The sequence below is a fragment of the Pseudomonas sp. LBUM1676 genome, from assembly GCF_059695605.1.
Genome location: NZ_CP166777.1, coordinates 5,167,992 through 5,397,958, shown reverse-complemented (window position 1 = coordinate 5,397,958; position 229,967 = coordinate 5,167,992). Strand labels below are relative to the sequence as shown.

General features: G+C 56.5%; 209 protein-coding genes, 2 tRNA genes, 11 pseudogenes and 1 riboswitch (2 of these 223 cut by a window edge). Of the genes and pseudogenes, 120 read left to right on the top strand and 102 right to left on the bottom strand.

Annotation, left to right across the window (positions count from 1 at the left end; all coding sequences use genetic code 11):
• Positions 1–169, top strand: the 3' portion of a protein-coding gene (locus ACA041_RS24950; RefSeq protein WP_497438275.1) for an AI-2E family transporter. It extends 887 nt beyond the left edge of the window; 169 of the gene's 1,056 nt are visible here — the last part of the coding sequence; the start codon falls outside the window, past its left edge; it ends in the stop codon at positions 167–169.
• Between the two features lie 31 nt (positions 170–200).
• Here the strand turns inward: ACA041_RS24950 and ACA041_RS24945 are convergent, their stop codons facing one another.
• Positions 201–1,220, bottom strand: coding sequence for a DUF4917 family protein (locus ACA041_RS24945; RefSeq protein WP_497438274.1), 1,020 nt, complete (start codon positions 1,218–1,220; stop codon positions 201–203).
• Between the two features lie 155 nt (positions 1,221–1,375).
• Between ACA041_RS24945 and yiaY the strand changes: the two genes are divergently transcribed.
• A complete protein-coding gene (gene yiaY, locus ACA041_RS24940) occupies positions 1,376–2,524 on the top strand; it encodes an L-threonine dehydrogenase (RefSeq protein WP_497438273.1) in 1,149 nt (382 codons plus the stop codon).
• On the opposite strand, the gene ACA041_RS24935 is transcribed toward yiaY, so the two are convergent.
• Positions 2,521–3,687: an MFS transporter gene (locus ACA041_RS24935; RefSeq protein WP_497438272.1), complete on the bottom strand. Its 1,167-nt coding sequence runs from the start codon at positions 3,685–3,687 to the stop codon at positions 2,521–2,523. The genes yiaY and ACA041_RS24935 overlap by 4 nt on opposite strands.
• Before the next feature lie 229 nt (positions 3,688–3,916).
• On the opposite strand from ACA041_RS24935, the gene ACA041_RS24930 reads away from it, so the two are divergent.
• From ACA041_RS24930 to ACA041_RS24915, 4 genes are all read left to right on the top strand, one after another.
• The gene (locus tag ACA041_RS24930) at positions 3,917–4,825 is read left to right on the top strand and encodes a LysR family transcriptional regulator (protein WP_497438271.1); all 909 of its coding nucleotides are present in this window, start codon (positions 3,917–3,919) and stop codon (positions 4,823–4,825) included.
• A 238-nt stretch (positions 4,826–5,063) separates the two neighbouring features.
• Entirely contained in the window at positions 5,064–6,257 is a 1,194-nt protein-coding gene (locus tag ACA041_RS24925; protein ID WP_497438270.1) for a CaiB/BaiF CoA transferase family protein, read from the top strand.
• Positions 6,254–7,180, top strand: a complete 927-nt coding sequence (locus tag ACA041_RS24920; RefSeq protein WP_497438269.1) for a hydroxymethylglutaryl-CoA lyase — start codon at positions 6,254–6,256, stop codon at positions 7,178–7,180. The genes ACA041_RS24925 and ACA041_RS24920 overlap by 4 nt, the downstream gene beginning before the upstream one ends.
• A 189-nt stretch (positions 7,181–7,369) precedes the next feature.
• Complete coding sequence (locus ACA041_RS24915; protein WP_497438268.1) at positions 7,370–8,701, top strand: MFS transporter; 1,332 nt, start codon at positions 7,370–7,372, stop codon at positions 8,699–8,701.
• Between the two features lie 92 nt (positions 8,702–8,793).
• On the opposite strand, the gene ACA041_RS24910 is transcribed toward ACA041_RS24915, so the two are convergent.
• Positions 8,794–9,282, bottom strand: a complete 489-nt coding sequence (locus ACA041_RS24910; RefSeq protein ID WP_497438267.1) for a DMT family transporter — start codon at positions 9,280–9,282, stop codon at positions 8,794–8,796.
• Between the two features lie 78 nt (positions 9,283–9,360).
• Between ACA041_RS24910 and ACA041_RS24905 the strand changes: the two are divergent.
• The 5 genes and pseudogenes from ACA041_RS24905 (at position 9,361) to ACA041_RS24885 (ending at position 12,992) form a co-directional block, all read left to right on the top strand.
• Positions 9,361–9,967, top strand: a pseudogene (locus ACA041_RS24905) (LysR family transcriptional regulator).
• 98 nt (positions 9,968–10,065) lie between these two features.
• Complete coding sequence (locus ACA041_RS24900; protein ID WP_497438266.1) at positions 10,066–10,704, top strand: LysE family translocator; 639 nt, start codon at positions 10,066–10,068, stop codon at positions 10,702–10,704.
• 85 nt (positions 10,705–10,789) lie between these two features.
• Positions 10,790–12,139: a sensor domain-containing protein gene (locus tag ACA041_RS24895; RefSeq protein WP_497438265.1), complete on the top strand. Its 1,350-nt coding sequence runs from the start codon at positions 10,790–10,792 to the stop codon at positions 12,137–12,139.
• 115 nt (positions 12,140–12,254) lie between these two features.
• Positions 12,255–12,413 carry a KGG domain-containing protein gene (locus ACA041_RS24890; protein ID WP_010462447.1) on the top strand — a complete coding sequence of 53 codons (159 nt, stop codon included), beginning with the start codon at positions 12,255–12,257 and terminating at the stop codon, positions 12,411–12,413.
• Positions 12,414–12,488: 75 nt separating this feature from the next.
• Positions 12,489–12,992, top strand: a complete 504-nt coding sequence (locus ACA041_RS24885) for a DUF4142 domain-containing protein (RefSeq protein ID WP_497438264.1) — start codon at positions 12,489–12,491, stop codon at positions 12,990–12,992.
• A gap of 76 nt (positions 12,993–13,068) precedes the next feature.
• Here the strand turns inward: ACA041_RS24885 and ACA041_RS24880 are convergent, their stop codons facing one another.
• Positions 13,069–13,479, bottom strand: coding sequence for a low affinity iron permease family protein (locus tag ACA041_RS24880; protein WP_497438263.1), 411 nt, complete (start codon positions 13,477–13,479; stop codon positions 13,069–13,071).
• Positions 13,480–13,672: 193 nt separating this feature from the next.
• On the opposite strand from ACA041_RS24880, the gene ACA041_RS24875 reads away from it, so the two are divergent.
• Both ACA041_RS24875 and tam read left to right on the top strand, forming a co-directional pair.
• The gene (locus ACA041_RS24875; RefSeq protein WP_497438262.1) at positions 13,673–13,813 is read left to right on the top strand and encodes a hypothetical protein; all 141 of its coding nucleotides are present in this window, start codon (positions 13,673–13,675) and stop codon (positions 13,811–13,813) included.
• A gap of 80 nt (positions 13,814–13,893) precedes the next feature.
• Positions 13,894–14,664: a trans-aconitate 2-methyltransferase gene (tam, locus tag ACA041_RS24870; protein ID WP_497438261.1), complete on the top strand. Its 771-nt coding sequence runs from the start codon at positions 13,894–13,896 to the stop codon at positions 14,662–14,664.
• A gap of 142 nt (positions 14,665–14,806) precedes the next feature.
• Here tam and ACA041_RS24865 read toward each other — a convergent pair whose 3' ends face one another.
• The 14 genes from ACA041_RS24865 to ACA041_RS24800 form a co-directional block, all read right to left on the bottom strand.
• A complete protein-coding gene (locus tag ACA041_RS24865) occupies positions 14,807–15,484 on the bottom strand; it encodes a glycosyltransferase family 25 protein (protein WP_497438260.1) in 678 nt (225 codons plus the stop codon).
• Positions 15,485–15,771: 287 nt separating this feature from the next.
• Positions 15,772–16,032 (bottom strand): short-chain dehydrogenase, encoded by a 261-nt coding sequence (locus tag ACA041_RS24860; protein ID WP_497438259.1) that lies wholly within the window; start codon positions 16,030–16,032, stop codon positions 15,772–15,774.
• Positions 16,033–16,475: 443 nt separating this feature from the next.
• Positions 16,476–16,549, bottom strand: a tRNA-Gly gene (locus tag ACA041_RS24855).
• Between the two features lie 180 nt (positions 16,550–16,729).
• Positions 16,730–17,614, bottom strand: a complete 885-nt coding sequence (locus ACA041_RS24850) for an alpha/beta fold hydrolase (RefSeq protein WP_497438258.1) — start codon at positions 17,612–17,614, stop codon at positions 16,730–16,732.
• Positions 17,615–17,925: 311 nt separating this feature from the next.
• Complete coding sequence (locus tag ACA041_RS24845; protein ID WP_497438257.1) at positions 17,926–18,618, bottom strand: pseudouridine synthase; 693 nt, start codon at positions 18,616–18,618, stop codon at positions 17,926–17,928.
• A gap of 57 nt (positions 18,619–18,675) precedes the next feature.
• Positions 18,676–18,870 carry a cysteine-rich CWC family protein gene (locus tag ACA041_RS24840; protein ID WP_497438256.1) on the bottom strand — a complete coding sequence of 65 codons (195 nt, stop codon included), beginning with the start codon at positions 18,868–18,870 and terminating at the stop codon, positions 18,676–18,678.
• Positions 18,871–18,876: 6 nt separating this feature from the next.
• On the bottom strand, positions 18,877–20,364 hold the full coding sequence (locus tag ACA041_RS24835; RefSeq protein WP_497438255.1) for a sensor domain-containing diguanylate cyclase: 1,488 nt from the start codon (positions 20,362–20,364) through the stop codon (positions 18,877–18,879).
• A 219-nt stretch (positions 20,365–20,583) separates the two neighbouring features.
• The gene (atzF, locus tag ACA041_RS24830; RefSeq protein ID WP_497438254.1) at positions 20,584–22,362 is read right to left on the bottom strand and encodes an allophanate hydrolase; all 1,779 of its coding nucleotides are present in this window, start codon (positions 22,360–22,362) and stop codon (positions 20,584–20,586) included.
• A gap of 25 nt (positions 22,363–22,387) precedes the next feature.
• On the bottom strand, positions 22,388–26,032 hold the full coding sequence (gene uca / locus ACA041_RS24825) for an urea carboxylase (RefSeq protein WP_497438252.1): 3,645 nt from the start codon (positions 26,030–26,032) through the stop codon (positions 22,388–22,390).
• Positions 26,033–26,338: 306 nt separating this feature from the next.
• Positions 26,339–26,980: an urea amidolyase associated protein UAAP2 gene (locus ACA041_RS24820; protein WP_497438251.1), complete on the bottom strand. Its 642-nt coding sequence runs from the start codon at positions 26,978–26,980 to the stop codon at positions 26,339–26,341.
• Between the two features lie 11 nt (positions 26,981–26,991).
• Positions 26,992–27,717, bottom strand: coding sequence for an urea amidolyase associated protein UAAP1 (locus ACA041_RS24815; protein WP_497438250.1), 726 nt, complete (start codon positions 27,715–27,717; stop codon positions 26,992–26,994).
• Positions 27,718–27,729: 12 nt separating this feature from the next.
• On the bottom strand, positions 27,730–28,518 hold the full coding sequence (locus tag ACA041_RS24810; RefSeq protein WP_497438249.1) for an ABC transporter ATP-binding protein: 789 nt from the start codon (positions 28,516–28,518) through the stop codon (positions 27,730–27,732).
• A 19-nt stretch (positions 28,519–28,537) separates the two neighbouring features.
• Positions 28,538–29,353, bottom strand: a complete 816-nt coding sequence (locus tag ACA041_RS24805) for an ABC transporter permease (protein WP_497438248.1) — start codon at positions 29,351–29,353, stop codon at positions 28,538–28,540.
• A gap of 15 nt (positions 29,354–29,368) precedes the next feature.
• Complete coding sequence (locus ACA041_RS24800) at positions 29,369–30,436, bottom strand: putative urea ABC transporter substrate-binding protein (protein ID WP_497438247.1); 1,068 nt, start codon at positions 30,434–30,436, stop codon at positions 29,369–29,371.
• Positions 30,437–30,497: 61 nt separating this feature from the next.
• Positions 30,498–30,598, bottom strand: a riboswitch (guanidine-I (ykkC/yxkD leader).
• 434 nt (positions 30,599–31,032) lie between these two features.
• Here ACA041_RS24800 and ACA041_RS24795 point away from each other — a divergent pair.
• Positions 31,033–31,506: a hypothetical protein gene (locus tag ACA041_RS24795; protein WP_497438246.1), complete on the top strand. Its 474-nt coding sequence runs from the start codon at positions 31,033–31,035 to the stop codon at positions 31,504–31,506.
• Between the two features lie 125 nt (positions 31,507–31,631).
• Here ACA041_RS24795 and dspII read toward each other — a convergent pair whose 3' ends face one another.
• Complete coding sequence (dspII, locus tag ACA041_RS24790) at positions 31,632–32,735, bottom strand: enoyl-CoA hydratase/isomerase DspII (RefSeq protein ID WP_497438245.1); 1,104 nt, start codon at positions 32,733–32,735, stop codon at positions 31,632–31,634.
• A gap of 132 nt (positions 32,736–32,867) precedes the next feature.
• On the opposite strand from dspII, the gene ung reads away from it, so the two are divergent.
• Positions 32,868–33,560 (top strand): uracil-DNA glycosylase, encoded by a 693-nt coding sequence (ung, locus tag ACA041_RS24785; RefSeq protein ID WP_497438244.1) that lies wholly within the window; start codon positions 32,868–32,870, stop codon positions 33,558–33,560.
• Positions 33,561–33,653: 93 nt separating this feature from the next.
• On the opposite strand, the gene ACA041_RS24780 is transcribed toward ung, so the two are convergent.
• From ACA041_RS24780 to ACA041_RS24765, 4 genes are read right to left on the bottom strand one after another with little or no spacing between them, the layout of a single operon-like run.
• Positions 33,654–34,688 (bottom strand): AbrB family transcriptional regulator, encoded by a 1,035-nt coding sequence (locus ACA041_RS24780; protein ID WP_497438243.1) that lies wholly within the window; start codon positions 34,686–34,688, stop codon positions 33,654–33,656.
• Complete coding sequence (locus tag ACA041_RS24775) at positions 34,681–36,195, bottom strand: tripartite tricarboxylate transporter permease (RefSeq protein WP_497438242.1); 1,515 nt, start codon at positions 36,193–36,195, stop codon at positions 34,681–34,683. The genes ACA041_RS24780 and ACA041_RS24775 overlap by 8 nt, the downstream gene beginning before the upstream one ends.
• A 1-nt stretch (position 36,196) precedes the next feature.
• A complete protein-coding gene (locus tag ACA041_RS24770) occupies positions 36,197–36,655 on the bottom strand; it encodes a tripartite tricarboxylate transporter TctB family protein (RefSeq protein ID WP_497438241.1) in 459 nt (152 codons plus the stop codon).
• Positions 36,656–36,714: 59 nt separating this feature from the next.
• Positions 36,715–37,692 carry a Bug family tripartite tricarboxylate transporter substrate binding protein gene (locus ACA041_RS24765; RefSeq protein ID WP_497438240.1) on the bottom strand — a complete coding sequence of 326 codons (978 nt, stop codon included), beginning with the start codon at positions 37,690–37,692 and terminating at the stop codon, positions 36,715–36,717.
• Between the two features lie 381 nt (positions 37,693–38,073).
• Here ACA041_RS24765 and ACA041_RS24760 point away from each other — a divergent pair, with 381 nt between their 5' ends.
• Positions 38,074–38,745 (top strand): response regulator, encoded by a 672-nt coding sequence (locus ACA041_RS24760; RefSeq protein ID WP_497438239.1) that lies wholly within the window; start codon positions 38,074–38,076, stop codon positions 38,743–38,745.
• Entirely contained in the window at positions 38,738–40,129 is a 1,392-nt protein-coding gene (locus ACA041_RS24755; RefSeq protein WP_497438238.1) for a sensor histidine kinase, read from the top strand. Before ACA041_RS24760 ends, ACA041_RS24755 begins: the two co-directional genes overlap by 8 nt.
• A gap of 120 nt (positions 40,130–40,249) precedes the next feature.
• On the opposite strand, the gene ACA041_RS24750 is transcribed toward ACA041_RS24755, so the two are convergent.
• Both ACA041_RS24750 and ygfZ read right to left on the bottom strand, forming a co-directional pair.
• The gene (locus tag ACA041_RS24750; RefSeq protein WP_497438237.1) at positions 40,250–41,071 is read right to left on the bottom strand and encodes an HDOD domain-containing protein; all 822 of its coding nucleotides are present in this window, start codon (positions 41,069–41,071) and stop codon (positions 40,250–40,252) included.
• Positions 41,072–41,105: 34 nt separating this feature from the next.
• Positions 41,106–42,047: a CAF17-like 4Fe-4S cluster assembly/insertion protein YgfZ gene (gene ygfZ / locus ACA041_RS24745; RefSeq protein ID WP_497438236.1), complete on the bottom strand. Its 942-nt coding sequence runs from the start codon at positions 42,045–42,047 to the stop codon at positions 41,106–41,108.
• A gap of 149 nt (positions 42,048–42,196) precedes the next feature.
• Here ygfZ and ACA041_RS24740 point away from each other — a divergent pair, with 149 nt between their 5' ends.
• Both ACA041_RS24740 and ACA041_RS24735 read left to right on the top strand, forming a co-directional pair.
• Entirely contained in the window at positions 42,197–42,451 is a 255-nt protein-coding gene (locus tag ACA041_RS24740) for an FAD assembly factor SdhE (protein WP_007944081.1), read from the top strand.
• Complete coding sequence (locus ACA041_RS24735; protein WP_497438235.1) at positions 42,435–42,887, top strand: protein YgfX; 453 nt, start codon at positions 42,435–42,437, stop codon at positions 42,885–42,887. Before ACA041_RS24740 ends, ACA041_RS24735 begins: the two co-directional genes overlap by 17 nt.
• Here ACA041_RS24735 and nadB read toward each other — a convergent pair.
• Positions 42,856–44,472 (bottom strand): L-aspartate oxidase, encoded by a 1,617-nt coding sequence (gene nadB, locus ACA041_RS24730; RefSeq protein ID WP_497438234.1) that lies wholly within the window; start codon positions 44,470–44,472, stop codon positions 42,856–42,858. The two genes, ACA041_RS24735 and nadB, sit on opposite strands and share 32 nt — an antisense overlap.
• 559 nt (positions 44,473–45,031) lie before the next feature.
• Here nadB and rpoE point away from each other — a divergent pair.
• The 4 genes from rpoE to ACA041_RS24710 all read left to right on the top strand — a co-directional run bounded on the left by rpoE (position 45,032) and on the right by ACA041_RS24710 (position 48,839).
• Positions 45,032–45,613, top strand: a complete 582-nt coding sequence (gene rpoE / locus ACA041_RS24725) for an RNA polymerase sigma factor RpoE/AlgU (RefSeq protein WP_007944079.1) — start codon at positions 45,032–45,034, stop codon at positions 45,611–45,613.
• Between the two features lie 30 nt (positions 45,614–45,643).
• Positions 45,644–46,231, top strand: a complete 588-nt coding sequence (locus ACA041_RS24720; RefSeq protein WP_497438233.1) for a sigma-E factor negative regulatory protein — start codon at positions 45,644–45,646, stop codon at positions 46,229–46,231.
• Between the two features lie 8 nt (positions 46,232–46,239).
• A complete protein-coding gene (locus tag ACA041_RS24715) occupies positions 46,240–47,202 on the top strand; it encodes a MucB/RseB C-terminal domain-containing protein (protein ID WP_497438231.1) in 963 nt (320 codons plus the stop codon).
• A gap of 209 nt (positions 47,203–47,411) precedes the next feature.
• On the top strand, positions 47,412–48,839 hold the full coding sequence (locus ACA041_RS24710) for a DegQ family serine endoprotease (protein WP_497438230.1): 1,428 nt from the start codon (positions 47,412–47,414) through the stop codon (positions 48,837–48,839).
• Between the two features lie 91 nt (positions 48,840–48,930).
• On the opposite strand, the gene ACA041_RS24705 is transcribed toward ACA041_RS24710, so the two are convergent.
• Positions 48,931–50,364: a M48 family metalloprotease gene (locus tag ACA041_RS24705; RefSeq protein ID WP_497438229.1), complete on the bottom strand. Its 1,434-nt coding sequence runs from the start codon at positions 50,362–50,364 to the stop codon at positions 48,931–48,933.
• Positions 50,365–50,461: 97 nt separating this feature from the next.
• Between ACA041_RS24705 and ACA041_RS24700 the strand changes: the two genes are divergently transcribed.
• Together ACA041_RS24700 and ACA041_RS24695 are read left to right on the top strand one after the other, a co-directional pair.
• Complete coding sequence (locus ACA041_RS24700; RefSeq protein WP_028621876.1) at positions 50,462–50,701, top strand: sulfurtransferase TusA family protein; 240 nt, start codon at positions 50,462–50,464, stop codon at positions 50,699–50,701.
• Positions 50,702–50,732: 31 nt separating this feature from the next.
• Positions 50,733–51,803 carry an AI-2E family transporter gene (locus ACA041_RS24695; RefSeq protein WP_497438228.1) on the top strand — a complete coding sequence of 357 codons (1,071 nt, stop codon included), beginning with the start codon at positions 50,733–50,735 and terminating at the stop codon, positions 51,801–51,803.
• Positions 51,804–51,945: 142 nt separating this feature from the next.
• Here the strand turns inward: ACA041_RS24695 and ACA041_RS24690 are convergent, their stop codons facing one another.
• Positions 51,946–52,419 (bottom strand): peroxiredoxin, encoded by a 474-nt coding sequence (locus ACA041_RS24690; RefSeq protein WP_497438227.1) that lies wholly within the window; start codon positions 52,417–52,419, stop codon positions 51,946–51,948.
• 10 nt (positions 52,420–52,429) lie between these two features.
• Positions 52,430–52,990 (bottom strand): glycine cleavage system transcriptional repressor, encoded by a 561-nt coding sequence (locus ACA041_RS24685; protein WP_497438226.1) that lies wholly within the window; start codon positions 52,988–52,990, stop codon positions 52,430–52,432.
• 329 nt (positions 52,991–53,319) lie between these two features.
• Between ACA041_RS24685 and dapA the strand changes: the two genes are divergently transcribed.
• From dapA to ACA041_RS24650, 7 genes are all read left to right on the top strand, one after another.
• Positions 53,320–54,198 (top strand): 4-hydroxy-tetrahydrodipicolinate synthase, encoded by an 879-nt coding sequence (gene dapA, locus ACA041_RS24680; protein ID WP_150766692.1) that lies wholly within the window; start codon positions 53,320–53,322, stop codon positions 54,196–54,198.
• A 17-nt stretch (positions 54,199–54,215) separates the two neighbouring features.
• Positions 54,216–55,334, top strand: coding sequence for an NlpB/DapX family lipoprotein (gene bamC, locus ACA041_RS24675; RefSeq protein WP_497438225.1), 1,119 nt, complete (start codon positions 54,216–54,218; stop codon positions 55,332–55,334).
• Positions 55,335–55,338: 4 nt separating this feature from the next.
• On the top strand, positions 55,339–56,097 hold the full coding sequence (locus tag ACA041_RS24670) for an MBL fold metallo-hydrolase (RefSeq protein ID WP_497438224.1): 759 nt from the start codon (positions 55,339–55,341) through the stop codon (positions 56,095–56,097).
• A gap of 28 nt (positions 56,098–56,125) precedes the next feature.
• Complete coding sequence (gene purC, locus ACA041_RS24665) at positions 56,126–56,839, top strand: phosphoribosylaminoimidazolesuccinocarboxamide synthase (RefSeq protein WP_007898671.1); 714 nt, start codon at positions 56,126–56,128, stop codon at positions 56,837–56,839.
• A gap of 83 nt (positions 56,840–56,922) precedes the next feature.
• A tRNA-Ser gene (locus tag ACA041_RS24660) sits at positions 56,923–57,012 on the top strand.
• Between the two features lie 393 nt (positions 57,013–57,405).
• Positions 57,406–57,963: a chalcone isomerase family protein gene (locus ACA041_RS24655; RefSeq protein ID WP_497438223.1), complete on the top strand. Its 558-nt coding sequence runs from the start codon at positions 57,406–57,408 to the stop codon at positions 57,961–57,963.
• A gap of 10 nt (positions 57,964–57,973) precedes the next feature.
• A complete protein-coding gene (locus ACA041_RS24650) occupies positions 57,974–58,510 on the top strand; it encodes a DUF3833 domain-containing protein (RefSeq protein ID WP_448145321.1) in 537 nt (178 codons plus the stop codon).
• Positions 58,511–58,560: 50 nt separating this feature from the next.
• Here ACA041_RS24650 and ACA041_RS24645 read toward each other — a convergent pair whose 3' ends face one another.
• The 7 genes from ACA041_RS24645 to ACA041_RS24615 all read right to left on the bottom strand — a co-directional run bounded on the left by ACA041_RS24645 (position 58,561) and on the right by ACA041_RS24615 (position 64,090).
• Positions 58,561–59,052 carry a DUF2878 domain-containing protein gene (locus ACA041_RS24645; RefSeq protein WP_497438222.1) on the bottom strand — a complete coding sequence of 164 codons (492 nt, stop codon included), beginning with the start codon at positions 59,050–59,052 and terminating at the stop codon, positions 58,561–58,563.
• A 1-nt stretch (position 59,053) separates the two neighbouring features.
• Positions 59,054–60,313 carry a class I SAM-dependent methyltransferase gene (locus ACA041_RS24640; protein ID WP_497438221.1) on the bottom strand — a complete coding sequence of 420 codons (1,260 nt, stop codon included), beginning with the start codon at positions 60,311–60,313 and terminating at the stop codon, positions 59,054–59,056.
• Positions 60,288–61,100, bottom strand: coding sequence for a DUF1365 domain-containing protein (locus tag ACA041_RS24635; RefSeq protein WP_497438220.1), 813 nt, complete (start codon positions 61,098–61,100; stop codon positions 60,288–60,290). Before ACA041_RS24635 ends, ACA041_RS24640 begins: the two co-directional genes overlap by 26 nt.
• Positions 61,097–62,344, bottom strand: a complete 1,248-nt coding sequence (locus ACA041_RS24630; protein WP_497438219.1) for an NAD(P)/FAD-dependent oxidoreductase — start codon at positions 62,342–62,344, stop codon at positions 61,097–61,099. Before ACA041_RS24630 ends, ACA041_RS24635 begins: the two co-directional genes overlap by 4 nt.
• A gap of 6 nt (positions 62,345–62,350) precedes the next feature.
• A complete protein-coding gene (locus tag ACA041_RS24625) occupies positions 62,351–63,100 on the bottom strand; it encodes an SDR family NAD(P)-dependent oxidoreductase (protein ID WP_497438218.1) in 750 nt (249 codons plus the stop codon).
• Complete coding sequence (locus ACA041_RS24620; RefSeq protein WP_497438217.1) at positions 63,097–63,519, bottom strand: nuclear transport factor 2 family protein; 423 nt, start codon at positions 63,517–63,519, stop codon at positions 63,097–63,099. Before ACA041_RS24620 ends, ACA041_RS24625 begins: the two co-directional genes overlap by 4 nt.
• A 124-nt stretch (positions 63,520–63,643) precedes the next feature.
• Complete coding sequence (locus ACA041_RS24615) at positions 63,644–64,090, bottom strand: PAS domain-containing protein (protein ID WP_497438216.1); 447 nt, start codon at positions 64,088–64,090, stop codon at positions 63,644–63,646.
• A 176-nt stretch (positions 64,091–64,266) separates the two neighbouring features.
• On the opposite strand from ACA041_RS24615, the gene ACA041_RS24610 reads away from it, so the two are divergent.
• From ACA041_RS24610 to ACA041_RS24595, 4 genes are all read left to right on the top strand, one after another.
• The gene (locus ACA041_RS24610; protein ID WP_497442165.1) at positions 64,267–65,172 is read left to right on the top strand and encodes a MerR family transcriptional regulator; all 906 of its coding nucleotides are present in this window, start codon (positions 64,267–64,269) and stop codon (positions 65,170–65,172) included.
• 136 nt (positions 65,173–65,308) lie between these two features.
• A complete protein-coding gene (locus tag ACA041_RS24605) occupies positions 65,309–65,653 on the top strand; it encodes a hypothetical protein (protein WP_497438214.1) in 345 nt (114 codons plus the stop codon).
• A gap of 126 nt (positions 65,654–65,779) precedes the next feature.
• Positions 65,780–66,706: a LysR substrate-binding domain-containing protein gene (locus ACA041_RS24600; RefSeq protein WP_497438213.1), complete on the top strand. Its 927-nt coding sequence runs from the start codon at positions 65,780–65,782 to the stop codon at positions 66,704–66,706.
• Positions 66,707–66,757: 51 nt separating this feature from the next.
• Positions 66,758–67,123 carry a 5-carboxymethyl-2-hydroxymuconate Delta-isomerase gene (locus tag ACA041_RS24595; RefSeq protein WP_497438212.1) on the top strand — a complete coding sequence of 122 codons (366 nt, stop codon included), beginning with the start codon at positions 66,758–66,760 and terminating at the stop codon, positions 67,121–67,123.
• A 3-nt stretch (positions 67,124–67,126) separates the two neighbouring features.
• On the opposite strand, the gene ACA041_RS24590 is transcribed toward ACA041_RS24595, so the two are convergent.
• Both ACA041_RS24590 and ACA041_RS24585 read right to left on the bottom strand, forming a co-directional pair.
• A complete protein-coding gene (locus tag ACA041_RS24590) occupies positions 67,127–68,062 on the bottom strand; it encodes a LysR family transcriptional regulator (protein WP_497438211.1) in 936 nt (311 codons plus the stop codon).
• Between the two features lie 141 nt (positions 68,063–68,203).
• Positions 68,204–69,388 carry a cyanate transporter gene (locus ACA041_RS24585; protein WP_497438210.1) on the bottom strand — a complete coding sequence of 395 codons (1,185 nt, stop codon included), beginning with the start codon at positions 69,386–69,388 and terminating at the stop codon, positions 68,204–68,206.
• A gap of 507 nt (positions 69,389–69,895) precedes the next feature.
• Between ACA041_RS24585 and ACA041_RS24580 the strand changes: the two genes are divergently transcribed.
• The 6 genes from ACA041_RS24580 to ACA041_RS24555 all read left to right on the top strand — a co-directional run bounded on the left by ACA041_RS24580 (position 69,896) and on the right by ACA041_RS24555 (position 76,457).
• Positions 69,896–71,278, top strand: coding sequence for a glutamine synthetase family protein (locus ACA041_RS24580; RefSeq protein WP_497438209.1), 1,383 nt, complete (start codon positions 69,896–69,898; stop codon positions 71,276–71,278).
• 179 nt (positions 71,279–71,457) lie between these two features.
• The gene (locus ACA041_RS24575; protein ID WP_497438208.1) at positions 71,458–73,107 is read left to right on the top strand and encodes a phosphoethanolamine transferase; all 1,650 of its coding nucleotides are present in this window, start codon (positions 71,458–71,460) and stop codon (positions 73,105–73,107) included.
• A gap of 73 nt (positions 73,108–73,180) precedes the next feature.
• Positions 73,181–73,843, top strand: coding sequence for a class I SAM-dependent methyltransferase (locus ACA041_RS24570; RefSeq protein ID WP_497438207.1), 663 nt, complete (start codon positions 73,181–73,183; stop codon positions 73,841–73,843).
• 123 nt (positions 73,844–73,966) lie between these two features.
• Positions 73,967–75,100, top strand: coding sequence for a ribonuclease D (rnd, locus tag ACA041_RS24565; RefSeq protein ID WP_497438205.1), 1,134 nt, complete (start codon positions 73,967–73,969; stop codon positions 75,098–75,100).
• Complete coding sequence (locus ACA041_RS24560) at positions 75,097–75,390, top strand: YcgL domain-containing protein (RefSeq protein ID WP_462014007.1); 294 nt, start codon at positions 75,097–75,099, stop codon at positions 75,388–75,390. The genes rnd and ACA041_RS24560 overlap by 4 nt, the downstream gene beginning before the upstream one ends.
• A 134-nt stretch (positions 75,391–75,524) precedes the next feature.
• Positions 75,525–76,457: a D-2-hydroxyacid dehydrogenase gene (locus ACA041_RS24555; protein WP_497438203.1), complete on the top strand. Its 933-nt coding sequence runs from the start codon at positions 75,525–75,527 to the stop codon at positions 76,455–76,457.
• 125 nt (positions 76,458–76,582) lie between these two features.
• Here the strand turns inward: ACA041_RS24555 and ACA041_RS24550 are convergent, their stop codons facing one another.
• Positions 76,583–77,176: a nitroreductase family protein gene (locus ACA041_RS24550; protein ID WP_497438202.1), complete on the bottom strand. Its 594-nt coding sequence runs from the start codon at positions 77,174–77,176 to the stop codon at positions 76,583–76,585.
• A gap of 277 nt (positions 77,177–77,453) precedes the next feature.
• Here ACA041_RS24550 and ACA041_RS24545 point away from each other — a divergent pair, with 277 nt between their 5' ends.
• On the top strand, positions 77,454–77,903 hold the full coding sequence (locus tag ACA041_RS24545) for a YcgN family cysteine cluster protein (RefSeq protein WP_497438201.1): 450 nt from the start codon (positions 77,454–77,456) through the stop codon (positions 77,901–77,903).
• A gap of 123 nt (positions 77,904–78,026) precedes the next feature.
• Positions 78,027–79,256, top strand: a complete 1,230-nt coding sequence (locus ACA041_RS24540) for a hypothetical protein (RefSeq protein ID WP_497438200.1) — start codon at positions 78,027–78,029, stop codon at positions 79,254–79,256.
• Positions 79,257–79,455: 199 nt separating this feature from the next.
• Here ACA041_RS24540 and ACA041_RS24535 read toward each other — a convergent pair whose 3' ends face one another.
• The 4 genes from ACA041_RS24535 to ACA041_RS24520 all read right to left on the bottom strand — a co-directional run bounded on the left by ACA041_RS24535 (position 79,456) and on the right by ACA041_RS24520 (position 81,767).
• Positions 79,456–79,833 (bottom strand): YgaP family membrane protein, encoded by a 378-nt coding sequence (locus ACA041_RS24535; RefSeq protein WP_497438199.1) that lies wholly within the window; start codon positions 79,831–79,833, stop codon positions 79,456–79,458.
• A 92-nt stretch (positions 79,834–79,925) separates the two neighbouring features.
• Positions 79,926–80,396, bottom strand: coding sequence for an RNA methyltransferase (locus ACA041_RS24530; protein ID WP_497438198.1), 471 nt, complete (start codon positions 80,394–80,396; stop codon positions 79,926–79,928).
• 260 nt (positions 80,397–80,656) lie between these two features.
• Positions 80,657–81,031 (bottom strand): YajD family HNH nuclease, encoded by a 375-nt coding sequence (locus ACA041_RS24525; protein ID WP_497438197.1) that lies wholly within the window; start codon positions 81,029–81,031, stop codon positions 80,657–80,659.
• 49 nt (positions 81,032–81,080) lie between these two features.
• Positions 81,081–81,767, bottom strand: coding sequence for a spermidine synthase (locus tag ACA041_RS24520; RefSeq protein WP_497438196.1), 687 nt, complete (start codon positions 81,765–81,767; stop codon positions 81,081–81,083).
• A gap of 97 nt (positions 81,768–81,864) precedes the next feature.
• Here ACA041_RS24520 and ACA041_RS24515 point away from each other — a divergent pair, with 97 nt between their 5' ends.
• Positions 81,865–82,155: a hypothetical protein gene (locus ACA041_RS24515; protein WP_497438195.1), complete on the top strand. Its 291-nt coding sequence runs from the start codon at positions 81,865–81,867 to the stop codon at positions 82,153–82,155.
• Positions 82,156–82,211: 56 nt separating this feature from the next.
• Here the strand turns inward: ACA041_RS24515 and ACA041_RS24510 are convergent, their stop codons facing one another.
• Positions 82,212–84,266, bottom strand: a complete 2,055-nt coding sequence (locus ACA041_RS24510; protein WP_497438194.1) for a S9 family peptidase — start codon at positions 84,264–84,266, stop codon at positions 82,212–82,214.
• Positions 84,267–84,514: 248 nt separating this feature from the next.
• Between ACA041_RS24510 and ACA041_RS24505 the strand changes: the two genes are divergently transcribed.
• From ACA041_RS24505 to ACA041_RS24495, 3 genes are read left to right on the top strand one after another with little or no spacing between them, the layout of a single operon-like run.
• Positions 84,515–85,012: an MFS transporter gene (locus ACA041_RS24505; protein ID WP_497438192.1), complete on the top strand. Its 498-nt coding sequence runs from the start codon at positions 84,515–84,517 to the stop codon at positions 85,010–85,012.
• Between the two features lie 32 nt (positions 85,013–85,044).
• Positions 85,045–85,821: a class II glutamine amidotransferase gene (locus tag ACA041_RS24500; RefSeq protein ID WP_497438191.1), complete on the top strand. Its 777-nt coding sequence runs from the start codon at positions 85,045–85,047 to the stop codon at positions 85,819–85,821.
• A gap of 11 nt (positions 85,822–85,832) precedes the next feature.
• The gene (locus ACA041_RS24495; RefSeq protein ID WP_064679215.1) at positions 85,833–86,375 is read left to right on the top strand and encodes a DUF2937 family protein; all 543 of its coding nucleotides are present in this window, start codon (positions 85,833–85,835) and stop codon (positions 86,373–86,375) included.
• 40 nt (positions 86,376–86,415) lie between these two features.
• Here the strand turns inward: ACA041_RS24495 and ACA041_RS24490 are convergent, their stop codons facing one another.
• Complete coding sequence (locus ACA041_RS24490) at positions 86,416–87,342, bottom strand: LysR family transcriptional regulator (protein WP_497438190.1); 927 nt, start codon at positions 87,340–87,342, stop codon at positions 86,416–86,418.
• Between the two features lie 230 nt (positions 87,343–87,572).
• On the opposite strand from ACA041_RS24490, the gene ACA041_RS24485 reads away from it, so the two are divergent.
• From ACA041_RS24485 to ACA041_RS24475, 3 genes are read left to right on the top strand one after another with little or no spacing between them, the layout of a single operon-like run.
• Complete coding sequence (locus ACA041_RS24485) at positions 87,573–88,325, top strand: 5-oxoprolinase subunit PxpA (RefSeq protein WP_497438189.1); 753 nt, start codon at positions 87,573–87,575, stop codon at positions 88,323–88,325.
• The gene (locus ACA041_RS24480) at positions 88,322–89,026 is read left to right on the top strand and encodes a 5-oxoprolinase subunit B family protein (protein WP_497438188.1); all 705 of its coding nucleotides are present in this window, start codon (positions 88,322–88,324) and stop codon (positions 89,024–89,026) included. Before ACA041_RS24485 ends, ACA041_RS24480 begins: the two co-directional genes overlap by 4 nt.
• A complete protein-coding gene (locus tag ACA041_RS24475; RefSeq protein WP_497438187.1) occupies positions 89,023–89,949 on the top strand; it encodes a 5-oxoprolinase subunit C family protein in 927 nt (308 codons plus the stop codon). The genes ACA041_RS24480 and ACA041_RS24475 overlap by 4 nt, the downstream gene beginning before the upstream one ends.
• Positions 89,950–90,095: 146 nt before the next feature.
• Here ACA041_RS24475 and ACA041_RS24470 read toward each other — a convergent pair whose 3' ends face one another.
• Positions 90,096–91,274 (bottom strand): vWA domain-containing protein, encoded by a 1,179-nt coding sequence (locus ACA041_RS24470; protein ID WP_497438185.1) that lies wholly within the window; start codon positions 91,272–91,274, stop codon positions 90,096–90,098.
• Positions 91,275–91,295: 21 nt separating this feature from the next.
• Positions 91,296–92,141, bottom strand: coding sequence for an AAA family ATPase (locus tag ACA041_RS24465; RefSeq protein WP_064679211.1), 846 nt, complete (start codon positions 92,139–92,141; stop codon positions 91,296–91,298).
• A gap of 202 nt (positions 92,142–92,343) precedes the next feature.
• Between ACA041_RS24465 and ACA041_RS24460 the strand changes: the two genes are divergently transcribed.
• On the top strand, positions 92,344–92,574 hold the full coding sequence (locus tag ACA041_RS24460) for a DUF4160 domain-containing protein (RefSeq protein ID WP_497438184.1): 231 nt from the start codon (positions 92,344–92,346) through the stop codon (positions 92,572–92,574).
• The gene (locus ACA041_RS24455) at positions 92,562–93,065 is read left to right on the top strand and encodes a DUF2442 domain-containing protein (RefSeq protein ID WP_497438183.1); all 504 of its coding nucleotides are present in this window, start codon (positions 92,562–92,564) and stop codon (positions 93,063–93,065) included. The genes ACA041_RS24460 and ACA041_RS24455 overlap by 13 nt, the downstream gene beginning before the upstream one ends.
• Here the strand turns inward: ACA041_RS24455 and ACA041_RS24450 are convergent.
• Positions 93,062–94,168, bottom strand: a complete 1,107-nt coding sequence (locus ACA041_RS24450) for a DUF748 domain-containing protein (protein ID WP_497438180.1) — start codon at positions 94,166–94,168, stop codon at positions 93,062–93,064. The two genes, ACA041_RS24455 and ACA041_RS24450, sit on opposite strands and share 4 nt — an antisense overlap.
• 96 nt (positions 94,169–94,264) lie before the next feature.
• On the opposite strand from ACA041_RS24450, the gene cysK reads away from it, so the two are divergent.
• The 3 genes from cysK to ACA041_RS24435 all read left to right on the top strand — a co-directional run bounded on the left by cysK (position 94,265) and on the right by ACA041_RS24435 (position 97,788).
• A complete protein-coding gene (gene cysK, locus ACA041_RS24445) occupies positions 94,265–95,239 on the top strand; it encodes a cysteine synthase A (protein WP_497438176.1) in 975 nt (324 codons plus the stop codon).
• Between the two features lie 226 nt (positions 95,240–95,465).
• Entirely contained in the window at positions 95,466–96,404 is a 939-nt protein-coding gene (locus ACA041_RS24440; protein WP_497438171.1) for an aspartyl/asparaginyl beta-hydroxylase domain-containing protein, read from the top strand.
• A gap of 520 nt (positions 96,405–96,924) precedes the next feature.
• Positions 96,925–97,788 (top strand): DMT family transporter, encoded by an 864-nt coding sequence (locus ACA041_RS24435; protein WP_497438168.1) that lies wholly within the window; start codon positions 96,925–96,927, stop codon positions 97,786–97,788.
• A 38-nt stretch (positions 97,789–97,826) separates the two neighbouring features.
• Here ACA041_RS24435 and ACA041_RS24430 read toward each other — a convergent pair whose 3' ends face one another.
• From ACA041_RS24430 to ACA041_RS24415, 4 genes are all read right to left on the bottom strand, one after another.
• Entirely contained in the window at positions 97,827–98,768 is a 942-nt protein-coding gene (locus tag ACA041_RS24430; RefSeq protein WP_497438166.1) for a LysR family transcriptional regulator, read from the bottom strand.
• A 69-nt stretch (positions 98,769–98,837) separates the two neighbouring features.
• The gene (locus ACA041_RS24425; RefSeq protein ID WP_497438163.1) at positions 98,838–100,367 is read right to left on the bottom strand and encodes a tripartite tricarboxylate transporter permease; all 1,530 of its coding nucleotides are present in this window, start codon (positions 100,365–100,367) and stop codon (positions 98,838–98,840) included.
• Complete coding sequence (locus ACA041_RS24420) at positions 100,364–100,897, bottom strand: tripartite tricarboxylate transporter TctB family protein (protein WP_497438161.1); 534 nt, start codon at positions 100,895–100,897, stop codon at positions 100,364–100,366. The genes ACA041_RS24425 and ACA041_RS24420 overlap by 4 nt, the downstream gene beginning before the upstream one ends.
• Positions 100,898–100,949: 52 nt before the next feature.
• Positions 100,950–101,963, bottom strand: coding sequence for a Bug family tripartite tricarboxylate transporter substrate binding protein (locus ACA041_RS24415; protein ID WP_497438159.1), 1,014 nt, complete (start codon positions 101,961–101,963; stop codon positions 100,950–100,952).
• Positions 101,964–102,440: 477 nt separating this feature from the next.
• Between ACA041_RS24415 and ACA041_RS24410 the strand changes: the two genes are divergently transcribed.
• The 5 genes from ACA041_RS24410 (at position 102,441) to ACA041_RS24390 (ending at position 108,700) form a co-directional block, all read left to right on the top strand.
• Positions 102,441–103,397: an amidohydrolase family protein gene (locus tag ACA041_RS24410; RefSeq protein ID WP_497438157.1), complete on the top strand. Its 957-nt coding sequence runs from the start codon at positions 102,441–102,443 to the stop codon at positions 103,395–103,397.
• The gene (locus ACA041_RS24405) at positions 103,394–104,398 is read left to right on the top strand and encodes a 4-hydroxythreonine-4-phosphate dehydrogenase PdxA (RefSeq protein ID WP_497438155.1); all 1,005 of its coding nucleotides are present in this window, start codon (positions 103,394–103,396) and stop codon (positions 104,396–104,398) included. The genes ACA041_RS24410 and ACA041_RS24405 overlap by 4 nt, the downstream gene beginning before the upstream one ends.
• Positions 104,399–104,851: 453 nt before the next feature.
• Positions 104,852–106,027, top strand: coding sequence for an L-rhamnonate dehydratase (locus tag ACA041_RS24400; RefSeq protein WP_150745842.1), 1,176 nt, complete (start codon positions 104,852–104,854; stop codon positions 106,025–106,027).
• A 54-nt stretch (positions 106,028–106,081) separates the two neighbouring features.
• Positions 106,082–107,077 (top strand): AraD1 family protein, encoded by a 996-nt coding sequence (gene araD1 / locus ACA041_RS24395; RefSeq protein ID WP_497438153.1) that lies wholly within the window; start codon positions 106,082–106,084, stop codon positions 107,075–107,077.
• A 42-nt stretch (positions 107,078–107,119) separates the two neighbouring features.
• Positions 107,120–108,700, top strand: a complete 1,581-nt coding sequence (locus ACA041_RS24390; protein ID WP_497438151.1) for an aldehyde dehydrogenase (NADP(+)) — start codon at positions 107,120–107,122, stop codon at positions 108,698–108,700.
• 61 nt (positions 108,701–108,761) lie between these two features.
• Here ACA041_RS24390 and ACA041_RS24385 read toward each other — a convergent pair whose 3' ends face one another.
• Positions 108,762–109,670: a DMT family transporter gene (locus ACA041_RS24385; protein WP_497438149.1), complete on the bottom strand. Its 909-nt coding sequence runs from the start codon at positions 109,668–109,670 to the stop codon at positions 108,762–108,764.
• Between the two features lie 130 nt (positions 109,671–109,800).
• Between ACA041_RS24385 and aceK the strand changes: the two genes are divergently transcribed.
• The 4 genes and pseudogenes from aceK to ACA041_RS24365 all read left to right on the top strand — a co-directional run.
• Positions 109,801–111,519, top strand: coding sequence for a bifunctional isocitrate dehydrogenase kinase/phosphatase (aceK, locus tag ACA041_RS24380; RefSeq protein WP_497438146.1), 1,719 nt, complete (start codon positions 109,801–109,803; stop codon positions 111,517–111,519).
• A gap of 194 nt (positions 111,520–111,713) precedes the next feature.
• The gene (gene hrpA, locus ACA041_RS24375; protein ID WP_497438144.1) at positions 111,714–115,625 is read left to right on the top strand and encodes an ATP-dependent RNA helicase HrpA; all 3,912 of its coding nucleotides are present in this window, start codon (positions 111,714–111,716) and stop codon (positions 115,623–115,625) included.
• A gap of 279 nt (positions 115,626–115,904) precedes the next feature.
• Positions 115,905–117,026: a beta-ketoacyl-ACP synthase III gene (locus tag ACA041_RS24370; protein WP_497438141.1), complete on the top strand. Its 1,122-nt coding sequence runs from the start codon at positions 115,905–115,907 to the stop codon at positions 117,024–117,026.
• Positions 117,027–117,063: 37 nt separating this feature from the next.
• A pseudogene (locus tag ACA041_RS24365) lies at positions 117,064–117,141 on the top strand (outer membrane lipoprotein carrier protein LolA); the annotation flags it as partial.
• 128 nt (positions 117,142–117,269) lie between these two features.
• Here the strand turns inward: ACA041_RS24365 and ACA041_RS24360 are convergent.
• Entirely contained in the window at positions 117,270–118,562 is a 1,293-nt protein-coding gene (locus ACA041_RS24360; protein ID WP_497438137.1) for a putative porin, read from the bottom strand.
• 281 nt (positions 118,563–118,843) lie between these two features.
• On the opposite strand from ACA041_RS24360, the gene ACA041_RS24355 reads away from it, so the two are divergent.
• Positions 118,844–119,968 (top strand): GNAT family N-acetyltransferase, encoded by a 1,125-nt coding sequence (locus tag ACA041_RS24355; protein ID WP_497438134.1) that lies wholly within the window; start codon positions 118,844–118,846, stop codon positions 119,966–119,968.
• Here ACA041_RS24355 and ACA041_RS24350 read toward each other — a convergent pair whose 3' ends face one another.
• The 4 genes and pseudogenes from ACA041_RS24350 to ACA041_RS24335 form a co-directional block, all read right to left on the bottom strand.
• Positions 119,969–121,801 (bottom strand): ABC transporter ATP-binding protein, encoded by a 1,833-nt coding sequence (locus ACA041_RS24350; protein WP_497438131.1) that lies wholly within the window; start codon positions 121,799–121,801, stop codon positions 119,969–119,971.
• A 91-nt stretch (positions 121,802–121,892) separates the two neighbouring features.
• Positions 121,893–122,450, bottom strand: a complete 558-nt coding sequence (locus ACA041_RS24345) for a peptidylprolyl isomerase (protein ID WP_497438129.1) — start codon at positions 122,448–122,450, stop codon at positions 121,893–121,895.
• A gap of 3 nt (positions 122,451–122,453) precedes the next feature.
• Positions 122,454–123,259, bottom strand: a pseudogene (locus tag ACA041_RS24340) (alpha/beta fold hydrolase).
• Positions 123,260–123,273: 14 nt separating this feature from the next.
• Positions 123,274–124,197 (bottom strand): PA3225 family LysR-type transcriptional regulator, encoded by a 924-nt coding sequence (locus ACA041_RS24335; protein WP_064679189.1) that lies wholly within the window; start codon positions 124,195–124,197, stop codon positions 123,274–123,276.
• A gap of 48 nt (positions 124,198–124,245) precedes the next feature.
• Between ACA041_RS24335 and ACA041_RS24330 the strand changes: the two genes are divergently transcribed.
• The 3 genes from ACA041_RS24330 (at position 124,246) to ACA041_RS24320 (ending at position 126,521) form a co-directional block, all read left to right on the top strand.
• Positions 124,246–124,560: a 3-phosphoglycerate kinase gene (locus tag ACA041_RS24330; RefSeq protein ID WP_497438126.1), complete on the top strand. Its 315-nt coding sequence runs from the start codon at positions 124,246–124,248 to the stop codon at positions 124,558–124,560.
• Between the two features lie 151 nt (positions 124,561–124,711).
• Positions 124,712–125,311 carry an FMN-dependent NADH-azoreductase gene (locus ACA041_RS24325; RefSeq protein WP_497438122.1) on the top strand — a complete coding sequence of 200 codons (600 nt, stop codon included), beginning with the start codon at positions 124,712–124,714 and terminating at the stop codon, positions 125,309–125,311.
• A 343-nt stretch (positions 125,312–125,654) separates the two neighbouring features.
• Positions 125,655–126,521, top strand: a complete 867-nt coding sequence (locus tag ACA041_RS24320) for a carboxylate/amino acid/amine transporter (RefSeq protein ID WP_497438120.1) — start codon at positions 125,655–125,657, stop codon at positions 126,519–126,521.
• Positions 126,522–126,697: 176 nt separating this feature from the next.
• Here ACA041_RS24320 and ACA041_RS24315 read toward each other — a convergent pair whose 3' ends face one another.
• The 4 genes and pseudogenes from ACA041_RS24315 to ACA041_RS24300 all read right to left on the bottom strand — a co-directional run.
• A complete protein-coding gene (locus ACA041_RS24315) occupies positions 126,698–127,864 on the bottom strand; it encodes an alkaline phosphatase family protein (RefSeq protein ID WP_497438118.1) in 1,167 nt (388 codons plus the stop codon).
• A 2-nt stretch (positions 127,865–127,866) separates the two neighbouring features.
• Positions 127,867–129,315, bottom strand: a complete 1,449-nt coding sequence (locus ACA041_RS24310; RefSeq protein ID WP_497438116.1) for an FAD/NAD(P)-binding protein — start codon at positions 129,313–129,315, stop codon at positions 127,867–127,869.
• The gene (locus ACA041_RS24305) at positions 129,312–130,859 is read right to left on the bottom strand and encodes an AMP-binding protein (protein ID WP_497438113.1); all 1,548 of its coding nucleotides are present in this window, start codon (positions 130,857–130,859) and stop codon (positions 129,312–129,314) included. The genes ACA041_RS24310 and ACA041_RS24305 overlap by 4 nt, the downstream gene beginning before the upstream one ends.
• Positions 130,860–131,476: 617 nt before the next feature.
• Positions 131,477–132,013: pseudogene (locus tag ACA041_RS24300) on the bottom strand (mechanosensitive ion channel family protein); the annotation flags it as partial.
• Between the two features lie 151 nt (positions 132,014–132,164).
• Here ACA041_RS24300 and gmtY point away from each other — a divergent pair.
• The 3 genes from gmtY to gmtX all read left to right on the top strand — a co-directional run bounded on the left by gmtY (position 132,165) and on the right by gmtX (position 139,043).
• Positions 132,165–133,523, top strand: a complete 1,359-nt coding sequence (gmtY, locus tag ACA041_RS24295; RefSeq protein WP_497438110.1) for a gamma-mobile-trio recombinase GmtY — start codon at positions 132,165–132,167, stop codon at positions 133,521–133,523.
• A 568-nt stretch (positions 133,524–134,091) separates the two neighbouring features.
• A complete protein-coding gene (gene gmtZ, locus ACA041_RS24290) occupies positions 134,092–138,372 on the top strand; it encodes a gamma-mobile-trio integrase GmtZ (protein WP_497438108.1) in 4,281 nt (1,426 codons plus the stop codon).
• A 71-nt stretch (positions 138,373–138,443) separates the two neighbouring features.
• A complete protein-coding gene (gmtX, locus tag ACA041_RS24285; RefSeq protein WP_497438106.1) occupies positions 138,444–139,043 on the top strand; it encodes a gamma-mobile-trio protein GmtX in 600 nt (199 codons plus the stop codon).
• Positions 139,044–139,151: 108 nt separating this feature from the next.
• Here the strand turns inward: gmtX and ACA041_RS24280 are convergent, their stop codons facing one another.
• The gene (locus ACA041_RS24280; RefSeq protein WP_497438104.1) at positions 139,152–139,619 is read right to left on the bottom strand and encodes a helix-turn-helix domain-containing protein; all 468 of its coding nucleotides are present in this window, start codon (positions 139,617–139,619) and stop codon (positions 139,152–139,154) included.
• 317 nt (positions 139,620–139,936) lie between these two features.
• On the opposite strand from ACA041_RS24280, the gene ACA041_RS24275 reads away from it, so the two are divergent.
• The 4 genes from ACA041_RS24275 (at position 139,937) to ACA041_RS24260 (ending at position 142,049) form a co-directional block, all read left to right on the top strand.
• The gene (locus ACA041_RS24275; RefSeq protein WP_497438102.1) at positions 139,937–140,425 is read left to right on the top strand and encodes a hypothetical protein; all 489 of its coding nucleotides are present in this window, start codon (positions 139,937–139,939) and stop codon (positions 140,423–140,425) included.
• 17 nt (positions 140,426–140,442) lie between these two features.
• Positions 140,443–141,171 carry a metallophosphoesterase family protein gene (locus ACA041_RS24270; RefSeq protein ID WP_497438099.1) on the top strand — a complete coding sequence of 243 codons (729 nt, stop codon included), beginning with the start codon at positions 140,443–140,445 and terminating at the stop codon, positions 141,169–141,171.
• 67 nt (positions 141,172–141,238) lie between these two features.
• Positions 141,239–141,643 (top strand): DUF6957 family protein, encoded by a 405-nt coding sequence (locus ACA041_RS24265; RefSeq protein WP_497438094.1) that lies wholly within the window; start codon positions 141,239–141,241, stop codon positions 141,641–141,643.
• Between the two features lie 49 nt (positions 141,644–141,692).
• A complete protein-coding gene (locus ACA041_RS24260) occupies positions 141,693–142,049 on the top strand; it encodes a hypothetical protein (RefSeq protein WP_497438090.1) in 357 nt (118 codons plus the stop codon).
• 362 nt (positions 142,050–142,411) lie between these two features.
• On the opposite strand, the gene ACA041_RS24255 is transcribed toward ACA041_RS24260, so the two are convergent.
• A complete protein-coding gene (locus tag ACA041_RS24255; protein ID WP_497438087.1) occupies positions 142,412–142,813 on the bottom strand; it encodes a hypothetical protein in 402 nt (133 codons plus the stop codon).
• On the opposite strand from ACA041_RS24255, the gene ACA041_RS24250 reads away from it, so the two are divergent.
• The 5 genes from ACA041_RS24250 (at position 142,803) to ACA041_RS24230 (ending at position 146,913) form a co-directional block, all read left to right on the top strand.
• Positions 142,803–143,231 carry a LexA family protein gene (locus ACA041_RS24250; protein ID WP_497438085.1) on the top strand — a complete coding sequence of 143 codons (429 nt, stop codon included), beginning with the start codon at positions 142,803–142,805 and terminating at the stop codon, positions 143,229–143,231. The two genes, ACA041_RS24255 and ACA041_RS24250, sit on opposite strands and share 11 nt — an antisense overlap.
• Complete coding sequence (umuC, locus tag ACA041_RS24245) at positions 143,218–144,498, top strand: translesion error-prone DNA polymerase V subunit UmuC (RefSeq protein WP_497438081.1); 1,281 nt, start codon at positions 143,218–143,220, stop codon at positions 144,496–144,498. The genes ACA041_RS24250 and umuC overlap by 14 nt, the downstream gene beginning before the upstream one ends.
• 198 nt (positions 144,499–144,696) lie before the next feature.
• The gene (locus tag ACA041_RS24240; protein ID WP_497438076.1) at positions 144,697–144,930 is read left to right on the top strand and encodes a type II toxin-antitoxin system PrlF family antitoxin; all 234 of its coding nucleotides are present in this window, start codon (positions 144,697–144,699) and stop codon (positions 144,928–144,930) included.
• A 279-nt stretch (positions 144,931–145,209) separates the two neighbouring features.
• A complete protein-coding gene (locus ACA041_RS24235) occupies positions 145,210–145,500 on the top strand; it encodes a hypothetical protein (protein WP_497438070.1) in 291 nt (96 codons plus the stop codon).
• Between the two features lie 1,047 nt (positions 145,501–146,547).
• On the top strand, positions 146,548–146,913 hold the full coding sequence (locus ACA041_RS24230; protein WP_497438065.1) for a histone-like nucleoid-structuring protein, MvaT/MvaU family: 366 nt from the start codon (positions 146,548–146,550) through the stop codon (positions 146,911–146,913).
• Between the two features lie 329 nt (positions 146,914–147,242).
• Here ACA041_RS24230 and ACA041_RS24225 read toward each other — a convergent pair whose 3' ends face one another.
• Together ACA041_RS24225 and ACA041_RS24220 are read right to left on the bottom strand one after the other, a co-directional pair.
• Positions 147,243–148,019, bottom strand: coding sequence for a cyclase family protein (locus tag ACA041_RS24225; RefSeq protein WP_497438060.1), 777 nt, complete (start codon positions 148,017–148,019; stop codon positions 147,243–147,245).
• A 53-nt stretch (positions 148,020–148,072) separates the two neighbouring features.
• Entirely contained in the window at positions 148,073–149,062 is a 990-nt protein-coding gene (locus ACA041_RS24220) for a VOC family protein (RefSeq protein ID WP_497438056.1), read from the bottom strand.
• A gap of 199 nt (positions 149,063–149,261) precedes the next feature.
• On the opposite strand from ACA041_RS24220, the gene ACA041_RS24215 reads away from it, so the two are divergent.
• Entirely contained in the window at positions 149,262–150,182 is a 921-nt protein-coding gene (locus ACA041_RS24215; protein WP_497438055.1) for a LysR family transcriptional regulator, read from the top strand.
• A gap of 83 nt (positions 150,183–150,265) precedes the next feature.
• On the opposite strand, the gene ACA041_RS24210 is transcribed toward ACA041_RS24215, so the two are convergent.
• From ACA041_RS24210 to ACA041_RS24195, 4 genes are read right to left on the bottom strand one after another with little or no spacing between them, the layout of a single operon-like run.
• A complete protein-coding gene (locus tag ACA041_RS24210; protein WP_497438050.1) occupies positions 150,266–152,779 on the bottom strand; it encodes an efflux RND transporter permease subunit in 2,514 nt (837 codons plus the stop codon).
• Positions 152,766–153,863: a WD40/YVTN/BNR-like repeat-containing protein gene (locus ACA041_RS24205; RefSeq protein ID WP_497438048.1), complete on the bottom strand. Its 1,098-nt coding sequence runs from the start codon at positions 153,861–153,863 to the stop codon at positions 152,766–152,768. The genes ACA041_RS24210 and ACA041_RS24205 overlap by 14 nt, the downstream gene beginning before the upstream one ends.
• Before the next feature lie 48 nt (positions 153,864–153,911).
• Complete coding sequence (locus ACA041_RS24200) at positions 153,912–155,267, bottom strand: DUF1329 domain-containing protein (RefSeq protein ID WP_497438047.1); 1,356 nt, start codon at positions 155,265–155,267, stop codon at positions 153,912–153,914.
• Positions 155,268–155,293: 26 nt separating this feature from the next.
• Complete coding sequence (locus ACA041_RS24195) at positions 155,294–156,919, bottom strand: DUF1302 domain-containing protein (RefSeq protein ID WP_497438046.1); 1,626 nt, start codon at positions 156,917–156,919, stop codon at positions 155,294–155,296.
• A 593-nt stretch (positions 156,920–157,512) separates the two neighbouring features.
• On the opposite strand from ACA041_RS24195, the gene ACA041_RS24190 reads away from it, so the two are divergent.
• From ACA041_RS24190 to ACA041_RS24175, 4 genes are all read left to right on the top strand, one after another.
• Positions 157,513–158,646, top strand: a complete 1,134-nt coding sequence (locus ACA041_RS24190) for an FAD-dependent monooxygenase (RefSeq protein WP_497438045.1) — start codon at positions 157,513–157,515, stop codon at positions 158,644–158,646.
• 127 nt (positions 158,647–158,773) lie between these two features.
• The gene (locus ACA041_RS24185) at positions 158,774–159,931 is read left to right on the top strand and encodes an alpha/beta hydrolase family protein (protein WP_497438044.1); all 1,158 of its coding nucleotides are present in this window, start codon (positions 158,774–158,776) and stop codon (positions 159,929–159,931) included.
• 66 nt (positions 159,932–159,997) lie between these two features.
• Complete coding sequence (gene kce / locus ACA041_RS24180) at positions 159,998–160,933, top strand: 3,5-dioxohexanoate:acetyl-CoA acetone transferase (RefSeq protein ID WP_497438041.1); 936 nt, start codon at positions 159,998–160,000, stop codon at positions 160,931–160,933.
• Positions 160,934–161,172: 239 nt separating this feature from the next.
• Positions 161,173–161,376, top strand: coding sequence for a hypothetical protein (locus ACA041_RS24175; RefSeq protein WP_497438039.1), 204 nt, complete (start codon positions 161,173–161,175; stop codon positions 161,374–161,376).
• 52 nt (positions 161,377–161,428) lie between these two features.
• Here the strand turns inward: ACA041_RS24175 and ACA041_RS24170 are convergent, their stop codons facing one another.
• Positions 161,429–161,536 (bottom strand): hypothetical protein, encoded by a 108-nt coding sequence (locus ACA041_RS24170; protein WP_497438038.1) that lies wholly within the window; start codon positions 161,534–161,536, stop codon positions 161,429–161,431.
• On the opposite strand from ACA041_RS24170, the gene ACA041_RS24165 reads away from it, so the two are divergent.
• Both ACA041_RS24165 and hisN read left to right on the top strand, forming a co-directional pair.
• Positions 161,514–161,642, top strand: a complete 129-nt coding sequence (locus ACA041_RS24165; protein WP_497438037.1) for a hypothetical protein — start codon at positions 161,514–161,516, stop codon at positions 161,640–161,642. The two genes, ACA041_RS24170 and ACA041_RS24165, sit on opposite strands and share 23 nt — an antisense overlap.
• A 121-nt stretch (positions 161,643–161,763) precedes the next feature.
• Positions 161,764–162,555 (top strand): histidinol-phosphatase, encoded by a 792-nt coding sequence (hisN, locus tag ACA041_RS24160; RefSeq protein ID WP_497438036.1) that lies wholly within the window; start codon positions 161,764–161,766, stop codon positions 162,553–162,555.
• A gap of 193 nt (positions 162,556–162,748) precedes the next feature.
• Here the strand turns inward: hisN and ACA041_RS24155 are convergent, their stop codons facing one another.
• The gene (locus ACA041_RS24155; protein ID WP_497438035.1) at positions 162,749–164,206 is read right to left on the bottom strand and encodes an aspartate aminotransferase family protein; all 1,458 of its coding nucleotides are present in this window, start codon (positions 164,204–164,206) and stop codon (positions 162,749–162,751) included.
• A 644-nt stretch (positions 164,207–164,850) separates the two neighbouring features.
• On the opposite strand from ACA041_RS24155, the gene ACA041_RS24150 reads away from it, so the two are divergent.
• Positions 164,851–165,774, top strand: coding sequence for a LysR family transcriptional regulator (locus ACA041_RS24150; protein WP_154994440.1), 924 nt, complete (start codon positions 164,851–164,853; stop codon positions 165,772–165,774).
• A gap of 66 nt (positions 165,775–165,840) precedes the next feature.
• On the opposite strand, the gene ACA041_RS24145 is transcribed toward ACA041_RS24150, so the two are convergent.
• From ACA041_RS24145 to ACA041_RS24130, 4 genes are all read right to left on the bottom strand, one after another.
• Positions 165,841–167,313: an aldehyde dehydrogenase family protein gene (locus ACA041_RS24145; protein WP_497438034.1), complete on the bottom strand. Its 1,473-nt coding sequence runs from the start codon at positions 167,311–167,313 to the stop codon at positions 165,841–165,843.
• Positions 167,314–167,441: 128 nt separating this feature from the next.
• Positions 167,442–168,851 carry an APC family permease gene (locus ACA041_RS24140; RefSeq protein WP_497438033.1) on the bottom strand — a complete coding sequence of 470 codons (1,410 nt, stop codon included), beginning with the start codon at positions 168,849–168,851 and terminating at the stop codon, positions 167,442–167,444.
• Positions 168,852–169,400: 549 nt separating this feature from the next.
• Positions 169,401–169,943 (bottom strand): cysteine hydrolase family protein, encoded by a 543-nt coding sequence (locus ACA041_RS24135; RefSeq protein ID WP_497438032.1) that lies wholly within the window; start codon positions 169,941–169,943, stop codon positions 169,401–169,403.
• A gap of 91 nt (positions 169,944–170,034) precedes the next feature.
• Positions 170,035–170,925, bottom strand: a complete 891-nt coding sequence (locus ACA041_RS24130; RefSeq protein ID WP_497438031.1) for an MBL fold metallo-hydrolase — start codon at positions 170,923–170,925, stop codon at positions 170,035–170,037.
• 236 nt (positions 170,926–171,161) lie between these two features.
• On the opposite strand from ACA041_RS24130, the gene ACA041_RS24125 reads away from it, so the two are divergent.
• Positions 171,162–172,190 (top strand): GlxA family transcriptional regulator, encoded by a 1,029-nt coding sequence (locus tag ACA041_RS24125; RefSeq protein WP_497438030.1) that lies wholly within the window; start codon positions 171,162–171,164, stop codon positions 172,188–172,190.
• 14 nt (positions 172,191–172,204) lie between these two features.
• On the opposite strand, the gene ACA041_RS24120 is transcribed toward ACA041_RS24125, so the two are convergent.
• From ACA041_RS24120 to ACA041_RS24110, 3 genes are all read right to left on the bottom strand, one after another.
• Complete coding sequence (locus ACA041_RS24120) at positions 172,205–172,747, bottom strand: MFS transporter (RefSeq protein WP_497396786.1); 543 nt, start codon at positions 172,745–172,747, stop codon at positions 172,205–172,207.
• Positions 172,707–172,976, bottom strand: a complete 270-nt coding sequence (locus ACA041_RS24115; RefSeq protein WP_497438029.1) for a DUF4062 domain-containing protein — start codon at positions 172,974–172,976, stop codon at positions 172,707–172,709. The genes ACA041_RS24120 and ACA041_RS24115 overlap by 41 nt, the downstream gene beginning before the upstream one ends.
• Before the next feature lie 67 nt (positions 172,977–173,043).
• A complete protein-coding gene (locus ACA041_RS24110) occupies positions 173,044–173,736 on the bottom strand; it encodes a DUF421 domain-containing protein (RefSeq protein WP_497266493.1) in 693 nt (230 codons plus the stop codon).
• A gap of 511 nt (positions 173,737–174,247) precedes the next feature.
• Here ACA041_RS24110 and ACA041_RS24105 point away from each other — a divergent pair.
• Both ACA041_RS24105 and ACA041_RS24100 read left to right on the top strand, forming a co-directional pair.
• On the top strand, positions 174,248–175,417 hold the full coding sequence (locus ACA041_RS24105; protein WP_497438028.1) for a sensor histidine kinase: 1,170 nt from the start codon (positions 174,248–174,250) through the stop codon (positions 175,415–175,417).
• Positions 175,407–175,673, top strand: a pseudogene (locus ACA041_RS24100) (histone-like nucleoid-structuring protein, MvaT/MvaU family); the annotation flags it as partial. The gene ACA041_RS24105 and the pseudogene ACA041_RS24100, both read left to right, overlap by 11 nt.
• 111 nt (positions 175,674–175,784) lie before the next feature.
• Here ACA041_RS24100 and ACA041_RS24095 read toward each other — a convergent pair.
• Positions 175,785–177,641, bottom strand: a complete 1,857-nt coding sequence (locus tag ACA041_RS24095) for an FUSC family protein (protein WP_497438027.1) — start codon at positions 177,639–177,641, stop codon at positions 175,785–175,787.
• A gap of 145 nt (positions 177,642–177,786) precedes the next feature.
• Here ACA041_RS24095 and ACA041_RS24090 point away from each other — a divergent pair, with 145 nt between their 5' ends.
• A complete protein-coding gene (locus ACA041_RS24090; RefSeq protein WP_497438026.1) occupies positions 177,787–178,683 on the top strand; it encodes a LysR family transcriptional regulator in 897 nt (298 codons plus the stop codon).
• A gap of 266 nt (positions 178,684–178,949) precedes the next feature.
• Here the strand turns inward: ACA041_RS24090 and ACA041_RS24085 are convergent, their stop codons facing one another.
• Positions 178,950–179,618: a TetR/AcrR family transcriptional regulator gene (locus ACA041_RS24085; RefSeq protein WP_497438025.1), complete on the bottom strand. Its 669-nt coding sequence runs from the start codon at positions 179,616–179,618 to the stop codon at positions 178,950–178,952.
• Between the two features lie 170 nt (positions 179,619–179,788).
• Between ACA041_RS24085 and ACA041_RS24080 the strand changes: the two genes are divergently transcribed.
• The 6 genes from ACA041_RS24080 (at position 179,789) to ACA041_RS24055 (ending at position 187,911) form a co-directional block, all read left to right on the top strand.
• The gene (locus ACA041_RS24080) at positions 179,789–180,601 is read left to right on the top strand and encodes an enoyl-CoA hydratase (RefSeq protein WP_497438024.1); all 813 of its coding nucleotides are present in this window, start codon (positions 179,789–179,791) and stop codon (positions 180,599–180,601) included.
• 11 nt (positions 180,602–180,612) lie between these two features.
• Positions 180,613–182,214 (top strand): AMP-binding protein, encoded by a 1,602-nt coding sequence (locus ACA041_RS24075; RefSeq protein ID WP_497438023.1) that lies wholly within the window; start codon positions 180,613–180,615, stop codon positions 182,212–182,214.
• Positions 182,211–183,020, top strand: a complete 810-nt coding sequence (locus ACA041_RS24070; RefSeq protein WP_497438022.1) for a crotonase/enoyl-CoA hydratase family protein — start codon at positions 182,211–182,213, stop codon at positions 183,018–183,020. The genes ACA041_RS24075 and ACA041_RS24070 overlap by 4 nt, the downstream gene beginning before the upstream one ends.
• A gap of 229 nt (positions 183,021–183,249) precedes the next feature.
• A complete protein-coding gene (locus ACA041_RS24065) occupies positions 183,250–184,593 on the top strand; it encodes an MFS transporter (RefSeq protein ID WP_497438021.1) in 1,344 nt (447 codons plus the stop codon).
• A 90-nt stretch (positions 184,594–184,683) separates the two neighbouring features.
• Entirely contained in the window at positions 184,684–186,459 is a 1,776-nt protein-coding gene (locus tag ACA041_RS24060) for an acyl-CoA dehydrogenase family protein (protein WP_497438019.1), read from the top strand.
• Between the two features lie 195 nt (positions 186,460–186,654).
• Positions 186,655–187,911, top strand: a complete 1,257-nt coding sequence (locus ACA041_RS24055) for an OprD family porin (RefSeq protein WP_497438018.1) — start codon at positions 186,655–186,657, stop codon at positions 187,909–187,911.
• 153 nt (positions 187,912–188,064) lie between these two features.
• Here the strand turns inward: ACA041_RS24055 and ACA041_RS24050 are convergent, their stop codons facing one another.
• From ACA041_RS24050 to ACA041_RS24035, 4 genes are all read right to left on the bottom strand, one after another.
• Positions 188,065–188,655: a 2-hydroxychromene-2-carboxylate isomerase gene (locus ACA041_RS24050; RefSeq protein ID WP_497438017.1), complete on the bottom strand. Its 591-nt coding sequence runs from the start codon at positions 188,653–188,655 to the stop codon at positions 188,065–188,067.
• 26 nt (positions 188,656–188,681) lie between these two features.
• The gene (locus ACA041_RS24045; RefSeq protein ID WP_497438016.1) at positions 188,682–189,410 is read right to left on the bottom strand and encodes an SDR family oxidoreductase; all 729 of its coding nucleotides are present in this window, start codon (positions 189,408–189,410) and stop codon (positions 188,682–188,684) included.
• A gap of 50 nt (positions 189,411–189,460) precedes the next feature.
• Positions 189,461–191,146: an AMP-binding protein gene (locus ACA041_RS24040; RefSeq protein ID WP_497438015.1), complete on the bottom strand. Its 1,686-nt coding sequence runs from the start codon at positions 191,144–191,146 to the stop codon at positions 189,461–189,463.
• Between the two features lie 185 nt (positions 191,147–191,331).
• The gene (locus ACA041_RS24035) at positions 191,332–193,614 is read right to left on the bottom strand and encodes a molybdopterin-dependent oxidoreductase (protein WP_497438014.1); all 2,283 of its coding nucleotides are present in this window, start codon (positions 193,612–193,614) and stop codon (positions 191,332–191,334) included.
• A gap of 610 nt (positions 193,615–194,224) precedes the next feature.
• Between ACA041_RS24035 and fdxA the strand changes: the two genes are divergently transcribed.
• From fdxA to ACA041_RS24010, 5 genes and pseudogenes are all read left to right on the top strand, one after another.
• The gene (fdxA, locus tag ACA041_RS24030) at positions 194,225–194,563 is read left to right on the top strand and encodes a ferredoxin FdxA (RefSeq protein WP_497438013.1); all 339 of its coding nucleotides are present in this window, start codon (positions 194,225–194,227) and stop codon (positions 194,561–194,563) included.
• 1 nt (position 194,564) lies between these two features.
• Positions 194,565–195,563, top strand: coding sequence for a GTP 3',8-cyclase MoaA (moaA, locus tag ACA041_RS24025; RefSeq protein ID WP_497438012.1), 999 nt, complete (start codon positions 194,565–194,567; stop codon positions 195,561–195,563).
• Between the two features lie 17 nt (positions 195,564–195,580).
• Positions 195,581–195,808, top strand: a pseudogene (locus tag ACA041_RS24020) (FAD-binding oxidoreductase); the annotation flags it as partial.
• A gap of 68 nt (positions 195,809–195,876) precedes the next feature.
• Positions 195,877–197,096, top strand: a protein-coding gene (locus tag ACA041_RS24015) for an IS3 family transposase (RefSeq protein WP_497434342.1) whose coding sequence is annotated in 2 segments (ribosomal slippage) — positions 195,877–196,222 and positions 196,222–197,096 — 1,221 coding nt in all. Because the reading frame shifts where the segments join, the coding sequence is not laid out codon by codon here.
• A gap of 38 nt (positions 197,097–197,134) precedes the next feature.
• Positions 197,135–197,686: pseudogene (locus ACA041_RS24010) on the top strand (ferredoxin--NADP reductase); the annotation flags it as partial.
• An 87-nt stretch (positions 197,687–197,773) separates the two neighbouring features.
• On the opposite strand, the gene ACA041_RS24005 reads toward ACA041_RS24010, so the two are convergent.
• Complete coding sequence (locus ACA041_RS24005; protein ID WP_497438011.1) at positions 197,774–198,349, bottom strand: TetR/AcrR family transcriptional regulator; 576 nt, start codon at positions 198,347–198,349, stop codon at positions 197,774–197,776.
• Between the two features lie 50 nt (positions 198,350–198,399).
• On the opposite strand from ACA041_RS24005, the gene ACA041_RS24000 reads away from it, so the two are divergent.
• Positions 198,400–198,564 carry a hypothetical protein gene (locus tag ACA041_RS24000; RefSeq protein WP_497438010.1) on the top strand — a complete coding sequence of 55 codons (165 nt, stop codon included), beginning with the start codon at positions 198,400–198,402 and terminating at the stop codon, positions 198,562–198,564.
• A 38-nt stretch (positions 198,565–198,602) separates the two neighbouring features.
• On the opposite strand, the pseudogene ACA041_RS23995 reads toward ACA041_RS24000, so the two are convergent.
• A pseudogene (locus tag ACA041_RS23995) lies at positions 198,603–198,798 on the bottom strand (hypothetical protein).
• Between the two features lie 953 nt (positions 198,799–199,751).
• Between ACA041_RS23995 and ACA041_RS23990 the strand changes: the two are divergent.
• Positions 199,752–200,201: an Xre family toxin-antitoxin system antitoxin gene (locus ACA041_RS23990; RefSeq protein ID WP_497438009.1), complete on the top strand. Its 450-nt coding sequence runs from the start codon at positions 199,752–199,754 to the stop codon at positions 200,199–200,201.
• A gap of 146 nt (positions 200,202–200,347) precedes the next feature.
• On the opposite strand, the gene ACA041_RS23985 is transcribed toward ACA041_RS23990, so the two are convergent.
• The 4 genes and pseudogenes from ACA041_RS23985 to ACA041_RS23970 form a co-directional block, all read right to left on the bottom strand.
• A complete protein-coding gene (locus ACA041_RS23985; RefSeq protein WP_497438008.1) occupies positions 200,348–200,575 on the bottom strand; it encodes an AbrB/MazE/SpoVT family DNA-binding domain-containing protein in 228 nt (75 codons plus the stop codon).
• A gap of 139 nt (positions 200,576–200,714) precedes the next feature.
• Positions 200,715–200,936: a hypothetical protein gene (locus ACA041_RS23980; protein ID WP_497438007.1), complete on the bottom strand. Its 222-nt coding sequence runs from the start codon at positions 200,934–200,936 to the stop codon at positions 200,715–200,717.
• A 259-nt stretch (positions 200,937–201,195) separates the two neighbouring features.
• Positions 201,196–201,483, bottom strand: a pseudogene (locus tag ACA041_RS23975) (DUF7693 family protein); the annotation flags it as partial.
• Positions 201,484–201,635: 152 nt separating this feature from the next.
• Complete coding sequence (locus ACA041_RS23970; RefSeq protein ID WP_497438006.1) at positions 201,636–201,845, bottom strand: hypothetical protein; 210 nt, start codon at positions 201,843–201,845, stop codon at positions 201,636–201,638.
• Between the two features lie 176 nt (positions 201,846–202,021).
• On the opposite strand from ACA041_RS23970, the gene ACA041_RS23965 reads away from it, so the two are divergent.
• Entirely contained in the window at positions 202,022–202,348 is a 327-nt protein-coding gene (locus ACA041_RS23965; protein ID WP_497438005.1) for a DUF1652 domain-containing protein, read from the top strand.
• Here ACA041_RS23965 and ACA041_RS23960 read toward each other — a convergent pair.
• The 3 genes from ACA041_RS23960 to ACA041_RS23950 all read right to left on the bottom strand — a co-directional run bounded on the left by ACA041_RS23960 (position 202,313) and on the right by ACA041_RS23950 (position 204,982).
• Entirely contained in the window at positions 202,313–202,723 is a 411-nt protein-coding gene (locus ACA041_RS23960; RefSeq protein WP_497438004.1) for a response regulator, read from the bottom strand. The genes ACA041_RS23965 and ACA041_RS23960 overlap by 36 nt on opposite strands.
• Positions 202,724–203,050: 327 nt before the next feature.
• Positions 203,051–203,233: a DUF2934 domain-containing protein gene (locus ACA041_RS23955; RefSeq protein ID WP_497438003.1), complete on the bottom strand. Its 183-nt coding sequence runs from the start codon at positions 203,231–203,233 to the stop codon at positions 203,051–203,053.
• Between the two features lie 1,305 nt (positions 203,234–204,538).
• Positions 204,539–204,982 carry a 3'-5' exonuclease family protein gene (locus tag ACA041_RS23950; RefSeq protein WP_497438002.1) on the bottom strand — a complete coding sequence of 148 codons (444 nt, stop codon included), beginning with the start codon at positions 204,980–204,982 and terminating at the stop codon, positions 204,539–204,541.
• A 268-nt stretch (positions 204,983–205,250) separates the two neighbouring features.
• Between ACA041_RS23950 and ACA041_RS23945 the strand changes: the two genes are divergently transcribed.
• Both ACA041_RS23945 and ACA041_RS23940 read left to right on the top strand, forming a co-directional pair.
• Positions 205,251–206,060, top strand: coding sequence for a GIY-YIG nuclease family protein (locus ACA041_RS23945; RefSeq protein ID WP_497438001.1), 810 nt, complete (start codon positions 205,251–205,253; stop codon positions 206,058–206,060).
• A 181-nt stretch (positions 206,061–206,241) separates the two neighbouring features.
• Positions 206,242–206,652 carry a hypothetical protein gene (locus ACA041_RS23940; RefSeq protein WP_497438000.1) on the top strand — a complete coding sequence of 137 codons (411 nt, stop codon included), beginning with the start codon at positions 206,242–206,244 and terminating at the stop codon, positions 206,650–206,652.
• 120 nt (positions 206,653–206,772) lie between these two features.
• On the opposite strand, the gene ACA041_RS23935 is transcribed toward ACA041_RS23940, so the two are convergent.
• Positions 206,773–206,952, bottom strand: coding sequence for a hypothetical protein (locus ACA041_RS23935; RefSeq protein WP_497437999.1), 180 nt, complete (start codon positions 206,950–206,952; stop codon positions 206,773–206,775).
• Positions 206,953–207,105: 153 nt separating this feature from the next.
• On the opposite strand from ACA041_RS23935, the gene ACA041_RS23930 reads away from it, so the two are divergent.
• Positions 207,106–208,491 (top strand): hypothetical protein, encoded by a 1,386-nt coding sequence (locus ACA041_RS23930; protein WP_497437998.1) that lies wholly within the window; start codon positions 207,106–207,108, stop codon positions 208,489–208,491.
• A 103-nt stretch (positions 208,492–208,594) separates the two neighbouring features.
• Here the strand turns inward: ACA041_RS23930 and ACA041_RS23925 are convergent, their stop codons facing one another.
• Together ACA041_RS23925 and ACA041_RS23920 are read right to left on the bottom strand one after the other, a co-directional pair.
• On the bottom strand, positions 208,595–209,974 hold the full coding sequence (locus ACA041_RS23925; protein ID WP_497437997.1) for a DUF6035 family protein: 1,380 nt from the start codon (positions 209,972–209,974) through the stop codon (positions 208,595–208,597).
• Between the two features lie 129 nt (positions 209,975–210,103).
• Entirely contained in the window at positions 210,104–210,853 is a 750-nt protein-coding gene (locus tag ACA041_RS23920) for a hypothetical protein (protein WP_497437996.1), read from the bottom strand.
• 139 nt (positions 210,854–210,992) lie between these two features.
• On the opposite strand from ACA041_RS23920, the gene ACA041_RS23915 reads away from it, so the two are divergent.
• Together ACA041_RS23915 and ACA041_RS23910 are read left to right on the top strand one after the other, a co-directional pair.
• Positions 210,993–212,270, top strand: a complete 1,278-nt coding sequence (locus tag ACA041_RS23915; protein WP_497437995.1) for an RES family NAD+ phosphorylase — start codon at positions 210,993–210,995, stop codon at positions 212,268–212,270.
• Between the two features lie 225 nt (positions 212,271–212,495).
• Complete coding sequence (locus tag ACA041_RS23910; RefSeq protein ID WP_497437994.1) at positions 212,496–213,902, top strand: hypothetical protein; 1,407 nt, start codon at positions 212,496–212,498, stop codon at positions 213,900–213,902.
• A gap of 20 nt (positions 213,903–213,922) precedes the next feature.
• On the opposite strand, the pseudogene ACA041_RS23905 reads toward ACA041_RS23910, so the two are convergent.
• Positions 213,923–214,585 (bottom strand): annotated as a pseudogene (locus ACA041_RS23905) (alpha/beta hydrolase).
• A gap of 333 nt (positions 214,586–214,918) precedes the next feature.
• Between ACA041_RS23905 and ACA041_RS23900 the strand changes: the two are divergent.
• The 3 genes from ACA041_RS23900 to ACA041_RS23890 are packed head-to-tail and all read left to right on the top strand — an operon-like array spanning position 214,919 to position 218,537.
• Entirely contained in the window at positions 214,919–216,085 is a 1,167-nt protein-coding gene (locus tag ACA041_RS23900) for a hypothetical protein (RefSeq protein ID WP_497437993.1), read from the top strand.
• The gene (locus tag ACA041_RS23895) at positions 216,079–216,546 is read left to right on the top strand and encodes a three component ABC system middle component (RefSeq protein ID WP_497437992.1); all 468 of its coding nucleotides are present in this window, start codon (positions 216,079–216,081) and stop codon (positions 216,544–216,546) included. The genes ACA041_RS23900 and ACA041_RS23895 overlap by 7 nt, the downstream gene beginning before the upstream one ends.
• Complete coding sequence (locus tag ACA041_RS23890) at positions 216,543–218,537, top strand: DUF3732 domain-containing protein (protein ID WP_497437991.1); 1,995 nt, start codon at positions 216,543–216,545, stop codon at positions 218,535–218,537. Before ACA041_RS23895 ends, ACA041_RS23890 begins: the two co-directional genes overlap by 4 nt.
• Before the next feature lie 529 nt (positions 218,538–219,066).
• On the opposite strand, the gene ACA041_RS23885 is transcribed toward ACA041_RS23890, so the two are convergent.
• From ACA041_RS23885 to ACA041_RS23875, 3 genes and pseudogenes are all read right to left on the bottom strand, one after another.
• Positions 219,067–219,264: a 3'-5' exonuclease family protein gene (locus tag ACA041_RS23885; protein WP_497437990.1), complete on the bottom strand. Its 198-nt coding sequence runs from the start codon at positions 219,262–219,264 to the stop codon at positions 219,067–219,069.
• A 56-nt stretch (positions 219,265–219,320) separates the two neighbouring features.
• Positions 219,321–219,962, bottom strand: coding sequence for a hypothetical protein (locus tag ACA041_RS23880; protein ID WP_497437989.1), 642 nt, complete (start codon positions 219,960–219,962; stop codon positions 219,321–219,323).
• A 1,231-nt stretch (positions 219,963–221,193) separates the two neighbouring features.
• A pseudogene (locus tag ACA041_RS23875) lies at positions 221,194–221,955 on the bottom strand (mechanosensitive ion channel family protein); the annotation flags it as partial.
• 193 nt (positions 221,956–222,148) lie between these two features.
• Here ACA041_RS23875 and ACA041_RS23870 point away from each other — a divergent pair.
• Complete coding sequence (locus ACA041_RS23870) at positions 222,149–223,495, top strand: DEAD/DEAH box helicase (protein WP_497437988.1); 1,347 nt, start codon at positions 222,149–222,151, stop codon at positions 223,493–223,495.
• Positions 223,496–224,183: 688 nt separating this feature from the next.
• Here ACA041_RS23870 and ACA041_RS23865 read toward each other — a convergent pair.
• A complete protein-coding gene (locus ACA041_RS23865) occupies positions 224,184–224,798 on the bottom strand; it encodes a recombinase family protein (RefSeq protein WP_497437987.1) in 615 nt (204 codons plus the stop codon).
• A gap of 579 nt (positions 224,799–225,377) precedes the next feature.
• Here ACA041_RS23865 and ACA041_RS23860 point away from each other — a divergent pair.
• The 4 genes in view from ACA041_RS23860 to ACA041_RS23845 are tightly spaced (at most 32 nt apart) and all read left to right on the top strand, a layout consistent with a single transcriptional unit that may run on beyond the window.
• The gene (locus tag ACA041_RS23860; protein WP_497437986.1) at positions 225,378–225,854 is read left to right on the top strand and encodes a hypothetical protein; all 477 of its coding nucleotides are present in this window, start codon (positions 225,378–225,380) and stop codon (positions 225,852–225,854) included.
• On the top strand, positions 225,851–226,078 hold the full coding sequence (locus tag ACA041_RS23855; protein WP_497437985.1) for a hypothetical protein: 228 nt from the start codon (positions 225,851–225,853) through the stop codon (positions 226,076–226,078). The genes ACA041_RS23860 and ACA041_RS23855 overlap by 4 nt, the downstream gene beginning before the upstream one ends.
• Positions 226,079–226,110: 32 nt before the next feature.
• Positions 226,111–227,130, top strand: a complete 1,020-nt coding sequence (locus tag ACA041_RS23850; protein WP_497437984.1) for a hypothetical protein — start codon at positions 226,111–226,113, stop codon at positions 227,128–227,130.
• Positions 227,130–229,967 carry the 5' portion of a hypothetical protein gene (locus ACA041_RS23845; protein ID WP_497437983.1) on the top strand. It continues 903 nt past the right edge of the window, so the window shows 2,838 of its 3,741 coding nt (coding positions 1–2,838); its start codon is at positions 227,130–227,132; the stop codon falls past the right edge of the window. The genes ACA041_RS23850 and ACA041_RS23845 overlap by 1 nt, the downstream gene beginning before the upstream one ends.

Sequence of the window (229,967 nt, the reverse complement as noted above, 5' to 3'; positions counted from 1 at the left end):
TCGGGGCGGGAACTTGCCCCTGGTGATCGTGTTGCTTGGGGTGTTTGGCGGGCTGATCGCATTTGGGTTCATTGGTTTGTTTATCGGGCCGACCTTGTTGGCCGTGGCTTACAGCTTGCTGACTGACTGGAGCAAGAGCCAGGCTCGGGCCGAGGACCGCCGGCCTTGAGTGGATGTAACAGGCCGATGGTCCTCAGGCACTAGACTTCGATGGGCACCGATAACCTGGGGCTACCGAGCGCATGGGTCTTCGAATCAAAGAACCGCAACTCAACCCCCGTCCCGTCAAACACCTTGGCGTAATGCCGCTTCTGATGCTGGATGAACGCCTTGCTGCGCGGATATATCGAGATCGCCAGCACCTTCGGTTGCGCCTGGCGCAAGGCGTGTATGAGGTGGCTGTCCTGTTCCCCCAGGGCGTGACCAAAGATGCACAACCCGTCGCCATGCCCCAGTAACTGGTCATAGCAGAACGATAGGTAATCCGAACTTCGGATGGTTTTCAGCTTGTCCTGAGCCGGGCCTTCATTGACGAATAGCGGCACGTCATCAAGTGTCTTGATCGTGTTGTTGATGGCGAAACTGCCGAGCAACGTGCCCTCGGTCGACATCAGTTTGCGTGCCGTCCCGTCCTGGTTACGCACCAGGTGCAGGCCACCGTGCAGGTACAGCAGGCGGGTTTTATCGGTCGCCGTGGCGCTGAGGTCGAAGCGCGGTTCTGCCCCTTGGAACAAGTCGCTGATTGCATCCGGCTGGTGCTGGATCGCCCAGTAGTTGAGCAAATCGTAGTTGGTGGTGAACACCGTCCGGTAGCCGCCCAGTTCCTGATTGATGGTCGCCAGGGTCGACGCCTCGACCAACCGCCACGGGATGTGCACCGCGTGAACGGTGTTGATCAGTGCTTCCTTGATCGCGTAGTAGCGATTGCGCGGGGCGGCGGAGCTGACGGCGAGGGCCTTGTTGACCCGGCTGGTGGTTTTCAGCGCGCTGAGGACCTGTTCGAAGCTGCGCGTCTGCATGGCATCGAACACACTCAGCTCGGACTGGCTCAGAGGTTTTTCTTCGACGGTGCGGGCGTTTTCGAACAGCGAGTCATAGCCGAAGTCATCCCACACCGCGCGGCTGGCGCCGTTACCCAACAGCAGGCCACTGTACGAGGCGGTGGCGCGCAAGGCGTTCCAGTCTTCAAGTTGTGCATCGACATCCTGGAAATCGGTCATTGCGTTCGGCGTCTCAAAGCTAAAGGTCTGATGGGCGGCGACTTTATCACGACCGAGACTTGAGCCAGATCAAGATACTGCGTGAGCGATGGGTCGATCCTGTGGGTACCCGCTGGATCGGCCCTCCGATTCGGCCCCAGCCAGGAGATTCGCTCATGAGCAGCACGTTTTTCATCCCCGCCGTGAACATCATGGGCATCGACTGCCTCGACGAAGCCATGGCCGCCATCGGCAAGTACGGCTTTCGCAAGGCCTTGATCGTTACCGACACCGGGTTGGCCAAGGCCGGTGTGGCGAAGATGATTGCCGAGAAGCTGGCGATGCAGGACATCGACTCGGTGATCTTCGATGGCGCCAGGCCGAACCCGAACACCGCCAACGTCGCCAGTGGCCTGGGTCTGCTCAAGGAAAGCCGTTGTGATTTCGTGGTCTCCCTGGGTGGCGGTTCGCCCCATGACTGCGCCAAAGGCATCGCCTTGTGCGCCACCAACGGCGGGCAGATCGGTGATTATGAAGGCGTCGATCGATCGACCAAGCCGCAGCTGCCGCTGATCGCCATCAACACCACCGCCGGCACGGCCAGCGAAATGACCCGCTTCTGCATCATCACCGACGAATCCCGGCACGTGAAAATGGCCATCGTCGACCGTAACGTCACGCCGCTGCTGTCGGTGAACGATCCGGCGCTGATGGTCGGCATGCCCAAAAGCCTGACCGCGGCCACAGGCATGGATGCGTTGACCCATGCGATCGAAGCCTATGTCTCCACCGCCGCCAACCCGATCACCGATGCCTGCGCCCTCAAGGCCGTCACCTTGATCAGCAACAACCTGCGCCTGGCCGTACGCGACGGCAGTGACATGGCTGCACGGGAAAACATGGCCTATGCGCAGTTTCTCGCCGGCATGGCGTTCAATAACGCTTCGCTGGGCTATGTCCACGCCATGGCTCATCAGTTGGGCGGGTTCTACGACTTGCCCCATGGCGTATGCAACGCCGTGCTGCTGCCCCACGTCCAAAACTTCAACGCACAGGTGTGCGCCGATCGCCTGAGCGATGTTGCGGTCGCAATGGGCGCCGACATTCATGGATTCAGCCCGGAAAAGGGTGCCCAGGCCGCCATTGCAGCGATCCGCAGCCTGGCCAGGGATGTCGAAATACCCGCCGGTCTGCGTGAACTCGGTGCCAAGCTCAACGACATCCCGATGCTCGCCACCAATGCCTTGAAAGACGCCTGTGGCCTGACCAATCCACGGGTAGCGAATCAGCGGCAGATCGAGGAGATTTTCCGCAGCGCCTTCTAAATGGAGTTACGTCTGGGCGCGAGCATCACGCAGAGCATTGCGCCCAAGGCCAGCACCGTGCACAACAGCGATAACGGCCATGCTTGCTGGTTTGCGATCAGGCTGGCGATACCACTGATGGCAGCCGCCATCAGCTGGTGAATGAAACCGCTCAACGCCATTGCATAGGCACCGCCGACCGGCGAGCCGGCACTGGCGAGGGACAGGCTGATCGGGTAATTCAACGACTGGCCAAACACAGCAACGCAATATGGCAGCCAGAACAGCAAGGTCACCGAAGTGCCCGCAATACTCCCCAGTAACATCGATGCGCCGCCAGCCAGCACCAGCCCTACGCCAGCAGACATCAACCAACGTTGACCGGTACGAAGCACGAATCGATTGACCGCCAACGCCCCCAGGAAATACGCCACGCTGATGGGCCAGCCCAACAGTCCGTATTCCACGGCCGACCAGTTGAACGGTCCTTGCAGAATCAGGGGCGCGGCCGTATTGAATGCGATAATCACTCCGTATCCGAGACTGCCAGCGAGGGCCGGCAACAGAAAGGCTCGCTCACCCAGAATGCGCCAGTAGCTCGGCCACGCGGACAATCGAACATTATCCTCGAGCAGTACCGGGAACGTGACCCGCACTACAACCCCTGCCATCATCAGGCTGGCACCACCCAACAGGTAGAAGATTGCCGACCAGCCCAGCGCTACCTGGACGATTGATCCCAGGTATTGGCCGATCCCCAATGCCACCACGAAGGAAATCGAAAGCCAGGACAACCCTTTAGCCAGCAGGTCACCGCGGAAACCGTCGCGAATCAGCACCCGCGCCATCACCGAAATCCCGCTGGCGCCAATCCCCTGAACCAGTCGCAACACCAGGAACGACTCAAGCGACTGGCCGAGCGGCAGCGCCAGATTGCCAACGCCATAGATGCCAAGTGCGGCGAGCAGCACCGGTTTTCGGCCAATACGCTGGCCCAGGCTGCCCCAGAACAGCATCGGCAGCGCCATGCCAATCAGATACACCGCCAGTCCCCACGAAAGCTGCGAGGCGTCGGTGGAGAAATTTCGAGCCATCTCCGGCAGCGCCGGCAGGTAAATGCTCATGCCCAACTGTGCGAGGAAAACCGAGCAGCAGGTGACAAGGAGGAGGGTGCTGCTCTTCATGAAGTCTTCTCTTCTTTTCAGTGGCCGACACCTGCGCAGGGGAACCTGACGGCTGCACTGTTCGGCGTTTTTCCAGACTGTACGAAATGTGCGGCGGGCGTTGAATCAGCTGTTTCCGTCACGGCTGAGTGTTACGAGAGATTTATGTGTAGGACAACGGCTTGTGATGGCGTGGGCTAAAACCGGGCTATATTGCCGCCTCAGTCGAACCGAAGTCATCGAGCCCTCCATGCTGCAAAAAAGCCTGATCCGCCGCCTCGACCTGATCACTCTCCAGCTGTTTGTCGCCGTCCACGAAGAAGGCACGTTGACCCGTGCCGCGACGCGCGAGGCGATTGCGGTGTCGGCGGCCAGCAAGCGCTTGATGGAGCTGGAGGAGGCGCTGGGCATCAGCCTGTTCGTGCGCCAGGCCAAAGGCATGACCCTGACGCCGGCCGGCGAAACCCTGTTGCACCATGCGCGACAGATGCTGTTCAACGTCGAGAAAATGGGGCTTGAGCTGGGCGAACACAGCCACGGCATTCGCGGTTATGTGCGGATGCTCGCCAACCTGTCGGCGATCATCCAGTTTCTGCCGGAAGACCTGCGGGACTTTTCCGAACGCCATCCCCAGGTCAAGACCGACCTTGAGGAACGCCCCAGCGCCGGGGTGATCCAGGGAGTGCTCGATGGCGTGGCCGACCTCGGGATCTGCTCCAGTGACAGCGACGTCAAAGGCCTGCACAGCGTGCTGTATCGACAGGACAAGCTGGTGGTGCTGATGCTGCCGGACCATCCGTTGGCGAGCCGCTCTGCCTTGGCTTTTGCCGACACGCTGGACAGCGATTACGTCGGCCTGCACGCCGCCAGTTCGATCAACATGCGCACCCACGCCGCGGCGCGCAAGGCCGGCAAGGTGCTGCGGCTGCGGATTCATGTGCCGGGTTTTGACGCCATGTGCCGGATGGTCCAGGCCAACATGGGCATCGGTATTCTGCCGCAAAAGGCCTATGAACTGTTTGGCCGGGCGTTGGGTTTGCATGCGGTGCCGTTGACGGATGACTGGTCGGATCGGGCGTTGATCATCGTCGTCCGGGATGAAGCGGGATTGTCGCCGGTGAGTCGGATGTTGTTTGAGCATTTGCGCGGGCAGGCCTGATCATTCTCGATTGGATGGGCGGGCCTCTTCGCGAGCAGGCTCGCTCCCACAGTTGATGTTCGGTGTTCACAAATCCCTTGTGGGAGCGAGCCTGCTCGCGAAGGCGGACTTGAGGTCGCGATAATCTCCATGAGCATTCGCGTTTCGCGAACGCCCGTTGCCAATTGAGGGTTGGATTCATCGCCCCTGGGTCCTCTAGCCTTGGCTCATATCCAAGAACAACAAGAGGTACCCCGCGATGACTGCCCCCCTGAGTGCAATCAAGGTGATCGAGATCGGCACGCTGATTGCCGCACCGTTCGCCGCCCGCATGCTCGCCGAGTTCGGCGCCGAGGTGATCAAGATCGAAGCCATGGGCCAGGGCGATCCCCTGCGCAAATGGCGCAAGTTGCATGAAGGCACCTCGTTGTGGTGGTACCTGCAATCGCGCAACAAGAAGTCCTTGGCGCTGAATCTGAAATCCCCCGAAGGCATCGAACTGGTCAAGCAGCTGGCGACCAGCGCCGACGTGTTGATCGAAAACCTGCGGCCCGGCGCCCTGGAAAAACTCGGCCTGGGCTGGGATGTACTCCATGCCCTGAATCCCAACCTGACCCTGGTGCGGATTTCCGGTTATGGCCAGACTGGCCCATATCGCGATCGTCCGGGGTTTGGCGCCATCGGCGAAGCCATGGGCGGGATTCGCTACACCACCGGCACCCCCGGTTCGCCGCCGGCCCGGGTCGGTGTCAGCCTGGGTGATTCCCTGGCGTCGCTGCACGCGGTGATCGGTGCGTTGATGTCGTTGCTGCGAGTCAAGACTGGGCAGGGCGGCGGCCAGGTGGTCGATGTCTCCCTGGCCGAAAGCGTGTTCAACGTCATGGAAAGCCTGGTGCCGGAATACGACATGCTCGGCCACATTCGTGAGCGCAGTGGCGGCGCCTTGCCGGGCATCGCACCCTCCAACACTTACCTCACGGCCGATGGCGCCTACGTGGTGATCGCCGGCAACAGCGACCCGATTTACAAGCGCCTGATGCAAGTCGTCGGTCGCAATGACCTGGCCGAAGCGCCGGAGTTCGCCCATAACGACGGTCGTGCCGCCAAAAGCAACCTGCTCGACGCGGCCATCACCCACTGGACCAGCAGCTTGCCGATCGACGAAGTCCTGTCGGCGCTGGAAGCCGCTGAAGTTCCCGCCGGGCGCATCTACTCGGTGGCCGACATCGTCGCCGATCCGCATTACCAGGCACGGGACATGCTGCTCAGTGCGGAGCTGCCTGGCGGCACCCGCGTGAAGATGCCGGGGATCGTGCCGAAAATGTCCGAAACCCCCGGCGGTGTGAACTGGTCCGGACCGAGTCTGGGTCAGCACACCGACGGCATTCTCGCGGGACTCGGCCTGACGGCGTCGGATATTGAACGGCTGAAAACTGAAGGGGTGGTGCAATGATCACTGATTTTTCCCAGACCCTGATCGTTCAGGAAGTCTCCCCGCGTGACGGCCTGCAGATCGAGCCGACCTGGGTCGACACCGTCGACAAGATTGCGCTGATCAATCAGCTGTCTCTGGCCGGTTTCAGCCGCATCGAAGCGGGCTCGTTCGTCTCGCCCAAGGCGATTCCGGCGTTGCGCGACGGTGAGCTGGTGTTCAAGGGTATCGCCCGGCAACCAGGGGTGATCTACGTCGCGTTGATCCCCAACCTGAAAGGCGCGCAACGGGCGCTGGCGACCGGGGCCGACGAGCTGAACCTGGTGATGTCCGCCAGTCAGACCCACAACCTGGCCAACATGCGCATGTGTTGCGAAGCCTCACTTGCCGCGTTCGGCGAGATCGTGCAATTCGTGGGCGGCACGCAGGTGCGGCTCAATGGCAGTATCGCCACCACCTTTGGTTGCCCGTTTGAAGGCAAGATCGATGAGGACCGCGTCCTGCAGATCGTCGAGGCTTATCAGGAACTCGGCATCCAGGGCATTACCCTGGCCGACACCACCGGCATGGCCAATCCGCGGCAGGTCGATCGATTGGTGCGACGCGTATTGCAACGGGTTTCGCCAGCGGACCTGACCCTGCATTTCCACAACACCCGCGGCCTTGGTTTGTGCAACGTACTGTCTGCCTACGAGGCCGGTGCCCGACGCTTCGACGCCGCCCTCGGCGGGCTCGGCGGTTGCCCGTTTGCACCGGGGGCCTCGGGCAATATCTGCACCGAAGATCTGGTCAACCTGTGCGATGAAATCGGCATTCATACCGGCATTGATCTGCCGCTGTTGCTGAAGTTGTCTCGAGGATTGCCGGCACTGCTGGGCCACGAAGTGCCCGGTCAGCTGGCCAAGGCCGGACGCAATTGCGATTTGCACCCGACCCCGTCCTGACCCCTTCACGACCCCCCCCTGTAGGAGCGAGGCTTACCCGCGAAGGCGGCCTGCCATTCAACATCGCAAGCGCCTGACACACCGCTTCGCGGGCAAGCGTCGCTCCTACAAAAAAACGCCATTACGAACATTTCAACCAGACAACAAAAACAATCGGACACCCAAGGGAAGTCCGCCTGGAGACCCACCATGAGCCTTAATGTACTGGATGCGGGCGCGAGCCCGGCCGTTGACCATGACGAAGAAAAAGCCCTGGTCAGCAAGGTCGCCTGGCGCCTGATGCCACTGATCATGGTCTGCTACCTGTTCGCTTTTTTCGACCGCATCAACATCAGCTTCGCCAAGTTCCAGCTGCAGACCGACCTGAGCCTGAGCGATACCGCCTATGGCCTCGGTGCCGGATTATTCGTGGTCGGCTACGTGATCTTCGAAGTGCCGAGCAACATGATGCTGTACAAGGTCGGCGCCCGCCGCTGGATCGCCCGGATCATGATGTCCTGGGGCCTGGCCACCGCGGCCATGGTCTTCGTCAACGCCGAATGGCAGTTCTATGCGCTGCGCTTCGTGATCGGTGCGATGGAGGCCGGTTTCGCCCCAGGCGTGCTGTATTACCTGACGCTTTGGTTCCCGCAGCATTATCGCGGGCGGATCACTTCGATGCTGTTTCTGTCATCGGCGTTTGCCGGCCTGGTCGGCGCACCGTTCTCCGGGCTGGTGCTGCAACACCTCGACGGCTTCATGGACATGCGCGGCTGGCACTGGCTGTTTCTGCTCGGTGGCGTGCCTTGCATCGGCCTGGGTTTGTTGGTGCTGACGTTGCTCAAGGACCGCATCGAGGATGCACATTGGCTGACGCCGTCGGAGAAGACTTTGCTGGCCAGCCGCATCGCGCACCATGAACCACACAAGAGTGGCGGCTCATTGCTCGCCGCGCTGCGGATCCCGGGTTTCCTGACCCTGGGGCTGATCTACTTCCTGATTCAGATAGCGTCCTACGGCTTGAATTTCTGGGCGCCGCAACTGATCCGTAGCGCCGGCACCGAGAGCCCGGTAATGATCGGTTTGCTGACCGCCATCCCTTACATCTGCGGCGCCATCAGCATGGTGGTGATCGGGCGGTTGTCCGACTCTACGGGCGAGCGCCGTAAGTTTGTCGCCGGTCTGGTAGCGGTGGGCGCGGTAGGATTCTTCTGCGCCGGGATCTTCGCCAACCACACGACCTTCCTGATTGTCGCGCTGGGCTTGCTCGGTGCCGGGATCATCGCGTCCATCCCGAGCTTCTGGACCCTGCCGCCGAAACTGCTGGCCGGTGCCGGTGCCGGGGCTGCCGGCGGGATCGCGGTGATCAACACCCTCGGCCAGTTCGGTGGCATCGTCAGCCCGGTCATGGTCGGACGGATCAAGGATCTGACCGGCAGCACCACCCCGGCGTTGTACGTGATCGGCGTCTGCGCACTGATCGCTGTGGCGCTGCTGTTGTGGGGGTTGCCGCAGAAGCTGCGCACGCTCGACAAGTACTGACAACAAGAGCTTGAAAGATCGCAGGCTACGCCAACTTCTAAAGGGACCACGCATCCCTGCAGGAGCTGGCGCAGGCTGCGATCTTTTAACCTTCAAGAGGTCGCAATCACCGCCTTGGCCGGCGAAGTGCTGAACTGAATCAACGCCACCCCGGTTATCAACAACACAGCCCCAACCACCCGCGGCATGCTCATCTGCCGCTCCACCAACCCAAACCACCCGAAGTGATCCAGCGCCAGCGACGCCACCACTTGCCCCGCCAACGCCAAGGCTATAAACCCCGACGCCCCGAGCTTCGGCACCAGCATCAACGCCAGCGCAACAAAGCACACCCCAAACGCGCCACCCGTCCACATCCACAGCGGTGCCTGGCTGATGAACGCCAGCGACGGCAACGGCAAGCGCAACGCCAACATGATCGGCAACAACACCACGATACTCACCAGCAACGACGCCAGCGTCGCCCACAACGGATGACCCAGGCCGCGCGTGAGGTTAGCGTTGATCGCGCTCTGGAAGGGCACCACCGCCCCGGCAATAAACGCCAGCACAAACAGGCCGGCCCACTGCAACGTACTCATGATCATTTCTCCAACAGGTTTTGCTGGACTCTAGAGTATTCGTCGCGCAGATTTAAATTCCAAATTCTTATCAAGAACATGCATCAGATGAATGATCTTCGGCGCATCGACTTCAACTTGCTGGTGATCCTCGACGCCTTGCTCAGCGAGCAACACGTGACCCGCGCAGCCGAGCGCCTGCACTTGAGTCAGCCTGCGGTCAGTCATGCCCTGGCGCGGTTGCGCGATCTGCTTGGCGATCCGCTGCTGGTGCGGGCAGGCGCCAGCCTCGTCCCCACTCCGCGAGCCCTCGAATTGATGGCGCCCCTGGCCGAAGCCCTGGCCCAGGTGCACTTGCTGCTGGCGCCGAACACCTTCGATCCGGCCACCGCCAAGCGCACGCGGCAGCGGCACCCCGGAAATCGAACGGGCCCTGACAGCCCTGCGCGAACGCCGTCGCGTGGCGATCAGCCTGCCGCACTGGAGCGTCGCCCCGGAATTGATCAGCGGTACGGACTTGATCCTCACCGTCGCTTCCCGAGGTTTACGCGATATCGATGAGCAGTCGCTGATCGTCGTTGCCCCACCGTTTAACATTCCGTCGTTTACCTTTGTGCTGGTGTGGCACAAGCGTCGGGGAGGGGATCAGGCATTGAATTGGTTGAATGGGCAGATTGAGTGCTTGAGTGGAGTGGCTGCGGTGTGAGATCAACGAATGAAGTTCTTGGACAATCAGCCAGTCGCCCCCCGGGGGACCTGATATAGACTTGCGCCCATTCACCCGGTAGTACAAAAGGATTTCCAATGACCCCATCGCTGCTAATGGCCGTTCTCGCCTCGGGCTTTATTTATGGCATCACGCCGGGACCGGGGGTATTGGCGGTGTTCGGCATCGGTGCGGCGCATGGTCGGCGGGCGGGGGCGGGGTTTCTCTGCGGGCATTTGCTGGGGGACGTGGTCTGGTGCAGTACCGCGTTGATCGCGATTGTCGGTGCGCGGGAAATCGGCAGTACCGCGTTTGATGTGCTGGGCGTGCTCAGCGGGCTTTACCTGTTCTGGCTCGGTCTGCGCGCGGTTCGCGCTCGTCGCAGCAGTGTCGAAGCGCCTCAGGGCCCGGCGCGTCAGCCGTTCTGGCACGGTATTCTGTTTGGCCTGACCAATCCGAAGGCTTATCCGGTGGCGGTCGCGACGTTCACCGCGCTGCTCTCCAGCCGCGCCGAGCTGCTGCATTGGTCAATGTTGCCCTGGTTGATCGTCCTGAGCTTCGTCGGTGGCCTCATGGCCTACGCTATCCTCATTGGTATCGTTGGTGCACAGCAGGTGCGCAGCTTGTACCAGCGGCATGAGCTGGCAATCACCCGGTTGTGCGGGGTAATGTTCATCGGTTTTGCCATCAATGCCCTGGTGCATGCGTTGCCAGGGCTGCTGCCGAACAAGGCATGAGGCTGATTGCACGGAAGCGTCAGCGGTATTGATCGGTCAGGGATGGTTTTTTATTGCTGCATTGTCCGGAAACGCCCACCGCACCATGGCAACCAGAAATTCCGCGCCCCAGGCGAGCTACATCGATCTCTTGCTGGACGCCGTCTGTGCGGTCGATAAACAAGGTCGCTTCGTATTTGTCAGCGCTGCCTGCGAACGCATTTTCGGCTACACCCCCGACGAATTGATCGGCCAGCCGATGATCGATCTGGTGCATCCCGCCGATCGGCAGCGCACCCTTGATGCCGCTCGGGAAATCATGGGTGGCGAGCCCAAGCTCAATTTCGAGAATCGCTACCTGCGCAAGGATGGCCGGGTGGTGCACATCCTCTGGTCGGCCCGCTGGTCGGAGCTCGATCAATTGCGCATTGCGGTGGCCCGTGACATCACCGAGCGCAAGCAGGCCGAGTCCCGACAAGCGGCGCTGTACGCGATATCCGAAGCCGCCCACGCCGCGGAAGACCTGCTGGCACTGTTCCAACGCATCCATTTGATCATCGGCGAATGGCTGCCAGCACTGAATTTCTCCGTGGCGCTGTATGACGAACATTGCGGGCAACTGGATTTTCCTTATCACGTCGATGACCACGAGTTGCAACCCGAACAGCCCGGAACGATGACCGGCCGGCTATGCGCCGAGGTCATTCGCAGTGGCCAGCCGATCCTGCTGACCTCGGACCTGGATAATGTGCCGCAAGGGTTTGAGGAACTGATCGCCAAGCAGCATTCGCCCTGCTGGCTGGGCGTACCGTTGAGTTCACAAAACGGCACGATTGGTGCGCTGATCGTCAAAAGCGTGCCTGGCGGCGAGCGCTACACCGAGCAAGACAAGGAACTGCTGCAATATGTTTGCGCCCAAGTCGCGACGGCGATCGAGCGCAAGCAATTGCATGCCCGACTGGAGCGCATGGCCCGGTATGACCAACTGACCCAGTTGCCCAATCGCGAGTTGCTGCGTGAGCGACTCAAGGCTTCATTGACCGAGGCCCGAGCGGACGGCGGCCTGATGGCATTGCTGTACGTCGACCTCGACCGCTTCAAGGAGGTCAACGACACCCACGGCCATGCGGTGGGCGACATGCTGCTGCAGGCGGTTGCCAATCGGCTCACGCACTGCGTGCGCGAAACCGACACGGTGGCACGCATCGGCGGTGATGAGTTTGTGGTGTTGCTGCACAGCATCCACGCTTCGGATGATGCCGACAGCGTGGCGGAAAAAATCCGACAGGTCCTGTCCCAGCCTTTGCGCCTGGACGGCCACAGCGTGAACATCCAGCCTAGCATCGGCGTTGCGCACTACCCCGAACATGGCACCGAAGAAAGTCAGTTGTTCAGGCATGCCGATGAAGCGATGTACAGCGCCAAACGCCAGCAGCACTTGCTACCCGGTGCCTGAAAATCGCCACCGTTCGTCGCGGCGATCCCATGTTTTCTAAACCTTTGCGCTGTTCGAAATTCTGATTCTATGCGGGCTTGTGCTCGTCGCGATCATTACCAAGAGGTAGAGAATCATGCCTAACTCAAGAAACTCGAACTCGGGAAATTTCGCCAACGATCGAACGAAGGCGTCTGAAGCCGGTCGCAAAGGTGGGAAAACTACCACTACGACTGTCGATAAAGACCCTGCGAAACCCGATATGGGCCGCAAAGGCGGTCAGAAATCCAAATAGTTGGTGAGGTAGTTTTGATTGAGAGGCGGGGGCGAAAGCTCCCGCTTGAATTTTTTTCAGAAGGAGGGCGCGACCATGAGCCGGATGGCCACCCGATTACGCTATGCCAGTTTTGCCACGTTACTTGGCCTGTGTGCCAGCAGTGCCTTTGCCCAGTCCCCCGCCGAATTCATCAACGATGCCTCGGCCAAAGGCATGGCCGATATCGAAGCCAGTCGCCTGGCGCACCAGAAATCCGAGTCCAAAGAGGTCAAGGACTACACCATCGTCGTCATCAACGACCGTACGACGGCCAACCAGCACTTGGCGAAAATCGCCAAGCAACTGGATCTGCCAGTGGCCCCGCGCGAAGAGGTGGTCGACAAGGCCAAAGCCTTGATGCCGGAAGTCAAGGATGACGCGAGCTTCGACCAGGCCTACGCGGCCAGTCAGGTGAAAACCACCCAGGAAGCCATCGAGCAACTGCAGCAGGCGGCGCAGACGACCGACGTGCCGCAGATCAAGGCTTTTGCCGAAGAAACCCTGCCCAAACTGCAAAACCATCTGCAGATGGCCAGGGCGCTGCAAGCCAGTCGTTAGCGGTTAGCAGTGTTAAACCCGGCAGTGTTAAAAATAAGCGGCGCGCGACTCAGGTCGCGCGCCGTTTTTTTTGCCCTCAGCACTCGTTCCATTTCTGTTTGTGCTTGCCCTTGGAGACGAGGCCTTCGAGTTGGAACACTTCATTTTCGCCCATGGCCCGATAGTGTTTGCGCAAGGCTTCCAGTTGCTTGAGATCCAGCAATTCGAGCCCCAGCATCGCGTTCCGTGCGTCCTTGTTGACCCGCAGCAACTCATCGATCTTCAGGTGCAGGATGTCGGTATCGCGGTTTTGCGTGTTCTGGATCAGGAACACCATGAGGAAGGTGATGATGGTCGTCGAGGTGTTGATAATCAGTTGCCAGGTATCGTTGTAATCGAAAATCGGCCCACTCAGACCCCACAGACCAATCAGAACCAACGCGCTCATGAACGTCTTCGGGCTACCGGACCACAGAGCGAGTTTCTGCGAGATTTTTGCGAATTTCATTGCCGTGTTCCTTATAGGGATGCGCCTGAATTTGTGACAGCGCGGACACGCTGAAAATTCTGCTTACATTTTTCCGTTCGGCAAAATCGGCTGTTCCGAGTAGCAGCGCGTATTGCCTGCGATGCAATCCGGCGCAACCAACTCGCTAATGCGTAGGTCACTACCTGGAATGCCCCACACTCTGGAGAACACCATGAACCTCGTCCGTACGCTTTGCCTTTGCTGCAGCCTGCTCGCGTTGCAAGGCTGTTTCGACAATTCGGATAATGAAACCAAGGACAATACGGATGGCACCAAGTCATCGGTGCAGATGCAGGAGAAGGGGGATAAGTAGAGGTTGCGGGGTAGGGCAGAGCGGGTCGACCGAGGTATCGTAGCGGCTTGCCCATGACCATGCACCGACAGGAGAACGCAATGAGTTGGTCCGCCAGACAATACGTCGCTTTTGAAGATGAACGCACGCGCCCGGCTCGCGACCTGTTGGCGGCGATTCCCGGCACGGACGTGCGTTCGGCCATCGACATCGGTTGCGGCCCCGGCAACTCGACTGAGTTGCTGGTGCAACGCTTCGCCAGTGCCTCGGTACGGGGACTGGACAGTTCATCCGATATGATCGACGCCGCCCGCAAGCGTTTACCGCAGGTGCAATTCGATACGGCTGACATTGATACCTGGAACGATACCGGCCCTTTCGATGTGATCTTCGCCAACGCAGTGTTGCAGTGGCTGCCTGATCACGCGACCTTGTTGCCCGCACTGGCAAGCAAGCTGGCGTCTGGTGGCAGCCTGGCTATCCAGATGCCGGACAACCTCGACGAACCCTCGCATCGCTTGATGCGCGAGGTTGCCGCCAACGGCCCGTGGGCTGCAAAACTGGCGGGAGCTGCCGGGCAGCGAACCGAAATGGAAAGTGCCAGCGGCTATTACTCGATGCTGCGATCTCGCTGCTCACGAGTTGATGTGTGGCGTACCACTTACCATCACCCGCTGGCGGGCGGCGCTTCCGGCGTGGTCGAGTGGTTCAAGGGCAGCGGTTTGCGGCCGTTTCTCGATCCCCTGGATGAGACAGAGCGGGCGCAGTATCTCAAACAATACCAGGCCGCCATCGGGCAGGCTTATCCGGCATTGGAAGATGGCTCGGTACTGCTGCCGTTCCCGCGTCTATTCATCGTCGCAACCCGCTGACACCGCCCCCTGTAGGAGGGAGGCTTGCCCGCGAAGGACGTTAACGATAACGCGTTCCTTCTGAATGAACGCGTTGCCCTTGAGATCTTCGTCGGAACGCCGCCCGGAGCAAGCTCGCTCCTACAAAGGCCATCACGAACCCTCAGAAACTCAGCCTGAGCATCGTCCGCCAGAAGTTTTTAACAGGCGATGCCCGGTGCCTGTCCCAATTGCGCTGCCACCATTCATCCTCGTTTTTCACCTGGGTCTCGATGTCGCTCCCTGTCGTGGCCGCGCCATGCTGCCGGAACAGCATGGGGAACGCGCAATGCTGCTTGATGCGTTTCTTGAAAATCACATCAACGGGCGTGCCGCTGTAGGGCGTGTCCACCAGCAACTGGCAACCTTCACGCGAGAGGATGTAGGCGTGCAGTGCCACCACGCGTCCTCGGGCAATGAACGGGAACCAGGTCAGCCAGGTGCGGCCCATGCTGTAGCCCAGATGCAGGACCTGAAACCGGCGGGTCAGAATGAACCTGTTGATCCAGCGGATAGGCGCAACCTTCAACTCATACGGTGCTACGTCGTCTTCAAAGATCAAAACCCTGTCCAGTCCACGCTCCAGGGCAAGCCTTGCCAGCTCCTGATGCGACTCATAACAGCCGCGAACAGGGTCAGGATTCTTTTCCACGACGTGAAAAGTCACCGGGTTTTTGATCAGGCTTTGCACTGATTGCCGGAACAACTCCCTTCGATCCGAGCGATCCCTGAGGGATATGCAATAAACGTCATCCACCGCAAATTCAATTTTTTCGCTTACTGCCGTAGTCCTTTTTGACACCAACCAACTCCCAAAAAATGTGCCGAAAAGCCTTGGCTAGAGGGCTTTTCTATTTCTAAGAGTCAAATTATGTCAAAACTGATACACCCTCACCAAAGGAACTTGTTACCAGAGGCGACACGGCACAGCAGCCGGGTTTATCCAGTAGTGGACGATGGCTTGGTGCTGCTGCCGTTCCCGCGGTTGTTTACGGTCGCGATTCGCTCATGCAAAAAAGGACAGGTGACACTACAGGTCACCTGTTCTTTTTATTGGTGTGTTATCGCATTAATCGTTGCTTGATCTCGTCAAGACGGTTCCGCATCCATACGTCGCGCCACGACATCCAGAACATCGCAACCATCGCGCAAGGGTATGCAGCAAAGCAGGGCGAAATCACTGAGAATCACCGAATCAGTGGAGATGTCGCCGCGCATCGCGAGGTTTTCCAGGACCTGTGTCACCGCACCAATTCTGTAACGGGCGGTGCTGAGCAGTGAGTGCAGCGGTTGGGTAGTGTTCACATATAGCGAGGGAAGGTCGTCGGCGTTGCTGAATTTCCAGCTCATCGCCTTCAGGCGAATCGATGTCTACCCCCCACAATTGCAAACACAGGCGAGCGCCGCAAGCCCAGTCCGATGGCATCACGCCCCAGAATGCCGGCTTGCAGGGACTTACTGAGGCAAGAAAAACGCTAACAGAAGACCGATCTTATGCGAAAACGATAATTTTCGTAGCTGTGAAAATGTTAATGCTGGATAAAATTTGATACTAAATCCGCGATTTGCGAAAAAAACGTTACCAGGCTTCAGGGTAGGCGCCTACTTGCCGAAGCATTCACTCATCGGCCAGCGGAAAATGGACGAGGGGACGAACGAAATTAAGGGCGATTTATTCTTAAGAAATGAGCTCAATCCCACCAAATTCCAGACACAAAAAAACCGGCCATCAAGGCCGGTTTTTTCTTTACCTGCATCCCCCGTCAAAAAACGACGTGAGACTGAAATTCGATTGGAGCGGGTGAAGGGAATCGAACCCTCGTTATCAGCTTGGGAAGCTGGAGTAATGCCATTATACGACACCCGCTCAGAGCGGCTGACTTTGTACCAGATGTGCGCATGGATTTGAAGTTTTTCTTTGTACGTATTGCATTTAGCACTGGAAATCAAAACCAGGAACCGCGTAACGGTCGTTCGCGGGCAAGCCTCGCTCCTACAGGGATACGTTCAACGTTGTAGGGCGAAGCTCGCTCGCGATGACTCTGTTTCAGATAGCCAGTGCATGGTGGTCCTGGACGTAGTGGTAACGCGGTCGGCTTGCCTGTGGCGCCGGTTTCAGGAAGCCCAGCAGTGCGTTGCGGCTATCCCGGCAGGCAGCTTTGTGCTCCATGTCGAGAAAGTGGCCGGTGGCCTGCAGGGTGCTGAAGGTGGCGTCCTGCACATGGTCGGCGAACAACCGGGCGCCCTCGGCGGCGGTGTACTCGTCCCATTCGCCGTTCATGAACAGCACCGGCACGTTGATTTTCTGCGCAGCCTTGAAGAAGCACTGGCGATCGCTGTGCAGCAGGTCGCTGATGTGGAAGTGCATCTGCCCGTATTCATGATCGGCCAGGCTGCTGACGTGACGATAGTTGAAGCGCTTGAACAGGGTCGGCAGGTGTTTGCCGATGGTGCTGTTCACCAGGTTGCCGACGCGGTCGCCGTCCCGGCTGCCGAGGTAATCGACGCCGCGCTCGAGGTAGTCGAGCATGTGCGAGTTGATCTCCGGGGAGAACGAGCTGATCACGGCTTTTTCGATACGCCGTGGCTGCTGGGCCAGGGCCACCAGGGTTGCGGCGCCACCCCAGGAAAACGACAGCACGTGTTCGGCGGCGAAGTGGTCGATCAGCTCCAGCAGGATCTGCCCTTCGACTTCCTTGGTCAGCAATTTCTCATGCAGGTTGTGGGCTTTTGACTTGCCCGCGTAGGGCTGGTCGTAGCAGACCACATTGAATTGCGGGTGAAGGTTTTTCACGGTTTGTGCAAACGACGCAGTCGTGGCCATCGAGCCGTTGACCAGGATAATGGTCTTCTCTGCGGCGTCTGCGCGATAGAACTCCGTGTAAACCCGGTACTGACCCTGTATATCCAGCACAGCGATTTCTGGCCTCATGTCATAAGACTCCAAGCAAGCGGGTATGCGCGCAAATCAGATTGCACGAGCTTTGTGACAGGTAGGCATGCGCCTGGAATTTGGAGCCCATGTCGATCCAAAACAGTCCGGTCGACGGGTATTGTTATTGGCGGGCAGTCTGCCGGGGGACAGCGGAACCTGAGGGTTCTCGACCAGCAAAAAGTTTCTTAGAAGTATGTTGTGACTCGTCGGTCACATTTCGGCCGACGTCCTGATTCAAGCAGGGGTCACGTCCTCGCGCAAGTATCTTTCGTGAATTGTTCGACAACTTCTGCTGAGCGGTCGCCTGCTTAGATCATTTGGATCTCTTCGGTGCACAATGCGCGGTACTCGCCCGGTTTTAGCGCACTGTCGAGCAGCAGCGGCCCCATGCTTTCGCGGTGCAGGCGCAACACTTTGTTGTCGAAGTGGCCGAACATGCGCTTCACCTGGTGATAACGGCCTTCGACGATGCTCAACCGTGCCGATTTCGGCCCGAGCACCACCAGTTCGGCGGGTTGGGTGGTGAGGTCTTCGAAAGCGAAGTAAAGGCCCCTGGTGAATGTGAGCGCGTACTCGGGACCAATGGCCTGCTCGGTCTCGACGTAATAGACCTTGGGCAGTTTGGTCTGCGGTTGGGTCAGGCGTCGCGACCAGCTGCCGTCGTTGGTGATCAGCATCAGACCGGTGGTGTTGTAATCCAGGCGACCGGCGATGTGCAGCTCGTGCTTGTCCGGTTCATGGATCAGGTCGAGTACGGTCGGGTGTTGTGGATCGCGGGTGGCGCTGACGCAGCCGGCTGGCTTGTGCAGCATGAAGTAGCGAGCGGGTTTGCCGACTTGCAATACTTGCTCATCGACCTCGACGCGGCTGAACTCCGAGACCTCGGCGTGAGTGTCGCTGATGATTTTTCCGTCGATCCTGACGCGCTTTTCCACCAGCAACAGGCGCACTTGCTGACGGTTGAAGCGGGGCAGGTTGCTGAGGAAACGGTCAACGCGCATGACTGGAGATCGGTGTGAAAAGGGTCGCGCATCTTACGTGATTGGCCGCGCGGTTGCTTACAACTGCACCTCGACCTGAGCGCAGCGTGGGCACAGGCAGGACTTGTCGCGCAGTTCAGGCGGCAGCGCTTCGAGCACCGCCGGGTCGATGCTGACGCCGTAGCACCAGCAGGCCCGATCGGCGGTTCGAGGGTCGGCCAGGGTGCAGTCGTTGGAGGCGCCGCAGGCCGGGCAGAATTCTGGCTTGTTCATGTAGGACTATGCATAACTGGAGTGAGGCATTTCCACGCAGGTGCGGTTACGACCGGAATGCTTGGCACGATACATCGCTTGATCGGCCCGCGACAGTAGCGTGTGCAAGGTGTCATCCGCTTGCAGGGTGGTCAGGCCAATGCTCACCGTCAGGCGCAGTTGCTTATCGTTATAGGCATAACGCTGTTCTTCGACATGCCGGCGGATCTTCTCGGCGATCATCTTGCCGGTGTGACCGTCGGTGTCCTTGAGCAACACGATGAATTCTTCACCGCCCCAGCGGCAGACGATGTCGGAGTGCCGCAGGCAACTCTCCAGGTCCCGTGCGAAGCCGATCAGCACCTGATCGCCGGCCAGATGGCCGTAGGTGTCGTTCAAGGCCTTGAAGTGGTCCAGATCCAGCAACAGCGCGGTCATTGGCCTGGGCTCGCGCCGGGCTTCGTGCATGGCTTGCGCGGCCAGCAGGTCGAAGCCGCGACGGTTTGGCAGTTCAGTCAGGCTGTCGAGGGTTGCCTGAGTCTGGATTTTGCCCTGATAGCGCTTGATCACCCGGTTGAGCAGGGCCAGCACGGTTAGGGTGACGATCAGGCAGATCAGCAGGTTGAGGTACAGCGACTGGCGAATCTCGTTGAGGGCGCCATCTTCGCGTTTGTCGACGAACAAATACCAGTTCAGCTCCGGAATAAAGCGCACGTTGAGGAAATGGCCCTGGCCCTGGACGGAGTATTCGTAACTGCCGCTGTGGGGTTTGGGCAGTTGGCTGACCAGGCTTTTCATGCTGTCGAGTTCGCCGAGGGTCTGCCCGACCCGTGCGCCTTGGGGGCCGCCTTCGGCGCCGGTAAGCACCAGGCGCCCGAAGGTGTCGACGAAATACACGCTGCGCTGGTAGCGCTGCTGGTACTTGTCGATCAGCTTGATCACCGCATCGACCGTCAGGCCGACACCCGCCGCGCCGATGAAGCGGTTGTTGTAGTCGTAGACCTTGTAGTTGATGAAGAAGGTCAGGTTGTCCTTGTTGGCAAGGTCCGGGTCGACGTTGATCTCGTAGGGGGCGGCCATGTCGCGTACGCGGAAATACCAGGCGTCGCGGGGCTCATCGACCTTGACCTGCTTGAGCACACCTTTGGCGTGGTAGTAGGTCAGTGTGCCGTTGGAGACGAAAAACGCGGTGTAGGCGCCGTAGTGGGTCATGACCTCGTCGAGGTAGCGAGTCATCTGCCCGGGGTCGTTTTCGCCGTTGACCACCCAGTCCCGCATGAAGGTGTCGCGGGACATCATCGAGGAAATCAGGATCGGTCTGACCAGGTCTTTCTGGATTTCCGAATAGACCGTGTCCGACGTCAGCGGCAATTCGGTATTGACGATGCTGTCGCGGATCGACGCCCGCGAGGCGTAGTAGCTGAGGAAGGAAGTGGCCAGGAATCCTGCGCCCAGCAATGCAATCAGCGTGAGCACCAACGAACGTTGCGAATACAGCGGCGAGCGAAGCGGCATGACGATTCCGTTGCAGTAATCCGATGGCAAGTATTCTAGTGGCACTTTGGGGAAATAACTGCGGGATTTGTGGGGTGAATCGGCACGGATCAGGGACGATGGCGCCTGGACCGACGCCTTCGTCGGAACGCCGCCCGGAGCAAGCCCGCTCCCACAAGGTCCGCGCAATACCTGTGGGAGCGGCGGTGCGGCGATCCGACTTGCTCGCGAATCGGGAGATCAACGCCGATCTTTCAGATAAGCCCTCCACCCGCCCAGGTGACTGATATCCACCGCCTCCTCCAACCCATACGCCTCGCAGATAAAACCGCTCTCCCAACGCCCGTCCGCCAGTTGCACCTTGCCCAGTCCCAGCGGTGCCGGAATCCCGGTCAGGAACGAACCCAACTCACTGCTCGGCAATTCCCAGACTTCCACTGCGATTGCGACACCACCTTCCTTCACTCGAACCATGCCGGGGCGCAGTGGTGGACCGCCGGCCAGCGCGTAAAGCTGATAGTCGGGAGAGCTCTGAGTGGCTTCAACCAACCGAGCCCCGCGCCGCTTCAATTGCCAGTTCAACGCCAATCCATCCAGATGCGCACCACACACCACCAACCGCGCACGATCATTGCGCGCGACAGTCGTCGGTGCAGGGATCGCCAAACCTTGCTGACGCTGCAGCGTATCCGCCACCCCCAACAAATACTGATCGGTAAATGCCCGGCCAAACAACGTCACGCCCCACGGCAGGCCATTGCCCATAAAGCCGCTGGGCACGGCGACGGCGGCGTAATCGAGCAGGTTCATGAAGTTGGTGTAGTAGCCCAGTTCCGAGTTGCGCACTACCGGTTCGGCCGCCAGTTCCGCCAGTGTCACCGGGCGGCCGAGGGTGGGGGTGAGCACGCAATCGAGTCCTTCCAGCGCCTGGTCGCACTGCGCCTTCAAGGCTTGCAGGCGATACTGGGCACGGAAGGTTTGCACGCCGCTCACTGCGGGCGCCTTGGCCAGTACCGCGCGAATCACCGGCAGCACGGCTTCGGGGTTTTGCTCCATCAACTTGCCGGCCACGCTGTAGCGCTCGGCCACCCACGGCCCTTCGTAGAGCAGGCGTGCCGCTTCCAGGAATGGCGATAAATCCAGCTCCACGGCATCACCGCCCAACGCCTTGAGCTGATCGATGGCATCGCTGAACAACAGCGGTCCCTCAGGGCAACCGAAGAACTCCAGGTCCTGTGTACGCGGCACGCCGAAACGGAAGGCCCGCGGTGTGCCGAACGCCGAGCCGTCATTCCACAGCGGGTTTGTGCGGCTGTATTCATCCCGCGGGTCGAGGTGGGCGGTGAGCGCCAGCAACTGACTGGCTTCCCGGGCAGTGGCGGTAAAGGTCGTGACGCAATCGAGCGTGCGGCAGGCCGGCACCACGCCCGCCGTGGAGATCAACCCCTTGGTGGCTTTCAGCCCGACCAGATTATTCAAGGCCGCCGGTACTCGCCCGGAACCTGCCGTATCGGTGCCCAGGGAAAAACTCGCCACCCCAAGCGCCACCGCCAGCGAAGAACCGGCGCTGGAACCGCCCGACGGATATTCCGGCAACACGCTGTTGGGACATGCGCCATAAGGCGAGCGACTGCCGTTGAGGCCAGTGGCGAACTGATCGAGGTTGGTCTTGCCCAGCGGAATCGCCCCCAGCGCCAGCAGCTGCTCGACGATGGTCGCCGAACGCTGCGGCACATAAGCAAACGCCGGGCACGCCGCCGTGGTCGCAATGCCCGCCAGGTCGATGTTGTCCTTGATCGCGAACGGCACGCCGTACAATGGCAGGTCGTCGAGATCGCGACCGTCGAGAGCCGCGAGGTACGGTTCCAGTTCTTCAACACTGAGCAGGTGGATGAACAGGTGGTAGTCCGGGTTAAGCGCCGCGGCTTTTTCGCGCAGGCTCAGCAGCAATTGACGGGGCGTGATGTTGCCCACGCGATAAGCGTTGCGCAGGGCATCGAGTTGCAGATTGATGTTCATGGGTTTAATCCTTTTAAAAATGGGTTCACTCGAGTTCCAGCACCACGATGCGCTGTCCGGCGCGCACCGCCGACCCCGGCTGCACGCGAATCTCGCGCACCACGCCGGCCACGGGGGCGAGCAGGGGGATTTCCATCTTCATCGATTCCAGAATCACCAGTACATCACCGGCGGCGACCCGGCTGCCGGCCTCCACCTGGACCTGCCAGAGGTTGCCGGCGATGTGGCTGTCGACGCTCTGTTGACCGCTGGCCAGCGGTGCGTCTTCGGTGGCTTCCGGCGCCGCTTCTTCGCTGTCGAAATGCGCCTGGCCGCTGGCGTTCCAACGCTCGCGTTCGGCGTTGAACGCGCCCTGTTGCTGGTCGCGAAACGCGGCAATGGTCTCGGCTTCTTTGGTCAGGAACGCCTGGTAATCGGCCAGATTCAACTGGCTGTGCTCGATGTTCAGATCGAAACGCCCGAGGGGGAAATCCCGTCGAATGCGCAGCAGCTCATCGGCGCTGACCGGGTAGAAGCGGATCTGATCGAAGAAACGCAGCAGCCAGGGTTTGCCATCGAACGCCGCGACCTCACGGTAACGGTTCCACATCTGCAAGGTACGCCCGACGAACTGATAACCGCCGGGGCCTTCCATGCCGTACACGCACATGTAGGCGCCGCCGATGCCCACCGAGTTTTCCGCGGTCCAGGTTCGGGCCGGGTTGTACTTGGTGGTCACCAGGCGATGCCGCGGGTCGAGCGGGGTGGCGACCGGCGCGCCGAGGTAGACGTCGCCCAGGCCCATCACCAGGTAGCTGGCGTCGAATACCGTGCGCTGCACTTCGTCGAGGTTCGGCAGGTCGTTGATGCGACGGATGAACTCCAGATTGCTCGGGCACCATGGAGCGTCCTTGCGCACGGTGGTCATGTATTTCTCGATCGCCAGCTGACAGGCCGGATCGTCCCAGGACAGCGGCAGGTGGACGATGCGCGAGGGCACTTGCAGGTCCCGGGCGGCGCACACGGCATCCCATTCACCGGCGACGATGCCGAGCAGGTCGGCCAGTGGCAGTTGTTCCGGCTGGTAGTGCACTTGCAGCGAGCGGATGCCCGGGGTCAGGTCGATGACGCCGTGGAGGTGTTTGCTTTCCAGGGCTTGCATGAGGGCGTGGGCGCGGAAGCGCAGGACGAGGTCCAACTCGGGGGCTCCGATTTCCAGCAGCAGGTGCGTATCGCCTGACAGTCTCGCTACCAGCCGCGTAACGTCCTGACCAATATCCAACATCACCGGCGACACAAACCCCTGTGGGAGCGAGCTTGCTCGCGATAGCTTTGTGTCAGTCACATCAATGCTGGATGTGCCGCCGTCATCGCGAGCAAGCTCGCTCCCACAGTGATTCCATTTCAAGGCCAAGTGGCGGGCGGTCCTGAGATTGACGGGGAAAAATTGCAACTTGTCCCCGGCCTTGAGTTGCCCCAGCTGCCAGAGATCCGCCTCGATCACCGTCACCGGGCACACGAACCCTCCCAGGCTCGGGCCGTCGGGGCCGAGGATTACCGGCATGTCCCCGGTGAAATCCACCGCGCCAATGGCATACGGGTTGTCATGGATATTCGACGGATGCAGTCCCGCCTCACCGCCGTCGGCCCGCACCCATTCCGGCTTCGGTCCTATCAGTCGTACGCCGGTGCGGCTGGAGTTGAAATGCACTTCCCATTGGGTGGCGAAGAAGGTGCCGATGTAGTTTTCGGTAAAGTATTCCGGTGCGCCGTGAGGGCCGTAGATCACGCGGATGTGTCGCACGGCAGGCAACTCGGCGAGCTGTTCTTCAGGCAGTTGCAGGCCGGTATGGCGATCGCCCAACGCCGGGACATGCAACACATCCCCGGCTCGCAACGCTCGGCCACCATGGCCACCGAACTGCCCCAGGGTGAAGGTGCTTTTACTGCCCAGATAATCCGGCACTTGCAGACCGCCGCGCAGGCACAGATAGCTGCGAGCACCAGCGCCGGCAATCGTGCCGAGGCTCAGGGTGGCGCCCGCCGGAACCAGCAGCGCCGTGTTCATCGCTACGATTTCACCGTTCAACGTCAGTGGAATCACCGCCCCGGTCACCGCCACCACCGCATCGCAATTGAAACGCAGCAAGGGGCCGCTCATGGTGATTTCCAGCGCCGCCGCACCTTCGTCATTACCCAGCAAAAGGTTGCCCAGGCGCAACGCGCGACTGTCCATCGGACCCGATGGCGGCACGCCCACCGCCCAGTAACCGAGGCGGCCGGGATAATCCTGGACGCTGGTCTGGGTGCCGGCGCTGAGCACTTCGAAGGTGTTGGCCTGATAGACCAGACCTTCGAGGCAGCGGGTCCATGGCTGACCACTGGCAAAAGGCGCATCGAGCAGAATCTGCCGCAGGTAATCACGATTGGTTTCCACCCCGTAGAGCAAGCTGTCGGCCAATGCCTGGTGCAGGTCGGCGCGGGCCTGTTCGCGGGTCGGCGCCCAGCTGATGACCTTGGCGATCATCGGATCGAAGTACGGCGGGATCTCGCAACCGGCTTCGACCCAGGTGTCGATCCGCAGATGCTTGCCATCGGCGGCGGGAAAATTCACGGCCGTGAGCAGGCCGGGGCTCGGTTGAAAATCCCGTCCCGGATCCTCGGCATAGAGCCGCGCCTGAATCGCATGACCGTCGGCTTTCAATCCTTGGCTCAACTCACTTAACGGCGGTAGATCACCGGCCGCCAGTTGCACCATCCAGCGCACCAGATCCACGCCCCACACTTGCTCGGTGACTCCGTGCTCCACTTGCAAGCGGGTGTTCACTTCCAGAAAGTAAAAGCGCTGGTCTTCACTGTCGAAGACGAATTCCACGGTCCCGGCGCTGCGATACTTCACCGCTTTCGCCAGTTTGATCGCCGCCGCGCAAAGCGCTTCGTCCATGCCCTCGGGCAAGTTCGGTGCCGGGGTTTCTTCGAGGACTTTCTGGTTGCGACGCTGCACCGAACAATCGCGCACGCCAAGGGCAATGACGTCGCCCTGGCCATCGCCGAACACTTGGACTTCCAGGTGCCGGGCGCGCTGGATGTACTTCTCGATGAACACCCCGGCGTCGCTGAAATTGTTCTGGCCGAGGCGCTTGACCGCTTCGAAGGATTCGCTCAATTCGGCTGCGCTGCGGCACACACGCATGCCGATGCCGCCACCACCGGCGGTGCTCTTGAGCATCACCGGGTAGCCGACCTGTTCCCCCGCGATCAAGGCGGCGTCGAGGCTGTCGAGCAGTTCGCTGCCTTCGAGCATCGGCACGCCGTGTTGCCTGGCCAGAGCTCGGGCGGTGTGCTTCAGGCCAAAGACCCGCAGCTGTTCCGGGGTCGGGCCGATGAAGGCGATGTCGGCGGCTTCGCAGGCTTCGGCGAACGCGGCGTTTTCCGAGAGGAAGCCATAGCCGGGATGAATCGCCGTGGCGCCGGTGGCTTTGGCGATGGCGAGAATCTTGACGACCATCAGATAGGTGCTGGTGGCGGCGCCGTCACCCAGGCTGTGGGCTTCATCGGCCTGCAGGATATGCAGGCTGGCGGCATCGGCTTCGGAGTAGACGGCGACACCCTGGACCTGCAACTCACCCAAGGTGCGCAGGATGCGGCAGGCAATGGCGCCGCGGTTGGCAATCAGGACTTTTTCGAACATGGCATAACCCCCGGAGGCGATAACGCATCAGCCTCGACCTGGGATGCGGGCCGTCCCGCAGTTTTTCGATGAGCGCCGGGGTCGTCCCCGGCGGCAGAATCACTTTTCTTCAGAACACCGCGGACCCCTTGTGGGAGCGAGCTTGCTCGCGATTGCGGTGTGTCAGTCGACGCCAATGTTGAATGTGCTGACGTCATCGCGAGCAAGCTCGCTCCCACAGGGTCTAGTGGTGTCTGGATGATTTGAGGCATTGGCTTGAACGGGCCTGGCACAGGGCAAACAACCAGCGGCGCAAACGAGCAAATTTCAGTTCCATACCAACACCTCCGCCGGCGTAGGGTTGTAGGCATTGCACGGATTATTCAATTGCGGGCAGTTGGAGATCAGCACGATCACGTCCATCTCGGCCCGCAGGTCGACGTACTTGCCCGGCGCCGAGATGCCATCTTCAAAGGTCAGCCCGCCATCAGCGGTGACCGGTACGTTCATGAAGAAATTGATGTTGGGGCCGATGTCGCCCTTGCCCAGTCGCCCATCGTGGACGCAGGCGCGTAGATAGTTGTCGCGGCAGCTGTGCATGTAGCGTTTCTCCAGCGCATAACGCACGGTGTTGCTCTCCTGGGCGCAGGCGCCGCCGAGGGTGTCGTGACGGCCGCAGGTGTCGGCGACGATGGTCAGCATCGGTTGGCCGAGGTTGGAATAGAGCACGCTGCCGGTGCTCAGGTAGACGCTGTTCTGCCGGCGCAAGGTGCGCTGCACGTCATAACGTTCCCTTGGGTTGGCGACGCTGTAGAACAGGGTGTCGACCGCCTGGTTGCCTTCCAGGTCGAGGATGCGCAGGGTCTGGCCGGCCTTGACCTCCATCAGCCAGGGTTCGCCAGCCGGGATGGTGGCTCGGTAGACGGCATTTTCAGGCCGCTGGTGAGTGGTAGCGATAGCAAGTGACATGGCAGCGATCCTCAGGCGAACAGGCGGTCGGTGTTGATGAAGCCGCGCTCGTTTTCCGGGCGCGAGGTGCGGCAGTGTTCGGCGACGCTGGCGTCGGCGTTCATCCAGCTGAGCTTCAGGGGTTTGGGGGCGTATTCCAGCGAAGGGTCCATTGGATGTTGCAGCGCGGTGAGCACCACCAGCGTGTCCATTGGCGCATACAACTCGATGTAATCGCCGGCTTTGGAGTTGCCTTCGACGAAGTGGAAACTTCCGGCCTCATCGACGTTCACCCGGCTGAACAGGTTGAGCGTCATCAACAGATCGGACAGGCCCAGCCCCCACTTGCCCAGCTCCACCAGCAGGTTGTCGGTGCCGTTGCGGAAGAAGCCGTTGCGCAGTTCCTGATAGCGGCCCTGGCCGTATTTTTGCGCGACCTCTTCAGCGCAGAGCACACCGCCGAGGCTGTCGCTCCAGCCGCAGGTGTCCGCAGTGATGGCAGCCAGAACCCGGCCCATGTCCGAGTACAGGCAATGGCCCGTGGTCAGCTTGGCGGTGTGTTGGCATTTGAGGCTGTCGGGCAGGTTCAGGCGTTCGGTTTTTTCATTGGCGTTGAGCAGCGTCAGGCTGACGTTGGCGCCGCCGCGCAGGTCGGTCAGGCGCAGCAGTTGGCCGCGCTTGAGCACGAATGAGCGATGGCCGCCGCCGGGCAGCATTTCTTCGGCAAAGGGCGGGAACAGTTGGGTCGAATCGGTCATTTGCAGATTCCTCTAAGCAATACGAAGCGTGCCTGCCAACGGTGCCGGCAGGGCGTCGACGGCAGCGCGATGGGCGCGGCGGTCGCTGTTCAAAGGGATGTCATAGGTGATGCGTGCGCCGTAAGCGCCGGGGGCGTGCGGGTCGACGCGGACCTTGTCGAACACCAGCAGGCGTGTGCCGAGGCTGAAGCCTTCGGACAGGTCGTGGGTGACCATGAACACCGTCAGTTGCGTCTCGCGCCACAACTCCAGCAGCAGGCCGTGCATGTCCTTGCGGATGCCCGGATCCAACGCACCGAAGGGTTCGTCGAGCAGCAACACCCGGGGTTTCATGATCAGCGCCTGGGCGATGGCCAGCCGTTGCTGCATGCCGCCCGACAGCTGCGCCGGGAACCTGTCCAGCGAGTGGCCGAGGCCGACTTTGTGCAGCAGCACCGAAGCCTGGTCCCGGGCATCTTTTTTAGCGCTGCCGAACAAACGTCCGAGCAGTGGCGAACGTGGCAATTCGAGACCGAGGGTGACGTTGTCCAGCACGGTCAGGTGCGGGAACACGGAATAGCGCTGGAACACCACGCCACGGCTGGCATCCGGCTCGCCAGCGAGGGGCTGGCCGTCCAACACGATCTCGCCGCGACTGGCGCGTTCCTGGCCAAGCAACAGGCGCAGGAAGGTCGATTTGCCGCAACCGGAAGCGCCGACCAGGGTGCAGAATTCGCCCTCGTTGACGTTCAGGTTCAGCCCTTCGAGCACCACCTGATCGGCGTATTGCTGCCAGACGTTTTTCACCGTGATAAAGCTCATGCCCGCGCTCCTTCAGAACTCATTTAGGGGCACCTTCGTGCCAGGGGAAGGCCCGTTGGGTCAGGCGCTTGAGGCCCCAATCCATCAGCCAGGCGAGCAGGGTGATCCACACCACGTACGGCAGAATCACATCCATCGCCAGGTAGCGCCGCACCAGGAATATCCGGTAGCCAAGACCATCGGTGGAGGCGATGGCTTCGGCCGCGATCAGGAACAACCACGCCGAGCCCAGCATCAGGCGCAACGAGATCAGCAAACGCGGCAGCAATTGCGGCAGGACCACGCGCAGCATCAAGGTCCAGGTCGAGGCGCCGAGGGTCTGGGCCTTGATCAGCAACTCGACGGGGATTTCCCTGGCGCGCTGTTCCAGATCACGGGCCAGGCAGGGGGTGATGCCGATCACGATCAGCATCACTTTCGACAACTCCCCCAACCCGAACACGATGAACAGAATCGGCAGGATCGCCAGCGGTGGCACCATCGACAGCACCGTCAGTAATGGCGATAACGGCGCGCCGAACAGCGGCAGGGTTCCGGCGGCGATGCCCAGGCACAGCCCGGCCAATGCACTGATGCCCAGGCCGATCGCCAGCCGGCGCAGGCTGGAGGCAGTGTCTTGCCACAGCAGGTATTCACCGGTGCGGGTGTCGGCGCTGAAGGCCAGGCGTTTCACCGCATCGGTCATCTGCACGGCGCTCGGCAGCAGTTTGTCGTTGGGGTTGTCCGTCAGTCGTTCGGCCGAGCCCATGAAATAGGCGAACAGCACCAGGGCGAACGGCAGGATCACCAACAGCAGGCGGCTGGGGCGGTCAGGGTGGCGATTGATCAGGCGCATGGCCAGTCCTCCTGTTTACAGCTTGGCGTCGGCCGCCATCTGCACGTAGGTCGGGTCGAAGCGCAGCTTGAGGTTGGACTTGTCGCCGCTGGTTACGCCATTGGCGAAGGCCATGCCGACGGCGCTGGTGTCCTTGGCGCCTTCACCCAGCAAGCCGTGCTGGAACGAGAACTCGGCGACCTTGCGCATGGTTTCCGGCAGTTGCTTGCTGGTGGAGAAGGCCAGGGCTTCCTTGGGCGTGGCGAACAATTTGGTGGTATCGAGTTGCGACTGGAAACCGGCCAGGTCGGTGCCCGAGGCTTTGGCCATGTGTTCGAGGGCGGCTTTGCTGGCGGCGTTTTTTGCGTTCATCAGCTCGACCACTTCGAACCAGGCGCCGGTCAGCGCTTTGCCCAGGGCCGGGTTGTCCTTGAGGGTGGCGCTGTTGACCACCATCATGTCCATGATTTCGCCGGGGATCTGGCTGGAGTTGAAGACTTCGGTGACCCCGGGCCTGGCCTTGATGTCCGAGAGCATCGGGTTCCAGGTGGTGACGGCGTTGACCTGATCGGTGTTGAAGGCGGCGGAAATGTCGGCGTCGGAGGTGTTGACCACTTTCAGGTCTTTCTCGGTGAGGTCTACCGAGTCCAGTGCCCGGGCCAGCAGGTAGTGGGACACCGACAGCTCCACCAGATTGACGTCCATGCCCTTGAGGTCGCTGACCTTCCTGCCGTCACCCTTGAGCACGATGCCGTCGTTGCCGTTGGAGAAATCACTGACGATCAGCGCGGTGCTGTCGACGCCACCGGCCGCCGGAATGGTCAGGGCGTCCATGTTGGTCATGGTGCAGCCGTCGAACTGGCCGGCGGTGTATTGGTTGATGGATTCGACGTAGTCATTGAGCTGCACCACATCGATCTCGATGCCGTACTTCTTCGCCCATTTGTCGACGATGCCCTGGCTGCCGGCGTACTCCCAGGGCATCCAGCCGGCGTAGAGGGTCCAGCAGACGCTGAAGTGGTCTTTCTGGGCGGCCTGGGACGAGACGCTCACGAAGGCTGCGAAGACAGCGGCGAGCAGGGCGGGTAAACGTAGCTGGGACATGGTGGTTCTCCAGTTGATCATGGGCGGGCAGGAGTCAACGCGGCACCGGTAACGGTGGCTTGTCTCCCGGGCTTTTGTCCCGCCGTGTAACCTCAACTGGAGGTCGCCAACTCTCGGACCAGCCACTCGCCTTAGCGAGCCGGAACCCTAGTCAGCCATTGCAAATTGTGGTGCCGCGAACCTGTGATGACTCCTGCACGTCTTTGCTAAAGCGAGAGCCGTGCCAAGTCGGCTGAAGCGCTCTAGGCCGCAGGAAATCGCAACAGTCGCTGTAGGAAAGGGAAGGGGGGTTGCCTTGTGATGGTGCGCGAGTGCACTGCAATGGGACGTGTTGGCCGCTGATCTGAAGGTGCTTTGCGGGGCGCACCCGGTATTTCGGCGGCCATGGCCCGCGGTATTACCGGGGCGGATATCACCACTGGCACCGTTAATAGCAGATGGAGGATGAAAAACCTTTCATCGGCGTCTTGTTTCAATGTGTTTCGCAAACGCACCAGATTTCGAATTCGATGTCTGATCTCTCGACAGTCACCGAATAATTGACTGTCGCCTGCCAGCGTCGCTGGTGTGGCTCACTCGCGGTCCAGGAGGCCGCCATGCTCTGTCGAATAAAACTCCGCCGAATGCTGCTGATTGCTGTTTTGGGATTGTCTCTTGGTGCATGCGTACCCTATTCCGATGGAGGAGCCAGCTACTACCGTTCCGAGGTCTACACCTCTCCTGCGCCGTATTACTCCGGTGGCGGGCCTTACTACTCCAATGGCGGTTATTACACGGCGCCGCGCAGGTACTATTCGCCGCCTGCACGGTATTACCAGCCCACTCCGCGGTATTACCACCAGCCGCGGGTGTATCAATCGGCGCCGCGTTATTACCAGCCGTCGCCACGAGTCGACTATCGGGCGCATCAGAGTCGCGGCTGGGATGGCCATAGCCGTGGCGGTTGGGACGGCCGTAGCCGCGGCGGTCGGGATAACGACAACCGCAGCCATGGCGGGCGGGACAACCGAGGCGGCCGAGGCGACCACAACGGACGCGGCGATCACGATGGCCGAGGCGGTCACCGTTAATACGAGTTAAACGCAATACCTGTGGGAGCGAGCTTGCTCGCGAAGGCGGTTTATCAGACGGCATTGATGTCATCTGACACTCCCTCTTCGCGAGCAGGCTCGCTCCCACATTTTGTTCAGCATTCCTACAGGTCTGCCAAGGGATGCCGACCTTCCCAAGCCTTATGGAAATGAGCCTCCACCACCGCATCGGGCACGTTGTTGATGTCCGGCCAGTGCCAGTGAGGTTTCTGGTCCTTGTCGATCAACCGTGCCCGCACACCCTCTCTGAACTCCGGATGCCGGCAGCAGTTGAGACTGATGGTGTATTCCATCTGGAAAACCTGAGCCAGGGACATATGCCGGGCACGGGCGATCTGTTCCCACACCAGATGAGCGGTCACGGGCGAGCCTTCGCTCATGGTTTTCGCCGCGCGACTGAGTAGCAGGTCGGTGTTATCGCGCTGCTGGCTGATGGCCTTCCAGGCACAGCGTACGTCGCTGACATCCAGCAGCTCATCGATCTGCTGACGTCGCGGCAGCCACTGGGCTTCGGGCATCTGCCCGAGCGCCTCCTGCTGCAAGGCCTTGAGCAGACTGTTGAGTTGCATCGCCACCTGTTCCTGCCAGTTCAACTGCAGCAAACCTTCGAACAACTCTTCTTGCTGTTCTTCGAGCAGGAAACGGTCGGCCAGGTCCAGGTCGATCGCATCGCGACCGTTCATATGGGCGCCGGTCAGGCCGAGAAACAAACCGAGCTTGCCCGGCAGGCGCGACAGGAACCAGCTGGCGCCGACATCCGGGTACAGGCCGATACTGATCTCCGGCATGGCCAGGCGGCTGCTCGGCGTGACAATCCGGATACTCGCCCCTTGCAGCAGCCCCATGCCACCGCCCAGTACATAACCATGCCCCCAGCAGATCAGCGGTTTCGGGTAGGTGTGCAGCCTGTAGTCCAGGCGATATTCCGCCGCAAAGAAGTGTGCGGCCAAGGGCGGCACTTCACCCGGGTGAGCGCGACAGGCTTCCACCAGGCTGCGGACCTCGCCACCGGCGCAAAAGGCCTTGGCGCCGTTGCCACGCAACACCACGCAGACGATTTGCGGTTCCTTGGCCCAGGCATCCAGTTGATCGCGCAGGGCGTTTATCATCGGCAGGGACAGGGCGTTGAGGGAGTTTTCGGCATCCAGGCTGGCAACGCCGATGCGTGCGCCGTCGGTGCCGGTGAGTTCTTCGAAGTGCAGATTCATCGTGACCTCGGTCGGGAATTTGAACGTTCAGTATGATCGCTGTGCAAGAAAGTGCCGGATCTGCGTCAGATCAATTGACAAGCATGGTCGGCTTTCCTAGGGTTCGCCCCATTGTTTTTGCCGGAAGTAACCATGACTGCTGACGACCGTATCAAACTCGAACCGAGCTGGAAGGAGGCACTGCGTGCCGAATTCGACCAGCCCTACATGGCGGAGTTGCGTAACTTCCTGCAACAGGAACGCGCGGCGGGCAAGGAGATCTATCCACCGGGTCCGATGATTTTTAACGCGCTCAACTCGACGCCGCTGGACAAGGTCAAGGTCGTCATCCTCGGTCAGGACCCGTACCACGGTCCGGGCCAGGCCCATGGCTTGTGCTTTTCGGTGCAACCGGGCGTGCCGGCGCCGCCATCGCTGGTGAACATCTATAAAGAGTTGAAACGCGACCTGAACATCGATATCCCGAGCCACGGCTATCTGCAAAGCTGGGCCGACCAGGGCGTGCTGATGATCAACACCACCATGACCGTGGAACGCGCCACCGCCAACGCCCATGCGGGCAAGGGCTGGCAGCACTTTACCGATCGGATCATCGAAGTGGTCAGCGAGCATCAGCCGCACCTGGTGTTCCTGCTGTGGGGGGCGCATGCCCAGAGCAAGCAGAAACTGATCGACGCCACCAAGCACCTGGTGCTGACCTCGGTGCATCCGTCGCCGCTGTCTGCCTATCGCGGCTTTCTCGGGTGCGGGCACTTCAGCCGGACCAACAAGTTTCTGGAACAGAATGGCGAGACGCCGATCGAGTGGCGGTTGCCACCGATTTGAAAAGCATCGCCAGCAGGCTGGCTCCCACATTGGTTTTGCGGTGATTACAAAACCTGTGGGAGCCAGCCTGCTGGCGATGAATTCAACGCGGCTTTACTCTGAGTTGCGGTTCCAATACTTGAACAACGGCTCCGCCAGAAACAACACAAACAACAGCCGCATCACCTGCATCGCCGTCACCAGCGGCACCGACAGCTGCAGGGTCTCGGCTGTCAGGCTCATCTCCGCAATCCCGCCGGGCATCATGCCCAACGTCAGCGAACGCAGATCCAGATGGGTCAGCGCACTCAACCCCAGCGCCGCCAGCGTAGCGATCAACATGGTCAACACCGTACCGATCAAGGTCCGGCCCATGAACGATGGCGCCCGACGGAAAAACTGCCGGTTGAAGTGACAACCCAGCCCGCTGCCGATCAGCCATTGACCTATCTGGCTACCGCCATCAGGCAAGCCGATGTGCAGGTCCCAACCAATGCTCACCGCGGCAGTCACCAGCAACGGCCCGAACAGCCAGGGGTTGGGTTGACGAAGACGTTCCCAGAGCCATGCCGCCAGGGCGCCTGCCGGGAATAGCAGGGCCAGCCAGCGCCAGTCGACGACGCTCGGATGGAACACCGGTGCCCCCTCGCCGAGCAAGTACTTGAACGCTGCCGGCACGCAAAGTACCACCACCAGTACCCGCAGGCTTTGCCCCGCCGCCACCCGGCTGAGCACCGCACCGTTACGCGCGCCGAGGTTGACCATCTCCCCGGAACCGCCGGGCATGCTGGAGAAAAATGCCGTGGCGCGATCCTCGCCGGTACGGCGCATCAACCAGACCCCGACCACGGCCGACAGGCTGGTGACCAACGCACCGAAGAAGATCAGGCCGAAGTGGCTCAACACCTGCTCCATCACCACCGGGGTGAAGTGCAGGCCGATACCGATGCCGACGATCCACTGGCCCACCTTGCGCCCGCCAGGGATTTCCGCCAGTTGCCACGGAGTCAGGCAGCGCACCAGGATGATCGCCAGCAACGAGCCGACCATCCACGGCAGCGGCCAGCCGACCAAACTGGCGAGGTAGCCGCCCAGTGCGCCAACCAGCGGCGTACCCCACCAGGCGTTGAACGGTGTTCGATCAGACATCGGCGAGCGCGCGCCGGGCGACCGAACGTTTGCGCCAGATCCGCAGGATCGGCATCAGCAGCATCAACGCGGTCAGCACCCAGACGCCGAAGGTGATCGGGCTCGACCAGAGGATTTCCAGTGCACCGTTGGAAATCGACAGGGCGCGACGCAGGTTCTGCTCCATCAGACCGCCGAGGATGAAGCCCAGCAACACCGGCGACAACGGGAAGTCCAGCTTGCGCAGGATGTAGCCGAAAATGCCGATGCCGATCATCAGGAACAGGTCGAAGGTGGTCGCGTGCACCGCGTAGACGCCAATCCCGGTGATGATGGCGATCACCGGCACCAGCGCCCAGTTCGGCACGGCGAGGATGCGGGTGAAGATGCGGATCATCGGGATGTTGAGGATCACCAGCATCACGTTGGCGACGAACAACGACGCGATCAGGCCCCAGACGATGTCCGGTTGCTGCTGGAACAACAGCGGGCCAGGAGTGATGTTGTACAGCGACAGCGCGCCGATCATCACCGCCGTGGTACCCGAACCCGGAACGCCGAGGGTCAGCATCGGCACCAGTGCACCGCAGGCGGCGCCACCGATGGCGGTTTCCGGAGCCGCGAGGCCACGCATGTCGCCTTGTCCGAACGTGCCCTTGGCGCCGGCGATACGTTTCTCGGTCATGTAGGCCACAGCACTGGCCAGCGTCGCGCCGGCACCCGGCAACACGCCCATGATGAAACCCAGCAAACCGCACCGGATGTTCACCACGAACACCGCCGAAGCTTCCTTGAAGTTGAACATCATGCGCCCGGTGGCTTTCACCGCTTCCTGGCCGCGATGGGTTTTTTCCAGCAGCAGGAGGATTTCGCTGATGGAGAACAGTCCCAACACCAGCACCACGAACTGAATGCCGTCAGTCAGATGGATGTTGTCCCCGGTGAAACGGTACACACCGCTGTTGGCATCGATGCCGACGGTCGACAGAAACAGACCGATCAGCGCCGCGATAAAGGTCTTCAGCGGCCGATCGCCGGCCATGCCGCCCAGGCAGACGATCGCGAACACCATCAGCACGAAGTATTCCGCCGGCCCGAAGGCAATCGCCCATTTCGCCAGCAGCGGGGCGAACAGCACCATGCCGCAGGTGGCGATGAACGCACCGATGAACGAGCTCCAGGCCGACAGCGACAACGCCACACCGGCCAGGCCTTTGCGGGCCATCGGGTAACCGTCGAGGGTGGTCATCACGGTGGAGGCTTCGCCCGGAATGTTCAGCAGGATCGAGCTGATCCGGCCGCCGTATTCGCAACCCAGATACACCGCCGCCAGTAGGATCAGCGCCGACTCCGGTGGCAGGCCGAGGGCGAACGCGATCGGAATCAGCAACGCCACGCCGTTGATCGGACCCAGCCCCGGCAACAGCCCGACGACGGTGCCGATCAGAGTGCCGCACAGCGCGGTCACCAGGTTGTACGGGCTAAGCGCGACGCCGAAGCCCTGACCCAAATAGCCAAGAGTATCCATATCAGTTCTCCAGAACGTCGAGCACGCCCAGCGGCAGTGGCACGTCCATCAACTTGTCGAACAGCAGATAAAGACCGATGGCCATCAGGCTGATGATCACCGTACTGGGCAGCCAGCGGCCGCCATACAGGCGTGCCATCGGGATCCCGATCAGAATGCTCGCGACGATGAAACCAAGGGGCTCGAAGGTCCCGGCGAACAACAGCAACAGCAGCACGCAGATGCCGATTTTGATCAGGGTCTCGCGGTCGAGTTTCGGGTCATCATCGCTGTGCACGATCGGCGTCGGGCGAATCACCATGTACAGCAGGCCAAGGCCCATCAGGCCAAGCATCAACAGCGGAAAGGCGCGTGGTCCGACCGGTTCGTAGGAAAAAGCCGCTTGATACGGCCACGCCATCAGTGCCAGGCCGATGCAGGCCAGCAACAGCACCGAAGCGAAAATGCGTTGTAAGAGCATGGAAAACTCCTGTGCCACGGCCCCGGGAGTACGGAGCCGCAGCCGCTAGACAGAGGCGATCACTGAATCAGGCCGAACTCTTTGGCCAGCACTTTGTAGTCGGCAACCTGCTTCTTCACGTAGGTATCCAGCTCGGGGCCGGTCATGGCGAACGGGAAGAGCTCGCGCTGATCGCGCAGCTTGGCGAATTCGTCCGAGGCCAGGAGTTTGTCGAAGGAGTCTTTCCACCAGGCGTAGTCTTCGTCGCTGACTTTTGGCCCGAGGTAGAAACCGCGTACCACCGGCCAGACGATGTCGTAGCCTTGCTCTTTGGCGGTCGGGATGTCTTTCATTTCCGGCTCGTCCAGACGTTTTTCGGAGAACACCGCGAGCAGACGCATGTCGCCGCTCAGGATGTGCGGCATGGAGTCGGAGATGTCGGTGCTGCCGACCTGGATGTGGCCGCCGAGCAGCGCGGTGGCAATTTCGCCGCCGCCTTCGAGGGCGACATACCGCAAGTCGCGCGGGTTGATCCCGGCGGCCTTGGCGATCAGGGCGGTCTGCATCCAGTCCTGGCTGCCGACGGTACCACCGGACCCGATGACCACGGAGCTCGGGTCTTTCTTCAGCGCCTTGACCAGGTCGTCGAGGTTTTTGTAGGGCGAATCGTTTTTCACCGCGATGGCGCCATAGCTGGTGCCGACTGCCGCCAGCCAGCGCACGGCGTTTTCATCGAAACGACCGAATTTGCCCTGGGCCAGGTTCAGCAGCGAACCGCTGGACCAGGCCACCAGCGTGCCGGCGTCGGCCGGACGCTGCGCCACCACCGCGTTGTACGCTACGGCGCCGACACCGCCCGGCATGTAGGTCACGCGCATCGGTTTGCTCAGCAATTTCTGGTTCACCAGCGCGCTTTGCACCAGTTTGCAGGTGAGGTCGAAACCGCCGCCTGGCGAGGCCGGGGCGATGCATTCCGGGCGTTTGGGCTCGGCCATCAGTTGGCCGGCAAACAGCACACAGCTGGCGGCGAGGGCGAAACGGCGCAGGGATCGATTCATTGTTGTCTCCAGGGGAGTTGTTGTTTTTAGGATGTTTCAGATGCGGCTGTGTTGCGCCGTGCAGCCGGGTTCGGCCCTGGCGAGCGAAAACGATGGGAAAGGAAGGGGAGAGCGAGCTTGAAGCTGTAGGGACAGCATGGTGCAGTACCTCGTTATTGTTCTTATTGGCGAAAACGCATCGAGGCGCTTTTCGGGAGCTACATTTCAAAGCACGAGCCGATGGCTTGCAGTCGAAACCATCCGTGGGCCGACTCTACCGATCGAACCTTTCGCTAACCTTTCAGCCGACTTTCACGGTTTTCGGGGTTCACAGAGGCGGATGCGGCTGTAAACTCCGCGCCAAAGAATGGCGTCGAACATCCCTGAATGAGGTAAAGATCCATGCGTGTTCTGCTCGTCGAAGACCATCTGCAGCTCGCCGAAAGTGTCGCCCAGGCGCTCAAGAGCACCGGCCTGACCGTGGATGTGCTGCACGACGGCGTGGCCGCCGACCTGGCCTTGAGCAGCGAGGAGTACGCCATGGCGATCCTCGACGTCGGCCTGCCGCGCATGGATGGTTTCGAAGTGCTGGCGCGCCTGCGGGCCCGGGGCAAGAACCTGCCGGTGCTGATGCTGACCGCCCGCAGCGACGTCAAGGACCGGGTCCATGGCCTTAACCTCGGCGCCGACGATTACCTGGCCAAGCCGTTCGAACTGACCGAGCTCGAAGCCCGGGTCAAAGCCTTGCTGCGCCGCAGCGTGCTCGGCGGCGAACGCCAGCAGACCTGTGGCGTGCTGGCGTACGATCTGGACACCCGGCGCTTTACCCTCGGCGATGAACTGCTGACGCTGACCTCCCGCGAGCAGGCCGTGCTCGAAGCCCTGATCGCCCGTCCCGGCCGGGTGATGAGCAAAGAGCAATTGGCCTCCCAGGTGTTTGGGCTGGACGAAGAAGCCAGCCCCGACGCCATCGAGATCTACGTCCACCGCTTGCGCAAGAAGCTCGACGGGCAGCCGGTCGCCATCGTGACGTTCCGCGGTCTCGGCTATTTGCTGGAAAGCCGCGATGCATAATAAGCCCAGCAGCCTGCGCTGGCGGTTGCTGTGGAACCTCGCGCTGTTGCTGGTGGTATTGATGCTGGCCAGTGGTTTGAGTGCGTACTGGAACGGTCGCGAAGCGGCCGACACCGCTTATGACCGGACGTTGCTGGCCTCGGCGCGGACCATCGCGGCCGGCCTGTCCGAGCGCGACGGCAGCCTCAGCCTCGACGTGCCTTATGTGGCCCTGGACACCTTTGCCTACGACAGCGCCGGGCGGATTTTCTACCTGGTCAACGACATCAACCAGAAGCTGATTTCCGGCTACGAAAACCTTCCGCCACCGCCGCCGGGTACGCCGCGCACGGACGACTATCCGGCGCTGGCGCGCTTCTACAACGCTAAATACCAGGGGCAGAATGTCCGCGTGGTGAGCCTGCTCAAGCCCGTGAGCGAGCCGAACATGAACGGCATGGCGGAAATCCGTGTGGCGGAAACCGATGAGGCGCGGGTCAGCATGGCGCGCAGCCTGGCGGCGGACACCTTGTTGCGGCTTGGAATGTTGGCGATCGGTGCGTTGTTGATGGTGTGGTTTGCGGTCAGCGCGGCCCTGCGTCCGCTGGAGCGCTTGCGCACGGCGGTGGAGGAGCGTCAGCCCGATGATTTGCGGCCGTTGCCCCTGGTGGAAGTGCAACATGAGTTGTGGCCGCTGGTGCGCGCGCTCAATCACTTCACCGAACGCCTGCGCGGGCAGTTCGAACGTCAGGCGCAGTTCATTGCCGATGCCGCCCATGAACTGCGTACGCCCTTGGCGGCGCTCAAGGCCCGGCTCGAACTGGGTCTGCGCTCGACCGAACCGCAGACCTGGCGCAGCACCCTGGAAACAGCCGCCCAGGGCACGGATCGCCTGACCCATCTGGCGAACCAGCTGCTGTCCCTGGCACGGGTGGAGAATGGCGCGCGGGCGATCGCCGAGGGCGGCGCGCAGTTGCTGGACCTGAGCCAGTTGGCGCGCGAACTCGGCATGGCCATGGCGCCACTGGCGCACAAGCGTGGCGTGGCCCTGGCGCTGGAAGCGGATGAACCGGTGTGGCTGCGCGGTGAGCCGACGCTGTTGAATGAATTGCTGAGCAATCTGGTGGATAACGCGCTGGCACACACGCCATCAGGCGGCAATGTGATCTTGCGGGTGACCGCGCCGGCGGTGCTGGAGGTCGAGGACGACGGTCCCGGGATCCCCCTTGAGGAACGTGATCGGGTGTTCGAGCGTTTCTATCGACGCAATCAGCAAGTGGCCGGGTCCGGGTTGGGCCTGGCGATTGTCGGCGAAATCTGCCGTGCACATCTGGCGCAGATCAGCCTGCATGATGGCGAGCATGCGGGGTTGAAGGTGCGGGTGAGTTTTATTGCGGGGGAGTGAGGGTGTTTGTGCTGGCCTCTTCGCGAGCAGGCTCGCTCCCACATTGACCGAGTTCCTCCTGGAGAAATGCAATCAATTGTGGGAGCGAGCCTGCTCGCGAAGGACGCGACGCGGTCTTGATCAATAAAACATCGATCGCGATTCTTCCAGCGCCCTGCACCTGACCTCGTTGTCCAGATCAATCCCCAGCTTCTGGAACGCCGGCACGCTCGACGCATCGATCCCGGCGAGCGGGTGGTCCGTGCCCTTGTAGCAAAACAGGCAAGCCACCTGCACCAGGTCGACATAATCGACCCGTGCCGACTGGCGGTCGAAATCCAGGTAGCTCCCCGGCAGCTGCACCAGCATTTCCGGAAATTCCCAGACCCTGAGCAGCTTGTCGCCGATCAATGGATGAATCTGGTCGATCACATGGTTCAGGCTGATCGAATCCGACAGCAGTTCATTGTGATCTTCGGCGTAGGTCAGGATCGGCAGCACGCCGATCTGATGCACCAGCCCACCCAATGCCGCCTGATCGGGCTTGAGTTGGGTATAGCCGCGGCACAGCGCATAACTGACCCCGGCGATTTCCAGGCTCTTGCGCCAGACGTCGCGCATCTTCTGTTCCACCACCTCGGAACGGGCGTGGAAAATCTGCTCCATCACCAGGCCGATCGCCAGGTTGCTGCTGTAATTGACGCCCAGGCGAGTGATCGCCGTGTGCAGGTCAGTAACTTCCCGGGTCGCGCGCAGCAGCGGGCTGTTGACCACTTTGATCAGGCGCGCCGACAACGCCGTATCGCGGCTGATCACTTTGCTCAGGGTGCTGACACTGATTTCCGGGTCTTCGGCGGCCTTGCGAATCTGCAGGGCCACTTCCGGTAACGTTGGCAGAACCAGGTCATCGTTATCGATGGCCGCAACCAAATCCTGTTGGACCTTATCCGCCAGCTTGCTCATTTCTTATCTCTGGGTGTTGCGCCAAGTGCTGCCGTCAACGCTGGATTTCGCGATCGCGATCCAGTTGATAAGGCAGGTCGAGCAGGTGCAGGGCTGGCCCTTCGAGCGCGGCCAGATGAATATCGCCACCTTCTGCTGCTTCGGCTTGCAACACCGCCAGGAGTTCAATGTTTTGCTCGGCGCGGGCGGCGAGCACCACTTCACCGATAGCGCTGCCATGGGTCGGCGAAAACAGTGGAGTGCCAGGCTCTGGCAATTCGCTGGCATCCAGTTGCAGGCGATACAGGCGACGCTTGAGTTTGCCCAGGTACTGCATCCGCGCGACGATTTCCTGCCCGGTGTAGCACCCTTTCTTGAAGCTCACACCACCGACGGCTTGCAAGTTGAGCATCTGCGGGATGAACAGTTCACGGGTACCGGGCATGACCTGACCGACGCCGGCGCGGACCTGACCGAGCAGCCATTGATTCAGCTCGCCTTCGGCCAGCAGGGCGGTCAACTTGCCCTTGATAGCGTCTGCCTGATCGGCGCCAACCCAGAGTTCGACGCGGTCCGGGGAGACGCGGATGGCGATCAGACCGTCATTGCGCACGACACTGTCGATGTCTGCCGGCAGCCCGAGACCCAGGCTGGCCAGGGCCGCATCGCCATGTTCGATGCCGAAGCGAACCCAGGCGGCGCTTTCATCCGTCAGCCTGGATTTGGAGAACACCGCGTACTTCTTCAGGTCGGCCAGTTGCGGTTCCAGCAGTTCGGTGGCCATGGCCAGCAGAACGCCGTCACCCTCGAGCAAGATGCGGAAACTCGATTGCATCCGGCCTTTCTGCGTGCAACGTGCGCCAAGACTGGCCCGGGTGGCGCTCAGGTAGTCGAGGTTGCAGGTCAATTGGCCTTGCAGGAATTTACCGGCATCCGCGCCGCGGACCGCGAGAACGCCTTCGTGAGACAGGGTGCAGAAAAAAGCAGAATCGGCCATGGGTCATCGCAGGATAAAGAGTCTGGGGGACATCATAAGGGGGCGCCCATGAAATGGGTAGTTCACAAAAGAGCGGTGTTGCCCGACCAAAGCCGAGTGTCCGACTCCGCCCGGGGCTGTATACTTGCCGCCTATTTGAGGAGCGCTCCATGGTCGAAGATGTTGAACTGAATCGCCTCTACTGGCACAGCCGTCGCGGCATGCTTGAACTTGACGTGTTGCTGGTGCCGTTCGTGAAGGAGGTCTATCCGCACCTCAACGATGTCGACCGCGATTGCTATCGCAAGCTGCTCGAATGCGAAGACCAGGACATGTTCGGCTGGTTCATGGAACGCGCCGAATCTGAAGATCCGGAACTGCAGCGCATGGTGCGAATGATCCTGGATCGTGTCCAGCCCAAGTAATTCGTTCGAATGCCGCTGGCATGCCTCGCGGCAGCTGCTGGCGGTGTATCTGTTGGCCCAGCTGTTCGCGCTGGCTTCGTTGTTTCTGTTGTCCATACCCGTCTGGGCCAGTCTGCTCGGCGTAGCGCTGTGCGTGACGCACGGCGCCTGGGTATTGCCGCGCCAGGTTCTGTTGACGCATCCGCAGGCATTTTGCGGTTTGCGTCACGACGGCAACGGCTGGCAGCTATGGAGCCGGGCAGCAGGCTGGCAACCGGTGCAACTGCGCCCGGACAGCCTGGCGCTACCCTTGATCGTGGTGCTGCGTTTTCGTCTGCGCGGTGAGCGGCATGCCAGATCGATCTGTGTGCCCCGGGATTCACAGGCGGCGGATCTGCACCGACGCCTGCGGGTCCGGCTCAAGTTCAGTCGACGTAGGTGGGCGGCACCAGAATAGTGTCCAGGGCGACCGGCAGCATGTCCGGGTAGTCGAGGGTGTAATGCAGGCCTCGGCTTTCCTTGCGCTCCATGGCTGACTGGATCATCAACTCTGCCACCTGGGCCAGGTTACGCAACTCGATCAGGTCGCGACTGACCTTGTAATTGCTGTAGAACTCGTCGATTTCGTCCAGCAACAGGCGCACGCGGTGCTGTGCCCGCTGCAAGCGCTTGTTGGTGCGCACGATACCGACGTAGTCCCACATGAACCTCCGCAGTTCGTCCCAGTTGTGCGCAATGATCACGTCTTCGTCGGAATCGGTGACCTGGCTCGCATCCCAGACGGGCAGGGCGATCGGGATCGACACCTGGGGCAGCTGCTGAAGAATGTCCGCCGCTGCCGAACGCGCGTAGACGAAGCATTCCAGCAACGAGTTGCTGGCCATGCGATTGGCCCCGTGCAGGCCGGTGAAGCTGGTTTCGCCAATGGCGTACAAGCCTGGCACGTCGGTGCGGCCCTGCTGATCGACCATCACGCCGCCGCAGGTGTAGTGCGCCGCCGGTACCACCGGGATCGGTTGCTTGGTGATGTCGATGGAGAACTCGAGGCAGCGCTCGTACACCGTCGGGAAATGGGCCTTGATGAACGCTTCGGGTTTGTGGCTGATGTCCAGGTAAACGCAATCGACCCCCAGGCGCTTCATCTCATGGTCGATGGCCCGGGCGACGATGTCCCGTGGGGCCAGTTCGGCGCGCGGGTCGAAGCGCTGCATGAAACGTTCGCCGTTGGGCAGCTTCAGGTGCGCACCTTCGCCGCGCAGGGCTTCGGTGACCAGGAAACTCTTGGCTAGCGGGTGATACAGGCAGGTGGGGTGAAACTGGTTGAATTCCAGGTTCGCCACCCGGCAGCCGGAACGCCAGGCCATGGCGATGCCGTCACCACAGGCACCGTCAGGGTTGCTGGTATAGAGATAGACCTTGGCGGCGCCACCGGACGCGAGGATCACAAAGCGCGCGCCGTAGGTGTCGACTTCGCCGGTGGCACGGTTGAGCACGTAGGCGCCAAGGCAGCGATCACCTTCAAGGCCCAGGCGTTTTTCGGTGATCAGGTCGATCGCGACCCGCTGTTCCAGCAGTTCGATGTTCGGTCTTAGCCTGGCCTTGTCGAGCAAGGTCCGGAAAATCGCTGCGCCCGTGGCGTCGGCAGCATGGATGATGCGCCGATGACTGTGGCCACCTTCGCGGGTCAGGTGGAACTCGAATCCACCGTCCTCGGTGCCGGACTGTTCATCGCGGGTGAACGGCACGCCTTGGTCGATCAACCATTGAATCGCCTCTTTACTGTGCTCGACGGTAAAGCGCACAGCGTCTTCGTGACACAGGCCACCGCCGGCATTGAGGGTGTCGTCGACGTGGGATTCAACGGTGTCGGTGTCATCCAGGACGGCCGCGACACCGCCCTGGGCCCAGAAAGTCGAGCCATTGGCGAGGTCGCCTTTGCTCAGTACGGCGATGCGCAAATGACCGGGCAAGGTCAGCGCAAGGCTCAAGCCGGCAGCACCGCTGCCAATTACCAGAACATCATGTTGAAACTGTTGGCTCATTTCAGGATTCCGCTCAAAGCGACCCGGGTCGGGGTTGGCGCATGACGCCTGGATCGGCGAGTCAAGACAGCCACACAGCCCTCTAGTATATAGAGGGGTGGATCGGCACAATAGCCGAGCTGGTATGGCATTGTGAAACTACTGTGACGGCAAAAAGGGGACGCTTCGTCGGATGATTTTTCCGATGGTTCGCCGACAACACGACTGTATCGTGGATTTAACACCCTTTTTCTGTTCAGGGTTGCACAATGTCGGCTCGGCACGGCTATAAATATTTGGAACTTTTGCCAAAGACCCAAGATCAATAGACGGTTGCCTGAATCAAGGGACAGTGTCGGCTTTCAGTGCTGGGTCGTGGTTTGATCTTCACCGGCGAAACCGATGACAAGATTATTCGCGCAGCCGGGTCAACTCGCGCTGCGCTTTTCGTGCGTGCCAAATCAGAGCCCGCAGGAAACTTGCTTGGAGGGGGAGAACTTTTGCGAAAAGCCCGAGTCTATGTTTGCAAGCCTGGTTGTTTAGTTATGCAAGCCTCCTCCGAGCTTATCGAGGAGTGTTCATGCTAACCCAGGAAGAGGATCAGCAGCTGGTCGAACGCGTTCAGCGCGGCGACAAGCGGGCATTTGATCTGCTAGTGCTGAAATACCAGCACAAAATTCTCGGGTTGATCGTGCGTTTCGTGCACGACACCCATGAAGCCCAGGACGTAGCACAGGAAGCCTTTATCAAGGCGTACCGTGCACTTGGAAATTTTCGCGGAGACAGCGCGTTTTACACGTGGCTTTACCGCATCGCCATTAATACGGCGAAAAACTATCTGGTTTCACGCGGCCGCCGGCCGCCTGATAGCGATGTCAGTTCCGAGGATGCAGAGTTCTACGATGGCGATCATGGCCTCAAGGACCTCGAGTCGCCAGAACGTGCATTGCTGCGCGATGAGATCGAAGGCACCGTCCATCGAACCATCCAGCAACTTCCAGAAGATTTGCGTACAGCCTTAACTTTACGTGAATTCGATGGTCTGAGTTACGAGGACATTGCGGCCGTCATGCAATGTCCGGTGGGTACCGTGCGCTCCCGGATTTTCCGCGCTCGGGAAGCCATCGATAAAGCCCTGCAGCCGTTGTTGCAGGAAAACTGAGACAGCGGCGATAGCCAAGAGAGGAACGCCATGAGTCGTGAAGCCCTGCAGGAATCGCTGTCCGCAGTGATGGATAACGAAGCGGACGAACTGGAATTGCGTCGGGTATTGAATGCCTTTGACGATGTTGAAACCCGTGAAACATGGGCTCGTTATCAAATCGCTCGGGCAGTGATGCACAAGGATCTGCTGCTTCCACGTCTGGATATTGCCTCGGCAGTGTCCGCAGCGTTGGCCGATGAAGCGGTACCGGCAAAAGCTTCCCGTGGTCCATGGCGCAGCTTGGGTCGTCTGGCAGTCGCTGCTTCAGTTACGGTTGCGGTATTGGCAGGTGTTCGTCTGTACAACCAGGACGAGATCGCCGGTGTCGAACTGGCCCAGCAATCCACTCAGCAGGGTCTGGCCGCTCCTCAGGTCAAGGGTCCAGCTGTCCTGGCAGGCTACAATGAGAGTTCGGACGCCACCGGTCCAATGGCCAATGGTGTATTGCAAGGTCAGCCAGGCTGGCATGATCAGCGTTTGCCAGGCTACTTGCGCCAACATGCTCAACAGGCAGCCCTGAAAGGTACTGAGAGCGCGTTGCCTTACGCTCGTGCAGCAAGTCTGGAAAACCGTTAAGGAGGACCATGCGCTCCATACCTCTACTTACGCTTCTGCTCGGTGGCTGGTTCGTTGTTCCAGCCCATGCCGACGAAGCCCGGAACTGGTTGATCCGTCTGGGCCAGGCCGAGCAACAGCAAAGCTTTCACGGTACTTTCGTCTACGAGCGTAACGGTAGTTTTTCTACCCATAACATCTGGCACAGCGTCCAGGATGGCAAAGTCCGCGAGCGTTTACTCCAGCTCGACGGCTCGGCGCAGGAAGTCGTGCGTATTGATGGGCATACTCAATGCGTCAGCGGCACCCTGATCGCAGGACTTGGGGATTCCCCGAATTCCGCTGCTCGTGCACTCGATCCTCAAAAGCTCAAGAATTGGTATGACCTTGCCGTCGTTGGCAAGTCGCGTGTGGCCGGGCGTTCGGCAGTGATCATTTCCCTGACGCCTCGCGATCAGCATCGCTACGGCTTCGAACTGCATCTGGATCAAGAAACCGGCCTGCCTCTCAAGTCATTGCTGCTCAATGACAAAGGGCAATTGCTGGAGCGATTCCAGTTCACCCAACTCAATACCACCGACGTGCTGGCTGACAAAGATCTGCAGCCGGGCGACGATTGCAAGACAGTTGCCCTTGATAGCGACAAGGCTTCCGCAGCCAAGGTTGCCCAAGTCTGGCATTCGGACTGGTTGCCGCCCGGTTTCGAGCTGACCAGCAGTTCCGCACGCAAGGATCCGCAGACCAAGATTCAGGTCGATAGTCTGATGTACGGCGATGGTCTCGCCCGTTTCTCGGTATTTCTCGAGCCACTGAATGGCGCAACAGTCACCGATACCCGCGTTCAGTTGGGTCCGACCGTTGCAGTATCGCGGCGCCTGGATACCCCTGAAGGCAAAATGATGGTCACCGTGGTCGGTGAAATCCCTATTGGCACCGCTGAACGCATTGCGCTGTCCATGCGTAACGACAGCGCTGCGACCAGCAAGCAATGAGCTGATTTTTCGGCCATTTCCACCTCGTCTGCGAGACGTCGAAATGTTTGCTGAGCATTTTCATTTGCAAATATCCCGAAAATTTTTTATAGGTCAGAGCATCTCGGCTCTGGCCTTGTTTGTTGTTCCCGGAACAAAAATACCGGCCCGTCGTGACCGGTGTTCCTTGCTCCATATCGCTTAACCCTGCTCGTCGTAATGGGAGCTGTATGTCGATACTCAGTTTGAAGTCTTATCTCTCCGTTTTTGCCACCGTACTGGTGCTTGGCCAGGCGATTCCTGCGCAAGCGGTGGAACTGCCTGATTTCACGCAGCTGGTGGAGCAGGCTTCGCCTGCGGTGGTGAACATCAGTACCACGCAGAAACTGCCGGACCGTAAAGTGAACCAGCAGATGCCCGACCTTGAGGGCTTGCCGCCGATGCTGCGCGAGTTCTTCGAGCGCGGCATGCCGCCACAACCGCGTACGCCACGCGGTGATCGTCAGCGTGAGGCCCAGTCCCTGGGTTCGGGTTTCATCATTTCGCCTGACGGCTACATCCTGACCAACAACCACGTGATTGCCGATGCCGACGAAATCCTCGTCCGCCTGGCTGACCGCAGCGAATTGAAAGCCAAGCTGGTCGGCACCGATCCGCGTTCCGACGTGGCCCTGCTGAAAATCGAAGGCAAGGACCTGCCGGTGCTCAAGCTCGGCAAATCCCAGGACCTGAAAGCCGGGCAATGGGTCGTGGCAATCGGCTCGCCGTTCGGTTTCGACCATACCGTGACCCAAGGCATTGTCAGCGCCGTCGGCCGCAGTCTGCCGAACGAAAACTATGTGCCGTTCATCCAGACCGACGTGCCGATCAACCCGGGTAACTCCGGTGGTCCGCTGTTCAACCTGGCGGGCGAAGTGGTAGGGATCAACTCGCAGATCTACACCCGTTCGGGCGGCTTCATGGGCGTGTCCTTCGCGATTCCGATCGACGTGGCCATGGACGTTTCCAATCAGCTGAAAAGCGGTGGCAAGGTCAGTCGTGGCTGGTTGGGCGTCGTGATTCAGGAAGTGAACAAGGACCTGGCCGAGTCGTTCGGTCTTGAGAAGCCTGCCGGTGCGCTGGTGGCGCAGATCCAGGATGACGGCCCGGCGGCCAAGGGTGGCCTGCAAGTGGGCGACGTGATCCTGACCATGAACGGTCAACCGATCGTCATGTCCGCCGATCTGCCGCATCTGGTAGGTGCACTGAAGGCCGGCTCGAAAGCGGACCTGGAAGTGATTCGCGAAGGCAAGCGCAAGAACGTCGAACTGACGGTTGGCGCTATTCCTGAAGAAGGCAAAGAGCTGGATGCCCTGCCAAAATCCAGTCTCGAGCGCAGCAGCAATCGCCTGGGTGTTTCCGTGGCCGAGCTGACCGCCGAGCAGAAGAAAACCTACGACCTCAAAGGCGGTGTTGTCATCAAGGAGGTCCAGGACGGCCCTGCTTCCCTGATCGGCTTGCAGCCTGGCGACGTGATCACTCACCTGAACAATCAGGCGATTGGCTCCACCAAGGAGTTCACCGATATCGCCCAGGCACTGCCAAAGAACCGTTCGGTGTCGATGCGGGTCCTGCGTCAAGGTCGCGCAAGCTTCATCACCTTCAAACTGGCTGAGTAATCCGGTTGTCGGTATCGGCCCGGACTATTGTTCGGGCCGCATAAAAAAACCGCCTCGAAAGGGCGGTTTTTTTATGCGCTCGCAAAAGACGTCAGCCCATCATGTCCTTGATCATGCGCTCCTGTTCCATCAACTCCCGTTGCCGCGCGTCGATCCGCGACGACAGCGGGAAATTGGTGCCAGCCTTGCGCTTGGCGAAGTCCAGTTGCTGGATGGCCTGGCGGTAGTCGCCAACCAGGGCGAAATACTCGGCCCGGGCCTGGTGCAGGCCGATGATATTGCCCGACAGGCCACGAGTCTCGGCCACCATGTACCAGACATCCGGATCGTCCGGTCGACTCTTGAGCAGATTCTCCAGGGCTTTTTCCGCTTCAGGCGCGCGGTTTTGCTTGAGCAGCAGGTCGACACGCACCGAGGCCAACGGGTAGTTGCCCGGATACTGGGCCAGCATCCGCTCCACCCGGGACTGAGCATCTGGCAGGCGATTGTTGGTGATGTCCAGATCGACCTGAGCCAGGTTGTAGATGATTTCGTTCGGCGACTTGGCCAGCAGCGATGCGAGGTTTTCCCGTGCTTCGTTCAACTGGCCACCCTTGATCTGGGCGATCGCCAGGCCATAGCGCGCGACATCGTTTTTCGGATTTTCATCAAGCTGGGCGCGGAAGCGCTTGGCGCCCAGGCCAGGGGTTTCTTCGTAGATCAACTGAACCCGTGCACGAATCAGCTGATAACGCATGGTGTCTTCGATACCGCCCGCTTTGGCCTGTTCGGCACGGTTGCGGGTGTCGGCGATCCGCGATTCGGTCACCGGGTGAGTCAGCAGGAATTCTGGCGGTTTGGCGTCGAAGCGGTACTGGCGCGACAAGCGCTCGAACATGGTCGGCATCGAGCGTGGGTCGTAGCCGGCTTTTTCCAGATTGAGAATGCCGATGCGGTCGGCTTCCTGTTCGTTCTGGCGCGAGAAGCGCCGCTGTTCCTGGATCGCCGCTGCCTGGGTACCGGCAATGGCGGCGATCCCGGCATCGCCGGCACCGGCCGCGGCAATCACGATCCCGGCCAGCAGTGCGGCCATCATCGGCACCTGCATGCGTTGCTGGGCTTCGACGCCCCGGGCAAAGTGGCGCTGCGACAAGTGAGCCAGTTCGTGCGCCATCACCGAGGCGTATTCACCTTCGGTCTGGGCATTGAGGAACAAACCGCCGTTGACCCCGACAATGCCGCCCGGCGCCGCGAAGGCGTTAAGCTGCGGGCTGTTGATCAGGATGAACTCCAGGCGCCGGTCATTGACCTGGCTGGTTTCCACCAGCCGGTAGACGCTGGATTCGACGTAGTCCTTGAGCTGTGGATCGTTGAGCTGGGACACCTGGCTGCGTAGCAGCGCCAGCCAGGCCCGGCCCAATTGGTGTTCCTGTTGCGGCGAGACGATGGCAGAACTGGCGTCGCCGAGTGACGGCAGGTCGTCGGCGAAGCCCGGTGAGGCGAGCAGGCAAGCGAGCGTCAGCAGGGTAGGGCGCAAAAAAGTCATGCACAAAGCCTTAGTCGACAAAGACCTTACTGTAGCCGGACACCACGCTTGGGACCAGATATTCTAGCCCCTCGACCACCTGACCCGGAGTGATGCAATGACCGATGCTGTAGCCCATGACGCCGAACTGGACGCCAGCGGCCTGAATTGTCCGCTGCCGTTGCTCAAGGCCAAACTGGAACTCAATCGCATGGCCAGCGGCGCGGTGCTCAAGGTGATTGCTACCGATGCGGGCTCGCAGCGCGACTTTCGCACCTTTGCCCGATTGGCCGGTCATACGCTGCTGCGTGAAGAAGATGAGGCGGGCGTTTACCGCTACTGGTTGAAAAAAGCCTGAACCTGCTGCGTTCGTTTCTAAGGGATTATTGATGTTCAAGGTGTTACGCGACTGGATTCAGCGCTATTTTTCCGACGAAGAAGCCGTGGTGCTCGCCGTGCTGCTGTTTCTGGCGTTCACCGCCGTACTGACCCTCGGTGGCATGCTCGCGCCGGTGCTCGCCGGGATGGTGCTGGCGTATCTGATGCAGGGGCTGGTGGTGACGCTGGAGCGCCTGCGCATACCGGGCGGAGCAGCGGTGGGGTTGGTCTTTGCATTGTTCATGGGGCTGCTGCTGTTGTTCATCGTGGTCGTGGTGCCATTGCTCTGGCATCAGCTGATCACCTTGTTCAACGAATTGCCCGGCATGCTCGCCAAGTGGCAGTCGCTGCTGTTGCTGTTGCCGGAACGCTATCCGCATCTGGTGTCCGATGAGCAGGTGCTGCGGGCCATCGAAGTGGCACGGGGCGAGATCGGCAATTTCGGCCAGTGGGCGCTGACGTTCTCGCTGTCGAGCCTGCCACTGCTGGTGAACATCATGATCTACCTGGTGCTGGTGCCGATCCTGGTGTTTTTCTTCCTCAAGGACCGGGAGATGATCGGCCAGTGGGTGCGCGGCTATCTGCCTCGCGAGCGGACGCTGATCACCCGGGTCGCCCACGAGATGAACCGGCAGATCGCCAACTACATTCGCGGGAAAGGCATCGAAATCGTCATTTGCGGTGGCGCGACCTACATCGGTTTCGTGGTGCTGGGGCTCAACTACGCGGCGCTGCTGGCGCTACTGGTGGGCGTGTCGGTGGTGGTGCCCTACGTCGGGGCCGTGGTAGTGACCGTGCCGGTGCTGCTGATCGCGCTGTTCCAGTGGGGCTGGAGTGATCAGTTCATCTATTTGATGGCGGTCTACGGCATCATCCAGGTCCTGGATGGCAACGTGCTGGTGCCGCTGTTGTTCTCGGAAGCGGTCAACCTGCATCCGGTGGCAATCATCTGCGCGGTGTTGTTGTTTGGCGGATTGTGGGGATTCTGGGGGGTGTTCTTTGCGATTCCCCTGGCGACGCTGTTCAAAGCGGTGCTGGATGCCTGGCCGCGCAAGGAGCCGGTGGTGGCGCCGTTGCTTTAACCGCCATTGCTGAATTATGCGGTGAGTTTTATGGCCTCATCGCGAGCAAGCTCGCTCCCACAGGGACGGCATCAATCCTGTGGGAGCGAGCTTGCTCCGGGCGGCGTTCCGACGATGGCGTCAGAACAGGCGCCCCAATAAATCAGGCCTTGTTCAGCGCCTGAGCCGCCGCCAGCACTGCATCTACATGCCCCGGCACCTTCACCCCACGCCATTCCTGACGCAGCACACCCTCCTTATCAATCAGGAAAGTGCTGCGATCCACCCCCATGTATTCCTTGCCATAAAGCTTCTTCAGCTTGATCACATCAAACAGCTGACACAGCGCTTCTTCCTTGTCGCTGATCAGCTCGAAGGTAAACGCCTGCTTGGCCTTGAAGTTTTCATGAGACTTCAGGCTGTCACGGGACACGCCGAAGACTTCGGTGTCAGCCGCCTTGAAAGCCTCCAGCTGATCACGAAAGCCCTGACCCTGGGTGGTGCAGCCCGGGGTGCTGTCCTTCGGATAGAAGTAGATCACCACCTGCTTGCCTTTGAGGCCCGCGAGACTGATGGTCTGCCCGCTGGTGGCGGGTGCTTCGAAGTCGGCAACCGGTTGGTCGATGGCAACGGCCATGAAAGCTTCCTTACATTGGGTTTTGTGGGCGCCACGGCTCGATCAGGGCGTCCAGGTTCAGCGCGTCGGCGAAATCCAGGAACTGATCGCGCAACCAGCTGATCTGCACGCCGGCCGGCAAGGTCACGGTAAACGTGGCATTGAGCATGGTGCCGCCGGTCTGGGGGGCCTGATAGGTGTCGCACGTCAGGTTTTCCAGCTCGACGTTGTGGTCCATGAAAAACTGGCACAGCTCGTTGATGATGTCCGAGCGGTAGGCCGAGCTGACATAAGCGACGTACGGCAGGGCCTGGGGACGATTCTCCAGCGCCGCGCTACGCACCACATTGACGGTGAAGCCGTGCTTCTTGGCCAGGCTCGACAGGCTGCCTTCAAGGCGCGCCAGGGCGTCCCAGCTGCCGGAGATCTCAAGGACCAACGCACTGCACTCGCCATGACGGGTCAGGCGAGAGGTGACCACGGCGCAGCGGTTTTCATGGCTGGCGCGGCACAGGACGTTAGTCAGCTCCATGGGGTTGGCGCCGAGGGCACTGATGACAAGGAATTGTTCGCGAACTGTGGGGGTGGACATGCAGCATTCCTAAAGCGATGAGCGGTCGATACTTCTACGGGCTTTTTTAACCGGGTGCGAGCCTGCGGATGCGAATTCAGAAAACCCGAGCCGCAGGGTTGCAACGTGCTCCAGAGTGGCAAGAGCGAAGGGTGGCAACGCTGGATCGGGGCTTGTGATGCCGAAAATGGAGGCTGGAACCCGGCGTACGAGCTTATCAGTACCGATCAAAGTCTGAAGGGTAGCGAAAAGCGAGGCCAAGGGGAATGGCAGCAGCGCAGTACTTCGCTTGTACAAGCATCTTGGCGCCAGTACCATTACCGCTCTCTTTTTCCGGCAGGAGCGGTTGCATGATTGCGGGCAGTATGGTGGCACTGGTCACACCCATGGATGCACAAGGTCGTCTCGACTGGGACAGCCTGAGCAAACTGGTGGACTTTCACCTGCAAAACGGCACCCACGCCATCGTGGCGGTCGGCACTACAGGTGAATCGGCCACCCTTGACGTGAACGAGCACATCGAAGTGATCCGTTACGTGGTCAAGCAGGTCGCAGGGCGCATTCCGGTGATTGCCGGGACGGGCGCCAACTCGACTCGCGAAGCCATCGAGCTGACCACCAATGCGAAGATCGCCGGCGCCGATGCCTGCCTGCTGGTGACGCCGTATTACAACAAGCCGACCCAGGAAGGCTTGTACCAGCACTTCAAGGCCATCGCCGAAGCCGTCGACATCCCGCAGATCCTGTACAACGTGCCTGGCCGTACGGCGTGCGACATGCTGGCCGACACCGTGATCCGCCTGTCGACCGTGAAAAACATCATCGGCATCAAGGAAGCCACCGGCGACCTGTCCCGTGCCAAAGCCATCATCGACGGCGTCAGCAAGGACTTCCTGGTGGTATCGGGTGACGACGCCACCGCGGTCGAGCTGATGCTGCTGGGCGGCAAGGGCAACATCTCGGTGACCGCCAACGTAGCGCCGCGCGACATGGCCGATATGTGCAACGCCGCCCTCAAGGGTGATGCCGTCACGGCCCGCGCGATCCACGAAAAGCTGATGCCGCTCAATAAAACCCTGTTTATCGAATCCAACCCTATCCCCGTGAAATGGGCGCTGCATGAAATGGGCTTGATGCCGGACGGTATCCGTCTGCCGCTCACCTGGCTCAGTGCCGCCTGTCACGAACCGCTGCGGCAGGCCATGCGCCAGTCCGGCGTCCTGGTTTAATTGAGGAAGCACTACGCATGAAGCGATTGGCCGGACTTTCCGCACTTGCCTTGATTATCTCCAGCACCAGTGGCTGTGGATGGGTCTGGGGCCCGGAAGGTTATTTCCGTGACCGTGGCAGCGATTACCTGGAAGCGCAACAGACTGCACCGATGCAATTGCCGCCGGACGTCAGCACTGCCAAGCGTCTGGACCCCCTGTTGCCGATCCCGCGCAACGTGGCCGACGACACTGCCAAGGGCGAATACAACGTGCCGCGTCCGCAGCCACTGACCGCCGGAGCCGACGCCACTGGCGCCTACTCGCTGCAGAAGACCGGTGACACGCGCTGGATCGTGGCCCAAAGCCCGCCGGCCGAAGTCTGGCCAGTTGCTGTGCAGTTCTTCCAGGACAATGGTTTCCGTCTGGACGAACAGCGCCCGCAAACCGGTGAATTCACCACCACCTGGCAGCATTCCGACGAACTGTCGGCGGCGATGGCCAAGCGCCTGAGCGCCGCCGGTGTCGGCACCGACAGCGAAAGCCGGGTGCGGGTCCGCATCGAGCCAGGCGTGCAGCGCAATACCAGTGAAGTCTATGTGGTCAGCGCCGAGCGTCCTGCCGGCAGCACCGCCGACGTCGCCTTTACCAACCGTTCGGTCAACACTGGCCTGGACGCGGCACTGGTCGACGACATGCTCGCGAGCATGAGCCGCACTTCGGAGAAGGGCGGTTCGGTCTCCATGCTGGCTTCCCGTGATTTCGATACGCCAAGTCGCGTCAGCCTGAGCGAAGACGGCAGCGGCAACCCTGTGCTGAACGTCGGTACGGACCTGGATCGTGCCTGGTCGAGCGTCGGTCGTGCGCTGGAGCAGGGCGAATGGCGCGTTGAAGACATCAACCGCAGCCTGGGCCTGTACTACATCAACCTGGCGGAAAAAGCCGAGAAGAAAGACGACAAGCCTGGTTTCTTCAGCAGCCTGTTCGGCAGTGCGCCGGACAAGGAAGCCGTCGAAGCCCGTGCCGAGCGTTATCAGGTTCGCCTGAGCAAGGTTGGCGAAACCGTCCAGGTCACCGTCGAGAAAAACATCAACACCGTGGCGCCGGCTGACGTGGCGCGCAAAGTGTTGAGCGTGATTCAGGACAACCTGGGCTGATCTCATGCGTTTTGCCGTTCTCGGCAGCGGTAGCCAAGGGAACGGCACGCTGATAGCCAGCGCTGACACGTACGTGCTGGTGGATTGTGGTTTCTCCCTGCGGGAAACCGAAAAACGCCTGTTGCGCCTGGGTGTAAACCCGGCGCAGCTGAGCGCGATACTCGTGACCCACGAACATGCCGATCACGTGCATGGCGTGGGTTTGCTGTCTCGGCGTTACAATGTGCCTGTCTACCTCAGTCGCGGCACCCTGCGCGGGATGCGCAAACCGATTGAACCGGCTGGCCTGCTGGCTGGCGGCGAGCAACTGCAGATCGGCAACCTGAACATCGGCGTCATTGCCGTGGCACACGATGCACAGGAGCCGACGCAATACGTGTTCAGTGACGGTGAGCGACGCTTCGGCCTGTTGACCGACCTGGGTTCGTATTGCAACAAGGTGCTGGACGGCTATCGGGACCTCGATGCGTTGATGATCGAGTCCAACCATTGCCGTGACATGCTGGCTCGCGGTCATTACCCGTACTTTCTCAAGCAACGGGTGGGCGGTGAACTGGGACATTTGAACAACCACCAGGCGGCATTCCTGGTGTCCGAGTTGGGCTGGCAAGGCCTGCAACACCTGGTCCTGGCCCATCTGAGCAGCAAGAACAACCTGCCGCAGCTGGCCCGGCAATGTTTTGTCGACACCCTCGGGTGCGACCCGGACTGGCTGCAACTGGCCGATCAAGATTCAGGGCTCGACTGGCGACATATCGCCTAGCCCACCTACTTAGCAAGCGGAGCCCATCATGGAAAAACGTGAAGAACTCTACCGCGGCAAAGCCAAATCGGTTTACAAGACCGACGACGCTGACCGCTTGATCCTGCTGTTTCGCAACGACACTTCGGCGTTCGACGGCAAGCGTATCGAGCAGCTCGACCGCAAAGGCATGGTGAACAACAAGTTCAACGCCTTCATCATGCAGAAACTCGAAGCCGCCGGCGTGCCGACTCAATTCGACAAACTGCTGGGCGACAACGAATGCCTGGTGAAAAAACTCGACATGATCCCGGTCGAGTGCGTCGTGCGTAACTACGCCGCCGGCAGCCTGGTCAAGCGCCTGGGCGTCGAAGAAGGCATGAAGCTCAACCCTTACACCTTCGAACTGTTCCTGAAGGACGACGCCAAGGGCGACCCGTTCATCAACGAATCCCACGTCGTGGCCTTCGGTTGGGGCACCGCCGAGCAACTGGTTCGCATGAAAGAACTGTCGCTCAAGGTCAACGAAGTCCTGAGCAAATTGTTCGACGACGCCGGCCTGTTGCTGGTCGACTTCAAACTCGAATTCGGCGTCTTCTCCGACGGCTCCATCGTCCTGGGCGACGAATTCAGCCCGGACGGCTGCCGCCTGTGGGACAAGGCCACCGGCAAGAAAATGGACAAGGACCGCTTCCGTCAGGGCCTCGGTGACGTCATCGAAGCCTACGAAGAAGTCGCCAATCGTCTGGGCGTACCGCTTTAACCGACGCAAGCATCTGAAAGAACAGAAATATTTCGCTTAGGGGGTTCGCTTCCGGCGAAAGTGTTGTTATGATGCGCGCCGTTGGAGAGATGCCAGAGTGGCCGAATGGGACGGATTCGAAATCCGTTGTACCTTCACCGGTACCTAGGGTTCGAATCCCTATCTCTCCGCCATACCTATACGAAAAAGCCCTGATTATTCAGGGCTTTTTCGTTTCTGCGTGTCTGAAAAAAATCCCAGCCCATACTTTGGCCCATACCCTGGATAGCTCAGTGTTTTTCGACCAAGGGCTGATTTCCGACAGTTTCTAAGCAGCGTATGTTGCGGCGACGCTGAATTGACCCAATTACCGAGATGCCACTGGCCCAGTCCTTGATTCCCCGCCAAGCATTTTCTGTGCTGGAATTGTGCCGACGGAGTTGGGTCAGTCTTGCATCGGCACGTAGGTCAATTCGACGCGAGCGGCAATACCACGCGCAAAGGTGGGCAAGATCTCTATAACGGCCAGCCTAAAAACTATACATTGAGCTAGTCTTGTATAGAATTTTAAAAAGGTAGAGACGTTAATGAACGTGGATGATTCCAGACGCTTTCTCGTACATCGCCTGTCGAGATGCTGGCTCTTCGCGCTGGTACTGGCCTTACCTGCCTGGGCGGATTGGCGTCCCGCGCTGCCCGATGGGCGTCTGGTGGGCAGCGGCGACTTTACCTGGTTCGGCGTAAATCTATACACCGCGCGGTTGTGGAGCGCTGGGTTGCCGCTGACCTGGGATCAGCCCTTTGCACTCGAACTGACTTATCACCGTGCCTTTTCCAGGGACACGCTGGTGGAGGCCGGTCTCAAGGAAATGCGTCGCATGGCAGGGGCTCGTCCAGAGGACTCAACTCTCCAACGCTGGTCCAGTGAAATGCGTGGCGCCTTCGTCGATGTGCGGCCCGGAATGCGTATTACCGGGGTCTACCATCCCGGCAAAGGCTGCACTTTCTTCGTCGACGGCCAACTGCGCCGGCGGGTCGAGGATCCTGCATTCGCCCGCGCCTTCTTCGACATCTGGCTTGATCCGCGCACCCGGGATAAGCAATTGCGTCAACAACTGCTGGGGATGGCCGGATCGGCGGAGTGAGGAGGTTGAGATGCGTCAAATACTGGTACTGCTCGTTAGCCTGTTGCTGGTCAGCTGTAACAACATTGGCGTGGAGCACTATGCAAAGGAGCGACCGGCACTGGATCTGGTGGCGTTCTTCTCCCGGCCGGTACAGGCTTGGGGTCTGTTCCAGAATCGCTCGGGCGAGGTGGTCAAGCGTTTCCATGTCCGGATCGAAAGCCGCGTCGAGGGCCGGCAGCTGATCCTCGACGAGCGTTTTCTCTACAGCGATGGCACGCGTCAGCGGCGCGTCTGGACGCTGGAACAGACCGGCGCCGGGCATTGGCGTGGTCGTGCGGACGACGTTATCGGAGAGGCCAGGGGCGAGGTCGCTGGCAACGCGCTGCGCTGGCGCTATCGCCTTGACCTGCCGGTTGACGGCAGGCATTGGGAAGTTGATCTGGACGACTGGATGTACCTGATGGACGAAGACACGATGATCAATCGCTCGAGCATGAGCAAGCTTGGCGTCGAGTTGGGACAAGTGATCCTGTTCTTCCGCCGCCAGCCAGAGGTGCTTCCGTGAATCTTCAATGATGGGCCGAGGCAAGCGTTTGCGTTAGTGGGCAAACAGATTCATGAACGGGGCGCAGCCATTCGCAGGATGAGCGGCATCCAGACCGCCCACAGTGGTGCGAGCAGCAGGGCCGTGCCCAGGGTGCCCCAAGGCAGGCCGACACCGGCCAGCGGTGCGCCGGCGAGGTAAGCCAGAGGTCCACCGCACAGGCCCAGTAGCGCCCCGTACCACACAGGGCGTCGAGCCCAGGCCAGGCTGTGGCGAAGCCCACTGGCCAGCACCAACCAGAGCAGGGCCAGCCATAGGGGCAGGGGTTGCCGGGCAAAATCGAAGACGCCCAGCGCACCCAGGCCGGCATCCAGCAGCCAGCCTGTCAGCCCCACGCAGACCAGTGCGGTTGCTTCGTCCCCCGGCCGTGGGCAAGCAGCCACATGCACCAACAGGCCTGCCACCACCGGCAGTAGCAGCCAAGGATGCCGCTCGCTCAGCACGCAAGCCCACCAGGCGGCCTGCATCCATAGCGCGTTACCGATCAACCAGGCCCGGCTCAAATCAGGCACCCGGCAGCGATGCGCGACGTGCGGCCGGGGCTGCCCAGAGCAGTTGCGCGACGCCGATTGCGCGCTCCTCGAAACCGCCTTGGCAGTAACACAGGTAGAACTCCCAGAGGCGCTGAAAGGTATCGTCATAGCCCAGCTCGACCAACGCGGTGCGCGACTGACGCAAGTTGTCGCGCCAGTGCTGCAGGGTCCGCGCATAGTCCAGGCCGAAGTCCTCCATGTGCACCAGGTTCAAAGAGGTATGCCGACTGGCGGTCTGCAGCATGACGCTCAGGGAGGGCAGGGAACCGCCGGGAAAGATATGCCGCTGAATGAAATCCACCGACCGCCGGGCCTGTTCATAGCGCTGGTCGCGGATGGTGATGGCCTGCAGCAGCATCAAGCCGTCATCCTTGAGCAGCGACGCGCAGCGGCGGAAGTAAACCGGCAGATAGCGGTGCCCGACCGCCTCGATCATTTCGATCGAGACCAGCTTGTCGAAGCGTCCGCCAAGGTCGCGGTAGTCCTCGCGCAGGACGGTAATGCGTTCTTGCAGGCCAAGATCGCGGACGCGCTGCAGGGTATGGGCGTACTGCGCGTCGGACAATGTGGTGGTGGTCACTCGGCAGCCGTGCCGGGTGGCGGCATGGATCGCCAGGCTACCCCATCCGGTACCGATTTCGAGCAGATGATCGTCGGGGCGCAGCGCGAGTTTGTCGCAGATACGCTCAAGCTTGTTCAGTTGGCCCTGCTCCAGGCTCTGCTCCAGACTGTCGAACATGGCCGCCGAGTACATCATGGTCGGGTCCAGTAGCCGCTCGAACAAGGCATTGCCCAGATCGTAATGGGCGAGAATGTTGCGCCGCGCGCCGCGCCTGTTGTTGCGATTGAGCCAATGCAGCAGGCGCAGGACCGGACGGCCCAGGCTCGCCAACCCGCCTTCAAGGGCGTCGAGCACCTCCAGGTTGGCGACGAAGAGGCGGGTGACCGCGGCCAGGTCCGGAGTGCGCCAGCAGCCGTGGATGTAAGCTTCGCCTGCACCGATCGAGCCGTTGGCAGCCACCATGCCCCAGGCTGCCTCGTCGAAGATCTCGACCTCGGCGTGCAGCGCGCTGCCGACATCGCCAAACAGCCACTCCCGATCCTGGCAGATCAGGCGCAGACGGCCTTGGCGCAGGTTGCGCAGCTGAGTGAGCACGGCGCTTCTGGCCAGGCCGCCGAATAGTGGCGCCAGGCTAAAGGATTTGCTAACGCTCAGAGTTGGATCGGACATGCTCGGGCTCCTCGTGGACGTGATGGCCAAGGTCTTGGCTGCTCTGACTGGACGTGTGGGCGTAGAGCGGAGTGCGCTTGAGCAACAGGCGCATGGCTTGCCAGTAAATGGCGGCGAGGGTGCGCAGGCTCATCCAGGGGAAGGCCAGTACGTGGCGGCGCAGTGCGGCGGCATCCAGCGGCTGCCGGCGCAGGGCCAGGTCGGCCTCGAAGACTTTTTGCCCTTCGCGGCGGTTTTCCATGTGGATGCGCACGTGCGCGCCGTCGATGTGGAAGCGCATGTGGTACTGCATGTCCATCGGCAGGAACGGCGAGACATGGAATGCCTTGGTGACCGAGAATTGCCGGGGCTGACCGGGCAGCACGGACAACACGTAGTGAAAGCGCTCACGCCAGGGCGTGTTACGTACCTCCAGCACAATCGCCGCCAGGAGGTCATCGCTGTCGTGGCAAAAGTAGAAACTGACCGGATTGAACGAGATTCCCCAGCTGCGCGGCTGGGTCAGCAAATGAATGGCGCCGCACGGCGCCTGGCCCAGGGCCTTGGCCACCACTTCGCGCACCGCTTCCTTCAAGGGCATGCCGCGACGAGTCCAGGCTGGCAGATAATCGGTTTCTCGCCAGCACAACGGCGCCAGGCGAGAAGCGCCGAGCAGCGGGGACAGGCCGAGCAGCAGTTCCTGTTCGTCCAGATCCAGGTAAAGCATGCCGCTGCGATAGCGGAATCCATGGAACCGTGGCATCAGACGCCGGTGGCTGACCCAACCGTAGCAAAGGCTGCTGTTCACAGGCGCTCCCCGAACCGTTGGGCGACGTCCAGCGCGCTGACCACGCCATCCTCATGGAAGCCGTTTGCCCAGTAAGCACCGCAGAAGTAGCTGTGCCGGTTTCCCTGTAGCTCACCCTGACGCACCTGGGCCCCCATGGCGGCAAGGCTGTATTGAGGATGTGCATAATTGAAGCGTGCCAGCACTTGCGACGGGTCCACGCAGTCGCCCTGATTGAGGCTCAGGCAGAAGGTCACCGGGGCGTCGAGGCCTTGCAGAATGTTCATGTTATAAGTCACAGCCGCCGGGGCGTGCGCGGGTCCGCCGAGGCGATAGTTCCAGCTGGCCCAGGCCTTGCGCCGGTGGGGCAGCAGGCAGGTATCGGTGTGCAGCACTACTTCATTGGCGGCATAGGTGAGGGCGCCAAGCACCTCGTGCTCGGTGCTCGTCGGTTTCTCCAGCAGCGCCAAAGCCTGGTCGCTATGGCAGGCGAACACGACCTTGTCGAAGCGCTCCTGGCCTGCGGCGCTGGAGATCTCCACGCCAGTGTCGTCCCGGTGGACGCTCGTCACCGGGCAATTGAGCCGAATGCGCCCGCCGAAGCTCTTGCACAACGGCTCCAAGTAGCTGCGCGAACCACCCTCGATCACTCGCCACTGCGGGCGTCGGCTGATCGAGAGCAGGCCATGGTTACGAAAGAATCGGACGAAGAAGTGCAGCGGGAAGCGCAGCATATCGGCCCTTGATACCGACCAGATGGCCGAGCCCATGGGGACAATATAGTGATGGATGAAACGCTGCCCGTAGCTTCGCGTGTGCAGGTAATCGCCAAGACTCATGCCTGGCTCTATGCGGTGGCCATCCAGGTCGGCCACCGCCTGGCGATTGAAGCGCACGATATCGCGCAACATTCCCCAGAAGCCCGGCGACAGCAGATTGCCGCGCTGGGCGAAGAGGGTGTCCAGGTTATTGCCGTTGTATTCCAGGCCGCTGTCCGGATCGTTCACGGAAAAGCTCATCTCGGTGGGGCGCGAGACGACTCCCAGGCGATTCAGCAAGCGAATGAAGTTGGGGTAGGTCCAGTCGTTGAAGACGATGAAACCGGTGTCCACGGCATAGCGTTGGCCGTGCCATTCGATGTCGACAGTATGGGTATGACCGCCGATCCAGTCAGCTGCTTCGAACACGGTCACCTCATTGCGACGTGACAGCAGATAGGCACAGGTCAGCCCAGAAATCCCGCTACCGATGATGGCGATACGCATGTGTCGCTATTCCTGTTCGGTTCGCGCCAGTCGACGGCCCAGGGCCAGGCGACAACGCGCTGGGAGGGCGCCAAGCAAGCGCAGGACGAGAATGAAGACGCGTGGGAAGTTGATCTCCAACGGTCGTCGCGTCAGGCGCGCGACGACATGCCGCGCGGCGCGGTCGGCCGTCCAGAGTTGTGGCATGGCAAAGGCATTGCGCTGAGTCAGGGGGGTGTCGATGAAGCCTGGGCTGACCAACGTGACATCAATGCCTTCGGCGTATAGATCCAGGCGCAGGGATTCGACAAGATAACGCAGGGCCGCCTTGGACGCGCCATAGGCGCCAGCCCGCGGCAGCGCCAGCCAGGTCACCGAGCTGCCGATCACCACCAGGTGTGGTCGTTGCCCCCGGCGCAGCAGTGGCAGTGCCGCCTGCAGGCAGTAACTGACCCCCAGCAGGTTAGTGCGCATCACGCGCTCGACTGTCTCGGCCTCGAACATGCCCGGCACAAGGTATTCGCAGGTGCCAGCGTTCAGGATCACCAGGTCCAGTGCGCCCCACGCATGCTCGATGTCCTCGCAGATAGCCGCGACCTGTCGTGGGTCAGTCACGTCGCCGGTAGCAAGCAGGGCTCGAGGGTGGCGCAGCACGAGCGGCATCAGTGCCTCAGCCCGCCGGCCACCCAAGGCCACCGCATGGCCTTGCTCCAGCAGCAATTCAGCCAGGGCGGCACCGAGGCCGCTACTGGCCCCTGTCAGCCAGCAGCGACTCATGCGAGCCTTCCCTTGATCCAGCCGATCACCCCGCCAAGAACCGGGACGTGCTCGTAGAGCAGGGCGCCGGCATCGAAGTAGTCGTTGTGCAGGTAGACATGTGTCGCCCAGCGCAGGTGGCTGCAGCCTTGCAGACTGATCAGCTGGCCGCGGGACAAGCGTGGATGACGGAAATGCAGGTTCCAGCGCAGATAACCGTGGCCGGGGGCGGTTTCATCCACGTCAAGGAGGTCGTAGCGGATATCCTGGACGTTGGTGTACAGCTTTTCAAAGTAGCTGTGCAGTGCCGGCAAGCCATCCAGCTGATGCAACGGATCACGAAACTGAACGTCGTTGCTGTATAGCTCGCCCAGTTGGCCCAAGCGATCAGCGTTCAGAGTTATGAATGTGTCAGCGAAATGGCGGAGATATGCAGACATGGCAGGCTCCAGGCAAAATTGTACAATTCGAAATAACTGTACAGGTTTGTCTAAATCCTACGTAGAAAATTGTACAAGTCAATATTCTTGTACACTTTTTGTGTCGGTCTAGCGCTATTCGTCTTTAGCCACCAAGCCTTGCCAGTTGAAGGCGAAGCTCGGCCACTTCGGTCTCGAGTGACTGAATCCTTTCCAGAGCGGCAATCTTGTCGCTGACGTCATGCTGAATGCCAATGTAGTAGGTCAACTGGTCGGCATCATTGTGCACGGGAGTGATAGACAGCTCGTTCCAGAACGAACTGCCATCCTTACGATAGTTGCGCAGCACCTGACGGCAGGGCTGGCCGAGGCGGATGGCGTCGCGAATTGCTGCGAGGCCGGCCTGATCATGATCGTCTGCCTGCAGGAACCGGCAGTCCTGGTAGAGAATTTCGTCGGCACTGTAGCCGGTCAGGCGCTCGAAGGCAGGGTTGGCATAGATGAGAATGCTGTCATTGCCTTCCTGCTCGGCCACGACGATGCCGTCATTGGAGGCTTCGACCATAAGTTGCAGGAGTTTGGCGTCAATCATGATCCGGGCTCGCTGGGGTTCGTGGGTTTGCCCAACAGCGTAGTCGTCAGCGACAGCCATGCCTAGATGGCAGGGCGCAGGGACGCCGAACATCGATTGGTGCTGGTTAAAAAGTGTCATGCCTGGTTTAGAATGCCGACACACTCAGGATGCAACGACTTTTAATGACCGAGCCCATCGAATCCGCCTCCGACGACGTCTTGCTCCCCATGCGGGAAGTCGCCAGCCTGACCGGCGTCAACCCGATCACCCTGCGGGCATGGGAGCGCCGCCACGGGCTGATCCGGCCAGTACGCACTGTGGGAGGGCATCGCCTGTATTCGCAACAGGACATCGAACATATACGTAGCATCATGCTCTGGACCAGCCGGGGTCTGCCCATCAGCAAGATAGGCGCTTTGCTCGTCCGGCAGCAGGACACGGCCGGGCTCGCTGCATCAGGCTCGGCCGAAGCCCCCCTGGTCCAGTGGCAAGAGGCAGTTCATCGTGCCACGCAGGCTTTTGATGGCGCTGAGCTGGAGCGCCTTCACGGGCAACTATTCACGATCTATCCGAAGGCTATGGTACTGGAGGCTGTTCTGCTGCCTGTCTGGCGCAGCCTGGCATCCGGCAATGCTTTCGGCCGACGCAGTCAGTGGCTGTTCCTGGACGCCTTCTTGCGTGCGCGGATGTTATTGCGACTGCAGATGAACCCGAGCAACGGTGCTTGCGTGCTGCTGGCGGACGGCTCGGGCCATGCGCACGAACTGGAGCTGTTGTGCGCCGGCTTATTGATGAGTAATGACCAGCTGCGCATCGAGGTGCTGGGCACGGGCCAGCCCCTGGAAGAACTGCCGTTGCTGTGTAAAGCGATTCAGCCCGCCGCGCTGGTACTATTGGTCCAGGCGCCACTGCAGGCAGATGCGCACAAGCGACTGCGTGCCCTTCAAATGGGCGTTACGTGCCCAGTAGCCTTGGCCGGCGACGCAGCTGCCGCTTCGTCGGCAGGGTTACGTGGTTCTTCGATTGCCATTTTGGGCAATGACGAAGCGAGTATTTTGCCCAGGTTGGAAGCCTTGGTAAGGGGGACACTGCAGATTTGAATCCAGTCGTTCCAGCTAAGGAGGCTTATCTGAAACTGCATTGCAAATCTCGGCCAGCTCCTGCCATGGGTTGGGGACTGTCCCGCTCATTAGCTATCCTGCAACACAGTGCTAATCACCGACTGCGGGGGAGTGCATGAACAGATGGCAACGGCTTTGGTTGGTCGTAAAGCTGCTGGCAGCCGTGGCGGCCTGCCTGTACGTCGCTGTCCAGGCTTCTCGCTACATGCTGGAAAGCCCCGACGCAGAGCGCATTCACCCCTTGAGCATTCTGGTTGTCGGGCTGATCTTTGGCTTCGTTACCTTCGGGCTGCTGTCACTGGTCGGATGGATTGTCCGACTTTTCCTGCCTTTCCCTGATCCGGTCATCCCCACGGTAGCGGCTCAACCTCAAACAACGCCAGAGGAAGATGCGCCGCTGGCGCCGGCCCCCCCTCCGGTCCAGCCTTCTGGTGATTCAACTCAGCAGAAAAATCAGTAAGGCGGCATTTTGGCAGTTTTCGGAAACTTGAACACAAACTGAGTCAGTCTTCTCAATTCGCCGCATAGACGTCGATTGCCACACCTACCTAAACTGTCGGCAGATTTGGGGGAGCGGGGTCAATGGATGAATCGTAACGAATTACGTAAGGCCGACATCAACCTGATGGTGGTGTTCGAGACCTTGATGCTCGAGCGCAATGTCACGCGGGTGGCGGAGAAGTTGTTTCTCGGTCAGCCGACCATCAGTTCAGCGCTCAACCGCTTGCGCGTGATGTTCAACGATCCGCTGTTCATTCGCGTCGGCCATCGCATGGAGCCGACGGCGCGGGCCGAGGAGATCATTCGGCATCTGTCGCCGGCGCTGGATTCGTTGTCGGTGGCCTTGAGCTTGACCCATGATTTCAACCCTGTCAGCAGCTCCATGACCTTCCGCATCGGGCTGTCGGACGATGTCGAGTTTGGCCTGCTGCCGCCATTGCTGCGTGCCTTGCGTCAGGAAGCGCCGAAAGTGGTGTTTGTGGTGCAGCATGTCGATTATTGGCGGATTCCGGATTTGCTGGCGTCCGGCGATATCACCGTCGGCATCAGCCAGACCCGCGGTCTGCCGGCCAATGCCAAGCGCAAGTTACTGCGGCACATCCTGCCCAATGTGTTGCGCGCCGATGCTTCCGATGCCCCCCTGACGCTCGATGAATACTGCTCGCGTCCCCACGTGCTGGTGTCCCATACCGCCAACGTCAGTGGCTACGCCGATGAGTGGCTGGCGGAGATCGGCCGTACGCGCCATGTCGTGCTCTCGGTGCCGCAGTACAGTTCATTGCCGGCCTTGCTCGCCGGAACTGACCTGATTGCCAGCCTGCCGGATTACACCGCCGAAGCGATGGCCGCATCCGGGGTGCTGTTCAGTGAGCCTTTCCCCTTCGAAACACCGACACTGGACTTGTCGATGGTCTGGCTCAGCCATGTCGATACCGATCCGGCCGAGCGCTGGTTGCGGTCGCGGCTGGAGGCGTTCATGAGTGAGCGCGCGATGTTGCCGTTGCCCGAGTGAGCAGGGCGCTGTATATGTACGATCTTTGCGCCCACCTTCAGGAGCTCCGCCATGCCTCATCTGCACATGGAATACACCGCCAACCTGCCTGATCTGAATGCCGATGTGGCGTTGATCCGGCTCAACAATGCGCTGGTGGCTTCCGGTGAGTTTGGCGCCGAATTCGATATCAAGAGCCGGGCGGTGAAGATCGAGACGTTCAAGGTCGGTACTGCATTGACTGCGCGGGCGTTTGTGCATGTGAAGCTGGCGTTGTTGAGTGGTCGCTCAGGGCAGACCAAGAAGCAGTTGTCCGAAAGTCTGCTGGCGGTGGTGCAGGACCTGTGTCAGTGGCCGACGGGCGTCGAAGTCCAACTGGCCGTGGAAATTCTCGACATCGATCGCGAGTCCTACACCAAGATTGCCATCGGCCATTGAGTCTCAGGTCTCTTCCTGCTCGATGCAGGCGTTCACCACTTGCTCGCGCAACCAGGCATTGGCGCTGTCCTGATCGGCGCTTTGACTCCAGTGCATGTCGAGGGTGAAACCCGGCAGGCCGTTGGGCGCTTCGCAATGCGTGAAGATCGCCTCGCTGGCCAGCAATTGCTGGATGCGCCGGGGCAAGGTGACGATGAAGTCGGTGCTGGTGATCATTTTCAGCGCCGCGCTGTAGCTGTTGGCGCGGGCGACGATCTGCCGTTTTTGCGCCTGTTGCGCTAGCCAGCCGTCGACCATGTTGGTGTTGGACGTCCAGGGTGTCGGGAACACATGCCGGCGCTCGACGAAGGCTTGCAGGCTTAGACGCGGCTGCAGCGGTGTGGCGCGTTTATCGAGGACGCAGACCAAGTCATCCTCCAGCAGGACCTGAGTCTTGAGATCGCTGTGGCTGCGATGAAAATTCGGGCCGAAGCCAATCACCAGGTCCAGGCTGCCATCGCGCAGTTCTTCGGTCGGGATGTCGGTTTCGAACTTGTGCATGTTGATCATCACCGGCAGCTCGGAAAAATCGAAGTTCTTCAACAGGCGCGGCAGGATCAATTGCTCGAAGTACTCCGGGGCACAGAGGTTGAACGTAACCGGTTGCAAGGTCGGGTCGAACGTCTGGGTGCCGGCGTGACACAGGTTGATGCTTTCGAGGATTTTCAGCACGTGGGTGTACATGGTGCTGGCTTTATAGGTGGGGCGCATACCCGCGCGGGTATTGATGAACAGTTCGTCTTCGAAACTGGTGCGCAGCTTTTTCAGGCAGTAACTCACGGTGGACTGGCTGACGCAGAGTGTCTCGGATACACCGGTGACGCTGCTTTGCTCGTACACGGCGATAAACACCATGAGGTCCTGCATGTCGAGCTTTCTAAGCAAGTTGCTGTTCAGCATCCGTTTGTCTCACTGCGTTCCTTGCGCTGATTGTGCGCAATGTTGTGCGAAAGATCCTAACGGAACGATCGTGCCAGGAGAATGCCTCGTGGAAAGTTATCGCGGATAATCGTGAGGTAGTTGTCAAAATTCTTCAACAAGTCAGTGAATGTGTTTGGCGTACTGCCGTGGATCGAAGCGCAAGACCATCAGGATCATCAGCGCCATGACGCCGGTCAGTGACCACCAGGCCCATTCGAAGCTGCCAAGTTGATCGCGGATCATCCCGGCCATCAGCGGCGAGAGGCCGGCGATCAGGTAACCGATGCCTTGCACGAAGGCGGTCAGTCCACCGGCTCGCCGCGGGTTGTCCAGGTGATCCAGCGACACGATCAGGCTCATCGGAAACAACCCGCCGATGCCCAGCCCCAACAGGCATGGCCACACCAGGCTCAGGTGTTGCGGGCCGAGAATCAGCCCGCAGAACCCGATCATGATCAGTGCCAGCAACACCACCAGCACCAGGCGTCGGTCGCGGCTGCGGTTGGCGATGGCCGGTGTCAGCAGGCCGGACAACACTTCCATGGCAGTCAGGAAACCCAGGAGCAAGCCGGCGTTCTGTTCGCTCCAGCCTTTTTCCACGTAGTACGGCGCCAGCCAGGCCAGCACACAGGTGTAGGACGCCGTACCGAGGCCGAAGAAGATCGCCAGCAACCACGCGCGGGAATTGCTGAAGAAAGATTCTTGACGCGATGACGTCGAAACCAGCGTAGGCATCCCCGAGCGCCGGGCGCACCAGAACAGCAGCGCTACCAGCGCCAGCGCCGCCCAAATCGCCAGGCCCACGCGCCAGCTGCCGGTCCGGGTCATGACCAGCGGCGCGAAAGACGCGGCGATGGCGGCGCCGCCCATGATCGAGGTGACGTAGAGGCCCATGCACACGGAAACGTTATCGCTGAAGCGGGACTTGATCAGCGCTGGCATCAACGCCTGGATCAGCGCGATACCGATACCCGCCAGCACGGCGCTGAGGATCAGTTCGGCCGCCGAATCGAGAAACAGGCGCGACACCGTGGCTACGCCGATGATCAGCAACGAGAGCACCACCGTGCGCTGTTCGCCGAGTCGTTGACTGACGCTGAGACCGAAGAACATCGCCAGCCCCATCGCCATTACGGGCAGCATGGTCAGCAGCGAAGCGAGACTGAAACTCAGCGCAATGTCGCCGCGAATGGCGGACAACAAAGGGCCTACGGCGGCCATGGAGGGGCGCAGATTCAGGGCGACCAGAATGATGCTGACCATCAGCCAGAGGGCAGGGCGGGAGGTTGCGCGGACGTTTTCCATCGATCGGACCTTGAGTGACTAGGTGCCAATTAGGCGGGTGAGGCCTGGAGGCGGCAAATCAGAAAGTCTGGGGTGATATTTAAAAATCAAATATTACTGACGCACCGCAGACCCCTGTGGGAGCGAGCCTGCTCGCGAAGAGGCCATGGCATTCAACCTATTTGTTGCCTGTGACACCGCCTTCGCGAGCAGGCTCGCTCCCACATTGGATCAGGAATAGCCCATGGAATGTTTAGCCAATCCAGAACCAAAGTTCTTCAAATCCAGATTTACCGACTTAACCGCCCGTGTGAGGCTGCTGCTCATCTGTTTACTGCGGTTTTTTCTATGGATGGTTGGCCTGCACTTCCTTGCGAACTCGCCTTCTGGGCGCTGTGGCATTGCCGCCACGCGCGCCCGCCGGATTCCCACCTTTCCCGTTGATTGTTCCTACAGGTCCCGCGCTGTGCGCTGGATCAAAACGGCGACGCCTGTGCGTTTGCCTGACGCGAATCCAAGAGAATTCTCATGAGCAGTGCCACCACCACTTTCGCCTCCCAGCAAGAAGCCCTGACCTTTCTCGAACAGAACCCGGATATCGAGATGTTCGAGTTGTTCATCCTCGACAACAATGGCGTACCCCGGGGCAAGTTGCTGCATCGCGATGAGTTGCTGGCGGTGTACCAAAGCGGGCGGCCACTGCCCAGTACCATTCTGGGCCTGACCATCAACGGCGATGACGTGGAAAACTCCGGGCTGGTCTGGGATGTGGGTGATATCGATTGCCGGGCCTACCCGATCAGCGGCAGTCTGACGCGCATGCCCTGGCGGTTGATACCGACGGCGGCGGTGCAGGTCAGCATGCACCCCAAAGAAGGCATGCCCGCGACCATTGCCGATCCACGGCACCTGTTGGCGAAAGTGATCGAAGGCTTGCAGGCCGACGGTTATTACCCGGTCATGGCGGCGGAACTGGAGTTCTACCTGCTGGATCAGCAGCGCGACAGCAATGGTCGACCACAGCCGGCGCGGGATGTCGACGGCGGTCGTCCGCGTGCGACTCAGGTGTATGGCTTGCGTGAACTGGAGCAGATCGAACCGTTCCTGGCCGACCTCTACAGCGCTTGCAAACTCCAGGGTATTCCCGCGCGCACGGTCATTTCCGAATACGCGCCGGGGCAGGTGGAGATCACCCTCGAACACCGCACTGATGCCTTGCAGGCGATGGACGAAGCGGTGCGTTACAAACGACTGGTCAAGGGTGTGGCGCACAAGCACGGGATGGCGGCGTGCTTCATGGCCAAACCCTTCGATGACCTGGCAGGCACCGGAATGCACATGCACGTCAGCCTGGCCGACAAGGACGGTAACAACCTGTTCGCCAGCGAAGCTCCGGACGGCACGCCGCTGCTGAAACATGCAGTCGCAGGCATGCTCGGCACCTTGCTCGATTCATTGTTGCTGTTCTGTCCGAACGCCAACTCCTATCGCCGCTTCCAGACCAACAGCTACGCGCCGCTGGCGGCGACCTGGGGCGTGGACAATCGAACCGTGAGTTTGCGCGTGCCCGGCGGCCCGGCGTTCTCGCGGCATATCGAGCACCGTATCTGTGGCGCCGACGCCAACCCGTACCTGGCGGCTGCGGCGATCCTGGCCGGTATTCACCGTGGCATTCGTGAACAACTCGACCCTGGCGTACCGGTGGAGGGCAACGGTTACGCCCAGGCTATGGAACTGTTGCCGACCGACTGGCTGACCACCTTGCGCGCGCTGGAGGGGTCGAGCTGGGCGCGGGAGGCGTTCGGCGCTGAGTTTCTCGGGGTCTATCTGGCGGTGAAGCGTGCCGAATACCGACAATTCATGGGGGAGGTCGGGGAGCAGGATTGGCGCTGGTATTTGAATCAGGCCTGAACAGAACCTGAACCATTCTCAAATAACGTTAAAGTTATAGCCTGAACCCGGAAGCCAACTAATCGTTGGCTTCTTTTTCACAAAAAATTGATGGTTGGTTGCTTAAATTCAGTGTTGTCGCGGTCAATGAAATTTTCACATTTACCGGCGGTACTTCTTTTCAGGAACAACCAATCATCATGTTGAAGATTAAAGCCGTGCGCCCCGAGTGGGTGACACTGGTTGCCAGCACCTTTTTATTGACGGGCTGCAATCTCGTTCTTTGGCAGCACCTGTTTGCAATCACCGCGTCCGATGGCAAAGGCATCGTCATGCGCCTGGCTTTCGGGGTGATGATCCTGGCCGCCTTCAACCTGGTACTGACCCTGCTGGCTTTCCGGCTCGTGATGAAACCGGTGCTGACGCTGATCTTCATGATCAGTGCCGGCGTGGCTTACTTCATGAATCAATATGGCGCGCTGATCGACATCGGCATGCTGCGTAACTTTGCACAGACCAATGCGACGGAAGTACGCGACTTACTCTCGATAAAGTTACTTGCTTATATTGTGCTGCTGGGCCTTCTGCCTTCGTGGCTGTTGTGGAAAACGCCGGTTAGTTATCGTCGCTGGCATAACGAGTTGTTAAGTAAAGTAATGGTGAGTATGGCTTCGGTCGCTGTCATTGGTGGCGTAGCCTTGGTTAACTATCAGGGCTTGTCTTCATTGTTTCGCAATCACCATGAGTTGCGCTTGATGGTGGTGCCGAGTAACTACATCGCAGCCTCGGCCAGCTACTTGCGCGAACAAGCGATCTCCGCGCAGCAACCTTTTGTCAAAGTAGGTGAAGACGCCAGGAGAAACCCGGCCTGGCAAACCCGCGGCCGTAAATCCTTGACCGTGCTGGTGGTGGGCGAAAGCGCCCGGGCGGAAAACTTCGGCATCCTCGGCTACGACCGCGATACCACGCCAACACTGGACAGGGAGGCCGGCCTGATCGCCTTCACCGATGTGCATTCCTGCGGGACGGAAACAGCCGTGTCGGTGCCCTGCATGTTCTCCAACATGGGCCGCAAGGCTTACAACGCCAGCACGGCAAAAAACGAAGAGGGCTTGCTGGATGTGCTCAAACGCGCAGGCTTCGACGTGATCTGGCGCGATAACCAATCGGGCTGCAAAGGCACCTGCGATCGGGTCACCCTCGACGACGTCAGCAACCTCAAGGACCCGGTGCTGTGCGCCAACAGTGAATGCCGCGATGAAATTCTCCTGCAGGGCCTGCAGCACTTCATCGACACCCTGGATAAGGACACGGTGCTGGTGTTGCATCAGATGGGCAGTCACGGTCCGGAATATTTCAAGCGTTACCCCAAAGAGTACGAGCGCTTTACGCCCGTCTGCGAAAGCAACGCGCTGAACAATTGCAGTCGCGACAGTATCGTCAACGGCTACGACAACACCTTGGTGTACACCGACCATGTGCTGTCGACCCTGATCGATCTGTTGCGCAACAACCAGGACAAAGTCGATACCGCCATGCTCTATCTGTCGGACCACGGTGAATCCCTGGGCGAATACAACCTGTTTCTCCACGGCACGCCCTACCTGCTGGCGCCGGATCAACAAAAGCACGTCGCGATGCTCGCCTGGTTCTCTGACAGCTATCAAAAGTCATTCTCGGTGGACACCCATTGCCTGCAAATGAGCCGTGAGAAGCCCTTGAGCCAGGACAACCTGTTCCATTCGATGCTCGGTCTACTTGAGGTCAACAGCAAGGTCTACCACCAGGATCTGGATCTGTTTGCCGGGTGCCGCGGTGCCGTGATCGATGGTGTGCTGGCCAAAGAATGAGGGCTTCGACCTTTTTTTCACGCTCCGACCGCTAAGCTACGGCTGGTACTTATTCCTACAAGAGTCATTGCACATGTCCGCGCAGTCCCCATCCGCCATCGAACTGGAGTTCGCCCGGCGCTACGATCAGGAACACGCCCGCGTCTGCCGTCAGCCGCGATCGCGGGGCCTGGGGCGGCGCTTGGCGTTCTGGCGCGACGAGCAGTTGCTGCGCAACGCGCTCAAGGTCGCCGGCGAACCGGGGCTGATCCTCGATGTGGCTTGCGGTGCCGGGCGCTTCTGGCCGGTGTTGGCCGAGCATGCGAACCGGGTAATCCTCGCGTCCGATCCGTCCCAGGACATGCTCGATCACGCCCAGACGCACCATCCGCAGAACCTGCTTGAGCGGATCACGACCTTCCAGGGTTCAGCCTTCACCCTCGGATTGTCGGCGAACGCGGTCGACTGCATTGTTTGCATGCAGATGTTTCAATACATCGACAGTGCCGAGCATCGGCTGGCCATGCTCAAGGAGTTCCACCGGGTCAGTCGCGATACCGTGATTGTGGCAGTACGGGTGGATGCGCATTTTAAACTCCAGCGGCCCGGCGCGGAGGCTGCCCAGCCTCGGCAGTTGCCTGGCAAGGCCGAGGTAGAGGGACAATTTCTCGAGGCGGGTTTGCGCTTGCTCAGTCACCAGGATTTCCTGCCCGGTTGCGCGCGAATGCGGGTCTATGTGCTGCGTAAGACCAGATAACCTCCCTTTGTCAGACAATTCTTGCCATCTGGCGGGTATTTTCGCTAAAGCTCTTGTTCAGTGGATGCGTGGAAATTGCCTGCGGCGATATATACTGCGCGCCATTCTTCAAGGGAGAGCCGTGTGGCCATCGATATTCACTGGATTCGCGACAACGATAGCCTCGGTCAGTTTTGCGCCGAGTGGCAGCAGCTGCCGTTCGTTGCCCTCGACACCGAATTCATGCGGGTCGACACCTTTTATCCGATCGCAGGCCTGCTGCAGATCGGCGATGGCGTACGCGCTTACCTGATTGACCCGCTGACCATCGACAACTGGCAACCTCTTGCCGCGTTGCTGGAAAACCCGGCCGTGGTCAAAGTCGTCCATGCGTGCAGCGAAGACCTCGAGGTCCTGCTGCGCCTGACCGGCAGCCTGCCGGCGACGCTGTTCGACACCCAACTGGCCGCCGCTTACCTGAACCTGGGTTTCTCCATGGGGTATTCGCGGCTGGTGCAGGAAGTGCTCGGCATCGACCTGCCCAAGGGCGAGACCCGCTCCGACTGGCTGCAACGTCCACTTTCCGACACCCAGATCAGCTATGCCGCCGAAGATGCCGTGCACTTGGCGGAAGTTTTCATACAGTTGCGTCCGAAGCTTTCTGACGACAAGTACGCCTGGGTCCTGGAAGACGGCGCCGAGCTGGTCGCCAATCTGCGTCGCGAAGTCGATCCGTACGAGGTCTATCGCGACGCCAAGCTGGCCTGGAAGCTGTCCCGCGCTCAACTCGCCGTATTGCGTGAACTCTGCGCCTGGCGTGAGCGCGAGGCCCGCGCCCGTGATCTGCCGCGTAATCGCATTGTCCGTGAGCACTCCTTGTGGCCACTGGCACGGACTCAGCCGGACAACCTTGGCGCGCTGGCGAAAATCGAAGACATGCACCCGCGTACCGTGCGTCAGGACGGTGAGTTTCTGCTTGATCTGATCAAGCGCGCTGGCAGTGTGTCGCCCGATCAATGGCCGCCTGCCGTGCCGGAACCGTTGCCGGTGGAGGCCGCCGCGCTGATCAAACAATTGCGGGCGATCGGCCAGGCCGAAGCCGAGCGCCTGAACATCGCGCCGGAACTGATGCTGCGCAAGAAAACCCTGGAAGCGCTGCTCAAGAGCGGTTTCCCCAATGGTCCCTACCAATTGCCTGATTCGCTGCGTGGCTGGCGCCGCGAATTGATGGGCCAGGCGCTGCTCGACAGCCTGGCCACCGCCGGAGAACAGCCTTGAAACGTATCTGCTCCATCTACCGAAGCCTGAAGAAAAACGAGATGTACCTCTACGTGCTCAAAAGCGATGCACTGGAACGCGTCCCGGAAAGCCTGATGGCCGCCTTCGGCAAACCCCATCACGCCTTCGACCTGGTGCTGAGCCCCGAGCGCAAACTGTCGCGCGAAGACATCACCGTGGTCCTGGAAAACCTCGACAAGCAGGGCTATCACCTGCAAATGCCGCCGGCCGAGGACGAATACATCGAACATTTGCCGGAAGAATTACTGCGGCGCAACGACCCGATGTGATCGGCAGAGGCTCTGTCCAGGGCTGCCGAGAAGAGTCTTCGCTTGAACACTGGAATTGAATTTGGCGATGGCCAGGGCGATGGAGCGTTACTTCATCGGCGGTCGTCTGCACTGTTTTTCGAAAGGTTTGAACCATGCGCGTTCTGATTGCTGAACACGACCACCCTGTGTACGCCCAACTGCTGCGTCAGGCAGCGCCCGACCTGGAAGTGCTGACCAGCGGCGATTCCGCCGAGCTGGCCAGCCAGGCCGCCGATTGTCCGATCTGGCTGGGCCAGCCGGATCTGTTGGCGACCCTGCTGCGCCAGGGGCACCAGCCACAATGGCTGCAATCGACCTGGGCGGGCATCACACCGCTGCTGGCCGACGGCTTGCCACGGCACTATCGCCTGACCCGGGCGGTGGGGATTTTCGGTCAAGTCATGGCCGAGTACGTGCTGACCTACATGCTTGGCCACGAGCGCGAAGTGCTGCCGCGCCTGGTCAGCCAGGTCGAGCGCAAATGGGACAGTCGTCAGGGCCAGAGCCTGGCCGGGCGCAAGGTGCTGATCGTCGGCACCGGCGACATCGGCCAGACCGTGGCGCAATTTCTGCTGCCGTTTGGTGTGCAACTGTATGGCATCGCCAGTGAAGCCCGTGAGCAGGCGCCGTTTGTCGAAGTGGGCGCGCTGGCTGATTTGCCGCGGCTGGTCGGTGAAGTGGATTACGTGATCAATCTGCTGCCGAACACGCCGAACACGCATGACCTGTACGACGCCGCGCTGTTCAAGCAGTTCAAACCGACCGGTTTGTTCATCAATGCCGGACGCGGCGTCGCGGTGGTCGATGCGGATCTGGTGGAAGCCCTCAAGGAAGGGCATCTGGCGGGCGCGGTGATCGACGTCTGCCGTCAGGAGCCGCTGCCGCAACGTCACCCGTTCTGGACCGCCTGGGGCTTGCTGTTGACCGGCCACAGTTCGGCACCGACCTCGCCACCGATGATGGTGAAGCTGTTTGTCGAAAACCTGCGGGCGTATCAGGCGGGTGAGGCGTTGCGCGGGGAAGTGGATTTCAGTCGCGGCTATTGAATTCACCGCAATAAAAATGTGGGAGCGAGCCTGCTCGCGAAAGCGGTGTATCAGTCTCCATAAGTATCGACTGACATGCCGCCTTCGCGAGCAGGCTCGCTCCCACATTGGTTTTATGTTGTGGCTTACAGGGTGAAATCGCCCTCGGCCGCCAACTCGCTCACCGGACGACGCGGGCTTGGTTCTTCACGCGCTTGCAGGTACTGCGCCAGTGTCGCCTTATCCCCCAGTTTGCCGATCGCCACCGCCGCATGCAGCGCGTAGCCTTCGGGAATGTTCAGCTCCTTGCGGGTCAGTTCCTGATCGAAACCGGCCATGCCGTGGGTGTGCCAGCCGCTGATGCTTGCCTGCAACGCCAGATGGCCCCAGGCGGAACCGGTGTCGAAGGTGTGCCACAGGGCCGGGGTTTCTTCGGTCGCGCCAGGCGCCACAAAGGTGGTTTTCGATACCACGATCACCAGCGCCGAGGCGTGTTGCGCCCAGCTGCGGTTGAATTCGTTCAGCAGGCCCAGGTAACGCTCCCAGTTCGGCGTGTCGCGACGCGCGTAGAGAAACCGCCAAGGTTGCGAGTTGTAGGCCGATGGCGCCCAGCGTGCGGCTTCGAAGAAGCTCAGCAGGGTTTCGACGGGAATGGTTTCGCCGGTGAAGGCGCGGGGCGACCAGCGATCGGTGAACTGCGGATGAATGGCATGGTCGGCAACGCGTGGGTTAGCGCTCATCAGGAGATTCCTTGGTTTGAAAGTGGGAGTTCGTCTGAAACCTGCGGGCGCAGATGGGCTGGGCGATGAGGTTTGTCGAGAGCCTGGGCATCTCACCTGAATGCAACGCGGTCGAGCGTTAATGGCACGCGGGTCTGGCTCCTTGCGACTGGCAAAGCTACTTGGCGGCGCAAAAACTGACAAGCCCTGTTCTACCGGCAGTCGCCAATGCTTGGCCCGCAAGGGCCTTGGCACTAGACTGGCGGCCTTTTCACCACCTGATGTCGATGCTTGAACCATGGCCGCCAAAGTCGAACCGTTCTGGATACGCAAAACCCTCGATCAACTCGATCCACAGGAATGGGAATCGCTGTGCGATGGCTGTGGCCTCTGCTGCCTGCAAAAGCTCGAGGATGAAGACGACAACTCGGTCTATTACACGCGCATCGCCTGCAAACTGCTGGACCTGAAAACCTGCCAGTGCACCGATTACCCCAACCGCCGCGACTTCGTGCCGGACTGCATCCAGCTCACTCCGGGCAAGGCCGATGAATTCAAATGGCTGCCACCGACCTGCGGTTATCGACTGGTCAGCGAGGGCAAGGACCTGCCGCTCTGGCACCATCTGGTGTGCGGGGATCGCGACGCGGTGCACCACGAACGCATTTCACAATCCGGGCGCATGCTCGCCGAAGGCAGCGTGGCTGAAGAAGATTGGGAAGACCATCTGATTTTCCGCGCCGGTTAATGTGGCGAGGGAGCTTGCTCCCGCTGAGTGCGTAGTACTCACAAAATCGCCGGTGATGACAAGAATTCGGGGCCGCTACGCAGCCCGGCGCGAGCAAGCTCGCTCGCCACAACAGGAGTGTGTATGGCTGTGGGATTGCGGCTGGCGTTGGCCATCGGGCTGTTGGCCCTGGGTTTGCCCGTGTGGGCGGCGAAGAAGGTCGATCTGGATTATCACGTGCGCCTGATGCCGCAAAGCGATCAGGCCGAAGTGCGCCTGACCCTGGCCCAAGGCTCGGCGGTGCGCAGTCTGGATTTCGACCTGGGCGATGGCAGCTACTACAGCGATTTCAAGGCCGACGGCCAATGGCAACTGACGCCGGGCAAGCAAGCGCGCGGTATCTGGCGGCCCGCGGCCGACAAGGCCAGCCTGACCTACCGCGTGCGCATCAGCCATGGCCGCAAGAGCGGCAGCTTCGACACCCGCATGACCCCGACCTGGGCGTTGATGCGCGGCGAGGATCTGGTGCCGGCCGCCAGGCTCGATCAGCAAGATGGCACCGAACTGGTTTCACGCCTGGAATTCGAGTTGCCCAGCGGCTGGAAAAGCGTCGAAACCGCCTGGCCACGGATCGGCAAGAACAAGTTCCGCATCGATAACGTCTCGAGATTGTTCGACCGGCCCACGGGCTGGATGCTCGCCGGCCACCTTGGCAGCCGACGCACGCGATTGGGCGAAACCGAAGTCACCGTCGCCTCGCCCCAGGGCCAGGGCATGCGCCGCATGGATGTGCTGACGCTGCTGACCTTCGTCTGGCCGCAAGTGCAGGCAGTGTTCCCGCGTCATCCCACCAAGCTGCTGATCGTCGGTGCCAACGACCCGATGTGGCGCGGCAGCCTGGCGGCGCGCGAGTCCATCTATTTGAACAGCCGGCTGCCGCTGGTCAGCGAAAGCGGCACCAGCGCAGTGGTGCGTGAGTTGGCCCAGGTGTTTGGACGGATCAACGACCAGCAGCGCAGTGACTGGATCAGTGAAGGGTTGGCCGAGTATTACGCCATCGAACTGGTGCGCCGCGCGGGTGGGATCAGTGATGAGCGCTATGAGAGTTTGCACGGCAAGCTGGTCAAGGACAGCCAGAAGGTCACGACATTGCGCGGCGAACACGTCAACCCGGCACAGGTGTCGAAATCGGTGTTGCTGCTACAGGAGCTGGATCGCGAAATTCGCCTTCAGACCCGCAACAAGCGTTCGCTGGATGATGTAATGCGTGGGGCGATGCGTTTGGCAAGTGTGGGTACCAAGGAGTTTATCCAGCTCGCCGAGAGCGTGCTTGGCGAGTCTTCCAAGGTCCTTGATACCGAGTTGCTTCAGTAACGCCGCCTTCGCGAGCAAGCCCGCTCCCACAATAGATCTCGGGTGTTCACACATGATGTGTTCACCGCCAAACCCTGTTGGAGCTGCTTGCCTGCTCCCACAATATCTGGCGCTGTACACAAATCATGTATACACCGGCATACCCTGTAGGAGCGGGCTTGCCCGCGAAGAGGCCATAAGCCCCACTACAATTCTCGGATCAGACCCCGGTCTTGGGCGACTTCAAAGAATCATTCCCGGTCACGGTAGCAGTCCTGGTCGCCGCTTCGGCATTCGCCTTCAACCGCCCCAGCTCCTCCCCGGCCCGTTCAATTTTCGCCCGCACGTTGTTCATGTCCTGACGGCTTTTCTCCAGCAGGCTCTTGACCGAACTGTGCCCGGTAATCCCGCGAGCCAGCGCCACGCCGCCGATCGCCACTTGAATCAACCCGAACACACCGCCGCGACGCAGGCCCTTGCTGACCATCACCACGCCACCGGCCACGGAGCCGATGCGCTCCCAGCCGTGAACGTTCTGGTCGGAATGAGTCTGGAACGGGGTGGACTCGATGCGTTCTACGCGTGTGAGTTCGCTCATGATCTGTCTCCTGGCTGGATTGGCTGCTTCAAGAATAGATAATTAAGCTGACTGCCAAGGCGGGCGGCTTGTTCCATCGGATGTGCAATGACTCAGCGGAATTTCGGCCCCGAGCGGGTATTGAGCCCCTTGGCCATGCGGTCGTAGAGCACGACGTTGACCGTGGCCGCGAGGTTCATGCAGCCGGTGGTCGGGACGTAGACCACGTCTTCACACCAGTCGCGAATGTCTTGATCCAGCGAGCCGTCTTCCGGGCCGAAGATGTATAGCGCGCGATCCGGGTGAGTGTATTCGGGCAGCGAGCGGGCGCCTTCGACCAGTTCCACGGCGACCGGGACGCAGCCCAGGGGCAGGATTTTTTTCAGGTCGTCGATGCCGATCAGCGGAATGTCGTAGTGGACGCGCTTGGTGTCGGTGACGAAGTCCGCGGCACGTTCGTAACGCTTGCCGGTGTAGAACACGGAAGCGGCGCCATAACAGCCGGCGGCACGCATCACCGAACCGACGTTTTCTGGTGATTTGGGGTTATACAAACCAATGCAGCTGTACCGTTTGTCTGCCACGAGCGGGGTGCCTTTGGGGGAAAAAGCGCGATTATACGGGGATTGGGGGAGGGGCGTTCGGTTTGGAGACTTGTGGTGTCGGGTCGACAGCTTTCGCGAGCAGGCTCGCTCCCACATTGGATCTTGGGTGTTCACAAACCCTGTGTTCACAGACGATCTCCCACACTGGATCCTGGAGTGTTCACACATAGTGTGTTCACAGAAGATCTACTGTGGGAGCGAGCCTGCTCGCGAAGAGGCCAGTCGGGACGCTGAAGATATTACTCTTCTTTCTTCAACAGCCCGGCCAACGCCGCAAACGGGTTATGCGTCGCCTTGGCGATCTTCGGCGAACTCAGCGAGCCTTCATCGAAGTACTGCTGGTCGGTGTACCGCGAGTGTTCATTGTCGTGGCAATACAGGCACAACAATTCCCAGTTCGAGCCATCCTGCGGATTGTTGTCGTGGTTGTGGTCGCGGTGGTGCACGGTCAGTTCGCTCAGGCGCTTGCCGGAGAACTCGCGGGCGCAGCGGCCGCACACGTGCGGGTACATCTTCAGGGCCTTGTCGCGGTAACCCATTTCCTTGTCGCGCTGATTATCAGCGAGGATGCGGTCCAGCTTCGACGTGTTGGTCGCAGGTGTTGACGAACTCATGGGTTCACCTTTGTAAAAAGACTAATGACGGTTATGAACAGAGTTTAGCTCAGCCCTTGAGCTTCTCGGCAATCCAGATGGTGTGGCGGGTGCCTTTGTTGCCGTGGGCGAAGACTTGCACTTCTTCGGCCTTGAAACCGGCCTTTTTCAGCTTGTCGGAAAACTGCCGGTCAGCGCTCGCCGACCATACCGCGAGCACGCCTTTGGGGCGCAGGGCCTTGGCGCAGGCACTCAGGCCACCGGCGGAGTACAGCCAGCTATTGGCTTTCTGGGTCAGGCCTTCGGGGCCGTTGTCGACGTCGAGCATAATTGCGTCGAAGCCCTGTGGCTCGGCTTGCAGCACCTTGGCCACGTCGTCCATGCGGATCACCGTGCGCGGGTCGAGCAGCGGGTTCCCGGCTTTCTCGCCCAGTGGTCCGCGGTTCCATTCGACGACGCCAGGCACCAGTTCGGCGACCACCACCTCAGCGGTCTTGCCCAGATGCTTGAGGGCCGAGGCGAGGGTGAAGCCCATGCCCAGGCCACCGATCAGCACCCGCGAATTCGGCCGGCCGGCAACCTTGCGGCAGGGGATCTCGGCCAAGGCATCTTCGGAGCCGTGCATGCGCGTGTTCATCAACTGCCCGCCGTCGCCCCCCTGAATCTTGATGACGAAATCCTCACCGTATTCGAACAGGCACAAGGCACCGCCATTTTCAGGAATCGGAGTGGTGTCGAGCAGGACGAAACGTTTCATTGAGGCTCTCTTGAGGAGAAATCGGCAATCAGGGGCAGGCAAACAATGGCCGTTGGGAGTAGCCTGCAAAAAGACTACAAGGCCAACGGAGCCATTGATGAAGCGCACCATTCTAACGGTCATTGCCCTGGCCGCGCTCTCGATAACTGCAGTGCATGCCCAGGAACAACCCACCATTCCCACCAGCCCCGGACCGTTGCCCGGTTCTCCCGGCACCGCAACACCCACGCCCTACCCGCAGATCACCCCGACCAGCGTGCCCAAGGTCGGCACCGGCAGTGGCGGGCCGCCGCTGTTGCCGCCGATCGAAATGCCCAGCCCGCCCAAGGACCAGACGTTGCCGGGGCTTGAGCAGAACAGCACGAAGATCAAGTCGCCGGGCGGTTAAGGCAAGCGCCATGGCCGTCGGCCAGGTCCGGAGACCAGGCCACCGAGCCAGGTTCCTCAGGCGATGCCCAGCACCTTGAAAACAAATGCATATTCGAGCGCGACGTCACGCAATCCCTGGTAACGACCGCTCATCCCGCCATGCCCGGCGCCCAGTTCTGTCTTGAGCAGCAGTGGGTTGGCATCGGTTTTGGTCGCACGCAACTTTGCCACCCACTTGGCCGCTTCCCAGTACTGCACGCGACTGTCGTTGTAGCCGGCGATCACCAAAGTGGCGGGATACGCCTGGGCGCTGACGTTTTCGTACGGCGCATAGGCCTTGATCCGCGCATGGACGTCCGGTTCTTGCGGATTTCCCCACTCGTCGTACTCGGTGACGGTCAACGGCAGGTCCGGGTCGAGCATGGTGTTGAGCACGTCGACGAACGGCACTTCGGCAATCGCTGCGCCAAACAGCTCCGGGCGCATGTTGAGCACGGCACCGATCAGCAACCCGCCAGCGCTGCCGCCACTGATTGCCAGTTGTCTGGATGTGGTGAGGCCGTTGTCGATCAAGTGCTCGGCGCAGGCGATAAAGTCACTGAAGGTGTTGTGCTTGTGCTCCTGCTTGCCGGCGCGATACCAGGCTTCGCCCAATTCACCGCCGCCACGCACGTGCGCGATGGCAAAGGCCACGCCACGATCCAGCAGGCTCAGGCGCGCGTGGGAGAACCAGGGATCGAGGCTTTCGCCATACGCGCCGTAGCCGTACAGATAAAGGGGCGTCGGCTTGCCGAGGGCTTCGCGTTTGACGACGAGGCTGATCGGCACTTTCGTACCGTCGGGTGCCGTCGCCCACAGGCGCTGGCTGACGTAGGCATCGGCATCGAACGGGCCCAGCACCGGGGTTTGCTTGAGGACTTTCTGCTCACCGGTGGCCAGCCCCAACTGCCGGATCTGCGCCGGACGGTTCAAGGCTTCGTAGCGCAGGCGAATCCGGTCGCTGACGAACTCCAGGCTGTTCTGTACATGAAGGCTATAGGCCGCATCCGGCAGCTGCACGCGGTAGCTCCCCAGGTCTTGCGGATGGACTTCGATGATCGGCAAGCCACCCTCACGCAGGCTCAGGGTCATGGCCCCGGCGTTGAGGCTCATGCCTTCGATCATCGTGCTGTCGCTGTGGGGGATCAGGTTCTGCCAGTAGGCTTCGGTCGGCGCGACGCCGGTGTCGACGGCCGTGTATAAGGCAAAATTGATGCCGTCGCGATTGGTGCGAATGAACCATGTCCATTCGCCGTCGCGAACACCGTGGTCGACATCGTACTCATGGTCTTCAACCCGTGGCGCAATACAGGTGAAGTCCTGCTGCGGCTGGAACGCGTCGAGCACCCAGACTTCGCTGGTCGTCTTGCTGCCCACGGACAGCAGCAATTGCTGCTCGGAACTGGACCGGTAGCAGTGCATGAAGAATCGACCGTCCGTCTCATGGAACACCTCTTCGGCCGCCGTGCCATCCAGTCGATAGCGCAACAGTTTGTGCGGGCGGTGGGTGTCGTCCAGTTCGCCGAAGAACAGCGTCAGGCTGTCGTTGGCCCAGGTCATGCTGCCGTCGCAGTCCTGGAATTCCAGTTCGCTGACCCGGCCGTTGGACAATTCCTTCACGAACAGCGTGTAAATCTCGTCGCCCGTGGCGTCGATACTGTAGGCCAGCCGCTGGTGGTCCGGACTGATGCTGAACGCACCCAGGGAAAAGAAACCACCCTTGGCCAGTTCATTCGGGTCGAGCAGCAGTTGCTCCTGGCTTTCGTCGAGTTGCAGGTTGTCGTCCGCCGGGCGCGGGCAGCGGTAGTGACGGGCGTATTCGTCACCCGCCGTGGTGCGCGTGTAATACAGGTACGGACCCCAGGGGGAGGGCAGCGACAGGTCGGTTTCGAGAATCCGGCCCTTGATCTCTTCGAACAGGGTTTCGCGCAGCCCGGCCTGATCGGCGGTCTGCGCCTCTTGATAGCGGTTTTCCGCTTTCAGGTAGTCGAGCACCGCGTCGGTGTCGCGCTCCTGCAGCCAGGCATACGGGTCATTACCCTCGGCCTTGTGGGCGATGGGAGCGTCGCAAGTGTTGGCGGATAGGGGCATGAAGGGCTCTCGAACAATGTACGGAATAAGGGCTATGCAGAGGTTAGGCACTACTTCATACCTCTGCAGAATCTGTGGGAGCGAGCTTGCTCGCGATGGCGGACTGCCGGACAACACTGATGTTGAATGTACTGACCTCATCGCGAGCAAGCTCGCTCCCACAGGTTCTGTGTCTTGGCCGACAGGTATTGGTGCAAGCCTGATGGACGAAAAGTCGTTACTATAAGCGCCTCTTTGCCTGCCTTGCCATGGACACCATGACCGAGAACGACTATCTGATCGCTTGGGGCCTCTACGCCTTTGCCGCTTTAGGCTGCCTGTTGGTGTGGATGCGCATGACCCGCTGGATGTGGCGCTGGCTGCGTGAGCCGCTGCGGTTGCTGGTGGTCGTGCTGCTGTTCAGCCCGACCATCATCGACCCGGTGAAGGAAAAGGTCGCCCCGGCCATCGCCATCACCGCCCTGGATCTGCTGTTCAAGGTCGGCAACAACGCCTGGCGGGCGGTTTCCGACCTGTTCATGTACGGCATGCTGGCGTTCGGTATCTACCTGGTTTTCGTGGCCATCCGCTTTGCGATCGAGCGCTCCTCCAACGCTCGCAAGGAACAGGCCGCCGCCGCGAATGCCGCGCTCAGGGCCGACGAACCTGAACAGGATCAACCCTTCGGTGGTGCCGGTGATGACCGATACGGTCGTCCACCGGTGCCGAGCAACCCTCAGCGTATGCGCGTTGAACCGCGTTTGTAATATTGCCCCTGCATTAAATCGAGAGTCCGAGCATGTGTGAGTTATTGGGCATGAGCGCCAATGTCCCGACCGATATCGTGTTCAGCTTCACCGGGCTGATGCAGCGCGGCGGCCGCACCGGTCCGCACCGCGACGGTTGGGGCATCGCCTTCTATGAAGGCCGCGGCCTGCGATTGTTCCAGGACCCGGCAGCGAGCAGCGAATCGGAAGTCGCGAACCTGGTGCAACGCTATCCGATCAAGAGCGAAGTGGTGATCGGGCACATCCGCCAGGCCAATGTCGGCAAGGTCTGCCTGTCCAACACCCATCCGTTCGTGCGTGAGCTGTGGGGGCGCAACTGGTGTTTCGCCCACAACGGCCAACTCGCGGCCTTTGAGCCGATCACCAGCTTTTACCGCCCGGTCGGCGATACCGACAGCGAAGCGGCGTTCTGCGACTTGCTCAATCGGGTGCGTGCCGCATTCCCCGAACCCGTGGAAATCGAAGAACTGCTGCCGGACCTGGTGGCCGCCTGCGCCGAATACCGCAGCAAAGGCGTGTTCAATTGCCTGCTCAGCGACGGCGACTGGCTGTTCTGCTATTGCTCGACCAAGCTGGCGCAGATCACCCGCCGCGCACCGTTCGGCCCGGCGCGCCTGAAGGACGTCGATGTGATCGTCGACTTCCAGGCCGAAACCACGCCCAACGACGTGGTCACGGTGATTGCCACCGAACCCCTGACGGAAAACGAAACCTGGACCCGCTACGAACCGGGCCAATGGAGCCTGTGGCGGCGCGGTGAATGCGTCAGCCAGGGCAAGACCGAATAAGGACACTCCCCATGTTGCTCAGTTATCTACGGCTGGTGTTGTTTGCGGCGGGCCTGTTGATCGGTGTCCAGGTGCCGGGGTTCATCAGCGATTACGCCAAGAGGGTCGAAGCGCACCTGATCGAGGCGCAGACCGGTCTGAGCGGTTTCCAGGGCACCGCGAATCAGTTTTTCAAGGGGGACATACAGGCGCTGGTGGCCCATTACCGTGCCAGCGAAGACCCGATCTTTCGCAGTGACGCCGACAGCCTGAACACCCTGCTGACCCGTCGACAGGCCCTCGATAAACAGTTTCAGGCCATGCAGGGGCCGTGGTACATCCGCTTCCTGCAAGTGGTCCTGGCGGCCGATCCGGATATTCGCAAGGAAACCTGGAATGGCTACAGCTACCAGATCCTGCTGACGCCCGAAGCAATGATCTGGGGCATGAGCGGCGCCTTGCTGCTGTCGTTCGGCATCGAATGCCTGTTCCGGCTGATCGACTGGGTGGTGCTGGGCGGCAAGCGTCTGCGCCAGAGCCGGCCGATCGAGGACCGGGATGTGCGCGGCCTCTAGGCCGATGATCGTTCCCACGTTCGCGTGGGAACGATCACTCTTAGCTAACCGAAGGTTTGCTCAAGATGATGTAACCCTCACCCACCTTACGCGCATACCCCTCCAACACCTGCTGACACAACGCCACAATCTCCTCGACCCACTCCACCCCCACCCGCCATGACACCACCACCTGCAAATTCGGCAGTCGTTGCTCGATGGTCAGCAAGGTCAGCTCACCCCGCGCCAGTTCTTCGGCCACCAACACCGGCGGCAACGCGCCAATGCCAAATCCGTCGCGCAGCAAGCGGGTAATCGCCGACACCGAGTTCACGCAGTTGAGCCGTGGCGCCATGACACCGTTGGCCTGCATCAGGCTCAAAATGTCCTGATGCGGATGGGAGTTTTTCGAGTAGGTGATGATCCGCTCGCGAGCCAGATCGGCGATGCCGCAGTACTCGCGGTTGTAGATCGAGTTACTGGCGACGATCCAGCCCATCGGGTGGCTGGCCAGCTCCAGGCTGCGCACACTTTCCTGACGCAAAAGGTCGGTCTGCAGGATCAGATCGAGAAAGCCTTTTTGCAGCTGATCGCAGAGGTTGAGCGCCGTATCGGCCACCAGCTCGATTTCCACCAGCGGATAATGATCCATCATCTGTGCCACCAACGGGCTCAGCCAGGTGTGGATCACGGTGTCCATCACGCCGATCCGGACCCGCCCGACCTTGCTCGAACGGGTCTCGATCGACTGCTTGAGCGCCTGCATGGTGTCCATCATCTGCTCGGCATAGTCGAGCACTTTCAGGCCTTCGGGGGTCAGGCTCACGCCGCGGGAATCGCGCAGGAACAACTTCACGCCGAGCTCGCCTTCGAGCACCGCGATGCGGCTGGAAATCGATGCCTGGGTGGTGAAGAGTTTGTCTGCCGTCAGACGGAAACTCTTGAGTCGGGCGACCCAGACAAAGGTCTCGAGAAACTTCAGGTTCATGGGGCCAGCTCGTAGGGATAAAGTTTTCTTATGTCTGGGACGAGGTTTTATTAGTTGGACGCGGCAGGGCCCTGCGCCCAAAAATCAGGCCATCCGGTTCCCACGATAGGCGTCGTCGGGGCTCAGAACAAGCAAGCAACTCGAAGCTCAGTAACCAAATGTCCGGCAACTGATAATTGGCGGGCAAATGCCCACAAGATAAAAGAATAAAACCTACAGGAGTGTTCACCGTGAACCGCCTGCTATTGAACTGCGACATCGGCGAGAGTTTCGGCAACTGGACCATGGGTCTGGACGCCGAGGTCATGCCCTTCATTGATTGCGCCAACATTGCCTGCGGCTTCCACGCCGGCGACCCGAGCATCATGCGCAAGACCGTCAGCCTGGCCATGAGCAATGGCGTGCAAATCGGTGCCCATCCGGCCTATCAGGACCTGGTGGGGTTTGGTCGCCGGTCCATGGCCTACAGCGCCGAGGAACTTCAAGACATCCTGCATTACCAGATCGGCGCTCTCGACGGCATCTGCCGGGCCCAGGGCGGGCGGTTGAGTTATGTCAAACCCCACGGCGCGATGTACAACGACATGATGGCCAACCCATCGCAATTGCGCGCAGTGCTCCAGGCTGTGGCTGCCTATGACCGCAGCCTGCCGCTAATGCTGATGGCCACCCGCGACAACAGTGCGGCGCAGCAGTTGGGCGATGAATACGGCGTGACCCTGTGGTTCGAAGCCTTCGCCGATCGCGCCTACGACAGCGCGGGCATGCTGGTCTCGCGGCGACTGCCTGGCGCGGTGCACCACGATCCGGAGAAAATCATCGAACAGGCGTTGAGCATCGCCCGTGGCGACACGCTGGTCGCCAGTGATGGCAGTGCCTTGCACTTGCAGGCCAACACCCTGTGCGTGCACGGCGACAACGCCAGTTCGGTAGCTGCCGTGCGACGTATTCGCCAGGCACTCGATCAGCAGAGTGCGTCATGAAACTGCGCGTGGAAGTGGTCGCACTGGACTGCCTGATGGTGCGTCTGTTCGATGAGATCGCCGAGGCCAACATGCCGTGGATGCTCGCCGCCAGCGAGAGTCTGCGCGCCGCGTTCGCCGGGCATCTGATTGATCTGGTGCCGTCTTATACAACGATCATGGTGCATTACGATCTGACCGCACTGACACCGGCCCAGGCTCGGGAGCTGATTGCCGATGCCTTGATCGACCTGTCGCCCAACGCCCGCACCGGTGGCAAATGTCATGTGCTGCCGGTCTGGTATGACTTGAGTGTCGGCCCTGAGCTGAGCCTGCTTTCCCAGCGCAGTGGATTGGCGGTGGAGGAGGTGATCCGGCGTCACAGCGAACGCGAGTATCAGGTGTTCGCGTTGGGTTTCGCGCCGGGCTTCGCCTTCATGGGGCTGGTGGAAGAGGTGCTGGCCGCGCCGCGCTTGAACACACCGCGTAAAAAGGTCGCTGCCGGCAGTGTCGGTATCGCCGAACGCCAGACGGCGGCTTACCCGGTGGTTTCGCCCGGTGGCTGGAACCTGATCGGCCGGACCCCGGCCAAACTGTTCGACCGCGAACGCGACGGCTACAGCCTGATGCAACCGGGCGATACCGTGCGCTTTGAAGCGGTCGGTCATGCCGAGTTCATCAACCTGGGCGGTGACGATACACCACTGGAGGCGCTGGCATGAGCCGTCTATCCATAGAAGCGAGTACACCGCTGTGCCTGTTGCAGGACGCTGGCCGTTTCGGCGTGCGGCATCTGGGCGTGACCCAGGGCGGTGCGGCGGACTGGCGCTCGATGTCCTGGGCCAATTGGTTGCTGGGCAATGCGCTGGATGTGCCGGTGATCGAGATTACCCTCGGCGGTTTCAGCGTGCTGGCCGAAGAGGATTGCGTGCTGGCCCTGGGCGGTGCGGATCTGGGGGCGCAGATCGATGGCGAGGCGTTGGTGCCATGGCGCAGTTTCAGGCTGCACAGAGGCCAGCGCCTGCAATTCACTCAGCCGTTACTCGGGGCCCGGGCGTATCTGGCGGCGCCGGGCGGATTCGATGCGCCCAAGGTACTGGGCAGCCGGGCGACGGTGGTGCGCGAAGAGCTCGGCGGTCTCGATGGCATGGGCCGTGCGCTGGCCAAGGGGCAGTCGTTGAGCTACTCGGGGAATTCGCTGATGCTGCTGCGGGAGTTGCCGGCAGACCAGCGACCGAATCTGAATCTCGCTGCGCCGCTGGATCTGGTGCTCGGCGCGCAGATCGGTGAGTTCAGCGGGCAGAGTCTGTTCGACGCGTTCAACCGGGCCTGGACCCTCGACAGCCGCGCCGATCGCATGGGCATTCGCTTGTTGGGGACGGCGCTGGAATACCAGGGCAAACCGATGATTTCCGAAGGTATCCCGCTGGGCGCGGTTCAGGTGCCGCCGGACGGGCAGCCGATTGTTTTGCTCAATGATCGGCAGACGATCGGCGGGTATCCGCGGTTGGGGGCGTTGACGCCGTTGGCGTTGGCGCGGCTGGCGCAGTGTTTGCCGGGGACAACGGTGAGATTGAAACCAGTGGTGCAGGAGGTCGCCCATAGGGAGCAGGTCGAGTATTTGCGCCGATTCGTCAACCGCTAAAAGCTTCGTCGGATCGCCGCCCGGAGCAAGCCCGCTCCCACAGTTGATTCCAGCGAACATATTTGTGTACGACCAAAATCCAATGTGGGAGCGGCGGTGCGACGATTCGACTTGCTCGCGAAGAGGCCCTTACAGACAATCCATTTCTATTTGGAAAGAAACCTCATCGCCTCTTCCAGCCCCCGCAACGTCAACGGGTACATCTGGTCATCAACCAAATCCCGCACGATATTGGTCGACGAGGTATAGCCCCAGGTGTCTTTCGGATACGGATTGATCCAGATGAGTTTCTTGTATTTCTCCTTGAACCGCTGCATCCACAGGTAACCGGCTTCTTCGTTCCAGTGCTCGACGCTGCCGCCGGCCTGGGTGATTTCATAGGGGGCCATGGCGGCATCGCCAATGAAGATCACTTTGTAGTCGGCGCCGTACTTGTGCAGCAGATCGTGGGTCGAGGTGCGCTCGGACGTGCGGCGCATGTTGTTCTTCCACACTGATTCATAAATGAAGTTGTGGAAGTAGAAGTACTCCAGGTGCTTGAACTCGGTCTTGCACGCCGAGAACAACTCTTCGCAGATCTTCACGTGCGCGTCCATCGAGCCACCGATGTCGAACAGCAACAACAGTTTGACGGTGTTGCGCCGCTCCGGGCGCATCTGGATGTTCAGCAGGCCGGCATCGCGCGCCGTGTGGTCGATAGTGCCATCGATGTCCAGTTCTTCCGCGGCACCCTGACGGGCAAATTTGCGCAGCCGACGCAGGGCGACCTTGATATTGCGCGTGCCCAGTTCCACCGAGTCGTCGAGGTTCTTGTACTCGCGCTGATCCCAGACCTTGACCGCCTTGCCCTGGCGCTTGCCGGCATCGCCGACCCGGATGCCTTCCGGGTTGAAACCGCCGGAGCCGAACGGGCTGGTGCCGCCGGTGCCGATCCACTTGTTGCCACCGGCATGGCGTTCTTTCTGTTCTTCAAGGCGTTTCTTGAACTCTTCAATCAGCTTGTCCAGACCACCCAGGGACTGGATTGCGGCCCGCTCTTCATCGCTCAGGGAGCGTTCGAATTCCTTGCGCAGCCAGTCTTCCGGGATCAAGGCCTGAAGGTGGTCGTCGAGTTTTTCCAGGCCATTGAAATAGGCACCGAAAGCCCGGTCGAACTTGTCGAAATGCTTTTCGTCCTTCACCAGAATCGCCCGGGACAGGTAATAGAACTCGTCCATGTCGGCGAAGGTCACGCGCTGTTTCAGCGCATTGATCAGGTCCAGCAGCTCGCGCACCGAGACCGGCACCTTGGCGGCGCGCATTTCATTGAACAGGTTGAGCAGCATGGCGATCGCCCTTATTGATACTTAGCGAGTGCCGCGACGGCTCATGAACGCCAGACGTTCAAGCAACTGCACGTCCTGTTCGTTCTTCACCAGGGCACCGGCGAGCGGTGGGATGGCTTTGGTCGGATCGCGTTCGCGCAACACCGCTTCACCGATATTGTCCGCCATCAGCAGCTTCAGCCAGTCCACCAGCTCGGAGGTCGATGGCTTTTTCTTCAGGCCCGGTACCTTGCGCACGTCGAAAAACACATCCAGCGCTTCGCTGACCAGGTCCTTCTTGATGTTCGGGTAGTGCACATCGACGATCCGCTGCATCGTGACGCGATCCGGAAAGGCGATGTAGTGGAAGAAACAGCGGCGCAGGAACGCATCTGGCAGTTCTTTCTCGTTGTTGGACGTAATGATGATGATCGGGCGCTTCTTGGCCTTGATGGTCTCGTCGATCTCGTAAACGTAGAACTCCATCTTGTCGAGTTCTTGCAGCAGGTCGTTCGGGAACTCGATGTCGGCCTTGTCGATTTCGTCGATCAGCAGGATCACCCGTTCTTCGGACTCGAAAGCCTCCCAGAGCTTACCCTTTTTCAGGTAGTTGCGAACGTCGTGGACCCTTTCCGTGCCCAGCTGCGAATCGCGCAGGCGGCTGACCGCGTCATACTCGTACAGGCCCTGATGCGCCTTGGTGGTGGACTTGATGTGCCAGGTGATGAGCTTGGCGCCGAAAGACTCGGCCAGTTGCTCGGCGAGCATGGTCTTGCCGGTGCCCGGCTCGCCCTTGACCAGCAGCGGGCGCTCCAGGGTGATGGCGGCGTTGACTGCCAGCTTCAGGTCATCGGTGGCGACGTAGGCCTGGGTGCCTTCGAACTTCATCTGCTAATCCTCGAACGGTAACGCCGACCTGAAAGAGGCAGGGCGGGCGCAATAATGTGTAGTACCCGACTATAACGCGGTGCCCGGTCGACTGTGAACGCAGACGGCTTATTCAGTCTCTGAATGGGGCGTCACATCTTGACTCAGTCCAGGCAGATTGGCAGTATTGTGATATCGCCATTTTGGCGATAGCGTGCCGGGCATGTCTACTAAATATCGATTTCGCGATAAGTACCGCATCCAGTTGCGCGAGAAGGATCATCCGCCGCCCCACGTTCACCTGACCGGTGCCGGGCTCGATGTCATGCTGAGCCTGGAAATCGTCGAAGTGATGGTGGGCAACGCGCCGCCGCTGATTATCAAGGAGGCACTGGAGTGGGTCAGGGCCCATCAGGTGCAACTGCTGGAGGACTGGAAACGATGTTACCCATGAAACGACCACGGCTGTCGGCCGTGCAGGCGTTACCTCAACACTGTCTGGCATTGACCTTTATCGACGGTCAGCGACTGGTCCTGGATCTGAGTCGCGACCTGCGTACCTATCCGGGGTTGCAGCCGTTGCTTGAGGCGGGTGCCTTCGACGGCGCGACGCTGGGCGATGATGGCTGGAGCGTCGAGTGGCCGGACCTGGACATCCAGATTGGCGCAGACACGCTTTATCTGGATGCCTTGGCGCAAAACGCATCGGACGAAAACACCCGGATCTTCATCGATTGGCGCGCTCGCACGGGCTTGCCGCTCAACAAGGCGGCCGAAGCGCTCGGGATCAGCGCCCGTAGCATCACGCGCTACAGCAGCGGCCGTGAAGCAGTGCCCCGGTCGTTGGCACTGGCCTGCCTGGGATGGGACTCCCTGCAACAGCCATCGAACCCGGCACGCGCAGCCGAAGAACCCGGTCGCTATACCGTCACGCGCAAATCTTAACCCTCATCCGGCTTCGGCCGCTCGTACCGGGCATTGAACGCCTGCACGAAACCATTGCGTAAAATCTGCAAAAACGCCTGAAACGCGCTGATATCCTGCCGGTGCACATTGCCGCTCAACTCCACGCGCGTCGCAAACTGATTCTTGCCCTGATTTTTCAACACGGTTTCGGAGCCGCCGACGATGGCCTCCCAGATGGAGCGGAAAATTCCTTTGTCCTTGTTCTCCACGTCCTGCTGCCAATTGAACACGTCGACGTCCTTCAACAGCGGCTTGATGTAACCGGTCAATTTCGCTTTTTTGGCCTGCGCCTCGATCACCACATCACCGTGACCGGCGTTGAAATCGAACTTGCCATAGGCCGAAGCGAAGTCGTTCATGCGTTTGAGTTCGATGCCCCTTGCGCGCAGCCGGAACTCGAAGTCTTCGAAATTGCTCAGCGGGTCGAAGGTTGCACTGGTTTCCAATGGCGCATGTCCGAGCAACAACGCCTTGCCTTCGAAGCGAGCGTCGCGTTTTCCTTCGGTATCGGCCACGTTGGTCAGGTTATAGATACTGGCGTCGACCTGGGTGGCGTTCATGTTGACGGGGGGTTTGGAATTGAAATTGCGAAAGCTGATCTTGCCGTCGTTGATGCGCACTTCGTTCAGGGTGATCGGCAGCAATTTGCCCAGTTGCGCGCGCCAATCGGTACCCTGACCGGTCTGAGAATTTTGCTTGTTGGCGCCACCGTCGACGAAGTTCACTTCGGGCTTGATGAACTGCACCTCGGCCACCACCGCGTGGTCATGCCAGAGCGAGTGCCAACTGACGGAGAGGTCGATCAGCGGCGCGTCGACGAAGGGCACCGGGACCTTGCCGTCGACCTTGACGATTTTCAGGCCGTTGATCTTGTAGGCGCCACGCCACAGGGCCAGGTCCACGTCAACGATCTGGCCACGGTAGTCGCCCATGTCTGCCAGCTTGTCGTTCAGGTAGTTGCGCACCATATAGGGCAGGGCAAAGTGCAGGATAATCAGCAGCACGACCAGGCCGGCTAAAATCCACAGGGGCCAACTGTATCTCCGTCTCATGATGGCAAATCTCTGGCGATGTAAAGCCATTGACTGTTGTTGTAACCGGACGTTCGACTGACTGGACGACTACGAGCAACAGGCTTACCTTGGAGGGCTTATTCAACGCGGTACAAGGACCCAGCCATGAGTCGTATTTACGCTGACAACGCCCATTCCATCGGCAATACGCCGCTGGTGCAGATCAACCGCATCGCCCCGCGCGGCGTGACCATCCTGGCCAAGATCGAAGGGCGAAACCCGGGGTATTCGGTCAAGTGTCGAATCGGCGCGAACATGATCTGGGACGCCGAAAGCACCGGCAAACTCAAAGCCGGCATGACCATCGTCGAGCCGACCTCCGGCAATACCGGTATCGGTCTCGCGTTTGTGGCCGCGGCGCGTGGTTACAAATTGATGCTGACCATGCCGGCGTCCATGAGTATCGAACGCCGCAAAGTGCTCAAGGCGCTCGGCGCCGAGCTGGTCTTGACCGAACCGGCCAAGGGCATGAAGGGTGCCATCGAGAAGGCGACTGAAATAGTTGCCGGCAACCCGTCCGCCTACTTCATGCCAGCACAGTTCGACAACCCGGCCAACCCGGCCATCCACGAGAAAACCACCGGCCCGGAAATCTGGAACGATACCGATGGTGCGGTCGACGTATTGGTAGCTGGTGTAGGAACGGGGGGAACCATTACCGGGGTTTCGCGGTATATCAAGAATACCCAGGGCAAACCGATCATTTCGGTGGCAGTGGAGCCCGTGTCATCGCCGGTCATCACCCAGACGATAGCCGGGGAAGAAGTCAAACCGAGCCCGCACAAGATCCAGGGCATCGGGGCCGGTTTCGTGCCGAAGAATCTGGACCTGTCGATGGTCGATCGGGTCGAGTTGGTCAGCGATGAAGAATCCAAGGCCATGGCCCTGCGTTTGATGCAGGAAGAAGGGATTTTAAGCGGTATCTCCTGTGGTGCGGCGATGGCTGTAGCGGTCCGACTGGCTGAAACCCCGGAGATGCAGGGCAAGACCATCGTGGTGATTTTGCCCGATTCCGGCGAGCGCTACCTGTCGAGCATGTTGTTCAGTGATCTGTTTACCGACCAGGAGAATCAGGCGTAGGGGGTTGTTGCAAGCTGCAACTTTTGATTGTTTTTGATCGTGTGCAAGGGGGGGCGCAGGTCAGCCCCCGTTCAGGAAACGTATGGTAATAAGTGCTTTTATTGCACAAACGTAAACACTGAATGTCGAATTAGGCGGGTTTTCCCAAGGCCGGTAGTGTTTATCATGGCCGGCTGCCACGTCGGGTAAATGGCGTTGCGCAGAGTTGTCTATCAAGGAGTTGTTGATGACCTTTTCCCTTGCCGCCAAGGCGTCGCTGTTGCTGCTGTTTTTGGGCAGTACGCTTTACGTGCATTTGCGCGGCAAGGCGCGATTGCCGGTCCTGCGTCAATTCGTCAACCACTCGGCCCTGTTCGCCCCCTACAACGCCTTGATGTACCTGTTCTCCAGCGTACCTTCCAAACCCTATCTGGACCGCAGCAAGTTCCCGGAACTGGATGTACTAAAAGACAACTGGGAAGTCATCCGCGACGAAGCGATGCACCTGTTCGACGAGGGCTACATCCGCGCCGCCCAGAAGAATAACGATGCCGGTTTCGGCTCGTTCTTCAAAAAGGGCTGGAAGCGTTTTTACCTAAAGTGGTACGACAAACCGCTGCCCTCGGCACAAGCCCTGTGCCCGATCACCGTGGCCTTGCTCAGCGGCATTCCCAACGTCAAAGGCGCCATGTTCACCTTGTTGCCCGGCGGCAGTCACCTCAACCCGCACCGCGACCCGTTTGCCGGATCCTTGCGTTATCACTTGGGTCTGTCGACGCCGAACTCCGACGGTTGCCGCATCTTCGTCGACGGTCAGATTTACGCCTGGCGTGATGGCGAGGACGTGATGTTCGACGAGACCTATGTGCACTGGGTCAAGAATCAAACCGAAAAGACTCGGGTCATCCTGTTCTGCGATGTCGAACGCCCTCTGAGCAACCGCTTCATGACCCGCATCAACCGTGAGGTCAGTGGCTTCCTCGGCCGCGCCACCGCACCGCAGAACCTGGATGACGAACGTGTCGGCGGGATCAACCAGGCCTATGCCTGGAGCAAGAATTTCAGCGACCGGTTCAGTGGTGCGATCAAGCAGTGGAAGCGTCGTAATCCCAAGGCCTATCGCGTACTGCGGCCGGTGCTGGCGGTAGTGGTATTGGCGTTGCTGGGGTATTGGTTGTTTGGTTGATGCATATTCCTCAATAAACACCGGTCCCCTGTAGGAGCGAGCTTGCTCGCGAAGTTCTCAAGGGCGACGCGCTTATTCAGGAGCTACGCGTCATCGTTAACGTCCTTCGCGAGCAAGCTCGCTCCTACAGGGGATTGTTTTTCATCCGTTTGTTCAAGTCGTTGCAATGCCTGTCACTCTCTGTTTATAGTCGGTGCTCGGTGGTTCTCCATACCACCTGTCCACCCATCAAAAAAGATCAGCCCATGCCAGCTTCCCTCATCAACGCGGTAGTCGATTCAGCGGTCAACGCTGGCGTCGTGCCGTGCGGGAATCAGCAGCCTGTGCAGATCAGTCATTACCCTCCACCTGTCAGTAGCACGTCGGTGTGCGCAGTCGTATCACCGCCGGGCGTTGGCGTTTCGGGCTGATCAGCTTTTCCCTGCTGTTCCCATGCCCGTCTGCAAAGCGCCCGCTTAAAACAACTACTGGATTTCAGCTTCGGCTGAGTTGGCTTTTTGCCTGACTACAGGTGGTATTCATGTTTGTCCTTTCGAAAAAAACCGCGCTCGCGGCGGCGTCCACGAGCCTGTTCGTCCTGCTGTGGAGCAGCGGGGCGATCTTCTCCAAATGGGGGTTGGCGCACGCCTCGCCCTTCGCGTTTCTGCTGATTCGCTTCGCCATCGCGTTGTGCGCACTGGTGCTGCTGGCGCCGTTGCTCAAATTGAAAATGCCCAAGGGCGGCAAGCCGATGTTGTATGCGATGGCCACGGGTGTGGTGTTATTGGGGGCTTATCAGATTTTCTACCTGCTGGCCCTGGACTTGAAGGTCACCCCTGGCGTGATGGCAACCATCATGGGCGTGCAACCGATCCTCACCGTGGTGTTGATGGAGCGTCAGCGTTCGTTGGGCCGGATGTTTGGCCTGGCGCTGGGTCTGGCCGGTTTGATCATGGTGGTTTACCAAGGCATCGGCCTGGCCGGCATGTCGCTGGCCGGCATGCTCTTCGGTTTGCTGGCACTGGCGAGCATGACCTTCGGCTCGATCATGCAGAAGCGCATTACCGACAATCCTCTCGGCACGCTGCCGGTGCAGTACCTCGCCGGGCTGTTGCTCTGTGGGATCTTCGTGCCGTTCCAGCCGTTTCATTTCGAACACGGCAGCGGGTTCATCGTGCCGGTGTTGTGGATGGGATTGGTGGTGTCGGTGCTCGCGACTTTGCTGCTGTATCGGCTGATCGCACGGGGCAATCTGGTGAATGTTACCAGCCTGTTTTACCTGGTGCCGGCGGTGACGGCGGTCATGGACTATCTGATTTTCGGCAACCGTCTGGCGGCATTGAGCATGCTCGGCATGTTGCTGATCATCGTGGGTCTGGTGTTCGTCTTCCGAAAAACTGCTTGAAGTAAAACCAGGCCCGGGGGCGTGCGCTCCGGGCCTTTTTACTTGGCCTGCGCATGTTCGGCGCGCACTGAATTCATGAACGCCTGCATCGCCGACGATTGAATGCGATGCCGCCGGGTGATCAGCCCATAGGGGGGCAGCCGTGCTTCGAATTTGATCGGCAGCACCGCCAGCAGATCACGGCCAGGATAATCCTCGACCACCGACACCGGTGTCACACCGAGCATGTCGGTCTGCTGGACCAATGAGAGCAAGGTCATGATCGAGGTGGTTTCGACAATGCTGCTGGGGATATCGACCCGCGCATTGTGGAACACCTGATTGATGATCGCGCGCATCGGGCTTGGATGCTGTTGCAGCACCCAGGTCATGTTCTGCAATTCTGCCCAGCTTAGTTGTTTCTCCTGAGCCAATGGATGTTGCGCGCCGGCAATCACACACAGGGCTTCTTCGCCGAGGCTGTCGAAGAGCAATTCTTCGGCCCGTGCGCCGGCTGGAATCCTGCCCAATACGATGTCCAGTTGATCCTGCAGCAAGGCCTGCACCAGCACGTCGCTGGTATCGACCTGGATGCTCATCGACAACCGTGGATGGCTTTTCTTCAAGGTGGCGATGGTCCGGGTCAACAGCCCCGAAGCCAGCGCCGGAATCGCGCCGACCGCGACCCGGCCAAGGTTGCCGGATTCAAGCGCAACCAGTTCCTCGCGCATGCCGCTGATTTCGGCGAACACCATGCGCGCGTAGTAAGTCACGGTTTCCCCGAAGGGGGTAGGGCGCATGCCCCGGGGCAGACGCTCGAACAGTTCCACACCCAGCAAGTCCTCGGCTTCGTGCAGCATCTTGGTCGCCGCCGGTTGGGTCATGCCGATGTGGTCGGCGGCGCGGCGCAACGAGCCGAACTCCTGCAGCGCCAGCATCAGCCGCAGCTGGCGCAGACGCAGTCGACTGTGGATCACATTGGCAACAGGAATTCGGGTCATGGCCGCGCTCGCGAAAAAGGACTGCGGCAAGCCTGACAACAAATGTCAGGCGTTGCCAGCATTGCTGTGTCACAGCACCGATTTTGGCTTGGCGATGTTAGGTTTACGCAGCCCCAGCAGGGTTTGCAGGGTTTTGGAGATCAGCGGCCAGAACAGCATCAGCAGCGCCGCCGTGGTCAGGCTGCCCACCAATCCATTCGACCAGAAGATCCCGATGTGACCGTCGGAGAACAGCATCGACTGACGGAACGCGTCTTCAGCCTTGTCCCCCAACACCGCGGCCAACACCAGCGGCGCGATCGGGTAACCGAGTTTCTTGAACAGATAACCCAGCGCGCCGAAACCGAGCATCATCACCACGTCGAAGAACGAGTTGTGCACAGAGTAGGCCCCGATGGCGCAGACCATGATGATGATCGGCGCAATGATCGAGAACGGGATGCGCAGGATCGAAGCAAACAGCGGCACGGTGGCCAACACCACGATCAGGCTCACGACGTTGCCCAGGTACATGCTCGCGATCAGGCCCCAGACGAAGTCATGTTGCTCGACGAACAGCGTCGGGCCAGGGTGCAGGCCCCAGATCATCAACCCGCCGAGCATTACGGCGGCGGTGGCTGAACCTGGGATGCCCAGCGTCAGCATTGGCAGCAGGGCGCTGGTGCCGGCGGCGTGGTCAGCGGTTTCCGGGGCGATCACGCCTTCGAGTTCACCCTTGCCGAAGTTCTCGCGGTTCTTCGAGAAACGTCGCGCCAGGCTGTAGCTCATGAACGATGCCGCCGTTGGACCGCCAGGCGTGATGCCCATCCAGCATCCGACCAAGGTGCTGCGCACAATGGTCCACCAGTAGCGCGGCAACTTGGCCCAGGTGCGCAGGATGATCATCGGTGTGATGCGTGCATGCTCGCCACGGAACACCAGGCCTTCTTCGACCGTGCAGAGGATTTCGCCAATGCCGAACAGGCCGATCACCGCCACTTCGAAACTGATGCCGGTCATCAGGGCCGGCTGATCGAAGGTCAGGCGCAGGTTGCCCGAGACAGTGTCCATGCCGACGGCAGCCATGGCGAAACCTATCATCATCGCCACCACGGTTTTCAGCGGCGGGTTCTTGCTCATGCCGATGAAGGTGCAGAATGCCAACAGGTACACTGCGAAGAACTCTGGCGAACTGAAGGACATGGCGAACGCGGCAATTTTTGTCGACAGGAATGTCAGCAACAACACCCCGGCCAGGGCGCCGATCAGTGCCGAACTGAAGGCCGCGGTCAGCGCTTCGGCGGCGCGGCCTTCGCGGGCCATCGGATAGCCGTCGAAGGTGGTCGCCACCGATGAGGGCTCGCCGGGGATATTGAACAGAATCGAGGTGATCGAGCCGCCGAACAGGGCGCCCCAATACATGCACGACAGCAGAATGATCGCCGACACCGGCGACATGGTGAACGTCAGCGGCAACAGCAACGCCACGCCATTGGGGGCACCGAGGCCGGGCAACACGCCGACCAGAATACCCAGCAGCACGCCGACCACCATCAGCCCGATATGGCCGGGGGTCAGGATCAGGTTCATGCCTTGCAGCAGGGAATCGAATTCGCTCATTTGAAATTTCTCCCGGCCAGGCTAATCCAGTCGCCCATCGGGCCGGCATCCAGCGGGACCTTGAACCACAGCGCAAAAATCAGGTAGCTGGCGAGTACCGCGCCGAGGGATATGGTGGCGATCATCAACTTGCCATAAGGTTTGACTCGCGCCTTGTCATGCCACATGAACCAGGCAATGAAGCAGGCCGAGGACAGGTAAATACCGGTGAACGGCATGGCGGCGACGAACAGCGCAATTGGGATGAACACCGACAGCACCTGCCTGAATGCACTGCGGCTGACGAATGAAATGCTCAGGGCTTTCCAGCGCACCAGGGTCAACACACCGTTGCCCAGGCTCGCGGCGCTCAATAGCAGGCCGATGTAAAAGGGGAAGTAACCCGGCTCGGGGCCGGAATCGCCCCAGCCGATACCTTGTTCGACGCTGCCGAACATCACCACCGCGCCGATCAGCGTGGTGAAGAGTGTCAGGCCAAGCTCGACCCAGCGGGTGCCGACCAGCGCCGGTGAATCCGAAGAGTGGGACATGAAAACACCTCCAGGGGTGACGGCCGTGCGCGGGCGCCCGGCCGTGGACAACTCAGTTTTTCAGCCAGCCGGCTTCTTTGAATACCGGGGTGACACGGGCGGTGTCCTTTTCAATGTAGGCGGTCAGTGGCTCGCCTTCGAGGAAGGTCGGTACCAGCGCGTTCTGCTTGACGTAGGCCTTGAACTCCGGGGTCTCGGTGACTTTGCGCATCAGCTCGACGTAGAACGCCCGCTGTTCGGCTGTGACTTCGCCGGGCATGAACACGGTGCGCGGGAAGCGATACTGATCGATGCCCAGGCCCTGTTCGTGGCAGGTCGGAACGTCGGCCCAGGATTTATCGCCGGCGACTTTCTCGGTGTAGCTCATGCGCTCCTTACTGAACACGCAGAGCGGTTCGACCTGGTCGCCACGCCATTGGCTGATGCTTTCGCTGGGATTGTTGACGTTGGCGGCGATGTGCTTGCCGGCCAGTTGTGTCGCGGCTTCACTGCCGCTCTTGAAGGGGATGTACACCAGTTTGCTGTTGTTGGTCTGGTTCAGCAGCAGGGTCAGGGTCTGGTCGACATCCTTGGACTGGCTGCCGCCCATGCGCATTTTCGACGGATCGGCCTTGGCTGCTTCGTAGAAGCCCTTGGCATCTTTCCACGGTGCGTCCTTGTAGCTCCAGAGAATGAAGTCGTCCTCGGCCACGGCCGCTACCGGAGTGAGTTCCTGCCATTGATAGCCGAGCTTGGAAACCAGCGGCAACAGGTAGATGTTGTTGGTGCCGATCACCAGTTTTTCCGGGTCGCCCTTGTTCATTTTCAGGTCGAGAAAGGCTTCGGCGCCATTGCCGCCGCCCTTGTTCAGGACGATGGTGTTCACCTCGAGGAACTTGTGTGTGGTGATGATCGACTGGATCAGTCGGCCGAGCTGGTCGGTACCGCCACCGGGACCGCCGGCGACAACGATTTCGACGTTCTTGTCCGGCTGCCAGGCGTGAGCCAGGGCGGGAAGGACACCTGCGGCGACCAGTGTGCAGCCAAGAGCCAGACGGGATGTGCGACGGACGAATGCATTTCGCATGGAAGGGCCTCGTTTTTGTAGTTGTTATGAGTGACTTGTCGGTGGTTGAGAGCTGCAAGCCTGGAGTGAGTGTGGGAAGGCGTCGCTTCCGCGTCTAGTCAAAACAATACATACGCCGATAGCCTGGGGTTATAGGTTGCCATGCCGAAAATCGCATTTATCGCCAGGACCATTGCGCCAGAGCCATTTGAGTAGAAAGTAGGTCCTGGTGCAATACCCTGAAAGCCCCCTCAAAGCAGGGCATGACATAACCCAAGGCTATCGCCTTATTTCAAGTTTTGATTGGACGGTTATCACTGAGGCTTCGATAGTGCTCGCCAGTACCGCCATCAAGCGGTGTATCGCACCCAGGAAAATAATAATTCGAGGTACGCACCATGGCCCGTCCCAGTGCTTCCCCGCATTCGCCTGGCGCAGGTCTCCAGCCGACGGCTGCGGCGACATCGCCAGCGATCATCAACCTCCACGAGGTGCCTCATGGGTGAGCTTTGGAGTGGGCCGATCATCGACGCCCATCATCACTTCTGGGACCCGTCGATCAATGACCATCCCTGGTTGGCGCCCGAGGCCAATATCCCGTTTCGCTACGGTGATTACAGTGCGATCAAGCGTCGCTATCTGCCTGACGACTACTTCACCGATACCGGGCCCCATCAGGTCGTGAAGACGGTGTACGTCGAGACCGAATGGAACCCGCGCGACCCGATCGGCGAAACCCGTTTCATCGAGCAACTGGCCGCGCGCTACGGCGTACCGAACGCGATTGTCGCGCAAGCCTGGCTTGATCACCCGGACGCCCTCGAGGTGCTGGCCGAGCAAGCACGCTACAAGTGCGTGCGCAGCGTTCGGCATAAACCCGGTGGCCCGTCCACGCCCGCGCAGGTTGGCCATGTCCGCAGCCTGATGAGTGATGAGCGTTGGCGGCGCAGTTACGCCACGCTGCAAGGGCTGGGGCTGCACTTCGATTTGCAGACGCCCTGGTGGAACCTGCACGAGGCCGAAAGGCTGGCCCGGGATTTTCCTGGCACCACGCTGATACTCAACCACGCCGGGCTGCCGAGCGACCGCAGCGCGGAAGGCCTTGCCGGTTGGCGCCTGGCGGTGTCGCGCCTGGCGCAATGGCCTAACGTTCAAGTGAAAATCTCTGGCCTCGGCCAGGCGGGACAAGCGTGGCGTACCAAGGACAACACCTGGATCGTGCGCGAAGTGATCGCGATGTTCGGTCCCGGTCGGGTGATGTTCGCCAGCAACTTTCCAGTGGACAGCCTGTGCGGCTCGTTCAATGACATCTACAACGGTTTCAAATCCATCGTTGCCGATCTGCCACTGGCGGATCAGGAGCGACTGTTCTACAGCAACGCACAGCGGGTTTATCGTTGCGAGCCTGGCGCCATCGACCGGCCATCGCCTGAACCAATGAGGAGTGAAGTATGAACAAGACAACCATCGCCATGGTCCTGGGTGACCCGGCGGGCATCGGCCCGGAACTGATCGCGCGCCTGCTCGGCGAACCCGAGGTGCGCAGCCAGGCCAATGTGATTTTGATCGCCGACGAGGCGGAGATGCGGCGCGGCATGCGCATTGCCGGGAAGGAGTTTCCTTACTGTCGTGTTGAATCCCTGGATCAGCTGGATTTTCTCGATGACACGCCGCTGTTCTATGACTTTCGTGGCGACACCATAGGCGAATTTCCCCGCAGTGAAGCCAGTGTCATCGGTGGCCGCTACAGCCTCGATACCCTGGAAAAAGCCCTGCGCCTGACCGAAGCCGGTACTACCGATGCGGTGCTGTTCGGCCCGCTGAACAAGACCTCGCTGCACATGGCCGGCATGGCCCATAGCGACGAGCTGCACTGGTTCGCAGAGCTGCTGGATTTCCACGGGCCATTTTGCGAATTCAACGTGCTCGACAATCTCTGGACGTCCCGGGTGACCTCCCACGTGGCCCTGGCCGATGTGCCGGGCATGCTTACCCAGGCGCGGGTGGTGGAAGCGATCCAGCTGATCGACACCGCGCTCAAGCGTAACGGCCTGGAGAAACCGCGCATCGGCGTGTGCGGGTTGAATCCGCACAACGGCGACAACGGCTCGTTCGGTCGCGAAGAGCTGGACATCATCGGCCCTGCAGTGCGCTCGGCTCAGGCGCTGGGGATTGCAGCCGAAGGGCCGTACCCGGGCGACACGATTTTCCTCAAGGTGCAGGGCGATGCCAGTGCCTTCGACGCGGTGGTGACCATGTATCACGACCAGGGACAGATCGCGATCAAACTGATGGGCTTCTCCCGCGGGGTGACGGTGCAAGGCGGGTTGCCGATTCCGATCACCACACCGGCGCACGGCACCGCGTTCGATATTGCCGGGCAGGGTAAGGCCAACGTCGGCGCCATCCGCCAGGCGTTTGAGATTGCGTGTCGGATGGGCACCACCACCTACTGAAAACCACGCAACACCCCCTGTGGGAGCGAGACCGGCTTGCCGGCGAATGCGGTCCGTCAGTCACTGAAAAAGTGTCTGTACTGCCGTCTTCGCGAGCAGGCTCGCTCCCACAGAGACTGATGGTATTGCTCGATTTTGTGATCAATACAAAACCCTGTAGGAGCTGGCTTGCCAGCGAAGACGGCCTGACAGACACACATTAGGTGACTGTCAGAACCGCTTTCGCTGGCAAGCCAGCTCCTACTTTTTTGCGTGAAGCCTGATAACCCGATCTACCTGATATTCGGTTTTTGCTATCACCCCTGGTTATCGATGGATGTGCATAAGTGATTATCCGCCACCCCCGGGCGCTGGCTAAAGTCGCTCCATCGAATGCCCGGAGCCGACCACATGGGCGGCTCTGCGCAGCGACCCGACAACTACAAAAAGCCGGCAGCGCAAGGAACTGTATTCATGAAAATCAAAGCCATCCGTACCCGCGTTTTCGAGTGGAAAGGCAAAGTCGTCCCCCCTCAAGCGCACTTCTGCACCAACGCCAGCGACATCCTGTTCGAGCGCGGCGACGCCATGGGCTCGTTCCGTTTCCACGGCTGGCTGGTGGTGGAAGTCGAGACCGACACCGGTCTGGTCGGCATCGGTAACTGCGCCCTGGCGCCGCGTGTGGCCAAGGAAATCATCGACACCTACCTGGCACCGATCGCGATTGGCGAAGACCCGTTCGACAACGAATACATCTGGCAGAAAATGTACCGCCAGAGCCACGCCTGGGGCCGTAAAGGCATCGGCATGGCGGCGATCTCGGCGATCGACATCGCCATCTGGGACATCATGGGCAAAGCCGTGAACAAGCCGGTGTTCAAACTGCTTGGCGGTCGCACCAAGGAAAAGATCTGGACCTACGCTTCCAAGCTCTATGCCAACGACAACCTCGACCTGTTCCTCGAAGAGGCCCAGGGCTATCTGAACCAGGGGTTCACCGCGCTGAAAATGCGTTTCGGCTACGGCCCGAAAGATGGCCCGGCGGGCATGCGCAAGAATATCGAACAAGTGCGGGCGCTGCGTGAGCTGGCCGGCCCGGACATCGACATCATGCTCGAATGCTACATGGGCTGGACCCTCGAGTACGCCCGCCGCATGCTGCCCAAACTCGCTGAGTTCGAACCACGCTGGCTCGAAGAACCGGTGATCGCCGACGACATCGAGGGCTACATCGAGCTGAAAAAGATGGGCATCATGCCGATCTCCGGCGGCGAGCATGAGTTCACTTCCTACGGCTTCAAGGACCTGCTGGAGCGCCGCGCCATCGACGTGATCCAGTACGACACCAACCGCGTCGGCGGCATCACCGCCGCACGCAAGATCAACGCCATGGCCGAAGCCTGGTCGGTGCCGGTGATCCCGCACGCCGGGCAGATGCACAACTACCACCTGACCATGTCCACCACGGCGTCGCCGATGGCCGAGTTCTTCCCGGTGTTCGATGTCGAGGTCGGCAACGAACTCTTTTACTACGTGTTCAAGGGCGAGCCACAACCGGTCAACGGCTACATCCAGCTCGACGACAACAAACCGGGTCTGGGCCTGGAAATCTCCGATGAGTACCTGAGCGACTTCAACATCATCGAGTGACCTTGAGGCGCCGTTTGTGAACGGCGCCATCCACGACTTTCTGGAGGGCCGGACATGCGCCTGATTCAATTTGAAAACACTGCCGGGGAGCGCCAGGTCGGTCTCGTCGAGGGTTCCCGGGTCCAGGTCGTGCGCGACACCCGCAGCACCCGTGAACTGGCACTCGCGGCCATTCGCGCCCGGCACAGCCTGCAAGATCAAGTCGCCCTGCGCGGCACCGAGCCGGGCCCGGATTACGCGCAACTGTTGCAGCAGGGCCACGTCCTGCCACCGCTGGACCATGATGACCCGGCCCATTGCCTGATCAGCGGCACCGGCCTGACTCACCTGGGCAGCGCCTCGGCACGGGACAAGATGCACCAGCAGGACGGTGCGGTCGAAGCCGGCATGACCGACACCATGCGCATCTTCAAATGGGGGCTGGAGGGCGGCAAACCAGCGGCCGGCCAGGTCGGTGCGCAGCCGGAATGGTTCTACAAGGGGGACGGCAGCATCGTCGTGCGCCCCGGCGCGGACTTCCCGCTGCCGCCCTTTGCCGAGGATGCCGGCGAAGAACCGGAACTGACCGGGCTCTATGTGATCGGCGATGACGGCCAGCCGTATCGCGTCGGTTATGCCTTGGGCAACGAGTTCTCCGACCATGTGATGGAGCGGCGCAATTACCTGTACCTCGCCCATTCGAAACTGCGCTACTGCGCCTATGGCCCGGAGCTGCGCGTCGGCGAATTGCCCAGACACCTGGCGGGCACCAGCCGCATCACGCGCAACGGCGAAACCCTCTGGGAAAAGGAGTTTCTCAGCGGCGAAGACAACATGTGCCACAGCCTCGCCAACCTCGAATTCCACCACTTCAAATACGCGCAGTTCCTGCGTCCGGGCGATGTCCACGTGCACTACTTCGGCACCGCCACGCTGTCGTTTGCCGACGGGGTGAAAACCCAGCCGGGGGATCGCTTCCAGATCAGCCTCGACGAGTTCGGCGCACCGCTGGAAAACGGTATCGGCGAAAGCGCCCAGCCGTTGGCCATCGGCCAGGTTCGTGCGCTTTAAGCCTTCAATTACCGGCGCTGCCAGCCGGTCAAGGAATCAGTCATGACCATGCTACTCGGACACAACTACATCGGCGGTCAGCGCAGCGCCAATGGCACCCTGCAGCTGCAAAGCCTCGATGCGACCAGCGGTGAACCATTGCCCGGCAGGTTCTTCCAGGCGACCGAAGCCGAAGTGGATGCGGCCGCCAATGCCGCTGCGGCTGCCTACCCGATCTACCGCAACCTCAGCGCGGAAAAACGTGCGCTGTTCCTCGACGCCATCGCCGATGAAATCGATGCCTTGGGTGATGATTTCGTCGCGACCGTCTGCCGCGAAACCGCGTTGCCGGCCGGGCGCATTCAGGGTGAGCGCGCACGCACCAGCGGCCAGATGCGCCTGTTCGCCAAGGTCCTGCGCCGTGGCGATTTCTATGGCGCGCGGATTGATCGGGCACTGCCGGATCGTCAACCGTTGCCGCGTCCGGACCTGCGTCAGTACCGCATCGCCCTGGGGCCGGTCGCGGTGTTTGGCGCGAGTAACTTTCCGCTGGCGTTCTCTACCGCCGGGGGTGATACCGCGTCCGCGCTAGCCGCCGGTTGCCCGGTAGTGTTCAAGGCTCACAGTGGACACATGGCCACCGCCGAATGGGTGGCGGATGCGATTCTGCGCGCCGCCGAGCGCAGCGAAATGCCGGCCGGCGTGTTCAACATGATCTACGGCGCTGGCGTCGGCGAATGGCTGGTCAAGCACCCGGCGATTCAGGCCGTGGGCTTTACCGGCTCGCTCAAGGGCGGTGATGCCCTGAGTCAGATGGCTGCGTCCCGGCCGCAGCCCATCCCGGTGTTCGCCGAGATGTCGAGCATCAACCCGGTGTTCCTGCTGCCCGAAGCCCTTGCGGTGCGTGGCGAGCAGATCGCCGCGCAATTGGCCGGCTCGGTGACCCTGGGTTGCGGCCAGTTCTGCACCAATCCGGGCCTGGTGATCGGCCTGCGCTCGCCGCAGTTCAGCACGTTTTTGCAAACGTTCTGCGCCAGCATGAATCAGCAACCGCCACAGACCATGCTCAACGCTGGCGCGCTGGTCAGTTACACCAAAGGCCTGGGCGAGCTGCACGAACATCCGGGCCTGACGCACCTGGCGGGTAAGCCGCAACAGGGCAATCAGGCTCAACCGCAAGTGTTCCAGGCGGATGTCAATCTGTTGCTCAAGGGCGATCCACTGCTGCAGGAGGAGGTCTTCGGGCCGACCACCATCGTCATTGAAGTCGAGGACCGGGCACAGCTGGCGGCAGCGCTACATGGCTTGCGCGGGCAACTGACGGCGACGCTGATCGGCGAAGCCGATGAGTTGCTGGAATATCGCTGGCTGGCTGAGTTGCTGCAGGAGAAGGTCGGGCGGATCCTGCTCAACGGCTATCCGACCGGGGTTGAGGTGTGCGAGGCGATGGTGCATGGCGGGCCGTATCCGGCAACATCGGATTCGCGCGGGACGTCGGTGGGGACCTTGGCCATCGACCGGTTCTTGCGGCCGGTGTGCTTCCAGAATTATCCGGATGCCTTGTTGCCGGAGGCGTTGCAGGACGCTAATCCGCTGGGGATTCGGCGGTTGGTGGATGGTGAGGTGAGTCAGTCGGCTTTGTAGTTGCCTGAGCGATCGCTTTCGCCGGCAAGCCGGCGAAGGCGTCACCCGCAACCCCACATCACTACCGGGCAACCACCTTGGAAGCCTTCCCCACCGCCGGCTTCAACACCAACCACAACGCCGCCCCGATCAACGCCCCGCCATAAATGTGCGCCATCGACAACGGCTCACCCAGCAACAGCGCCCCCCACAACACCCCGAACGGCGGAATCAGGAAGGTCGTGGTCATCGACTTCACCGGCCCGACCGAGCTGAGCAGGCGGAAGTAAATAATGTACGCCAACGCGGTACATACCAGTCCCAACCCCAGCAAAGACAGCCAGACACTCCAGCCGCCCCAGCTCGCCGGGGGCTGAGTGATCACGCTGTAGCCAAACAGCGGCAGCAAAAACAAGGTCGCGCCGAGCATGCTGCCCACCGCCGATAGACGACTGTCGAGGCCACCGGCCTGATCCAGCCAGCGGCGAGCGAGGAACCCGGCGAAACCATAGCAGGTGGTGGCGAGCAGGCAGGCGAGGGCGCCCATCAACAGGTCCATATCGAACGCCACCGGGCCCGCCCGGGTGAGGATGCCGACACCGACCAGACCGAGAAATACCCCGCCCAGCTTGGCAGCGGTGAGTTTTTCATGGAAGAACAGGCCGCCGATCAACACCCCCATCAGCGGCGTCGTGGCATTGAAAATCGCCGAGTAACCGGCCGGCAGCACTTGGGCGGCGACGGAGTACAGGGTCGCTGGAATACCGGAGTTGATTACCCCGAGCAGCATCACCGTCTTGAGTTTGCCTTTGAAGTCCCAACTGATGCGCATCAGGCCCAGGATCACCAGCAGCCCGACCGCGGCAATCGACACGCGGAAAAAAGCAGTGGGGATCGTGCCAATCACAGGGGCGATGATGCGCATGAACAGGAAGCTCGCCCCCCAAATGGCGGCAAGCGCCAACAAACGCAGAGTATCAACGGGGTTCACAACGCTTTCCTTCCATGATTGGCGCGCAAGTGTCGCGCCAGTCAGGGCGCAAGGCAATGGTTGCGTTGCGTCATACAGGGCCACTAAGCTCAGGCTCCAACGATCAGCACCAGCCGCCGAGGTTTTACCTATGCCGCAGCAATGGCCAGCCGCCGACATCGCTCGAATGATCCTCGATGGCTTTGACGATTATCGCGAGCATTTCCGCCAGATCACCGACGGCGCCCGGGCGCGCTTCGAGCAGGCCAAGTGGCAGGAGGCACAGGTCGCTTCGGCCGCGCGGATCAATCTGTACGAAGAGAAGGTCAGTGAAACGGTGGCACGCCTGCGCATCGCGTTTGACGCCGACACGCTGGACGTCAGTTGCTGGCCACTGGTCAAGAGCGCCTACATCACCCTGATCGACCTGCGCTTCGACGATGAGTTGTCCGAGACCTGGTACAACTCGATCTTCTGCGGGCTGTTCAGCCACGACCTGATCAGCGATGGCTGCATGTTCATCCACACCACCCGGCCAAGCCTGCGCCGGGCCCGCGCGGCGCAAACCCGTACCTATAAGCCCCAGGGCCAGCTGTCCGGCATGCTCGCCAGCATCTTCGCCGATTACCGCTTCAGCGAGGATTACGCCGACCTGCACGGTGACTTATGCCGTCTCGAAGGGCAATTGCGTGAAAACCTGCCGGACTGGGTGTGCAAGGACCCGGAGCTGAGCGTCGAACTGTTTTCCTCGGTGCTCTACCGCAACAAGGGTGCGTACCTGGTGGGGCGCATCTACACCCAGGACGAGCAGTGGCCGCTGGTGATTCCGCTGCTGCACCGTGAAGGCCGCGGGATTCAGATCGATGCGCTGATCACCGATGAAGCGGACGTGTCGATCATCTTCTCCTTCACCCGTTCCTATTTCATGGTTGACGTGCCGGTGCCGGCGGAATTCATCGGTTTCCTCAAGCGCATCCTGCCGGGCAAGCACATCGCCGAGCTGTACACCTCGATCGGCTTCTACAAACACGGCAAATCCGAGTTCTACCGGGCACTGATCAATCACCTGGCCAACACCGACGACCAGTTCATCATGGCTCCCGGCGTGCGCGGCATGGTCATGAGCGTGTTCACCCTGCCGGGCTTCAATACCGTATTCAAGATCATCAAGGACCGCTTCTCGCCATCGAAAAACGTCGATCGCGCCACGGTGATCGAGAAATACCGCCTGGTGAAAAGCGTCGACCGGGTCGGGCGCATGGCCGATACCCAGGAATTTGCCGACTTTCGTTTCCCCTTGAGCAAGTTCGAGCCGGCGTGCCTGGAAGAGTTGCTTGAAGTGGCCGCGTCCACGGTGTCGGTGGAGGACGACACGGTGCTGATTCGCCACTGCTGGACCGAACGGCGGATGACGCCGCTGAACCTTTACCTGGAGAACGCCAACGAGGCGCAGGTGCGCGAGGCGCTGGAAGATTACGGCATGGCGATCAAGCAACTGGCGGCGGCGAACATCTTTCCCGGCGACATGCTGCTCAAGAACTTTGGCGTCACCCGTCACGGGCGCGTGGTGTTTTATGACTATGACGAAATCTGCTTCCTGACCGAGGCCAACTTCCGCCATATCCCGCAACCGCGAACCCCGGAGGACGAAATGGCCTCCGAGCCGTGGTACTCGATCGGGCCGCTGGATGTGTTCCCCGAAGAATTCCCGCCGTTCCTGTTTGCCGATTTCGGCCAGCGCAAATTGTTCGATCAGTTGCATGGCGAGCTGTACAACGCCGACTACTGGAAAAGCCTGCAGGAGGCGATTCGCGCCGGCAAAGTGATCGACGTGTTCCCGTATCGGCGCAAGGGCCGGGATAACGAGTAGGGCGCACAGGTGGTGTTGACAGGGCCGACGCCTTCGCGAGCAGGCTCGCTGCCACATTTGCCCGTGGCGCCCTCGATTTTGTGATCGCTATAGATCCAATGTGGGAGCGAGCCTGCTCGCGAACGGCCGCGCAGCGGTCGTAAAATCTGCGACAATCGCCCCCCTGCGCCACTAGACGACTTATTGCGTACCTGATGACTGACGAATCGCCTTCTATCGACAAACTGCTGAAAAACCTCGATCACGCCATGCTCGCCGACCGCCACCGGCTGCGGCGGCAGTTGCTTGAGCTGCGCAAGAAACCTGACGAGGCCAAACTGGCCCAGTGGGTGGCGCGCATGCAGGCGTCCTGTGATCAGGTGCTGGCGCGGCGTGCCAGCCTGCCGGTGGTGCGTTATGACGACAGCCTGCCGATCGCCGCCAAGCGCGATGAAATCAAGGCGGCGCTGCTCAAGCATCAGGTGCTGATCATTGCGGGCGAAACCGGTTCGGGTAAAACCACGCAGTTGCCGAAGATCTGCCTGGAAATCGGCCGCGGCCAGCATGGTTTGATCGGCCATACCCAACCGCGCCGGATCGCTGCCCGCAGCGTGGCCAGTCGGGTGGCCGAGGAGCTGGGCACGCCGTTGGGCGCGCTGGTCGGCTATCAGGTGCGGTTCGAAGATCAAAGCGATGCCAACACCCTGATCAAGCTGATGACCGACGGCATCCTGCTGGCGGAAACCCAGAACGACCGCTACCTCGAACGCTACGACACGATCATCGTCGACGAAGCCCACGAACGCAGCCTCAACATCGACTTCCTGCTCGGCTACCTGAAAACCCTGTTGCCGCGCCGTCCGGATCTGAAAGTCATCATCACCTCGGCGACCATCGACCTGGAGCGCTTTTCCAAGCACTTCGACGACGCGCCGATTGTCGAAGTCTCCGGTCGCACTTTCCCGGTGGAAACCTGGTATCGCCCGCTGACCCTGGAGCAGGACGAAGAGGGCAACCGCGTCGAAGATGACCTGACGGTGGATCAGGCCATTCTGGCGACCCTCGACGAAATCGCCGCCTTCGAACGCAGCGAGCGCAAGAGCCCGGGCGATGTGCTGGTGTTCCTGCCAGGCGAGCGGGAGATTCGCGACGCGGCGGACATGTTGCGCAAGGCCCAGCTCAAGCACACCGAAATCCTGCCGCTGTATGCGCGCCTGTCACCGGCCGAGCAGCAGCGGATTTTTCAGTCGCACCCGGGACGCCGAGTCGTACTGGCGACCAACGTCGCCGAAACCTCGCTGACGGTGCCGGGCATTCGTTACGTGATCGACAGCGGCACCGCGCGCATCAGCCGCTACAGCTATCGCGCCAAGGTCCAGCGTCTGCCCATCGAAGCCATTTCCCAGGCCAGCGCCAACCAGCGTAAAGGCCGGTGCGGGCGGGTCGAACCGGGCATTTGCGTGCGGCTGTTCAGCGAAGAGGACTTTATCGGTCGTCCGGAATTTACCGACCCGGAGATCCTGCGCACCAACCTCGCGGCGGTGATTTTGCAGATGCTGCACCTGCGCCTGGGCGAGATCACCGACTTTCCGTTTATCGAGCCGCCGGATGGCAAGGCCATCAGCGACGGTTTCAACCTGCTGCAAGAGCTTTCGGCAGTGGACCGCAACAGCCAACTGACCCCGCTCGGTCGCCAATTGGCACGCTTGCCGGTGGATCCGCGCATGGGTCGCATGCTGCTGGAAGCGGCGAAACTCGGCAGTTTGCAGGAAGTGCTGATCGTCGCCAGCGCCATGTCGATCCAGGACCCGCGCGAGCGTCCGCCGGAACGTCAGCAAGCGGCGGATCAGGCCCACGCGCAATGGAAAGACGTGGACTCGGACTTCGCCGGGCTGGTCAATCTGTGGCGTGGTTTTGAAGAGCAGCGCCAGGCGCTGACGGCGAGTCCGTTGCGCAACTGGTGCCGCAAGAATTTCCTCAATTACCTGCGCCTGCGCGAGTGGCGCGATTCACACCGGCAGTTGAGCCTGATCTGCCGCGACATGCAACTGAGCCTCAATAAAGAGCCGGCGGATTACCCGAAACTGCACAAAGCCGTGCTATCGGGCCTGCTCAGCCAGATCGGGCAGAAAACCGAGGACGGCGATTATCTCGGTGCCCGGCAGCGCCGCTTCTGGATTCACCCATCCTCCGGGCTGGGTAAAAAGCGCCCGCAATGGTTGATGGCCGCCGAACTGGTGGAAACCACCAAGCTTTATGCGCGGATGGTGGCCAAGATCGACGCCGACTGGATCGAGCCGCTCGCCGGGCACCTGATCAAGAAGAACCACTTCGAACCCCATTGGGAGAAGAAACGCGGCCAGGTCGTGGCCTTCGAACAGATCACCCTGTTCGGGTTGATCGTGGTCGGTCGCCGGCCGGTGCATTACGGGCCGGTCGATCCAGTAGTGTCCCGCGAGCTGTTTATCCGCGAAGGGCTGGTGCGTGGCGAGATTCAGTCCAAAGCCAAATGCCTGGCGGCCAACAAACAACTGCTGGAGCAACTCGACGAACTGGAAGCCAAGGCCCGTCGCCGTGACATTCTGGCCGACGAAGAAACCCTGTTCGCCTTCTACGACGCGCGACTGCCGGCCGAGATCCACCAGACCGCGACCTTCGACAGCTGGTACCGGGTCAACAGCCAGAAAGACCCGCAGCTGCTGATCATGCGCGAAGAAGACGTGCTGGCCCGCGAAGCCAGCGAAGTCACTGCTACGCAATACCCGGACACCTTGCACATCGGCGACCTGGAACTGGCCCTCAGTTACCACTTCGAGCCCAACCATCCACGGGACGGCGTGACCCTGCGTGTGCCGGCGCCGCTGTTGCCGATGCTGCCGCCGGAACGCCTGGAATGGCTGGTGCCGGGCGTGATCGAGGCCAAGTGCATCGCGCTGGTGCGCAACCTGCCCAAGGCCCTGCGCAAGAATTTCGTGCCGGTGCCGGACTTCGTCAAAGCCGCGTTGCAGCGCATGACTTTTGCCGAAGGCTCTTTGCCCCAGGCGCTGGGCCGCGAGCTGCTGCGCATGACCGGCGCGCGGGTCAGCGACGAAGCCTGGGCCGAAGCGGCGCAGCAGGTCGACAGCCATTTGCGGATGAACCTGGAAATCGTCGACGGCCAGGGCAAGTTCCTCGGTGAAGGCCGCGACCTGGCCGAGTTGACCGCACGCTTTGCCGAGGCCAGTCAGGCCGCCCTGGCCGTGCCGCAAACCGCGAAAAGCCAGCAGCCGGTGGAGGCGAAAGTCTTTGCCGCCGTGGCTGAAAAGACTCAACAGAAAATCGCCGGGCTGTCGATGACGGTGTATCCGGCACTGGTGGAAGAGAGCGGCACGGTCAAGGAGGGGCGTTTCTCGACGCCGGCCGAAGCCGAATTCCAGCATCGTCGGGCCTTACAACGTCTGCTGATGCAGCAGCTGGCCGAGCCGGCGAAGTTCCTGCGTGGCAAGTTGCCGGGGCTGACCGAACTGGGCCTGATGTACCGCGACATGGGGCGTATCGACAGCCTGGTGGAAGACATCCTGTTGGCCAGCCTCGACAGCTGCATCCTCGACGGCGAAGACCCGTTGCCGCGCGATGGAGCCGCGCTGGCGGCACTGGCCGAACGCAAGCGCGGCGGCTGGACCGAGCACGCCGAACGGCTGGCGAAGCTGACACTGGAAATTCTCAAGCTCTGGCACGGTCTGCAAAAACGCTTCAAGGGCAAGATCGACCTGGCGCAAGCCGTGGCCCTGAACGATATCAAGCAGCAGCTCAGCCATCTGGTGTATCCGGGTTTCGTGCGTGAAACGCCGATGCCGTGGCTCAAGGAGTTGCCGCGTTACCTGAAGGCCATCGAACAGCGCTTCGAAAAACTCGGCGCCCAGGTGCAGAAGGACCGGGTCTGGAGCGGCGAACTGTCCGGCCTCTGGGCTCAATACCAGACCCGCGCCAACAAGCACGCACAGGAAGGCAAGCGCGATCCGCAGTTGGAGCTGTATCGCTGGTGGCTGGAGGAATACCGGGTGTCGCTGTTCGCCCAGCAGCTGGGGACAAAGGTGCCGATCTCCGACAAGCGCCTGAGCAAGCAGTGGGGCCAGGTCGAACCGTAAACCCGAGGCTTGTGCAATACCTGTGGGAGCGAGCTCGCTCCCACAGGTTTTTGTATTGCCTGTAGGTGGGGGGCATCCAGCAAAATGGCGCCAAAACCCAACGGTTATGGCAAACTTCGCGCCTATAAATACCGCCCCCGCGGTTTTGCGCCTCCACGGTCGCCAGCGGGCCGGAATAATGCGATGCCAGGTTTGCGTCCCTCCGGATGGGAATAGACCCTTTGTGTGTTGGTACGTCGGTGCCAACGCTTTCTGCCTGAACAGATCAGAGAAACGACCATGCATAATGTCGTCATCAGCGGCACCGGCCTGTACACCCCGGCCAACAGCATCTCCAACGAAGAGCTGGTGCAGTCTTTCAATACGTACGTCGGGCAGTTCAACGCCGACAACGCCGAGGCCATCGCCCGCGGCGAAGTCGAAGCCTTGACCGAATCCAGTGCGGCATTCATCGAAAAAGCCTCTGGCATCAAAAGCCGCTTTGTCATGGACAAGGACGGCATCCTCGACCCGCAACGCATGGCGCCACGCCTGCCGGAGCGCTCGAATGAGGAGTGGTCGGTGCTTTGCCAGATGGCCATCGGCGCCGCCGAACAAGCCTTGCAGCGTGCCGGCAAGACCGCCGCGGACATCGACGGCGTGATCGTTGCCTGTTCCAACCTGCAACGCGCCTACCCGGCCATCGCCATCGAAGTCCAGGAAGCATTGGGCATCCAGGGTTTTGGCTTCGACATGAACGTGGCTTGCTCCTCGGCGACCTTCGGCATCCAGACTGCTGCCAACAGCGTGCAACTGGGCCAGGCCCGGGCGATCCTGATGGTCAACCCGGAAGTCTGCACCGGTCACCTGAACTTCCGCGACCGCGACAGCCATTTCATCTTTGGCGACGCCGCCACGGCCGTGGTCATCGAACGGGCTGACCTGGCGACGTCCAAGTATCAATTCGACATCGTCAGCACCAAGCTGCTGACCAAGTTCTCCAACAACATCCGTAACAACTTCGGTTTCCTCAACCGCGCGGCGCAAGAGGGCATCGGTGCCAAGGACAAACTGTTCGTCCAGGAAGGCCGCAAGGTATTCAAGGATGTCTGCCCGATGGTGGCCGAGCTGATTGCAACGCATCTGCAAGAAAACCAGCTCAACGTTACTGACGTGACGCGCTTCTGGCTGCACCAGGCCAACCTCAGCATGAACCACCTGATTGTCAGAAAACTGCTGGGCCGCGAAGCCACTGAAGAAGAAGCACCGGTGATTCTCGATACCTATGCCAACACCAGTTCTGCGGGTTCGGTGATTGCTTTTCACAAGCACCAGGATGATCTGGCGGCCGGGTCGCTGGCGGTGCTCAGCTCGTTCGGCGCGGGTTACTCGATTGGTAGTGTGATTTTGCGCAAGCGTTGATTATCCCCGCAGACCTGTAGGAGCGAGCTTGCTCGCGATGGTCGTTAACGATAGTGATGGGAACCTGACACCCCGCGGCGCTCTCCGGTTTTTCGCGAGCAAGCTCGCTCCTACAGGGGGGGGTGAGGCGATAACAAAACAGCCTGGCGTTGCTGCATCGGACGGATGATGGGGACCGATGCAGCAACGCCAGGCTGTAAAAATGCAACCCGGGCGTCCTTGCCCGAGTCGTAAAACGCAAGATCAGAACTTGGCTTCTGCGTCCAGCTGCAGGGTGTTGATTTTCGAGTCCCGCAGGGTGGCGTTGGTGTAGTCGGAGTCAGCCATGAAGTACGTCGCGCCGAGGGCGAAGTTCTTGTCGATCTCGTAGCTCACTTTCAACTTGCTGCCGCGCGAACCGGTGAAACCGTTGGCGAAGTCGGAGTCTGTGAAAGCGCCGACCACGGCGTTACGTTGTATGTCGCGATAGTTGTAGTCCACGCCGAAGCCGTAGAACTTGGTTTTGACACCGGCCAGCCAGCCCATGTCCTGATCGTTGCTGGCGTCGTCATTGTTGACGATCTGGCCGTACAACGAGAGCGGCATTGGCAGACCGCCGATGTCGAGCGAGCCAAAGCCTTCGTACACTTTGAATTCTTCGCCCGCGCTGTTGCCGTTGATGGCCAGCGTAGCGGTGTCGTTGTCGTTGTCGTAGGCGTAGAGACTGCCACCCAGGGTCATTTTCAGGTTGTCGGTGATAGCGAAGCGTGCGCCCAACTGGCCAGCGTACAGACGCAGGTCGTGACGGAATTGCTTGCCTTCGCCGTCGACGTTGTCCTGGAGGGTGTAGTGGCCGGCGCTACCGAACAGCTCGGCGGTGCTGCCGAGCGGGTATTTGTAAGTCACGGCCAGGCCTTCCGGGCTGATGTCGCTATCCCAGATGATGTCGCCCATGCTTACCCAGGGTTGCGGCATCTTGCCGCCGATCAAGTGCAGATTCTTGATGGCAGTCGGGTGGTAGTCGACGTAGCCCTGGTCCAGCCAGATATCTTTCTTGGAGAAGTTGCCTTCCAGGCTCTGGTTGGTGGAGCGGGCATCGTTGTTGTTGCCAGTGGCGATACGAATGCCGGTGTCCACTTGCGGATTGATTTCGGTGTAGGCACCCAGGCGTGCACGAATCCGTTGACGATCCTGGTCGCCGCTGTTGGAAACGCCATCGTTCTTGACCGTTTCCTGGCGGAAACGCACGTCACCCTTGAACTGGGTCTTGGCGGCCCAGGCCAGTTTCTGGTCGAAGGTGCTCAGTTCAGTGGTTTTCTTCGCAGTGGCCGCGATTTGTTCGTTGGTCTCTTGTTGCGCCTGACGGGCAATCTGCTGTTCTTTCTGATCCTTGGCCAGTTCGGCCTGCAGTTCGGCGTACTGCGCTTGGGAAATCGAACCGTTGGCCTTGAGCATGTCGAGCAGTTTGGCGTCGACTGCGGCGCTGGCCGGAACACTCATGGCCAACAGAAAGCCGCCACATAGGGCTGCCGCAGTTTTCGTGGAAGCAAGACGCATATCAATCTCCGAAGATGTAAGAGGATGACTGAGCCATCCAGGACACAACCGACCCTTGAGGACGGAAAACAGTGGCCGGGTAGAACCCGACGCTCTAAAAACTGGCGCCAGTATCGCGATGGATTATTACAATGCAGTGGCAAAGTGATGGCGTCTCGATGACGGTACGAATGCACCTGAAAACCCTTTTCCAGAGCATTGCGGTCGGATAGATCGTGTGGATGGCGCCGCGATAAGCGATACTCGCGGGGCTTTCACGCTAAGAAGTGGAGAGGAAGTTGATGCCGCTGCAACGTCTGGAAAACATGTCCGATATCGCTCCGCACGCCTGGGACTCTTTGGTACCGGATAACCAGCCGTTTCTGCGCCATGCCTTTCTCGGCGCGCTGGAAGACAGCGGCAGTGTCGCCCCGCATTCCGGCTGGCAGCCCGAGCATTTGTTGCACATGGACGGTGACCGCTTGATCGCCGCGTTGCCCAGTTACCGCAAGTGGCATTCCTATGGCGAGTACGTGTTCGATCACGCCTGGGCCGATGCCTGCGAGCGTGCCGGCATCGACTATTACCCCAAGCTGCTGACCGCCGTACCGTTCAGCCCGGTCAGCGGGCCGCGGTTGCTGGCGGCCACCCTCGAAGACGGTTTTGAACTGCTCAAGAGCCTGCCCGGCTACCTTGAAATTGAACAACTCTCCAGCGCCCACATCAATTTCACCGATCCTTTCACCGACGCCGCACTGGCCGAACAACCCGGCTGGTTGCAGCGCATCGGCTGTCAGTACCACTGGCAGAATCGCGGGTATCGCGATTTTCAGGATTTCCTCGACGCCCTCAGTTCGCGCAAGCGCAAGCAGATGCGCAAGGAACGCGAGCAAGTGGCAGGGCAGGGCATTGATTTCGAATGGCTTGAAGGTCGGCAGCTGGACCAGGCGCAGTGGGATTTTGTCTATGCCTGCTACGCCAACACCTACGCGGTGCGGCGGCAGAGGCCTTATCTGACCCGGGAGTTTTTCAGCCTGTTGGCCGAACGGATGCCGGAAGCGATTCGCGTGGTGTTGGCCAAGCAGGGATCACGGCCGGTGGCCATGGCGTTCAGCCTGGTGGGGGGCGACAGCTTTTACGGTCGCTACTGGGGATGCCTGGCGGAGTTCGACCGCCTGCACTTCGAGACCTGTTTCTATCAGGGCATGGACTATGCGATTGCCAATGGCTTCCAGCGTTTCGACGCCGGGGCCCAGGGTGAACACAAGTTGATTCGCGGCTTCGAGCCTGTGATCACCCATTCCTGGCACTACTTGCGCCATCCCGGCCTGAAGGCCGCGGTCAAGGATTTCCTGCGCCAGGAGCGCGTCGGTGTGCTGGCGTATGCCGAGGACGCGCGAACCGCCTTGCCTTATCGGCAGGAATGATCAATCGATCCCGACAAACCCACCCGTCTGGTGCTGCCACAACCGCGCATATAACCCGCCATGGGCCAGCAGTTCGGCGTGGCTGCCGGTTTCGGCGATCGTGCCTTTTTCCAGCACCACCAGCCGATCCATCCGGGCAATGGTCGAGAGCCGGTGGGCGATGGCGATCACGGTCTTGCCCTGCATCAGGGTTTCAAGGCTTTCCTGGATTGCCGCTTCGACCTCCGAATCCAGGGCCGAGGTGGCTTCGTCCATGATCAGGATCGGCGCGTCCTTGAGCAGCACCCGGGCAATCGCGATGCGCTGGCGCTGGCCGCCGGACAGTTTCACCCCGCGTTCACCCACGTGCGCATCGAAACCGGTGCGCCCTTCGGAGTCCGACAGCAACGGGATGAACTCGTCCGCCCGCGCCTTGCGTACCGCCTCCCACAGCTCGGCGTCGGTGGCGTCGGGTTTGCCGTAAAGCAGGTTGTCGCGGATCGAGCGGTGCAGCAGCGACGTATCCTGGGTGATCATGCCGATGCGTTCGCGCAGGCTTTCCTGGCCAACCTCGGCGATGTTCTGGCCGTCGATGAGGATTCGTCCGCCCTGCACGTCGTACAGGCGCAACAGCAAATTGACCAAGGTCGATTTACCGGCGCCGGACGGGCCGATCAGGCCGATTTTCTCGCCGGGTTGAATCGTCAGGTTGAGGTCGCCAATGATCCCGCTCTTCTTGCCGTAGTGGAAATCCACATGCTCGAAACGGACCTCGCCCCGGGGAACGACCAAGGACTTGGCCTGCTCGCGGTCGGTCACGCTGACCGGCTGGGAAATGGACTGCAAACCGTCCTGCACCATGCCGATGTTTTCGAAAATGCCGGTGACCACCCACATGATCCAGCCGGACATGTTGACGATACGGATCACCAGGCCGGTGGCCAGCGCAATCGCCCCCACGGTGATCAGCGACTGCGTCCACAGCCACAGGGCCAGGCCGGTGGTGCAGACGATCAGCAAGCCGTTCATGCTGGTGATGACCACGTCCATGCTGGTGACCACCCGGCCGGCCAGTTGGGCTTTTTCGGTTTGGTCCTTGATCGCTTCGCGCGCGTATTGCTGTTCGAAGTTGGTGTGGGCGAAAAGCTTCAGGGTGGTGATGTTGGTATAGCCGTCGACAATCCGCCCCATGAGCTTGGAGCGGGCATCGGAGGACACCACCGAGCGCTCTTTTACCCGCGGCACGAAGTAGCAAAGGGCACCGATGAAGGCGGCAATCCAGGTCAGCAGCGGGATCATCAGGCGCCAGTCGGCTTCGGCGAACAGCACCAGCGAGCTGATGGCGTAGATCAGCACGTGCCACAGCGCATCCACCGCTTGCACCGCCGAATCGCGCAACGAGTTGCCGGTTTGCATGATGCGTTGGGCGATGCGCCCGGCGAAGTCGTTCTGGAAGAAATTCAGGCTCTGTTTGAGCACATAGCTGTGGTTCTGCCAGCGGATCAGGCTGGTCATGCTGGGGCTCAGGGTCTGGTGCACCAGCAAATCATGCAGGCCGACGAACACTGGGCGCAGGATCAGCGCGACCACCGCCATCCAGGCCAGCTCGATGCCATGTTCCTTGAAGAAGTTGACGTTGGGGGTGCCCTGGGCCAGGTCGATGATGCGGCTCAGGTAACTGAACAGCGCCACTTCGATCAGCGCGCCGACCAGGCCGACGATCAGCAGGGCGGCGAAACTCGGCCAGACCTGTTTCAGGTAATAGGAATAGAAAGGGAGAACCCGATCCGGCGGCGCCGCCGTCGGGGCGTCGCGAAAGATGTCGATCAGTTTTTCAAAACGGCGATAAAGCATCGGTTCTCCGCCCGCGCACGGGCTCTCCTTAAAAAACCATGAGCGGCGCCGCAGACCGGCGGCCGCTCAACACTCCCTGTGCATGTTGGTCTTAGTCGATGCGCTTGGCCGACTTGATGAACACAGGGTCGGCAGGCACATCTTTCATGCCACCACGCGTGGTGGTTTGCGAGTTGACGATGACGTCCACGACATCCATGCCTTTCACGACTTTACCGAACACAGCATAGCCATCGCCCTGGTCCAGGAAGTCGTTGTCCTTGACGTTGATAAAGAACTGGCTGGTGGCCGAATCCGGCACAGAGGTACGGGCCATGGACAGCGTGCCACGGACGTTATGCAGACCGTTCTTGGACTCGTTCTTGATCGGAGCCTTGGTGTCTTTCTGCTGCATCTGTTGGGTAAAACCACCGCCCTGAACCATGAAGCCCGGAATCACGCGGTGGAAGATCGTGTTGTTGTAGAAGCCGCTGTCGACGTACTCAAGGAAGTTCTTGGTACTGATCGGGGCCTTGACCGGGTCCAGTTCGATTTCGATCTGGCCGTTGGTGGTGTCCAGCAACACGTGCGGCGCCTTGGCGGGCGTAGCGGCCATCAGGTTGGCGGCAAACAGAACGGAGCCAGCGACGAGGGCGATTTTTTTCAGCATGGGTCAGTGATCCTGAGTGTGGTGGTATCGACTGCGGTGAGAAACTCGAGCAGGGTTTGGTTGAAGTGTTCGGGTTGATCCAGCGGGGTGGCGTGGCGTGAATCGGCGACCACCACCAGCCGCGCATCGGGCAGCAGTTTGACGTACGTCTCTTTCAGCGACACCGGTGTGTAGTCACGGTCGGCGCTGACGATGAGGGTTGGACAGGTAACCCTGGAAAGTCGTTCCTGCACCCCCCAGCCAATGATCGCATCGAAGCTGGCGAGATAAGCACGTTTGTCGTTTTTTGCCCAGCGTTCGGCCATTTTTTGCCGTAATTCAGCCTGCTCGGGATTGGGAAACAGCTTGGCCCCCAGGGCTTTGCCGATGGCGCCCATGCTCAGGACGTGCATCAGGCTCCAGCGCTTGAACCACTGCCAGTAATCGTCGCGGCTGCGCAACTTGACCTCGGGCGCGCTATTGACGATGCACAGGCTCTTGAGCAGCTGCGGCTGGTCCACCGCCAGTTGAAAACCGATCATGCCCCCCATGGACAGGCCGGCATAATGCACCGGGCCAAGGTTCAAATGCTCGATCAGGGCGACCAGGTCGGCACTGAACCCGGCGATGCTGTAGCGCTCGCGGGGTTTGTCGGAGCGCCCGTGGCCGCGTACATCCGGGACGATTACCCGGTAGCGCGCCGACAAGGCGGGGATCTGTTTTTCCCAGTCCAGGGTGCTGGAGCCCAGCCCGTGGACCAGCAGCAACGGCGCGCCGTGGCCATATTCCTCATAGTGCAGGTTGCAACCTTCATGTTCGAAATAGGCCATGTCTACACTCCGTGTCAGGCTTGTTCAGGGGCGGCGAAAGGCGCATCCAGCGGCGCGGTATCAAAAGTGCGCAGCAATTCGATGAGTATCTGTGTCGCCGGGCCCAAGGGTTTATCTTTGTTCGAATACAGGTAGAAGCTCGGATTACGGCTGCCGCCCTGATCCAAAGGTAGCAGCTTGAGCGTACCTTCCTTGAGTTCTCGTTCGATCATGTGTCGGGGCAACCAGGCAAATCCCAGGCCGCTGCCGACAAAGGTCGCCGCGGTGGCCAAACTGCCGACGGTCCAGCGCTGTTCGGCACCGAGCCAGCCGACATCCCGTGGCTGCTGGCGGCCGGAGTCGCGAATCACCACTTGCATCTGGCTTTCCAGGTCCTGGAAATTCAGTTCGCGATTGAGGCGGTGCAACGGATGGTCGGGGTGGGCGACCGCGACGAATTCGACGTCGCTCAGTTCCGCGCCCAGATACCCGGGAATGCTGAAGCCGGTGATGGCCAGATCGGCCACGCCTTCAAGCAAGACTTCCTCGACGCCGGACAATACTTCCTCGCGCAGACGCACCCGGCAACCGCGGCTTTGCGGCATGAACGCGGTCAAGGCGCGCACCAGACGCGCGCTGGGGTACGCGGCATCGACGACCAGCCGCACTTCCGCTTCCCAGCCCTGTTCCATGTGATGGGCCAGGTCTTCGAGCTGACTGGCCTGTTTCACCAGTTGCCGGGAACGGCGCAACAACACGCCGCCGGCTTCGGTCAGCACCGCTTTACGACCGTCGATGCGCAACAGCGGTACGCCGAGTTGGTCCTGCATGCGTGCCACGGTGTAGCTGACCGACGATTGCGAGCGGTGCAGCGCTTCGGCGGCCTGGGCGAATCCACCGTGATCGACCACGGCCTGTAATGTTCGCCATTGATCAAGGGTCACGCGGGGCGCTTTCATGAACAGCTCCTCTTGTCTAAGCTGGCAATCCCTATTGGAGACTGCTGAATGAAAAAATTCTGTTGTGTGATGCTGGCGCTGCTGCCGCTGACGGCGTTTGCCTATCCGATCGATGTGCAAAAAGAGCTGAACGGCCTGAGCATCGACTACAACGCCTATGACACCGACAGCGATATTGCTTCGATACAGGTGAACAACTACGGCACTACCGATGCGTCTTGTACGGTGCTGTTCAACAATGGTCCGGAAGCGCCGCGCACCCGCAAGATCGAAGTGCCCGCCGGCAAGCACACCAATGCCACCGCCAAGTTCACCCGTACGATCATCAAGATGCGTATCAAGCTGACCTGCACCCCGAAGTGACCTTCAGCAGGGCAGGCCAACCCCGGTATGCCCAGCTTATAAACGAATTTATTGATGGTTTATAGCAGTTATTTGCGCTTTTTCATCGATATGGTTCTGTTTAACCTTCACTCCATCGACTTACAGCATTCTCAGATGGAGGCTACATCCCATGTCCCGCGTTCTGATCATCGAAAGCAGTGCCCGTCAGCAAGACTCGGTTTCCCGTCAACTGACTCAGACGTTCATCAGCCAGTGGCAAGCCGTTCACCCCAACGATCAGATCAGCGTGCGTGACCTGGCTGTCAACCCGGTGCCACATCTGGACATCAACCTGTTGGGCGGCTGGATGAAACCCGCCGAACAGCGTAGCGACATCGAACAGGCTTCCCTGGAACGCTCCAACCAGTTGACTGACGAACTGCTGGCCGCCGACGTGCTGGTCATGGCAGCGCCCATGTACAACTTCGCCATTCCGAGCACCCTCAAGGCCTGGCTCGACCACGTGCTGCGTGCCGGCGTGACCTTCAAGTACACCGAGACCGGCCCGCAAGGCCTGCTCAGCGGCAAGCGCGCTTACGTGTTGACCGCTCGCGGCGGGATCTATGCCGGGGGCCCTGCGGATCATCAGGAACCCTACCTGCGCCAGGTCATGGCCTTCATCGGCATCCACGACGTGACCTTCATTCACGCCGAAGGCATGAACCTGGGCGGTGACTTCCAGGAGAAAGGCCTGAACCAGGCCAACGCCAGGCTTTCCCAGGTCGCCTGAGGTGTTAATCGCCAGATAATCGCTGGATGGTCTAGTGACCTGGCGCAACCCTTCAAGCCTGTACGCGCATCGACCTCCCTTTGCACTTGTTGCTCCTGAGTGCTGTAGCCCGATTGAACGCTTTAGCGAGATCGGGCTTTTTTTTACCTGGAATTTGGGAATATGCACATAACCCCTTGTGGGAGCGAGCCTGCTCGCGAAAGCGGTGTGACATTCAACAAATCTATCGACTGACGCTCAGTCTTCGCGAGCAGGCTCGCTCCCACAGGGTGAGTGTTTGCTGACAGTTCGCGATGAAGGGCAAAACCCGCTATCGTCGCCGCCATTCGAAAATGAGGCGAGCATGGGCTATCTACTTTTTGTCACGCTGATCCAGGCGTTTTCCTTCAGCCTGATCGGTGAATACCTGGCCGGGCATGTCGACAGTTACTTCGCGGTGCTGGTGCGAGTCGTGCTGGCGGGGCTGGTGTTTATCCCGCTAACGCGCTGGCGCTCGGTGGAACCGGCATTCATGCGCGGCATGCTGCTGATCGGCGCTCTGCAGTTCGGGGTGACTTACGTCTGCCTGTACCTGAGCTTCCAGGTGCTGACGGTGCCGGAAGTGCTGCTGTTCACCATCCTCACACCGTTGCACGTGACCCTGATCGAAGACGCCCTGAACCGGCGCTTCAATCCTTGGGCGCTGGTGGCGGCACTGGTGGCGGTGATTGGCGCGGCCGTGATTCGCTACGACCGCATCAATCCTGATTTCTTCATGGGCTTCCTGCTGCTGCAACTGGCCAACTTCACCTACGCGGCCGGGCAGGTCCTCTACAAGCACCTGGTGGCCCGCCACCCGAGCGACCTGCCGCACTATCGGCGCTTCGGTTACTTCTACCTCGGCGCATTGGCAGTGGTGTTGCCGGCGTTCCTCCTGTTCGGCAAACAGGACTTCTTGCCCGAAGCACCGCTGCAATGGGGCGTGCTGCTGTTCCTCGGCCTGGTCTCGACGGCGTTGGGCTTGTACTGGTGGAACAAGGGCGCGTGCCTGGTGAACGGCGGGACGCTGGCGGTGATGAACAATTTGCATGTGCCCGTCGGATTGCTGATCAATTTGCTGATCTGGAATCAGCATGAGGAACTTGGGCGGTTGTTCCTGGGCGGGTCGGTGATTCTGATGGCGGTGTGGGTCAGCCAGTTGGGAGTACGCCAGCCGGCAGTCGCACACTGAACCCTGTGGGAGCGGGCTTGCTCGCGAAAGCGGAGTGTCAGGCAGCATTGATGTCGACTGATATACCGCTTTTCGCGAGCAAGCCTCGCTCTTACAAGGGATGATGGTGCTACATGATGTGTTATTCGAATCCCGATCGAATAGGCCGTAGCCCTGAGGCGAGCCAGACCTATGATTTACCCGTTGGAGTAATTCAGAAGTGAGGAAAGCTGATCCGCCTCTGTCAAAGCCCCATGATGCCCTTTCCATAATGTTTGGTGTTTCTCCTTGATGCTTTGCACTATGCCACCCAGGCCTGTTGGATACACGATCAGATCTCCGAGGCGTTTTTCAAAGGTGGCTTCTACGGAGCAACCAAACAAACCTTTGTTGATTGCCTGCTCACGGGAGAGCACCGTGAAGTCATCGTCCAGCGTGTTTCTCCAGCGGTCCAGTACGTTACTGGCTTGGTCGTCCTGTACGTAGACGTGCCTCGCTCGGATATCGCCCGCAATCCATGCGACGCCCTCTTGCAGGTGTCGGTCGCTGTCGAAATCGAAAGTGAGTTCAGGCGAAAGGGTTGTCATGCCGTGGTCGGCAGTGATTAGCAGGCTTGTCCCTTGAGCAAGCATGCTGGCTGTCCTTGAGATCAAAGTATCGATCTGCTGCAGGCTGTTCAGCCAGGACTCTGAACCCGTGCCGTGGATATGCCCTGCATAATCCAGTTCGCCCAGATAGACGTAAATCATCTGCCGCGGTGATTTGTTCAAGACGCTATTAATTTGCAGGCTACAGTGCGAGTAGTCTGCATAGGGCGTGATTGTGGCTCCTCTGTAGATCTCTTTGCTGTAGCGGGAGTTCGCGATGTTCGCTGGGAGTATGCATTCGACATTGAGACCCAGTTCGTCGGCAATCTCCCAAGCTGTCGTTGCGGTAGGTAAAATCGGTGGTTCAGCGAGAGAAAGACTGGTTGTTTGATCTTGATAAGGGCTACCGATTATCCATGGCAGAGGTGAAAACACGGTCTGACCCTCCAGCGCAAATCGGCTGCCAACAATACCGTGCTGGCCACTTTCTTGGCCAAGTGCAAAAGAAGCGAGACTGGTCGCGGTAGTGGCTGGAAATCCGACCCTGAAAGACTGGCTGCTACCAAGCAGTGTTCGAAGGAACGGTGCTCGGGAGCGATGCTCGTCGAGCAATAGAAGCCCCAATCCGTCAACCATGAAAACGACTGTCGTGTCTGCAGGTTGCAGGTTGAAGCCCGGCTCAAAAGAAGGCACGCCCAGACTCGCCAGGATGGCTTGTGAGAGGTTAGCCAGCCCTGATTTTTGGATGTGAGAGGCATTTTGTATCGACGTGTCCATTGTCACTGGTCTCTCGAAAGAATCGCGGATGTAGCCGCGACGCTGTGCATGACGTTACGCACTACATCGGTCGTAGCCAGAAATTCGCCCTTTGTCAGGTCGCCGACAATAAAAAGTCCAGTGACTTCACTGCGACGGCTAGAAAGAGCCTGATAAGTTAACGGGTTGATAGAAATCCCTCCTGACGAGTGAGCCGTAATCGAGCCGTTTGCCAACATATTCTTCAGCAGGGGCAATTGCTTGAGATCAGCTTCTTCATAACCTACACCCCGCCCATCGATCAAATACTCGACACTCAGGCAATTGTTTTGCCCATGATAAATGTCAAAGCTTAGCTCGGTAGTTTCGATTCCACGCAGATCAGCGATAATTTGCAATTGTTGACGTTTCATCAACTGCAATATGCGTACGGCACTGACTGAAGGAAATGCCGCAAGATATGTCATCCAGGGTCCATGATATTTAGTCATGAAGGTGGCTTTATCGTCGCTGCTTAGTTTTGCCCAGAGTTTATCCACAATGGTGTAGGAGGCTAACAAAACGCTTTGCCAGAGATGATTGCCTTGCGAACAGCTTTTTAGTTCTTGATTAAGTTCCTCGGCTTGTGTCGCCTCGGTTTTTGCGAAGGCGTTCCAGTCAATGCGGTGGTTGGTGACAATCTCTACTTCTTTCTTATGGAGTGCAAGTATCGACTCCAGCGTCTGGTTTTTTTCGTCCAGCAGAGCGGTGAGGAAAGCGCTTGAATCATAGCCGGAGTGTTCAGCGATAATCTTGGGAAGCTTTCCCGCTCTGGAAGCCATGATTATTTTCCCGGTATGGCCCTTTTCCTGAAGCGCCAGAGCTGCGTCGATCGCTGTTAACCGAGACCCGATAATGCCCACCGTTGCATCAATGGGTATGTTCATGTCTTGATAAGGGGAGTGTAAAAGTCTTTTGGATGTGCTACATAACAATGGAGCCTTAGGCGCGTGCCCGATACAAATAATTACCTTATCGAAAAGTTCTTTGGTGCCGTTATCAAATTCAACGATGAATTTTCCGCCGGATGTGATGGGCGTTACGCAGGATACGGAAGTTTTAATAAGCTCGGCGTGAGTTGCATTGTTCAATGCTTTTTGCAATTGGTGGCCTACATACATGCCAAAAAGTTGCCTTGGCGGGAACTCTGACCAAGCCTCTTCGTCGTTGATGAAGGCTACTTGCCATAATGACTGGTTTTTCGCTCGCCACTCGACAAACTCTAGAGGGTTATTGGGGTTGATGCTCATGATTGACGCAGGCAGGTTTATGATGTGACTGTTGTAATGCGTGCCAAAGGCTAGCCCGGTGCCTGGTTTTCGGTTGTCGACAATAACGTACTCAAGTACAGGATTCTGTTTTTCGAGTTGAAAATAGAGTTGGTTGAAAAGGCAAACACCTGTTGGGCCGGCACCAATTTGTAGAACTCTCATTTCGACGCTCCTGCCAGCAATTTTACGGCTATCTTGTTTGCTTCCGTGCGATCGATTTTACCGCTCATGGTCATTGGTAAGTTTCTGATAAAATAAATGTTATCGTTGTGGATCGGGTAATCATCAAGATGAAAGACATGCCGAGCGATTGATTCGTGGTTGGGCGCTTTACAGTGAGTCTTGAGTTTTATCAGCAGTATTATTTTCTTGTCTGTTTCGTGCAGTGTGGCAGTGGCGACGCACTCTAATATGTCTTCATGGTCGCGCAAATGAGATTCCAATTCTGTGAGATCGATCAGTTTTCCAAGAACCTTGATCCGTGCATCGGCGCGCCCATGGAGACTGAAATTTTTGCCGTCATAAGAAGCCAAGTCCCCCGTCCGATACCATCGACCATGGCGGCCGAGAGGCAGTCGTCGTAGATATCGACCTGCTGTTCTGCTGTCATGGTGCAAGTATCCTTGGCCCACTCCAGCTCCGCCGATATACAACTCACCTATCTCATGCTGATTGGCTTGCTTGCCGTCGTTTTTCAGAATGGTAATCAGGGCGCTGGGGAACGGAACGCCAATAGGGAGAGGGGCATCATCGCGAAGATTGCCCAAGGCTTCTTTGGTTGGTTCGAAGTAAGTGCTGTCAATGGTTGTTTCGGTTGTTCCGTAAGAAAATACCAAGCGGCAATCGTCATCAATGATTTTACGGATATCCTTGAACTCTCTGGCTCGCATCACATCAGACCCGGCAATCAGCAATTTAAAACTATTCAGAATGATCCCGTTGTTCAGTGCGTAGGTATAAAGCTCTCTGAGAATGATCGGTGTAAATTCGGCGCATTCGATTTGATGAGTAACTATGAAGTTGACCAGACTTTCAGCGACTTGCTTCTCGACTGATGTAGGCACAAATATTGACGCGCCTGAACACAGCCCCCGAATCCAGTCGCCCGCGAACACATCAAAGGAAAGGCTGGCAAATTGTAGGTGCTTTTTGATGCTGTTCAACTGATAGATATCATTCCAGCTCCTGAAGGTTTCAATCAGGTTGGCGTGGCCTATAACTACTCCTTTGGGATCTCCGGTAGAACCAGAGGTGAACATGATATAGGCCAGTGGGTGATACCTTTGTGTGATGAAGGTATCGGAGGCAAGTGCAGATAGATCATTGTAATGGGCGAATTCGGGATCGTTGTCTTGCCGGGTGTATGGAAGATCAAGTGCTGAGAGAACGAGTTCAACATTAGCGACGATCAGGGTACGTTGTATCTTTGTCGGGGTCATCAGTGGGTCTATCGGGCAGTAAATGCAGCCCGCGTGCAGGCATCCCAACAAGGAGGCTAGTGCACTGCTGACGTCAGCTTGCATAATGACACTGCCTGGTTCTATGCCTTTGCTCTGAATGTAGGCAGATACCTTGTAAAGTTCGAGTTCCAATGTTTGATAGCTGACGGTTTTGTTATCCGTTACGATGGCGGCACTATCGGGGGTGGTGTGGCAGAATTTTAATATGAGATCAAGAATTGAGTCGTGATGAGTGGCGCGATGCATAAACTAATCCTTATGTTTATGGTTGTTTTTTTAGGCGAATAGTGTGTAGGCTGGTAACTTGGAAAAGCAGTAACCTGCTGCTGCACAAGGTTCCGGTTCGTGTTCTTTTCGGGGGGTAGTTGTTGCTCTTTAATGTGCGGTTGAATTACGAGGGCCGCAAAGGTCTAGCCATAGCGATTGTTTGGCGGTTGAGTAGGGAGGTTTCAATGTCAACTAAACTGAGGGGGCTGCTTGTGGAATAGACATGCCAAAGTCGGAATATGGGCATTCTTATCATTTTTTCCTACCTTGGACGTGATCAGAATCTAATGAGTAACAAATATTATTTTCTGCGTCAACCCGGGGCTTTTTAGGGAGGCGAGTCAGGGCGCAATACTCCGCGTCCCAGAGCTGTCGGGAAAAAGTTAAAAATTGTAATCAGTTGAGTATTCACCTTGCGCCATGTTCCCGGGAAGCGTCTGTGACTCGGTAGCTTGGCCATAATTTCTGCCAGATGGATGCGTTCGATTCCAAGTTAAATTTCATGGCTAGGATTTCTGAGTGTTCAAATTGCACCTGCCCAAGCCGGAATGTTTTACATCATTCCGAATGCAATCATTCGCAAAGGATCTGTAATGTTACATGATGTGTTTTTCGGGGTGGGGAATATGGCTCGCGCCCAGTACCGCCGGCAACAACCCGGCCCTTAAATCCCCGCCACTGGGCTGCTGATAAAGACTCAAGCCAAACTCCGGCAGCACCGCCAGCAGATAATCGAAAATATCCCCCTGGATCCGCTCGTAATCGGCCCACACCGTGGTGCGGGTGAAGCAGTAGATCTCCAGCGGAATCCCCTGCGCCGTGGTCTGCATCTGTCGAACCATGCAGGTCATGTTTGGCTGAATCTCCGGGTGGCTGTTCAAATACGCCAGTGCATAGGCGCGAAAAGTCCCGATATTGGTCATCCGTCGACGGTTGGCCGACATCGCCGCGACGTTGCCCTGGGCTTCGTTCCAGGCCTTGAGTTCGGCCTGCTTGCGGCTGATGTAATCGGTCAGCAGATGCACCTGGGACAGCTTCTGCTCTTCGTCGTCGCGGATGAAGCGCACTCCGCTGGCGTCGATGAACAGGCTGCGCTTGATCCGTCGTCCACCGGACTGCTGCATGCCGCGCCATTATAACCGGTAGAAATATATTACTATGTGGCGTCGACTCATCGCGTCGACCCCCTCAAAAAGTCCAAAAAGGCTTCAGAACCACCAAGGTTATATCGTAAGATTATAAAAAATTGACATACTATATACTATCTACTGGGTGTGCTTTTAGATGACATATGTCATGAAGATCAACACGCTCTATAAGAATGACAAGACGGGTAGAGAGCTAAAGCTCCCAGGATTGTTGACCCAGGACGGGCTTTTGATCTCACACCTACGTTACCTAGCCGATCATAAGCAAGGCGCCTCCTGGCGGGAACGGAGCGTGTATGCCATGCGCCAGCTGATCTTGTTCATTAACGCAAACGTAGGGCGCTACGAGAAGAACACAGAGCTCCTTGAGGCCTTTGCGAAAGCGCTGGAGTACGGGACGATTGATTTAAGTAGTTCTACCGACCCTCTTGGGCTTTACTGGACTTCTAGAAAGGCTGCAGACGCCAAAAACCTTCTATACCTCATCACGATGTATACGGATTGGTTGTCGAAGCAGGAAGGTCATGACCTAGCTCTAGCTAATCCCTTCCGAACTGCCACTAAGACAGAAGAAAGGTTGAACTGGTGCGCCTACTATCAGAAAGAAGAAAACGTATTCTTACGACATCTACACAGTGATGAAATAGCCGCTAACCGCCATAAACTGGTGAGGCAAATCAGGACGCATGACGTTCCGACTTCAAATCGACGTTCGTCCAAACGTTTCCCTGAGAGTGAGATTGACAATCTTTTGGAAAACGGATGGACGCGTAGATGCGGAGATCCGAACGCAACAAAGCATGATTTTATCGATTACAAGGGAAGGGCGCTTACGATACTTATGCATTATGGTGGTCTTAGGAAGTCAGAGCCTTTCCACTGGTTCCTTTCTGACTTGATCGTTGACAAAGATCACAATGAAGCAATTGTAAGGATCTATCATCCGGCTAATGGTCGGCCGCCTATGCACGAGGAAGACTTTACCAATCGTCGTGACTTGTTGGAAAGACGCTATTGTCGACTACCTCGTACAGAGTACGCTTTAACCGAGGCACTCTATGCAGGTTGGAAGTCGCCGGCATTAACGGACGGCTCGGATGGTTATATTTCTGTTGAATTCTTTCCGAGGGAGAAAGCGAAAGAGTTTTTATATAACTACATGATGTACATTAAATATCAACGTGTAAATCCTCCTCCAGAGCATGATCATCCATACGCTTTCACCAATACGGAGGGGCTGCCGGAGACAATCAATAATTTTAACCGGCAGCATCGAGCAGCAGTACATCGAATCGGTTTGCCACATATTAAGAGGCTAGGTACCACCGAACACGGTCATCGTCACGCATATGGATTCCGTCTGGCAGCAGCGGGAATGTCTGGCGTATACATTATGAAAGCAATGCACCATAAAAACCCTAACTCTCACAAAGTGTATACTGAACCAAGCGATGAGGATGTACGCGAAGAGTTTCGCCGGACTGAATTTTATTGAGCTAGGTGAATGTCTTGGAAATATATACTGAGACCACCTACCTGATTTCCTGCTCATTCGAATCTTAGCAGTGGTATGAAGCTTCAAGTCCTTATGACAATTGTCACTGGTTGCGACAGTCAAGTGCTAAGTTTTGCTTCATTGATCAAAAATCACCAGTTCAGGCGTTAAGCTTCGTGTCAATCGAAAAATATTAGTTTTTGACGCCTCATCAAAAAGGTCTGCTTGATAACATAACGTAGCCGGTCTTGCCTTCTAAATTCGCGCGTAGGAATTTAATTTTCATTCGGGGTTTAGGTGATCGAAAAATGTATTGTATTTCGCAAGATCATCTAGTAGTCACAGAGAGACGGGGTGTTTTTTGTTTATTTGGTCTTGATGAGGGTAAAGCCTTGACTATTGTTCAATGTTGGTGATTTTTAGTGCGGCGGTGTGAAGAAAGATTATTGTGAAAATCAATAAGATTAGGTTGAAATGAAATAAGGGAGCTGTAAGTATTTTCTCAAATTGAACCCGCGGAATTTTCTGCGAATGTTTCAGTGTGTGATAAATACCAAGGTGTTATACAGTGAGTTTTGAAGATAAAGCTGCGTCATCTGAAAGCGTTCAATCCTATTACGTCAGCTATGAAGACTGTCGTAAAGAAGTTTACCGCCTGGGTATTTTGAATAGTCGCCAGTATGATGTGCGAAGAGATGAAAGTCCCAAGCTGCCACCTAATCCGGCTGTGATCTATAAGGAATTTCAGGGTTGGAAAAACTTTTGCGAACAAAAAGAAGTTTATTCAACTATTGAAGAATGTAAAGTAGCAGCTCGTGCCTTAGGTATTGCTGGTCAAAGGGAGTACGTGAGGCGACGTCGGGAAGATCCTAAGCTTCCTCAAAATCCTGAGCAGATCTTTTTTTCTGAATTCAAAGGATGGGAAGAATTTCTCGGGTTTGGAGGCGCGCCCTATGAAAGTTATATTGAGGCCTCAAATGCGGCGGTACGACTAGGTTGTACTACTCGGGTGACCTATGGACAGTTGCGTAAACAAGATTCTCGTTTAATCGTTAGCCCGATGACGTATTACGCAAAAGATTGGAAAGGCTGGGATCATTTTCTACAACGCTTGAATGAGAAGGTGGTTTATGAGGGCGCCTTGGATTCTGTTCATGTCTTTAAAGATGTAAGGCCGTCGACAGGACGTCGCACCCGAACACCTAAAGCAAGAATTCGTCCCGGAATGGTATCCGTCGAATTCATGAGCTATGAAGACGCAAAGAGATTGGTTGTTGAAAGTGAAATTAAATTTCAGCGTGACTACAAATTATTAATCAAAAAGTTTCCAAGGTTGCCGCCTGATCCTGCAACTTTCTATGGGGATGCTTTTGATAGCTGGAATGAATTCCTAGATGTGCCAGCACTGTATGACAGCTTTATAGACTGCCGAAATGCTGCACATAGGCTGGGGATCAAAGGAAACAGGGATTATACCCTTCGTAGGCGAGAAGACCCAAGGCTACCTGCAGATCCGAGAATGTTCAGTGAGTTTCTAGGGTGGGAGCATTTCCTTGGGGTTGGTGATATTCCCTATGAAACTTATCTAGAAGCCTCGGACGCAGTCCAGCGCTTAAAGATAACGAGTCGAGACCTCTATATGAGGCGCCGAAAAGAGGACTTAAAGCTCGTACCAAGTCCGGCCAGACAATATCCCGCAGATTGGAAAGGGTGGCCGGAGTTCGTCAATTCACCTGTTCTACGCAAGCCGAAGAATATTGATCAGCTAAAAAAATATTATCCAACATACGAGGAGTTTCAAACAGCTGTTGGTAAGTTTGGCTTCAAGACTCAGTCTGATTACCGCTCGCGATATATAGAGGATCCACGTCTTCCTAAGTATCCGGAAAATGTCTATGCGGACAATTGGCTAGGTTGGGGGCAAGCCATGTTAGGGCGATTGGCTGTGGTTCCTCTAACATGGCAAGCCACTAAGAAAATACTTTTACAGTATAGGATTTATAGCGCTACAGATTATCTTGCTAGATACAAGCTGGATAGCAGGTTGCCGTCTGACCCTGCTGGAAAATATAGAGATTTTCCTGGCTGGAAGTTGTTCCTGCTACCTGAAGAGTACAGTTGTCTTGATGATGTAAAGGTGGCTGCGAAGATTCTTAGGCTTAAAGGTCAAAAGGATTACGAGTCTGCTTGCGAGACCTACGCCGTACTGCCAAAGCAGCCTGAAACTATCTTTGCTGTGGAGTGGAGGGGCTGGTTTGATCTGCTCGGTCAGATCACCCCGTACACTTACGAGGAAGTACAGCAGATCTTTCAAGCAAGAGGCTGTAAGACAATGGAGGATGTTGCTAGGGTTTCGAAAGAACTGAAGGATCCACGAATTCCTAATAGTCTCGAGAATGTATATGGCGAATGGTCAAATGTTTACGACTTCTTGAGTACCGAGTTACCGTATAGGTTAGAGTATGTAACACGAGCGGGCGCTGGTTGGGTCGATGATGTCCAGCTTTTCCTTGAGAAGAATAGGGTGAAAGGACAGTATGAACAAGCAATTTGTAAGTTTATAAGACATTTTGTCGAGCCCAATGGCTATGGCAATAGTGTTTTTGATTTTTTGCTGTTAGGTAAAGTTAACATTTCTACATATGAGGAGTTTTTGAAGAGCCAGGCTAGTCCCCACGTTGGGCGCCAAATATGGAGTTCCGTGCACCAGTATCTCGAGGATGCGCTTAAAAGGCACTTCACTGAAGAAGATGAAGATGGAAAAATCTATCGTGTGCCTGGTGCATCTAATCCCCTAGCGGCGGTCGAATTTGCTGGGTACAAAAATAAACTTTCGGAAAGCAATAAGCCGGTACTTGCTTACCAATACGTAGATAGCGTAAAAAAATGGATTGCACCAGTTGAGGCAAAAAATTTTAGTGACTTACAGGCTCTTCATGGGTTTGACGCGGATTACTATCCTGTCGATGAATCAAAAATTGATTTTAACGACCCTAACTGTGTTTATCGTTACGTAGGTGGTCAGTATTACCTCTGGTACCCAGGGCATTGGATGGCTCTGTACGCATTAGTGTCAGTGCCTGCTCGAGGTAGGCAGATCATGTATAACGACTCAGGCGAGGCTGATGAGTTTATTGTAGAGTTGGTAGATGGGAGTGTAACGTGGGTAAGTAATACTAGCCCGCTTGCAACTCCCAACAAGCAAGAGGGTTTTGTTACACACTCTTTCGATGGTAATTGGGGTATGCATTTCACTTCTAATAAGACCAGTTACGAAGGAGCTGGATATGATGTTGCATGGATTCCTCAGGATCTTATTTATTGGCTTACTGTATTTCGAGACTGGCAGAGAAAATACAATCCAATTTTTAAACTGACGCCATGGGTTGAATGCGCTAGAAGGTGCAATCTCGCGAAGGAATCTCTGAAGAAGAAAGGTGCAAATTGTTTTCTGTTTAGAGGGTTTGAAGAAGACCAACCTCCATCATTCAGTGGCCCCATGACAATTCGCCTTGCAGCAGCTATTTATCATATACAGCCTACAGATTATACGCTCGCAACATTCAGGGGAGACCCATCTGACGCGCAAAGTAGGGCGCGGTTATCACGTTACAAATCTGAATTTACGTCGCATAGCATGCGCGTAAGCTTGATTACAGCTTACATAATGAATTTCGGTATGGATCCGGCTGTAATCATGAAGATCGTTGGCCATGCCTCGATTGTCATGACGATTTATTACGTTAAGATTGGAAGTGCCAATATGCGTCAAGTGATGGCGGAAGGCGAGAAGCGCGCTCAATTGAATCAAGCAAAAGACGTTCAGCTTATGATTGAGCAGAAGCGCCTTGATGAACTAAAACCGATGCTGGTTTCCAACAATCGAGAAGCTCTGGATGCCTTGATGTCTGGACGAACTGGTACGCAGCTAATCCGAGACTACGGCATTTGTCCATATGCTGGTTCGCGTTGTGAGGATGGCGGCGAACATCACACAAAATCTTGGTTGCCAGTTCCTGCGGGTCACTTAGGCATGCAAAATTGTCCCCGCTGTCGTCACTTCGTAACCGGGCCAGTATTCCTCGGTGGGTTGACAGCACTGTGGAACGAAATCTCGCTCAACGTGAAACTACAGTGGGAACATTATGCCGATATGGATCGAAAACTGACGGGCTATCGAGAGAGCCTTCAGGATCTGGAAAACGAAGAGTTCGATACAGTGTCGAGCGGAAATGTTTTTGATAGCAAGGAGCGGATTCATATAGAGGTTGCCAAACGAAAACTTCAATCCGAAATGGAGGGAGTGGCTAAAAAGATGGACATGCACCTTTGTGATATGCAAGCGCTGACCAAGCTCATCAATGAGTCAAGAGTGGTCATAAACAAACAAGCGCTGCTGGACACTTCTCCGGGGCGAGATGAGGGACTGAAACTTATTGTAAGTGATAAAAGTGAGCTTCAGGTCGGTTTCGAAGACACTTCGTTGTTTCAACAGCTCAACGAGGTTTGCGTAAACGCTACCATATATGAGTCCGCCTCAGCGGTAATGGCTACACCTCGACGGTCACAGATGATTGATCGGATGACCATGTTAAATGGTATTCGCCCAGTCATGTTCAATCTTAATGAAAAAGAACAGCTTGTGTTGGGTAATCAGGTTACGGACTTCTTTTTCAGAAGATTGAAGAACTGGGAGCGCGTTGATCAGCTCATAAATGGCAACGTAATGCTGGAGGATTTGAGAGGAACTGAGCGGATCAGTCACGAGGAGTACTCCGAATTGCTTTCGTCTGGAACGCTCGGTGGCTTGGGTAAATCAAGCATTGCAGCGCTGGCTGCGACAATCTGATCGCTGTTGAGATCATCGCATTCCCAAGGCATGCTTTGATAGATTTGTGGCTCGTTACGGACTGAGATTAAATGACCCCAGAAGAGATGCTCGCTCATTTATGTAATAAGTCACCTAAGCAGACATCTTCATTAGAGGCGGTCTATGCGGTGTGCAAGGAGCAGGTGAAGGACGGTAACACCAACTTTTCGGTCGCTGCAATTGCGCGTTTTGGAGCCGATCGTGGCGTGCCGAAAGCACAGAGTATTAACAATGCGACTGGTGAGAACTACCGAGCTCTGATCAAGTGTTTTGCTAATTCTCAGGAAGCTCGGAAGCGGACTCCTAAACCGCGTAAGTCTGATGACTGGGCTGACGAAATCAAAGATCCAAGGTTGCGCCTACTGACCCAGCGCACTCTCGCGGAGCTAGCGGAGGCGCAGCGTACTATTAAGGAGTTCATACCGCCAGGCCTAGTGATTCGAGTCGATGATCGCAAGCACGCCGGCGATCTCGATTTCAAGCTGACTTCTATAGAGCGCAGGGCAATTGAGCACTTGCTTACGGACGACTTCCTACGGCAGTGGAATTTGGAGAGAGGTACACGGGGTGACATTCTTGATGCAAAGAATCAGGCCATTTTCAAACCAGGGACGATGCAAGCTCTAGAAAAGTTGCTGAAATACCTGTGACGTCGTCTCTTTGAGGTGCCCGCTTGATTGCGGGCATTGCAATGATCCGAGTCGTGCTCTCAATAAGATCAGATGAGTTCGTGTTCGCTCATTGGTACCTTCAGCGGGTTAAGCCTTCCAATGCCCATACACCGTAGACCTGGAAAGGCCGAGCTTTTCCATAACGTCTTTTCGGCTAAACCCTGCCTCCTTGAGCTCCCTAATAGCCTGAGCATTCCTGGAGCCTTCCGGCTTCCCTCGAGAGCGCTGCACAAGCGTGTCGTCAACGATCTGTGTTGCAAGAAGATCCAAACCTCCTTCTGATCGGAACCTTTCTAGCTCGACACGGGCTCGTTCCAAAGCCGCTTCGGGCGTCTCGCCGTTGCTCAGGGAGATGCTAATGGCTAGAAGGGCTACAGGGTCAAGCTTCAGAGGCGTAGATAGCTCGATCAATTTATCAACGGTGATGTTGATCTTCCCACGTTCAAGCGCACTGATGTTTGTGCGCGCGGTGATAGGCGCCAAGTCTTCGTATGCCAGCCCGCGCACCGACCGGACTACCCGGATCGTTGCGGCAATCTCTTTCTTGAGCGACATGATCGTCCCTAAAAAGCGAGGATAGGGCCACACTCGAAGTGTTTAGATAAACGTCGATTGGTGTTATTATTCTGGACGTCGCCGATTGAAAGCCTGGTGAGCTGCCGTTGCAGCTGCGTCCAGGCGTCCTTTGGGGCCTCGCATTGACCTAATAGAGTTCGAAGGATCGTAAACGTATTCCATGTATTGACGCGATCTAATCCCGCAAACGTAGGAATTTCTGTCGGTTATGGAAGCGGCGAGCTGATTGTTAAATGGGCATGGAAGCAAAATTCAAGCGGGTTGCCTCATGCGCGCACCACAGACGAGTATCAAAAATGTTTATCTCAGATGAGTCCTACTCATTTCGTTTTCCTGGGCTTTTTGGAAGCGGGCAATCGGCTTGGCGAATGCTTGAGCGGCAATCGATGGATCCTTGGTATCAAGTCGTACGCAGGGTCTGCGAAGGTTCGGGGCACCGCACTGAGAAATTGATATCGACTAGCGCCTCCGTCTTGGTCGAAGTTCTCGCGGATAGCAAAACCAGTTCGGTTGAGGTCGTACAGGTCATAACACCGCCCTGGATGAACGCCACTTCTTTGGATCGTATGGAGACTTTGATCGAGTTGACCGCTGGATACGACCATAGCGGCGAGTATGTGTTGCTTCACAAAGTCGAGGGTGGAGCGGTTTACAGCACGTCTACTGATGGTACGAGCGACACGAGTTTTCTCACGGAAGTGAAAACCATCTACTCAGACCCCAAGCGTAATGCATCGATGGTTCCGGAATATCCCACAGTACTGATGCCTAAAATTCCGGATTAGTCCGAGGCGAACATGCTATGAAGCTTCAAATCTATTCCGACCTGCACCTCGGTTTCGCTCGATTCGAGCCCGCCCGAAGCGATGCGGACGTTGTCATTCTCGCTGGTGACATTGATATCAAATCGCGTGGAGTCTCATGGGCAAACGACACATTCCAGTGCCCGGTGATTTACGTCTGTGGAAATCATGAGTTTTACGGTGGTCACATCGATCACACGCTCCGAAAAATGAAGGACGCCGCAGCGCCACATGTCCACGTCCTCGAAAACGAAGTGTTGATCCTAGATCAAACCCGGTTTTTGGTTACCACGTCTTGGACGGATTTCTCTTCGACTGGGGATGTCGTTGCAGCGAAACGCATCGCATGGGAATGGATGAACGATTTCACCGTGATCAGAATTGATACAAATTTCCGACGCTTGCGTCCAGAAGACGTGATCGCTAAATCAAACGCGGCACATACCTGGCTTTCTGAGGAACTGGACAAGCCCTTCGACGGTAAAACTGTTGTAGTCACACACCATGCACCGACGCTGGATCACGTGGGCGATGATCTTCCCACACACCTTGTCGCTGCCTATGCAAACGATTGGCCGGAGCTCGTAGGTAAGGCCGATCTTTGGGTATACGGGCATACCCACGTCTCAGCGGATTTCCTCAAGAATGGGTGCCGTGTGATTTCCAATCCGCGCGGCTATCCGAATCAACAAACCGGTTTCAATCCGGATTTTCTGATCGAGATTTGATGACTAGCCGTTCACCAACGAACCTCAGCGAACTGAATTTTGCTACTGACGAATTCGAGAAAATTACATGGTTACGTTAGAAGAAATCTCCCAGCTCCTTTACGGCGCAGGCGAGGAGGTGGCTGGCTGGCAGGGCACCCAAGACGAGCTGATTGCATTGGCAGCAAAGACATTCCCAGGCAAAGCATTCTGCGTGGTGAAGCAGTGGATCCTGATCGACCTTACGGTTAACTCTGATGAGAAAGAAAAGCTAAGCGGGCTTGGTCTACTTCCCGCGACGCTTTTCGCTCACGAAATCGTCCTAGACAGCAAAGGACGCTTCCAGCCTCGAATGTGGGTTCGCAGCAATTTCGGTGTGTCTTTCACTGACAGCTGCATGTTTGAAACCAACAAAACTGTCTATCTCCTCCTCGGGCCCGGACTGAGAAAAGAGGCGAGCATTGGCGCTGCTTTTTCAATGAAGGCAGGGTGAGCGATGCTTGCCGACGGTTTATTCATGGTCGTTTTGGAGCTTGAGTTAGATGCCTGAAGTCATTGAGCTGGAATTTCATAGTAAAGATGTCAGCGAATTTCAGCTGCGCCGTTTGGTGCGAGCAAGCCTTCGCAAATACACGGTGCCTGTCACGGCATTCATCAGCGACGCTTTCATTGCAGATGACACATGCGTCGGGGTGTCATTCGATCACTCTGAGAAGGATGATGCCTACCACAGAGCTGATGGTTCAATTCTTCACACGGGTAAAATTCAGTCGGCGAGGAAAGAAGGGCGATTTTGGTTACTCGAGACTCAAGAAGGTAATTACGTCATCGCTAGCTTCAGGCGAGACCTCGGCAGAGCTAGCTTTTTGAAGCTTCTCCAGTCCGCCGATAGATTCTAATCGATAGTATGACAGCCATCATTTGATCACCTGGTAGGGCCGTGGCATATGGCAGATGAACGATGGTCAGTCGTTAGGGCAATAACCCATTTTGACGAGTTGCTCGACCAGGTAATCACGACTCGTAAACCAGTTTTCGTTGATGGAGAACGCGGGACTGCGGTGTTCATTTCAATGGAGGAATGGGAGTCGATTCAGGACAAGCTCATTGCTCGAGCCCCGTCTAACCTATGAAAAAACGCTTGCTATCCCTCTGACGGTTTCAACCAGCAGCGCTCCGAGTTACCCCTGCGGAGCGCTTCAAACTGACGCTATCGTGTAACGCTGGTTTTACCATCGGACGGCTCACAGCTGGCCTTGGCTTAGTGACGGTACTGGTTAAGGAGTTTCTGCAAAAACTCACGCCGCCGTTGGACAATACTCAAAATGAGATAGTCGCGCTCGGTGTCCCTCGTCGATAAATGCCGCGCGTCCACCAATCCGTGAATGTAGCCCTCGGCCTTACCTCTTGCTTCGAGCAATGCATCGATGGACGTGCTTTTGTAGATGTCTTCAGCGATGAGCTGCCACCGCTTCATTTGACGCCGTCCGACAGGGTCGTCCGAAAATTTTAGTGCATTGATCAGTGTGTTGAAATCGTTGGGTACGGTGGCAGGCTGATACCCCTTGTCGAGTTTGATGGGTTTCCGTTTGACCGCAAACCCCGTTCGGCGGTTTACTGTACGAACATACAGTATTCCGGCGATTTGTATTATGGTCACCATCCTAGGCGCACTTTCCAGTAGCGGCGTTAAGCTTCCGTTTTATTCCTACCGCGTTCCCGCAGGTTTTCCGTCACCTGCGGCAGACCATCTTGAACAAAAGGTCTCTTTGGACGAACTCCTCGATCTGCGGGCTCCCCATATGTACCTCGTGCGTATCGAAGGCGACAGCATGATCGGTGCCGGTATTTTTCCGGGAGACCTGGCGATTGTGGACAGATCCATGGAAGTGGAGTCCGGGCATATCGTCATTGCGGCAGTAGATTGCGAGCCCGTCTGTAAGCGGTTGATCAAGGAGTGCGGGCAGATCATTCTGAAATCTGAGAACCCGAAATATCCTTCGCGGTACATGATGGATGGAGAAGAGCTGTTGGTCTGGGGCGTCGTGATGTATAGCGTGCGCAGCCATGAAAAAGCCTGAGCCAGCGTTCGCCCTAATCGACTGCAACAGCTTCTATGCCTCCTGTGAACGTGTGTTCAGACCTGATTTGCGCAACACGCCAATCGTCGTGCTTAGCAACAACGACGGGTGTGTGATTGCCCGTAGCTATGACGCCAAGCCATACGTGAAAATGGGTGAGCCGTACTTCCAGATCAAGCACAAGCTCAAGCAGCACGGCATCGTCGCGTTCTCGTCGAACTATGCGTTATATGGCGACATGAGCCAGCGCGTGATGAGCGTGATCGAATCCCTCGTGCCCGCCGTTGAGGTCTACAGTATTGATGAAGCCTTCGCGGATTTGGCTGGTGTGCCTGGTGATCTTGAAGCGCTTGGACGGCGGATTCGTGCCCAGGTTTATCGCAGCACCGGCATCCCAGTAGGTGTTGGTATCGCCGGCACGAAAACGCTGAGCAAACTCGCAAACCATTCGGCCAAAAAATGGCAGGCGCAGACCGGAGGCGTCGTTGATCTTCGTGACAAAACCAAGCGTGACTGGGTGCTGAAGAAATGCTCGGTTTCGGACGTTTGGGGAGTGGGTCGGAAGATGACGCTTCACCTGGAAGGCATGGGTATCAAGTCAGCTTGGGATCTCTCCCACGCAGATGCTTGGATGCTCCGAAAGAAATTTAGCGTGGTGATCGAGAAAACAGCTCGTGAGCTAGCCGGTACTCCTTGCCTTGAACTCGATGAGCCTGATCCACCTAAGCAGGAAATTTGTTGCAGCCGGATGTTCGGAAAGCGGTTGTCCGAAATTGCCCCGATCAAAGAAGCTGTAGCGACCTACATGCAGCGTGCTACCGAGAAACTACGGGCGCAGAAATCGCTGTGTAAGAAAGTCCGGGTGAGCATTCGCACCGGGATGTTTAACCCTGAGGAAGCGAAATATGCCAATGGCGTGCTCGTGGAACTGCCTTATCCGACTGACGATGTGCGATTGATGACTAAGGCTGCCGTAGAAGCGGTTGATAGGATCTTTCGACCAGGCTTTAAATACAGCAAGGCTGAGGTTCTCCTTGTAAGCCTCTGTCAGAAGGGTGAATACACCGATGACCTTTTCTCTATTTCTCAACCCGAAACTACCGAGAAGGTGATGACCGTTTTGGACGCAATTAATGCCAGGTGGGGTAGGGGGACGTTACGTGTTGCTAGCGTCCCCACAGATCCTGATTGGGGCATGCGCAGAGAGATGATGAGTCAGAGTTTCACTACGCGTGCTGATCAGCTTTGGACGGTGTACTGCAAGTGAGGCGACGGTTGCCAATCTCAGGGACGTTCGAAAGTCAGCAAAACAAATTATCCCAAATTATGGCTCAGCAATAATTATTGCTGAGCCATAATTTCGGCTTTCAACGCTTCTGTCTAGATTCCTGAGAGCATGCCGTCATCGAAACAGGTGGAAACACCCGCAGTTGCTGCGACGTCGAACAGCAGATAAGGTTGGGCCATGAATGATCCTCTTATCCCCATCATTACAAACAGCAATCAGATCACGCCCGCGTCCGCGCGTATTGACTCGTCGGAAGCTCATCTCTGCATGTCACAGGTTCTCGAATTATTGGCGGCTGACATGAGCGCGTACCCGGAGCGTACGCTGCCCGTGGAGATGCGCCTGGTCGCTCGCGTCTACACACTAGTCGGTCAGGTTGACGTTGACCTCGATGCGCCGCTCCTGGCGTAAAACGACTAAATCAGACGGAGCGAGCTGATGCTCGCCGGTAAAATTCGCCCTGACCTTTTCCCGAGATCTGCGCGTGCGACTTGGAATTATTCCAACCGTCCGTGCCCTCGCTCAGAATAAAAAGACATAATTCCTAAGCAGAATTCCTTGCCGTGTATGAGTACCGCCACCAATTATCCGATTTAGCCATCAAGCTTTAAGCAGCCCGTTGCGTCACCGCGTCCTTGAGCTATGGTGAGTTCTCTAGCATATGAGACTGAAGTCGTAGGAGGGCGGGGCATGCGAATTCGCGGGGATGTGTTTTGGCAGTGGGCTGATCCTACGGTTCACCATCGCACACACGACGAGACGTTGGACGACGGCACGTTCATCGATGTGCAGGTGAGGCTATCGCCCACGGGAAACACGCAGATGTTCATCGGGGTGTATGCGGCAAGCGGGATGGCTCTTCATGAAGAGGCCTTTGATTCCCGGCCAGGCGAATCGATGACCCGCGCTTTGGCATGGGGTGTGGGGTGTGCAAGGCGAATCGCGGTCGGTCTCACACCTAATGAAAAGAATGTGGCCTAAGCCTCGCTGCAGTTCGATAACGGCGGTGGTCGAGTGATGCACCGAGCGATAACGCTCGGTACTGTTTACATCCCAAACCAACCGGATAGGTTTGGCGCACAGCCACGGGGTCTTTAGCGTTGAAATGCTTAATGCATAGTTCCTTAAACGGGTGCTCCAGCGGTTAAACCAGCCGAGTGGAGACGCCACCGACGGAAAGACCTCATTTAGGCTTGGTGGCAGTTTTTTCAGCTCATCATTTCCGATTGGCAGCCGTTACAGTTTCGGTGAGCGCTTCGGCGTCGCAATGCCCTAAATTTAGACAAAGGAAGTAGTACGTGGAACCGTATCTCTCTCTTGCCCTAATCGTTTTGGCCGCAACGCTTGGTGGCTGCACAGCTACCAAGTCCACGAACGATACGTCTCTGGTTCATGGTAGGCTTACGGGAGGCAAGCGGTAAATGCCAGTTCCTGTCTTGGAATACCAATTTCAAGCCAGACGGAAAATTCTCTGTCACTTTCTTTCGAGACGCCCAGCAAACTCAAAAAATTCAGACCGAACATGGGACGTGGACTGCTGCCAACGGCAGGAATTCCCTGAAAACCGGAGGCGTACCTTTGCCAGATGTTTACACTTATAAATTCATCGATGCCGACACCGTCCGTTACACCAATATCGAGTCAGACCCGTCCGGTGATTGCCAAGAAGACTATGCTTTTACGAAGCGCCGTATTCGTGGCTAAGGTTGTCAGCTGCAAGCGTGCAGTCAGTCAAACGTCTATCCGGTGACAAACCCAGATAGTTCCACAGCGTTGGTTACGAGGTCGATGACGCTGGGAATCTGCTCGCACATCTGAGCCAGCGCATTGGCTTGGTAGCATGGACAGGCCTGTTCTTAGTATTTTACACCGCAAATTGGCAGCACTACCTTGCACAAAGTCAACCCGAATAGGCAATTGGCAGTGTGAGCTGGATCATAACCTAAACGTGAATTTTTAAATGGTTAAACCCGGAATCAAAGTGTTCTTTTGATGTATTGTTTGATTAACAACTACATAGAGGCCTCCATGTCCAAGCTCGCAGAATTTCGCCAACTCGAAAAACACCTCGCCGAACAGCTCCAAGCCCTCGAAACCCTCAAAGGCGATGCTGGCCTGAAGCAGGAAATCGAATTTGAAACCAAGCTTCGCGCCTTGCTTGCCAAGTATGGTTACAGCTTGAGAGACATCGTGAATCTGCTTGATCCACAGGCCGGTCGTCGTGCTCCAGATGCCCATTCGCAATCGGGCACGCGCAAGCCTCGTCAGGTAAAGGTCTACAAAAATCCTGAGTCCGGCGAAGTCGTTGAGACGAAGGGCGGCAACCACAAAATTCTGAAAGAGTGGAAAGCAAAATACGGTTCTGACACGGTGGAGTTGTGGCTAGCCGAGTGATTGGATTTGAGTACGAAATAAGGGCCCTTTTGAGGCCCTTTTTTCCATGGAAAATTTGCTTTGAACCGAATCTGACCTCCTCATTGTAGGTGGCCAATATTTGTGTCCGCTCGGTTAGGCTTTCCTGAGTTCGTTGTACGAGCCCGATGGAAGCGTGCTGGCCGAAGTTTAGATTTCGCAATCCATAAAGCTTTCTGAAGGATTGCTTTATCGACAGCTGCGCATTATCGACACAATTTTTGATAAACCTCATATTGGAGCTTTTTTTTGGTTGTGGCAATTCACTAAGCTAAGTTGATATGCCGAATCAACTAAATTAGGTGCTAAGTCTATTCTTGAAGAATAGCTACGGCCCTCGTCCATCCCGCTGACGCGCCCCGAATCTTGAAGGGGAAGCATGAAATAATAAATCCAAAAGGCGGAAGCACTTCTAGATTATGAAGTTTTTCAAGATGGCAATAGCCGATATCTCGGCCTGCCTTATGCCCTTCCCAAATTAATTTTGAGTCGCCTGTTTCAGCATATTTTTCCTTAGTATAAATAAATGGTGCATCCCAACTCCAACCATCGGTTCCTGTCAGGCGCACACCTCTTTCGAGCAGGTACATGGTAGCTTCATAACCCATGCCACACCCACGGGAGACATAGTCGTTATCTCCGTATGCTTTTCCTGCAGAGGTATTAATAATGACAATTTCCAAAGGGCTGATAGTGTGCCCAATTCGCTCAAGTTCATCGGCGACGTCTTGTGCGGTAACAACATAGCCATCAGCGAAGTGTCTAAAATCGAGTTTCACCCCAGGTTGAAAGCACCATTCTAGAGGAACCTCGTCAATCGTGATGGCTCGCTCCCCCTTATTCATTGTTGAAGCAAAATGATATGGCGCATCAAGGTGAGTACCGTTGTGCGTGATCAGTTCAATTTTTTCAATCGACCATGCTTCACCTTCGGGCAACTCGCTCTGAGTTAATCCAGGAAAAAAGCTTAACAAGTCAGGTGCGGAAGTTTGATGGTCGATGTAGTGAATCTTTGGACGATAAATAGGCGGGTCGGAAATTACATCATTTTCCAAAAAAATAGAAATGTCTACGAATTTATTAGGCATGATTTTTCTCATTCTTAGTATGCGGCCACAGGCACAACACAAATAAATCGTGATTACTTAATAGCTTTTGTATTTGGAACTTCACCGTCTAGATACTTCACAACCCAAGAAGGTTCTTCGTTTAAAAAAATTGGCAGGTTGTGAACGAAGTGGGCAAAACCGAAGTTCGGCTCCTCCCAATCGCGAGGGATCCAATTATCATCGACATAATCGGCATCTGCACCATACTCCGCTTCTCCGCCAGCCGGGCATGGAAGGTAGTAGAACAAGCCGGAGTCGATCCGATGCCGACCTAAACCGAAATGCGATTTTTCCCATCCCTTGCGTTGCATATAATTAGCACCGACCATGATTTCATCCACGTCCTCTACGCCGAAGTTGGAGTGGTGGAAACGAACGTTTCCGTCATGGCCAGGAAATGGCAAGCTTGCGTTTAAAAAGAAAATATTGTGATGGTTGTTTGTGCCATCGGCGCGGGCGTAAATTCCATAAGTGCGTTGATAGTCGGAGATTTTGAATCCGAGGCGGTCACGCATGAATGCAAACGATGCATCAAAGTCGACGACTGAAAAAACGACGTGTTGAATAACTTTTGGGCGTGCGCGTAGTCGCCATTTACGATGCTGATTGAGCCTGTTCACCTTGCCCGGGGAGTTCAGAGGATCAGGCGCGGTTACCACAGTTTTTTTCTGGAAAAGACGGAGTCCCATCGCCAGGCCGCAATCTGTCAGGAAATGCGCGGTTCCTTCGGAGTCCACCGTGACATCTCTGTCGGTTTTGAGACCTGCAATTAATTTATCGAGGCTTTTCTGACTATCTACACCCCAGATAACCTCTCGCACGCCCGTACCTACGATCTCGGAGCGCGGAATTAGGGGGTCATCAATATGCCTGATTTGAACATTTGAGCCTTCATCCAAAGTGAAGGTGCTCAGGGTATCGCTTTCATGTACAAGGGGAAGACCAAAGTCTTCAAAAAAGCGGGTAGAGGCAGTGACGTCATCAACGCCATAGACAAGTGTTTCGATACCTACGATAGCCATAATGCTCACCTCGCGTATTTGTTTTTATTAAAAAACAAAATGTAAATTTTTAATGGTCGTGCTCGCGCCAAATTTTAAAGGCGTTAGCGTGAATGGGGAGTTGTGTCTACGTTCTTGATAGGCTACCTTTAATCATTCCACTCGTTAAGTGGATTCGATAAATACAAAGAATTGATACGGTAAATACAAGAGGCTTTGGATGAGATTTAATCGCCTGGATTTAAATCAGCTTGTTGCGCTAGACGCACTGCTCAGTGAAAAAAGTGTTTCGAGAGCAGCTGAGCGTATTTTCCTGAGTCAGTCAGCAATGAGTAACTCGTTAACTCGACTGAGGGAATATTATGAGGACGAGTTACTGATTCCCGCCGGTCGCAAAATGATCATTACTCCCTTGGGGCAGCGTCTGCTTCCAGAAGTTCGGGAGCTTCTGGTGAAAATCTATGCTGTCACCCAGCTTCGGGAAACATTAGATATTTCAAAACTTGACCGAGAGTTCACGCTTATTGTCTCGGACTATGCGTCAGCTGTTTTCATGCCGCTTGTTCTTCGCTTAGCTAGCGTTGAAGCTCCGGGAATAAAAATTCACATTAAGCAATTGGATAATACCTGGCGCGAACAACTGGAGCGGGGCGAAGTTGACGTTGTAATTATTCCAGACTCTTTCAAGCATGATGGCCATCCTTCCGAGCGGCTATTTGAAGATAAGTATTGTTGCGTTGTATGGAAAGATAATCCTGAGCTTCATGGCAAGCTTACATTGGATGACTACCATCGTCTGGGGCATGTGGTTGCTCAGATTAGCGAAGGCAGAACGACGCTTTTTGATCAATGGTTTTTGGAACAATATGGCCAAGTTCGCCGGGTTGAAGTGAAGGCCCCCTACTTTAGTTTGCTACCAGCACTTGTGGTAGGTACCAGTCGCATCGCTACCGTTCATTATCATCTGGCAAAATTATTTGAGAGGACACTGCCTATTGATATCTATGATATCCCTTTCGACGTGCCGAATTTTGTGGAGAATATTCAATATCACAAGCATTTTGGAGCAGATCCCGCAACTTCCTGGTTCAGGAGCCTGCTCCACCAAGTGGCAAAACAATTGATGACTGAGCCTATCTAATTTGCATTTTCTTGTGCGCTGAGAATCCTACCTCAGCGCCAAAACGTTACTTAGTCGCCTCAATATTAAAAGTGTGCGAAGGTTTAAGGCAGTTTGACCCGGCCCTGAACTTTGTCCGTGAACCGATCAAAGATACCTCGGGCGGCCTTTGTGCCAAGGTCTGTATAAATCCTCTTTATTTTTGGCTCATCAACAGTAGGCTGCTGTTCCTCCGCTTTACTATTGTCTGGTAGCAGGAAATGAGCAAGCGCAGGCAGCAGAACCAATGCACCGAGCATGTTCCATAGGAACATAAACGCCAGCAATATACCCATATCAGCTTGGAATTTAATCGGTGAAAACACCCAGAGGAAAACAGCGCAGGATAGTGTCACTCCTGTCAACATCACCACCTTACCCGTGAAAAGCAATGCTTTGAAGTAGGACTGGGATAGCGACATGCCTAGCTTCCGATTGGCTATCAGGACACTCATAACATAAAGCGCATAATCAACACCGATACCCACACCAAGCGCGATAACTGGAAGGGTGGCCACCTTGACCCCCATGTTCAGCCATACCATCAAGGCTTCGCACAATATCGAGGTCAACATCAGCGGCAGAACGGCGCATAGCGTTGCTCGCCAAGAGCGGAACGTGATGAGACAGAGGATAATGACTGCTGCATACACCCAGAAAAGCATTTCCCGGTTGGCTTTTTCGACAACTTGGTTTGTTGCTGCTTCAAAACCAGCACTGCCGGCTGCAAGCAAGAACTTTACATTCTCCGAATCATTCGCTGCTGCGAACCTTTCTACGGCTGTAGTGACGCTGGCTAGGGTATGGGCCTTGTGATCGCTCAGATAAATAAAGACTGAGAGTAGGTTGCAGTCTTGATTGAACAAGTCTCGTGGTGCATTTGTTGCGATGGCGTTCAACATGCCTTGGTTATGGGACAGGTCGTACCATTTTGGGTTGCCTTCGTTCATCCCCACGAGGCTGTTCCGACTTAATCCGGCTAAGGATTTGGTGGACTCAACACCTGGGATTTTTTTGAGTAGCCACTCCAGCGAGTCAACCTTGGACTGGGCGTCATAGAGTGCACAATGGTTGTTCTCGGTCTTTACCATTACGATCATTACATCGCTACTGGCTGCATAATTTTTGGTGATGAATAGGTTGTCTAGGTTGTAGGTAGATTTGGCTCGAAGTTCGGGCGCGCCTGGATCTAAGTCGCCGATCTTGAGATTCAAGCTCGAATAATACCCAAATGCGCCTAAACCGATTGCGCCGATGATAGCGACTGATGCCCACTTGCGGGTGGTAAACAAATCCAAAAACATCCACGTTTTGTTGCGGCTACCTGCTGGTGAGTCATCAGCTTCGTTGATCAAGCTACGGATGGCTGCCTTTTCACTCACACCAACATAGGAGAGCAAGACAGGCAACAAGATCAGGTTGGTAAAGATCAAGATGGCGACGCCCAAGCTGGCAACAATCGCCAAATCTTGAATGATTTCGATCTTGATGATGGACAGCACAGCGAAGCCTACCGCGTCACAGAGAAGGGCAGTCAAGCCGGTCAAGAACAACCTGCGGAACGTAAACCTGGCGGCAATAAGCTTATGGGTACCCCTGCCGATATCTTGCATGATCCCATTCATTTTTTGTGCCGCATGGCTGATGCCGATGGCAAATACAAGAAACGGAACGAGTATGGAGTAGGGGTCTAGTCCCATGCCGAGATATGGCAAGAGGCCCAGCTGCCAGACGATGGCAATCAGCGAGCACGCAAGAACCAGCAGTGTGCTCCTGATGCACTTGGTGTAGAAAAAAAGTACAACACCGGTAATCACAATCGCCAACAGAAAGAAAACCAGGATTTGCTTTAGTCCGGAAATCAGGTCACCCGCGACTTTCGCAAAGCCGATGATGTGGATGTTAACGCCTTGGGCCTTGTATTTATCGCGAATCTGTTCCAGCTGATCAGAGAGCACCTGATAGTTGATTGGCTTACCGGTTTGAGTGTCAATATTCAACAGCGGAACATAGATGATCGAAGAGCGCCCATCTAGGCTGATCAGCTTTCCTGATTCACCTGATCGGTCAACGTTACGGTGAACAGTTTCCAGCGAACCTGGAGTCCCGTCATATTCGTCCGGGATTACCGGCCCACCGTCCAAACCTTCCTCTGTCACGGCCATCCAACGAGTCGAGGGCGTCCATAGTGATTTCATGAAGGGGCGGTCAACCCCAGGAATTAGGAATACGTCGTCATTGATCTGCTTGAGTGTTTCCAGATAGCCGGCATCGTATATGTTGCCTTTCGGGTTTTCTACGGCGATGCGCAGAGCATTGCCTTGGCCCGCAAGTTCATTCTTGTTGCCCAGGTAATTTTTAACGTATGAGTGATCATAGGGGATCATTTTCTCGAAGCTTGCATTTAGCTCCAAGTGTCGCAAGTTGTAGCCTAGAACGACCGTCAGGAGCGAGCAAATCAATATGACAATCATTCTATGATTGAAAAAGGCACGCTCAATCAGCGAGCCGGAATATTTGTCGAACTGGTCGATCCGGGTAATAGGGGATTGATCCAGCGAGATCTTAGAGAGACCCATGGCTCGGCTCCGGAAGAGGATTCGGATTGATGATGACTGTTTGGCTGCCCAGTGCTCCGACGGTAATAATGTTGCCCTTACTGTCAGCGACGAAGTCCGAAAGAGCAGTCTTATCAGTCTGCGATATCGACTGAATTGATGAGCCTTTGAGGCTATATAGCCCACCAGCGAGGTTGCCAAGAACGACGGTGCCGTTCTTATCCAGTTGGCTGGCTATCCAGCTGATATTTGAATCCGTTTCAACCTTTGTCCAAAAGTTTCCTTGATCACTTGAAGTGATCAATAGGCCCTGAAGGCCACCGGCGTACAACGTGCCTTTGTTGTCTGCCGCTACTGTGAAGAAGCTTCCAGCGAACCCCGTTTCCAGCCGAGTAAAATGTTCACCGCCGTCAAGTGACCGCGCCAGAAAGCCTTGCTCACCGGCAAGATAAATGGCGCCGTTGGCTTCTAGAATCGTGTAGAGATGCAGCTCTTGAGGGTTGTCGACATGCGTCATCCACACTGCCCATGTCTCGCCGGCATCGTGAGTGCGCAAAATCATTCCATACGCACCGACCGCGAAGCCCGATGACTCATTGATGAACTTGATTGAGAGTAACGGTTCGCTGGTTCCGCTTTCTTCCAGGCGTTTTGCGTAGGCCTGAAAATGTACGCCTTCATCGCCGATTGCAGCGCGGTCTTGTCCAGATTGCACCGAGGATTGCTTGGCCGCTTCAGTCGTGAGCGCGATCAGTTGCTTGCCGTCGAGTACGGACTTCCAGGACTTGCCACCATCGACTGACTTGAGGATGTTTCCACCATGACCAACGGCAAAGCCCTGGGTGTCGTTTTGGAAAGAGACAGCCGTCAACGTGTCCATTACGCCTGACTGGTGCGCGCTCCAGCTTTTCCCTTCATCATCGGAGAGCAACACGGTACCTCGCTCGCCGACGCTCACGAGGCGCGCCCCGGCTTGAGCTACCGAGGTCAAAAAGAGCGAGGACGTCGGGGCCGCCGCCGGCGAGCTGGTTTCGTCAGCGTACAAAATATTTTGTGCGATTAACCACAAACACATCAGGCTGAACGTGCTTATTATCTTGTTCATTTCTCTTTCCAACAGCTAATGCCGCGTCGCATATCGACGCGGCGTGGATTATCGAACGCCTTCGCTTGCTAGGGAGTCGGGGGTGAAGAATGAACTGGCCCACGGCTTGCGGAATGAAATTTGATCCTGATAGCTATTGATTACGTTGTTCGCAAACCAACCTCCAGTCTGCAAGTCATACACGCCAAAACTGGAGTTCACGACACCTGGCAACTCCGGCGCCACGATGTTGAGTAGGTATTCGGTCTTCCATAGTTGCCCTTTAGCGTCCCAGTTGTCCGCCAACACTGCCTGCCAGGTATCTTCGTCCAAGTAGAAGCGACGCTTGGGCATGACGTGACGTTTGCCGCCCGAAAGATCAGCCTCAACAATCCACACACGATGAAGTTCCCAACGGACGTGATCAGGATTTAAGAAGTGAGCACCAAGAACATCTTCATTCTTTATCGGTTGAAGGTTCTTGTTGTTATTGTAAGGAACGAAGAGTTCTTTCTTGCCAATCAACTTCCACTCATAGCGATCCATGGGGCCTTCGAAGAGGTAGACCTCGTCGTAGTTCATTTGGCCTGACGTTACGAATGACGGGGTATCGTAAGCCGCGTTGGGCAGCTTGCGGGTACGGCGCTGACCCGTCAGGTATTGCCAGGTTGGACGCCCTTGAGCGAGTTGATCCAAAGGGTCAAGCGTCAAAATCGACTGGCCGGCTTGAAGGGGGGGCGCGGTTGGGTTGATTTTGAGCTGACGATAAATGCCGTTGAACGTATCCCGGCCATTTTGCAAGTAATATGGGAACTGGTAGTAGGCATTGTTCGTCGAGGCAAGTGAGTTCTTCCCAGCGGTGGTTCCGTTGTAGGCACTAAATTCGAATGTGTAAGCTTCGCCCTGCCAGCGAAGCATGTGGTTCCACATGGCTTCATTGCCGGTTTTGGGAATTGGGAACGGGATGCCGCCATAGGCGCCCTCTACGGAAAAACCGTCTTTCACCAGCTTCGCGTCAGTCGCATTCTTGTAGGTGTTGTCATACACCCATTGAGGCGCCGCTGCCGTGCGGTGGGTCGGGTAGACGTCAATCCGGTACTCGGGGTACTTCGCAAACATTGCTGTCTGCCCCTCGCTTAGCCGATTGGCGTAGTCTTTGTAATTGGAGGCCGTGATGCTCACTTGTGGCTTCTCACTGGCGAAAGGGTCGCTCCGTTTTCCGCCTGGCTTGTACTTCGGATCAGGGGTCGTGTAACCACCTTTCCATTCCGGGATTGAGCCATCTGAGCTCGCTGCACGCTCGGCACCAAAAGGCGTCAGAGTGGTTTTAAGCTTGGCTGCTTCATCAGACGTGACACCAGCAAATGCGGTGTTGGCCATCGCCACGGCCACACTCAGGGCCAAGAAAGAACGCATGACTTTCATAAGAGATCCTCTGGGGAAGCAGCGCGTCAAAACGCGCGCTGAATAGAGATGGAGACAAAGTCGCGGTCGCGATAAGCGTTAGTAGTGCCGCTGCTGCTTCCGTAGAAGTGGGTGTAGTTGAGCAGCCCATTCCACGAGTTGTCGTAGACTCCGCCCAGCCCGATGCTCATGTCGCCACCGCCGTCTGCGTTGTAGTTGTTGAACGCTGGGTCGATAGGGGATTTGCCGTGCGTATAGCCAGTGCCTATTGGCACGAATAGGTCAAGACCGGGAGCTGCCTGGAAGTAACTTGGCTCGAACACGAAGCGCAAACCGGTTGCACTGTCCGTAAAGTCAGATGAGTCGAATTGTTCTTTGTTCTTTGTGACGGATGTCAATCGGTGCCAAGCCAACTCGCCCACGAAAGTCGCCGATTCCCACAGCGGGGTACGAGGAACCAGGTAGATGGTGGACAATTGGCCATGGACGGTTCGCCCTTCCGCGTGCAGATCACGGCTGTTGTCATCTACACCGACAAACACGGGGCCATTTTTTCGCAGAGGCATGTCAAAGCGCGTCGACAATTCACCGGCGAAGTTTGCGTCCCCTATGCTTGTGCTGAAGCTCGCCCCAAGCATCTTGATGCCTTCCGAGTAAACCTCGGAAAACTCTCCAACCTGGCCGGGCTGCTGTAGAAAGCTCTTGCCTTGATATGCGTAGATCTGGGGCAGGCGATTGTTGAATCGCAACGCATAAAACCCATACTCGACGTCTCCAGGGTGGATGGTCAGCGATACGCCATATTGTCCTGACTTGCTCGCGTCGCGGCTCTTGCCACGGTACAGGGAGATGTTTCCTTGGCTATCGCCGATGAACGGGTTCTGTCCGACAATGATCTTCTCGTTCCCTTCACCAATGATGTCAGCAGTGCTGAAGTAACTACCTGAAGGTGGAAGACGGGTCTTTTCCCAATCCAACTGGTAAAAGGCCGCCATGCTTACGGTGTCAGTGAACTGAAATTGGGTTGAGAGCTGGTTCACTGGCATGAACAGTTCCGCTGCCTTGGTATTCGGAACCGAGAGCGCCTTTACGACATCAATGGGAGCTTGTCCGTAGGCGATCCCGTTTGTTGGGAAAAACAGGCTTTGGCCCCACAGCAGTGTGTGTTTACCCAGTCGAAAGGAGGCTAGATGTCCTGCGATATCGCTTTTGCCGTAGATAAAGGCATCGAGTAATTCGGCTTTCTGGCCGGAGAGATCTCGTGTGTCGCTGCTGAAATGGTCAAATGTGCCGTTGTGGTTTACAGTACCGGGAGAGTTATTGTCATTGCTTTTGTTGTAGACATCGTCATACCACGCAGCACCGCTCAGGCGAAAACCGAAGTCCTGATAACTCATACCTAATTCGGAAAAAAGATCAGCGCGGTTTGAAATCAGCCCCTTGTTAAAGTTTCTGTCGCCATCGTCAGTATTGGCGTCACCAGTCAGACTTCGATCTTGGTCATGAATACGAAATGCACTACTGTATTTGACAGTGTTATCGAAATAGCCTTTGTAGTCGGGATTGTCCAAGCTGAACTGAAATGCATTAACAACAGGAGCGTATAGTGGAACGCACAGAAGAGCGGTGCTGATTTTTGCTGCGCACAACAAAGTTTTAGATCGCCCGTTCATGGAGGGTTTTCCTCTTTTTTATTATTTGGCTAATAAGCAGAGTCCCGCTCGTATTTAGATACGCGCGAGACAATTGTTTTAGGTGTGGTTCAACGGTAATTCGAGGAGGGGGACGAGCGAGAGAGCCAATTTTTTATCGGCGTGAACGAACAAGGTATGCGCTTTCATAGTGTTTTCTCGTGTTTTACCCCAGTGCACCGTGGTGTCGAGGCAGTTTTTGTATTTGTGCCTCGAAGCTACAAGCAAAAGCCTGCATGGGTGAAACGGGTTGCATGAATACTTTCCATTGATGGCGTGAATACATCGTTGGCGTTGGGGAGGAGTCCTGTCGAGGATGTGTAGGACGCCATGTATTCATGGCGTCAATCCTTAGTATTTATAGCTTCCACTTAACAGGGTGCTCGTCCACCATTAGCCTGAAGGGAGACAAATACAAAAACGGCGTAACACGATTGCGCTATTGATTCAGGAGTTACTCCCTATGTCTTCTATCCTTTCGCCCCTACTCATTCTTCTTCATTGCTGGCCGTAGATAACTTTCAGAACTTAGCAACTCTGGAACATTTTTCTATTTCTTAAATGAAGGGATGTGTATGAGCACCATTAGCAATGTGTTGATCGTTGGCGGTGGAATTGGCGGCCTTGCGGCAGCAACCGCTCTCGGGCGCAGTGGCGTTCGAGTCGAAATAGTTGAAGTCAAACAAGAATGGACGGTTGCAGGTGTTGGAATTATCCAGCCTTCGAACGCTTTACGCGCACTGGAGTACATCGGTGTTGCTGAAAAATGCATTCAGGCGGGGCGGCCATTTCCTGGTTGGCAGCTGTTCAATTCGAAAGGGGATTTGTTGGCTGAGGTGCCAACGCCTCAGGCAGAAGGATCCGCTTGCCCACCTAACAATGGAATCACCAGGCCAGCTTTGCACAACATCCTATCTGCCGCAGCGGTCGAGGCAGGTGCATCGATCAGGCTTGGTATGTCGGTCGAAACTATTGTTTCTGCTGAAGACTCGGCCACTGTGACCTTCACCGATGGTACCTCTGCTTCCTACGATCTCGTGATTGGGGCCGATGGAATTTATTCTAAGGTTCGAGGGATGGTTTTCGGCGACGCGAAGCCTGAATTCGTCGGTGAGGCAGTATGGCGGTTCACGACCAAGCGCCCAAAGGAGATGGATTGGGGGGGCATCTATTTTGCCAAGGGCAGTAAAGCCGGCCTTGTCCCCCTAGACGACGATTTAATGTACCTGTTCTTGGTCACTCCCGAACCTGGGAACCCGCGTAAAGCAGACCACGAACTGCACACACTGCTGCGCCAGCATCTCAACGAGTATGAGGGGTTGGTCGGAAGCCTCGCCGACGATCTCATCGATCCTGCACAGGTCGTCTACAAGCCCATTGAGTCGCTGTACTTTGAAGGCCCTTGGCATCGAGGTCGCGTAGTCCTGCTCGGTGATGCCGTCCACGCTGCAAGTCCTCATCTAGGTGCTGGCGCCGCGATGGCCGTTGAGGATGCTGTTCTTTTAAGCGAGCTGATCACGACACAAGCAGAGCTTGAGCACGCGTTGGCCGCGTACAGCGAGCGGCGAAAGCCACGTTGCTTTCTTGTCTCAGATGCCAGCCGTCAGTTGATTGAGTGGGAGCTCCAAGAGTGGGCGGGGCAACACCCATCAGGTAACCCAGGCGAAATTTTTACTCACGCGCTCAACGAGCTAGCGAAGCCTTTTTAAGCCATCTGGACGCCGGTCTTTTCTTCACGACCTGCGCAGTGGGATTTTTAACTCTGAATATAACCAAGTTGATCGCCAGCGATTTTGAAGCGTTGGGGATACCGATTTTAAGAAATGGAGAATAGCGATGCTCACCTACTTCCCAACAAACTACGTTTGGAATCTGGCAACAAACATTTCATTGAACACCGGTGCCCATTACGGCGAGGTTCACAATATCTGCCAGCAACTGGTCGATGCATCCATGCGCGGTGATGACGAAGGTAGCTCCGCGTTTTACAAAGCCTGGTCTGCCCAAGCGGATCTACTCGTTGAACTGGCCCAAGAAGACTTGGACAAGGGTCACAAGCTGAGCGCCGGCACAAAATTTGGCAGGGCGTCCAACTATTACCTTACTGCCGAGCGCATGCTCGCACAGCATTTCCCGGAGCGCGAAGAAGCCTACGCGCGGGGTATCGAATACTTTGCCAAGTACATAGATCTGGCGCAGGAAAACTGCGAGTTGGTGCAGGTTCCCTATGAGGACAGCTATCTGCCGGCCATTTTTGTGAAGGCCCAAGGCATTGCAGGTAGGAAAGCGCCCGTCATGGCGCTCTTCAACGGCCTGGATAGTTTCAAAGAGATGATCTACGGCTCGGGCATCGCTCAGGAACTGGCGCGTCGTGGTATCTCCAGCATCCTCGTGGATCAGCCCGGTGCAGGTGGTGCCATTCGCCTCAACGGCCTCACAGCGATCATTGAAAGTGAGGTATGGGCTGGGGCAGTGGTCGACTATCTGGAGACGCGCTCCGAAGTTGATTCAAACCAGATCGGCGTGGGTGCATGGTCATTGGGGGGATACTACGCTCCTCGCGCAGCCGCTTTCGAGAAGCGCTTCAAACTTTGCTTCGCTTGGGGCGCTAACCATAACTGGGGCGAGGTTCAGCAACAGCGTCTCGCGCGTGAAGGTGCTAACCCGGTTCCTCATTACTGGGAACACGTCCAGTGGGTTTGGGGTGAGGATAGCTTGGAGAGTTTCCTGGAAATGGCGCCTCGCGTGAATCTTAATGGGGTAGTTGAAAAAATCACCGTCCCGTTTCTGATTACTCATGGCATCCATGATCGCCAAATCAACGTTAAGTACGCTCACCAGTGCTACGAACAAGCAGTAAATAGCCCACGACGTGAACTGAAGCTTTTCACTGAGCGTGAAGGCGGCGTACAGCATTGCTCCGCCGACAATATGTTCAACGCACGGGACTACATCGCGGATTGGGTTGCGGATGTATTTGGTACCACCTGCTGAGCCATACCGTAACGCAAAGCAGGCGGTCTGAGTCGGGCTGCCTGATCTAATTTTCCGAGGTGTGCAATGAAAAATATCAAAGGTAAAGTCATTATTACCTGTGCTGTAACTGGCGGAGTTCATACTCCAAGCATGTCTGAGTTCCTCCCAATTACGGCGTCCGAAATATCCAATGCAGCAATTGGTGCTGTTAAAGCGGGCGCTTCTATCGTTCACCTGCACGCCCGTAATCCACAGAACGGCAAGCCTACGCAAGACCCAGCTTTGTTCCGAGATTTCGTTGGCGAAATCAAGGCAGGCTGCGATGGGATCATCAACCTTACCACCGGTGGGGCTCCGTCAATGCTTGTGGAAGAGCGCCTGCAGCCAGCGTTGCAACTCAAGCCTGAGCTCGCCTCGCTGAACATGGGTTCGATGAATTTCGGGTTGTTTCCAATGCTGGGCCGCTACAAGGAATTCAAACACGCATGGGAGTCTGAGTACCTTGAGGGAACTCGCGACGTAGTCTTCCGCAACACGTTCAAAGACATCGAGCACATCCTTCAGTCCTGCTCGGATAACGGTACTCGCTTTGAATTCGAATGCTACGACACTGCTCACCTGTATAACTTGGCGCACTTCCTAGACCGCAAGCTGGTGACGCCACCTCTTTTTGTCCAAACGGTGTTTGGCATTTTGGGCGGCATCGGCCCGCACCCAGAGGACGTCGCTCACATGAAGCGCACTGCTGATCGTTTGTTCGGTGATGATTTCGTGTGGTCAGTGCTGGGCGCCGGTCGTGCCCAGATGCCAATCGCATCCTTCGCAGCAGCCAATGGCGGAAACGTCCGGGTTGGGCTTGAGGATTCGCTATGGAATCGTCCTGGTGAATTGGCTCATTCCAACGCAGATCAGGTCAGCCGCGTCCGGCAAATTATCGAGGGGCTCTCTCTTGAAGTGGCGACCCCTCAAGAAGCGCGGCAGTTGCTCGCTTTAAAAGGCGCAAACCAGGTTGGTTTCTGACGGTCGTTGATCTTCAATTTTTGAGGTTGGGTGCACCGAAGAGAAGGGCAGCACCCTGCTTCTGAGTCTGGGCCCGCAATACCATGTCTTCGCAGTTGCCAATAGCGTAAGAGAGTGGCTCGGGAGTAGACGGCTAGCTACTGCCCAGAGCTGACCGATTGCTGGTGCAGTGCCGGGATGAGGCGGTAGTGCGACGCTACCTATTCCGACCTGACTGAATGATCAACACTCGAGAATGTATGAAAGATCTAAGCGAAAAGATGGCGGCAGGGGGGCCATTAGTGCAGCAGGCGCTGCAAGCATTGCTCCGATACAACGAAGCGAAAGGCGTGAAGCCGGCCGGGGAGGTCGAGCGTCTGCGGCTCGATGCGGAATCGCTCACGGCTGGGGTGCATGAATATCATCGGCGAATACTAAGTGAACCGGTGTCGTCACTTCACTGAATTGGCAGGACAGCTTTGCCCCTGATTCCGCACATTCCCCACCGCTACGTCGCTACGTCAAACACTGAAAAATCTCGACAGGATCAGCGTCATAATGCTGCCAGATTTCAAGCGTCCCGACACGACATTCAGGTGCCTTGCAATCCTCGCAGTATTCCAAGCTGTCGCAATCGTTGAAAAGCGTAAGCCGCCATCCCCACCGAACGCTCAAGGAGTGGAAAGCGAAATACGGTTCCGACACCGTGGAGTCGTGGCTCGGCAAGTGATTTTGGTTTGAGTACAAAAAAGGCCCTTTGAGGGCTTTTTTTGTAGATGCTATGAAATGGTTTGGACTTAAAATATGCCTCGGACTTTTCAAGTCCTTTTGCCAAACCGAGGTGACCTTCGATGACCATCAGTGCAGCTCTGGCTGCTGAGTTCCAAGCTTTTGCAGAGCAGCTAGCTGAGGCTGCTGCCGATGCTATTCAACCCTACTTTCGCGCAAAGCTAGATGTCGAGGATAAGGGGGGACGTGTCTTCGATCCTGTTACCTTGGCCGACAAGGCTGCTGAACGAACCATGCGAGAACTGATTCAGGATCGGTATCCCACACACGGAATTCTTGGTGAGGAGGAGGGCTCAATCGTAGGTAGCAGCAAGCTGACCTGGGTGCTTGATCCTATCGACGGTACGCGAGCCTTCATCACCGGCCTCCCACTATGGGGAACGCTTATAGCTCTCACCGATGGTGAGCGCCCGGTGCTCGGAGTGATGAATCAGCCGTTCACTGGCGAGCGCTACATAGGCACTCCGGATGGTGCCTGGTGCAATGGTACGAAACTGCAGACACGCTCATGCCAAGGTCTATCCTCATCAACACTGATGTGCACAACACCCGATATGTTCGATTCATCTGAACGGCGAGACGCTTTTCAATCCGTGGCAAGTCGGGCGCAGTTAGTTCGCTTTGGAGGTGATTGCTATGCGTATTGCATGCTGGCTTCGGGTTTCGTTGATGTGATTATCGAGGCGAGCCTTCAGCCCTACGACGTTCAAGCCCTAATACCGATCATCTATGGTGCCGGTGGGGTGATTACCGCCTGGGATGGGAGCACAGCTCAGAATGGTGGGACTGTCGTTGCCTGTGGTGATCCGGCATTGCATGCCCAGTTAGTGGAGCTGCTCAGGCACGCTGTTTAATTTGGAAACTGAACACTGGCATAGGCTTGTCAGGTAGCGAGGTTAGAGAAAAAACAGCCCGGTAAAATTGCCGAGCTCGATATTACGTGTACATCCATGACACAAGAAAAAGTAAATTACGGGACTCCATAATGCCTATGACTATCAACGGTAGTCATAGGCATCGAAGACTTAGTAATGGGCCTGCCTAAGCTCAGTCCTTGGCGTAAATAAGGCGGATGATGTCCTTAGTGGTTTCGATGTAGCCATCGACATCTTCGTCAGTCATAGGAAGCGTAAGCCCTACTTGGCCACGGTGAACTGGGTAGTAGCCACGAGTAGCCATTTCTAATGCGTAGATACTCATACTGTTTTCGTCAATCTTATGCCAGTAATCACGATGAGTGTTAATGGTCTGCCCGAGCTCTTTGGTAAACGCATAAGCAAATACCGAGAAGGATCCGAAAACGGTAAATGGATATTTGGACTCTGTGGCCCAAGTATTAAGCTCGGATTTGATCTTCGCAGCCATTTCGTTAAGTCGTGCATAAGCCTTTTTATCCATGGCTTTAAGGCAGGCAATGCCTGCTGCGCAGGCCAATGGATGGCCATGGTGGGTGCCTGAGATCATGACTTGATTTTCCTCGATCACCCGGAAAACCTTTTTGCTGCCACCCACTGCGCCAATTGGCAGGCCGCCACCAATCATTTTCCCAAGGACAGTTAAATCCGGCTTGATTTGATACTCACTTTGCAGACCATTAAAATTCGCACGTAGTGTGATGGTCTCATCAGCTATTAGCAGAATGCCCAGCTCTTCAGTAAGAGCGCGAAGCTTTTGTACGAATGTTTTATCCAGCTCTACAATCCCGCCAGCGCAAGACTGCAACTCCATGATCACACAGGCAATGTCTTCCGCATTACCACGAAGAATTTTTTCGCAGGACTCAAAGTCATTTTGGGTCAGAACAATGACGTTATCACTTTTATAGGCAGGAATTCCGTCAGAATCTGGTAGTGCTTTGGGGTTGGAGTCCGGGCCAGGGAAATTGTTCGGGTTAGGGTGAGCGGAGATCGCTAAGTCATCGGAAAAACCGTGATACCCACCCTCAAATTTTGCAATCTTTTTACGGGCCGTATAGCCTCTTGCGATACGCACGGCGCTCAAACATGCTTCACTAGCAGAGCAGAAAAACTTAACCTGTTCAACAGAGTCGATACGCTCACAAAGCAGCTTGGCCAGCTCGAGCTCGTGGTTGGTAGGATTCCCGAATGAGAAACCATTTGGTAGCGTTTCCACAATCGCTTTTACTACCGCTGGATGATTATGGCCTAGCACATTGGTAGAGAAATTATTATTGAGGTCGAGAAGTTTTTTACCTTCGATAGTATGAAGGTATTGAGCTTCCCCTTTTTCGACGAAAATCGCATGTGGGCCATAGCCAAATGTGCGCCTGCTAAAACCTCCTGGAATATATTCCTTTCCTTTCGAGGTTTCTTCCTTGGAAAGAGAAAAGGCTTCAGAGAAATTTTTTAGCGATTGCTGATAATTAAGCTTCATGGCTATTTCCAAATTTACTTGAATTATGGTTGTTTTTGAATTGTTTTCAGACTTTGCCAATAGTTTATGCACATTACTATTTTGGATTTCGACACCAGAATTGAAGGTCATGAGGTTTTTGTTTTCTCCTCACTGATACAGCTTCGGCTCCTGTGCACTTGACGAAAGCTAAGGTCATAGTATTTTCACAATCAGTACCTGGGCAACGGTGATTTATAGATTGCTTGATCAGGTTTCGTGATCGCTGGTTGTTAGCAAAAGACTTCCAAAAATGGGGGCTTGATCGTTAAAGTAATTTCCAGTCGACCAATTTGTTCAGACTCAAATGGAATATGGCCGTGAATTGAAAATACGAAGCTTCCGAGGGAATAGGCGGGGAGATGAACCGTTGCGGAATTCGCTGAAGTGTTACCGCTCAATACGGTTTGTTACTGTGTGCGTCTTAGCTGCCCATATGCGCACTCTCGAGGGCGTTTTTGTCGATTCGCCCAGCAGTCGCAGTCACTAGATCATGAGCTAGACGGCGCTGTGAGCGCTGTGACGAGCGTTGAAGGGTGATTCAGGCAACATAGAGATGCCTGTTTAAGAGAAATTTAAACGAATTGCCCCGTTTGGGCGCATTATTCATTTAGCAAGGCAACCAGAGATCCGCAGGTCGGGTAAGGCATCGCTGCCTCTACGCGAATGCGGTAATTTGCATGAATTTTGCTATGTTTAGATCTTTCACACGTTCCGTGAGTAGCAGGTACCCCTCAATGGACACTAGACAGCTTCTCTTGGCAACCAGGCTTGCTGAGACCCTCCATTTTGGTAAAGCAGCCGAGATCGAGAACATTGCCCAATCTGGCTTGAGCGCTCAAATTGCTAAGCTTGAGAGCGAGCTAGGCTTCAGATTATTTGAACGTACCAGTCATCGTGTTTCATTGACTGAGGCGGGTCAGGCGTTCATAGATCAGGCTCGCACGCTCCTCGGGAGCATGAACAATACGATCTTGGAATGCCGTGCCCTAGCTGAAAACAGTCGTGGTGTCCTAAAGTTGGGCTTTTTTGGTGATGCTGCGGGTGAACTCACCCACCTTATTTTCACACTCTTTCAGCAGAGCAATCCTGGTATCCGGTTGGTGTTTACTGAGCTGTCCATGACAAATCAGGTGCAGGCACTCATCTCTGGAAAAGTAGATGCTGCCCTCGTCAGGCTACCGATTTGCGATCCTCGTCTTGAGCTCGATGTGATGTTTGATGAGCCGCGAGTCGCTGCCGTACCGGCCAATCATGAAATGGCACATGCCTCGATCCTTACTATTTCAGACTTGATCGAGCAACCATTCGCAGTAGCGGGTGAGGGAGCTCCCACCGAATGGGCTGCATACTGGAGTTTGGGGGCTGAGCGCCATGAGGCCTGCCGGATTGGAGCGTATGTTCAGTCGATACCTGAGAGCTTGGCTGCTGTCGCCTATGGTGGCGCGTTTGATACGTTCCCACTAACAGCAACACGCTTATTTACTCATCCAGGCGTGCGCTACGTACCACTGGCTGACGCTCCACGTAGTTCATTGGCTTTGGCCACACTGGCTGGTAACAGGTCGCCATCTGTTAGATCGCTTCGACGCTGTGTGACAGAGACTCTTGAAAGCTCTCTTTCCTGTATTCCTGAGGCTCGTCGCTGCGAAGTGGCTTAACCACTTGCGAGCCCCAGGAGTGTATGCGCCTACCCCTCCAGTCAATTGGCAAACTGGAGGGTGAGCTCAGAAGGGATAGTGGCGGGGTTGCCGCTGAACAGATACCCATTGAGTGGTTGTGAACTCATCAATTGCCCAGTCGCCATTGAATCTGCCCAGGCCTGAGTTCTTCTCCCCACCAAAGGGGACGTTAGGGGCATCCGCAACCGGCATGTCGTTCACATGGGCCATACCAGAATGGATACGCCGAGCAAATTGCACGCCGCGTTCGATGTCACCCGAAAAGACTGCAGCGGAAAGCCCAAAATGGGTAGCGTTAGCCAGTTCCAATGCGTGATCGGCATCCCGTGCACGCATTATCCCGGCAATAGGCCCGAAAATTTCTTCGTAGGCTAATTCCATGTCGGATGTCACTTCAGTGAAAACGTGCGGCGCAAATACAAGTCCTGCAGATTCGCCAGCGTAAGCCAATGTTGCGCCTTCCGCTTTGGCCTGTTCGACCTTGTGAGCTAGTCCGGCAAATTGTTTGCGGTTGATCACCGGCCCAACCGAGGTCGCCGGATTTCTAGGATCACCGATTACCAGGTTACTGACGCGCTGAATGAACAGGGAAACGAATGAGTCGTAAATCGGCTCCTCCACAATGATTCTATTGATGGCCATACAGATTTGGCCTTGATGCAGAAATTTGCCTACAACAGCCGCATGAACTGCTTGCTTGAGATCCGCATCAGCTAGCACTACAAAAGGGTTGTTACCGCCTAGTTCCAACGCCACATGTTTCAAATAATCGCCACTGCCTGCCTGACGGGCGATGTTTTGGCCAATCGGGGTTGATCCAGTGAAGGAAATAAAGCTCGGTGCAGGATGGAGAACGAAGTCATCGCCAATCTCTGATCCCGCTCCCACTACCACGCTTAGAACTCCTTCTGGCAATCCTGCTTCTTCGAAGATGCGCGCCAGCAGTAGGCCTCCGGTGACTGGAGTGTCACTGGCAGGTTTCACAACTACAGCGTTGCCGAGAGCCAACGCCGGTGCCAGAGATCGCTGGGTAAGATGGAAAGGGAAGTTCCAGGGACTGATTACCCCAACGACGCCAAGTGGGCGCCGATAAACGCGGCTTTCTTTATTGGGCACATCGGATTCCACGATGCGGCCATGAACCCTGCTTGGAAATGAAGCAGCCTCCAGAGTGATAGCTTTAGCTGACGCCCATTCGATCTCAGCTTTTATCCGCGTGCTCCCTGATTCAGAAATGATCCATTCAACCAATTCGTCATGGCGCTCATCAAAAATCTGAGCAGCTCGTAGGAGCACTCCCGCTCGCGTTGACGGGCCCATTGCCGCCCAACCGGGTTGTGCTGCCTTGGCTTTAGCATAGGCTTCGTTCAAGTCGTCCTTGTTAGCCAAGGCAATCTCAAGCAGCGTTTGCTGGGTGAACGGGTCGCTAACAGTCATAGAACGCCCCGTCCGGCCTTCGCGCCAAACTCCCCCGATCAACTGCAAATTCAGGTCGCTGTAAGGATGATTATTGTTCACGTTATTCTCCGAATTTTATGACGACCGTAGCTTTGGATTCTGGGTCGCTGGCCTTCCTGGGGTGGCCTCAAAACTAGAGAACCACCCGTCGATATTTATTTGATCTTGCTAGTAATGAGATGGTCGCTTCAGGAAATCGCAGGTGTCACAGGAAAATTCTTTTTGGCTCGGAGTCCATTAATAACTCCCAGCAAGGCCGCTATTACAACCAACCATGGAAGCAACGTTGCGATACCTTCCTTAGCACCAGTGAGTTCGCCAAAATTCGCCACCGCGAGAACAACGGCGGTTGCCAATCCACATCCACCAAGGGTGGGAGCGATCACGCCTTGCCATTTACTGCATTTCTGAGTTTTGAGAGTGAATCCCACGACAGCGGCTGCCCCCAACGTCTGCAAGGCGAGTACAGCAAGGGTGCCAAGTCCAACCATCCACATGTAGAGGTGCATTATCGGGTCGGCATTGGTGACCATGAAGACACCAACGGCGACGACGGTTGTGATCGAGAGAGCAATGCTTGCTACGTGAGGGTTAGCGTGTTTTGGATGTACTCGGCTGAGCTGCTGAGGTACGAAGTGGCTGCGAGCCAGTGCGAAAAGATAGCGGCTCAGGGCATTGTGAAAGGAGAGCAACACGGCAAAGACGCTCGTGACTACCAGGATTTTCATGATTTCGGTAGAAAGGGGGCCGACGTATTGTGTGTTGGCATTGAACACGAAATTGATCATGTCATTGGCGGCGAGGCTTTGAACATCGCTATTCGCATATGCCAGGCCGAGGCACCACGTCGTAAGCGTGTAAAAGATGCCAATGATGGCAATGGCGACATATGTAGCAAGGGGAACGGTGCGACTTGGGTTCTTCGCTTCTTCCCCATAAATGGTTGTGGACTCGAACCCTACAAAGCAACAAAACGCGAACATCAATGCCACCCCCAGACCAGGAGTGAATATCTGAGAAGGCATGAAGCCATTCCAGGAGAAATTCTTAGCATCTGTTTGGGCAATTACCGCGATGTCAAAGACAAGCAGGATCAGGATCTCGAAAATCATCAGCACGCCTAACACCTTGGCTGACACTTTAACGTCCATGTATCCGAAAATACCGACCAGTCCGATGATGAGAAGAGCTACGACGCGCCAGTCCACCTGCAATCCCGCCATCGACAGAGCAAGGTCTGCCCCGAACGCAGCGAATTGACCGTAGATGCCAGTTAACATAGCGATATAGGCAAGTAGCGCGATTCCGCCAGCTGCGTTGCCTGCTGCTCGTCCTAATCCGTGAGTCACTAGCTCAGCGAAGCCACCAGCACTGATCACATGACGACTCATCGCTGCAAATCCAATCGCAAAAAGTAGCAGGACGAGCGAGGCGATCAGATAGATGCCTGGTGCACCTGCACCTCCCATAGCGAAAACTACAGGGCCTGCGCCAAGGGTGGCGCCGAGCGGGGCCGCAGCTGCAATTACAAAAAAGACGATGTCGGAGACACCTAAGGATTTGGGCTTAAGCCCTGGTTGTGTCGGCTCAATTTGCATACAGGCCTCCCCTTACAGCAAGACGGGATTTGAATTGTTATTGGTAGCCTGATTTTTCGCTCAGTGGCTCACACTGGCAATCCGCAAACGCTGATCGTTCGATCTTAGTTGGTGATTGAACTCACGCTTGTCCGTAATCATGCGTAGGTATGCATAGCCCTTGGTTGAGGAGCAGAGCAGGGTAGCGGAGGAGGTTAGCCAAAACGTGGTGACGATTCGGGATGTCACCGAGTCGCTATCAGCGCAGGCGCAGGAGTTTCAACAAGTCAGCAGATCTATTAACTCATTGGCCATCAAGCAGCAGGCGCTCGCAAACCAATTTGTGACCTAGGGTCAGATGTATTTCCTGGTTATGTCCTGCCGCAAAAGTAGGTCGCATTGAGTCCTCCCTCCATATGACCCGGCTTTGTCACGCCGGGCTCGCATGGTGTACCTGACAATGACCTAATTCCTGCTGTTAGCGTTGCCCTAAAAGCAGCTATTCCTTTGCCGAACTGGAGCTGGCCTACAGCGGGGCAATAAGGGCTCCCTAACTCACAAATTAGGCGTTTACGCCGACAGGTATTCGTCTACCGATTTAACGGTTGCATAGCCGAACTCAAATGCGGCCATCACGGTTGCATGCGCTAGAGCAGCAGGAACAGTCACGCCGTGAAATGTCACATCCAGGGTGGCGCAGGCATCATGCAGCACGGTAACTGGATAGCCCATATCTGCTGCAGCGCGTACCACGGCGTCGATGCACATGTGGGTCATTGCACCTATTACCACGACTTCCTGGACATCAGCGGCATCCAACTGCCGCTTGAGATCAGTTTCCCTGAAGGCGTTGATGTGTTTTTTTACGATTACAGGTTCATGACCTTTAGGAGCTACAGCTGGTTGAATTTCCGAGCCAGTGGATCCCTTAGCAAAGAGTGGAGCGCCTTCATCGGACTCATGCCGTATGTGGAAAACTGGAATACCTGTATCGCGCGAGTGTCTGATCACCCGGATAGCATTCGCGACAGCCCCTTCGATGCCGGGCAAAGGAAATTTGCCAGTGGGCAAGTATTCGTTTTGCAGATCAACTACTACAAGACCTCGCTTCATGGACAATCTCCAGTCAAATTATCAACGTGATGTTGTCGAGGGCCGAGCTTTTCGCGAGCAGATAAGCCAGCGTCAACTACGGCCCAATTAATCAGAATTCCAGCGAAACGCCGTCTTCCGGAATATCGACCCGGCTCTCAATACCTTGCTTCTTGACGTAGGTGCGCAGCTCTTCACGGGTTAGGGACATGTGGTTGATTGCGTCCATGTGCACGGCAACGATTTTCGCGTCTTTCGCAGCCTCTGAGGCGCGTAGTACGTCTTCCTCGCCCATGATGATCGACCCCTTATACCCGGTCATCATTGCTTTCCCGGCGTTGAGTACGATGACTTCGGGATGATATTTCTCGATGGTCTGGTCGACCTCTTTACGCCAGACAGTGTCGCCAGCAAGGTAAAGGGTCTTGTAGCCTGGCGCTTGGAAGACCACGCCCATGGCTTCACCTAGCGGTTTCGCGAGGGCTGGCACGGCATACATTTCGTCTGTGCCATGTTGACCACCAGTCTTGGTGATTTTGACGCCACCGAATTCAGCTTCATCAGTCAGTACGCGTACATTCTTGAAACCTTGGGAGCGAATCAGCTGCGCATCTTCTTCATGCTGAGCGAACAGAGGGATGTCTTTAGGCAGTGCTTTCTGCGCGGCATCGTCCCAGTGGTCAAGGTGCGTATGCGTGACGATGACTGCATCGACACCGGCGATAATTTCAGCGGGCGACTCGGTCAGATCAACCAAGGGATTGCGAAGGTTGCTCCGATAGGTATTTTCAAATCCAGGGTAGGCTCCCTTTTTCGCCAGCATCGGGTCGATCAGAAAGGTGGTGCCGCCGTAGGAGATTTTCACTGTGGCGTTACGAACTTGCTGCAAGTCCACTTTATGAGATGCCTCAGGCACCTTCGGGGCGCTTGTGCTCGCAAATGCCGATGTGGTCGTTGCAGCGCAAGCAATGCTGAGTACAAGGGGAAGAGTTTTGAGATTCATGAGATTAGTCCTGTTGATACATCAAGGACACCATTCTTGCCGAATGCCATAGGGCCTAACAGTGGCCTGAATGACATATTTCGATATAATTGGGCCAACTGCCCTTCGTTCTCCGGGGATGTGAGAGTGTGGTTGACGTACGCCTTGCATCCTTGAAAAAAATTCCCATTAGGGAGCGCCCATAATTCCTGTGTACGACAGCTTTGAGGCAATGCGGGCCAATCGGAGGCTACCTGATGCAATCCATACCTGTTGCTGTTCTAGCTTTCAACGGCGTGAGCCTGTTCCATCTCTCTGTGCCGGGAGTGGTGCTGGGGACGGCTCAATCCGAACCTGGTGAACCTCGATACGAGGTTAGTTACTGCGCAGAGACGCCGGGTATGGTGAGTAGCGACCAAGGCATCGGCTTGGAGGTCACTCATGGCCTGGAACTGATGGAGTCCTCTCACGTAATTGTCATTCCAGCGTGGGGCGATCAATCGATCGCTGCATCTGCACAGCTCGTGAAAGCCTTACAGCTCGCTAATGCCCAAGGAAAGCTCATAGTCGGGTTATGTTTGGGAGCATTCGTGCTCGGCGATGCCGGGCTGCTTGATGGCAAAGAAGCAACCACTCACTGGGCAGTCAGAGACGAGTTTGCGCGACGCTTCCCTGAAGTTCGTTTCAGGCCCGAGGTGCTCTATGTCAGTGATGGCAACATCATGACCTCTGCGGGAACCGTGGCGGCAATCGATTGTTGCCTGCATCTGATACGCCAGCGGCTCGGTGCTGATGTGGCGAATCGCACCGCGAAGATGCTGGTGACGCCGCCGCATAGGCAAGGAGGCCAAGCTCAATACGTAGAACATCCTGTGCCGCAGCTATCCAGCGAGACTTATTTGTCTGATGTACTGGCGTGGGCCCGAATGAACCTAGCCAGTGATCTATCGCTCGACGTCCTGGCAGATATGGCGAAAATGAGTAGGCGCACGTTTACTCGTCGCTTTAGGGAGGCCACTGGCAGTACCGTCTCTAAATGGTTGAATGCTGAGCGAGTCGCCAGAGCACAACAGCTGCTCGAAACGACCGACCTACCTATCGAGTGTGTCGCCGGTGAGGCGGGTTTCGGAACGCCTTTGTCGTTGAGACAACAGTTCGGCGTTCAACTCGGCACATCGCCTTCTGAGTATCGGCGAATGTTTTTCCGTGAAATGAGGCCAGGCCCGAAGGCGGGCGGCAGTGAGCACATTGACGAGCCATCCACCCCTTCCCAGCTAAAGTTTTAATTATGCCTCTTAGCTCAGGCAGCAAGATTCCTAACGACAGCGAGCAGCGCCTGAAGCGGATGTAACCAGCGCGCGACTTCAGGTTGCCTGAACCATATCAGCCAGGCAGCCAGCCATAAGAATCGAACAGCGGCAGTTATGACGAAAGCAACACGCCATTCGTAACTGTTGACGACAATGCTCGGGCCCAACGCAGCAATCCCCGGGCCTATCAGGCTACCGGCATGGAACAGTGAGGTCGCCATTCCGCGCTCGCCGGCAGGCACCCATTCGCGCAGAGCGCGTCCCCCGGCGGGGTACGAAGTCGACCCTCCGACACCCATCAGCAAACGAGTGATCAGCATGGAGAAGAAACCCCCTGATGCTGCAGAGAGGAGGGGGGCGACAGACCAGACTCCGATGCCCCAGGCGTTGACCAGCCGAGTATCGTATCGATCCTCCAGCATTCCCATGGGTATGAGTGCGAAGAGGTAAAGCCATAAAAAGGAGGACAGCAGAAGGCCCAGCACGAAGGGGCTAATGTCGAATTCTTGAGTGTGGTGAGAGGCGATCGCCAAGGCTAACCGACAGACCCGGCTCAGGCTCGTAGCCGTAGTTAGCGCCCAAGATGAGGACAAAGACGTCGCACTGATCAACCTCTGTCAGGCAGGCATGCACGGAAGAATAGGTGCGGGCTCCAAAATGCTCGCTCATGATCGGCTTCATATCCAGAGCTTCTACGGCGTCCTTGGCAGCCGCTCTGAATTGCTCAAATCCCCTTACCACCGAGCTTATGAATACCTTCATCTTTCCCCTCAAAATGCTGGCGCCTGTGGATTTGACTGATGCCTGGTGGGATTGTTTCCAGCAACCATCACCTACAGCGTTGGGTGCTCAGCGCCTTTGACCAGATGTCATGATCGCACCGCGAGCAGCGTGCTTCGTGTTCTTCAAGAATAGATTGTGCAAAGCCACAACTCACGCAGCAATAAAGTCCCGAAGCGGGCACTTTTATAAACTCCGCACGATGTTCTAAAGGTAGGACTGACAAGCCAGGGCGCAGGTCTTCTTGATCGTAAAAATAAAGACTGATGTCGCCATCTGTTTCCATAAGCGCCAATCTTACTTGGCCTAAGTGCTCAACGCCCCGTTGTCGAAGCTCCATCAATATTTCGCTCGATGAAATATTCAGCTTCTCTAAGGATTTAAGTTCATATAAGCCATTGCGAATGACGGTTACAGGTAGACCATCAATCCATGCTTCAAATTTCTTGCTTTTGGTCATGACCCAAACCGTCATGCGATAGAGCAGCAACAGCGTGAGGAAAACGACTGCAACGGGCAACAGTGGTACATCATGGTAGAAGGACACGTCTCCGGCAGCGGAGCCCAACGTCAAAATCACGACCAACTCAAAAAGTGAGAGCTGTCTTATCCCGCGTCGGCCACTTGATTTTAAGAACAAGAAAACGGCAAGAAAGGCAAAAGCTGCCCGAAACCCTACCTCTAGCAAAAATGTTAGTGGAAACTCATCTATCAACATCCGTTGAATATCAAAGGGAGACATCATCACCTCTTTTTTGGTTTTTTAGATAATCATTGAATTGTGTGAGTCCTGCCCATCTAAAGCGTTACATCCTCTGAGTAGCTCCACGGGGGCGAAGAAAACCGGCTAGTCGTAGAATTGGAATCTCCAATACATGAACCTTAGCCTCGATTCACCAAAGAATGGTGAGCCAGATCTGCACAGACCGTTACTCACCGGAGGCCTAATAGCGCAGGCGCGGAATCAGCCCTGTAGGCGCTGGTCGCTTCGCTGGCACGGATTTAACGATTCTGTAAGGTGGGTAACTGCGCGACCTGCGGGCAGCGGGATCATCTCCACCCCCCCACTGGATTCATTGCGGCGGTTTGTGTGCGTTTCCTGACACGGCTTATACAAATGTGAGACCACTCATCGTTCTGCTACCATCCGGGCCACCAATCGAGTGCAACCTTGGCGCAACGGTTTGAAAGCGTGCATTCCATCGGATAACCTTGACCTAAAGTAGTGACCTTGAGCCGTTCGGGAGTAAAAAATGACTGCGATCACCGCGCCTCATTCCGTTAGCTCCGGTGAAACAGCTCCAGATGAATCCCTTCGGATGAACGTCGTTCGTAGGTATGCCATTCTTGATACCCCTCCGGACGGCGCATTTGATCGTGTGACCGCAATAGCAGCGCGCCTTCTCGGTACTCCGATAGCAATCGTGAGCATCGTCGATACAGATCGGATCTGGTTCAAATCCCATCATGGGCTCGACGCAAATCAAATTTCCCGCAATCCAGGACTCTGTGCCTCCGCGATCTTACAGAATGGGCCTTGGCTAGTAACAGACGCTAGGCTTGATCCTCGAACGCTTTCTAATCCTCTTGTCGCAGGCGAATTTGGTCTTCAATTTTATTTGGGTGTGCCACTGCATACTCACGACGGCTTCAATCTCGGTACGTTATGTGTGCTGGACACGCAGCCGCGCACGGTTACCCAAGATCAGATAGATACGTTGGCGGATCTTGCTAGCGTTGTAATGGATCAGCTTGAACTGCGCCTTTCCGCCATGCGATCCATAGCTGAGAAGGAAGCAGCGCTGAATCATTCCCACTTGATGGCCGAGGAAATTGACCATCGAGTCATGAATAGCCTCCATTTGATTGTGTCAATGCTGAGCATTCAGAGTGCTCAGCTGGGCAACTCTGAAGCGGCTAAGGAGATTTCAAGAGCGGCTGCCAAAATATTTGCAGTAGCAAATGTGCATCAGCATATTAACGTCGGTAAGGCTGCCACGACGCTCGATAGTGCTGACTATCTGGTTCAACTGTGTGCTGGCTTATCAGCAATGTTAGGTTGTGGGGATCAGGTGGCTATCTCGGTCGAAGCCGTCCCACTCGCCTTGGCGAGCGAACAACTCAGTCGACTCGGCCTTATCGTTAATGAATTGGTGACAAATGCTTTAAAATATGGGGCCACCAAGGTCGATGTACAATTGGCACCATATGAAGATCAGTATTGCCTGACCGTAAGTGACAATGGCAAGGGACTTCCAGCCGACTTTGATGTGGATAAAATGTCGGGGTTGGGAATGAAAGTAATTACTTCGCTTGTTAAAAATCTGGGTGGCTCGCTAAGTCACCAGCCCAACGCAAACATCGGCGGCACCGCGTTTCAGATAATTTTTTCTCCGATGTTGAGTTTGCGTCCTCGAATTTGAAACGAAGCTTCTCGCTTTACTTACCAAGTACGGCAACAGCTTGAAGGACATCTTCAACCTGCTTGATCCACAGGCCGGTCGCCGTGCTCCTGGAGCCCAACCACAATCGAGCACGCGCAAGCCACGCCAGGTGAAAGTTTACAAGAACCCAGAATCTGGAGAAGTCGTAGAAACCAAGGGTGGTAACCACAAAACTCTTAAAGAGTGGAAAGCGAAATACGGCTCGGACACAGTCGAGTCCTGGCTGACCAAGTAATTTTGGTTTGAGTACAAATGGCCCTTCGAGGGCCCTTATATTGTCGGTTTAGGAGTGAAAAATGGCGGTGATGGGGAAGGAGCGTCAGCGTGGTCAAAGTTGAAAAAAATATTAAGTAAGGCCAATTTCGACTCTAGGGCGAGGTGAACTGGCAAGAAAGGAAACATGAGTAGTTGCTGCGAAATAGATCGTCTCAAGCAGATTCATACTCTCTTGCAGCAGCCCTCTCTCTTCACCCGATAGCCCAGGCGCTTCCTCTTGCAGCAAGGCCTCGGACAGCTTGCAGACATCGGCCAGAATGACAGGATCGCCCGTTTTTAAGGCTTGAAAGACTGCGCTGGTAGCGTTGTTTAGGCTAGGGAAAATCTCTGATTTTCTCATTAGTTCAAGTGCGGCATCACCAATCATCCAAGCTGCCATCATCCCTTCGAAATGCTTTTCGGCATTCTCAACGCAGCGTTTATGGTCGAACGCCGATTCATGTCCCCACCTGCCCACACATTGCGATAGCCAGGCATCCTGCGTCATTCTTTGCGGGTGCGATCCCAATGACTTAAGGTCTCGGCGTACTGCACCGTGCAGACTGCGTCTCACGGCGTCAGGGCTTGAGGGAAACAAGAGCGAAAATATTAGCGTGGCGCAAGCCATGCCGAGAAGTAACGTAAGCGCGCCATTGAAGAACTGATCGGGGCCCATGCGCTCGGCATTCTGAGGGTTGATCAAATCCCAGAAAAATATCGCGAAACTAGCGGCGCTGCCAGCGACGCTCGGGTGTCGCATTAGCAAGCCAGCGATTAACATAAACCCGAAGAGAAAGAGCGCTAAAATCGCGAATTCGGACGTTAACGGTAATAGCCAAAAATTGCATATGGCGCTCGCAACAGCCGCGCAGGCCGCGCCTTTAAAAAATCCCAAACTACCTGCGACTGCGTTCGATCGGGTCGCGAATAATGAACAGACGACTGCGACGATGGTGACAAACCCTACCCCCAGGCTGCCTGCGAAATAAGTCCAAATAATCATTGCAACCAGCATCGAAACAAATGCGCGCAAGCCATTCTGCACAATCGCTGACCGGTTAACATGTAAGACGAAACCAGAATGCCGCGAGTTGGACTCTGACGAATGGTGGGTAATAGCTTTTTTATGGTCGCGCCACGTCTTAAACAATGATAACCATCGCGCCTCTACCAATTTGCGGGACGGCAAGGCATAACGAGTATCAATGTTGTAAGTGTAAGCTAGCAAGGTAAGGGAGGAGGATAGGAAGGTACGAAGATTCGCACTGCATTTACGAACTTCCCTTGAGTCAACAGCTGCAAACGTTAAGGACGACTCTAATGCCAATGCGGTGGAAAACTGCTTATGCAGCGTCTCGGAATTCGCTTCGTTACCCCTTAGTATCGAGGCGCATATTTTAACGCATCGTCGACCATAGCTATTGAACTCTTTACGAACATTATTAACTGATGTTTCGCGAGAAAATATTGCCGCGCCTATCCCTTCAATTATGATGCCAATTATAATGTCCGCAGCCCGAGCGAAGGCGATAGTGAGGACATTTTCTGGCGCCGAAATGGCATCTAATGAGATGATCGCAGCGGTATATCCAGCTAAAACGGCTCCATAACTACGGAAATTGAATGTCGCTGTTGAAAGGCTAGTGCATACGCCCACCCAGCCAGCTAAGGCTAATGAAAATATTTCAGGCGTCTGAGCAAACGCGCCCATTAATGCCACGCCGACTATGGCGCCGATACAGGTACCCGCAATTCGATATTGTCCTTTCGATACACTCATGCCACGCGAATGTTGCGCGACAATCCACACTGTCATCGGCGCCCATTTGGGTGAGTCTATGTTCAGCGCTAAGGCAATATACAACGCCATTAGAGATGCAATGGTTGTGCGCAAGGCGAAGATCGCGCCCGACCACGAAATCCCATGCTCTTGTAAAAAATATTTCATCAAAATAGTGATTCGGTTCGAATTTATGGATGATGTTTCGGTGTCCACAGGATAAATTAAATTAACTGGCGCAATAATGCGTCGCCGCTGAGATAGTCCTTTGTCGATAGTGGCAACAATACACGTGCAGAAATCGGAGGCCTAAGTGGAAATTGAAAATATTCAGATGTTTTTGCGGGTGGTAGAGCGCGGTAACTTCACAGCAGCCGCAGAGCATTTGAGCGTTACGGTTGCCAAGGTCAGCCGGAAGATAAAACAGCTAGAGGAATCGCTGGGGGTGCAGTTGCTCTATCGCACCACTCGGCGAGTCGCCGTGACTGAGGCAGGGCGTGAATATTACGAACGGTGCCTGTTGGCCGAATCTATTCTCGCGGAAGCCAACCATAAAGTTCGGGCATTGCGCACCGAACCGGCAGGCACTATACGTTTCCTGGCGCCCTACGCCGTTGGACTGATCTCTCTTGAACCAAAGTTGGTAGAGTTTAGACGACGTTTTCCCAACGTTTGTCTCTCTATCGTCTACGATAATCGCCCATTGGATCTCACTGAGCATGGCTTTGACCTTGCGCTGCGAGTCGGCCCGATTTCGGACTCAGAATATGCAGTTCGTTCTTTGGGATGGTCACGAGCAAGACTTGTGGCAAGTCCGGCATATTTCGAAAGGAGAGCAGAGCCCACAGTTCCGCAGCAGCTTGAAGAACATGAAACCTTGACGACCGGATATAACTCCTCCATGTCCACTTGGCGCCTGCGGAACTCGGCCGGCGATATTGCCGAAATAAACATTAGCCCCGTGGTGATCGCCAATGAGTCGGTCACTCTTATCCGCCAAGCTATCCATGGTGCCGGGATCGCACTAGTTTCGACGCAGTTCATTACCTCAAGTGTGGAGCGAGGAGAGCTCAAGATACTCTTGCCGAACTGGTATCGAGCAGATGATGCTGAGCTTTGCGCTTTGTTTCCCCGGCGTGCAACGCTTGATAGTAAAGTTCGCGTTTTCCTAGACTTCTTGATTGAAGCATTTGCAGACTGGCGAATATAGACAACAGCGCTATTCGCTCAGTATGGACGAGCCCAATCGCCTGCCAGCTTACCTCGATATCTCGATGAGCCTCAGTTGAAAATGTCTATGACCAGGCCGAGGGAAAAGGGATATGCCAATCCAGGAGGGCGCATTTTGAGTTGGAGCGAGGCAGGGGCTGATCTTCCTTTTGTGCGAATCCCGATTTCACGCTACGAAGTGCGCATAGCGGGAAATCACATCACTGTCCGTATCTTATCGAAGTTGCAGGCCACCAGCTAAGCTCATCAATCGTTGGGATGGGGTTGGAAGCCGCTTACGAACAGCCTAGCAGCTTGTTCCACGACAATGCGTTCGTCATCGATGTACTCCGCCAAAATGGGCGATACCCGACGATCCACTATCAGATGCGCAAGCCCGTGGCTGAGCCCAAGAAGGGACGTAGTGGCCTGCCTTGAATCCACGTGCTTTATATCAAAATCTCTAATCATCTCCGTAACTCGTGTCGCCAGAGCCTCGAAAGCCTCCGTGGATGCGATTACTAATTCCGGATACTCATCTTTGCGTTGCACAGCCGTACCGTACATCAAACGAAACAGCTCGGGTTTTTCACGGGCAAACCGCACGTAGCCTGCGCAAATCCCGCGAACCCTCCTTTCCAGCGACTGATGCTCAATCGAAACGATCTTCAAAACATTTCCCGACCGGCGGAAACCTTCGGTTGCCAGTGCCGCCAAGAGCCCGTTTTTGTCACCAAAGTGATGGTAGGGCGCCGTTTGGGAAACGCCGAGTTGGCGGGCCAAAAGCCGCTGGCTCAAGTCTGCCGCACCGTATTCCTCCAGCAGCTCTAGACCGCCTTCAATCAATGCCTCTCTCAGGTTTCCATGATGATAGGACGGCTTACGCTCCCGATTAAGGCTGGGTTCGACGGCTGGGGAGTCGGCTGAATTTGTCATTTAGTCACCTGTTTGAATCCCTCAATTCTGATTCGGGCTCCTTCGAAACGCAACAAATCTCATCGTGCGGCCTATCTTGACAGTGAACAAATTGAGTGGTCTTATCAGTGTCAAGATTGCTCCGAGGTGAGCAACCTCTCAACCGCAGCTCCTTCAATTAGGTATGAGCGATGACGACTTATCAAAATATCGTGTATGAAAAAATCGGCCCTGTAGCACGTCTGTGGCACAACCGACCTGAGATGCGAAATGCAGAAAACACTCAGCTCCTTGAGGAGTTGAACAGCGCCATGACCGAAGCCGGAGCTGACGATGACGTCCGTGTAATCGTGCTCGCGGGGAAGGGGGGCCACTTTTCAGCAGGCCACGATCTAAAAGAAGGGCGTGCCCTTCGTGCCAATTTTGGCGTTGAAGAGCGCTGGGCATATGAAGAGCAGTATTACTTTAACTATTGCTTGAACATCTTGAACTGTCACAAGCCGACCATCGCTCAGGTGGATGGTGCCTGCATCGCCGGCGGCTTCATGGTCGCGAATATGTGTGATCTGATGGTGGCTTCTGAAGATGCATTTTTTGCAGATCCAGTCGTCCACACGATGGCGGTTTCAGCGGTGGAAGTACTCATTCACCCATGGGTGCTGGGTTCGAGGAAGGCCAAGGAGATGCTGTTCACTGGACAGCGTATGACCGCAGCCGATGCTTTAGCGGCTGGAATGGTGAACCGTGTCGTTCCAGTGGCAGAACTGGATGATGCAGTCCTGGAATTGGCGAATCAGGTAGCTCAAGCACCGGCGTTTGCTCTGAAAGTACTTAAAAAGTCTATTAATCGCACTTTTGACATTATGGGTCGAGAGCAGGCGCTCCGTGCGCATTTTGATTCTCATATGCTCACCCACTTCAGCGATGAAGCTCGGGAATATAAGGCCAGTGGGAAGACTCACTCTATTCGACGAGATGCGAATGGTCGTCCTATCAATGTATGAGGCATAGTCCCATGAGTAACAAGTCTTGGATCAAATATTATCCTCAGGGTGCATTAGAACCCTTGGATGTAGCCAATAAAAAATTGACCGAGCTGCTGGACGATGCATCTAAGAACTATGGTGACAGAGTCGCCCTGACATCTCCAACAAGTAGTTGGACTTTTGGGCGTTTGGAAACTGAGGCCAAGCTGCTGGCAACAGTGTTCGAAAAGGCAGGAATCTCCGAAGGTCACCGGGTCGCGATCTACATGCCTAATATGCCTGAGTACGTGGCGGCCCTGTTTGCTACGTGGATGGTTGGCGGCACTGTTGTTCAAGTGAATGCTGCATATGTTGCAGCAGAGGTCACTCGCATTTTGGCTCACTCAGGGGCGTCGTTGCTGGTGACGACTTCAGAGCAGATGGAAAAATTTGAGGGTAGCGCCTCGCACTTAGCATTCGACATTTGTTTACTTGGCGAAGGGGCTACGCCCGAGGTCGTGTCGAAGAACAGAAACTCTCCCGCATGCCATGATTTCCCGGACGCGTCTTCCGATATTGCAGTTTTACAATACACCGGTGGGACGACCGGCTTACCTAAGGCTGTAATGCTTACCCATGAGAACATCCTATCGAATATTGAGCAGCGTTTACGTTTAACATTCAAGGCTTGTACCGTACCGGTGGGCGCAAAGGTAGTAAATACACTCCCAATGTGCCATGTGTTTGGGCTCACATGCGTAACGCTGATGAGCGTTGCGATGGGGATGACGCAGCTGATAGTTCCTCGATTTCATGCGCGTACCGTTTTGGAGTTAATTAGAGATACGAAACCGTTTGCTTTCTTTGGCGTGCCGACAATGTACACGGCATTTCTTCGCGAAGAAGATCTTGAAAGTTTTGGTCTCGATCAAGTCACTATTTTCAACTCTTCCGGGGCACAAATGCCTCATGCCCACCTGACTCAGTTCGAGTCACGTGTGGGTTCAAAGGTTCTAGACGGCTTTGGTATGAGTGAGTCATCGCCGACAACGCATACAAATCCTCCCTTCTTACACCGGCGGATTGGTAGTGCAGGAATTCCCGTGCCTTTTACAGACGCCAGAATCGTGATCGTTGGTGATGATTTGGTTGATGTTCCACCAGGGCAAAGTGGTGAGCTTGCGATACAAGGGCCGCAAGTGATGAAGGGTTATTGGAACGAGGCGGGTCTTACTGCTCAAGTCCTAAAAGAGGGTTGGCTGCTTACAGGCGATATAGCGACCATCGATGAGGACGGTTACCTCTATGTAGTAGGACGGCTCAAAGAGGTCATTGTTGCAAGTGGATACAACGTCTATCCAGCTGAAATTGAGCGTGTAATTGGTCAAATCGAAGCGGTAGCGGAAGTCGCAGTTATAGGCGTTCCCGATGACTATCGGGGTGAAACGGTGAAAGCCGTGTTAGTGCCACGTCCAGGATCCAGCATTGATAAAGATCATGTAATAGCCCGTTGTCGTGCAGAACTAGCTCCATTCAAAGTGCCGACTATTCTGGAAGTGGTAGACGTGCTTCCGCGAACTGCCGTTGGGAAAACTGATAAACGACAGCTACTTTCGTCCCACCTTGCTGCTAAAGCGGAGATTGTTGTATGAACTTCAATGATTTCGATTTGAGCGGGGACTCCCGCACAGTGACCAGGCACAAAGTCGGTCATCTACTATTAATCGGACTTAACCGAGTAAACAAGCGCAACGCATTCGATGTCGATATGCGAGAGCAGCTTGCGCTTGCCTATGGCGAGATGGAGCGTGATGAGGACATCCGCTGTGGTGTGCTTTTTGCCCACGGTGAACATTTTACAGGCGGGCTTGATCTAGCACAGGTTAGTGACGCGTTGCAGGGTGGCAACGGTGGAATACCCGAAGGTGGTGTTGACTGGCGGGGGTTTTTCACCGCTCCACGAACCAAACCGGTGGTATGCGCACTACAAGGCTGGTGTCTGACCTTAGGTATTGAAATTGCGTTGGCCACAGATGTGCGAGTGGCATCGGCCGACACGAAGTTTTCCCAGATGGAGGTTTCGCGCGGTATCTATCCATTTGGTGGGGCAACCATCCGATTCCCGCGAGAAGTGGGCTGGGGTAATGCTATGCGATGGATTTTAACGGGCGATACGTTCGATGTGCAGGAAGCACTAAGAATTGGCCTGGTACAAGAAGTTGTTCCGATGGGAGGTCAGCTGCAGCGTGCAGTCGAAATTGCTCAGTCCATATCAGCCCAGGCGCCTCTTGGCGTACAAACCGCTCTGAAATCTGCTACGCGTGCGATGCGCGAAGGCGAAATCATCGCGTCGCAGCAGTTAGTGCCAGATTTGGTCGCTTTGCTCGGTTCAGAAGATGCAGCTGAAGGGCGCAAATCTTTTGTAGAGCGCCGACCGGCTAAATTCTTGGGATATTAACGTTAAAAACTCCCATTGACTTAGAGTTGCGTCAATTTATCAGCATTTTAAAACCAATAAATTGCATATGAATTGAGCGCTACAAAGCACTGAGTTTGAGCATTGAGTCTAGCCCGTGCATTTAAGCGGGCTTGGCTTAAGCTATTAGTAAAGATGCTAGGGACGCTTCATTACGTTTATTGGTTATTCACACTACGATCTACAAAAATAAAAATAGGAGGCGCGTACCATGACAATTAACATAGAGTCACGACCTGATTCAGCGGCCTTATCTCGGGATGAAAGTTTGAAATATCGCGCATGGTCAGTCACTGCAATGGTTGTGATGTTTGCCACCATCAACTGGGCAGACAAAGCTATCATAGGAATAGTCGCCCGCGCGTTGCAGGAGGATTTGGGGCTTACAGCATCCCAGATCGGGTATACAGGCAGTGCTTTTTTCTTTTTATTTAGCATTAGCGGGGCCGCTGTCGGCTTTTTAGGAGATAGGTTTCAAGTCCGTTGGATTTTGCTAACGCTGGCATTGATTTGGGGAATGATTCAATTTCCAATTCTTGTTTCTGGTACTTTTGGGGTTCTGTTGTTTTCCCGTATTTTACTCGGTGCCGCAGAAGGGCCAGCGACGGCGATGGCGAACACTGCTGTTTTTCAATGGTTCCCACCAGCAAAACGTAGTTTTCCATCTGCTCTAGTAACCTCTGGCTCATCGCTTGCCAAGATTTTGGTAGCGCCAATTCTTGCACTGATATTAGCTGCTTGGGGGTGGCGCGCGTGCTTCATCGTCATGGGGGGGGTAAGTTTCATGTGGTGCTTGCTCTGGCTGTTTATAGCCAAAGAGGGGCCCTACGCTCGCCATGATACCAATAGGTCAGGTGTCGCTCTCAACGAAAAAAGTATTGAGACTGAAACTGTCGCTCGTTTGCCACTGAGCAAAATTCTCCTGATCCCCTCATTTCTAGGCGCACTATTCGGTACTTTCACAGTGTATGCGGTTGTGGCTGCCTCGATCACCTGGATACCTTCCTATTTAGAAGTGGGCTTAGGTTTTTCTAGATTGCAATCGGGCTTAATGTTCGGCCTTCCCAGCATTGCCTCTCTTATCATGATGTTCGGCTCAACTTTCATCGCCGACCGTTTGTCCAGTCGTAACTACACTGCCCGAATGACGCGCGCACTCACCACTGCGGGTTTTTTGATCGTCGGGGGCTTAACGTTTGTTTGCCTACCATCTATAGAAACACCATATGTAGTCGTAGGTGTGTTGGTCTTTGGCTATGGTTGTGCGAGCGTTGCACTTCCGATGATGAACGCTGTGATTTCTCAAATAACCCCTGTGAAACAATTGGCTAGCACGCTGGGTGTCTTTTTGGCTTTGCAGAATATTTCTGGCCTTATCGCTCCCTCGCTTGTCGGTGTATTGGTCGATCGCGCTGATTTGCCTTTGGCCGGTTATTCTTTTGCGTATCAAATCTTTGGTGTTGCGCTCCTGATCGGAGGGCTTGTAGTGGGTATTTTTGTTAACCCTGAGCGAGATGCTGCCCGACTACAACATCTTATTAAGCACGCCGATTAAAAGAGCAAATCTGTTTAGACCATAACATTTTTGTTCGGTCACCCCCAATGGCGTGAGCCGATTAGGCATCACTTTTACTGGAGTACTCCGATGTCAAATTATGCTGCCCCCTTAAATGATTACAACTTTCTGCTGAACAGCGTTCTAGATTACTCTGGGCAAGTGCAGGCTCTTCCAGGCTACGAGGATTTTACTCCGGAGTTGATCGAGGCAATAATTCTAGAGAGTGCACGCGTTGCTCAAAACGAGCTTGCTCCTCTCAATCGTAGTGGTGATGAGGAGGGCTGTCATTGGGATAACGGTCTAGTCAGTACGCCAAAAGGATTCAAGGAGGCGTTCAAGCTTTATCGAGAGGGTGGTTGGACTGGCCTGGTAGCTTCGCATGAATATGGTGGTCAAGGATTACCACATGTTATTGGACTGGTTATTCGGGAGATAACCAGTGCAGCCAATAGCTCGTTCGGTACTTATGCTGGTTTAACCCAAGGCGCCTACAAGGCTATTTCGGCTCACGGCTCGTTAGAACTGAAGCAGCGTTTTCTTCCACGTCTTGTAGACGGTAGTTGGACTGGAACGATGTGCCTCACTGAACCTCATTGTGGATCCGATTTAGGTTTACTTAGAACTCGCGCCGAAGCCGATGGCATCGGTGGTTATAAGATTTCCGGCACTAAAATTTTCGTCACTGGTGGCGAACATGATCTGTCGGAAAACATTATCCATCTCGTGCTCGCTCGGTTACCCGATGCACCTCCTGGCATTAAAGGCATCTCGCTGTTTGCCGTCCCGAAACTATTGCAGGCGGAAGACGGCAGTTGGTCGTTGCGAAATTCTATCGTGTGCACCGGGATTGAGCACAAAATGGGTTTGCGTGCCTCCGCGACGGCGAGTTTAGCTTTTGAGGGGGCCACGGCTTGGTTGATCGGCCAGCCGCATCGTGGCATGAAAGCCATGTTCACGATGATGAACTCCTCACGCTTGGGTGTTGCAGTCCAGGCTGTAAGCTTGGCGGAGGCGGCATGCCAGAAGGCTACCGAATACGCCACTGAAAGGCTGCAGGGGCGCAGTCCAGGACAAGCAGCTGGTGGTGAACCGGTTGCAATCATCAACCATCCCGACGTAAGACGAAATCTTTTGACGGGCAAGTGTTTCATCGAAGGTGCACGTGCCCTTTGGATGTGGGCAGGGATGCATCTGGATCGAAGCCAACAGCATCCTGATCCTCATGTCAGGGCTGAATGTGATGATCTCCTTGCGCTGTTGACGCCTGTGCTCAAAGCTTTTTTCAGTGATCAATCATTTGAGGCGACTAACGCAGCAGTTCAAGTATTTGGCGGCCATGGATACATCAGAGAAACAGGCGTAGAGCAATTCGTGAGAGATGGAAGAATCATTTCGCTGTACGAGGGTACAAACGGAATTCAGGGCCTCGACTTGATTGATCGAAAAATTACGATGAACGATGGCAAGACCGTTCAGGGTTTTTTTGCGCTTGTCGATGAGGAAATAAAAGCCTTGTCGGCTACTCGTTCAGAAGCCTCTGAGTCACTTGCCAAGGCCATGACGTGCTTGCGACGCGCCACTGATTATGTCACCTCCAATGCTCAGGCAGACGTAAATTTGAGTGGTGCAGCAAGTCATCATTATTTGCAGCTGTTCGGATTGATTGCGATGGGATTTGCCTGGTCTAAGGTAATTCGTGCATCTTCAAAGATAGTTAGTGATAAGGATGACCGCTTTGCTCAAGCTAAGTTAAAGACCGGCAACTTCTTCTTTCAGCAGGTGTTTCCTAAGTCTGATTATCATTACGGAGCGATCTACACCGCGAGTCAAGCGACCATGGCGTTCGCTAATGAAGAGTTTTAGTGCGCTTGATTAAGAGTGTGGAATCTAAACACAATCGTGTTAGCCGCGATCTTTAGGCAGAGATGTAGTTTTAGGTAGTTCTGAGTTGTAGGCGCCGCCTACTCCCATCTTGTTGAATGGCAAGATGGGGGTACAGGTTCCTCATTCTTTAAGTAAATGTGACTGTCCCTTCAAAAACAATAATAGAGGCAGATTATGATCCGTAGCACTTTTGTATTCAAACTGGCTTTGTCCGGCAGCGTGGTGGCGTGTCTACCCGCACATGCAGATTTCCTTAACGACTCGAAAGCTTCACTTGATTTGCGTAATTTTTATATGAATCGAGACTTTCGCCAAGGCAGTGCCCCTCAGTCAAAAGCTGAGGAGTGGGCACAGGGTTTTCTGCTTCGTTATGAATCTGGGTTTACCCAGGGTTCTGTGGGGTTAGGCTTTGATGCTATAGGTCTCCTAGGTGTCAAACTTGATTCAAGCCCAGACCGATCGGGAACTGGACTACTCCAGCGCGATCGTGAATCACCTCGAAGAGCTGAAGACGAATACGGCGAAGCAGGTGTGACCGCTAAAGTACGTATCTCAAAGAGTGTGCTGAAATTGGGTACATTGACACCCAAGTTGCCACTACTTCAGGCAAACGACTCCAGATTGCTTCCACAGACGTTCGAGGGAGGCCAACTCAATTCGCAAGAGCTTGCTGGTCTAACATTCGACGCAGGTAGACTTGAGAAGGTTAATCAGAGGGACTCCTCAGATAACGAGGACATCAGTGTCTCGACAGTGGGTGTGAAGAATATCCACCCTCGCCAACCTAAAAGTAATCATTTCGATTTCGCAAATTTTAGCTATAAGTGGAATGATAGACTAACCGTTGGTTATGGCTATGGAGATTTAAATGACGTATATAAGCAACACGTTTTTACGCTCAATCATTTGCTTCCGTTCGGCGCCAAAAGCGCGTTGAAAAGCGATATTCGTTTTAGTCGTTCGACTGAAGTTAGCTCTAGTGGGGTTGATAACAACGCGTTTGGCGCGATGTTCACTTACAGTTTGGACTCGCATGCATTTGGTGTTGGGTACCAGCGTATGAGTGGCGACAGCGGTTTTGCTTACATAAACGGTTCCGATGCCTTTTTGATTAATTTTGTGCAAATAAATGATTTTGGTAATGTCTCAGAGCGGTCTTGGCAAACCCGATATGACTACAATTTTGCGTCACTAGGCTTGCCGGGATTGACATTTATGACGCGCTATTTGACAGGTGATAACATTGGCCTAGGCGCTGGTCGGCCGGAGGGAAAGGAGTGGGAGCGTGATACAGACATCTCTTACGTGATACAAAGTGGCATGCTAAAAAATTTGGGCGTTAAGTTTCGCAATGCTACCGTCCGCTCTACAAATTTTGGCAACGACATTGACGAGAATCGTATGATTTTTACGTATTCGATTCCACTCTGAAGTCTAACATCTCGGGCATTCAGCGATAAAAAAGTAAGACACAAGTCTGGTGTTCTTGAAATCCATGGGGGGACGGGTTTGGGACTAAACTAACAGTGATGCGCCCTTGAACTACTTCAATTGAATGCGGCTCAAGGGCGCCTAAGAAGCAATTTAACGCAGCGCTTGCTCTACAAAGTCGAGTCGATCCTGACCGAAATAAAGCTGGTTTTCGATGAACATGCTCGGGGCTCCGAAAACGCCACGCTTAATGGCAATTTCAGTATTTTCCTTGAGCGTGGATTTAACAGCATCATCGTTGCTCAGTGCCAACACTTCGTCAGGATTGAAGCCATTTTCGCTCAGCACTGCCGCCACCGTGGCAGGGTCATTAAGGTTGCGGGCCTGAACCCAGAGCGCATTGAACAGGCAATCAATAAAGCCCAGAAAGCGACTCGGTTGGTGCATCTGCATACCGGTGACAGCTCGCATCAGCGTCAACGTATTGATCGGAAAATGCGGGTTGAATTTCAGCGGCACGCCGTAGCGCTGGGCGAAGCGGCTCAAATCTTGAATCATATAAGGAGCCTTGGCCGGGATCATCGCCGGTGACGCGTTGCCGGTAGCATTGAACACTGCACCCAACAGCATCGGGACAAAGATCAACTGACTGCCGGTATCAGCGCAGATTTTCGGCAGCTGTGTGTAAGCCAGGTAGGTGGTCGGACTGCCTAGGTCAAAATAGAACTCTACTGTTTTGCTCATGATTGCTCTCTGTATTTGGGAAGGTATTACCAGCGTTCATTCCATGGGCGCAGATCCAGTTCAAACGTCCAGGCGTCGCGTGGTTGAGCGTGCAGATACCAATAGCTTTCAGCGATATGGTTGGGGTCGAGAATGCCGTCCTGATCCTTGGTGGCATATTTTTCGGGGAAGTTGTTGCGGATGAAATCGGTATCAATGGCACCATCGACTACGACATGCGCTACATGGATGTTCAGCGGGCCCAGCTCCCGAGCCATGCTTTGAGCTAATGCGCGGATGCCGTGTTTTGCGCCGGCAAACGCTGCAAAACCTGATGAGCCGCGAAGGCCGGCAGTGGCGCCGGTGAATAGGATGGTTCCGCGCTGGCGGGTCACCATTCGTTTGGCCACCTCGCGGGCGTTGAGAAACCCAGAAAAACACGCCATTTCCCAAATTTTGAAATACTTGCGTGCGGTTTCCTCAAGGATGCTGCAAGGTACGTTGGCGCCGATGTTGAAGACAAATGCCTCGATCGGGCCAATACGAGTTTCGATGTCTTCGATCAGCGCGATGACGTCTTCCTCCTTGCGCGCATCGCAAGCGAAACCCTCTGCCTCACCTCCTTCACCCTGTATCGCCTCCACCAGCGACTGAAGTTTATCGGCGCTGCGTCGTGTGACGCATACGGCGAATCCCTCCCTAGCAAAACGCTTGGCTATAGCACCGCCTGTGGCGTCGCCTGCACCAACCACTAATACAACCTTCTTGTTATGCATGAGTGAATTCCTCTAGTGAACGTATCTGTTATCTAGGAGGTGCAGCCGTGTCAGGCTAGGTCTCGCAATTCACGGCGCAAAACCTTGCCGACCGGCGTGAGTGGTAAAGAGTCTCTGATGACGATGTGTTTGGGTACTTTGTAGCCAGTAAAATTGTCCCGGCAAAAGCTTTTAAGTTCTTCCACTGTAAGACTGGCGTCACTTGGAACAACAAAAAGTTTTACTGCCTCGCCTGATTTCTGATCAGAAATTCCTACAACCGCGCAGTTCGCCACTTTCGGGTGGCTCATTATTACTTCCTCTATCTCATTTGGGTATACGTTAAACCCAGACACAATGATCATGTCCTTCTTGCGGTCTACAATGTGAACAAAACCCTCAGTGTCTATCACCGCAATGTCACCGCTTTTTAACCAACCATCTGAATCTAGTACTTCACCAGTGGCTTCTGGACGTTGCCAATAGCCCAGCATTACCTGCGGCCCTTTTATGCAAAGCTCTCCACGAGATCCTAAAGGCTGCTCGACGCCGTTATCGTCAATAATTTTGAATGTGGTACTGGGCATTGGTAGGCCTACCGAGCCCAGTCGAGCACCTTTGCCATACAGATTCAAAGAGGCTACTGGAGCAGTTTCGGTAAGCCCGTAGCCCTCAATCACTGAACAACCTGTTGCCGACTTCCACCGGAGGGCGGTATCCATGACTAAAGCGCTTCCCGCCGAGTAGGTGATCTTGAGATGGGAGAAGTTCAAGCCCCTAAACTTGCTATCACTCAGCATGGCGACAAAGAGAGTATTCAACCCTAAAAACAGCGTAAAGCGCCATTTACGCATCTCTTTAATCAGTCCTCCAACATCGCGAGGATTGGTAATCAAAATGCTGTGTTGACCGTTTACCATCATGCACATACCGGCTGTGAATGCGTAGATGTGATAAAGGGGAAGGGGGGAGATCATGACCTCCTGGCCCTCTGTCATTACTGTCTTCCCGTCGTCTCCTTCCTGCTTAAGCCAAGCGCTCATTTGCAGCATGTTGGCGACGAGGTTGCGGTGAGTGAGCATTGCACCTTTGGCGACACCGGTAGTGCCACCGGTATACTGGATAATCGCGATGTCGTCTAAACCTACGTTTAGGGGAACTGGAGTTAGACCTTGCGTTTGAGTTAAAACGGATTTGAAGGAGACAGCTTGCGGAAGGTGATAAGTCGGCACCATTTTTTTGCCGTGCTTGAGTACCGTGTTTGTCAGCCAGCCTTTCCAGTTGGGAAGCAAATCGCCAACTTTTGCTTCAATCAAAAACTCAATCTGAGTATCACCGAGGACTTCCTCAACCCGATCTCCAAACATGTTGAGATAAACTAGGGCACGGGCTCCGGAATCTTTGAACTGATGCCGCATCTCCCGCGCGGTGTACAGAGGATTGGTGTTCACAACGATCAAACCTGCGCGCAATGCCCCAAATACTGCAATTGGGTATTGTAAAAGATTAGGCATTTGTATGGCGATACGATCGCCAGGCTCAAGATTTGTGTGTCGCTGAAGATAGGTTGCGAAAGCTGCTGCCAGACGATCAAGTTCCCCGAAAGTGAGCGTAACTCCCATGTTGCTAATCGCTGGTCGACTTTCGAACTGCCGGCAGGCACGCGAGATTACATCCAAAAGAGATTTGTAGACATTTGGGTCTATTTCGTTAGCAATTCCCAAAGGGCGTTTATTATTCCAAAAATCAGCCTGCATTGTTGTAACCTCGGCCCGTATCTATTGTTATTGTCCAAGCCTCACAATTTAGCTAGTTGAATTGTGAGGTAAGTGTGTTGGGCTGCTGCTTATCATTCACGCCCCGAGGCGTAATCACATATCGTGGGCAAAAAAAAGCGCAGGAGAGTGACGACGTCGTGGGCAGTCACTCCCCATCTGCCAAATTAAGCAGTCGCGCGAGAAAGAGTTTTATCGATCTTGAAAATATTAACTGGCACGTGTTTGTGGTACGGCGTTTTGGTGAAGGGGTCGCAGTGTGCTCCACTCGTTAAGATGTTGAGTTGAGGCCCGATCGGATCGCTATTTTTGAACCTCATGCCGTACCCATGGGGTAATGACACCATCCCTAACCTCACGCTGTCATCGATCTCCACTGTGACTTCAATCTGTCCTGTTGCAGACTTACAAATCACGCGCTCTCCATCGGCGATAGTCAATGTTTGAGCGTCGCTCGGGTGCATACGCATCGCTCCATCTTTGTCGACCTTACGCCAGTTGGGATCGCGAAAAATTTGGTTGGCGTTGTAACTGCGCCGCTCGCCAGCCATCAAAATGAATGGATAGTCTGTAAACGGTTGCGCCTCGGTTCTCAAATCTTTCAAGTCGGCAAGCATCTCATCGATGTGCAGATGGATGAGGCCGTCTTTATTTTTGATCAGAGTCCAGACATCCTTAAATTCATGTTTGCTAATGATAGTGCCGGAATGCCGACTCAGGATGGCTCTAAAAAGTGACGCCGCTAACGTGAAGCGGTTGCCCTCAAATCCGGCGCGAACGACCGCTTCGCGATACTTTGACGTGTACGCCAAGGCCAAGGGGAAGAAAATTGCTCCGGCGGCCGCGTCTTCGGGAAGTGCTTTACCCAATGAGCGGTAGAGAATCGACGCGCCATATCTCACCCAGGATTTCTTGCGAGATAGAGTTGCGGCAAACGAGGCCAAGAAAATTTGATGACCTGTGGCTTTGGGCTCCAACTTGGCAATCTGCTCAAGGATCGGGAAACGATCAGGAATCAAGCCCATCTTCACTAGAAGACGGGTGTAGATCTCCGGCTCTGGCAGTGATTCGCCATGGGGCGAGAAAAGCGGCTTGCGCAGCTGGAAAAAGTTTTCAGGGAACTCAAGGTTGAAGCCGGAAGCTTCCCACTTCTCAAACTGCGACGCCGCTGGCAATACGTAATGCGCTAATCGAGCGGTCTCGGTTAGCGCTATGTCGACCACAACCAAAAGATCGAGTTTGTTGAATGCCCGTTCGTATGCTGCGGTGTCGGCCGAGGTCATCAGTGGATTCGAGCTGTCGACCCATACTGCACGGATACCGCCGTGCTCAATTTCATCCGGCAAGATATTAGGTGGATACAATCCCGAAATCGGAATCATTTTGTGATGAGCTGTAAGCTTTAGTTTTTTACCATCGACAGTTTTGCGTTCGTCAGTATTACCGATCAGGGGGATCATATAAGTATGCAGATTGTTGCCACCCTTTCTACCGAAATTGCCTGTAACCAGATACAGCAACTTCTCCAGATAGGCATTTAGGGTGCAGTGCAGAGTCTGCTGGAGACCCAGATCAATCCGCACGCAAGCAGTATTGGCGGTGGCAAAACCTCGAGCTACACGATAAACATCTTCAAGTGGTACGTCGGCGCGACGCACGTATTCTTCGATCGGGAGCGTCAGTAGCTCTTTTTTTAACTCTTCAAAGCCTGTGCAGTATTTGGACACAAAATCGCGATCGTGCAGTCCTTCACGGACAATGATGGCCAAGATCGCGGAGAGGAGGAAGGCATCGGTGCCTGGGCGAAGTTGAAGGTGAATATCAGCCTGTTTGGCAGTCTCCGATTTACGAGGGTCTACCACTACCATGGTGCGGTTTGGGTCTTTCTTGATTGCTTTCAATGTGTCACGGGCGTTGGGGATGCCATGAGACTGAAAGGGGTTGCAGCCTATGAATAGCACGTAATCTGCGTGTTCAACATCCTCGGTGGTGTGGCAGGTCTGCTCGCCAAACAAGCGTCCGTTAACCCAGAAGTCCTGAGTTTTTTCTTGAGCTAAGGCGGAGTACACAAATCGGCTCCCCATAGCGCCTAACAGCTGTTGTCCATAGAGCACACCCAGGTGGTTGCCCTGACCCCCACCGCCAACAAGGGCAAAGGCGTCTCCGCCTGAGTCTTTTTTGACCGAATTTAGCTGCGCGGCGATCTCTGAAAGTGCCTGATCCCAGCTCACTTTAACGAAGCTTCCATCTGGCTGGCGTTTAAGTGGATGCGTTAGACGATCGTCGTGGTTCTGATAATGCTCCAGCCGAGCAGCTTTCTGACAGATGTAGCCTTTGGACATTGGGTGATCATCGTCGCCCTTTATCTTGACGAATTTTCCATCCTCGATGTCCACGGTTAACCCGCAAACACGTGAACAGAGAATGCAAGCGGTTTTCTCAGTGTGCATCCGAGATGACTCCTCAGGGCGATGATTTTTATTTATGGAACGATCGTTCGGCAAAAGACAATAATCCGGCGTTCCGGGTCATGTCAATCATCAAGCGCGGGTGAAAAAAATTTGATCGAACCCCTTTGACAGCATGAAATTTCAGGGATAGCCTAACGATCGTTCATCAAACGATCGTTTGAATACGAATTGTCTGAGGTACACGATTTTGATGCCCTTCAAGCACCTTGACTCATTGATTACCATTCCGAGAGGTCGCCTCATGCAGTATGGCGAGCACCATTTCCAACCTGATTTACAAAATGAAATGCGTTGCGATTTATGTGGTGAACACGTGGCCTTCAGTCTTCACGTGCGTACCAAAGCGCCGCACCTAAACAAGCGTCTGCAGCACAGATTGAGGCGTTATCAGCAGCAATCAGAAGCTCGAGTGTCCATGTATTCGGTGTAAGAGGCACGAGCACAGAAGCTACGAGGGCACAGCAAGCAGTATTGGAAGAAGGGCACTGACTCAGAGTTGTTCAAATGGGCATTTATGAATACCCCTGGGCAGTCCGTTTCCGACTACGCATTTACGTGTAGCGCATAAAAATAACGAGGAGATATCAGCATGACGTTCGTAGTGTTGGAGGAGTGCATCCAGTGCAAGCACACCGACTGTGTCTCAGTTTGCCCAGTTGACTGTTTCTACGAAGGGCCAAATTTCCTGGTGATTAATCCTGACGAGTGCATTGATTGCGCTCTGTGTGAACCTGAATGTCCAGTCGATGCTATCCGCGCCGACGACGACGTACCGGAAGATCAAAAGGAATTTATACGGTTAAACGCAGAGCTGTCTGTTCACCCTAGCTGGACTCAGATCACCGTACAGAAGGCTGCCCTTGCCCAGCACGAACGATGGACAGGTGCTAAGGGAAAGCTGGCTGAACTAGATCGCAACGGAGCCTGACATGAGTTCAGCAGCGTTGTTGCAGGACGGGTTTCACCGTCCGATTACCTATTTGCGATTGTCTGTAACGGATCGCTGCAACTTTCGCTGCGTTTATTGCATGCCTGAGAAAATGCGCTTTCTTCCTCGTAACCAGGTGCTGAGCAAAGAGGAGCTGTTCCAAGTCAGTTCCGCGTTCGTTGGTCTCGGAGTAAACAAAATAAGGCTCACGGGAGGAGAACCGCTTGTTCATGCGAACCTACCTTGGATAGTCGAAAACCTCGCCGGATTGCCCGGCCTGGATCAGCTGGCGTTGACTACCAATGGTGAGCGTCTCAATCTTTATGCAAAGCCACTGAAAGCGGCCGGATTGGATCGCATTAATGTGAGCCTCGACAGCTTAAGGCCGAAGCGTTTCGCTGAGCTGACCCGTACCGGCAAGTTAAAGCGGGTGCTAGAAGGGATTAGTGCTGCTCAAAAATCTGGCTTCGAGCGTGTAAAGCTCAATGCAGTCATTCTTCGTGGTCGTAATGACGACGAGATCGTTGAGCTCGTAAGGTTTGCCAGGCGTGAGTCTCTCGACATCACTTTCATCGAAGAAATGCCTCTTGGTCATATCAATGAGCACGATCGAAAGCTCAGTTTCGTCTCTAGTGAGGAGATCAGAGCGACGATCTCGCATGAGTATCCGCTGATGCCGACAGATGAGAACACTGGTGGGCCTGCGCGCTACCATCGTATGGGTGACAGCCCCATCTCTGTTGGTTTTATCTCTCCGCACAGTAATAACTTTTGCGGCAGCTGCAATCGCATCCGCGTGACAGCGGAGGGGCGGTTGTTGTTGTGTTTGGGCAATGAGCACTCCATCGATTTACGCCAAGTAATACGTGAAAACCCTAATGATTCAGATGCCCTTAAAAGCAAGATCCGGCAGGCAATGTCGCTTAAGCCCGAACGCCATTACTTCGACCTCAATGAACCCCCTCAGATTGTTCGTTTCATGAACATGACGGGTGGGTAAGGATATAGGAGCCAGCTATGTCATCTGTTGCACCGGAAACAGTACTCAGTGTTCACCACTGGAATGACACGTTGTTCAGTTTTACGACTACCCGCGATCCCTCCTTGAGGTTTAAGACGGGCCAATTTGTGATGATCGGTCTGGAGGTTGAAGGCAAGCCATTGATGCGGGCTTACAGCGTGGTCAGTGCACATTATGAAGACCACTTGGAGTTCTACAGTATCAAGGTTGCAGATGGCCCACTGTACGAGCCCCATGAAAGACAGGACACCGTTTCCCCCTTACGATAAGGGATAGGCAAACGGTTATGTTTATGACTAACAGCAACGATAAGAGTGGGGAGCTTTTGGGTCAGGAGCGGCGGCGCCGCTGGAGCCCGGAGCAAAAGCTGGCCATGGTTCGCGAGAGCCTTGAGCCAGGACAAAGTGTGTCGGTGGTCGCTCGGCGCAACGGCATCAATGCCAACCAGTTGTTCCTGTGGCGCAAGCTCTATCAGGACGGCAGCCTGTCGGCGGTCAGCGCGGGTGAAGCCGTGGTGCCGGCCTCTGAGCTGAGCGATGCACTCAAGCAGATCCGTGAACTGCAACGGATGCTGGGCAAGAAGACGATGGAAGCAGAAATCCTCAAAGAGGCCGTGGAGATCGCCCGGTCGCGAAAATGGATTGCGCACTCACCCTTGTTGCCGGGGGACGACCAGTGAAGCTGGTCAGCGAATGTCTCGGTGTGGCGCGCTCGCAATTAACGGTTCGAATCAAGCAATCGGTATCGCCCAAAGTACGGCGAAGCAGGCCTGTGAACGACGCGGAGTTGGTGGCCGAAATCCAGCAACAGGTCAGCGAATTGCCCAGCTATGGCTACCGTCGTGTCTGGGGATTGCTGCGTCGCGCCCGTGAAACCCAGTTGCTGCCCGCGATCAACGTGAAGCGGGTTTACCGGGTCATGCGTGATCACAACTTGCTGCTTGAGCGCCGAATCAAACAGCCCGGCGTGCCGCGTCGGCACGAAGGCCGAATTGCGGTGGAAACCAGCGATACACGTTGGTGCTCGGACGGCTTTGAGTTCCGTTGCGAGGACGGCGCCAAACTGAGCGTGACCTTCGCCCTGGACTGCTGTGATCGCGAAGCCATCGGCTGGGTCGCGAGCCCGACCGGGTACAGCGGCGATGATATCCGCGACTTGATGCTGGAAAGTGTGGAGAAGCGTTTCGGTGATCAACTGCCCGCCATGCCGGTGCAGTGGCTAAGCGACAACGGCTCGGCGTACACCGCCGAACAGACGCGCCTATTTGCTCGGCAGATCGGTTTGCAGCCGGTGACCACCCCAGTGCGCAGCCCGCAGAGCAACGGCATGGCCGAGAGCTTCGTGAAGACGATCAAGCGGGATTATGTGGCGCACATGCCCAAGCCGGATCGAGAAACGGCGCTGCGTAACCTGGCAATTGCCTTTGAGCATTACAACGAGCAGCATCCGCACAGCGCTTTGAACTATCGCTCACCGAGAGAGTTCAGGCGCTTGGCAGCGGCATCCATTTAATGGGGAGTTGGTGTCCGGTTTTGTAGGGGCAAGTCCACCCACTCACGTCACGCCTTCAGCACTTGCAGGTTGGAGATCAACTGCTAATCGGGCGCAAGCCCACTGGCTCGCTAATCATGGACAACCTCAAACCGGGGAAAAACCTATATTTGTTGTCGACTGGGACTGGTCTGGCACCCTTCATGAGTGTTGTCAGAGATCCGGAATTTTACGAAGCCTTCGACAGGATCATTCTGACCCACGGTGTTCGTTGGAAAAGTGAATTGGGTTACTTCGAGCACATCACGGATGACCTGCCGGATAACGAGTTCTTTGGTGAGATGGTGAAGGAGAAGCTCACCTACTATCCAACCGTCACTCGTGAACCATTTGAAAATCAGGGACGGCTGACCGACCTTATCGAGTCCGGAGCGCTTTTTGAGGTGATCGGTCTACCGCCTTTTGACCCCGCCACTGATCGAGTAATGATTTGTGGAAGCCCAACAATGCTCAAAGATTTGGTGGAAATACTTGAGAGGAGGGGCTTCGTCGAAGGTACTAGCCATGCCCCCGGCGATTACGTTATCGAACGTGCCTTTGTCGAGAAATAGTTGACCAGTTCAGGGGCGCTCCTTTGCACGCCGGGGCGGCCTTGCTCGTGAGAAATTTAACTGCTTGTTCTCAGCAGGCTTCGAATTTTAATCCTCAGTTTCTTCCAAAGCTGCGAAAGTCTGCTTGGCAAACTTGCCACAAGCTTTGAGCACATCGTCTCGACTCTTTTCGCTGGCCATTGCACGAGCCATCGTAACGGCGCCAACACTGAGGGCCAAAAGTGCCCACGTGGTGCTGCCATCACCAATCACTTGCTTGAGATCGCCTTGAATGCGCTTGATTGCATCCTCGTATGATTTTTTGACGTCTTCGCTTGACCGAGCGATTTCAGCACTCAGCGTTGGAAGCACGCATCCATCCTCTGGCGTCTCAACATGCTGAACACTCATATAAGCCAGCGTCTGCTTAAGCAAGTCACGCTTCGAACCGTTACGGGCGCCTGCGTAACGCTCTCGGGTGGTCTCAAGTTCGGTCTCAATGATCTCTCCTAACAAATCATTTTTGGTATCAAAATGATGATAAAAGGTTGAGCCTTTGAGCCCAGCAGCCCCCATCAAACCGTCGACGCCTGTCGTCCCAAAACCCTGTTTTTTTGCTAATGCTCCAGCGGCTTCCACAATACGACGGCGGGTTTCTTCTTTGTGTTCAGTGGAGTATCGCATGGGAATTCTCAGTTAGCGGTCTGCTTGCAATATAGCAAAACGAGCGTTCGATGAAACTAAAACCGAATTGCCAACGGAAAATTTTCGCTTATTTCTTCACCAATCGCCCCGTCTCACGGATAAAATTTCTGGTGCATGACGGCTTGGGCATTTGGTTGGCTGCGCGACGAGATCATCGAAGAGATTGCCAACGCCATCTGGAACTCGGGTGTTGAAACCTGCAGATGCTTCTTTCGAAGTCTATAGGGAGACGTCACTCGGGGGCCATCATTACCGCGAGAGTCATTTTGATGAACTCCTCGTTCAAGCTGATGGTGTCCAGCCCTCCTCGAACGTTGCCTGCAACCTCCGCTGATCCGCGCTGCTCGACGCCAGAGCGTCAGCTCCATGATTGCGGCTACAAGGGCGAGTTGGTTTTGATTGATCTTGAAGAGTAGGGAAGGGAGCAGGTCTGAATTTTGCGTCGCGACTCCTCCGTGGAAGAGGAGAGCGTAGCAGCAGTGAAATTTTCAGGAATGGATGATTTTCAAGCAAGTAGATCCGCCTGGGTAAGGCAGACCCAGAATTTTTTACGATGCTTCCACTCGACCCATGTCCGCTTGTACTGCTCATCGGAAACTGACTACGGTCGCTTGCAATGGTGGCCTATAGCCGCTATTTGTGAGGAGGTGCTTGGGAAGGATGTGAACATGATTTCGAGATTTGTTGTTGTCCCTGCTATCCCAACGGAAACGGGATCAATGCGTAACGGATCGCGCTTTTACTGCAAGACTGCGCCCATAGGTTTCAACATCTATGACAATGAAGAGAAGCTACGTCTGACGACTACTTATCAGGCCCGAGAGGAAGCTGAAGCTGAGTGCCTGCGGGTTAACATGGAGCGGCTTCAAAGCGTCCTTTCGGAACGAGAATCCGTGACTGCGCTATAGGCATTCAATCCCGCATAGTGATCAGGAGCCTCGTTTCCGAAACAAGTGGATCAGGAACTCGCGGAAGCACGACTTACACCAATCTCACGTGGATGCTCGGTATTAAGGAGCGAACAGACAGCGTCTGCCTCCACCCTGACTTTGAACACGCCATGCCTGCTAGCTGAACCTCCCTCTACAAGGTCGACAACCCTGTATCGCTTGCTTCCATCGTCTAGTGTGGTGGTCTCAATCACTCTATATCTTGCGTGCATGGTTGCTTTCCGCGCATGAGATTGGTGACCTACAAGTACCGGTACAAAGAGACGCTTTCAAGAATGGGGTCGGCTTAAGCTGAGACAATTTGTGACGGTACCCACCACGTCGAATGAAGCACGTGTTGGCAGCAGGTGCCGTATCGAGCAATTTCCTACAGTCGATGCTTCGGGCCGGCAGGGCCCGCCTAAGCTTCGGGTTTTCTGAAGGAGGTGCAGATGTTGTCATCGATCAAAGAGTACCGACCAAGCCCACCAACGCTTGGAAACATTTGGTCAACCTTAGGACTGCCCTCGCGCGGCAAATCCCTTGATGACCTCATACACCGAGGCCCTCTTTACGAGTGTTTCAATCTGATAGTGAACAATCTGCAGGTCGAGCGAAAGGTCATTTCTCAGGCCATAGGCGTATCCCCCGCATCACTAGCATGTAGGGCAAAAAACGGGACGCTTCAGCACCTTGAAAGCTACCGCTTGATCGCATTGATTGCTGTCTTTGAGCAAGTCTTGTCCCTGTTCGAGGACGACCTCGTCGCTGCAACAGAATGGATGAGCTCGCCGGCTCGAGGGCTCGGTTCAAAGCGCCCAATCGAGATGCTGAGGACGAGGGTGGAGACGAACGCTGTGCTCGATCTTATTGGCCGACTGGAGAGCGGCATTCTTGTTTGAGATCCGATAGCCGACTTGTAGGGCTGCGGAGCTATAGCTACTACGGTTATCGCTCCTTCGGGCTTAAGCCCGGCTCGACCCCGATTTTTCAAGTGCCTTGGGCGAGTCACTCTACATTTGGCCCGTCACGACGCATTGCCGCTACTTCATTTCTCCTGGGCGTTACCAAGCCGTCCGCTATCCCAGGCTTCTGTGAGTTCGTCTATTCGATCCGCAATCTGAGGCGTTTTTGATAGGACGAAGCAGCGCGTGTTGCCGACAATCTCTTCTTTCAGGTACACCGCGTCGCCAACATCTAGCTCCAGCTCCTGCAGCGCCTCATCGGGAATTCGAATTGCACCGTCACCATCCCATTCTTCGATGATGATTTTCATAGGTGGCTTTCTCACGTGGTCTCCATTGCGCCTGATTCGGTACTCCGTTCAAAGCCCGTAGGTTCTCGACGACATTTTTTACAGATCCGGATAATCATCAAGCTTAAGGCTAGGGGCGCCTCCGTCCTCCGGCTCGCGCTTAGGCGTATGTATCACTCCTGGCTTCGGCGTCTGCACGCATCTGCTCGAGCTCTTTGTGAAATGCCTTGTCCTGAACCGTGGGTTTGCTGGTGTACGGTTTTCGGTCAGGTACAGGCTTTGCTGCATAAGTCGTTACCGCGTCTGGGTTGTGCTGCAGCTTTTCTTGAACTTGCGATTCCAGCATTGCACGGAGCGCGTCTTTGTCGGGGCGGTTCAGCAATTTGTTACTCCTATTCGGAAGCCAAGCTCTAGCTATTCGATTGGTACATTGAGCATTTGGTGAGGGCAGGGCCGTTTAAATTTGTGGTTGCATCGCAGATTGGCAGTTATCCGGATTGCAGGTTAAAGATTTTGGTAAGCCTACCAAGGCTCGGCGGCAACCGCCTGTGATGAAAATGATGCCATGGCTACAGTCTCGGAAGCAGCTTTAGAGATGGCTGAAATGGCCAGACCCTTACCTGGCCTTTTTTCATTGAGGCTCAGAGTCCAGCGAGCAATCGTTCGAACTGTTCACACTCCCATGAACTCAGTAGTTCGACAGGATCGGCTCCGTCGCACTGCCAGAGTTCGAGTGTACCGACCCGGCCGTCAGCCGACCTGCAGTACTCGCAGTAGTCCAGGGTGTCACAGTCATTGAAGAGGGTGAGTGCCCAGTCATCAATTTCCACGGGCATGAGGCCGTGGTAGATCTCATTCCATGACTGGATGGTACTTCGCATCATAATGCGTTTGCCGAGTGCGACTTCCGCGAGCACCTGGCAAACCTCGTGGGCGGTGAGGGGGGGGGGTTGTGTTCAAATCATTTTGCTTACAAGTCATCGTTTGCCCGTAGCTAAGCTGCGGTATGAAGTGGCGTGAATGGAGAGGTCGCTCGTTCGGGCCAACGAGGCCCGGCTAGCCTCACAAACTCGAAAACTACTCACTCAGGAGTCATGAGCACCGCTAACGTGATGTTGATGAATTCTTCATTCCTGCTGATTGTGTCCAAAGCACCGCGTACGTTGCCGGCGACCTCCGCTGATCCGCGCTGCTCGACCCAATTGGCTAGTTCCATGATGGATGCTTCAAGAGCAAGCTGGTTTTGATTGATCTTGAAAAGCAACGATGGAAGCAGGTCTGAATTTGGCATCGATTTTCCTCCATGAAAAAGCCAAGCGTAGCAGGATAAAAATTGGAGCATCAGCTACGTCAGTTCGATGCCAAGGGGAGGCGAAACAATTGGTCGTGAATTTGCTTTCGCGCCTTTCTTGACTACTGGGCTTCCTAGGCAAGACTGAGTTCAAATTCCCCAGTCGAAGGAACGTCATGATCTCTGCTCTTGAGCTCCGACATATCATTGAGAGCGGTTTATTACCACGCTCCTGCACCTGCACGGTGAACCCAAAAGGGGCGCTTTTGATCAAGATGATTGAACCTTCCTCAGGCCATGTCGAACTGTTTGTCCCCGGCGTGTTGGTATCGGCTCTCACGTCCAGTCGGGCGATTTCAAATTTGATCGCCGAACTCAGAATTGAAATGGCGGCGCGCAAAAAAGTCTGCGTGAGCGCGGCGGTGAATGGTGGACTCGCAGCATCAGAGTCACCAAGTCACGTCGACTCAAGTCTTACGGATGGGGTGATCAGGCTGCAGTAGGGTCGCAACCGCGATGACCAGGTCGTCCAGTGACCAGGGCTTGTGCAGATAGATGGTTGATGCAGGTACTGTCGCGGGGTCAATCAGATACCCGGACGTCAGAATTGCAGCGATGTACGGCCATCTACCTCTGACCATTTCAATGAATTCGATACCTTGAATCTGCCCCGGCACGCCATGGTCTGCGATCACCAGCCGACACTGATCATGCGCTTCCAGCAGATAGGTTAACGCGTCATCAGCTGTTTCGAACGCTACCGCTTTAGCGCCTATCTCCGCCACGATATCCACCATCAGCGAACGCAACGTCGGGTCGTCTTCGATGACGATAATCTCTCCTTGAACTGGTAATAACCCTTCCCAATTGACATTCACTTATCGATTCCTTAGCCGGGCAGAACGTGCCGGCATCTCTATGGTAAGGATCTGAGTCTATGCCCAATTTCGAGAGGGGTGACCCTGAAAACAATTCGTTTGATGTCTCACATCAATGGATTCGGTGTGTACTGGTAAGGCAAGGAATTATCACGTGGCCGTCTGCATTGAGCCCAGGCAGTCCAACACGCAAAGATCAGGCGATGTACCTGAAGTCACCTGGGCGGTTGAAAGCTCCAAGGGCTACAGAGGTAAGTGTTCTGTCACGGCGATAGCGCGCATTCGACCGTGCGCGCTATCGATAGGTATCAGCCAGTCATACTTCATCTAGGAACCAGCTTGGGATGGGTCGACTTCGCTATCTTGCGTTGAGCCAGCGGTTGAACGGTCAAAATCCTCTTCGCCGGCTGATTTTTCAGCAGTAAACCAGTGTTCCAAGTCTTGTCCTTGCGGCTTCCCATCTTTTTCCCACAGCCGATATGCAGCTTCTCGAATTTTTTGCTCATCCATCTTCGAATTCCTCCCATTTTTTCACTGAGTCATTTTCGGGCGAAGGAGAACCAATGTCGTCCCCCGATCCGTCTAGCAGGATAAGGGTAGTCGTCATAACAAGCTCCGCAATCGCGTTTGATCGGATAGCTTTTTCGACCGCCTTCGGGCCAATGCCGGCGCTGGCTGAGGAGCAAGGGCAATGAGCTAAGGGTGCTGACGCCCCCAGTGCTTAGGCAGGATTCGTGGATACGACCGATTTGTACCGAAAGCGTCATCGCTCCGAACTTTCTTTCGATCTTCCCAGTCGACCAAGCACAGGCTCATCAGCACACCTGTTAGTGCCTGTGAGCACCCCGTCGCAAGCGGCCCACGACGAATCAGGTACAACGATAAAATTGGTGGTCGCGATGAATTGTCTTATTTGTGTCGGTGTTGCAGAGCGCATTCAGTGTCATGGCCCATGGGAAGAGAGGGATTGCCCGGATTGTGGGCGCTACCGAATTTCTGATGAGCTCCTCTTGGCCTTGATGGATCAGGGCCAGATTTTCGATGTCAGCAAAACGAGAGGTTGGCTTGATAGCAGGCGAATTGAAGTCGCAATTCCTTCCATTGAGCTTCATCAAGCCCTATTAGTGTCGTGAGTGGATCGCGTCAATCTCAAGACAAGCCTACGGGGGATGCGTTGTCACTCGAGAGGAGTCGAAAGTGAGTGCCTGCGATTGACCTGGAGCGGTTACAAGGCGTCCTGTCAGAGCGAGTATCCATACCGATATTCAGACGTTCACCAATGTCACACGATTACTCTGGGTTAGGCCTCTGGCGACTCGCAGATCAGCATTGGTTAAGCGGTGCCGTAACGTACGCTCCTCTCCCGTGGATGCTCGGCGTTCAATAGTGAGCAAACAGCCTCTGCATCAGCCCTGACTTCGAATACGCCGTGCTTGCTAGCTGAGCCTCCTTCCACGAGATCTACAACCCTGTATTGCTTACTGCCATCGTCCAGTCTGGTGGTCTTGATGACCTTGAATCGTGGCTGCATGGACTCGTTCCCTGCTAAAGAATGGTGCTCTACAAGTACCGGCATGACTCCATGATTTCAACCGCTGTGCAGGACTGAGCTGAGACAATTTATGACAGCGCATCGCACTTTGTCCTTGAGAAGGACGGCGCATCGATGAGTTAAGGGCTTCGCAATTCTTCGTTGCAAGGAAGGTCAAACCCAGGTTGTTTAGATGGCGCTCTTGCTGCTTACGTTTTCATTAGCGCTGCCAGCTTTTTTGAGACCCGATACACCCCTCAGGCGACCTGCAGCGCTCTAGCAATTTACTGCTTGAACATTCCTGCAATGATCCTCGCGTCTAGAAGGGCATGATGAGGAAGGGGAGAGCCATCGTTGCAAGCTTCCAAAGTCACTGCATTGGTGAGAACGTTCAGCACGTTATGCGGCCACTTACCTTCAGAATATGCGAGTTCACAGAACAGCATCCAATCGAACTCTGGAGCGTCGGTGACTAGCTCCACTGTCTCATGGAACGACTCCAGGTATTGGAGTAAGGCTGCTCGGGCGTCGATGATGGGCATAGCATAGGCACCACCCCACATCTGAGGCAGCACTATTTCGATAACGAAATCGCTGCAGTCTTCTGGCCGCCAGGTGTCTAGAAGCTCAACGTAGAACTCGCGACCATCCTCTGCGACCAAGGCGAGCGAGATGAGCTTTGCTTGGGCCGACAGATGCGTGAATTCACAGTCTAGAAAAAGCTTCATTTGTGTGTCCCGAGGGTCGGATTCAAATCAATCTCGATCTGAGTCATGACACACCCATAGCGGAGATGCGTCGGTGAGGTGAATTATGGATATGGCTGGCTGCGATCCTCTTTGCTATCGCTCCTTCGGGCAAGGCCCGGCTCGACGTAACGCTTTGAGATAGTCCGTGCATAATCCCATTAAGTTTAGATTCCGGCTAGCCAAGCCTTGACGTTTAGGTACTCCGGCCTAGAAGCTCGGCCTAGGCAATTGGAGGCGGCAGGGATCTATGGACTGGAAGCTAGAAAGATGCGTGCGGTATCTCTATGTGCTTGAGCTTGCCAACGGTAAATTCTACGTTGGTCAGGCTAAAGATCCCGACAGACGCATCCGCAAGCATTTCAACGGGAGCGGCTCAGAGTGGACACGCTTGCATCCGCCTGTGAAAGAGCTTATGCGCAAGTGCCTTGAAGATGTGGACTACCGAGGCGGTGAGCTTGAAGAAAATGAAATCGTGCTGCTACTGATGCGTGAGCATGGCTATGAGAATGTGCGTGGGGGATTCTTTTGCAACACGAGCGTCGAGCATGTTGAAAAGGGGCTCATCAGCCATGGCTACGGTTCGATACTATCGACCGCTTCATCCTCGGGCGACCTAATCAGCGCCGGTATCCAGGTATACAGCGTAACCAATACCATCACGACAAGCTTGCCACCCAGTCGAGCTACTCCTGCAAGCGCCGCCCTAACATCGCGTTTAGCCAAGCGGGACGCCGAGTATTTCCTGTTTGTTCTGAAGCTGGAAGGCGACTGCTACTACGTTGGTTACAGCACAAAGCCGGATGTGCGTATTAACCGCTATTTCGCCGGCAAGGGATCGGATTGGACAGCACTTCACAAACCCGTTGAAGTGTTGACTACGCGCTCCCTAGGCGCTCTGTGCGAGTCCGACGCTGCTGCCAAGACTGCCGATGCCACGGTTTCCATGATGCGACTGTTCGGTTGGCGTAATGTACGCGGCGCTGCCTGGAAGTCGGTTGACCCTGACACTACCCTCAAGCAACTCCGCGCCTCTGGCTTTTACGAAATCGCCAAATAAACCGGTTATTCCTCTGCGCCTCCAATGACTGACCTTGTTAAGCGTCGCCCAAAACAAGGCTGGCGGAGCGATGCAGAGACCGGTTCTGCCCAGAGGATTTTGAGGGGGGGGTGAGGTGCATCTTTCTGGCGGCCCATTATTATTAGCCAGTACTCACTCAGTTTTTAGGAGGTTCACGAATATGCGTTTTGATCCCAACCTTGATAAAAGCGTATACGAGGTATCGGTCGGTTATATGGTAACGCTCAGCTATATCGGCTACGTTCTGATGTCGATTACTGGCGGTATGTATGAACGGGTAACCCCTTTAGTGGCTTCATCTATTGCTAGCGTCGCGTTCGTCGTAGCTTTTTTGCTGGGTAAGAAGTACCGGCAGCGAGTCGACGAATTTCTTGATCGAGCATCTTTTACATTACTCATCAAAATCTGCGCCAAGGCTTGGCCGTTTTGGTTGTCGATGACGTTCCTTAGCGCTGTGGCGGTAGGGCTCGTTTCTGCGGCGCAGTTTGATCTGTGGAATCAGCTCATGTCCTTCGGTGGGGTAGTCGGACTGCTCGTACGCTTCCTTGCTGCCAACCTGCTTCCTTCATGACCCAGGCTCAGTTTGCATGGGGATGTTCTAGACTCAGCTGGGCTCTCACCACCCGTAACGCCTCCCTTCATTGGCTCATGTCGGTAGCGCAGATTCGCGAGTCGCTTCACGTGAGAAGCGTTAGTCGACAAGTGCCTCACGCCAATGCTGCTCAAGAGCTGTGATGGTCTGCGTGGTGACCCACGGCTGATCAAGGAACTCCGTCGGGCTGGAGTCAGCGGTGGCCACAACGTTGCCAAAGGCGTTGTCGTAGAACACATTGGTCGAGATCCAGTTCGTCACTGAGGTGATGATTTTCAATGCCTCATCAACATCCTCGTAAGTCACCTCGGGGATTGCGTCAGCGTGCTCGTTTATGTGATGTATATGGGGCCTCGCCGCGTATTCACTGGTACCGCTGTTGGCGGTAGCATTAGCCAGCGTTTCTCTCTGAACCGCAAGGAGGAGGTGGCAATGGATGAGGTTCGCGAACTTGAGCGCTCGCGCATCAAGGCGTTTTATCGACTGCTGGTCGAAAGGCTGGGTGCGCAGACTTGGGAGAAGCGGAAGGCCCGCTATGAGGCGCGTATTCGGGAGAAAGAAGCCACGCTGGATATTGCCTTGCCGATCGAACCACAGCTTTTCGTGCCAGCGGACGACGACATCGACTGGTACATACTCGCTTGCGAGCTGGCGTTCGATGTCCAGCAGAGCGACTCCGCCTACAGCAGCAAGCGCATCTATCCCTTCGCCATGGCAATAGGCGCCGTTGCTGAACAGCTTGGCGCCGTCCCCAACGTTGGGTCTGTGTTGGACAAGATGTTGGCGAACAACAACAAGCCCGACACCCAACTTTTCGAGCTGCTGACCGCAGCGTTCTACCTGAAGAATGGCTACAAGGTGGAGTTCCTGCCGGAGCTAAGCCTGACCTGGCCAGACGGGAAGACTAAGAAGACACCAGACATGCTTGTTCATTTCGATAATGACAGCATGTATGTCGAGTGCAAAAGGGCCGCTCAGCAGACCCGATATTCCCTGGAAGAGCAGGACGCCTGGGGCCTAATTTGGGCTTCGCTCAGCCGATACCTGTTAGACAGAGCTCCGTGGTGCATCGTCGATCTCACGTTCCACAGTCAGGTCAAGCTGACCAGTGTCCAGGAGGTGATCCAGGTAGTAGAGCTGGCACTTGAGAGGGGCGGGGCTCGGGTAAGACAGGGCTGCATCAGCGCTGCCTTACGCTGGGTCGATCGAGCCCCGCTTGAGCGTCACTACCGCCGCTTCCTGGTCAGGCCAAACTGCCCTCAACAAGAGCAGCTGGTGTTCGGTGACGTAGACACCAATGAAAAGCGCAGCATCGCCACCATCGCTAAAAGCATTGAGCGCGTGGGGTCGCCTGACAGTATTCTCAACATTTTCTTAGATGACATAGCCAACTGCGTTGCAGCGCAATGGCGTTGTGATCACGAGATATCTCTTGGGCTTCGTTCTAGGCATTTCAAAGGCTTGATCCACGACGCTGCCACGCAAATTCCGCCCGATAAGCCTGGCGTGGTTCATGTGATGTATGAGACTCGTGACGGCATCGATATTGAGGAGCTCCGTCGCGTCAAGAATATGGACAACATCGCAGGCTATGATGCGTCCGGCACCACGGTGCTGGGCATCCTACTGCACGGCGTGAATTATTACCCACAGGCGCAGGGTTATCAGTGGGCTGAAACCACGCAGGACTTTTCTCGCGCCCCCGACTTCATGGATCTATACCCGAGGCAGACCCTGATGCTGTCCTCTGGCACGACAAAGGAGGTCGAGGGGGACACTCACTGGGCCCAAGACAGAGCTTCAAAAGAGCCCCGATAACGATCTTCCGACGCTAGCCCACCTCGCTGATCAGCGCAGATTCTGCCTTAGGAGGAGTCGTCAGGTCGCTTGACGCCGCCCGGCCCGGAGCACTCATCCGCTGCTACCAGTCTCTGGCTTGAGCCAGCTTTTCGGTGATCTCTGGGACTAGGAATGCGATGAGATGGTTGAGGCTAGGATCCTGGCGGAAATCTTCGTCATAGTTCCGCATGCCCTCCTTGATCATTTCCGTGCGCCGAAGCCACGTACCTTTGCTGTCTTGAGCCTTGAGAGAGTCTTCATGGCCGCACAGTCTCAGCGTCCACCCAAAGGCGTAGAGGAAATCCTTGTAGTGATCGAAAGCCGTGTTGGCGACGTTCAGCAGTCGAGGCAGGTTGTAGCCCACCGGGCGCCCAAAGCGGGCACTCAGCATGATCGAGATGGCACCATGAAATTTGCCCGTGCGATGATCCACCGGCAACTGCAGGCGCGGCATGGCTATCCGCATCTTCTCCCGCAAGGTTACCCAGGCCGCATCCGTTTCCCTGCAGTCGTTGGCAGCGTGCTGGTTCCAAAAATCATAAAAGGCCTGACGAACCAGGGATTTATCCAGCGAGCGTTCGAGTTCAGCTCGCTGCGCATCGTAATCGTAGAAAAACACCTTCTGTTCTCTAGGGTCGATCGTCAGCTCATCAAGGAACACTTGCGCCATCGTCCAGCGATTGAAGATTGTATTGCCTCGCAACTCCGGAGTGGGGTACCAGCAATCCAGAGCCATGCGCTTGGCCTGTATGGAGCGCTCAAGTGTTGCCTCGTTCACCAGGAAGACGTTGTGATTGTTGAGGTAGAAAATGTCCTCTTCGGCAGTACGCGTCGTGGTTGGATCGAAGCTGTGGAAGACCCAGACCATTCCGCCGTTGTTGCGCCGGTAAAACTCGCGTCGGCCTACAATTTCGCTTAGAAACGTGGTCGACAGCTGAACCTCGAACGCCAGACGCTGACCTGCATGTTCGACCTGGACATCCGGCTTTCGCCACTGTGCTCGCTCAGCCAAACGCAGCCCTTTCCAAACGGCCTCCACCAGCGGCTCAGTGCATTTTTCGTCGGCCATCAGGCTGTCGCGGATAATGGCCTTGAGTCTCAAGTGCGCCGCGCTTTCCTTCGCCGCGTTGTATTTGATGCATTTGATCTGATCGGCGCTCAGCTCGCCCCGTGTCGAGATCGAACATTTCTTCTCCGCTTCTTCATTCAGGTGATGGCGGAAATGAAAGTACCGATCTTTCGTACGCACCAAGATCACAGGTGCAGAACACAGCTGGCAGACCAGCCAAGGTGCATCTGGATCTCGGGCATATCGGGCCATCAATTCGGCTCGGTCTTTCATGACCAGGCTCAACTCCCGGCGCAGGAACACCTGGGGGTCGATATTCAGACCTGTTTCCATGTCGAGGATTTCGGTCAGAAGCATCGTGTCGGTAGGCTGTGCCATTTCGTGGGTGTACATGCTGCGTCCTTACAGGGGGTATGTACCCTCAGCATCCTGATTGCGGCTGGGCCTCGCCACCGAACATCTTACACTTGCTATCACCCAGTCGAGTCGACGGCGCACGGGGGCGTGGTCGTGGAGGTCTCGTCAAAAAGGTACGGGGTCAGCTTCTCTGAGCGCGGCCTCAATCCTGCGCCTGACATCCAGGGCAAACTCACTTACGGTGCTGATGGCCTGATCCACCTCTGCTGGTGACAGCTCGATAGGCTTGTCATCGACCGTCTTGCCATTGCGATGGACGATGTCATGTCGCTTGCTGCAAATGCGGCCAACTCCCGCCAGGTCTAGGTCTTTCATGTGATCGCCAAACATCACGCCCAAGACCTCCTTGATGGTGGCGACGTTGTGAAATGTTTGCTCGGCCAAGATTCTGAGGACGATGGTTTCCACCACCTTCGGGTTTTCAGCGATCTCCTTCAGAGACACGGAGACAACGTTCACCTTTTTGTAGCCTGCAGCAAGCGATCTCAGCAGGTTTTCGTCGCTTACGACAAGCTTGCGCACCACCGAGCTGATCAGCGCTTCCATGAGAGTGACGGTATGCGCATAGACGAGCTTGAAGACAGTATTGGCGTTGGGAGTTTGGGTTGCAGCAGCCAACAGGCTAGCCGTGGCCGCTAGCTCAGTTTCGAATTCTTTGAAGAATTCCTGGTGAGAGTGACGATTCAGCCATTGGATCTCGGCTCTAGCGTCGAGCATGTCTGAATATTCGGCTGCCAGCTTTTCCCATAGCTCTGGCTCTTCGTCCGGGTCGATCTCAAATCCGTATATCTGGCGACCCCATTCGATACAGGCTTCCTGTTGAACCTCGAAAAAATAGTCTTGGGTCGAGCTCACGGCGTGTCCTCTGACGTGTAAGGGGAGTGGTGATCGCGGCCACGCAATCATCGGTCATGAGTGGCGAACGAGGTGTTGGTTTGCCGAAGGCGATCAGCGATCATCATCGGCCTCCGCGCAATTGTACTTTGCCGCCATTATGCAGAAGGACGACAGAACCGCCATGACAGCCGAGCAATACGTGTGCTTCAAATGCGCCACGGATCCTTTCCTGGCTCGGCAGATTCAACGCAACGGCATATCCGTTACATGCTGTCTCTGTGAAACCAAACGCAGGTCGATCTCGCTACCGAATCTAGTGAGCCGCGTAGAAAAGATTCTTGAGGCCTATGTCTGCCCAGGGGAGCACCATTTCACGTGGAACGATGGTCACGGCTCGTTCCAGCGTCAGTACGGGGAGCTGATCGACGTCTGGGTGGGAGAGATTTTCGGTTGTGACAACATCGACCCTGTCGTAAAGCTTGTTTGTCGAAACCTGACCAATTACAGCGACGACGTGAACTACGCCCACTTGCCCTATTTGCCTAGCGACTTCAGATACCAGTGGGGCGAATTCCAAGAGGGATTGGCGCACGGGAACCGCTTCTTCAATGAAAGCGCGAAATCGTTCCTGGACTGGCTGTTCAAGGATCTGGCGAAGTATTCCGCCTCATCAAGCGACCATGCGGTGGTGCGGATTCTGTCGCCGGAAGAAGCCCCTTCGATCTATCGCGGCCGTTCATGCGCAACCGCCGGAGACGTCAGCAAGATTAGCGCTGACCCGGCTTGCAATCTCTCAGCGCCGCCCAAAGAAATCGCAGGTGAAGGGAGGATGAATCCCGCCGGCGTGCCGGCCTTCTATGGCGCCTTTGAGCGCAAAACCTGCGTTGCTGAGTTACGCCCTCCGGTGGGGGGCACCGTTGTCAGTGGTGAGTTCAAACTGACCGAATCGATCAAGGTTCTGGATTTTGGCCGGTTCGAGAGCGCTGACCTGGGGCCAGAACCTAGTTTTTTCGAGTCCAACTACTTTGAAAAACGTGGCCGTCGTCAATTCCTGAAGTACCTTCATAACCTGATCACCGTCCCGGTGCTTCCAGGCTCCGAGCGCAACTACCTGACATCACAAGCCGTCGCCGAATACCTCGCCACGCACTGCAAACCTCGCATCGACGGTCTCATTTTCAAATCTGTTCAGGCACCGATGGGCAACAACATCGTTCTGTTCTCTCATGTGGCGTGTGCACCAACGCCAACGTTCTGGAGTGTGGATGGCGCAATGGGAGTGATGGGAGCCAAGCCATCCAGCGGGTCTTGCATTGAGTACGTAGCTGACAGTCTTGTCTACCATGACGTGCGCTGCGTGGCATACGAAACGGCTGATGAGCCATTGTCGGAAGATAAGCCAAAGCGCAAACCGGAGCCCGTGTGGGAATTCTAATGACACCCGATGAGATGCCACTGCCGGGGCCAAACCAGGCTAAGCCTGTTCCCATCTGAGCGCTGTAAACTGTTCCAACCTTTTTGACTCTAGAGGTGGCGAGATCCTATGGCGCGCGATGACTTCAAACTGAGCACCATCAAAAAGCTTCGAGATAGGGTCGCACATCGGTGCTCGAACCCGAGCTGCAGAGTCGCCACATCAGCCCCACAGGATGAGGAGGGGGTGACCAATGTCGGTAAGGCGGCCCACATATGCGCCGCCTCGCCCGGCGGTGCCCGCTTCGACGCCGACATGACCAGTAACGAGAGGAAAGCCTTTTCAAATGGCATTTGGCTTTGCGCGATTCACGCCGATGAAATCGACCGAGATTTAAACACCTACACGGTCGAGTTGCTCAAAGGCTGGAAGAAACAGGCCGAAGCCACTGCTAAGGCCGAGCTCGGCAAACCCCAGCCCTCAGCTCAAGACGCACCCGATCTCTTGGCCATGACCCTGACTGGATTGCCAAAAAGCTTCTTGCCCACGGCGATTCAGAATGCACATGCAGCGACTGCAAAAGTCCTGTCACAGACTGATCCTCGCTTCGATGTCATCACTAGGTACGATCCTCATCACGGTACCGTTTTCCAAGTGAATGCGAAGGAAAACGTGCAGCTTGCCATGACCGTAGGGGGAAAGGATGCCCCAGTGGCTGCTACAGGTTTCGACGTGCTGTTCGAGCATGGTCAAAGCTTGGAGCTGGACATGACCAACGTCGCCATCCAGGGATCGCCACTGTTCGACGCGATCGTGGACATGACCAAAGGCGCGGGGGGAAAGATGCAGATTTTTCGCCCTCCTACCCGTGTGATCCAGAAGATCATTCTGACGGATCCGGACACCTTTGAAACGCTGGTGTTGGACGACATGCCTGGAGAAATCGTGTGGAGCACTAAGTCGTTCTGCCTTAAGGGCGAATCCATGGCTGGGATGCTCAAGCTCGGTGCCGAGGTCGACGATGGGGGCGCGGTTTCCAAAGTGAACTTCAACATCAGCGTTGAAAGCTGGCAGTCGCGCCCGGTTGACCAACTGCCCTGGTTCTCGAAAATCGCTCAGTTTGCTGAAGCTGCGGTCAACGGCTGGAAAGTCTCCCTCATAGTTGAGCTCGATGGTGAGCGACTTTACGTCATGTCGATCAATTTGCGGCCTGAAGGCTTCAAGCGACTGACGACCCTGATGACCTATTTACAGTGGGCGAGACGCCTCACGGAGTTTCTGGGCATATCGCTCAATGTTGACCTGACCTCTGGTCTCACGGATGAAGACTACGTTGAGCTGAAAGACAGCGTGGATGCCATTGATGGGTTCTACAAGCCGCTGGAGAGCATCAAATTCCCTATTCGAAGCGCGACGAGAATGGATGAAGTCGAGGCCAGCCAGTTCCAAAACCAGCGATATCGCTTCAAAGAATTCGACGCGACGGAGAAGAAAAGCATCAACGTATTTGGCCAGGCGGTTTCTTTACCCCCGGTTCACATCATGATCAGGAACGGGCTCTTGGAGCTGGTGAGGTACGAGAATACGATCGCCAGCTTTCATATCTATCCACTGGAGGACTTCGACGCGTACTGTCAGTTTGCAGAGAAGTGAATCGAGCCTCACTGTTCGGGCTATGTGAGCTCCCAGTAACCTTCGTCTCGCTTACTTATACCCGCGCGCTGGTCAGGCTTGTGCCGGTGCCTGACGACGTAGAACAAATCCCGGAACACCTTTGACACATTGGCGATGTAGCTATGGCCTAAGCCGAACATGTCCTTTCCCGCAGCAGATACGTCTACGGTGGCCAAGTAGCTCATGACCAGTGGGGGATTGGCATCCCCTGCCCGGGGATAGCTGTGAATGAATCTAGACGCTGCAATCGCTCTATCATGCCGGGAAGCGTAGAGCGTTACTTGCTCGAAGGTATCGAAAACCTTTCCAAATTGTTTGAACCGGCTGGTGTCCACGTCTGGCGCCGCCAGGATGATTTGGTGGATGGGAGCCGTACCAGGCTTGTGCGTCCAGTTTTCTAGAACCGACAAGAGGGCTCTGTTACCGATGCTATGTGCGACGATGTGTAGGGCTGACAATCCGAGCTGCTCTGTTACATCCCTCAAATACTATCTGAGATTGCTTGCTGACCACTCTACCGTCGCTTCATCTGCGGGATAGCCACCGGGCGTACCAAGTGACGCCCACGAGAAGCACAGCATCAGGCCCGGGAATCTCAAGTCGTGACAGAGCTGGGCTGCACGCCACAGCGCGGCATCGAAGCTGACGTTAAAACCATGGATGAATATCCGTACGGTGACCTAGCGTCCATGTCCTCCCCGAAGGATCTCCAAATTACGCTCTTCGCCTATTTAAAGGATATCTAATAAATCTCTGTGCATTGTGGGGCTAAAAACTAGGACTGATAGCCCTTTGCGATCATTGACTTTTAAGTGCTACTATCGATCGGATCCAATAAATTAAACTGTATTTATATACAGGGTCTTGCTTGTTTATCTTTCTACTGTTTATGCATACAGCATGGTTTACATTAAAAATTTACGAAATATGCCGCTCAAATATCTCAATGAGAAGTTAGTCAACTAGCGTGCCTTGAAGGCGCTCGTGGAATGTTTATGGATAAATTGCTAGATAAATTACCCTTCGATGCAACGAAGCTTTTCGAAGCACTCCAGTATCAGCTCGTGGTTGCGCTTGAGTATTGCTACAAGCTGGAAAAGGGTAAGCGCTTATGGGTTGAAGTTTACGGTGATGTGACCCTAGAAGACGTTGCTCAGATTGAGGTCAAACTGTACGCCGACACCTTGAGAGACGGTCACCCCAACATCTGGAACACTTTGAACAACTGGCTGAACCTGGCGTTTGACCATCGTGCTTACGCTCGCCTCATGCTGGTCACAAACCAGGAGTTTTCGCCTAAGTCGACCCTTGCGGATTGGAATGACTGCTCAGCGCAGGAAAAATTCGGCCTCCTGAAAGCAATCTACGACGCATCCGAGCGGCGATTCAGTGCCTCAAAATCAAAAGAGCCCTCAGAAGCCCTTGAGTTGCAACGTTCGGTTATGGCTCCTGCGTTAAGGAACGATTTGTTGGAGATACTTGAGAGGGCGGTGTTCATCACAAACTCTCCTGCGCTGCAGGACAGGCTCCATGACTTCAAGGTGCTGCACCTGAAGATGATCCGAGAGTCGAAGCATCAACGCTATCTTGATGACATCTTGGGCTTCATTGGCAGCACCAGGTTTATTGATTCGGGTTGGGAAATAACCTGCGAGGATTTCTCAGAGAAGGTCGCCGAGCTCACTAAGCGCTACATGAAGCATTCGAGTGTCTTCCCGGAAGTGGATGTGGATGCGCTGGAACAGACAATCAATCTGGATGAAATCTCCGATCGCCTATTCGTTCAGAAAATTCGGGAGATCGATGGCGAGGCCCAGGTCAGGCAGGCAGCGCTTCAGTTGCTGATCGCCGCTGAGGTCATTAACGAGCTTTACGATGACAGCTTGGCCTCTCAGAAGGATATCCAGCGCTATCAGGATAACCACCTTCAGCGTCACCTCTCGGGGCGGTTAGGCGCCATAATTGGATGCATGGACGATACTCGCCCGATTCAGTTGAAGCGTAAATCGCTAATGTTTTTCTTTCAGCAGCATGCCGCAGAGGTGGTAAGGCTAAACACGTTTGAAGACACTACAGTCGAATTTCGTAATGGCATGTACCACATGCTGGCAGATAAAAAGGCTGAAAAGGAAAGTAATGAGTTTTACTGGAGGCTATGGTAGTGAACACTAGTGCTGCTGATCACATCTATACCCTGCGCCGGACACCTTTTGCTCTCGCACCGGTCATACACTCTTTCTATGATCACTGGGATCCGACCGAGAAAGATATCCTGCTTAGCTACTTGATTTTGCCTTTGATTACCTACAAGCCTCTGCATAAGTTTTTACACTATGCGGGCAAGAAAAGTTCCCTGCGTACTATGATGCAAGAGCCTGAGCGTTTGTTGGGTTTGGAACTGCGCATCGAAGAGTTTAAGCCTATTACTAATGCGGCGCTGTTAATACTCAGATCTGAAATGCGGCTGGCAATTAATGAGGATATGTCAGTGGCGTCTCTAGGTAAGATTCAGGAAAAAAATTCTGACGAGAAGCTACTCAAGTATGCCCGCAAGCTTGCAGTGGTATTCACTGGTGAAAATGTTCTGTCAATTTATAGGTCGTTGGGACTCAAATCGCTATGAACTGCTATGTCAAGTATATCGGCGTTGTTGATAAAGATAGCCGACTTCATTGGGTCGAGTTCACCCAAGGACTTAATATTATCACCGGTAAATCGTCCACCGGCAAAAGCGCAATCTTGGAAATCTTCGACTACTGCCTGGGCAGCAGCGAGGACACCATTCCCGATGGCAAGCTGACCGATCGAGGTCAGACCTTCTTCACTGTCCTGGAATTCCCAGCGCTCACCCTCGTAATAGGTCGCGCAGCAGCCTCGAAACGCTGCTTCCTACGTGAGGTCACCGGGGTGGAGGCCGAGGACATTCTTGGTTTGATGGGGCATGTACAGTATTTCTTTGATGAGCGGCACTTCATTCATCGGGATCAATACCTGAAAAGCCTAGGCAAATACTTCGGCGTGACCATGGAGAACGTCGATGTTGATGGGGTGCTCAAGGAGATCACGGGCAGCAAAGGTTCAACGCCGTCGGTACGCAGCTTCCCGTCGCTCATGCTCCAGCACCAGAACTTGGTCGCGAACAAGCATGCGATCTTCTATCGGTTTGACCAGAAGGTTAAACGCGATCAGGCGATCGACCATTTCAAGATACTCATGGGTATCGTGAAGGAGGAGTATTTTGACCTGGCCAAAGAGCATGCCGAAGCCGCCTTCGAGTTACGCCGGGTTAAGGCCAAAATCCCGAAGGACGACCAGCTTAGGGAGGAGGTCATTGCCAGTTTCGACAGACTGCTGTCGGAGTACAAAGCGCTCGCCGGTAAGTCACTGTTCGAGATGACGGCTGAGGAGATCTACATAAAACCCAAGGTCGCGCTCAGAGAGATGCTCGGCAAGCCGGTGACCGTGGATGGCCTGGCAGGTGATTATGAGGCCACCCATAACTCGTTACGGGACAGAAAAGCCAAACTTGTGTTTGAGCTTCGCACTGCCCTCGGCAAACTTAATCTCTTGGAGCGTTCGGTCGAGAAGGCTAAAGGAATAGGCACCTCTTTTGCTGAGCTGACCGTCCCACGTTCGACTAGCTTCGATCACACATTGTGCCCTGTGTGCGAGGCTCACTCCGAGGTGCCTGAGGACGAAGCGAACAAGCTCACCGAAGCTATCGAATGGCTGAATACCCAGCTCAAGCTCTCCTCCTATGCTCGGGAAAGCCTCGGCCAGGAGAGCCGCGACCTGAAAGAAGAGATCAAGAAGATCCGTCAGCAGCTTAAGGAAGTTCAAACATCCTTGAAACCATTCGAGGAGCATGCCGAGCGGTTGGCCCAGGCAAATTCGCTAGAGGATGCTCCGAAAAAAACGAAGCTGCTGCTCGAGATCGAGATCGACAAATTCCTTGAGAACCCGCCGTCCGATTTGAAGAAGATGGAGGAGTACTGGGACGAACAGGTCAAGACGCTTGAAGGCCTGATGGCCATGCACAATGTCGAAATCGAGCTCGACAGGCTTGCGCGAGACATCAACAAGAAGATGAAAGAAATCGGCAAGCATTTCCATTTTGAGGAAACCTACAAGACAGGGTCTCTGAAATTTGACCTGAATAGCTTTGACCTCTGGCACGAGAAGGAGGCTTTTAAGAAGGTCTTCCTCCGCTCGATGGGCAGTGGTGCGAACTGGGTTTACTCCCACCTCACTCTGTTCCTGGCCTTGCACTATCAGTTTGCTGCACGGGCGAAAGACTGCAAGATTCCGCCGATTCTCTTCCTCGACCAACCGACGCAGGTTTACTTCCCTTCCAATGACGAGGGTGAGGAATTTGAAGCTGAAAACCTGTGGGCGGACGACAAGAAGGATGCAGATCTGCACGATGATATTGATGCTGTCTCCAACATGTTCACGCAGCTCGCCAAGTTCTGTGATGACACCAAGCGTGAAACGGGGGTGATGCCTCAAATCATCGTGTGTGATCACGCAGACGGGCTAAAGCTCGGCGAAGGTTACAACTTCAACGACTTTGTTCGTGCCAAGTGGCGTCAGCGTGGCTTCATCGCTGACTGAGGCTATATCGGTTGCCAGCAGAGCCTGATCTCTCGGTTAGGCTTTGTCGTTTTAAGAATCTCATCCGACGCCGATGATTCTGAGCAGCCTTACCCCCCCTCGTTAAAGCTAATTTGTTTCAGATCTGCAGTGGGGGAAGCGCGATGATTGGTTGCAAGCAAAGTTGCTTTCAAAGTCGAGTTCTCGGCGAACCAGAAGTGCGAGCACAGGTTCATACGGGGCGGGGGCTGAAGCTCCAGAGCAATAAATCGTTTCTTCGGGCACTTGAGCCCGGCTAACGCAGTCAGGTAAGTATATATTTCACGATGGAAGCAAAATTTTTAGCGTCGTCTAACCCTCGGTGATAGTTACCCTGCCAAACCCAGCCCAGCGATTCTATTGTTTGCTTAAGTGATTTCGGCCGATTGTCATACAAGCCTGAATGCCATTTCCTGGCATCGAAATGGGGCAAACCTTCGAGTAGGAAAGGGCACGCAGCAAACCCTGCGTCTCGCTCAAGTTGCCTTGCATCACAGTCCCTCCACGACGCCTAGGCAGCGGGTGAATATCGCGGTAGAAACTCTCCTAACTCCTGGCCGACCTCTTTATAGGTACCGGCACCGTCCACATCTGCTGGAATGGATGTGAGCCTCTTGGAGAAGTCGGCGAGGAGCGGTTTGATTTGAGTTTGAACGAAACGCTGGAACGCATCGACGATCTCAAGCGATTCCAAATCGACTACCACCAAGCCAATCTCAATCGCCTAGTCGTTCAATGACCCCGGCATGCTACCAAGATGTCAAGTCAACTCGTTTCGCCTAAAATAACGTTATCGATGCACGGGTATTGGGCATCCAGCAGCTTCAGCGTTGTTTCGCCCGGGCCATTATTCGAACACAATCCCATAGAAGGATGCATATAAGATGAGGTGGAAAGATGGTCGTGGTGTCCCGGCATTGCCTGTAGCTGCTTGCTAGAGAAACCAACCTTGTAGGCTTTTGGATTATATTCAGGCCGAGGCGTTTGAGCGATCAGGAATGCCTCAATATTGTCGGCTTTGACTGCCTGATTAACGATTTGGTTATCAGAGTGTCCGTAGTGATTTCGGTAGACGCTGAGAAGCAAGAAAGGCCAGTTATAAATCGTTTCCTGTAGCTCACCCAAATCGAAGACTTCGCAGTGACCGTTTTCGTAAAGCTCAGTCCAAATTGTAAGAAGGAATTCGCCTGTCAGCGTTTGTAAAGGAGGGAAGTCAACATCGTCTCTATGTATCTCAGCTGACAGCGCAACGTCATGGAAGCTGGAGTATCCAAGACAGTGTGCGAGGATTTCCTGCGCCTCGGAAAGGCGAAGCGGCCTGGTACCCAGCCAGTCTCGTTTGAGACGTTTCGCCAGTCGTGTGAAACCGCCGTTTTGTAGGTCTTGAGGAAAAATAGGAACTCGCATATTCATTCTCCATATGTCGACGCGGTGTCGGCTGCCCGCAGTGACTGATGTCGAATGCATGCAAAGAAGAGGGTGTTGTAACCTGTGCGTTAGCTATGCGTGCCGACCGCTCGATCCAGGAAAACCGATACAAGCGAACATGCTAACAGAGGTGTGAGGGTGGGCTCAATGGATAGGCGACAAGTTGGGCTGCGGAGCTAAGCTAATGGGCTATTGGTCTTTCGGGCTTTGGCCCGGCTCACCCTGGAGCGCTGCCCGATTTTTGTGGCTGGTCTCATCGTAGTTTTTTATATACATAGCAGTTATCGCGGGGTTGAGATGGTTTAACATTTTAGAAATTTCTGAGCGTGAAAGAAAATTGCTGACCTCAAAAAGCGATTTTACAAGTTTTTTCCGATCAGCATGTTTCATAAATTATCCTTTGGGTCGTTTTTATTAGTTGCTGTGAAGTCTGAGGTAGCGAAGCTACATTTATTCTTAGGTTGATGAGTTTTTTTCTGGGTATAATTTTATTTAAGTTAGATGGGGTAAAATACCTAGCGTCCAGATGAGGTTGTTTTGTATGTTAGCGGTTGCGTCTAGTTGTAAGAATCCTAGCAAAGCCAAGGTTGGTTGTAAAATTATTTTTGGTTTTTTAGAGTGCTAATTATGATTGGTATATATTGACTGGGTGGTGGTTGGTGGAAAAGATTGGGTTGTTATGTATGTATTGTCTGTAAATTAATCGCTATGAATTGCCGATGCGGTTTTTGAACGCGTTTGAGCGAAAAAAATGCAGTGTTTATTGGACTAATCCCCTTTTTTGGAAGGGCGGGTTGGAAGGTTTAAGTGACGTTGTATTCAACGGTTTCCGCCTATTTCGGTCTTGTATTTCTCTTTAGTCGTCCGTGTCACTATTGTCGATAAACAAATAACATTAAATGTCACTCTTACGTCGTCCGGGTGCCTAGAAACTACGGCAGGAATTCAGTGTTTCGACGGTTTTTGGGTCAGAAAATGCAACAGGTGATCGGGTTTGCATTCCACTCCTGACGCTCGCATAAGCGGCAAGAGTTCCATTGAGGCGTTTTTCGTAGCAGTGATGGATGGGTTTTTTGACTGGGTGCGGGGGGAGAGATCTATCATCGAATCAGGGATAGTATGATAATGTTGAGTATTGATACTTTGCTGAGGGCCAGTGTTTGCAGGGGGTCTAATACCAATAGTATGGAATGTGTGGTTCTTGACACTGGTTCTTGAATGACTCCGACATCAGGCGCCAGGTCGGGATCGACACAATCGTCTTGTCGAAATTCTGCACCTTCACCGTGTGCAGGGTGATGTCCACCACATCGCCATCGGCGCCGACCTGCGGCATCTCGATCCAGTCGCCGACCCGCAGCATGTCGTTGCTGGTCAGCTGCACGCTGGCGACGAACGACAGCAGGGTGTCCTTGTAGACCAACAGAATCACGGCCGACATGGCGCCCAGCCCCGACAGCAACAATAACGGCGAGCGGTCGATCAACGTCGCAACGATGATGATCGCGCCGAACACGTACAACACCATTTTCGCCAGTTGCACGTAGCCTTTGATCGAACGGGTGCGGGCGTGCTCGGTACGCGCGTAGATGTCCAGCAGGGCGTTGAGCAGGGCGCCCACGGCCAGCACGAGGAACAGGATGGTGAACGCCAGCGCCACATTGCCGAGAAAAATCAGGCTGGTCTTGCCCAGCTCCGGCACCAGGTGCAGGCCGAACTGGATCACCAGCGACGGCGTTATCTGCGCCAGGCGGTGAAACACCTTGTTCTGGCGAAAATCGTTGATCCAGTGCAGCGCCGGCTGGCGCCCCAGCAGTTTGGTCGCGTGAAGAATGAGGTAGCGCGCCACTCGTCCGAGGGCCAGCGCAATCACCAGCAACACAATCAGCGCCAGGCTGGAATGCAGGAGCGGGTGCTGATCGAGGGCACCCCAGAGGTCTTGGGCATTGAGCCAGAGCTGTTTGATATCCATGGGCAAAAAGGGTTCTTCTATAGGACGCGACGGGGCGATTAGAGCATTTAAGACGCTTTGGATGACGCTTGAGGACAAAAGGCGCAACAAAAAAGCCACTGTTTAGCGCCGTTTGTATAAAGAAACTCGGCCTTCGCGCTCGAAACCGTTACCCTATGCAGCTGTTTTTTTGTATTTCTTCGAGGTAGCACCCGTGTTTTCCCAATTCGCCCTGCACGAACGCCTGCTCAAAGCCGTGGCCGAGCTTAAATTTGTCGAGCCAACGCCTGTGCAAGCAGCGGCTATTCCGCTGGCGCTCCAAGGGCGTGACCTGCGGGTGACAGCGCAAACCGGTAGCGGCAAAACCGCGGCCTTCGTTTTGCCGATCCTCAACCGTCTGATCGGTCCGGCCAAGGTTCGCGTCAGCATCAAGACCCTGATCCTGCTACCAACTCGCGAGCTGGCCCAGCAGACCATCAAGGAAGTCGAGCGTTTCGCCCAGTACACCTTCATCAAGTCCGGCCTGATCACCGGCGGTGAAGACTTCAAGGTCCAGGCCGCCATGCTGCGCAAGGTGCCGGACATCCTGATCGGTACGCCGGGGCGGATGATCGAGCAACTGAACGCCGGCAACCTCGACTTGAAAGAAGTCGAAGTGCTGGTCCTTGACGAAGCCGACCGCATGCTCGACATGGGCTTTGCCGAAGACGTCCAGCGTCTGGTGCAAGAGTGCACCAATCGCCAGCAGACCATGCTGTTCTCTGCCACCACCGGTGGATCGGGCCTGCGCGAGATGGTCGCCAAGGTGCTGAATGACCCTGAGCACCTGCAGCTGAACAACGTCAGCGATCTGAACGCGACCACCCGTCAGCAGATCATCACTGCTGACCACAACCAGCACAAAGAACAGATCGTGAACTGGCTGCTGGCCAACGAGACCTATCAGAAGGCCATCGTGTTCACCAATACCCGGGCCATGGCCGACCGTATCTACGGCCGCCTGGTGGCGCAGGAATACAAAGCGTTCGTGCTGCACGGTGACAAAGACCAGAAAGATCGCAAGCTGGCCATTGACCGCCTGAAGCAGGGCGGCGTGAAAATCCTGGTGGCCACCGACGTCGCCGCTCGCGGCCTGGACGTAGATGGCCTGGACCTGGTGATCAACTTCGACATGCCGCGCAGTGGCGACGAGTACGTACACCGTATCGGTCGCACCGGCCGCGCCGGCAACGATGGCCTGGCCATCTCGCTGATCTGCCACGGCGACTGGAACCTGATGTCGAGCGTCGAGCGCTACCTCAAGCAGAGCTTCGAGCGCCGCACCATCAAGGAAGTCAAAGGCACCTACGGCGGGCCGAAAAAGGTCAAGGCCTCGGGCAAAGCCGTTGGCGTGAAGAAGAAAAAGGTCGACGCCAAGGGCGACAAGAAGAAAACCGGCGCCAAGGCTCCGACCAAGCGCAAGATCGCCAACCGGCCGAAGACCGACGCCCTGTCGCTGGTCAGCAAGGACGGCATGGCGCCACTCAAACGCCGCAAGCCGGAAGCGCCTGCGGCTGAGTAACGCGTTGGAAGCGATGTAGTAAAAAAACCCGGACAGTGTCCGGGTTTTTTATTCCTGGAGTTCTGTTTGATCTCGCCGTTTAACTCTCCGCTTTCTTCTCGGCTGTACCCAACTCCTTCAACCGCTGATCAATCAACTGGCACTTGTCTGGCAAATCCTTGCTGTTTTTGGCATATAGGCTCTAGTTCGGTGTTTGCAGCGCTGAATTATGCAGGCTGTGGACTTGTCTTATACGGTTCTGTCTACGGTTTAGTGCTTGGAGCGGTCGGTGCTGGGAACGGGTGGGGAGGTCGCGGTGCTCAGATCTTGGAATAATTGCACAGGTGTGCAGACTTCAGCGGCGCTGAAAGACGGTAATCAGCCAATCAGTAAGGGCTCAGCACCGTGGATTTACTGATTGAGGGCACAGAGGTCCGGTCTAGAGCCTTTGCACAGTGTTTATAATCAGTAAATCAGTAAATCAGTAATATATTAGAGTTAGTAGGGTAAGAGTAGGTATGTACGCGCTGTTGTATGTAGTGGTAGGTGTATACAGTGTATGGGTGTCTGCACGCTGAACTTGAGAAAATTACTGATTACTGATTATGGCGCTGAAACACCTGTGCTAGAGCCTCTGGGTACTAATCAGTAATTTTTTCAATTACTGATTAGTAGCAAGCTAACGATTATATTCGGCAGGTTTGACCGCTCATCCCCGCATCGCCCGCTGTACTGTGCTGAGCGACACGCCCAGGTCCCTCGCAGCCTCCCGGTAAGACATTCCGTTCTCGATCGCCAGCCGAATTGCACCGTCGTCTACGGACTTCGCCCTGCCTTTGTAGGCACCAGCTTCTTTGGCCTTGGCAATGCCTTCTCGCTGCCGTTCCCGGATCATGCTTCGCTCGAACTGTGCAACGCTGCCGAGCATAGAGAGCATCAGTTGCTGCATAGGGTTGGCTTCCCCGGCAAACAGCAGCTGTTCCTTGTGGAACTGCACAGCGACACCCTTGGCGGTCAATCCCTCGACCAGTGCCAGAAGGTCCGCCAGAGAGCGCGCCAGGCGGTCGATAGAGTGGACGTGCAGGGTATCGCCACCCCGAACAGATCGCAGCATGGCTTGCAGCTCAGGCCTGTCTACTGTGCTGCCGCTGACCTTGTCAGTGAACACCTCATCAAGATGCACGCCATCCAACTGCCTGACTGTGTTCTGGTCCGCCGAGCTGACCCGAATGTAACCAATGTCCATCGCATCACCTGTATTCATTAGGTTCAAGACATAATCATTCTGGTCAGCAAAGGTACAGAACACAAGGCCGAAAGCCACGTAACTGTATTCATCCGACGTGCGGTCAGTAGAGTGTACCCAATTGAATACGAGCAGAGCCCCAGGAAAACAGGGCATGCCTCCCAGATCATTGAGCACCGCTGCAAACAATTCGTTCGTCGATGATGGTGGCGATGAGGCGGAGGGAGAGGCAGAAGGCATGGCTGCTGGCTGGAAGCTGCCAGGGAAAGGGCTGGGGCTCAAAGTCGACCCGTGGGGGTGGCGGGTAGCTACTATTTCTTTCGTCACACACATACATATAGGGGGTGTACTTCCGAGAAATTTTTAGAAAATTCCCATGCGTGCAGCTCGCTGTGCCAATCCCCGCAGTCATAGCGCTTAACCCCAAACCTTATGCCCCCTTAACTCCCCCGTTAAAAATTTATAAATTTATTAGAGGCTTACGCCACTTTTTTAAATTCGCCAAGTTAAACGTCTAAACGCTAAGCACAGCTTCCCCAGCCGTCTGTCGGATTGGCCGCCAATACAGCAAAAATATCTATATGTCCAATATCCAAATGGAATAACGCCTCTTATAATGGCGCATACCAGAAAATCACCGACCGGGGGGTAGGTGAAATGGATACGCCGCAAGCGCCATCACAAACCGAAGTCGTCACCCTGTCGCAATTGGCCGACCTGGCCGGACTCGACCGGACGTTCTTCAGTGAGCACCGCTCAGAACTCCCCACGACGCTGCCGATCCACAACGGCAACCAGGGTCGCCCGCAGCTGTGCTACCCGCTGGACCAGCTCGCAGAATTCATCCTGAACCGTACCGGATTCCTCAGCGATATAGAGGCGCGGCTTCGGTTGAGTCTTGCGCCTGCCGTCTACCGCAAGAGGGGATCGAAGATGTCTCGTTTCTACGACGCCCACAGCATGCTTGAGATCGATGGTGAACTTCGTGTGCTGCCCCGTGACCACGGTGCCCTGACGCCCGAACTGCGCGCCCAGGTCGAAGCCCTGATGGCCCAGGAACAGGCCGCGCTGCGCACCCGCCGTGCTGCCAAACGCCAACCCCGCACCGCCACTCAAGAAGGTACGCAGCCATGACCCTGACTGAAATGTTTGCCCAATACCCGGAAAGCATGGCGCCGTCTGCCGAAGCCGAGCAGTTCATCGCCGCCGAGCTCGCCGCGATAGACGCCGGCAAATACCAACCGACCATGCGGCCCGCCCGCTGCGTCGAGCCGGATACCGACCCGTCCATGGTGCAGTACGACCGTGCTATCGCGTCCCTGTCGCCGCCTGAGTCGGGCAAACCCACAGTGCATTAACACCGGCCCACCGTGCCGGGGGGAGTTATCAGATGTCGACCATCATGGACTTATTGAACCAGGGCATCGGTGGGCTTAACACGCCGATGGGCCAGCTCGGCACCCAGCTGCTTGCGAACTCTGGTCCACAGGCTGGCAACCCAAGCGGCGGTGCTCGTATGGGCCAGGCCTTAGCGGGTATGTCCGAAATGCAGCGGGCCCAGGCTCTACAGCAGTACCGTAACCAGCAGATTCAGTTGGGCGAGCAGCAGCAAGTCATGGCTCTTCGGCAGCAGCAGACCAAGGCTGAGCAGCAACAGCGCCTGCAACAAGCGATGCAAGATCCAAATTTCCTTCAAAGTCTCGGGCCTATGGCACGCCAGATGGCCCAGCTCGGTGTCGATCCAACGGACCTGATCCGCGCCCAGAACAGCGACGCTCTTCAATCCCATCGCCAGGCGCAGCTTGCCCAGAACCAGGGCCAGTTCGATGCTCGGCTGGCACATGTCGGTGCAGGTGGTGGCGGTGGTGGACAGCCGCCCGGGCCGAAACAGCCCGCCAATCGGCAGATTTACGAAGAGCCTCTGGAGAACAATTTGATCCAGAAGCACATCTTCGATCCGGCCACGAACAGCTATAAACCGCTCGGCAAGCCTTATCAGCGATTCGCTCCGACCAAGGCAGACCCCATGCAAGCGTTGCTGGGCGAAGTGATGCCCGACGACAACGCCGGTGCCGGCGCGGCCGTACCGGGGTTGCCAGGCAATGGGCCGTTGTCGAGCTACACCAAGCAGCCGATGCAGGGTGCCGAACTCCTGCAACACAGCAACGGGGCTAATCCGATGGCACGTCCGCCATCAAACCCCACCGCAGATGCCATCCGCAGCGGCATAACACCTCCCGACGGTCAAGCGGTGGTCGATGGCATCTTAGCTGGCGTAACGCCCAAGTACGGCACGCCGCCTAAGGCCAGTCAGTCGTACCCCGGCGCACCTGCCGTAGGCACTGTGCGCAAGGGCTTCAAGTTTCTCGGTGGCAACCCGGCCGATCCTAAGAGCTGGAGCAAAGTATAATGGCAGGCATGCCGTGGGATGACTTCGCGGCCGATGCGCCGCAGGCCACAGCTGATGATGCCCCACCTTGGGCGGAGTACGCGCAGCCGCAAACTGCGCCTGTCAGTGGCATGGCCGGTGCGTTGATGGCCGGTCAATCGCCATTGCCCAACCGTACAGCCGGACAGTGGGCAACAGATGTCGGTGGCAACATCGGGCGCAGCGCCTATAACGCGTTCGACAGTATCGCCGGTCTGGGTGACATAGCCACAGGCGGTAAGGTGACGCCGTGGCTTGTCGATCATGGTCTGGATTCCAAGGCTGCACGCGCGGTGCTCGATGCTGAAATGTCCCCGCAAGCCAGAGCGCAACGCGATGCAGTGCAGAACGCGCAGGGCTTCGGCCCGACCGTCAAGGCACTGCTGCAAAACCCCGCTTACGCCGGGGGCCAAGTTATTGAAAGTGTCGGGTCTATGGCACTAGGTGGTGTCGCTGGTAAGGGCGCCGCACTCGGTGCTAGGGCGGCAGGGTTGAATGCAGGTCGCGCTGCGCTCGTTGGTGCAGGTACGGGCGAAGGACTTGTCGCCGCCGGAGGCCAGGCAGCAAACACCGTGCACCAAACGGGCGGCCTGACGCTGGAACAAACAGCCGCTGCGCTGGGTTCGGGCGCACTGACCGGGATTATCGGTGCCGGCTCTGCTGGTCTGGGAGGCCGTCTTGGCGCGTCTGATATCGACGCCATCCTCAGTGGCGCGGCTGGCCCAGCGGCTGGCCGAGGCATGCTCACAAGAGCGGGTATCGGTGCTGGCATGGAAGCGGGCGAAGAGACGCTGCAATCGTCGCAGGAGCAGATGGCACAGAACTACTCACTGGGTAATCCGCTGACGCAGGGTATCGGCAACGCCGCAGGGCAAGGTGCGGTTTTGGGTGGAGTCATGGGTGCCGCTGGTGGGCTGCGTCGTCCGACCGCACCGCAACCTGTGCCAATGCCAGCGCAGCAGCAACAAGGCATGCCGCAACCGGCCCCTGTGCCAAACGCCTCCCCAGCGCAGCCACAGGCGCCCGCACCGATGCGACTGCCCGCAGACCTGGCACGCTCCGCCCCCCGGTACAACTTCGGCGAGAAGTCATTCACGCTGAATTTCGAAAGCGACATTGATAAAGCTGCGTACATCGCCGCGCAGAAAATCCCGTCCAAGCGTGACGCCGATTTCTTGAAGTTCGCAATGCGCGCGTCCGGCCTGACCGAATCTCAAGTGCGCAGCCGTGGGGAAGAAGTTCGCTCGGCGATCAAGGCGCAGGCGCAAGGGGCGCAGCCTGGCATGCTCACTGTGCCCGCAACGTCCCAGATCGCAGCACAGGCGCCCGCACCACAGGGGCTGCACGCGCAGGTCATGGCCGCTACGCAACCGCAGCAGGCGCCATCCGTTCCAGCGCCTACGCCGTTCGCGGGTTCGAGCGATATCAATCCGATGCTCGATCGTCTTGGTGTACAAGGCGAGCAGCGCAACACAACGCTCAAGCTGTTGGAGCCGGTCGAACTCAATGTGCAGGATGCCCGGCGCGGGGTGCAGTCCAACGCCGAGCGTGACCGGCTGGCGCAGTTGATCGGCCTTCAGGGTACTGACGCACGGGTCTTCAATCGCAAGATCGGCGAAGCGCTGAACGCCGAACAGACGGTGGCCGCCGTCACAAATGTGCAAGACCACCTGAAAGACGTGCTGTCCTTACAGCAACGCATTGCCACGGGCCAGGCCAGCGACATCGACCGGGCCAGCTTTGTCCAGTCGTTGGGTCAACTGCGCAGTACCTTTGCCGACCTCGCTGGCGCCAGGGCCGAAGCGGGCCGCGCGTTGTCCGCCTACAAGCGCCAGGCGATGGACTACAACCAGGCTCAAGCGGTGCTTGAAGCGGTCAACGGTGCCGGTGGTGCAGATAATGCCGCCAAGGCGCTGGGCAAGGCCATGCAGAGTGGTGGCCTGTCGAACGCCGCGAAACTTATCCGCCAGCCTGAAGGCAAAATGTCCCGGCTGCTGGGTTACTACTACCGCGCTGCACTGCTCAGCGGCGTACGCACCCACGCGGTAAACATCACTTCCAACACCATGACTCTCGGCAACGAGATCATCGAACGCGGCGTTGCCGCTGGCGTGTCGGGCGTGAAGAACATTTTCAAGCCAGGCTCTGGCCAGACGGTTTTCGCGGAACCTGTGGACATGCTGGTGGGCATGGCGAAGAACACCATGCAGGCGGGCAGCGCCGCCGCCGATGCTTTCGTGACGGGTGATTCGCCTCTGTTAGGTGGCGGCAAGCAGGAAACTGACACCTCCAACATGAACAGCCCGCGTCCGCCTGGCGCACTGCCCACGGCAGCATGGGCTGCAGACCGAGTCGCCTCCCTTCCATATCGCGCCCTCGGTGCTGAAGATGCTTGGTTTGCCAGCCTCAACTATGCCGCAGAAATGCGCACCCTGGCCCGCCAGCAGGCCGTCGCTGAAAAGAAACTCGGCACGCTGCCACCAGGCATGAAGCTGTCCCAGCGCATCGACACCATTGTGCAGAATCCCACGTCCAAGATGATCGAAGCCGCGGGGGAGCATGCCCGGACGGCTACGTTCAACACTCAGGCGGGTGACTTCACCCAGGCGATCATGCGCGCCAAGGCCAAGATGCCTTGGCTAAACCTGATCGTCCCGTTCATTCGCACGCCCGTAAACATCGTCAAGTACGGCGTCAAACGCATGCCGCTTGCGGGCCTCATGCCGTCGGTGCGCGCCGACATCATGGCCGGTGGTGCCAAGCAGGAACGCGCCATTGCCCGGGTCTTGTGGGGCACCAGCGTGATGATCGGTGCCGGT

Coding starts and splice junctions, on each gene's coding strand:
- ACA041_RS24430 (WP_497438166.1), bottom strand. CDS start 98,768: ATGACCCGAATTCCTGTTGCCAATGTGATCCACAGTCGACTGCGTCTG.
- ACA041_RS24890 (WP_010462447.1), top strand. CDS start 12,255: ATGCCTAACTCAAGAAACTCGAACTCGGGAAATTTCGCCAACGATCGA.
- ACA041_RS23850 (WP_497437984.1), top strand. CDS start 226,111: ATGTCGACCATCATGGACTTATTGAACCAGGGCATCGGTGGGCTTAAC.
- ACA041_RS24670 (WP_497438224.1), top strand. CDS start 55,339: ATGCGTTTTGCCGTTCTCGGCAGCGGTAGCCAAGGGAACGGCACGCTG.
- ACA041_RS24555 (WP_497438203.1), top strand. CDS start 75,525: ATGCGCGTTCTGATTGCTGAACACGACCACCCTGTGTACGCCCAACTG.
- ACA041_RS24045 (WP_497438016.1), bottom strand. CDS start 189,410: ATGCATAACAAGAAGGTTGTATTAGTGGTTGGTGCAGGCGACGCCACA.
- ACA041_RS24520 (WP_497438196.1), bottom strand. CDS start 81,767: ATGAAACGTTTCGTCCTGCTCGACACCACTCCGATTCCTGAAAATGGC.
- ACA041_RS24620 (WP_497438217.1), bottom strand. CDS start 63,519: ATGTCTGCATATCTCCGCCATTTCGCTGACACATTCATAACTCTGAAC.
- ACA041_RS24130 (WP_497438031.1), bottom strand. CDS start 170,925: ATGAATCTCAAAACTCTTCCCCTTGTACTCAGCATTGCTTGCGCTGCA.
- ACA041_RS24200 (WP_497438047.1), bottom strand. CDS start 155,267: ATGAAAGTCATGCGTTCTTTCTTGGCCCTGAGTGTGGCCGTGGCGATG.
- ACA041_RS23855 (WP_497437985.1), top strand. CDS start 225,851: ATGACCCTGACTGAAATGTTTGCCCAATACCCGGAAAGCATGGCGCCG.
- ACA041_RS24540 (WP_497438200.1), top strand. CDS start 78,027: ATGGCTGTGGGATTGCGGCTGGCGTTGGCCATCGGGCTGTTGGCCCTG.
- ACA041_RS24775 (WP_497438242.1), bottom strand. CDS start 36,195: ATGGATACTCTTGGCTATTTGGGTCAGGGCTTCGGCGTCGCGCTTAGC.
- ACA041_RS24060 (WP_497438019.1), top strand. CDS start 184,684: ATGTCAAATTATGCTGCCCCCTTAAATGATTACAACTTTCTGCTGAAC.
- ACA041_RS24490 (WP_497438190.1), bottom strand. CDS start 87,342: ATGAACCTGAAGTTTCTCGAGACCTTTGTCTGGGTCGCCCGACTCAAG.
- ACA041_RS24400 (WP_150745842.1), top strand. CDS start 104,852: ATGAAAATCAAAGCCATCCGTACCCGCGTTTTCGAGTGGAAAGGCAAA.
- ACA041_RS24570 (WP_497438207.1), top strand. CDS start 73,181: ATGTCCGCGCAGTCCCCATCCGCCATCGAACTGGAGTTCGCCCGGCGC.
- ACA041_RS24335 (WP_064679189.1), bottom strand. CDS start 124,197: ATGAAAGCGCCCCGCGTGACCCTTGATCAATGGCGAACATTACAGGCC.
- ACA041_RS24885 (WP_497438264.1), top strand. CDS start 12,489: ATGAGCCGGATGGCCACCCGATTACGCTATGCCAGTTTTGCCACGTTA.
- ACA041_RS23900 (WP_497437993.1), top strand. CDS start 214,919: ATGGATAAATTGCTAGATAAATTACCCTTCGATGCAACGAAGCTTTTC.
- ACA041_RS24545 (WP_497438201.1), top strand. CDS start 77,454: ATGGCCGCCAAAGTCGAACCGTTCTGGATACGCAAAACCCTCGATCAA.
- ACA041_RS24315 (WP_497438118.1), bottom strand. CDS start 127,864: ATGGACACGTCGATACAAAATGCCTCTCACATCCAAAAATCAGGGCTG.
- ACA041_RS24140 (WP_497438033.1), bottom strand. CDS start 168,851: ATGCAAATTGAGCCGACACAACCAGGGCTTAAGCCCAAATCCTTAGGT.
- ACA041_RS24495 (WP_064679215.1), top strand. CDS start 85,833: ATGTTGCTCAGTTATCTACGGCTGGTGTTGTTTGCGGCGGGCCTGTTG.
- ACA041_RS24440 (WP_497438171.1), top strand. CDS start 95,466: ATGACCTTTTCCCTTGCCGCCAAGGCGTCGCTGTTGCTGCTGTTTTTG.
- ACA041_RS24240 (WP_497438076.1), top strand. CDS start 144,697: ATGAATGATCCTCTTATCCCCATCATTACAAACAGCAATCAGATCACG.
- ACA041_RS24800 (WP_497438247.1), bottom strand. CDS start 30,436: ATGTCCCAGCTACGTTTACCCGCCCTGCTCGCCGCTGTCTTCGCAGCC.
- ACA041_RS24700 (WP_028621876.1), top strand. CDS start 50,462: ATGACCGATGCTGTAGCCCATGACGCCGAACTGGACGCCAGCGGCCTG.
- ACA041_RS24810 (WP_497438249.1), bottom strand. CDS start 28,518: ATGAGCTTTATCACGGTGAAAAACGTCTGGCAGCAATACGCCGATCAG.
- ACA041_RS24920 (WP_497438269.1), top strand. CDS start 6,254: ATGATCACTGATTTTTCCCAGACCCTGATCGTTCAGGAAGTCTCCCCG.
- ACA041_RS24185 (WP_497438044.1), top strand. CDS start 158,774: ATGCTCACCTACTTCCCAACAAACTACGTTTGGAATCTGGCAACAAAC.
- gmtY (WP_497438110.1), top strand. CDS start 132,165: ATGACATATGTCATGAAGATCAACACGCTCTATAAGAATGACAAGACG.
- ACA041_RS24850 (WP_497438258.1), bottom strand. CDS start 17,614: ATGAGGCCAGAAATCGCTGTGCTGGATATACAGGGTCAGTACCGGGTT.
- ACA041_RS24580 (WP_497438209.1), top strand. CDS start 69,896: ATGAGCAGTGCCACCACCACTTTCGCCTCCCAGCAAGAAGCCCTGACC.
- yiaY (WP_497438273.1), top strand. CDS start 1,376: ATGAGCAGCACGTTTTTCATCCCCGCCGTGAACATCATGGGCATCGAC.
- ACA041_RS24310 (WP_497438116.1), bottom strand. CDS start 129,315: ATGAGAGTTCTACAAATTGGTGCCGGCCCAACAGGTGTTTGCCTTTTC.
- ACA041_RS24390 (WP_497438151.1), top strand. CDS start 107,120: ATGACCATGCTACTCGGACACAACTACATCGGCGGTCAGCGCAGCGCC.
- ACA041_RS24065 (WP_497438021.1), top strand. CDS start 183,250: ATGACAATTAACATAGAGTCACGACCTGATTCAGCGGCCTTATCTCGG.
- ACA041_RS24450 (WP_497438180.1), bottom strand. CDS start 94,168: ATGGCTTTACATCGCCAGAGATTTGCCATCATGAGACGGAGATACAGT.
- ACA041_RS24505 (WP_497438192.1), top strand. CDS start 84,515: ATGGACACCATGACCGAGAACGACTATCTGATCGCTTGGGGCCTCTAC.
- ACA041_RS24770 (WP_497438241.1), bottom strand. CDS start 36,655: ATGCTCTTACAACGCATTTTCGCTTCGGTGCTGTTGCTGGCCTGCATC.
- ACA041_RS24935 (WP_497438272.1), bottom strand. CDS start 3,687: ATGAAGAGCAGCACCCTCCTCCTTGTCACCTGCTGCTCGGTTTTCCTC.
- ACA041_RS24715 (WP_497438231.1), top strand. CDS start 46,240: ATGCGCTCCATACCTCTACTTACGCTTCTGCTCGGTGGCTGGTTCGTT.
- atzF (WP_497438254.1), bottom strand. CDS start 22,362: ATGAACATCAATCTGCAACTCGATGCCCTGCGCAACGCTTATCGCGTG.
- ACA041_RS23955 (WP_497438003.1), bottom strand. CDS start 203,233: ATGGATGAGCAAAAAATTCGAGAAGCTGCATATCGGCTGTGGGAAAAA.
- ACA041_RS24760 (WP_497438239.1), top strand. CDS start 38,074: ATGCGTGTTCTGCTCGTCGAAGACCATCTGCAGCTCGCCGAAAGTGTC.
- ACA041_RS24640 (WP_497438221.1), bottom strand. CDS start 60,313: ATGTCCGATCCAACTCTGAGCGTTAGCAAATCCTTTAGCCTGGCGCCA.
- ACA041_RS24410 (WP_497438157.1), top strand. CDS start 102,441: ATGGGTGAGCTTTGGAGTGGGCCGATCATCGACGCCCATCATCACTTC.
- ACA041_RS24055 (WP_497438018.1), top strand. CDS start 186,655: ATGATCCGTAGCACTTTTGTATTCAAACTGGCTTTGTCCGGCAGCGTG.
- ACA041_RS24405 (WP_497438155.1), top strand. CDS start 103,394: ATGAACAAGACAACCATCGCCATGGTCCTGGGTGACCCGGCGGGCATC.
- ACA041_RS24215 (WP_497438055.1), top strand. CDS start 149,262: ATGAGATTTAATCGCCTGGATTTAAATCAGCTTGTTGCGCTAGACGCA.
- ACA041_RS24035 (WP_497438014.1), bottom strand. CDS start 193,614: ATGCACACTGAGAAAACCGCTTGCATTCTCTGTTCACGTGTTTGCGGG.
- ACA041_RS24460 (WP_497438184.1), top strand. CDS start 92,344: ATGTCTACTAAATATCGATTTCGCGATAAGTACCGCATCCAGTTGCGC.
- ACA041_RS24105 (WP_497438028.1), top strand. CDS start 174,248: ATGACTGCGATCACCGCGCCTCATTCCGTTAGCTCCGGTGAAACAGCT.
- ACA041_RS24550 (WP_497438202.1), bottom strand. CDS start 77,176: ATGAGCGCTAACCCACGCGTTGCCGACCATGCCATTCATCCGCAGTTC.
- umuC (WP_497438081.1), top strand. CDS start 143,218: ATGAAAAAGCCTGAGCCAGCGTTCGCCCTAATCGACTGCAACAGCTTC.
- ACA041_RS24845 (WP_497438257.1), bottom strand. CDS start 18,618: ATGCGCGTTGACCGTTTCCTCAGCAACCTGCCCCGCTTCAACCGTCAG.
- ACA041_RS24305 (WP_497438113.1), bottom strand. CDS start 130,859: ATGCATCGCGCCACTCATCACGACTCAATTCTTGATCTCATATTAAAA.
- tam (WP_497438261.1), top strand. CDS start 13,894: ATGAGTTGGTCCGCCAGACAATACGTCGCTTTTGAAGATGAACGCACG.
- ung (WP_497438244.1), top strand. CDS start 32,868: ATGACTGCTGACGACCGTATCAAACTCGAACCGAGCTGGAAGGAGGCA.
- ACA041_RS24600 (WP_497438213.1), top strand. CDS start 65,780: ATGAATCGTAACGAATTACGTAAGGCCGACATCAACCTGATGGTGGTG.
- ACA041_RS24350 (WP_497438131.1), bottom strand. CDS start 121,801: ATGCTTTATCGCCGTTTTGAAAAACTGATCGACATCTTTCGCGACGCC.
- fdxA (WP_497438013.1), top strand. CDS start 194,225: ATGACGTTCGTAGTGTTGGAGGAGTGCATCCAGTGCAAGCACACCGAC.
- ACA041_RS24695 (WP_497438228.1), top strand. CDS start 50,733: ATGTTCAAGGTGTTACGCGACTGGATTCAGCGCTATTTTTCCGACGAA.
- ACA041_RS24925 (WP_497438270.1), top strand. CDS start 5,064: ATGACTGCCCCCCTGAGTGCAATCAAGGTGATCGAGATCGGCACGCTG.
- ACA041_RS23945 (WP_497438001.1), top strand. CDS start 205,251: ATGGACTGGAAGCTAGAAAGATGCGTGCGGTATCTCTATGTGCTTGAG.
- ACA041_RS24095 (WP_497438027.1), bottom strand. CDS start 177,641: ATGAAATATTTTTTACAAGAGCATGGGATTTCGTGGTCGGGCGCGATC.
- kce (WP_497438041.1), top strand. CDS start 159,998: ATGAAAAATATCAAAGGTAAAGTCATTATTACCTGTGCTGTAACTGGC.
- ACA041_RS24225 (WP_497438060.1), bottom strand. CDS start 148,019: ATGCCTAATAAATTCGTAGACATTTCTATTTTTTTGGAAAATGATGTA.
- ACA041_RS24135 (WP_497438032.1), bottom strand. CDS start 169,943: ATGAAGCGAGGTCTTGTAGTAGTTGATCTGCAAAACGAATACTTGCCC.
- ACA041_RS24110 (WP_497266493.1), bottom strand. CDS start 173,736: ATGTCTCCCTTTGATATTCAACGGATGTTGATAGATGAGTTTCCACTA.
- ACA041_RS24320 (WP_497438120.1), top strand. CDS start 125,655: ATGGGCTATCTACTTTTTGTCACGCTGATCCAGGCGTTTTCCTTCAGC.
- ACA041_RS24685 (WP_497438226.1), bottom strand. CDS start 52,990: ATGTCCACCCCCACAGTTCGCGAACAATTCCTTGTCATCAGTGCCCTC.
- hrpA (WP_497438144.1), top strand. CDS start 111,714: ATGACTGACGAATCGCCTTCTATCGACAAACTGCTGAAAAACCTCGAT.
- ACA041_RS24900 (WP_497438266.1), top strand. CDS start 10,066: ATGACCCCATCGCTGCTAATGGCCGTTCTCGCCTCGGGCTTTATTTAT.
- ACA041_RS24275 (WP_497438102.1), top strand. CDS start 139,937: ATGTTTATCTCAGATGAGTCCTACTCATTTCGTTTTCCTGGGCTTTTT.
- ACA041_RS24630 (WP_497438219.1), bottom strand. CDS start 62,344: ATGCGTATCGCCATCATCGGTAGCGGGATTTCTGGGCTGACCTGTGCC.
- ACA041_RS24605 (WP_497438214.1), top strand. CDS start 65,309: ATGAACAGATGGCAACGGCTTTGGTTGGTCGTAAAGCTGCTGGCAGCC.
- ACA041_RS24875 (WP_497438262.1), top strand. CDS start 13,673: ATGAACCTCGTCCGTACGCTTTGCCTTTGCTGCAGCCTGCTCGCGTTG.
- ACA041_RS24005 (WP_497438011.1), bottom strand. CDS start 198,349: ATGCGATACTCCACTGAACACAAAGAAGAAACCCGCCGTCGTATTGTG.
- ACA041_RS24740 (WP_007944081.1), top strand. CDS start 42,197: ATGGTCGAAGATGTTGAACTGAATCGCCTCTACTGGCACAGCCGTCGC.
- ACA041_RS24895 (WP_497438265.1), top strand. CDS start 10,790: ATGGCAACCAGAAATTCCGCGCCCCAGGCGAGCTACATCGATCTCTTG.
- ACA041_RS24175 (WP_497438039.1), top strand. CDS start 161,173: ATGAAAGATCTAAGCGAAAAGATGGCGGCAGGGGGGCCATTAGTGCAG.
- ACA041_RS24705 (WP_497438229.1), bottom strand. CDS start 50,364: ATGACTTTTTTGCGCCCTACCCTGCTGACGCTCGCTTGCCTGCTCGCC.
- ACA041_RS24595 (WP_497438212.1), top strand. CDS start 66,758: ATGCCTCATCTGCACATGGAATACACCGCCAACCTGCCTGATCTGAAT.
- ACA041_RS24125 (WP_497438030.1), top strand. CDS start 171,162: ATGCAATCCATACCTGTTGCTGTTCTAGCTTTCAACGGCGTGAGCCTG.
- ACA041_RS24690 (WP_497438227.1), bottom strand. CDS start 52,419: ATGGCCGTTGCCATCGACCAACCGGTTGCCGACTTCGAAGCACCCGCC.
- ACA041_RS24765 (WP_497438240.1), bottom strand. CDS start 37,692: ATGAATCGATCCCTGCGCCGTTTCGCCCTCGCCGCCAGCTGTGTGCTG.
- ACA041_RS24255 (WP_497438087.1), bottom strand. CDS start 142,813: ATGGTGACCATAATACAAATCGCCGGAATACTGTATGTTCGTACAGTA.
- ACA041_RS24190 (WP_497438045.1), top strand. CDS start 157,513: ATGAGCACCATTAGCAATGTGTTGATCGTTGGCGGTGGAATTGGCGGC.
- ACA041_RS23890 (WP_497437991.1), top strand. CDS start 216,543: ATGAACTGCTATGTCAAGTATATCGGCGTTGTTGATAAAGATAGCCGA.
- ACA041_RS24270 (WP_497438099.1), top strand. CDS start 140,443: ATGAAGCTTCAAATCTATTCCGACCTGCACCTCGGTTTCGCTCGATTC.
- ACA041_RS24860 (WP_497438259.1), bottom strand. CDS start 16,032: ATGAGCTGGAAATTCAGCAACGCCGACGACCTTCCCTCGCTATATGTG.
- dapA (WP_150766692.1), top strand. CDS start 53,320: ATGATTGCGGGCAGTATGGTGGCACTGGTCACACCCATGGATGCACAA.
- ACA041_RS23940 (WP_497438000.1), top strand. CDS start 206,242: ATGCGTTTTGATCCCAACCTTGATAAAAGCGTATACGAGGTATCGGTC.
- ACA041_RS24150 (WP_154994440.1), top strand. CDS start 164,851: ATGGACACTAGACAGCTTCTCTTGGCAACCAGGCTTGCTGAGACCCTC.
- ACA041_RS23965 (WP_497438005.1), top strand. CDS start 202,022: ATGATCTCTGCTCTTGAGCTCCGACATATCATTGAGAGCGGTTTATTA.
- ACA041_RS23930 (WP_497437998.1), top strand. CDS start 207,106: ATGGATGAGGTTCGCGAACTTGAGCGCTCGCGCATCAAGGCGTTTTAT.
- ACA041_RS24710 (WP_497438230.1), top strand. CDS start 47,412: ATGTCGATACTCAGTTTGAAGTCTTATCTCTCCGTTTTTGCCACCGTA.
- nadB (WP_497438234.1), bottom strand. CDS start 44,472: ATGAGCCAACAGTTTCAACATGATGTTCTGGTAATTGGCAGCGGTGCT.
- ACA041_RS24590 (WP_497438211.1), bottom strand. CDS start 68,062: ATGCTGAACAGCAACTTGCTTAGAAAGCTCGACATGCAGGACCTCATG.
- ACA041_RS24915 (WP_497438268.1), top strand. CDS start 7,370: ATGAGCCTTAATGTACTGGATGCGGGCGCGAGCCCGGCCGTTGACCAT.
- ACA041_RS24625 (WP_497438218.1), bottom strand. CDS start 63,100: ATGAGTCGCTGCTGGCTGACAGGGGCCAGTAGCGGCCTCGGTGCCGCC.
- ACA041_RS24220 (WP_497438056.1), bottom strand. CDS start 149,062: ATGGCTATCGTAGGTATCGAAACACTTGTCTATGGCGTTGATGACGTC.
- ACA041_RS23915 (WP_497437995.1), top strand. CDS start 210,993: ATGCAGAAGGACGACAGAACCGCCATGACAGCCGAGCAATACGTGTGC.
- aceK (WP_497438146.1), top strand. CDS start 109,801: ATGCCGCAGCAATGGCCAGCCGCCGACATCGCTCGAATGATCCTCGAT.
- ACA041_RS24750 (WP_497438237.1), bottom strand. CDS start 41,071: ATGAGCAAGCTGGCGGATAAGGTCCAACAGGATTTGGTTGCGGCCATC.
- ACA041_RS24615 (WP_497438216.1), bottom strand. CDS start 64,090: ATGATTGACGCCAAACTCCTGCAACTTATGGTCGAAGCCTCCAATGAC.
- bamC (WP_497438225.1), top strand. CDS start 54,216: ATGAAGCGATTGGCCGGACTTTCCGCACTTGCCTTGATTATCTCCAGC.
- ACA041_RS24945 (WP_497438274.1), bottom strand. CDS start 1,220: ATGACCGATTTCCAGGATGTCGATGCACAACTTGAAGACTGGAACGCC.
- ACA041_RS24455 (WP_497438183.1), top strand. CDS start 92,562: ATGTTACCCATGAAACGACCACGGCTGTCGGCCGTGCAGGCGTTACCT.
- ACA041_RS24195 (WP_497438046.1), bottom strand. CDS start 156,919: ATGAACGGGCGATCTAAAACTTTGTTGTGCGCAGCAAAAATCAGCACC.
- ACA041_RS24805 (WP_497438248.1), bottom strand. CDS start 29,353: ATGCGCCTGATCAATCGCCACCCTGACCGCCCCAGCCGCCTGCTGTTG.
- ACA041_RS24780 (WP_497438243.1), bottom strand. CDS start 34,688: ATGTCTGATCGAACACCGTTCAACGCCTGGTGGGGTACGCCGCTGGTT.
- ACA041_RS24080 (WP_497438024.1), top strand. CDS start 179,789: ATGACGACTTATCAAAATATCGTGTATGAAAAAATCGGCCCTGTAGCA.
- ACA041_RS24510 (WP_497438194.1), bottom strand. CDS start 84,266: ATGCCCCTATCCGCCAACACTTGCGACGCTCCCATCGCCCACAAGGCC.
- ACA041_RS24370 (WP_497438141.1), top strand. CDS start 115,905: ATGCATAATGTCGTCATCAGCGGCACCGGCCTGTACACCCCGGCCAAC.
- ACA041_RS23970 (WP_497438006.1), bottom strand. CDS start 201,845: ATGCCAAATTCAGACCTGCTTCCATCGTTGCTTTTCAAGATCAATCAA.
- ACA041_RS24250 (WP_497438085.1), top strand. CDS start 142,803: ATGGTCACCATCCTAGGCGCACTTTCCAGTAGCGGCGTTAAGCTTCCG.
- ACA041_RS24075 (WP_497438023.1), top strand. CDS start 180,613: ATGAGTAACAAGTCTTGGATCAAATATTATCCTCAGGGTGCATTAGAA.
- ACA041_RS24585 (WP_497438210.1), bottom strand. CDS start 69,388: ATGGAAAACGTCCGCGCAACCTCCCGCCCTGCCCTCTGGCTGATGGTC.
- ACA041_RS24415 (WP_497438159.1), bottom strand. CDS start 101,963: ATGCGAAATGCATTCGTCCGTCGCACATCCCGTCTGGCTCTTGGCTGC.
- ACA041_RS23985 (WP_497438008.1), bottom strand. CDS start 200,575: ATGAAAATCATCATCGAAGAATGGGATGGTGACGGTGCAATTCGAATT.
- moaA (WP_497438012.1), top strand. CDS start 194,565: ATGAGTTCAGCAGCGTTGTTGCAGGACGGGTTTCACCGTCCGATTACC.
- ACA041_RS23925 (WP_497437997.1), bottom strand. CDS start 209,974: ATGTACACCCACGAAATGGCACAGCCTACCGACACGATGCTTCTGACC.
- ACA041_RS23990 (WP_497438009.1), top strand. CDS start 199,752: ATGTTGTCATCGATCAAAGAGTACCGACCAAGCCCACCAACGCTTGGA.
- ACA041_RS23860 (WP_497437986.1), top strand. CDS start 225,378: ATGGATACGCCGCAAGCGCCATCACAAACCGAAGTCGTCACCCTGTCG.
- ACA041_RS24420 (WP_497438161.1), bottom strand. CDS start 100,897: ATGTCCCACTCTTCGGATTCACCGGCGCTGGTCGGCACCCGCTGGGTC.
- ACA041_RS23895 (WP_497437992.1), top strand. CDS start 216,079: ATGGTAGTGAACACTAGTGCTGCTGATCACATCTATACCCTGCGCCGG.
- cysK (WP_497438176.1), top strand. CDS start 94,265: ATGAGTCGTATTTACGCTGACAACGCCCATTCCATCGGCAATACGCCG.
- ACA041_RS24235 (WP_497438070.1), top strand. CDS start 145,210: ATGCGAATTCGCGGGGATGTGTTTTGGCAGTGGGCTGATCCTACGGTT.
- ACA041_RS24085 (WP_497438025.1), bottom strand. CDS start 179,618: ATGACAAATTCAGCCGACTCCCCAGCCGTCGAACCCAGCCTTAATCGG.
- purC (WP_007898671.1), top strand. CDS start 56,126: ATGGAAAAACGTGAAGAACTCTACCGCGGCAAAGCCAAATCGGTTTAC.
- ACA041_RS24155 (WP_497438035.1), bottom strand. CDS start 164,206: ATGACCTTCAATTCTGGTGTCGAAATCCAAAATAGTAATGTGCATAAA.
- ACA041_RS24840 (WP_497438256.1), bottom strand. CDS start 18,870: ATGAACAAGCCAGAATTCTGCCCGGCCTGCGGCGCCTCCAACGACTGC.
- ACA041_RS24000 (WP_497438010.1), top strand. CDS start 198,400: ATGAAACTAAAACCGAATTGCCAACGGAAAATTTTCGCTTATTTCTTC.
- ACA041_RS24355 (WP_497438134.1), top strand. CDS start 118,844: ATGCCGCTGCAACGTCTGGAAAACATGTCCGATATCGCTCCGCACGCC.
- ACA041_RS24795 (WP_497438246.1), top strand. CDS start 31,033: ATGCTCTGTCGAATAAAACTCCGCCGAATGCTGCTGATTGCTGTTTTG.
- ACA041_RS24345 (WP_497438129.1), bottom strand. CDS start 122,450: ATGCTGAAAAAAATCGCCCTCGTCGCTGGCTCCGTTCTGTTTGCCGCC.
- ACA041_RS24330 (WP_497438126.1), top strand. CDS start 124,246: ATGAAAAAATTCTGTTGTGTGATGCTGGCGCTGCTGCCGCTGACGGCG.
- ACA041_RS24205 (WP_497438048.1), bottom strand. CDS start 153,863: ATGAACAAGATAATAAGCACGTTCAGCCTGATGTGTTTGTGGTTAATC.
- ACA041_RS24880 (WP_497438263.1), bottom strand. CDS start 13,479: ATGAAATTCGCAAAAATCTCGCAGAAACTCGCTCTGTGGTCCGGTAGC.
- ACA041_RS24500 (WP_497438191.1), top strand. CDS start 85,045: ATGTGTGAGTTATTGGGCATGAGCGCCAATGTCCCGACCGATATCGTG.
- ACA041_RS24280 (WP_497438104.1), bottom strand. CDS start 139,619: ATGTCGCTCAAGAAAGAGATTGCCGCAACGATCCGGGTAGTCCGGTCG.
- hisN (WP_497438036.1), top strand. CDS start 161,764: ATGACCATCAGTGCAGCTCTGGCTGCTGAGTTCCAAGCTTTTGCAGAG.
- ACA041_RS24655 (WP_497438223.1), top strand. CDS start 57,406: ATGAACGTGGATGATTCCAGACGCTTTCTCGTACATCGCCTGTCGAGA.
- uca (WP_497438252.1), bottom strand. CDS start 26,032: ATGTTCGAAAAAGTCCTGATTGCCAACCGCGGCGCCATTGCCTGCCGC.
- ACA041_RS23880 (WP_497437989.1), bottom strand. CDS start 219,962: ATGCGAGTTCCTATTTTTCCTCAAGACCTACAAAACGGCGGTTTCACA.
- ACA041_RS24815 (WP_497438250.1), bottom strand. CDS start 27,717: ATGACCGATTCGACCCAACTGTTCCCGCCCTTTGCCGAAGAAATGCTG.
- ACA041_RS24425 (WP_497438163.1), bottom strand. CDS start 100,367: ATGAGCGAATTCGATTCCCTGCTGCAAGGCATGAACCTGATCCTGACC.
- rpoE (WP_007944079.1), top strand. CDS start 45,032: ATGCTAACCCAGGAAGAGGATCAGCAGCTGGTCGAACGCGTTCAGCGC.
- ACA041_RS24050 (WP_497438017.1), bottom strand. CDS start 188,655: ATGAGCAAAACAGTAGAGTTCTATTTTGACCTAGGCAGTCCGACCACC.
- ACA041_RS24070 (WP_497438022.1), top strand. CDS start 182,211: ATGAACTTCAATGATTTCGATTTGAGCGGGGACTCCCGCACAGTGACC.
- ACA041_RS24755 (WP_497438238.1), top strand. CDS start 38,738: ATGCATAATAAGCCCAGCAGCCTGCGCTGGCGGTTGCTGTGGAACCTC.
- ACA041_RS24230 (WP_497438065.1), top strand. CDS start 146,548: ATGTCCAAGCTCGCAGAATTTCGCCAACTCGAAAAACACCTCGCCGAA.
- ACA041_RS24930 (WP_497438271.1), top strand. CDS start 3,917: ATGCTGCAAAAAAGCCTGATCCGCCGCCTCGACCTGATCACTCTCCAG.
- dspII (WP_497438245.1), bottom strand. CDS start 32,735: ATGAATCTGCACTTCGAAGAACTCACCGGCACCGACGGCGCACGCATC.
- ACA041_RS24360 (WP_497438137.1), bottom strand. CDS start 118,562: ATGCGTCTTGCTTCCACGAAAACTGCGGCAGCCCTATGTGGCGGCTTT.
- ACA041_RS24435 (WP_497438168.1), top strand. CDS start 96,925: ATGTTTGTCCTTTCGAAAAAAACCGCGCTCGCGGCGGCGTCCACGAGC.
- ACA041_RS24820 (WP_497438251.1), bottom strand. CDS start 26,980: ATGTCACTTGCTATCGCTACCACTCACCAGCGGCCTGAAAATGCCGTC.
- araD1 (WP_497438153.1), top strand. CDS start 106,082: ATGCGCCTGATTCAATTTGAAAACACTGCCGGGGAGCGCCAGGTCGGT.
- ACA041_RS23950 (WP_497438002.1), bottom strand. CDS start 204,982: ATGAAGCTTTTTCTAGACTGTGAATTCACGCATCTGTCGGCCCAAGCA.
- ACA041_RS24265 (WP_497438094.1), top strand. CDS start 141,239: ATGGTTACGTTAGAAGAAATCTCCCAGCTCCTTTACGGCGCAGGCGAG.
- ACA041_RS24515 (WP_497438195.1), top strand. CDS start 81,865: ATGAAGCGCACCATTCTAACGGTCATTGCCCTGGCCGCGCTCTCGATA.
- ACA041_RS24475 (WP_497438187.1), top strand. CDS start 89,023: ATGAGCCGTCTATCCATAGAAGCGAGTACACCGCTGTGCCTGTTGCAG.
- ACA041_RS24650 (WP_448145321.1), top strand. CDS start 57,974: ATGCGTCAAATACTGGTACTGCTCGTTAGCCTGTTGCTGGTCAGCTGT.
- ACA041_RS24835 (WP_497438255.1), bottom strand. CDS start 20,364: ATGCCGCTTCGCTCGCCGCTGTATTCGCAACGTTCGTTGGTGCTCACG.
- ACA041_RS24910 (WP_497438267.1), bottom strand. CDS start 9,282: ATGAGTACGTTGCAGTGGGCCGGCCTGTTTGTGCTGGCGTTTATTGCC.
- ACA041_RS24210 (WP_497438050.1), bottom strand. CDS start 152,779: ATGGGTCTCTCTAAGATCTCGCTGGATCAATCCCCTATTACCCGGATC.
- ACA041_RS24115 (WP_497438029.1), bottom strand. CDS start 172,976: ATGAAGGTATTCATAAGCTCGGTGGTAAGGGGATTTGAGCAATTCAGA.
- ACA041_RS24465 (WP_064679211.1), bottom strand. CDS start 92,141: ATGAAGTTCGAAGGCACCCAGGCCTACGTCGCCACCGATGACCTGAAG.
- ACA041_RS24260 (WP_497438090.1), top strand. CDS start 141,693: ATGCCTGAAGTCATTGAGCTGGAATTTCATAGTAAAGATGTCAGCGAA.
- ACA041_RS24535 (WP_497438199.1), bottom strand. CDS start 79,833: ATGAGCGAACTCACACGCGTAGAACGCATCGAGTCCACCCCGTTCCAG.
- ACA041_RS24575 (WP_497438208.1), top strand. CDS start 71,458: ATGTTGAAGATTAAAGCCGTGCGCCCCGAGTGGGTGACACTGGTTGCC.
- ACA041_RS24040 (WP_497438015.1), bottom strand. CDS start 191,146: ATGCAGGCTGATTTTTGGAATAATAAACGCCCTTTGGGAATTGCTAAC.
- ACA041_RS24525 (WP_497438197.1), bottom strand. CDS start 81,031: ATGAGTTCGTCAACACCTGCGACCAACACGTCGAAGCTGGACCGCATC.
- gmtX (WP_497438106.1), top strand. CDS start 138,444: ATGACCCCAGAAGAGATGCTCGCTCATTTATGTAATAAGTCACCTAAG.
- ygfZ (WP_497438236.1), bottom strand. CDS start 42,047: ATGGCCGATTCTGCTTTTTTCTGCACCCTGTCTCACGAAGGCGTTCTC.
- ACA041_RS24480 (WP_497438188.1), top strand. CDS start 88,322: ATGAAACTGCGCGTGGAAGTGGTCGCACTGGACTGCCTGATGGTGCGT.
- ACA041_RS24470 (WP_497438185.1), bottom strand. CDS start 91,274: ATGCTGCTCAACCTGTTCAATGAAATGCGCGCCGCCAAGGTGCCGGTC.
- ACA041_RS24720 (WP_497438233.1), top strand. CDS start 45,644: ATGAGTCGTGAAGCCCTGCAGGAATCGCTGTCCGCAGTGATGGATAAC.
- ACA041_RS24325 (WP_497438122.1), top strand. CDS start 124,712: ATGTCCCGCGTTCTGATCATCGAAAGCAGTGCCCGTCAGCAAGACTCG.